This is a genomic window from Cytobacillus oceanisediminis (assembly GCF_022811925.1).
GTDB classification, from domain to species: domain Bacteria; phylum Bacillota; class Bacilli; order Bacillales; family Cytobacillaceae; genus Cytobacillus; species Cytobacillus oceanisediminis_D.
In genome coordinates, this window is sequence record NZ_CP065511.1 from 4081552 (window position 1) to 4312237 (window position 230686).

244 protein-coding genes, 1 other RNA gene, 2 riboswitches and 2 other annotated features (1 of these 249 cut by a window edge) are annotated in these 230686 nt (G+C 41.5%); of the genes, 45 read left to right on the forward strand and 200 right to left on the reverse strand.

Features of this window, described 5'->3' with window-relative positions; translation table 11 throughout:
• Positions 1–102 precede the first annotated feature (102 nt).
• Positions 103–1023, reverse strand: coding sequence for a DMT family transporter (locus IRB79_RS20415; protein ID WP_243504513.1), 921 nt, complete (start codon positions 1021–1023; stop codon positions 103–105).
• Positions 1024–1088: 65 nt separating this feature from the next.
• Positions 1089–2600 carry a carboxypeptidase M32 gene (locus IRB79_RS20420; protein WP_279401034.1) on the reverse strand — a complete coding sequence of 504 codons (1512 nt, stop codon included), beginning with the start codon at positions 2598–2600 and terminating at the stop codon, positions 1089–1091.
• A gap of 156 nt (positions 2601–2756) precedes the next feature.
• Here IRB79_RS20420 and IRB79_RS20425 point away from each other — a divergent pair, with 156 nt between their 5' ends.
• The 6 genes from IRB79_RS20425 (at position 2757) to IRB79_RS20450 (ending at position 6281) form a co-directional block, all read left to right on the forward strand.
• Positions 2757–3917 (forward strand): MFS transporter, encoded by a 1161-nt coding sequence (locus tag IRB79_RS20425; protein WP_243504516.1) that lies wholly within the window; start codon positions 2757–2759, stop codon positions 3915–3917.
• A 6-nt stretch (positions 3918–3923) separates the two neighbouring features.
• Entirely contained in the window at positions 3924–4064 is a 141-nt protein-coding gene (locus IRB79_RS20430) for a hypothetical protein (RefSeq protein WP_221878140.1), read from the forward strand.
• A gap of 205 nt (positions 4065–4269) precedes the next feature.
• Entirely contained in the window at positions 4270–4512 is a 243-nt protein-coding gene (locus tag IRB79_RS20435; protein ID WP_243504519.1) for a DUF2249 domain-containing protein, read from the forward strand.
• The gene (locus IRB79_RS20440; RefSeq protein WP_221878142.1) at positions 4509–4715 is read left to right on the forward strand and encodes a DUF2249 domain-containing protein; all 207 of its coding nucleotides are present in this window, start codon (positions 4509–4511) and stop codon (positions 4713–4715) included. Before IRB79_RS20435 ends, IRB79_RS20440 begins: the two co-directional genes overlap by 4 nt.
• Before the next feature lie 4 nt (positions 4716–4719).
• On the forward strand, positions 4720–5970 hold the full coding sequence (locus tag IRB79_RS20445; RefSeq protein ID WP_243504521.1) for a hypothetical protein: 1251 nt from the start codon (positions 4720–4722) through the stop codon (positions 5968–5970).
• Positions 5971–5981: 11 nt separating this feature from the next.
• Positions 5982–6281, forward strand: coding sequence for a metal-sulfur cluster assembly factor (locus IRB79_RS20450; RefSeq protein ID WP_243504524.1), 300 nt, complete (start codon positions 5982–5984; stop codon positions 6279–6281).
• A 36-nt stretch (positions 6282–6317) separates the two neighbouring features.
• Here IRB79_RS20450 and IRB79_RS20455 read toward each other — a convergent pair whose 3' ends face one another.
• The 9 genes from IRB79_RS20455 to IRB79_RS20500 all read right to left on the reverse strand — a co-directional run bounded on the left by IRB79_RS20455 (position 6318) and on the right by IRB79_RS20500 (position 15839).
• Positions 6318–8246: an ATP-dependent DNA helicase gene (locus IRB79_RS20455; protein WP_243504526.1), complete on the reverse strand. Its 1929-nt coding sequence runs from the start codon at positions 8244–8246 to the stop codon at positions 6318–6320.
• 223 nt (positions 8247–8469) lie between these two features.
• Positions 8470–8637 (reverse strand): hypothetical protein, encoded by a 168-nt coding sequence (locus IRB79_RS20460; RefSeq protein WP_009332689.1) that lies wholly within the window; start codon positions 8635–8637, stop codon positions 8470–8472.
• A 77-nt stretch (positions 8638–8714) separates the two neighbouring features.
• Positions 8715–9854 carry a THUMP domain-containing class I SAM-dependent RNA methyltransferase gene (locus IRB79_RS20465; protein WP_243504528.1) on the reverse strand — a complete coding sequence of 380 codons (1140 nt, stop codon included), beginning with the start codon at positions 9852–9854 and terminating at the stop codon, positions 8715–8717.
• Positions 9855–10062: 208 nt separating this feature from the next.
• An RNA gene (gene rnpB, locus IRB79_RS20470) (RNase P RNA component class B) lies at positions 10063–10451 on the reverse strand.
• Between the two features lie 81 nt (positions 10452–10532).
• The gene (gpsB, locus tag IRB79_RS20475) at positions 10533–10832 is read right to left on the reverse strand and encodes a cell division regulator GpsB (RefSeq protein WP_243504530.1); all 300 of its coding nucleotides are present in this window, start codon (positions 10830–10832) and stop codon (positions 10533–10535) included.
• An 80-nt stretch (positions 10833–10912) separates the two neighbouring features.
• A complete protein-coding gene (locus IRB79_RS20480) occupies positions 10913–11482 on the reverse strand; it encodes an SLOG family protein (protein WP_243504532.1) in 570 nt (189 codons plus the stop codon).
• A 93-nt stretch (positions 11483–11575) separates the two neighbouring features.
• Complete coding sequence (locus IRB79_RS20485; RefSeq protein WP_243504534.1) at positions 11576–11968, reverse strand: CotD family spore coat protein; 393 nt, start codon at positions 11966–11968, stop codon at positions 11576–11578.
• Between the two features lie 330 nt (positions 11969–12298).
• Entirely contained in the window at positions 12299–13549 is a 1251-nt protein-coding gene (locus tag IRB79_RS20495; RefSeq protein ID WP_243504536.1) for a ribonuclease H-like domain-containing protein, read from the reverse strand.
• Entirely contained in the window at positions 13539–15839 is a 2301-nt protein-coding gene (locus tag IRB79_RS20500) for a DEAD/DEAH box helicase (RefSeq protein ID WP_243504538.1), read from the reverse strand. The genes IRB79_RS20495 and IRB79_RS20500 overlap by 11 nt, the downstream gene beginning before the upstream one ends.
• Positions 15840–16058: 219 nt before the next feature.
• Here IRB79_RS20500 and IRB79_RS20505 point away from each other — a divergent pair, with 219 nt between their 5' ends.
• The 4 genes from IRB79_RS20505 to IRB79_RS20520 all read left to right on the forward strand — a co-directional run bounded on the left by IRB79_RS20505 (position 16059) and on the right by IRB79_RS20520 (position 19268).
• Positions 16059–16952, forward strand: coding sequence for an ABC transporter permease subunit (locus IRB79_RS20505; protein WP_243504541.1), 894 nt, complete (start codon positions 16059–16061; stop codon positions 16950–16952).
• 6 nt (positions 16953–16958) lie between these two features.
• Complete coding sequence (locus IRB79_RS20510; RefSeq protein ID WP_243504543.1) at positions 16959–17876, forward strand: ABC transporter permease subunit; 918 nt, start codon at positions 16959–16961, stop codon at positions 17874–17876.
• 121 nt (positions 17877–17997) lie between these two features.
• Positions 17998–18690: a Crp/Fnr family transcriptional regulator gene (locus IRB79_RS20515; RefSeq protein WP_243504546.1), complete on the forward strand. Its 693-nt coding sequence runs from the start codon at positions 17998–18000 to the stop codon at positions 18688–18690.
• Positions 18691–18803: 113 nt separating this feature from the next.
• Positions 18804–19268, forward strand: a complete 465-nt coding sequence (locus tag IRB79_RS20520) for an Hsp20 family protein (RefSeq protein WP_206838125.1) — start codon at positions 18804–18806, stop codon at positions 19266–19268.
• A gap of 112 nt (positions 19269–19380) precedes the next feature.
• Here the strand turns inward: IRB79_RS20520 and IRB79_RS20525 are convergent, their stop codons facing one another.
• The 3 genes from IRB79_RS20525 to IRB79_RS20535 all read right to left on the reverse strand — a co-directional run bounded on the left by IRB79_RS20525 (position 19381) and on the right by IRB79_RS20535 (position 23454).
• The gene (locus IRB79_RS20525) at positions 19381–21789 is read right to left on the reverse strand and encodes an ABC transporter permease subunit (protein ID WP_243504549.1); all 2409 of its coding nucleotides are present in this window, start codon (positions 21787–21789) and stop codon (positions 19381–19383) included.
• Entirely contained in the window at positions 21782–22645 is an 864-nt protein-coding gene (locus IRB79_RS20530; RefSeq protein ID WP_243504552.1) for an ABC transporter permease subunit, read from the reverse strand. The genes IRB79_RS20525 and IRB79_RS20530 overlap by 8 nt, the downstream gene beginning before the upstream one ends.
• Before the next feature lie 239 nt (positions 22646–22884).
• Positions 22885–23454 (reverse strand): YppG family protein, encoded by a 570-nt coding sequence (locus IRB79_RS20535; protein WP_243504554.1) that lies wholly within the window; start codon positions 23452–23454, stop codon positions 22885–22887.
• A 321-nt stretch (positions 23455–23775) separates the two neighbouring features.
• Here IRB79_RS20535 and IRB79_RS20540 point away from each other — a divergent pair, with 321 nt between their 5' ends.
• Positions 23776–23991 (forward strand): YppF family protein, encoded by a 216-nt coding sequence (locus IRB79_RS20540; protein ID WP_009332703.1) that lies wholly within the window; start codon positions 23776–23778, stop codon positions 23989–23991.
• Positions 23992–24016: 25 nt separating this feature from the next.
• On the opposite strand, the gene IRB79_RS20545 is transcribed toward IRB79_RS20540, so the two are convergent.
• From IRB79_RS20545 to IRB79_RS20555, 3 genes are all read right to left on the reverse strand, one after another.
• The gene (locus IRB79_RS20545) at positions 24017–24394 is read right to left on the reverse strand and encodes a YppE family protein (RefSeq protein WP_243504556.1); all 378 of its coding nucleotides are present in this window, start codon (positions 24392–24394) and stop codon (positions 24017–24019) included.
• A 72-nt stretch (positions 24395–24466) separates the two neighbouring features.
• Positions 24467–24730, reverse strand: a complete 264-nt coding sequence (locus IRB79_RS20550; RefSeq protein WP_243504557.1) for a hypothetical protein — start codon at positions 24728–24730, stop codon at positions 24467–24469.
• A gap of 571 nt (positions 24731–25301) precedes the next feature.
• Complete coding sequence (locus tag IRB79_RS20555) at positions 25302–26294, reverse strand: DUF2515 domain-containing protein (RefSeq protein ID WP_243504559.1); 993 nt, start codon at positions 26292–26294, stop codon at positions 25302–25304.
• A 197-nt stretch (positions 26295–26491) separates the two neighbouring features.
• On the opposite strand from IRB79_RS20555, the gene recU reads away from it, so the two are divergent.
• Both recU and IRB79_RS20565 read left to right on the forward strand, forming a co-directional pair.
• Positions 26492–27103 (forward strand): Holliday junction resolvase RecU, encoded by a 612-nt coding sequence (gene recU, locus IRB79_RS20560; protein ID WP_243504560.1) that lies wholly within the window; start codon positions 26492–26494, stop codon positions 27101–27103.
• A 42-nt stretch (positions 27104–27145) separates the two neighbouring features.
• Positions 27146–29830, forward strand: a complete 2685-nt coding sequence (locus tag IRB79_RS20565; RefSeq protein ID WP_243504562.1) for a penicillin-binding protein 1A — start codon at positions 27146–27148, stop codon at positions 29828–29830.
• 99 nt (positions 29831–29929) lie between these two features.
• On the opposite strand, the gene IRB79_RS20570 is transcribed toward IRB79_RS20565, so the two are convergent.
• From IRB79_RS20570 to IRB79_RS20660, 19 genes are all read right to left on the reverse strand, one after another.
• Complete coding sequence (locus tag IRB79_RS20570) at positions 29930–30454, reverse strand: YpoC family protein (RefSeq protein WP_243504564.1); 525 nt, start codon at positions 30452–30454, stop codon at positions 29930–29932.
• A complete protein-coding gene (gene nth / locus IRB79_RS20575) occupies positions 30451–31107 on the reverse strand; it encodes an endonuclease III (RefSeq protein ID WP_243504566.1) in 657 nt (218 codons plus the stop codon). The genes IRB79_RS20570 and nth overlap by 4 nt, the downstream gene beginning before the upstream one ends.
• 51 nt (positions 31108–31158) lie before the next feature.
• Positions 31159–31869, reverse strand: coding sequence for a DnaD domain-containing protein (locus IRB79_RS20580; protein ID WP_243504567.1), 711 nt, complete (start codon positions 31867–31869; stop codon positions 31159–31161).
• A 176-nt stretch (positions 31870–32045) separates the two neighbouring features.
• Positions 32046–33338 (reverse strand): asparagine--tRNA ligase, encoded by a 1293-nt coding sequence (gene asnS, locus IRB79_RS20585; protein WP_157380205.1) that lies wholly within the window; start codon positions 33336–33338, stop codon positions 32046–32048.
• Between the two features lie 165 nt (positions 33339–33503).
• A complete protein-coding gene (locus tag IRB79_RS20590; protein ID WP_243509583.1) occupies positions 33504–34688 on the reverse strand; it encodes a pyridoxal phosphate-dependent aminotransferase in 1185 nt (394 codons plus the stop codon).
• Positions 34689–34746: 58 nt separating this feature from the next.
• Positions 34747–35220, reverse strand: coding sequence for a cell wall elongation regulator TseB-like domain-containing protein (locus IRB79_RS20595; RefSeq protein ID WP_243504569.1), 474 nt, complete (start codon positions 35218–35220; stop codon positions 34747–34749).
• A 15-nt stretch (positions 35221–35235) separates the two neighbouring features.
• Positions 35236–35406, reverse strand: coding sequence for a YpmA family protein (locus IRB79_RS20600; protein ID WP_009332715.1), 171 nt, complete (start codon positions 35404–35406; stop codon positions 35236–35238).
• A 300-nt stretch (positions 35407–35706) separates the two neighbouring features.
• Entirely contained in the window at positions 35707–36555 is an 849-nt protein-coding gene (locus IRB79_RS20605) for a ComEC/Rec2 family competence protein (RefSeq protein WP_243504571.1), read from the reverse strand.
• Between the two features lie 154 nt (positions 36556–36709).
• Positions 36710–39508 carry an ATP-dependent DNA helicase DinG gene (gene dinG, locus IRB79_RS20610; RefSeq protein WP_243504572.1) on the reverse strand — a complete coding sequence of 933 codons (2799 nt, stop codon included), beginning with the start codon at positions 39506–39508 and terminating at the stop codon, positions 36710–36712.
• 173 nt (positions 39509–39681) lie between these two features.
• Positions 39682–40065 (reverse strand): aspartate 1-decarboxylase, encoded by a 384-nt coding sequence (panD, locus tag IRB79_RS20615; protein ID WP_243504573.1) that lies wholly within the window; start codon positions 40063–40065, stop codon positions 39682–39684.
• A gap of 14 nt (positions 40066–40079) precedes the next feature.
• Complete coding sequence (gene panC / locus IRB79_RS20620) at positions 40080–40937, reverse strand: pantoate--beta-alanine ligase (protein ID WP_243504575.1); 858 nt, start codon at positions 40935–40937, stop codon at positions 40080–40082.
• On the reverse strand, positions 40934–41770 hold the full coding sequence (gene panB / locus IRB79_RS20625; RefSeq protein WP_243504577.1) for a 3-methyl-2-oxobutanoate hydroxymethyltransferase: 837 nt from the start codon (positions 41768–41770) through the stop codon (positions 40934–40936). The genes panC and panB overlap by 4 nt, the downstream gene beginning before the upstream one ends.
• Positions 41771–42039: 269 nt before the next feature.
• Complete coding sequence (locus tag IRB79_RS20630; protein WP_243504580.1) at positions 42040–43023, reverse strand: biotin--[acetyl-CoA-carboxylase] ligase; 984 nt, start codon at positions 43021–43023, stop codon at positions 42040–42042.
• Positions 42996–44204 (reverse strand): CCA tRNA nucleotidyltransferase, encoded by a 1209-nt coding sequence (locus IRB79_RS20635; RefSeq protein WP_243504582.1) that lies wholly within the window; start codon positions 44202–44204, stop codon positions 42996–42998. The genes IRB79_RS20630 and IRB79_RS20635 overlap by 28 nt, the downstream gene beginning before the upstream one ends.
• Positions 44201–45346, reverse strand: a complete 1146-nt coding sequence (gene bshA / locus IRB79_RS20640) for an N-acetyl-alpha-D-glucosaminyl L-malate synthase BshA (RefSeq protein WP_243504583.1) — start codon at positions 45344–45346, stop codon at positions 44201–44203. The genes IRB79_RS20635 and bshA overlap by 4 nt, the downstream gene beginning before the upstream one ends.
• A complete protein-coding gene (gene bshB1, locus IRB79_RS20645; RefSeq protein ID WP_243504585.1) occupies positions 45343–46059 on the reverse strand; it encodes a bacillithiol biosynthesis deacetylase BshB1 in 717 nt (238 codons plus the stop codon). The genes bshA and bshB1 overlap by 4 nt, the downstream gene beginning before the upstream one ends.
• Positions 46046–46468, reverse strand: a complete 423-nt coding sequence (mgsA, locus tag IRB79_RS20650; protein WP_009332725.1) for a methylglyoxal synthase — start codon at positions 46466–46468, stop codon at positions 46046–46048. The genes bshB1 and mgsA overlap by 14 nt, the downstream gene beginning before the upstream one ends.
• Positions 46469–46482: 14 nt before the next feature.
• Positions 46483–47286, reverse strand: a complete 804-nt coding sequence (gene dapB, locus IRB79_RS20655; RefSeq protein ID WP_243504587.1) for a 4-hydroxy-tetrahydrodipicolinate reductase — start codon at positions 47284–47286, stop codon at positions 46483–46485.
• A gap of 14 nt (positions 47287–47300) precedes the next feature.
• Positions 47301–47633, reverse strand: a complete 333-nt coding sequence (locus IRB79_RS20660) for a nucleotide pyrophosphohydrolase (protein WP_243504589.1) — start codon at positions 47631–47633, stop codon at positions 47301–47303.
• A gap of 217 nt (positions 47634–47850) precedes the next feature.
• Here IRB79_RS20660 and IRB79_RS20665 point away from each other — a divergent pair, with 217 nt between their 5' ends.
• Positions 47851–48723, forward strand: coding sequence for a YitT family protein (locus IRB79_RS20665; protein ID WP_221878189.1), 873 nt, complete (start codon positions 47851–47853; stop codon positions 48721–48723).
• A 104-nt stretch (positions 48724–48827) separates the two neighbouring features.
• Here IRB79_RS20665 and IRB79_RS20670 read toward each other — a convergent pair whose 3' ends face one another.
• The 32 genes from IRB79_RS20670 to IRB79_RS20825 form a co-directional block, all read right to left on the reverse strand.
• Positions 48828–49508, reverse strand: coding sequence for a zinc metallopeptidase (locus tag IRB79_RS20670; protein ID WP_243504591.1), 681 nt, complete (start codon positions 49506–49508; stop codon positions 48828–48830).
• A 303-nt stretch (positions 49509–49811) separates the two neighbouring features.
• Positions 49812–50588 carry a sporulation protein YpjB gene (gene ypjB / locus IRB79_RS20675; protein ID WP_243504593.1) on the reverse strand — a complete coding sequence of 259 codons (777 nt, stop codon included), beginning with the start codon at positions 50586–50588 and terminating at the stop codon, positions 49812–49814.
• Between the two features lie 146 nt (positions 50589–50734).
• Complete coding sequence (locus tag IRB79_RS20680; RefSeq protein WP_243504595.1) at positions 50735–51331, reverse strand: lipoprotein heptaprenylglyceryl N-acetyltransferase LhaT; 597 nt, start codon at positions 51329–51331, stop codon at positions 50735–50737.
• Positions 51332–51454: 123 nt separating this feature from the next.
• Entirely contained in the window at positions 51455–52222 is a 768-nt protein-coding gene (locus IRB79_RS20685) for a menaquinol-cytochrome c reductase cytochrome b/c subunit (RefSeq protein ID WP_243504597.1), read from the reverse strand.
• Positions 52223–52265: 43 nt separating this feature from the next.
• Positions 52266–52940, reverse strand: a complete 675-nt coding sequence (qcrB, locus tag IRB79_RS20690) for a menaquinol-cytochrome c reductase cytochrome b subunit (RefSeq protein ID WP_035330156.1) — start codon at positions 52938–52940, stop codon at positions 52266–52268.
• A 3-nt stretch (positions 52941–52943) separates the two neighbouring features.
• Positions 52944–53450 carry a Rieske (2Fe-2S) protein gene (locus IRB79_RS20695; RefSeq protein WP_243504599.1) on the reverse strand — a complete coding sequence of 169 codons (507 nt, stop codon included), beginning with the start codon at positions 53448–53450 and terminating at the stop codon, positions 52944–52946.
• A gap of 149 nt (positions 53451–53599) precedes the next feature.
• The gene (locus tag IRB79_RS20700) at positions 53600–54064 is read right to left on the reverse strand and encodes a YpiF family protein (RefSeq protein ID WP_243504601.1); all 465 of its coding nucleotides are present in this window, start codon (positions 54062–54064) and stop codon (positions 53600–53602) included.
• A 124-nt stretch (positions 54065–54188) separates the two neighbouring features.
• The gene (locus tag IRB79_RS20705) at positions 54189–54734 is read right to left on the reverse strand and encodes a ReoY family proteolytic degradation factor (protein ID WP_243504603.1); all 546 of its coding nucleotides are present in this window, start codon (positions 54732–54734) and stop codon (positions 54189–54191) included.
• A gap of 89 nt (positions 54735–54823) precedes the next feature.
• Positions 54824–56086 (reverse strand): tetratricopeptide repeat protein, encoded by a 1263-nt coding sequence (locus IRB79_RS20710; RefSeq protein ID WP_243504604.1) that lies wholly within the window; start codon positions 56084–56086, stop codon positions 54824–54826.
• 19 nt (positions 56087–56105) lie between these two features.
• Positions 56106–57011: a hypothetical protein gene (locus tag IRB79_RS20715; protein WP_243504606.1), complete on the reverse strand. Its 906-nt coding sequence runs from the start codon at positions 57009–57011 to the stop codon at positions 56106–56108.
• Positions 57012–57115: 104 nt separating this feature from the next.
• A complete protein-coding gene (gene aroA, locus IRB79_RS20720; protein ID WP_243504608.1) occupies positions 57116–58405 on the reverse strand; it encodes a 3-phosphoshikimate 1-carboxyvinyltransferase in 1290 nt (429 codons plus the stop codon).
• 43 nt (positions 58406–58448) lie between these two features.
• The gene (locus IRB79_RS20725; RefSeq protein WP_243504610.1) at positions 58449–59555 is read right to left on the reverse strand and encodes a prephenate dehydrogenase; all 1107 of its coding nucleotides are present in this window, start codon (positions 59553–59555) and stop codon (positions 58449–58451) included.
• Positions 59556–59648: 93 nt separating this feature from the next.
• Entirely contained in the window at positions 59649–60749 is a 1101-nt protein-coding gene (gene hisC / locus IRB79_RS20730; RefSeq protein ID WP_243504611.1) for a histidinol-phosphate transaminase, read from the reverse strand.
• A gap of 87 nt (positions 60750–60836) precedes the next feature.
• On the reverse strand, positions 60837–61211 hold the full coding sequence (gene aroH / locus IRB79_RS20735; protein WP_243504613.1) for a chorismate mutase: 375 nt from the start codon (positions 61209–61211) through the stop codon (positions 60837–60839).
• A gap of 64 nt (positions 61212–61275) precedes the next feature.
• Entirely contained in the window at positions 61276–62352 is a 1077-nt protein-coding gene (gene aroB, locus IRB79_RS20740) for a 3-dehydroquinate synthase (protein ID WP_243504614.1), read from the reverse strand.
• Positions 62352–63524, reverse strand: a complete 1173-nt coding sequence (gene aroC / locus IRB79_RS20745) for a chorismate synthase (protein ID WP_243504616.1) — start codon at positions 63522–63524, stop codon at positions 62352–62354. The genes aroB and aroC overlap by 1 nt, the downstream gene beginning before the upstream one ends.
• A gap of 209 nt (positions 63525–63733) precedes the next feature.
• Positions 63734–64507, reverse strand: a complete 774-nt coding sequence (locus IRB79_RS20750; RefSeq protein ID WP_243504618.1) for a CheR family methyltransferase — start codon at positions 64505–64507, stop codon at positions 63734–63736.
• Positions 64508–64629: 122 nt separating this feature from the next.
• On the reverse strand, positions 64630–65076 hold the full coding sequence (gene ndk, locus IRB79_RS20755; protein WP_026584608.1) for a nucleoside-diphosphate kinase: 447 nt from the start codon (positions 65074–65076) through the stop codon (positions 64630–64632).
• Between the two features lie 169 nt (positions 65077–65245).
• Positions 65246–66208 (reverse strand): heptaprenyl diphosphate synthase component II, encoded by a 963-nt coding sequence (gene hepT, locus IRB79_RS20760; RefSeq protein WP_243504620.1) that lies wholly within the window; start codon positions 66206–66208, stop codon positions 65246–65248.
• Between the two features lie 82 nt (positions 66209–66290).
• On the reverse strand, positions 66291–66992 hold the full coding sequence (gene menG / locus IRB79_RS20765; protein ID WP_243504622.1) for a demethylmenaquinone methyltransferase: 702 nt from the start codon (positions 66990–66992) through the stop codon (positions 66291–66293).
• 3 nt (positions 66993–66995) lie between these two features.
• Positions 66996–67844, reverse strand: coding sequence for a heptaprenyl diphosphate synthase component 1 (locus tag IRB79_RS20770; RefSeq protein WP_243504623.1), 849 nt, complete (start codon positions 67842–67844; stop codon positions 66996–66998).
• 243 nt (positions 67845–68087) lie between these two features.
• Positions 68088–68330: a trp RNA-binding attenuation protein MtrB gene (gene mtrB / locus IRB79_RS20775; RefSeq protein WP_243504626.1), complete on the reverse strand. Its 243-nt coding sequence runs from the start codon at positions 68328–68330 to the stop codon at positions 68088–68090.
• Positions 68331–68453: 123 nt separating this feature from the next.
• A complete protein-coding gene (gene folE / locus IRB79_RS20780; RefSeq protein WP_243504628.1) occupies positions 68454–69020 on the reverse strand; it encodes a GTP cyclohydrolase I FolE in 567 nt (188 codons plus the stop codon).
• A gap of 217 nt (positions 69021–69237) precedes the next feature.
• Positions 69238–69510 (reverse strand): non-specific DNA-binding protein Hbs, encoded by a 273-nt coding sequence (hbs, locus tag IRB79_RS20785; protein ID WP_009332755.1) that lies wholly within the window; start codon positions 69508–69510, stop codon positions 69238–69240.
• A gap of 393 nt (positions 69511–69903) precedes the next feature.
• On the reverse strand, positions 69904–71382 hold the full coding sequence (gene spoIVA, locus IRB79_RS20790; RefSeq protein WP_243504631.1) for a stage IV sporulation protein A: 1479 nt from the start codon (positions 71380–71382) through the stop codon (positions 69904–69906).
• A 351-nt stretch (positions 71383–71733) separates the two neighbouring features.
• Complete coding sequence (locus tag IRB79_RS20795) at positions 71734–72447, reverse strand: hypothetical protein (RefSeq protein ID WP_243504633.1); 714 nt, start codon at positions 72445–72447, stop codon at positions 71734–71736.
• 25 nt (positions 72448–72472) lie between these two features.
• Positions 72473–72676, reverse strand: a complete 204-nt coding sequence (locus tag IRB79_RS20800; protein ID WP_035330135.1) for a DUF2768 domain-containing protein — start codon at positions 72674–72676, stop codon at positions 72473–72475.
• A gap of 244 nt (positions 72677–72920) precedes the next feature.
• On the reverse strand, positions 72921–73982 hold the full coding sequence (locus IRB79_RS20805) for an NAD(P)H-dependent glycerol-3-phosphate dehydrogenase (RefSeq protein ID WP_279401066.1): 1062 nt from the start codon (positions 73980–73982) through the stop codon (positions 72921–72923).
• A gap of 95 nt (positions 73983–74077) precedes the next feature.
• Positions 74078–75388, reverse strand: a complete 1311-nt coding sequence (gene der, locus IRB79_RS20810; RefSeq protein ID WP_243504635.1) for a ribosome biogenesis GTPase Der — start codon at positions 75386–75388, stop codon at positions 74078–74080.
• Positions 75389–75727: 339 nt separating this feature from the next.
• Positions 75728–75913: a capping complex subunit for YIEGIA gene (locus IRB79_RS20815; protein ID WP_243504637.1), complete on the reverse strand. Its 186-nt coding sequence runs from the start codon at positions 75911–75913 to the stop codon at positions 75728–75730.
• 3 nt (positions 75914–75916) lie between these two features.
• Complete coding sequence (locus tag IRB79_RS20820) at positions 75917–76804, reverse strand: YIEGIA family protein (protein ID WP_243504638.1); 888 nt, start codon at positions 76802–76804, stop codon at positions 75917–75919.
• Positions 76801–77409 (reverse strand): YphA family membrane protein, encoded by a 609-nt coding sequence (locus tag IRB79_RS20825; RefSeq protein ID WP_243504640.1) that lies wholly within the window; start codon positions 77407–77409, stop codon positions 76801–76803. Before IRB79_RS20825 ends, IRB79_RS20820 begins: the two co-directional genes overlap by 4 nt.
• A gap of 147 nt (positions 77410–77556) precedes the next feature.
• Here IRB79_RS20825 and IRB79_RS20830 point away from each other — a divergent pair, with 147 nt between their 5' ends.
• Positions 77557–77700: a YpzI family protein gene (locus IRB79_RS20830; protein WP_113884518.1), complete on the forward strand. Its 144-nt coding sequence runs from the start codon at positions 77557–77559 to the stop codon at positions 77698–77700.
• Positions 77701–78203: 503 nt separating this feature from the next.
• On the opposite strand, the gene fni is transcribed toward IRB79_RS20830, so the two are convergent.
• From fni to prsW, 9 genes are all read right to left on the reverse strand, one after another.
• On the reverse strand, positions 78204–79265 hold the full coding sequence (fni, locus tag IRB79_RS20835; protein WP_243504641.1) for a type 2 isopentenyl-diphosphate Delta-isomerase: 1062 nt from the start codon (positions 79263–79265) through the stop codon (positions 78204–78206).
• 12 nt (positions 79266–79277) lie between these two features.
• Complete coding sequence (rpsA, locus tag IRB79_RS20840; RefSeq protein ID WP_243504643.1) at positions 79278–80417, reverse strand: 30S ribosomal protein S1; 1140 nt, start codon at positions 80415–80417, stop codon at positions 79278–79280.
• A 274-nt stretch (positions 80418–80691) separates the two neighbouring features.
• Positions 80692–81273 (reverse strand): lysophospholipid acyltransferase family protein, encoded by a 582-nt coding sequence (locus IRB79_RS20845; protein ID WP_243504645.1) that lies wholly within the window; start codon positions 81271–81273, stop codon positions 80692–80694.
• Positions 81270–81950 (reverse strand): (d)CMP kinase, encoded by a 681-nt coding sequence (gene cmk, locus IRB79_RS20850; RefSeq protein ID WP_243504647.1) that lies wholly within the window; start codon positions 81948–81950, stop codon positions 81270–81272. The genes IRB79_RS20845 and cmk overlap by 4 nt, the downstream gene beginning before the upstream one ends.
• Positions 81951–82140: 190 nt before the next feature.
• Positions 82141–82326: a YpfB family protein gene (locus IRB79_RS20855; protein ID WP_431833396.1), complete on the reverse strand. Its 186-nt coding sequence runs from the start codon at positions 82324–82326 to the stop codon at positions 82141–82143.
• An 87-nt stretch (positions 82327–82413) separates the two neighbouring features.
• Positions 82414–83073, reverse strand: a complete 660-nt coding sequence (locus tag IRB79_RS20860) for a flagellar brake protein (RefSeq protein ID WP_243504649.1) — start codon at positions 83071–83073, stop codon at positions 82414–82416.
• 149 nt (positions 83074–83222) lie between these two features.
• Positions 83223–84572, reverse strand: coding sequence for a germination protein YpeB (gene ypeB / locus IRB79_RS20865; protein ID WP_243504650.1), 1350 nt, complete (start codon positions 84570–84572; stop codon positions 83223–83225).
• Between the two features lie 14 nt (positions 84573–84586).
• Complete coding sequence (gene sleB, locus IRB79_RS20870; protein WP_221878220.1) at positions 84587–85426, reverse strand: spore cortex-lytic enzyme; 840 nt, start codon at positions 85424–85426, stop codon at positions 84587–84589.
• Between the two features lie 125 nt (positions 85427–85551).
• Positions 85552–86241, reverse strand: coding sequence for a glutamic-type intramembrane protease PrsW (prsW, locus tag IRB79_RS20875; RefSeq protein ID WP_243504653.1), 690 nt, complete (start codon positions 86239–86241; stop codon positions 85552–85554).
• Between the two features lie 131 nt (positions 86242–86372).
• Between prsW and IRB79_RS20880 the strand changes: the two genes are divergently transcribed.
• Positions 86373–87341, forward strand: a complete 969-nt coding sequence (locus IRB79_RS20880; RefSeq protein WP_221878222.1) for an asparaginase — start codon at positions 86373–86375, stop codon at positions 87339–87341.
• Positions 87342–87372: 31 nt separating this feature from the next.
• Here IRB79_RS20880 and IRB79_RS20885 read toward each other — a convergent pair whose 3' ends face one another.
• From IRB79_RS20885 to IRB79_RS20915, 7 genes are all read right to left on the reverse strand, one after another.
• Positions 87373–88353 (reverse strand): YpdA family putative bacillithiol disulfide reductase, encoded by a 981-nt coding sequence (locus tag IRB79_RS20885; protein WP_431833397.1) that lies wholly within the window; start codon positions 88351–88353, stop codon positions 87373–87375.
• A 134-nt stretch (positions 88354–88487) separates the two neighbouring features.
• Positions 88488–89762 (reverse strand): Glu/Leu/Phe/Val family dehydrogenase, encoded by a 1275-nt coding sequence (locus tag IRB79_RS20890; RefSeq protein WP_221878223.1) that lies wholly within the window; start codon positions 89760–89762, stop codon positions 88488–88490.
• 427 nt (positions 89763–90189) lie between these two features.
• The gene (locus tag IRB79_RS20895; protein ID WP_243504654.1) at positions 90190–90768 is read right to left on the reverse strand and encodes a genetic competence negative regulator; all 579 of its coding nucleotides are present in this window, start codon (positions 90766–90768) and stop codon (positions 90190–90192) included.
• Between the two features lie 125 nt (positions 90769–90893).
• Positions 90894–91799: a MerR family transcriptional regulator gene (locus tag IRB79_RS20900; RefSeq protein ID WP_243504657.1), complete on the reverse strand. Its 906-nt coding sequence runs from the start codon at positions 91797–91799 to the stop codon at positions 90894–90896.
• 72 nt (positions 91800–91871) lie between these two features.
• Positions 91872–92642, reverse strand: coding sequence for a metallophosphoesterase (locus tag IRB79_RS20905; protein WP_243504660.1), 771 nt, complete (start codon positions 92640–92642; stop codon positions 91872–91874).
• A 28-nt stretch (positions 92643–92670) separates the two neighbouring features.
• Entirely contained in the window at positions 92671–93075 is a 405-nt protein-coding gene (locus IRB79_RS20910) for a hypothetical protein (RefSeq protein WP_243504662.1), read from the reverse strand.
• Between the two features lie 59 nt (positions 93076–93134).
• Positions 93135–93767: a CBS domain-containing protein gene (locus IRB79_RS20915; RefSeq protein WP_243504663.1), complete on the reverse strand. Its 633-nt coding sequence runs from the start codon at positions 93765–93767 to the stop codon at positions 93135–93137.
• A gap of 147 nt (positions 93768–93914) precedes the next feature.
• Here IRB79_RS20915 and IRB79_RS20920 point away from each other — a divergent pair, with 147 nt between their 5' ends.
• The 3 genes from IRB79_RS20920 (at position 93915) to IRB79_RS20930 (ending at position 95046) form a co-directional block, all read left to right on the forward strand.
• Positions 93915–94139: a spore coat associated protein CotJA gene (locus tag IRB79_RS20920; RefSeq protein WP_019380371.1), complete on the forward strand. Its 225-nt coding sequence runs from the start codon at positions 93915–93917 to the stop codon at positions 94137–94139.
• A 2-nt stretch (positions 94140–94141) separates the two neighbouring features.
• Complete coding sequence (locus IRB79_RS20925; RefSeq protein ID WP_217026216.1) at positions 94142–94402, forward strand: spore coat protein CotJB; 261 nt, start codon at positions 94142–94144, stop codon at positions 94400–94402.
• A 74-nt stretch (positions 94403–94476) separates the two neighbouring features.
• Complete coding sequence (locus IRB79_RS20930; RefSeq protein WP_221878230.1) at positions 94477–95046, forward strand: manganese catalase family protein; 570 nt, start codon at positions 94477–94479, stop codon at positions 95044–95046.
• 57 nt (positions 95047–95103) lie between these two features.
• On the opposite strand, the gene IRB79_RS20935 is transcribed toward IRB79_RS20930, so the two are convergent.
• From IRB79_RS20935 to IRB79_RS20955, 5 genes are all read right to left on the reverse strand, one after another.
• Positions 95104–95562, reverse strand: a complete 459-nt coding sequence (locus IRB79_RS20935; protein ID WP_221878231.1) for a YpbF family protein — start codon at positions 95560–95562, stop codon at positions 95104–95106.
• Positions 95563–95654: 92 nt separating this feature from the next.
• Positions 95655–96383: a LysM peptidoglycan-binding domain-containing protein gene (locus IRB79_RS20940; protein ID WP_243504667.1), complete on the reverse strand. Its 729-nt coding sequence runs from the start codon at positions 96381–96383 to the stop codon at positions 95655–95657.
• A gap of 55 nt (positions 96384–96438) precedes the next feature.
• Positions 96439–97062: a CPBP family intramembrane glutamic endopeptidase gene (locus tag IRB79_RS20945; protein WP_243504669.1), complete on the reverse strand. Its 624-nt coding sequence runs from the start codon at positions 97060–97062 to the stop codon at positions 96439–96441.
• Between the two features lie 6 nt (positions 97063–97068).
• Entirely contained in the window at positions 97069–98568 is a 1500-nt protein-coding gene (locus IRB79_RS20950) for a RecQ family ATP-dependent DNA helicase (RefSeq protein WP_243504671.1), read from the reverse strand.
• On the reverse strand, positions 98565–99623 hold the full coding sequence (locus IRB79_RS20955; protein ID WP_243504673.1) for a YpbB family protein: 1059 nt from the start codon (positions 99621–99623) through the stop codon (positions 98565–98567). The genes IRB79_RS20950 and IRB79_RS20955 overlap by 4 nt, the downstream gene beginning before the upstream one ends.
• A gap of 260 nt (positions 99624–99883) precedes the next feature.
• On the opposite strand from IRB79_RS20955, the gene IRB79_RS20960 reads away from it, so the two are divergent.
• Complete coding sequence (locus tag IRB79_RS20960) at positions 99884–100132, forward strand: ferredoxin (RefSeq protein ID WP_009332793.1); 249 nt, start codon at positions 99884–99886, stop codon at positions 100130–100132.
• A gap of 148 nt (positions 100133–100280) precedes the next feature.
• Here the strand turns inward: IRB79_RS20960 and IRB79_RS20965 are convergent, their stop codons facing one another.
• The 19 genes from IRB79_RS20965 to IRB79_RS21055 all read right to left on the reverse strand — a co-directional run bounded on the left by IRB79_RS20965 (position 100281) and on the right by IRB79_RS21055 (position 118962).
• Positions 100281–100865 carry an ECF transporter S component gene (locus tag IRB79_RS20965; protein ID WP_264738432.1) on the reverse strand — a complete coding sequence of 195 codons (585 nt, stop codon included), beginning with the start codon at positions 100863–100865 and terminating at the stop codon, positions 100281–100283.
• Between the two features lie 162 nt (positions 100866–101027).
• A riboswitch (FMN riboswitch) is annotated at positions 101028–101199 on the reverse strand.
• A 145-nt stretch (positions 101200–101344) separates the two neighbouring features.
• Positions 101345–102157, reverse strand: a complete 813-nt coding sequence (locus IRB79_RS20970) for a histidinol-phosphatase (RefSeq protein ID WP_243504675.1) — start codon at positions 102155–102157, stop codon at positions 101345–101347.
• A gap of 68 nt (positions 102158–102225) precedes the next feature.
• Entirely contained in the window at positions 102226–103125 is a 900-nt protein-coding gene (locus IRB79_RS20975; protein ID WP_243504677.1) for a LysM peptidoglycan-binding domain-containing protein, read from the reverse strand.
• A gap of 218 nt (positions 103126–103343) precedes the next feature.
• Positions 103344–104603 (reverse strand): hypothetical protein, encoded by a 1260-nt coding sequence (locus IRB79_RS20980; RefSeq protein ID WP_243504679.1) that lies wholly within the window; start codon positions 104601–104603, stop codon positions 103344–103346.
• Positions 104578–105129 (reverse strand): RNA polymerase sigma factor SigX, encoded by a 552-nt coding sequence (gene sigX, locus IRB79_RS20985; protein WP_206838287.1) that lies wholly within the window; start codon positions 105127–105129, stop codon positions 104578–104580. Before sigX ends, IRB79_RS20980 begins: the two co-directional genes overlap by 26 nt.
• A 257-nt stretch (positions 105130–105386) precedes the next feature.
• A complete protein-coding gene (locus tag IRB79_RS20990) occupies positions 105387–107171 on the reverse strand; it encodes an ATP-binding protein (protein WP_243504680.1) in 1785 nt (594 codons plus the stop codon).
• Positions 107168–107884: a response regulator transcription factor gene (locus tag IRB79_RS20995; protein WP_019380359.1), complete on the reverse strand. Its 717-nt coding sequence runs from the start codon at positions 107882–107884 to the stop codon at positions 107168–107170. Before IRB79_RS20995 ends, IRB79_RS20990 begins: the two co-directional genes overlap by 4 nt.
• Before the next feature lie 305 nt (positions 107885–108189).
• Positions 108190–109371, reverse strand: coding sequence for a c-type cytochrome biogenesis protein CcsB (ccsB, locus tag IRB79_RS21000; RefSeq protein ID WP_243504683.1), 1182 nt, complete (start codon positions 109369–109371; stop codon positions 108190–108192).
• A 12-nt stretch (positions 109372–109383) separates the two neighbouring features.
• Entirely contained in the window at positions 109384–111015 is a 1632-nt protein-coding gene (gene resB, locus IRB79_RS21005; RefSeq protein ID WP_243504685.1) for a cytochrome c biogenesis protein ResB, read from the reverse strand.
• Positions 111016–111034: 19 nt separating this feature from the next.
• On the reverse strand, positions 111035–111559 hold the full coding sequence (gene resA, locus IRB79_RS21010; RefSeq protein WP_243504688.1) for a thiol-disulfide oxidoreductase ResA: 525 nt from the start codon (positions 111557–111559) through the stop codon (positions 111035–111037).
• Positions 111560–111745: 186 nt separating this feature from the next.
• Positions 111746–112471, reverse strand: a complete 726-nt coding sequence (rluB, locus tag IRB79_RS21015; RefSeq protein ID WP_243504690.1) for a 23S rRNA pseudouridine(2605) synthase RluB — start codon at positions 112469–112471, stop codon at positions 111746–111748.
• 500 nt (positions 112472–112971) lie between these two features.
• Positions 112972–113508 (reverse strand): spore maturation protein, encoded by a 537-nt coding sequence (locus IRB79_RS21020; protein ID WP_243504693.1) that lies wholly within the window; start codon positions 113506–113508, stop codon positions 112972–112974.
• Positions 113509–113515: 7 nt separating this feature from the next.
• Positions 113516–114103 carry a nucleoside recognition domain-containing protein gene (locus IRB79_RS21025; protein ID WP_221878247.1) on the reverse strand — a complete coding sequence of 196 codons (588 nt, stop codon included), beginning with the start codon at positions 114101–114103 and terminating at the stop codon, positions 113516–113518.
• Positions 114096–115247, reverse strand: a complete 1152-nt coding sequence (locus IRB79_RS21030; protein ID WP_243504695.1) for a D-alanyl-D-alanine carboxypeptidase family protein — start codon at positions 115245–115247, stop codon at positions 114096–114098. Before IRB79_RS21030 ends, IRB79_RS21025 begins: the two co-directional genes overlap by 8 nt.
• A 224-nt stretch (positions 115248–115471) precedes the next feature.
• Positions 115472–116362, reverse strand: coding sequence for a superoxide dismutase (locus IRB79_RS21035; RefSeq protein WP_243504696.1), 891 nt, complete (start codon positions 116360–116362; stop codon positions 115472–115474).
• A 190-nt stretch (positions 116363–116552) separates the two neighbouring features.
• Positions 116553–117041: a YpuI family protein gene (locus tag IRB79_RS21040; RefSeq protein ID WP_243504698.1), complete on the reverse strand. Its 489-nt coding sequence runs from the start codon at positions 117039–117041 to the stop codon at positions 116553–116555.
• A 31-nt stretch (positions 117042–117072) separates the two neighbouring features.
• Entirely contained in the window at positions 117073–117492 is a 420-nt protein-coding gene (locus tag IRB79_RS21045; RefSeq protein ID WP_243504701.1) for a hypothetical protein, read from the reverse strand.
• Between the two features lie 119 nt (positions 117493–117611).
• Positions 117612–118199 (reverse strand): SMC-Scp complex subunit ScpB, encoded by a 588-nt coding sequence (scpB, locus tag IRB79_RS21050; protein WP_243504703.1) that lies wholly within the window; start codon positions 118197–118199, stop codon positions 117612–117614.
• A 1-nt stretch (position 118200) separates the two neighbouring features.
• A complete protein-coding gene (locus tag IRB79_RS21055) occupies positions 118201–118962 on the reverse strand; it encodes a segregation/condensation protein A (protein WP_221878728.1) in 762 nt (253 codons plus the stop codon).
• 209 nt (positions 118963–119171) lie between these two features.
• On the opposite strand from IRB79_RS21055, the gene IRB79_RS21060 reads away from it, so the two are divergent.
• Together IRB79_RS21060 and IRB79_RS21065 are read left to right on the forward strand one after the other, a co-directional pair.
• Positions 119172–119270 carry a YjcZ family sporulation protein gene (locus IRB79_RS21060; protein WP_019380349.1) on the forward strand — a complete coding sequence of 33 codons (99 nt, stop codon included), beginning with the start codon at positions 119172–119174 and terminating at the stop codon, positions 119268–119270.
• A gap of 212 nt (positions 119271–119482) precedes the next feature.
• Entirely contained in the window at positions 119483–120004 is a 522-nt protein-coding gene (locus IRB79_RS21065; protein WP_243504705.1) for a DUF309 domain-containing protein, read from the forward strand.
• A 3-nt stretch (positions 120005–120007) separates the two neighbouring features.
• Here IRB79_RS21065 and IRB79_RS21070 read toward each other — a convergent pair whose 3' ends face one another.
• Positions 120008–120382, reverse strand: coding sequence for a GNAT family N-acetyltransferase (locus IRB79_RS21070; protein ID WP_243504707.1), 375 nt, complete (start codon positions 120380–120382; stop codon positions 120008–120010).
• A gap of 490 nt (positions 120383–120872) precedes the next feature.
• On the opposite strand from IRB79_RS21070, the gene IRB79_RS21075 reads away from it, so the two are divergent.
• Complete coding sequence (locus IRB79_RS21075; RefSeq protein WP_243504709.1) at positions 120873–121742, forward strand: DUF1002 domain-containing protein; 870 nt, start codon at positions 120873–120875, stop codon at positions 121740–121742.
• A 26-nt stretch (positions 121743–121768) separates the two neighbouring features.
• Here IRB79_RS21075 and lysA read toward each other — a convergent pair whose 3' ends face one another.
• From lysA to spoIIM, 16 genes are all read right to left on the reverse strand, one after another.
• The gene (gene lysA, locus IRB79_RS21080; RefSeq protein ID WP_243504711.1) at positions 121769–123088 is read right to left on the reverse strand and encodes a diaminopimelate decarboxylase; all 1320 of its coding nucleotides are present in this window, start codon (positions 123086–123088) and stop codon (positions 121769–121771) included.
• 184 nt (positions 123089–123272) lie between these two features.
• Positions 123273–124757, reverse strand: a complete 1485-nt coding sequence (locus IRB79_RS21085; RefSeq protein ID WP_243504713.1) for a spore germination protein — start codon at positions 124755–124757, stop codon at positions 123273–123275.
• A complete protein-coding gene (locus IRB79_RS21090) occupies positions 124729–125319 on the reverse strand; it encodes a stage V sporulation protein SpoVABEA (RefSeq protein ID WP_243504715.1) in 591 nt (196 codons plus the stop codon). Before IRB79_RS21090 ends, IRB79_RS21085 begins: the two co-directional genes overlap by 29 nt.
• Positions 125320–125374: 55 nt before the next feature.
• On the reverse strand, positions 125375–125797 hold the full coding sequence (locus tag IRB79_RS21095; RefSeq protein WP_113884466.1) for a stage V sporulation protein AB: 423 nt from the start codon (positions 125795–125797) through the stop codon (positions 125375–125377).
• Complete coding sequence (locus IRB79_RS21100; protein ID WP_243504717.1) at positions 125787–126407, reverse strand: stage V sporulation protein AA; 621 nt, start codon at positions 126405–126407, stop codon at positions 125787–125789. Before IRB79_RS21100 ends, IRB79_RS21095 begins: the two co-directional genes overlap by 11 nt.
• A 226-nt stretch (positions 126408–126633) precedes the next feature.
• Positions 126634–127392 (reverse strand): RNA polymerase sporulation sigma factor SigF, encoded by a 759-nt coding sequence (gene sigF / locus IRB79_RS21105; protein ID WP_009332823.1) that lies wholly within the window; start codon positions 127390–127392, stop codon positions 126634–126636.
• 12 nt (positions 127393–127404) lie between these two features.
• Positions 127405–127845, reverse strand: a complete 441-nt coding sequence (gene spoIIAB, locus IRB79_RS21110) for an anti-sigma F factor (protein WP_009332824.1) — start codon at positions 127843–127845, stop codon at positions 127405–127407.
• Between the two features lie 4 nt (positions 127846–127849).
• Positions 127850–128200, reverse strand: coding sequence for an anti-sigma F factor antagonist (spoIIAA, locus tag IRB79_RS21115; RefSeq protein WP_110064298.1), 351 nt, complete (start codon positions 128198–128200; stop codon positions 127850–127852).
• 225 nt (positions 128201–128425) lie between these two features.
• Positions 128426–129589: a D-alanyl-D-alanine carboxypeptidase family protein gene (locus tag IRB79_RS21120; RefSeq protein WP_243509598.1), complete on the reverse strand. Its 1164-nt coding sequence runs from the start codon at positions 129587–129589 to the stop codon at positions 128426–128428.
• A 148-nt stretch (positions 129590–129737) separates the two neighbouring features.
• Complete coding sequence (locus tag IRB79_RS21125) at positions 129738–131042, reverse strand: pyrimidine-nucleoside phosphorylase (protein WP_243509600.1); 1305 nt, start codon at positions 131040–131042, stop codon at positions 129738–129740.
• Positions 131043–131077: 35 nt separating this feature from the next.
• Positions 131078–131899: a purine-nucleoside phosphorylase gene (locus IRB79_RS21130; protein ID WP_243504719.1), complete on the reverse strand. Its 822-nt coding sequence runs from the start codon at positions 131897–131899 to the stop codon at positions 131078–131080.
• 31 nt (positions 131900–131930) lie between these two features.
• Positions 131931–133115, reverse strand: a complete 1185-nt coding sequence (deoB, locus tag IRB79_RS21135) for a phosphopentomutase (protein WP_243504721.1) — start codon at positions 133113–133115, stop codon at positions 131931–131933.
• 321 nt (positions 133116–133436) lie between these two features.
• The gene (gene xerD / locus IRB79_RS21140; protein ID WP_243504723.1) at positions 133437–134330 is read right to left on the reverse strand and encodes a site-specific tyrosine recombinase XerD; all 894 of its coding nucleotides are present in this window, start codon (positions 134328–134330) and stop codon (positions 133437–133439) included.
• A 9-nt stretch (positions 134331–134339) separates the two neighbouring features.
• Positions 134340–134567 (reverse strand): YqzK family protein, encoded by a 228-nt coding sequence (locus tag IRB79_RS21145; RefSeq protein ID WP_009332831.1) that lies wholly within the window; start codon positions 134565–134567, stop codon positions 134340–134342.
• Between the two features lie 523 nt (positions 134568–135090).
• The gene (locus IRB79_RS21150) at positions 135091–135564 is read right to left on the reverse strand and encodes a ferric iron uptake transcriptional regulator (protein ID WP_113884459.1); all 474 of its coding nucleotides are present in this window, start codon (positions 135562–135564) and stop codon (positions 135091–135093) included.
• Positions 135565–135800: 236 nt separating this feature from the next.
• A complete protein-coding gene (spoIIM, locus tag IRB79_RS21155; RefSeq protein ID WP_243504725.1) occupies positions 135801–136445 on the reverse strand; it encodes a stage II sporulation protein M in 645 nt (214 codons plus the stop codon).
• Positions 136446–136614: 169 nt separating this feature from the next.
• Between spoIIM and IRB79_RS21160 the strand changes: the two genes are divergently transcribed.
• Positions 136615–137190, forward strand: a complete 576-nt coding sequence (locus IRB79_RS21160; protein WP_243504727.1) for a GNAT family N-acetyltransferase — start codon at positions 136615–136617, stop codon at positions 137188–137190.
• 14 nt (positions 137191–137204) lie between these two features.
• Here IRB79_RS21160 and IRB79_RS21165 read toward each other — a convergent pair whose 3' ends face one another.
• Both IRB79_RS21165 and IRB79_RS21170 read right to left on the reverse strand, forming a co-directional pair.
• Positions 137205–138371: an endonuclease Q family protein gene (locus tag IRB79_RS21165; protein ID WP_243504729.1), complete on the reverse strand. Its 1167-nt coding sequence runs from the start codon at positions 138369–138371 to the stop codon at positions 137205–137207.
• 1 nt (position 138372) lies between these two features.
• On the reverse strand, positions 138373–138924 hold the full coding sequence (locus tag IRB79_RS21170) for an NUDIX hydrolase (protein ID WP_221878266.1): 552 nt from the start codon (positions 138922–138924) through the stop codon (positions 138373–138375).
• A gap of 77 nt (positions 138925–139001) precedes the next feature.
• Between IRB79_RS21170 and mciZ the strand changes: the two genes are divergently transcribed.
• On the forward strand, positions 139002–139136 hold the full coding sequence (mciZ, locus tag IRB79_RS21175; RefSeq protein WP_206838359.1) for a Z-ring formation inhibitor MciZ: 135 nt from the start codon (positions 139002–139004) through the stop codon (positions 139134–139136).
• Between the two features lie 72 nt (positions 139137–139208).
• Positions 139209–140132 (forward strand): aldo/keto reductase, encoded by a 924-nt coding sequence (locus tag IRB79_RS21180; RefSeq protein WP_243504731.1) that lies wholly within the window; start codon positions 139209–139211, stop codon positions 140130–140132.
• 157 nt (positions 140133–140289) lie between these two features.
• Here IRB79_RS21180 and IRB79_RS21185 read toward each other — a convergent pair whose 3' ends face one another.
• From IRB79_RS21185 to IRB79_RS21205, 5 genes are all read right to left on the reverse strand, one after another.
• Positions 140290–140535, reverse strand: a complete 246-nt coding sequence (locus IRB79_RS21185) for a YqkE family protein (RefSeq protein ID WP_243504733.1) — start codon at positions 140533–140535, stop codon at positions 140290–140292.
• A 77-nt stretch (positions 140536–140612) separates the two neighbouring features.
• Positions 140613–140984, reverse strand: a complete 372-nt coding sequence (locus IRB79_RS21190; protein WP_243504736.1) for a VOC family protein — start codon at positions 140982–140984, stop codon at positions 140613–140615.
• 303 nt (positions 140985–141287) lie between these two features.
• Positions 141288–141956 (reverse strand): CoA transferase subunit B, encoded by a 669-nt coding sequence (locus IRB79_RS21195; protein ID WP_243504739.1) that lies wholly within the window; start codon positions 141954–141956, stop codon positions 141288–141290.
• Between the two features lie 24 nt (positions 141957–141980).
• Entirely contained in the window at positions 141981–142670 is a 690-nt protein-coding gene (locus IRB79_RS21200; protein WP_243504742.1) for a CoA transferase subunit A, read from the reverse strand.
• 63 nt (positions 142671–142733) lie between these two features.
• Complete coding sequence (locus IRB79_RS21205; protein WP_243504744.1) at positions 142734–143921, reverse strand: acetyl-CoA C-acetyltransferase; 1188 nt, start codon at positions 143919–143921, stop codon at positions 142734–142736.
• A gap of 183 nt (positions 143922–144104) precedes the next feature.
• On the opposite strand from IRB79_RS21205, the gene IRB79_RS21210 reads away from it, so the two are divergent.
• The 3 genes from IRB79_RS21210 to IRB79_RS21215 all read left to right on the forward strand — a co-directional run bounded on the left by IRB79_RS21210 (position 144105) and on the right by IRB79_RS21215 (position 146313).
• Positions 144105–145013, forward strand: a complete 909-nt coding sequence (locus IRB79_RS21210) for a hydroxymethylglutaryl-CoA lyase (protein WP_243504746.1) — start codon at positions 144105–144107, stop codon at positions 145011–145013.
• A gap of 117 nt (positions 145014–145130) precedes the next feature.
• Positions 145131–145262, forward strand: coding sequence for a hypothetical protein (locus IRB79_RS28085; RefSeq protein ID WP_269082991.1), 132 nt, complete (start codon positions 145131–145133; stop codon positions 145260–145262).
• Between the two features lie 124 nt (positions 145263–145386).
• On the forward strand, positions 145387–146313 hold the full coding sequence (locus IRB79_RS21215; RefSeq protein ID WP_243504748.1) for an alpha/beta hydrolase: 927 nt from the start codon (positions 145387–145389) through the stop codon (positions 146311–146313).
• 45 nt (positions 146314–146358) lie between these two features.
• Here the strand turns inward: IRB79_RS21215 and IRB79_RS21220 are convergent, their stop codons facing one another.
• On the reverse strand, positions 146359–146895 hold the full coding sequence (locus tag IRB79_RS21220) for a hypothetical protein (RefSeq protein WP_243504750.1): 537 nt from the start codon (positions 146893–146895) through the stop codon (positions 146359–146361).
• A gap of 188 nt (positions 146896–147083) precedes the next feature.
• On the reverse strand, positions 147084–147410 hold the full coding sequence (locus IRB79_RS21225; RefSeq protein WP_206838383.1) for an iron-sulfur cluster biosynthesis family protein: 327 nt from the start codon (positions 147408–147410) through the stop codon (positions 147084–147086).
• Between the two features lie 115 nt (positions 147411–147525).
• On the opposite strand from IRB79_RS21225, the gene IRB79_RS21230 reads away from it, so the two are divergent.
• On the forward strand, positions 147526–147744 hold the full coding sequence (locus IRB79_RS21230; protein WP_243504752.1) for a CDGSH iron-sulfur domain-containing protein: 219 nt from the start codon (positions 147526–147528) through the stop codon (positions 147742–147744).
• Between the two features lie 19 nt (positions 147745–147763).
• Here the strand turns inward: IRB79_RS21230 and IRB79_RS21235 are convergent, their stop codons facing one another.
• The 3 genes from IRB79_RS21235 to IRB79_RS21245 all read right to left on the reverse strand — a co-directional run bounded on the left by IRB79_RS21235 (position 147764) and on the right by IRB79_RS21245 (position 149613).
• Positions 147764–147922, reverse strand: a complete 159-nt coding sequence (locus IRB79_RS21235; protein WP_206838387.1) for a hypothetical protein — start codon at positions 147920–147922, stop codon at positions 147764–147766.
• A gap of 80 nt (positions 147923–148002) precedes the next feature.
• Positions 148003–148338, reverse strand: a complete 336-nt coding sequence (locus tag IRB79_RS21240; protein WP_243504754.1) for a YolD-like family protein — start codon at positions 148336–148338, stop codon at positions 148003–148005.
• A gap of 15 nt (positions 148339–148353) precedes the next feature.
• Positions 148354–149613, reverse strand: a complete 1260-nt coding sequence (locus tag IRB79_RS21245; protein WP_243504756.1) for a Y-family DNA polymerase — start codon at positions 149611–149613, stop codon at positions 148354–148356.
• 241 nt (positions 149614–149854) lie between these two features.
• On the opposite strand from IRB79_RS21245, the gene IRB79_RS21250 reads away from it, so the two are divergent.
• A complete protein-coding gene (locus IRB79_RS21250; RefSeq protein WP_243504758.1) occupies positions 149855–150061 on the forward strand; it encodes a YqzH family protein in 207 nt (68 codons plus the stop codon).
• Between the two features lie 38 nt (positions 150062–150099).
• Here the strand turns inward: IRB79_RS21250 and IRB79_RS21255 are convergent, their stop codons facing one another.
• Together IRB79_RS21255 and IRB79_RS21260 are read right to left on the reverse strand one after the other, a co-directional pair.
• A complete protein-coding gene (locus IRB79_RS21255) occupies positions 150100–150894 on the reverse strand; it encodes an SDR family NAD(P)-dependent oxidoreductase (RefSeq protein ID WP_243504761.1) in 795 nt (264 codons plus the stop codon).
• A gap of 1 nt (position 150895) precedes the next feature.
• Positions 150896–151870, reverse strand: a complete 975-nt coding sequence (locus IRB79_RS21260; protein ID WP_243504764.1) for an MBL fold metallo-hydrolase — start codon at positions 151868–151870, stop codon at positions 150896–150898.
• A gap of 361 nt (positions 151871–152231) precedes the next feature.
• Positions 152232–152482 (forward strand) — a binding site (T-box leader).
• A 67-nt stretch (positions 152483–152549) separates the two neighbouring features.
• Here IRB79_RS21260 and proC point away from each other — a divergent pair.
• The 3 genes from proC (at position 152550) to namA (ending at position 155705) form a co-directional block, all read left to right on the forward strand.
• Positions 152550–153380 (forward strand): pyrroline-5-carboxylate reductase, encoded by an 831-nt coding sequence (proC, locus tag IRB79_RS21265; protein ID WP_243504766.1) that lies wholly within the window; start codon positions 152550–152552, stop codon positions 153378–153380.
• Positions 153311–154588: a glycosyltransferase family 2 protein gene (locus IRB79_RS21270; RefSeq protein ID WP_243504768.1), complete on the forward strand. Its 1278-nt coding sequence runs from the start codon at positions 153311–153313 to the stop codon at positions 154586–154588. The genes proC and IRB79_RS21270 overlap by 70 nt, the downstream gene beginning before the upstream one ends.
• Before the next feature lie 97 nt (positions 154589–154685).
• Positions 154686–155705, forward strand: a complete 1020-nt coding sequence (gene namA, locus IRB79_RS21275) for an NADPH dehydrogenase NamA (protein ID WP_243504770.1) — start codon at positions 154686–154688, stop codon at positions 155703–155705.
• Between the two features lie 48 nt (positions 155706–155753).
• Here namA and IRB79_RS21280 read toward each other — a convergent pair whose 3' ends face one another.
• The 3 genes from IRB79_RS21280 to rnz form a co-directional block, all read right to left on the reverse strand.
• Positions 155754–157091: a sodium-dependent transporter gene (locus IRB79_RS21280; protein WP_243504771.1), complete on the reverse strand. Its 1338-nt coding sequence runs from the start codon at positions 157089–157091 to the stop codon at positions 155754–155756.
• Positions 157092–157258: 167 nt separating this feature from the next.
• Positions 157259–157474 (reverse strand) — a binding site (T-box leader).
• 88 nt (positions 157475–157562) lie between these two features.
• Positions 157563–158108 carry a histidine phosphatase family protein gene (locus IRB79_RS21285; RefSeq protein ID WP_243504773.1) on the reverse strand — a complete coding sequence of 182 codons (546 nt, stop codon included), beginning with the start codon at positions 158106–158108 and terminating at the stop codon, positions 157563–157565.
• Positions 158109–159047 (reverse strand): ribonuclease Z, encoded by a 939-nt coding sequence (rnz, locus tag IRB79_RS21290; RefSeq protein ID WP_243504775.1) that lies wholly within the window; start codon positions 159045–159047, stop codon positions 158109–158111.
• Between the two features lie 367 nt (positions 159048–159414).
• Between rnz and zwf the strand changes: the two genes are divergently transcribed.
• The gene (gene zwf, locus IRB79_RS21295; protein ID WP_431833450.1) at positions 159415–160884 is read left to right on the forward strand and encodes a glucose-6-phosphate dehydrogenase; all 1470 of its coding nucleotides are present in this window, start codon (positions 159415–159417) and stop codon (positions 160882–160884) included.
• Between the two features lie 110 nt (positions 160885–160994).
• Here zwf and gndA read toward each other — a convergent pair whose 3' ends face one another.
• The 6 genes from gndA to mce form a co-directional block, all read right to left on the reverse strand.
• The gene (gene gndA, locus IRB79_RS21300; protein ID WP_243504778.1) at positions 160995–162404 is read right to left on the reverse strand and encodes an NADP-dependent phosphogluconate dehydrogenase; all 1410 of its coding nucleotides are present in this window, start codon (positions 162402–162404) and stop codon (positions 160995–160997) included.
• A gap of 174 nt (positions 162405–162578) precedes the next feature.
• A complete protein-coding gene (locus tag IRB79_RS21305) occupies positions 162579–163877 on the reverse strand; it encodes a DNA polymerase IV (RefSeq protein ID WP_243504781.1) in 1299 nt (432 codons plus the stop codon).
• A 121-nt stretch (positions 163878–163998) separates the two neighbouring features.
• Positions 163999–164475 (reverse strand): chemotaxis protein CheW, encoded by a 477-nt coding sequence (locus IRB79_RS21310; protein ID WP_243504783.1) that lies wholly within the window; start codon positions 164473–164475, stop codon positions 163999–164001.
• A 139-nt stretch (positions 164476–164614) separates the two neighbouring features.
• Positions 164615–165727 carry a M20/M25/M40 family metallo-hydrolase gene (locus tag IRB79_RS21315; RefSeq protein ID WP_243504784.1) on the reverse strand — a complete coding sequence of 371 codons (1113 nt, stop codon included), beginning with the start codon at positions 165725–165727 and terminating at the stop codon, positions 164615–164617.
• A 77-nt stretch (positions 165728–165804) separates the two neighbouring features.
• Positions 165805–167355, reverse strand: coding sequence for an acyl-CoA carboxylase subunit beta (locus IRB79_RS21320; RefSeq protein ID WP_009332865.1), 1551 nt, complete (start codon positions 167353–167355; stop codon positions 165805–165807).
• Positions 167356–167358: 3 nt separating this feature from the next.
• A complete protein-coding gene (mce, locus tag IRB79_RS21325; RefSeq protein ID WP_243504786.1) occupies positions 167359–167769 on the reverse strand; it encodes a methylmalonyl-CoA epimerase in 411 nt (136 codons plus the stop codon).
• A gap of 179 nt (positions 167770–167948) precedes the next feature.
• Between mce and prli42 the strand changes: the two genes are divergently transcribed.
• Positions 167949–168044 carry a stressosome-associated protein Prli42 gene (prli42, locus tag IRB79_RS21330; protein ID WP_152539676.1) on the forward strand — a complete coding sequence of 32 codons (96 nt, stop codon included), beginning with the start codon at positions 167949–167951 and terminating at the stop codon, positions 168042–168044.
• Positions 168045–168509: 465 nt separating this feature from the next.
• Here prli42 and IRB79_RS21335 read toward each other — a convergent pair whose 3' ends face one another.
• The 17 genes from IRB79_RS21335 to IRB79_RS21415 form a co-directional block, all read right to left on the reverse strand.
• On the reverse strand, positions 168510–169034 hold the full coding sequence (locus tag IRB79_RS21335; RefSeq protein ID WP_243504788.1) for a L,D-transpeptidase: 525 nt from the start codon (positions 169032–169034) through the stop codon (positions 168510–168512).
• 21 nt (positions 169035–169055) lie between these two features.
• Complete coding sequence (locus IRB79_RS21340; protein WP_243504790.1) at positions 169056–170048, reverse strand: aromatic acid exporter family protein; 993 nt, start codon at positions 170046–170048, stop codon at positions 169056–169058.
• Between the two features lie 115 nt (positions 170049–170163).
• A complete protein-coding gene (locus IRB79_RS21345) occupies positions 170164–170886 on the reverse strand; it encodes an amino acid ABC transporter ATP-binding protein (protein WP_243504792.1) in 723 nt (240 codons plus the stop codon).
• Positions 170879–171538, reverse strand: a complete 660-nt coding sequence (locus IRB79_RS21350) for an amino acid ABC transporter permease (protein WP_243504794.1) — start codon at positions 171536–171538, stop codon at positions 170879–170881. Before IRB79_RS21350 ends, IRB79_RS21345 begins: the two co-directional genes overlap by 8 nt.
• 95 nt (positions 171539–171633) lie before the next feature.
• Positions 171634–172425, reverse strand: a complete 792-nt coding sequence (locus IRB79_RS21355; RefSeq protein ID WP_243504796.1) for a transporter substrate-binding domain-containing protein — start codon at positions 172423–172425, stop codon at positions 171634–171636.
• 180 nt (positions 172426–172605) lie between these two features.
• Positions 172606–173043 (reverse strand): BrxA/BrxB family bacilliredoxin, encoded by a 438-nt coding sequence (locus tag IRB79_RS21360; protein ID WP_243504799.1) that lies wholly within the window; start codon positions 173041–173043, stop codon positions 172606–172608.
• Positions 173044–173270: 227 nt separating this feature from the next.
• Positions 173271–174389: a methylmalonyl Co-A mutase-associated GTPase MeaB gene (gene meaB / locus IRB79_RS21365; protein ID WP_243504802.1), complete on the reverse strand. Its 1119-nt coding sequence runs from the start codon at positions 174387–174389 to the stop codon at positions 173271–173273.
• Positions 174390–176582: a methylmalonyl-CoA mutase gene (scpA, locus tag IRB79_RS21370; RefSeq protein ID WP_243504804.1), complete on the reverse strand. Its 2193-nt coding sequence runs from the start codon at positions 176580–176582 to the stop codon at positions 174390–174392. It lies immediately after the preceding gene.
• A complete protein-coding gene (locus IRB79_RS21375) occupies positions 176572–178434 on the reverse strand; it encodes a methylmalonyl-CoA mutase family protein (protein ID WP_243504806.1) in 1863 nt (620 codons plus the stop codon). Before IRB79_RS21375 ends, scpA begins: the two co-directional genes overlap by 11 nt.
• A 223-nt stretch (positions 178435–178657) precedes the next feature.
• The gene (locus IRB79_RS21380; protein WP_243504807.1) at positions 178658–179980 is read right to left on the reverse strand and encodes a dihydrolipoamide acetyltransferase family protein; all 1323 of its coding nucleotides are present in this window, start codon (positions 179978–179980) and stop codon (positions 178658–178660) included.
• A 128-nt stretch (positions 179981–180108) separates the two neighbouring features.
• Positions 180109–181092 carry an alpha-ketoacid dehydrogenase subunit beta gene (locus IRB79_RS21385; RefSeq protein WP_243504809.1) on the reverse strand — a complete coding sequence of 328 codons (984 nt, stop codon included), beginning with the start codon at positions 181090–181092 and terminating at the stop codon, positions 180109–180111.
• A 12-nt stretch (positions 181093–181104) separates the two neighbouring features.
• The gene (locus IRB79_RS21390; RefSeq protein WP_243504811.1) at positions 181105–182100 is read right to left on the reverse strand and encodes a thiamine pyrophosphate-dependent dehydrogenase E1 component subunit alpha; all 996 of its coding nucleotides are present in this window, start codon (positions 182098–182100) and stop codon (positions 181105–181107) included.
• A gap of 80 nt (positions 182101–182180) precedes the next feature.
• Entirely contained in the window at positions 182181–183602 is a 1422-nt protein-coding gene (gene lpdA / locus IRB79_RS21395; RefSeq protein ID WP_243504812.1) for a dihydrolipoyl dehydrogenase, read from the reverse strand.
• A 14-nt stretch (positions 183603–183616) separates the two neighbouring features.
• On the reverse strand, positions 183617–184726 hold the full coding sequence (buk, locus tag IRB79_RS21400) for a butyrate kinase (RefSeq protein ID WP_243504814.1): 1110 nt from the start codon (positions 184724–184726) through the stop codon (positions 183617–183619).
• Between the two features lie 161 nt (positions 184727–184887).
• Positions 184888–185982 carry a branched-chain amino acid dehydrogenase gene (bcd, locus tag IRB79_RS21405; RefSeq protein ID WP_009332881.1) on the reverse strand — a complete coding sequence of 365 codons (1095 nt, stop codon included), beginning with the start codon at positions 185980–185982 and terminating at the stop codon, positions 184888–184890.
• Between the two features lie 106 nt (positions 185983–186088).
• Positions 186089–186991, reverse strand: a complete 903-nt coding sequence (yqiS, locus tag IRB79_RS21410) for a phosphate butyryltransferase (RefSeq protein ID WP_243504817.1) — start codon at positions 186989–186991, stop codon at positions 186089–186091.
• A 211-nt stretch (positions 186992–187202) separates the two neighbouring features.
• Complete coding sequence (locus tag IRB79_RS21415) at positions 187203–189269, reverse strand: sigma-54 interaction domain-containing protein (RefSeq protein WP_243504820.1); 2067 nt, start codon at positions 189267–189269, stop codon at positions 187203–187205.
• A 154-nt stretch (positions 189270–189423) separates the two neighbouring features.
• Between IRB79_RS21415 and IRB79_RS21420 the strand changes: the two genes are divergently transcribed.
• Both IRB79_RS21420 and IRB79_RS21425 read left to right on the forward strand, forming a co-directional pair.
• Positions 189424–189660 carry a DUF2627 domain-containing protein gene (locus IRB79_RS21420; RefSeq protein WP_221878308.1) on the forward strand — a complete coding sequence of 79 codons (237 nt, stop codon included), beginning with the start codon at positions 189424–189426 and terminating at the stop codon, positions 189658–189660.
• Positions 189661–189677: 17 nt separating this feature from the next.
• Positions 189678–189818 (forward strand): YycC family protein, encoded by a 141-nt coding sequence (locus IRB79_RS21425; protein ID WP_243504822.1) that lies wholly within the window; start codon positions 189678–189680, stop codon positions 189816–189818.
• A 131-nt stretch (positions 189819–189949) separates the two neighbouring features.
• Here the strand turns inward: IRB79_RS21425 and spo0A are convergent, their stop codons facing one another.
• The 22 genes from spo0A to spoIIIAA form a co-directional block, all read right to left on the reverse strand.
• Positions 189950–190738, reverse strand: a complete 789-nt coding sequence (spo0A, locus tag IRB79_RS21430) for a sporulation transcription factor Spo0A (RefSeq protein WP_243504823.1) — start codon at positions 190736–190738, stop codon at positions 189950–189952.
• A 383-nt stretch (positions 190739–191121) separates the two neighbouring features.
• Complete coding sequence (gene spoIVB / locus IRB79_RS21435; protein WP_243504826.1) at positions 191122–192411, reverse strand: SpoIVB peptidase; 1290 nt, start codon at positions 192409–192411, stop codon at positions 191122–191124.
• A 176-nt stretch (positions 192412–192587) separates the two neighbouring features.
• Complete coding sequence (gene recN / locus IRB79_RS21440; protein ID WP_243504827.1) at positions 192588–194276, reverse strand: DNA repair protein RecN; 1689 nt, start codon at positions 194274–194276, stop codon at positions 192588–192590.
• A 187-nt stretch (positions 194277–194463) separates the two neighbouring features.
• Positions 194464–194913 carry a transcriptional regulator AhrC/ArgR gene (gene ahrC, locus IRB79_RS21445; protein ID WP_009332889.1) on the reverse strand — a complete coding sequence of 150 codons (450 nt, stop codon included), beginning with the start codon at positions 194911–194913 and terminating at the stop codon, positions 194464–194466.
• 176 nt (positions 194914–195089) lie between these two features.
• Entirely contained in the window at positions 195090–195935 is an 846-nt protein-coding gene (locus IRB79_RS21450; protein WP_243504829.1) for a TlyA family RNA methyltransferase, read from the reverse strand.
• A gap of 3 nt (positions 195936–195938) precedes the next feature.
• Positions 195939–197831, reverse strand: a complete 1893-nt coding sequence (gene dxs / locus IRB79_RS21455) for a 1-deoxy-D-xylulose-5-phosphate synthase (RefSeq protein WP_243504831.1) — start codon at positions 197829–197831, stop codon at positions 195939–195941.
• Between the two features lie 370 nt (positions 197832–198201).
• Positions 198202–199092, reverse strand: a complete 891-nt coding sequence (locus tag IRB79_RS21460) for a polyprenyl synthetase family protein (protein ID WP_243504832.1) — start codon at positions 199090–199092, stop codon at positions 198202–198204.
• Between the two features lie 2 nt (positions 199093–199094).
• Complete coding sequence (gene xseB, locus IRB79_RS21465; protein WP_221878317.1) at positions 199095–199328, reverse strand: exodeoxyribonuclease VII small subunit; 234 nt, start codon at positions 199326–199328, stop codon at positions 199095–199097.
• A 5-nt stretch (positions 199329–199333) separates the two neighbouring features.
• Positions 199334–200674 carry an exodeoxyribonuclease VII large subunit gene (gene xseA / locus IRB79_RS21470; RefSeq protein WP_243504834.1) on the reverse strand — a complete coding sequence of 447 codons (1341 nt, stop codon included), beginning with the start codon at positions 200672–200674 and terminating at the stop codon, positions 199334–199336.
• Positions 200675–200830: 156 nt separating this feature from the next.
• The gene (gene folD / locus IRB79_RS21475; RefSeq protein ID WP_243504835.1) at positions 200831–201694 is read right to left on the reverse strand and encodes a bifunctional methylenetetrahydrofolate dehydrogenase/methenyltetrahydrofolate cyclohydrolase FolD; all 864 of its coding nucleotides are present in this window, start codon (positions 201692–201694) and stop codon (positions 200831–200833) included.
• A 108-nt stretch (positions 201695–201802) separates the two neighbouring features.
• Positions 201803–202192, reverse strand: coding sequence for a transcription antitermination factor NusB (gene nusB / locus IRB79_RS21480; RefSeq protein ID WP_243504837.1), 390 nt, complete (start codon positions 202190–202192; stop codon positions 201803–201805).
• Between the two features lie 276 nt (positions 202193–202468).
• Positions 202469–202876 (reverse strand): Asp23/Gls24 family envelope stress response protein, encoded by a 408-nt coding sequence (locus tag IRB79_RS21485; RefSeq protein WP_221878321.1) that lies wholly within the window; start codon positions 202874–202876, stop codon positions 202469–202471.
• A 20-nt stretch (positions 202877–202896) separates the two neighbouring features.
• Complete coding sequence (accC, locus tag IRB79_RS21490) at positions 202897–204249, reverse strand: acetyl-CoA carboxylase biotin carboxylase subunit (protein ID WP_243504839.1); 1353 nt, start codon at positions 204247–204249, stop codon at positions 202897–202899.
• Between the two features lie 13 nt (positions 204250–204262).
• Complete coding sequence (gene accB, locus IRB79_RS21495; RefSeq protein WP_243504841.1) at positions 204263–204763, reverse strand: acetyl-CoA carboxylase biotin carboxyl carrier protein; 501 nt, start codon at positions 204761–204763, stop codon at positions 204263–204265.
• A 379-nt stretch (positions 204764–205142) separates the two neighbouring features.
• Positions 205143–205682: a SpoIIIAH-like family protein gene (locus tag IRB79_RS21500; RefSeq protein WP_243504843.1), complete on the reverse strand. Its 540-nt coding sequence runs from the start codon at positions 205680–205682 to the stop codon at positions 205143–205145.
• Between the two features lie 3 nt (positions 205683–205685).
• On the reverse strand, positions 205686–206357 hold the full coding sequence (gene spoIIIAG, locus IRB79_RS21505; protein ID WP_243504845.1) for a stage III sporulation protein AG: 672 nt from the start codon (positions 206355–206357) through the stop codon (positions 205686–205688).
• Positions 206350–206982, reverse strand: coding sequence for a stage III sporulation protein AF (gene spoIIIAF, locus IRB79_RS21510; RefSeq protein ID WP_243504847.1), 633 nt, complete (start codon positions 206980–206982; stop codon positions 206350–206352). Before spoIIIAF ends, spoIIIAG begins: the two co-directional genes overlap by 8 nt.
• A gap of 12 nt (positions 206983–206994) precedes the next feature.
• Complete coding sequence (gene spoIIIAE / locus IRB79_RS21515; protein WP_243504849.1) at positions 206995–208194, reverse strand: stage III sporulation protein AE; 1200 nt, start codon at positions 208192–208194, stop codon at positions 206995–206997.
• A 91-nt stretch (positions 208195–208285) separates the two neighbouring features.
• Complete coding sequence (gene spoIIIAD / locus IRB79_RS21520; RefSeq protein WP_172581968.1) at positions 208286–208675, reverse strand: stage III sporulation protein AD; 390 nt, start codon at positions 208673–208675, stop codon at positions 208286–208288.
• 15 nt (positions 208676–208690) lie between these two features.
• The gene (gene spoIIIAC, locus IRB79_RS21525; RefSeq protein WP_009332905.1) at positions 208691–208897 is read right to left on the reverse strand and encodes a stage III sporulation protein AC; all 207 of its coding nucleotides are present in this window, start codon (positions 208895–208897) and stop codon (positions 208691–208693) included.
• 55 nt (positions 208898–208952) lie between these two features.
• Entirely contained in the window at positions 208953–209468 is a 516-nt protein-coding gene (gene spoIIIAB, locus IRB79_RS21530) for a stage III sporulation protein SpoIIIAB (protein ID WP_113884392.1), read from the reverse strand.
• Positions 209469–210392 carry a stage III sporulation protein AA gene (spoIIIAA, locus tag IRB79_RS21535; RefSeq protein ID WP_243504851.1) on the reverse strand — a complete coding sequence of 308 codons (924 nt, stop codon included), beginning with the start codon at positions 210390–210392 and terminating at the stop codon, positions 209469–209471.
• A 191-nt stretch (positions 210393–210583) separates the two neighbouring features.
• Between spoIIIAA and IRB79_RS21540 the strand changes: the two genes are divergently transcribed.
• The 3 genes from IRB79_RS21540 to IRB79_RS21550 all read left to right on the forward strand — a co-directional run bounded on the left by IRB79_RS21540 (position 210584) and on the right by IRB79_RS21550 (position 212980).
• Positions 210584–211966: an alkaline phosphatase gene (locus tag IRB79_RS21540; protein WP_243504852.1), complete on the forward strand. Its 1383-nt coding sequence runs from the start codon at positions 210584–210586 to the stop codon at positions 211964–211966.
• A 74-nt stretch (positions 211967–212040) separates the two neighbouring features.
• Entirely contained in the window at positions 212041–212727 is a 687-nt protein-coding gene (locus IRB79_RS21545; protein WP_243504853.1) for an SIMPL domain-containing protein, read from the forward strand.
• An 85-nt stretch (positions 212728–212812) separates the two neighbouring features.
• Positions 212813–212980: a hypothetical protein gene (locus tag IRB79_RS21550; protein WP_243504854.1), complete on the forward strand. Its 168-nt coding sequence runs from the start codon at positions 212813–212815 to the stop codon at positions 212978–212980.
• Between the two features lie 36 nt (positions 212981–213016).
• Here IRB79_RS21550 and efp read toward each other — a convergent pair whose 3' ends face one another.
• From efp to IRB79_RS21570, 4 genes are all read right to left on the reverse strand, one after another.
• Positions 213017–213574, reverse strand: a complete 558-nt coding sequence (gene efp, locus IRB79_RS21555; RefSeq protein WP_113884388.1) for an elongation factor P — start codon at positions 213572–213574, stop codon at positions 213017–213019.
• A gap of 25 nt (positions 213575–213599) precedes the next feature.
• The gene (locus IRB79_RS21560) at positions 213600–214661 is read right to left on the reverse strand and encodes a M24 family metallopeptidase (RefSeq protein WP_243504855.1); all 1062 of its coding nucleotides are present in this window, start codon (positions 214659–214661) and stop codon (positions 213600–213602) included.
• A gap of 1 nt (position 214662) precedes the next feature.
• The gene (gene aroQ / locus IRB79_RS21565; protein WP_221878333.1) at positions 214663–215109 is read right to left on the reverse strand and encodes a type II 3-dehydroquinate dehydratase; all 447 of its coding nucleotides are present in this window, start codon (positions 215107–215109) and stop codon (positions 214663–214665) included.
• Positions 215110–215318: 209 nt separating this feature from the next.
• Positions 215319–215849, reverse strand: coding sequence for a YqhR family membrane protein (locus IRB79_RS21570; RefSeq protein WP_113884385.1), 531 nt, complete (start codon positions 215847–215849; stop codon positions 215319–215321).
• A gap of 441 nt (positions 215850–216290) precedes the next feature.
• On the opposite strand from IRB79_RS21570, the gene IRB79_RS21575 reads away from it, so the two are divergent.
• Positions 216291–216677 carry an SA1362 family protein gene (locus IRB79_RS21575; protein ID WP_431833398.1) on the forward strand — a complete coding sequence of 129 codons (387 nt, stop codon included), beginning with the start codon at positions 216291–216293 and terminating at the stop codon, positions 216675–216677.
• An 81-nt stretch (positions 216678–216758) separates the two neighbouring features.
• Here the strand turns inward: IRB79_RS21575 and IRB79_RS21580 are convergent, their stop codons facing one another.
• The 4 genes from IRB79_RS21580 to IRB79_RS21595 form a co-directional block, all read right to left on the reverse strand.
• Positions 216759–217643 carry a patatin-like phospholipase family protein gene (locus tag IRB79_RS21580; RefSeq protein ID WP_243504857.1) on the reverse strand — a complete coding sequence of 295 codons (885 nt, stop codon included), beginning with the start codon at positions 217641–217643 and terminating at the stop codon, positions 216759–216761.
• 105 nt (positions 217644–217748) lie between these two features.
• Positions 217749–218774, reverse strand: coding sequence for a spore photoproduct lyase (gene splB / locus IRB79_RS21585; protein WP_243504858.1), 1026 nt, complete (start codon positions 218772–218774; stop codon positions 217749–217751).
• Between the two features lie 143 nt (positions 218775–218917).
• Positions 218918–221479: a vitamin B12-dependent ribonucleotide reductase gene (locus IRB79_RS21590; RefSeq protein WP_243504859.1), complete on the reverse strand. Its 2562-nt coding sequence runs from the start codon at positions 221477–221479 to the stop codon at positions 218918–218920.
• A 346-nt stretch (positions 221480–221825) separates the two neighbouring features.
• Positions 221826–222662, reverse strand: a complete 837-nt coding sequence (locus IRB79_RS21595; RefSeq protein ID WP_243504860.1) for a lipoate--protein ligase family protein — start codon at positions 222660–222662, stop codon at positions 221826–221828.
• Between the two features lie 182 nt (positions 222663–222844).
• Here IRB79_RS21595 and IRB79_RS21600 point away from each other — a divergent pair, with 182 nt between their 5' ends.
• Entirely contained in the window at positions 222845–223228 is a 384-nt protein-coding gene (locus IRB79_RS21600) for a rhodanese-like domain-containing protein (protein WP_009332920.1), read from the forward strand.
• 258 nt (positions 223229–223486) lie between these two features.
• Here IRB79_RS21600 and gcvPB read toward each other — a convergent pair whose 3' ends face one another.
• From gcvPB to gcvT, 3 genes are read right to left on the reverse strand one after another with little or no spacing between them, the layout of a single operon-like run.
• Positions 223487–224947: an aminomethyl-transferring glycine dehydrogenase subunit GcvPB gene (gene gcvPB, locus IRB79_RS21605; RefSeq protein WP_243504861.1), complete on the reverse strand. Its 1461-nt coding sequence runs from the start codon at positions 224945–224947 to the stop codon at positions 223487–223489.
• Positions 224940–226286 (reverse strand): aminomethyl-transferring glycine dehydrogenase subunit GcvPA, encoded by a 1347-nt coding sequence (gene gcvPA, locus IRB79_RS21610; protein ID WP_243509602.1) that lies wholly within the window; start codon positions 226284–226286, stop codon positions 224940–224942. The genes gcvPB and gcvPA overlap by 8 nt, the downstream gene beginning before the upstream one ends.
• Before the next feature lie 16 nt (positions 226287–226302).
• A complete protein-coding gene (gene gcvT, locus IRB79_RS21615; RefSeq protein WP_243504862.1) occupies positions 226303–227406 on the reverse strand; it encodes a glycine cleavage system aminomethyltransferase GcvT in 1104 nt (367 codons plus the stop codon).
• Positions 227407–227566: 160 nt separating this feature from the next.
• A riboswitch (glycine riboswitch) is annotated at positions 227567–227654 on the reverse strand.
• 180 nt (positions 227655–227834) lie between these two features.
• On the opposite strand from gcvT, the gene IRB79_RS21620 reads away from it, so the two are divergent.
• Positions 227835–229523, forward strand: a complete 1689-nt coding sequence (locus IRB79_RS21620) for a DEAD/DEAH box helicase (protein ID WP_243504863.1) — start codon at positions 227835–227837, stop codon at positions 229521–229523.
• Entirely contained in the window at positions 229501–230295 is a 795-nt protein-coding gene (locus IRB79_RS21625; protein WP_243504865.1) for a YqhG family protein, read from the forward strand. Before IRB79_RS21620 ends, IRB79_RS21625 begins: the two co-directional genes overlap by 23 nt.
• 46 nt (positions 230296–230341) lie before the next feature.
• Here the strand turns inward: IRB79_RS21625 and IRB79_RS21630 are convergent, their stop codons facing one another.
• Both IRB79_RS21630 and IRB79_RS21635 read right to left on the reverse strand, forming a co-directional pair.
• On the reverse strand, positions 230342–230527 hold the full coding sequence (locus IRB79_RS21630; RefSeq protein WP_095245709.1) for a YqzE family protein: 186 nt from the start codon (positions 230525–230527) through the stop codon (positions 230342–230344).
• A 79-nt stretch (positions 230528–230606) separates the two neighbouring features.
• Positions 230607–230686, reverse strand: partial view of a shikimate kinase gene (locus IRB79_RS21635; RefSeq protein WP_243504867.1) — the 3' portion only. 418 nt of this gene lie beyond the right edge of the window; 80 of the gene's 498 nt are visible here — the last part of the coding sequence; its start codon lies beyond the right edge, outside the window; its stop codon occupies positions 230607–230609.

Sequence of the window (230686 nt, forward strand, 5' to 3'; positions counted from 1 at the left end):
TTCAAATCCAATAAAAAATCAAAAAAGGGGTTCGGAATGAGACTATTCCGAACCCCTTTTGTCTACAAACTGAACACTCCGTTCCAATATGGACGGAGTGTTTTAGTGTTCAAGCTTGCTTGAGTCAGCCACCATTCCCGCATTTTTCCTTCTTGAAGGCAAATTCACAATAATTACCGAACTGAGTATCAGCAAAGCACCCGCAATCTGGACTGCACCGAGACTTTCCCCGTAGAGTGTTACTCCTAGAAGCATGGCCACGACTGGTTCAACTGTAGCGATGACAGCTGCTTTGCTTCCATCCGTTTTTTCCAGTCCCCATGTATATACAAAATAGGCGAGAACCGTAGGCACAAATCCCAGACCAATACTAAGGAACAAGACTTCAGTGTTTAAAAAAATTTCAGCTTTTGACCATAGTCTTGTTACCGGGATTAGAAATACCGATGCAATGAGGAATGTATAAAGCGTAACTGTAAACGGATGATATTTTCTTAACGCAAATTTTCCGAATATCGTATACAGCGCATAGCCAAACCCAGAACCCAATCCCGTCAGAATTCCTAGCAGAGTAATATCACCGATGCCTGCTGTTACTCCGGCAACTAGAATGCAGCCCAAAATCGTGCCTGCCACAGCTGCAATTTTCCCCAGATTTATCCCTTCCTTTAAGAAAAGGTAAGATAATACAGTAACAAATGCTGGAGCTGTGTAAAGCAGAACGACTGCCATTGATATGCTGATTTGGTTCATCGCTGTGAAATAACAATAATTAAAAAAGACGATGCTCAGTATTCCGGTTCCGGCAAAAAGTCTGATGTCAAAGGCTGATTCCAGTTTAAAGCAGTTCCGGAAACGCACAATTCCGAAAAGAACGAGAAATATTGCTGCAAAAAAAACTCTCGTGGCCACAATTTCCATAGCCGTAAATCCATAATCTCCGAGCCCTTTAACAAACACAGCAATAATGCCCCATAGACTAGCTCCTAGAGCAATCATTAAGAATGGAAGTATTTTCTTCATTATTTCTCTCCATGAAGTAAGAGGATGGCTGAGACCACCCTCTTACTCAAATTATTAATAAACACCTATTTCAGCTGATACACCTTACCGTACTTATCATACAAATAATCAATTAAATGCTGGGCATTCAGGCCTTCTCCAGTGACATCATTTAAGATTTCAAGCGGTTTTTTCATTTTGCCGAACTGGTGCACATTTTTGGTAAACCACTCTTTGATTGGCAGCAAATTGCCCTCTTCAAGTAATTCATCATAGTTTGGCAAGTCCTTTAACATGCTGTTTTTAAGCTGTGCTGCATACATGTAGCCCAAAGCATATGAAGGGAAATAACCGAAGCTTCCTCCTGCCCAGTGAACATCCTGCAGAAGGCCTGCTCCATCGTTTTCAGGCTTTACTCCCAGGTATTGTTCATATTTTTCATTCCAGATTGCAGGAAGGTCTTTAACTTCGATTTCATCATTGAACAAGCCCTTTTCAATTTCATATCGGATGATGATATGAAGCGGATATGTTAATTCGTCTGCTTCAATACGGATTAAAGAAGGCTTTGATTCATTAATGGCACGATAAAAAGCATCTATTGGCACATCATCAAATTGACCGCTGGCATATTCTTTAAGAAGGTCATAATTCCTTTTCCAGAAAGAAAAATGTCTTCCAACAAAGTTTTCATAAAATAATGACTGTGATTCATGAATTCCCATGGATGTTCCAGAGCAAAGCGGAGTGCCCACCAGGTCAGAAGAAATATTTTGTTCATATAGAGCATGCCCGCCTTCATGAATCGTGCCAAATACAGCTGTTCGGAAATCTGTTTCATCATATTTGGTTGTTACTCGGACATCACCAGGGTTTAAACCGGTTGCAAAAGGATGAACAGTCTCATCCAGGCGTCCTGCTTTAAAGTTATAGCCCATCTGTTCAAGAACTTGTAGGCTGAAATCCCGCTGTTTGTCCTTGGAAAAGTGTTCAAATAAGAAGCTGGTGTCTGGTTTATTCTGTGATTCGGAAATTTGCTGAACCAGCGGAACAATTTTTTCCCTCAGCTGCCCGAAAACCTGATCAAGTGTTTCAACAGTGACACCAGGTTCATACATATCCAGCAGAGTATTATATTTGTTTCCTTCATATCCCCAATAAGAAATGAATCGTTTATTCATTTCAACAAGCTTTTCTAAATAAGGCTGGAACATTTCAAAATCTGAGCCCGCCTTTGCATCTTCCCAAATGCTTTCAGCTTTGGATTGCAGGATGACATATTCCGTGTATTCCTCTTCAGGAATTTTTTTATTTCGATCATAATCCTTTTTACATTCTTCAAGAGTTTTCAATGTCACTTCAGAAAGATTTTCCTGGCTGGAAAGTTTCGCTATGTATGCAGCCATTTCCTCAGATGTAGACATTCTGAATACTTCTGAGGAAATCATTCCAATCACTTCGGAGCGCTGTTCTAGACCCTGTTTGGGTGCGCCTGTCCGCATATCCCAATACATCAGCCCGATGGCTTCATTATAGGCCGTCATTTTTTTGACATAATCAAGGAATTGCTGTTCTGTCTGTTTTAGTGATTCTGCCACAATATTTCCCCCTCTATATCTATTACAGTATCATTTTATCACATTTTTCTGAAAAGGCAGTCATCATAATCTTTTTCCTTTTGCTGTTTTTCTTTTTAACCTGCCGGCCAAAGAGTTATAATGGTGGAAAGTGAACTAACCAGAAAGTGAGATAGCATGAAATTTTTGATTTATTTTATCGTTATTGCAGCATTTATAGATACATTTTCCCAGCTCCCCATTATGAGCCCTTTTGCCAAAACCTTTGACTCTTCCCCAGCCTTTGTGGGATTGATTGTTGGGATGTATTCCTTCTCGAATATGATAGGCAATATTTTAGCAGGCTATTGGATAGATAAAAGCGGAGCAAAAAAAGTTTTGGTCTCTGGCCTTTCCTTAACTGGCATGATTTTAGTCCTGTATGCATTTGCTGAGACACCTATGCATTTAATTACAGTAAGATTTTTTCATGGGTTATTTGGCGGCTTTCTGGTACCTGCCGCTTTTACAGTCATTGCAGACCGCGGAAAATCACACAAACAAGGTAAAAAAATGGCTGTATCAGGCGCTGCTGTTGGCTGTTCTGCCATTATCGGGCCTGCTTTTGGCGCTGTGATTGCTTCCAATTACAGCATAAACTGGGTCTTTTTAATTATAGCAGCAACGATGATCACCAGTGCAATCCTGGCCTTTGTGTTTTTGCCATCAGGGAATCTGAAAAAAGTTAAAGAAGAAAGCTCTCATTCTAAAAAAATGCTTCCATTATTAAAGAATCCTATGCTTGCAGCAAGCTATTTAGGAGCTTTTTCACTCATGTTTGCCCAGGGAGCACTTGCCTATCTTCTTCCACTTCAGGTAGAAGCTCTGCAATTTGATTCGATATTCAGCGGGATTTTATTAAGCACTTTCGGAATAACCGCAATCCTTATTTTTCTGCTGCCCATTAATAAAATTTTTGATATATATAAGCCTCACAATAGCATGCTTGCAGGAATGCTGATCATTGGGATGGCCCTCATTCTGCTAAGTTCAGCTTCTTCTCTTGCATTCATGTTTTTATGCATGGTTCTTTACGGCACCGGGTTTGCTCTTTTATTCCCTTCCATTAATGCCCTTATAGCCAGCCATACAACAGAAAAAACAAGAGGAAAGGCGTTTGGCCTCTTCTATGCCTTTTTTTCTTTGGGCGTTGTAGCTGGCTCCACCCTATTAGGTTTATTGGGAGTAACTTTCAATATAGGGTTTTTGATCGCCGCAACACTTTTACTGTTAACGGTATGCGGCATGTTCATATACTTTAAAAAGCGGAGTTCCCAATTATTAAAGAGCCAGGAGTGACCGAAAATGAAAGAATTAGTTGGCAGCTGCTCTGTTTGCGGCAAAGACCTATACTGTCTTGATGGATTCTTCAACGGAGTCCATAATGAAAAAAATGAAACAATCTGTTTTGAATGTATTGAAGAACAGGAAGAATCCGCAGAGTAGGCATCTGCGGATTTTTTTGTTCCAATGATTATTTTATAACTTTATAATGCCTTCTGAAAAATGTTCTTCGAAATATGATATATGTCACTTATTTGAAAAGCTGCCGCTGTTAAACTTAAAGCAATTAATAACTATTCTCACTGCAGTTGATTCACTGTTATTGGCAACTAATTTAAACCATTAGCCAATTAAAGGAGAGATCAGAATGGAAAACAAAGTCGTTGAACTCGATGTAAGAGAGGATATAAAAAACAAATTGGAGCCGTTTCAGAAAATCATGTCTGCGGTATCTGGACTTGATGCCGAAGATGTTTTTATTCTGCATGCCCCATTTAAGCCCATCCCTCTTTTTGGAGTATTAAAGGCAAAAGGGTTTGAATATAAAGCTGAAGAAATTGACAAGAAACATTGGAAAGTGATCTTTACTAAGAGAGGTGCGTCAAAATGAAGCTGGATAACCGGGGGCTGGAGCCGCCGCAGCCGATGCTGAGAACACTTGCAGCTCTTGAAAGCCTTCCAGAAGGAGAAACCTTATCAATCATCAATGACAGGCGACCCATGTTTCTTTATGAACAGCTGGACGAAATGGGCTGCAGGCATGTAACTGCCGAACAGGAAGATGGAAGCTTTTTAATAGAAATTAAGAAATAAGCAGGTGATCCCGTTGCTGGCCAATACAAAAAATGAGACCAATATCAAACTTCCTTTTTCATTTATACTTTTCAGCTTGATCTGTTTAATAGGATCTATGGCCCTCATTCTTTTTCAAGGCGATTCCATCATTAACAGCCAATTTCGTGTACCCGCAATTTGGTCAGCCGCTCATCTGTTTATATTGGGATGGGCGCTGATGACAGCAATGGGAGCCATGTATCAGCTCATTCCAGTGGCCTTTCTAACACCAATATGGAATGAAAGGTTTGGCTTTATCCAATTTACGGTTACTGCCTTTGGAATATTATATTTTGCCCATAGTTTATTTCATAATCCAGAGAGTGCACTGCTGCCTGGGCTTATTACTTTAACAGGCATCTTAATGTTTCTGCTGCAAATGTTCATGACTTTAAGGCAGCAGGCGAAGCCCAATGTATTGACTCTTTTCGTGGGAACTGCACTGATTAGTCTGTTAACTGCTATTCTAATGGGAATCATCATGGTCTACAGCATGAAAACAGGATTTATTTCTGATTATTATCAAGCAGTCTTTAAAAGCCACATACTTCTTGGAACAGCGGGCTGGTTTACACTGTTGATTTTTGGATTTTCCTATAAAATGGTTCCCATGTTTTCTTTGTCTCATGGCTATAGCATGAAGCCGGCCAAATATGTCTTTACGGTTTATGCAGCAGGTCTGGCTGCCGCAGTTATCTCTTTTTTTACAGAGATAAGTTCACTTCTTACCATTGCATTAATGATCCTGGCAGGCGGATTTGCATTCTTCGCCTGGCACATGCTGCAAATCCTGCAGAAAAGAGTAAAGAAAAAGCTTGATTATTCATTCCGATTTGCTCTTCTCGCTATACCTGCAGGACTGGCCATCCACCTGGGAGCTTTCATATGCTCGCTTACCGGCAGCTTTGAAAGTACCGTTGGGTATCTGGCATTTGCATACCTCTTGCTTTGGGTAGCATTGAGCATTCTTGGTTATCTATTTAAAATTGTGCCATTCCTATGGTGGACTTGGAAATACAGCAATGAAATCGGCAAAAAGAGTGTACCTTCGCTCAAGGATATGATGAATGACAAGGCAGCCATTCCGGTTCTTTCCGCTTTCATTCTCGGTATACTCAGTGTGACAGTCTCCATTGCATATAAACACCTTGTCCTGTTCCTATCCGGCCAGATTTTAACGGCTGGCGCCAGCATTGTTTTCTGTTATTTGATTATTTCTGTTTTAAAAAAATAGGAGGAATGAACATGAATCCAGAAGAATTAGTTCTCAGCAATCTAAAAAGAGTTATGGATCCTGAGTTAAATATAAACGTGGTTGATTTGGGACTTATTTATGATATTGATTTTCCCGATGATGGCAAGGCAGTTATTACCATGACTCTGACAACACCCGGATGCCCGCTCCATGACAGTATAGTCAGCGGAGTAAAGTATTGCATTGAAGATCTGAATCAATTTTCTGATGTTGAGGTCAACCTTGTCTGGGAGCCAGCCTGGACCCCTGCCCGTATGACACCTGAAGCAAATCAGCTTTTGAGAGGTTAAGAACAAGGCAGTGCCCGCTTGGGGCACTGCCTTTGTTCAGCTTTTTATGGATGGCTCTGCAGGCAGAACCTTTTTTATCGTTTCGCGTACTTCTTGGTTTTCATTTTTATACATCAGAATGTGAACTGTACCCTTGTCTTCATGTGTTCTAATTAATCTCCCAATACCCTGCCTTAACCGAAGAATCATATATGGGAGATCAACCTCTCTGAAAGGATCAGATGAACCTTCTCTTTTGGCTGTAAAGACCGGATCATGAGGAGGAAATGGCAAGCCAAAAATAAGCACATTTTCCAGGGATCTTCCCGGTATATCAAGGCCTTCCCATAAATGAACAGAACAGAGGACTGAATGCTCATCATTTTGGAAATTTGACACGAGGGTACTTATTTCTGCATCCCCTTCAAAAAAGACTGGCACACTCAATTTTCCTGATGCAAAGGCTTTGAATTCTGCCAATTCAGAAGGGCTATTGAATAATACTAAAGCCCTACCTTCTGTCAGCTTAATTTGTTCCAGTATATATTCCATCTTCGCTAAGCCTGTTTCCTCTGCAAATTCCGGCATGCGAATGACCATATTTTCTTCATAGTCGAACGGGGAGTCTACGGTAAAAGATAAATAATCATCTACTCCGAGGCTCTTTGCCATATAATCAAAGGATTTATTCTCTGACAATGTTGCTGAAGAGAATACAAACGGCTTCTTCTGGGAAAATACTTCTTCCCGCATAATATCTTCCACCATTCTGGGCATGATGACCAGGGTTCTTTCCCCATTATTTTCTTCAAACCAGGTAATTCCTTTTAAATCCTTTAGGAACAGTGAAAGTGAGTATGCAATTTGCTCAAGATATTCTTCGACAATTTTTAAGTCATATTCATTAATAACGTACATTTCGCTTTCAAACACCAATTCTTCCTCAAGTGTATTGATTAAGCTCTGCAGTTTACGGCCTTCTCTCATTACATCGGCAGTTTTTTCAATCGTTTTCTTGTCAGAGCCTGTGTCACCCGAAGCGGACATGGCAAGTGTTAAAAAGAAATGCTCATTCTGGTAAATAGCATCCTCAATGATATTTAGCGTTTTTTCACGTACATCATTAGCCATGAGCCTTGTTAAAATGGATTCAAGTATCTGCTCAGAAAAACGATAGGTCAGAGCCTTTTGGGATGCATATTCCAATAAATGGCCTTCATCAAAAACCACACAGGAGCTCTCAGGAAGCAAGGGCAGCTGCCCTTCACGTTTTCTTGATTCCTTGGTCCAGATATGTTCCATATAAAAATCATGCGAACAAATAATCAAGTCTTTTGCGCTCCGGTAGTATTCCCTATGGAGGGTTTGACCGCAGCGGTGGCGCTTCTCACAAGTAAAACAATCCTGGATTGAATCCCACGATACATTCTTCCAATGCTCATCCGGCAAATCAGGATAATCTTTCCGGTCACCATATCTCTCAAACTTTTGCATGGAAGAGCCTGTTTGAACAAAATCCGGAAGATCATCAAAAATGCGGTTATAATGATCATGAACATCATTCGCTACGAGCTTGTCCAGCTTATTTAAGCATAGGTATTGATCACGTGACTTTGCCAGCCTGACATCAATATTCAACCCCAGTGCTTTCTCCAGCTTGGCAATATCTCCTTCCTTTTTCACAAGCTGCTCAATTAAAGTCTCATCCGCACAGGCGATAATAGCAGGTTTGTTTATGTACCTTGCATAACTGATTGCATATAAAAGATAAACAATCGTTTTCCCGGTCCCTACACCTGCCTCAGCAAATATAACACTCTTGTCTTTAAATGCCTTCTCCAGCTGAAAGGCCATAAATATTTGCTCATCCCGAATCTCAAATCCTGCTTCAGGCAATATATCGTAAAAAACATCTCCGATCCACTCGCTTAGCTTTTCGTAAAAAGATTCGCTCTTGGATACGGCAAAAGGCATTCGGTTAGACATGTTACCCCTCCGTAATTAAAAAGTTAAAGCGCCTTTTTATCCAGACGCTTTGATTTCAGTTCTATCATTATTTCATATTTAGATTGTTAATAAACAAATGAACATCATATAATTTTATCTCAAATACTGCAACTGTCAAGATTTATCAAAAAATCGAATATTGATCTTTCACATAAAAAAACAGGGGTGCTATTAAAGGCAGCCCCCTGCTCAATATTGACGATTAGTTGACACGTGACATAGAAAATGACAATGCCTGTTGCAATTCGTCCTGTGCATTTCTTAGACTCTCCAGTGCTTCTGCTGATGGATCACCATCTCCCTGTATTGCTTCAAGTGTTCCATTCAGCGCCTGGGAAATTTTATTAAAATCGATGCTGGAATGTTTCATTGCCACCCCTCCTGAAAAAGAATCAGATAGAAATATTCTATACAGTTTCAGGAGGAATTATGCTTTTATTTTAAATACTAATTATTTCTTGGCGGTCTTTTACCCCAGTACTGATAATAGTCTGTGCGAATAAAGCCATTGAAGAGCTTGCGTTTCTTAGTCGCTTTTTTTCCAAAGTGAGTTTCAAATTCTTCGTCTGAAGTCAGGATATAAATGGACCATGTGTCAAGAGGGGCCAAGGCACTGCCCATTTCAGCATACATTCGCTGTACCGCAGCCTTCTCACCAAGTCTCTCCCCATATGGAGGATTTCCGACAATGACACCATATTCCTTAGCAGTCGTAAAATCGCGGACTTGCATTTGTTTGAAGTTTATTAAATCTCCCAATCCAGCTTCAAAACCATTTTCTTCAGCTATTTTCACCATCCTGTGATCAATGTCAGCACCTGTGATATCGAGAGGCTGATCATAGTTCGCCAGATCTTCAGCTTCAGTTCTTGCATCTTCCCAAACTTTTTCAGGAATCCATGACCATCCTTCCGAAATGAATTCACGATTAAAACCTGGTGCAATATTCTGGCCTATTAATGCTGCTTCTATCGGGATAGTGCCAGATCCGCAGAATGGATCAGCAAATGGCTTATCCGGGTTCCAATTAGTCAGCATAACCAGTGCAGCTGCAAGTGTTTCCTTTAGGGGTGCTTCCCCCTGCCCTGCACGGTATCCCCGTTTATGGAGGCCGCTTCCGCTGGCATCGATGGTCAAAAGTGCTACATCTTTATGAAGAGCAACTTCTATTTTAAATAACGGCCCATTTTCTTCGAGCCAGCCTGTCTTCTGATACTTTGTTCTCATGCGTTCCACTATTGCTTTCTTGACAATAGCCTGACAATCGGAAACTGAAAAAAGCTTGGACTTCACAGATTTTCCTGAAACAGGAAATTCGGCATTTTCAGGCATATACTTTTCCCAGGGCAGCGATTTTGTTTTCTCAAAAAGCTCATCAAAACTTGTTGCTTTAAATTCTCCAACTTTTATGCGAATCCTGTCTGCTGTTCTCAGCCATAAATTCGACCGGACAATTGCAGCCTCATCGCCTTTAAATGTTATTCTGCCGTTTTCAACTTCACATTCATATCCGAGATCGCGCACTTCTTTGGCAGCGAGTGCCTCAAGTCCCATGGCCGTAGTGGCGATTAAATCGTATTTAGACATATTTTCACCCTAACCTAATTCTTATTTCTATTATGTATACCCTAACTGGACTTTGTAATCAACACATAAAGTATATCTGTTTATATGCTTAGCCGCAATGAAGGCCTGTTAGGTTCCATTATTTTATGCCAGCATGCAGCAAAGTAAAAAAGCTCTCCTAAAAAGGAGAGCTTGAATTTATAACACTCATACTGTCTCACTAATAACGTTCTGTAAGCCATGTTTTGTACCGTAGTACTGCAAGCGACAAATGTCTCGTACTCAGGTGGTAATCATCTATCTACAGGCATCTGCCTGTCCTTCCCGTTGTTCATTTCCTCAGGGAAAGTGCCCCTACCATCATTTGGGTTTCTCGCTCGCGGGGTTTACCTCGTTCCACCCTTTTCATTTCTGAAAAGGCTACGTCACTGTGGCACTTTCAAGGTATTCATGCCATATCCAGAAGGACTTAGGCATTTTCCCTGCCGTCAGCCAGAGCTAGCTCCGACTGCCCTAGCTTATGAATTCGCTAGGCACGAACACTACAGGCATCTCAGCCTGTGCGAGCATGGACTTTCCTCTACAATATAAAATATATTGCAGCGATTACCCGAACGCTATTAATGATCACAAAGAATATTATATGTAATCTGTGATGGAATAGCAATGGTTTTAAACAGGAAAAAATGATAATTCCTGTCAATCATACAATTTGCTGCCAAAAACATGTTTTTCCAGATTTGATAATCTTTTTAGAATATCAAAATTGGTTGTACCTGCAGTTTGTGCTGCAGGTCTGCGTGAAGCTTCGTCAGCCTGTTTTTTCAATCTTATATTTTCCTGCTGAAGATCTTCAATTTCCTGATGGAAGGCTTCATAATCTTTAATGACCAAATCCAAGAACTTATCAACATCTTCTGGCTTATAGCCTCTCATGGCTGTCTTAAACTCTTTTTCCAAAATATCTTTTGCAGTTAAATTAATTTTATCGGATAGCATGACACTCACCTCAGTATATGGCCAATCATAATTAATACTATTTTTCCAGAGATATGTACATTTGTCAATTTATCTGAGCATTATTCAAATATGTCTCTCTGAGAGAATTGTTCTTCTTCTACAATCAATTGTAAATCATAAAAGGTGATTAGTCTAATGTCATATTCATTTTCTTCCTGATATTTTTTTGCGGTTTCATACAAATATTTAGGGCTTCCCTCTTTTTCCAAATCATAAAAAAGAAGCAGCACATCACTTTTGCTGACAAAAAACTGATTTTTCAGCCTGAATTGCTGTGGGCTTTCATAAGGTTTTTTTGATACTGAATCAACAAAGTCAGCCTGAAGCAGTATGGATTCATACCATTCTTTGTTCGCATCCTTCCAGGACGATTCCTGCTCCAAAAACGGAGTAATGACTGCAAGCTTCAGGTCTTCGTAACCTTCCAGCTTAAGGTCAGATACAACTTCAGCCGCCCAAAGCTCGGCACCCAGCTGCCCGCTGATGATTACCCACTCGAGCCCATCATCCATCAAAGAAAGCAGGCTTTTTCTTATGGCGGTTTTTATATAGCCGACTGCCGGGTCATCATTTTTAAAAATCCCTACTTCAAAAGGCTTGTACCCTGAAATAACTGCTACTTTTGTCAATTGCAAAAACTCCTTAAAGAAATCTGGCCGGGACTCATTTAAGTTTCCATTTTATATTAATATTAAAAAACAAGGGCAAAAAGCCCTTGTTCATTATCTGCCGGAAAAACTTGGACCTTGTTTTGGACCCATTCCGGTTGATGCTCCTGCTACGCCAGTACCTGGTCCGCCATATCCAGGACCCATTCCCATACCTGGTCCGCCATATCCAGGGCCCATTCCCATACCTGGACCCATTCCTGGGCTATATGCACCTGCAACGCCTGGTCTTGGTCCCATATTAACATTCGATTGTGTCACCTGGTTCACATTTGACTGCGTATGCGGGTAAGAATGCTGATTCTCATAGTTAATGTGGTTTACATGAGTATGATGTGTAGGATGAATGTGTGGAACCACAATGTTCTGGAACGAATGAGTTACACAGCATTTTGTCGGATGAACAACAGCAGGCATCACCTGCGAAGGTCTTGGTCTGCAATACATGTAAAGATCCCCTTTCGAAATTGTTTTTACATTAACAACCTATGTGAGAAAGAGTAATCTTGTACTAATGAAAATACCTATTTTTTAGGTACTAGCCTTAGAGCATGCTGTAGAAACTGTCTTTTAAATTGGAGAAAACGATTGCTGTAGTGAAAATTACAAGGAAGAATAAAAACAAGATTGCTTTATACATTTTTTACCAGCCTCACTATATAAAATTCCTAAAAAAGTACCACACAAGTTATAATTTTAACTGTTAGGAGAAGTACATACAACTAGGAAATAGTGGATTTTTTTGTCTGGTATATTAAAATTATGTTACAGGTAAATTTAAGTTCCTTTACACTTTCTTTCAAGCCGCCCAATCCGCTTACTGAGTTCTTCCTTTTTAATATTCGTCTCTTCTTTTCTGATCTCATCGAAAAGGTCCATCGCTTTTCTTGCATATATGAAAGCCTTGCTTAAATCCTTTAGCCGATGCTCATAAATCTTAGCCAGTTCAATGCAGGATATTAACCTCTCATTCATTCCGCCTTTATCCGCTGTATCCCTCCATAATTTAGCGGCCTCGACCCAATTTTTATGTTTCTTATGCTCATAAGCCAGCGCAAACCTGGCATCTAATGCTTCCAGAGATTCTCCTTCAGATATCTTATTGAAAGCTGTTTTTGCCTGTGAAGATTCTCCCAGTGCTGAAAGCCACCTTCCTACTTCATAAAGCTCTCGGGAGGTCTGTTTTTCATCGAGCTGCAGTATCTGGAAAGAAAGATGTGTATACAGGCTGATCAGGGATAAAATATCAATTTCATTATGTTTTATGATTCCCAGCATGCCTTCAGGATCTTTTCTTTCAATAAAATCAAAGTAAATCATCGGTGCGAGAAAACCGGGAATATCGTCTTTTCTTTCAATCCCCAGAACATCTTTTTCTACTGCAGCAAGCTTTATTCTCTCGAGTTTGTGCTTCCACATTCTCCTTGCAGCATGATATAAATCGAAATGGCCAAATGGAGGCAGTTTTGGGACATGCTCCCTTAGGAGGGTATGTCTCGTTTTTACCTGCGGCCAGTCGAAAGCTTTCCCGTTGTATGTCACCATTGTTGAATAATCAATGCTTTCCAGAAAGCTTTTATACAAAGGTATCTCAGCGCCTGGGTGAGGAAGGATATGCTGTTTCAGCTTTATTTTGCTTCCCTGCAGACTGGCTTGGCCAAGCAGGAATATAGTATTGCCAGTCCCTCCGCCCAATCCTGTTGTCTCTGTATCAAAAAAGAAAAGATTTTCCGGCCCGTGACCGGAAGCAGACAGGGGATGACTGATGCTTGTAGAATTCCAGGCCTCCACTGCTGCTGTAAAGTGCCCGAAAGAATAGATTCCATGCATTTGATCAAGACTGTATTCTTTTTCCCTTACAAGGCAGTAGGAGTCTTCAAAATAATACGGATAAACACCTTCATTAGCCCAAACTTCTTTAAATGGGACCTCGATCTTATTCTCAGGGTTTTGGACGAATGAGGGCTGTTTATTACTATCTGTACCAAGATGGCCCTTTAGCCTGTTCAGCTTATTTTTAATGGACAATTCTATCACCCGCACTATTAACGCCATTTTTAAAAGAGCTAAGAATCCTGATTACATCTTTTTTTGCCGTTTCTGATGAAGTATCTGTTCCGATGCAGGAAGGACAGCCATGGTCACATGAACATCTGCTGACCATTTCCATCGTTTCGTGCATGATATGTTCTATTCCCCCAAAAATTTTCTCACTTAACCCTACACCGCCGGGATACCTGTCATAGAAAAAGATCGTCGGCTTTTCATTATGGGCCGCTTTCACTTGAGGGACAACATGAACATCCTGAGGATCGCTCATAACAAATAGCGGTACAATATGTTTAAGCGCATGTGCTGTTCCGATGAGTCCCTGCTCAAGCCAGTCTTGCTTATAATTTAAGGATTCCTTGTTAAACGAAAGCCAGGTTGAGCTTGTATGAAGTTCTTCTTCCGGAAGTGTTATTGGACCGGATCCGATATTCTCATGTGTTTCAAACTTAATTTTCTTAAAGATCGTAGCCATTGCCACTACACTTACATCCCCAAACCCCACTTCCCCAATGGTGGATGTTCTGAGTTTATCCTGTTCCAGCACCTTTAGCTCAACTGCCAGGTTGGCATCTGTAAAATAGTCTACATCCACTTCACGGACAAATGCCTTTTTCTCTTCCCAATCAAGCATTTCCACCTGAAACTGGGTCCCCTGGTGGAGATAGATTGCTTCTTCATGCAGAAGGGTCATAGCGGAAAAGCGGTCCATTTCGCCAATAACTTTCACATTCGCGATATCTGATTGATCGATTATAACGACATTTTCCTGTGATGCTGAACGGAGGCTGATGTTATGGGCAGGAAATGAGTCTTTCATCCAATAAAATTTATCTCCATTTTGATGAAGCACCCTTTCTTCCGCCAGGTATTCCAATACCTCTTCAGTTTCAAAGGTACCAAAACGTTCCCCGGCATTAAAAGGAAGCTCATAGGCTGCACACTTGATATGATCCACCAGAATAATAAGATTATCTGGATTAATTCTGGCTGTTTCAGGACTTTTATTAAAAAAGTAATCAGGGTTTTGAATAACATATTGATCGAGCGGATTGGAGCTTGCCACCATGATGACAAGCGATTCACCATGCCTTCTGCCTGCACGTCCAGCCTGCTGCCATGAGCTGGCAATTGTACCGGGGTACCCGGTCATGACACAAACCTGCAGCTGTCCGATGTCCACTCCAAGCTCAAGGGCATTTGTGCTGACAACTCCATAAATCTCCCCTGAACGAAGTCCTTTTTCAATTTCCCGCCTTTGGGTTGGCAGATAACCGCCTCTATACCCCCGAATGGCTTTAGGCCCCAATTTATGCTTTACAAGTTCCTGGAGGTAAGTCAGCAGGATCTCGACTCTGACTCTGCTTCTTGCAAACACAATGGTCTGGATTTTATTTTTCAAAAGTTCGCCTGCGAGCTTTCTCGCTTCGAGAGTAGCGCTTCTTCTGATATTCAGCGGTTTATTGACAATAGGAGGATTGTAAAACACAAAATGTTTTTTCCCGCTCGGGGCTCCATTATTATCTACGAGTTTCATCGGCTTTTCTGTAAGCTTTTCTGCGAGTTCCAATGGATTTGCAATTGTAGCAGAAGTACAGATAAAAATGGGGTCACTTCCATAAAAACGGCAAATGCGGCTAAGGCGGCGAATGACATTGGCTACATGGCTGCCAAATACCCCTCTGTAAATATGAAGTTCATCTATGACCACATACTTTAAATTTTCAAACAAAGACACCCATTTTGTATGATGTGGCAATATCGCCGAATGTAGCATGTCCGGGTTTGTTATAACCACATGCCCAGCCCTGCGTACCTTTTGCCGGATGTTTGCTGGTGTATCCCCGTCGTATGTATAGGAATTGATATCCAATCCGGACTCCTGGATGATTTCATTGATTTCGCTTTTTTGGTCCTGAGCCAAGGCTTTTGTCGGAAACATATAAAGCGCCCTTGCATCTGGATCATTGACGATCGTCTGCAGGACTGGAAGGTTGTAGCAAAGTGTTTTCCCTGAGGCCGTCGGAGTTACCGCAACAAGACTGTCCCCATTCATGGCTGTCCGATAAGATGTTTTTTGATGTGTATAAAGCCTTGTAATGCCCCTCTTTTGCAATGCTTCCATTAAAGATGGATGAATGTCTTCCGGAAGGCCGGCAGTCTTAGCCTCTTTTTCTTCTATTGTATGCCAATGGACAATATTATCTTTATATTGCTGTTCAGATATAAGCTCTTTCATGATTTCCGGCAGATTTTTACGCACTTTCATCTATTTCACCTCATACCCCTATTCTAGCGAATAAATGTTCGTTCTAACAGAGCAAACTATTAAATTTCATTAACTTTTTATGGAAAATATTCTATTAAACTGTATAATCATCAGGCTGCATTTTCACTAAATCAGATTTCATGGAAAAAATTGACTGAAAGTTCCAAGTATAGGACAATATTATGTATATTTTTTATTTATTTTAAAAGAGGTGAAACCATGCTGCACAGCATTTTAAAATCAGCAGCAGTATTTTTGTTAATACTAATTGGATTTATTCTGATTCTTCTTCTTCCCCGGGAACAAGAAATAACTGTTTTTTCGGCGTTTCATGTTGAAGCGGATTATCCCTTTAGCTTTGAATTATATAAAGAGAGAATACAAGATTTCACTGATTATATATTGACTGAAAAAGGTTTGGGTGATGCAAGGAGCGGACGCCCAGTCAGTGAGGAATCAGGGATATTTGTTATGCGGAGCATTAAGATTATATTACCGGCTTTCATGGTCAGCATGCTGCTTGGCACACTGATGGGTGCACTCCAATTTTACAGGAGAAAAAAATTCACCGGGAAGCTGCAGAACTTTCTTTCCTGGCTGTTTTCTTCCGTACCCGATTTTTTTCTTTTTATTGCCATTCAATATCTTTTGATTCTGATGATGCAGCATGGGCTGCCGCACTTTAAGCTTTATGGGCATGAAAATTGGTATAGCTTTTTACTGCCTCTCATTTCTTTATCCGTGTTTCCATTTCTTCATATGTCCCGTTTCACCTCGGCTGCACTTGAAAATGAAATGGGCGAAGAGTATGTGCGCACAACCTATGCAAAAGGGCTTGGCGACTTTAAAGCACTCCTGCATATGCTCTGGAATTGCTGGACCCCCATTTTGAACCAGGCGCAGCTGGTGATGCTCTATATCCTATCCAGTCTGCCAATCATAGAAAAGCTGGCAGGCTATAATGGAGCAGGCAAGGAGCTTCTATTCAGCATATCATCTAATGATGAAATTAAGGCACTGTCCCTTATGCTCCCTTTCCTCTTTATCATGTTTATAACTATTATCTTTTCACAGATAGTAAAATTCTGGCTCGTGCCAAAAGGAAGGTCGTGATGGAGTATGTACTTTTTAATATGGATTAAGAAACATGCCTTATTTTGCATAGGAGCTGTTTTGCTGCTGATATTATTGGCAATCACGTTTGCCGGACCATATCTTCCTTTTGTAGACCGCGAGTTATCAAAGATTACATACATCCTTAATGAGGATAAAAAGCCAGTTATACCGCCTTATCCGCCATCAGAGGATTACCTATTCGGCACTGACAAAAGCGGAAGGGATTTGCTCAGCCTTATCATATTGGGAGCAAAAGAAACCATTTTGCTTGTTGCCTGTATAACTGTCCTGCGATACGCACTGGCTATTCCGCTCTCCTTTCTTGCACACAAAAAATGGATGGGTACACACCTACCCCTTAAATGGCTTAATGGACTGCTGTCATATATTCCAACCATCATCATTGTCATGCTTCTTGCCATGCTTCCGCCATTTTTGTTAACTGAATACCGCCCCCTATTCCTGCTCCTTATTATAGGTTTGGCAGAAATGCCCCGTGCTGCGGAAATGATAAAGCTGGAATTTGATCAAATTTCTTCTAAGGAATACATATATGGAGGGATTGCTGCCGGAGCTTCACCTTCCAGGCTTTTCAGAACTTACTATCTGCCTTTTCTATTCAGTAAGCTTCTTGTATATATGGTTACAGACCTTGGAAAAGTCATGTTTTTGCTTGGTCAATTAGGGTTTGTCGGCATTTTTATTTCCCAGGATTTAGTTCAATCCATGGGAGGAGATTGGCAATTGGTCAATAATTCGATTTCATGGCCTATGATGCTGATGAAAGCCTTTGAGGATATAAGAGGCCCGATTTGGATTCCTTTCTTCCCGGCATTTGCAATGACCTGTGCCATCTTAACTTTTAATATAATCGCTCAGGGATTAAAATCATTTTTCACCAAGAAGGTCCGTTATATTTAACTTTTCGGACCAGCCCATCCTCTTTAAGGGCCATATTTTAAAATAAGCTTTTTCTTAATATAAACGTTATGAATGTTTTTTGTTACAATAAGCTTAATAGGACAGAAGCAAGAGGTGGATTATGAGAGCAGAAGAAATTAAGGGAGTTCTTTCCCAGTTCTCTCTTTTTAAAGAACTGAACAATGAAGAGCTGGATAAAGTGGTAGAGATATCAATTTCACGGGAATGGAAAAAAGGAAGTCATGTTTTTCTTCAGGATGACCCGCTGGATAATGTTTATTTCATTAACAACGGCAGAGTTAAGATTTATAGAAGTGATATTAATGGAAAAGAGCAGATTGTTGCCATCTTAACAAAAGGCGAGATGTTCCCACATGTAGGATTTTTCAGAAAAGGGGGGTATCCGGCTTTTTCCGAGGTACTTGAAAACTCTCAGCTCGTTGTTGTGCCAATTTCGCAATTTGAAAAGGTACTAATTGAGAATCCGGAGCTATGCATTAAGGTGTTTAAAGTTCTGGGCGAGAAGATTGTCGATCTGCAGGAGCGGCTGGAAGCGCAAATTTTAAACAATACATATGAACAAATCATCAAATTGCTTGTCCGCCTTGCCAAAATGCATGGGAAAAAGCTTGAAAACGGCAGCTTTCTTTTAAAAGGGGACTTTACCAATAAAGACCTTGCCAATATGATTGGCACTACCAGGGAAACGGTCAGCAGGACTTTAACAAAAATGAAAAAAGAAATGTTAATTGAAACAGATCAGGATGGACATTTAATCATAAACCCTGATCATCTCTTAGAGACAATCTTTTAAAGACCGCACTATGCGGTTTTTTCTTTTGACCTTATTGCCTGGCAGGAACATCCACCCAATGGGAAGCATAGGATATGTTGAAAAATCCTGTTTGAGAGGGGATGGATGTATATATGGAGGATCCAAAGAAAAAAGACCGAAATGAGCCATTTGGTGATTTAATGAAATCGATGAATCAGCTTTTCCATGAAAAACCCGTTAGAGGATTTCTGCAGACTATGGATGATTTCTTTAAGAATCCCTTCCCAACTTCTTCTTCCTTCCATGTCGATGTTGCAGAAACTGAAAAAGAACATATCATTAGTGCAGAACTTCCAGGAATAAATAAAGAGCAAATACAAATTGACATCCTGGACAATTATATAACCATTTCTGTCAAGTCCACTGAGATGATTACAGAAGAGGATGAGAAAAATAAAGTTTTCCGAAGACAGCAAAGCATGCAGCGTTCCAGCAGGACCGTTCCGCTTCCCCAGCCAGTTAATGAAAAGAAAGTAAAGGCAGTTTACCAAAATGGCCTTCTGCAAATCACAGTGCCAAAGCAGCAGGGAAAAAGAATCGTGATCGATGAGAGCTGATCCTGCCTGCAAGCCAGGTAAAATTGATTCACTAATAAGGTCTGGTTAAACAAAAACAAGCAGTATCAATGCCTGCTTGTTTTTGTTTGAATAAACTAAACCAAGATGCTTATTAGCTGTTTAGTTTAGATGTATCAATCCAATTATTGAAATAGCCGGTCGGAACACTGAAGTAATCTTTTGTGAAGGATATAAACTCCTTCGTATCGACCTCTTTATAACGGAAATTTTGATAATAATCGGACAAGAACTGCATCCCCACTGCTTTAGGGGATTCCCCTTTTAAGGTATACTTTTCCTGAATCATTTGTAAAATCTCCAGAGCAGGCTGCCCATAGATATAGCCTGTATGCTTTACCTCATTAACCGGCACATTTGAATATTGCCTGCCAAGGCCAGCTTCTTCAATGGCCTCCATTCGAAAATGGGAAATACCAAATGCCTGTCTTTCAGCCTGATTTTGACCTGCATAGAAATACATAGAGGTGGCAAATTCAGTAATTCCTTCATCAATCCATGCATTATTGTAAGGGTCATTGGCAACTACTCCGTAAAAATACTGATGAGCAATTTCATGAACAATAGAAATATCATAAAACCTTTTATCATCAATATAAGGGTTAATGGTTACAATACCGGGATATTCCATAAATTGTCCATCATCCAAAACGATGTCAAGCTGCTCATGCGGGTAGTCTCCAATATTATCCTGATAGAATGTTAATGCATTTTTGGCCAGTGTTAAGGAAGCTTCAGGGTCTTTATCATGATTGCTCCTTGAAAATAATCTGACCTTCACGCCGTCTTTCGCTTCCGTTTCATAAACTTCCATATCCTTCATGACAGCAATGAAAAAGTCTCTGACCTTTTTGGCTTTAATATTCCCTTCATTTTTCCCTTCTGCCGGATCTTTGTCTGCTGTGGAAGCCAGAGAATATCCTTTTGGAAGCTTATAGGAAACGCTGAAATCAGAGAAGCTTGTATGAAATGTTTCCAGTCCTTCCATATAAGGCTCTTTATTCCATTTGCCTTTTTGATAAACTGCAGCCATAGGGTACCATTGAGCAAGATAATAGTTTGTGTCTACTTTTGAAAAGCGGCTGCCTTTGTCAGGGACTGTAAATCCATATTCGATCTTTACATTATGTCTGCTTTTATCTTTCATTTCAGGTCTTAAATTTATGGTTAACGTATCACCCTTTAGCATAAAAGACGCTTTTTTCCCGTTCACTGTCACCTTCCTGATATCTGCCTCAGATGTGCCTTCGACAGAATCAAATGTATGTCCCTCTGTAAAAACGTTTGGAATGAAATAAAATACAAGCTCTTTCCATTCTTCATTTGATTGGTTTTTCATTTGGATATTTGCATTGGCAGTGAAATAGCCTTCCCCATTCATTTCCAGATCAATGTTGTAATCCGCGTGGCTCCCGCTTTTAACGCCAATATTGGCGTCTTTTGCGGCAGTTACATAGATTCCAGCACCAGCAAAAGCTATGACTAATATAGAAAAGGCTGTTTTATGGGCAGAAAATGACCAAAATTTCTTTTTTCGGCCATATTGTTTTCTGGAAGGCTGAATTAACGGTTCATGCCCTGTCCTAATCCACGGTGTACGCTGATAATTTGACTGAAATCGATTCTTCAATCCATTTGCCAGCAGGCTGAAGGATACTGTGGTATATAAAAGGACCGCTAGTGGCGCAACTAATATATGAGTGTTTCCATAGATATTCAATCTCGCCTGCCCAACAAGCCCTGACAGCTCTTTTGTAGCTGATAGGTATATGATGGGGTCAAATCTCATAATGGTTCCGCCGACAAAAATATTCAAAAGCGCCAGCTGGCCCATAAGAGCGATCACATACACAATTTCAAGTATAAACATAACAAGGAAAGTTTCCTTTAACTGAGGGAAAATATGCTTCCAGATTAAACGGTTTTTTCCAGCTCCCAGTGCTTTGGCCGCTTCAATATAAACGGACTTATTTAATTCAGCGGTTTTAAGCCTTACAGATGATACAATGCTGGGAATGCTGATGATTGATGCAATAACTATAAAGTAGAGTATTAATACATTTTGCTTAAGGCTGCTGTTGAAGCTTATTGGTGCCAGGAAAAAATACAGGATCAGAAACAGCGGAACATAGCTCCATGCATTTTCGAAAGCAATCAGCCAGCCAGGTGTCCTTTTCAAGGTGCCAGCATACAAACCGATGATTGTTCCTAAAGCCATTTTAATGATCGTAACAGCAGCTGCAATAAAGACAGTGTATCTTAACCCATATAAAATCATGGACAAAAGATCGTAGCCCCATTTGTCAGTCCCCAGCGGATAGGAGGATGATTCAAAGGGCTCCAATGGCGGAGCCAAAACCTTCCCGTTTGTATATTGTGTTTCCATTGTTGAAGTCAATGAATGCGGTGCAAGAATAGGCCCAAATATGCTGAAAAAAAGCAGGCCTGCAACCATAAGAATTCCGATAATCAAGGAGTAATTTATTTTTAGCAGCTTATTCATAGATAAAACCCCGTTTAAACAGATAGAATATGAGTCTGTTAGAGATATAGACAATTAGAGAAATCAAAAGCATGGCAAACAAGCCAATTGCAATCGGCTGGACCTCATTGCTCTGAAAAATAAATTTAGTTATGCCGGAAACATTCATAATATGTTCAATAATGAAGAGATTGCCAATGGCCAGGGAAATCACTTTGATTAGCTCAGATTTAATAAATGGCTCTAAATTTTTAAATACATGCTGAAAATTTATGTAATTCAAGCCCATTCCTTTAGCAACTGCAGTCTTTATATAGTCCTCCCCGCTTGTTTGATAATATTTTACCGAGACAAGCTTAAATAAATATAGAGTTGGAGCTATAGCTGCAAGCACTGTGGGAAACCAGGTATTAAGGGCTCCGCCATCCGGCCTGAGTGAAATCACTCTGATTCCCGTCATCTTATATATTTTAACGGCAAGAATCATAGACATCACAATGATAATAAAGTCGGGTATGGAGGCAAGGATATTTAAGAATGCCCCAAAAAGCTTAGTAAGCCTGAAACGGCTGATAAATACCCCGAAAATAAGACTTATAACTAAGGAAGCATTCACAGCAATCAATACAATTAGCAGACTGGTAAAAAAGTTATCAGCTATATCCTCGGCTATAGGACGAGTTTGCCGGCCAAGCTGATAGGTACCCAGGCTGCCCCCGCTTACTTCCGTAATAAAATCTCCATAAATCTGCGGTAAACTTTCAAAGCTCCAATCAAGACTCCCGATTGATGGATCAACAGAAATAATCTTTGGCAATGCCGCAAGAAGCAAAATTAATATAAATATGATAAATATTTGCTGCAGAGCACGAACCATACAAATCCCCCTTTAATGACCATAAGTCATTTTTCTATTTTTTCACTTTTATCTAAATTTTGTCAATCATACAATTAAATTTTCCTGGTTAATAATTCCTATTTAATGGAAGTCACAAAAAATAGACCGGCTATTTTATTTTTAAATATATTTAATTTTTTTTCAAGTCTGATTTTTATATATAATTTCCATGCCCTTAAAATCAAAGATAAAAAAAAGGCCTATTCGGCCATGATCAGTTAAGCTTTAAATATTCCGCCAATCCCTTTTACCATTGATGATACTTGCGTTACAGCAGACATCATCTGACCTGCGGTGTCCACCATTTTATTAAGATCAAGCGAACCATCCTGGGCTTTAAAGGAATTCATAATGCTTTGCACTCCGGATGGCTGCTTAGGAATGAATGATTGTTTCGGATACGGATTCATATACGGTATTTGCTGTGCAGCGGACTTGTTTGCTTGAGTTCCATAATAATCTTCAGATTCTAATGGGTTTTGAAAAACACCAGCATTTTTCGAACCGGTCTGTGGGTAATATCCTGGGCCATAATTATGCTGCGGATAGGGCTGTTGTGAATAACTTTGCTGTAGTCCTGCCATCTGAGGCGGCTGATGATATTCCATACTATAAGGCAAATAATAAGGGCTATACTGTCCAGCAGAATTATTATAATTCTGCATTGGCTGCTCCCTAAAATAATATTGGCCATTCGTCCCCATATAAAATGGATCAATGTAAAGATTTTGATTTAAATGGCCGTATGGCTGCAGATGGTTCGCTCTATTCATTACTCGGCCAAACATGGGCAAACATCCTCCCCATTCAAAAAATATAAGTATATTAACGATAATTACAGGCAAAAACCTTCTTATTATCACCAATATACTATATGAAAGATTTGCCCAGAATGTGAAAGGATCAATTAACATCTAAAATAGAAGCGGTTTCCGTTTTTGTCTAACTATGAAGAATGGTGTCGGAAGTTTGATTTTTTTAAAAACGATGAAAAATAAATTTTCATGATAGGATATAAAAAACAAAACAGTTTCTTGTCCCCCTTTTTCATTTACCGGGCTGCGGGGAAGGAATTTCTCCGCGAATCTATATTCAGAGGAGGCAATATCATGAATGTTCACGAACTAAAAATGAAGTTTCATCAGCTGCGGGAGTACACTCCTGAAAATGTTAATGAATTATTGGATTTTGCTAAAAAGGCCTATATCCATAATGAAATTTCCAGTACAGATTATCGAAATCTCGTTCGTGAGCTTGAAGCTCAAGGAGCGGCCGTTCCGGAAAGCTACAAAGATAACACCCTCCAGGATTCAGTAAATGCATAAGAAATTCAAAAAAAGGGACCCTATTTCAGGTTCCCTTTTTTTCTTCACCTACTAATTTTATCAATTGCTTTAGGACATACTCGGCGGAATTAACATAATTAATGAACCTGGTTTTGCTTGTTTCAGGGAAAAATGCCTGAATGGAAACCATTTCAATATGTTCAGCAGCAGATTCAATCTGCTGAGGATAAAGATTTCGGGGTTTATGAATGCCAATCCACTCCAGAGCTTCTTCTTTCCATCTATCATTTATGGATTTAACGTCATCAGCAAAAGGTTTGACTTCATGATAAAAATCACCCTTTTCACCCGATTCCTTCACCTTTTTAAACCTGCTGTCTGAGATTTCCACATATTCAAGCAGCTTGTCTGTCATTTGCAGCAGGGAATTTTCATGAACCATTCAGCATCATCTCCAAAAATAAAAGTAGCTAGTCAACATTAGCTACTGAAGGATACTGCTATTCTATGCCACTTAGAAGCCAAGTTCAAGCTTCATTCCGGCTGATCTTTTTGCGTTTTCTATATTGTCTGCCTCAGACTTGATTGCCGTCATATCCTCTTCAATCGCTTCCAGCCTGCTTCCGCAAACCTCTATTTTTTCTGACTGTTCATAATACCAATCCTGGCGAAGTCCCGACAAATTAGACTCCAGTACATTTTCAAGCTCTTCCAGCTGATCATATATTTCTGAAAGCATGGCCAGCAATTCTTCTTTTTCTACCATTTTTCCCTGCATACAAAAAACCTCCCGATTTCTTTTTCTCCTTGCTTCCTGCAATAAATACGACGAAGGATACAGTGAAAACTTTGCTGTGTGCCTACATAATTCTATTTTGCCTGTAGGTTTCCTCCATGCATGACAAAACTAGAAGTGATTCGTCAAAGAAAGTACTTATTTGCATGGCAGCAACATGGTTTCGACAGCCACCGGAAGAATGAAAATAACGACATTGAACAAACTAATTAACGGAGGTGTAATGTAATGGCAAAAAAAGAAAAACAAAATAAATCACAGCCAAAAAAGCTGGAAGAAACTAAAACAGGCTATGGCAATAAGAAGCTTGAAGGCCCTGACCGCCCTTCAACTTAAAAGAACAAAGGCGGAAGCGCCTTGATCAGCCCCGATAGGCAAAAGACGAATCACGCAGGAAATCCTGATTTCTGGAGTGATTTGGCTTATGACCCGAGGGGCTAGGCGCTGGAGCTGGATGCAGATATTTTTTCATCAAAGTTATTCACATTGTTATATTTTATAAATTCATAGACATTGTAAAAAGCAAGGGATCCCTTGCTTTTTCCCAATTCCGCTAACAAAGCAAGCGAAATAATTTGCCCAGCTTCGCAGCAGTATGAAGCTGTTTCTGCTTATGCAAATACCATTTTGTAATATGGACAGGGTGTTTTAGGACAACCGATTCTGATGCCCATTTACTCTTTATGCGTTTTTTTTCAGACCAATCATTAAATTGATGAATGTGATGTGTGATTATCGGGTATGTACAGCGTAGGAAAGGGCTGGTTCTCCGTATTCTTCCCTTAAAGTATTTCTCATAATCATGCCTTGAACCAGTATGAATCGTGCCCGAAGCAAATTCATACACGTCCTCATAATAGCTGGTGTCAAATAAGATTTCTGCCAGCCGTTTTCCAAGATCAATTCTTTTGGACACCGAGCGGAAACCATTTACACTTGCCCCGTATAATTCCCCTTTACAAGTAGGGAAGATTACAGAACTAAAATGAAGATAGTCCTGAAAGGAAAAAAGCAAAGTATGAAAAACTTTACTCTTATAAATTTCATGCTCCATCACAGGCTCTTGAATAACATTTTGTTCATTGATAATCAGTGAAATCATTAACCTCTTTTTATTTCTATTTTTCCAGAAATATAGCCACTCCTGTTCCATAAATGCCGATACACGAAAAATTTTTAATAAATGAAACATTGGCCTATTTATTTTCGTCGAATAATGATAGAGGAGCAATTGTGGAAATGCATCCTGAAAAATCAGCCAATTGGCCCTTTCATATGTAACATAAAGCATGTCCCGCAATTTCTTTCCAATCAATTTAGGAAAACAGCTTCCTTCAAGATCACACATATTCCAGCCGGCATTTCGAGACACCATGGAGGCAAGAAACGCCCAGCGTATCTCAGGATGCTTTTTATAAAACCGGAAATATGCTTCCGTTCTTGAAATATTGTCCAGGTTATATTTTGCTGTCATCTTCATAATATGATCCATTATTGCCTGTTCCTTTTTCTCATGGCTGTTCAAAAATTTCCCAGGAAGAAACATCTCATTTCACCTCAGAAACTGATTGGTCTATATTTAGCCAGCAGGCAGACATGCCAAATGACTCTGTAACACGAATAAAACCGGAAAATAATGCTCAAATGGAGTTTCCTATATACTTTGTTATTTAGAACTTTTTATTCAGCCAAATCATGCTTACTTTTGTTATTATAGGGAGGAGTTTAAAACGAGGTGAATGCATGAATTTCCATTATCCTAATGGCAGGAGATATACTCCATCTGCTAATAGCGCCAATAAATTAACACCAGAGAAGAAATGGACGTACAGCAATCGTGGAATGACACTGGAGGAAGATATAAATGAAACCAATGAATTCTATCTGGAACATGGAATAGCCACTATTCATAAAAAGCCTACTCCTGTTCAAATCGTCCAGGTCGATTATCCAAAGAGAAGTGCGGCCGTTATTAAAGAAGCATATTTCAAACAAGCTTCAACAACCGATTATAATGGTGTGTATAAAGGGAGATATATTGATTTTGAAGCAAAAGAAACTCAGAACACGACCTCCTTTCCTTTAAAGAATTTTCATGAACACCAGGTGAAGCACATGGAGAAGGTATTAGCCCAGCAAGGGATTTGTTTTGTTCTTCTCCGCTTCTCTGCTACCGAAGAAGTTTTCCTTTTAGAGGCACATCATTTGCTCTCATACTGGGAGAGAATGAAGGATGGGGGAAGAAAATCAATTACCAAGGGTGAAATCGAAATGCATGGCCATCACATTCCGCTTGGATTTCAGCCCAGAATTGACTATATTAAGATAATAGATTATCTTTATACCCTTAAATAAGTTTTTTTACAGTTCCATTGTCAAGAAAGGATGAACATAGATATGACTGAAAAATATCAATCAAGAGAGGAGCGCCGCAAACAGCAATCCAAGCCTAAAAAGAAGGGCGGGAAAAAAGGCACAGGCACTTTTAAACGTATTTTTCTTATTTTAATTGCCCTCGGAATTGCTGGAATGCTTATAGGAGCAGGCGCTTTTGCTTTTATGGTGAAAGACGCACCAAAACTTGATGAAAAATTGCTGAAGGATCCTATTTCTTCACAGATTTACGATATGGAGGGCGAATTCATTACAGATGTAGGCTCCGAAAACCGTGATTATGTCGCTTATGAAGATATACCAAAACTAGTGGAAGACGCCTTTTTGGCAACTGAGGATGTCCGCTTTTACAAACATAATGGCATGGACTTAATACGATTAGGCGGTGCAGTAATTGCCAACGTAACTCGCGGATTTGGTTCGGAAGGGGCAAGTACGATTACCCAGCAGGTGGTAAAGAACTCCTTCTTAAATAATGAAAAAACGCTGAGCAGGAAAGCTCAGGAAGCCTGGCTCGCCTTCCAGCTTGAGCGCAAGTATACAAAACAGGAAATCTTTGAAATGTATGTAAACAAGATTTATATGTCTGAAGGCCATGGAGTGCTGACGGCATCGAAAATTTTCTTTGGAAAAGAATTAGATGAGCTTGAGCTGCATGAAGCGGCCCTTCTGGCAGGTATGCCGCAAAGCCCGAACAATTATAATCCGTTTAAACATCCTGATCAAGCAGAAAAACGGAGAAATATAGTTCTTTCTCTTATGAATCAGCATGGTTTTATTACTAAAGAAGAAATGAAAGCAGCTCAAAAAGTTCCTGTGGAATCTACACTTGTGGCTGAGGAGAAAAGAGAAACAAACGAATCAAAATATGATTCTTTCATCGATGTTGTCTTGGATGAAGTAGAAAAGAAATACCCGGATCTTAATCCATATTCTGATGGATTAAAAATTTATACGACCCTGGATCCGAATGCACAGAAACACGTAGAAGACATCTTAAACACTGATGCAGCGGTAGCGTATCCAGATGACGAGTTCCAGGCGGGAATCACCCTGCTGGATACAAAAACTGGCGAAATCAGAGCAATTGGCGGAGGACGCAATCAGGAAGTAAAACGCGGATTTAATTTTGCCGTAGATCAAAAAAGACATGCTGGTTCAACTTTTAAACCTATTGTCGATTATGGACCAGCAATCGAGTATCTAAATTGGGGAACCTACCATACTATTGTTGACGAACCCCACACATATTCCGGCGGTACAAAAATCAATAACTGGGATGGAAAGCATATGGGCCCTATGTCGATGCGTGAAGCCCTTGCCCGTTCCCGTAATATCCCTGCCCTGAAAACACTTCAGGAAGTAGGAACTGATAAAGCTTTAGAATTTACCAATAAATTAGGCATCCCAATGGAAGAAATGTATGAGTCATATTCTATTGGCGCTTATGAGGTATCCTCTATGCAGGTAGCCGGCGCATACAGTGCATTTGGAAACAATGGCTTTTACACTGAGCCACATGCCATCAAGCAAATTGAAATGCGTGACGGCACAAAGCTTGATTTGAAACCTGAATCTGAAGTAGTAATGAAAGATTATACAGCATTTATGATCAGTGACATGCTGAAAAGTGCAGTTAAATCTTCTTATGGTACCGGCCGTCTGGCAGATGTTCCAGGATTGCCTGTAGCAGGAAAAACGGGGACTACAAACTACACCGATGAACAGGAACAGGAGTTTGGAATACCTAGAGGTGCTGTGCCTGATGCATGGTTTGCAGGATATACAACTAACTATACAGCGGCTGTCTGGACCGGCTATCAGGATAGAAAAAATTATATTCCTGCAGGCGATGAGCAAAAAATTGCTCAAAAACTTTTCAGCAGCTTAATGGCACATGTATCAGAAGGAAAAGAAACAGAAGACTTCAAGGTCCCTAATTCAGTTGAGAAAGTAGCCATTGAAAAAGGCAGCAATCCTGCCAAACTGGCAAGCCAATTCACGCCTAAGGACCAAATCATTTATGAGTATGCTGTAAAAGGCAATGCTCCGACACAAGTGTCTGAGAAGTTTGATAAACTGGACTCCCCTTCTGGCCTGTCAGCGAACTTTGACCAGGAGACAAATGAAATTACATTATCATGGGAATATCCAGAAGATGCAGAAGGCACTCAATTTGAAGTGACGGTATCCGTAAATGAAGGCGGAGATCAGCAGCTTAGCGTCACTTCTGAAAAAGGCTTAAAAATTGCCAACCCTCAGCCTGGAGCTGTGTATACCTTTAAAGTAACAGCATTTAACGGTGATCAGCAAAGTGATCCTGCTTCTGTAAAAGTAGAAATCCCTGATCCAAGCGTCATAGAAGAAGATGATACTGAAGGTGAAGGACAAGATGGAACTGGCGAAGAAGAACAGGAAGGTCAAGAAGGACAAAATGGTGAAGACGGCCAGGACGGAAACCAAGATGGCGACGGTTCTGGAAATGGTGATGGCGAAGGTTCCGGAGATGGCTCCGGAGATGGTGAAGGAGCCGGAAACGGTGAAGGTGATGGTGAAGGTACCGGAGATGGCGATACCGGTACCGGAGAAGGAAACGGAACGGGTACTGGAGGTACCGGCAGCGGCGGAAACGGCACTGGCAGCGGCTCTCCAGGCTCGAGCGGTTCTGGAAATGGATCTGGCACATAACTATATAGAAATGAAGAGCTGGCTCAGTGTTGAGTCAGCTCTTTTTTGTCTATGTGCTGATGAACTAGTCTCTAGCCATAGAAAAAAACGCCTATTCATTTAAAGGCGCTTTCTCTTTATTTTTTCCAATGCAAGCATCTTCATATATTGCTTTTCCATTTCAGTCATTAGTTCAGACAGCTGTATATAAGAATGATAAAAAGCCGGCCGTGCAAAAATGAAATTCAGCCGTTCTTTAAGGTTCACTGGCTTTATTGGCAATTCTCCAGGATCTGACTGAAGGTTTACCGGCTTGCTGTTTGCCCAAAACAATAGCTGTAAAAATACTCCCAAAGATATTTTCATTGGATCTAAGGCAGCCTTCTGGTTCCGGTTTGAGAAGTGCATATCCAAATGATGTTTCTGCCCTGCCCACTCCTTCATTAAAACCGGAATATATTTATCGCTGGTTTCCCAAGGCCTTACAGCAGGTATGCCCGCATAAAAAGCCGCTTCATATAAAAATGGCGGGAGAGGCTGATAAGCGGAAAGAGATCCTTCTTTTACAGCCAATGAATCATTCATTTTGTAAAACAGGGAATGGCATAATTGTTCTGTAACAGGAATGGCTATCTCCCCGGTCATTTTGCTTGCTTCACCTTCATTCGTTTTTTGCCTTCACGGCATAAATCCAGCAGAGGGCAAATCTCACATTGAGGATTCTGTGCCTTACAATGATATCTTCCAAAAAAGATCATACGATGATGAGTAATTGACCATTCATCCATCGGCACTTTCTTCATTAATGCCTTTTCAACTTCCAGTACAGAGTCCTTCCAGCGGCAGAAGGCAAGCCTTTTGCTTACTCGTTCAACATGAGTATCAACTGCAATGGCAGGCACTCCATAAGCCACTGAGACAACAACATTGGCAGTTTTGCGTCCTACTCCAGGAAGCTTTGTCAGCTCATCCCTGTCGCGCGGTACTACACCCTCATATTCATCCAGAAGCAATCTGCATAGCTTTTGGATATTTTTAGCTTTGTTGCGATAAAGACCAATAGAGCGGATATCCTCCTGCAGTTCCTCTATGGAAACATTGAGGTAATCCTGGGGAGTTTTATACTTTTGGAACAGGTTTCTTGTCACTTTGTTAACTAGTGCATCAGTACATTGTGCCGATAGTGCTACAGCTATAACCAGTTCAAATGGATTGGAATGATTTAATTCACAGTGTGCTTCCGGGAACATTTCCCCCATTGCATCAAGGCAGTATCTAATTTGTGCTTTATTTAACAAAGAAATCACCAACTTACTATCTTCAATATTTAGAGTGCTGCTTTAGCCTGCTTACTGTTCAAGCCAATTATAAAAGGGAACGGATTTCGTTGTCTGTGACGGTGTGTCTTCCCTCTTCGTTCTTTGCTGTGCTTGGTTCTGCCTGAATTTTTTACCATAGCTTTTAGCCTGTTCAATCGTTTTGATGCCGTTCTTTTTCCATTCAAAAAGAATCCTGTCTATATATCTGAAATTTAGTTTACCGGACAGGACAGATTCTCTTAATGCAGCTTTTATAATATGGGGATCATGGTGATCATCATCCATCCAAAGCGCAAGTGTTTCACATTCAAAAGGTGAAAGCGGCCTGCCGAATTCCCTTTCAAAGCAAGAATAAAGATCTGTTTCTTCCTGCTGAATCTTAACTGCTTCCTCTTTTTTGCCGCTGAGCAGAAACTGGTCAATAAGCTTCTCCCAAAGCGGATCAAGATGGTACCTTTCATATCGGATGCCATCAGCAGAATAGCTATCCTTGATATCAATAAAGCCTTTTTGGATTAGTTTTCTTAGCATATCCGTACATTCAGCCACTGAAATGGTCATACGGGAAGATAATTCTACAGGGGTGGGAAATTCATTCCCATGTTCAATATAGGAAATTACATGAAGAATTAAGACGAGTTCATGCTCATTCAAATTCATTTCTTTATATTGTGACAGCAGGACTCCAGGTATTGAAATATTTCCTTCCTGAAGCCATTTTAATAAACTATTTTTAGACATTCGGGACACCTCCTTCTAAGTATATCATGAACATAGTGGCCAAAGTGAGATGAAAAACCGGTAACTTTTCCATGAAATTCAGCCTGACTGTTTCTTCTGAAAGAACTAGCGGGAATCGAAAGAAGCAAAAAATCCGCGGTAGGCGGATTTTTGCTTTATCTATCAATTAATTTTAATTATGGATATAGACGGTTTAATAAACGAGGAAACGGAATTGTTTCACGTACATGCTCAACGCCGCTGATCCAGGCAACTGTTCTTTCAAGCCCAAGACCAAATCCGGAATGCGGCACTGAACCATATTGGCGAAGCTCAAGGTACCATTTGTAAGCATCCATATCTAATTTATGTTCATCAAGGCGCTGCTTGAGAAGGTCATAGTCATGAATACGCTCAGAGCCGCCGATGATTTCTCCATAACCTTCAGGTGCAATCAAGTCGGCACATAATACAACATCTTCTCTTGATGGATCCGGCTGCATATAGAACGGCTTCAGTGAAGTTGGATAGTGTGTGATAAAAACTGGCTTATCATAGCTTTCTGCAATTGCTGTCTCATGCGGTGCACCAAAGTCGTCTCCCCACTGGATATCATCAAAGCCTTTTTCCTGAAGAAACTTAATTGCTTCATCATACGTGATGCGTGGGAATGGAGCCGTAATTTTCTCAAGTTTCTCCGTATCACGGCCAAGTGTTTTGAGTTCAATTGAACAGTTCTTAAGAACAGATTGTACAATATGAGCTACATATTCTTCCTGTACTTTTAAGTTATCATCGAATTCACAGAAAGCCATTTCAGGTTCAATCATCCAAAATTCGATTAAATGACGGCGAGTTTTGGATTTTTCAGCACGGAAGGTCGGCCCGAATGAAAATACTTTTCCAAGAGCCATAGCAGCTGCTTCCATATAAAGCTGGCCGCTTTGTGATAAATAAGCATCTTCATCAAAATACTTTGTCGCAAAAAGTTCCGAAGTGCCTTCTGGGGCGCTTCCCGTCAGAATTGGCGGGTCAACCTTGGAAAAACCTTGCTCATTGAAAAACTCATAAGTTGCCCGGATAATTTCATTTCTGATTTTCATGACTGCATGCTGTCGGCGGGAGCGCAGCCATAAGTGGCGATTGTCCATCAGGAATTCAGTTCCATGTTCTTTAGGAGTAATCGGATAATCTACAGCCTGATGAATAACTTCCAGGCCTGTAACGAGCATTTCAAATCCAAAAGGTGAACGCTCATCCTTTTGAATCTTGCCAGTAACATAAACGGAAGATTCCTGAGTAACTGATTTCGCACCCTGGAAAATTTCTTCCGGCACTTCCGCTTTCACTACAACACCTTGAATAAAACCAGTCCCATCGCGCAGCTGCAAAAATGCAATCTTTCCGCTTGAGCGCTTGTTGGCAATCCAAGCTCCAATTGTAACTTCCTGATCAACATATTTATGAACTTGAGAAATTGTTGTTTTTATCAAATTATGTTCCCTCCAAAAAAATCTAAGCAATCACTTCTTATGTATCGCTATATATTATACCTTCAAGCACATTGACAAGCAATATTAGTAATATTTTAAGCGCTCTAAATAGATAGAAAATACAGAAGGAGGCCGGATATGATCCGGCGCTCCTGTTTCACATTACTTCATGTTCTTTTCCACAAACCCGTGCATCCGTTCCACGGCCTTTTCCAATAATTCAAGAGAAGTTGCATATGATAAACGGATATTATCCGGAGAGCCAAAACCAGAACCTGGAATTACTGCAACCATCGCTTCCTCGAGAAGCGCCTTCACAAATTCATCGACACTCGCAAATCCGGTCAATTCTGCTGCCTTTTTCACATTGGGAAACAGGTAAAATGCTCCTTGCGGTTTTACACATGTAAAGCCTGGAATGTTGATTAATTTATCATAGATAACATTTAATCGATGTTCGAATGCTTCTCTCATTTCTTCCAGTGTATCCTGTGGTCCGGCATATGCAGCGATTGAACCATATTGTGCTGTTGTTGTCGGGTTGGATGTGCTGTGGCTGGCAAGGTTGGTCATGGCCTTGATAATATTCTTATTACCTGCGGCATACCCAATTCTCCAGCCTGTCATGGAATGAGACTTGGATACTCCATTAATGATAATGGTTTGTTCTTTAAGCTCAGGTGAAAGTTCGGCAATCGAAGTATGCTGATGGCCTCCATATACCAGCTTTTCATATATCTCATCAGAAATGATAAGGACATTATGCTTTAAACAAACCTCGCCAAGCTCCTTTAATTCCTCCGCCGAATAAAGCATGCCCGTCGGGTTGCTTGGTGAGTTAATGATAACTGCCTTGGTTTTGTCAGTTATGCTTTTAGCCAGCTGTTCCGGGGTGATCTTAAAATCATTTTCTTCCCTTCCCTCTGTATAAACAGGAATTCCCCCAGCTAGTTTAACCTGTTCAGGATAGCTGACCCAATATGGAGTCGGGATAATGACTTCTTCCCCTTCATTCAGCAAAACTTGGAACAGTGTATATAAGCCATGCTTTGCACCATTGGTAACGATGATTTCTGAAGCGTCATAATCAAGTCCCTGGTCTTTTTTAAACTTGTTTGCGATTTCATTCTTTAATGCTGGAAGACCTGCCGAAGGCGTATATTTTGTATGTCCCTCATTCATGGATTTCACGGCAGCATCTATAATATGCTGTGGCGTATTAAAATCCGGCTCGCCTGCTCCCAATCCAATAACATCATGTCCCTGGGCTTTTAGCTCTTTTGCTTTAGCTGTGATTGCCAGAGTTGTTGATGGTGTCAATGCTTTTACTCTTTGTGCCAATTGAATCTCCATTGCTTGCTTCCTCCCGATTTTCTCCTGCACTAAGGCGGTGTATTGCCTCAGGCTATAGATTTTCAATTTTTTTTAGCCATTCTCCTGTTTTAAAATCTATATAATAATAATTTATTAAATCACTGCCGGAACGGTAATGAATTTCCCATAATGGAATATTTTTCTCCATTCCCAGCCGCACAGACATGATTTCAGCAGCATTTTTCTCCTGCTTAAGTCTGTTAATGGCTTCATTTCTGGAAATTCCATCAGATTGCTTCATTGTAACGATTTTCCCTTTTTTTTCTGGAACCCACACATATATGCTTGTCCCATCATGATCTTTGCCCTCGATGACATAGTAGGTCTCAGTGCCATGATATATATTGAAATCTTCAGTTTCAGCAAGATCAGTTTCCTTTTTCGCAAGCTCTACAGCCTTTGATTCTGCCGCTCTAACGGGCTTCATGCTGTTGAAATAAATTAAAGAGCCTGCTCCAATGCATATGACAAGCAGAATAATGATACCCCATATTGCTTTTTTCATGTCTCAATCACTCTTTTATGTACGATAAATCGTAAAAATCGCTTTATTTTGGTCTTCCTGATCAAGCGCCAAACCGAACATCAAGTCTTTTTCTTTTAAAGTTCTGTTCAGTGCATCAACAATTTTATACAGATCCGGGCTTTGCTGGATCTTCACGGTAGATAAAACCTCAATTTTGCTTTCCATTCTGGAATTCCTCCTCAGCCTCTACAATATTTGTAACTTATATACCCAGCCGTTAAGGTTAAACTAATTTTACAAAGAAATAAATCTCAGTAACAGTATAACAGCAGATTTGATTAACTGGTATTAAAACAACTACAAATTTTCTTCTGGTCCACCACGTCATGCTGCGCTGCAAGCGCAGCTTTTTCGTTTACCCTTTTCAGGGAGATGATGATTCTACCGATAATAATTAATAAAAAAATTAATTACCTTCACAAAATATCTCCCGGAGGGAATTTTCGTGAAGGTTTAAATTCCTGTTTATTTGAACTCCTCGCCCTGGAAAATCGTGAATAATTCATAGTTAATGTCTGTAAATTTGATGGTGACGGTTCCGTGCTTTCTTGTATAATATACATCAACCCAGGCATCATTTAACAGTCCGAACAGATCCGAATCACGTTTTATGGATGGTTTATAAAAAAGAATGGCGATTTGAGGATCCAAATGTTTGATCATCTCTTCTGATATGGAATCGCTCCTTCCAAACGCAGGAAGCTTTACAATATTAACATTTGATAACTCTTTTTCCATGAGAAAACCTTTAGATTTTGGACTAGTCGAGTTCATAAATAATACCCGATGCCTTGCGAATGTAAATGAAATATCCATTCCTTCCCCCGGTCCCTTACCTGCGTAAAGAACTTCCGCAAGCAATCCCGGGAAAAGCTGCTGCTTAAAATTCTGATACCAGGCATGCAGATTAAGATCACTTATTCCGTTCTCACCCTTCAACTCCGAAACAGCAGAATCATTCGCTATAATTTCTTTAACCCCGAAATCTTCAATCAGCCATTTAAGGCTGGCCATGTTATATAATTCCTCATCTGTCAGGATGATTGCTGAAATCCGATTAACGCCATATAATTCAAGAAGCTTTTTTAATTCTTCTTCTGTTCCTGGTCCGCCGGTGTTAATAAGGACTTTTTCGTCATTTCCATGATGAATTAAGGAAGCCTCACCATCAGATAAAGAAAAAAATGTAAAAGCCAGCTCATCACTTTTTAGTTTTAAGTCAATGCTTTCCACTTTAACAGGAACTGCTGGTGAATCTTTCGGTATGTAATACCAATTTGTGAACAGTAGCATAAAGGCGAACAGCACGTTCATCTTTCCATTCCTCCTACATATGAACAAAAGCAAACTGAGGATTTATAAATATAAAACCCAACAAATTTATAATGCGTTAATCATCTAAATTTATCCTGATAAAACAGATGCCTTGTTCATCATAGAAGGATTCAGGTGAAATCCCCGGAACTTTTTACAGCCAAGTATAAATTAATTCGACAATTTCATCAATATTACTTTTCTGGACAGGAATAGGCGGAATAGAATCCAGAAATGCCTTTCCATACCTTGCAGTGATAATTCTCCGGTCAAATATCACGATGACTCCTCTATCCGAACTTGTTCTGATTAATCTCCCGACACCTTGTTTAAAGCGGATAACTGCTTCGGGCAATGAGTATTCGGAAAACGGATTTTTTCCTTCTTTTGCAATTTGCTCATTTTTCGCCTGTGACATCGGTTCATCTGGGGGTGAAAAAGGCAGTCTGACAATAACAAGGCAGGAAAGATCCTCACCCGGGATATCCACACCTTCCCAAAAGCTGCTTGTCCCTAAAAGAATGGCTTTATCAAATCTCTGAAAGTTCCTCGTAAGCCTTGATCGGCTTCCGCTTGTAACACCCTGGGCAATGAGAGCATAGTCCTCCAGGAAACGTGATTCCTTAATAAGCTCATAGGTTCTCCTTAACATCTCATGCGAAGTGAAAAGAATCAGCATTCTTCCTTTCGCTGCTTCCGCAATTGAAATTATATGCTCAGTAATAGATGCCACATACTCCTCGAGCGGTACTGCATTAACTTCAGGCAAATCATCAGAAACCACGAGCTTAACCTGCCTCTGATAATCAAAAGGAGATTGAATTTGCTTCAGAATGCATTGCTGTTCCTCAAGCCCTAGTTCCTTGAGAATAAAACTGAAAGAATTTTTTACAGATAAAGTAGCAGATGTAATGACCGCACTTTCCTTTTGGCTGAAGAATTGTTCATTAAGATATTCAGAAACCGATACAGGCTGTGCATAAACAGTTGTGGCATTTTGTGCAGATCGCGTATCCATCTCAATCCAAACAACAAATTCCGGGGACGGCAAGTGAAAGATATGGTTTAAGTCCTCATACATACCCCTCAGATCATCCAAAATGGAAGCCACTTCCTCCATTAATGCCTTTTCCTCAAAAGAAAGAGCTGATTCAATATTTGAAACTGCGCATACACGGCTGTCTAAGCCTTGGATCAATTCCTTTAGCATAAATCCAAAACGTTCGGCACTCGCTAATACAGCATTCGTCTCCTTGTTAGCAGCACTTTTAAATCGGACCGTAATTCGATTTACGCTTTTTTTTGCTTTTGTATATTTTTTAGCATAAATCGCTATAACTCTAAACAACTCATCCATTTCATGAATAATATCAGCTATTATTTGGTTGATTTCAAAAGAATTCATGCAATCATCAGGTGTCTCTGCTTTTTCTTCCACCAGCTTTTCAAGCTTATAATATAGCTGTTTCTGTTCAAATAATCCAATTTGTCCAAGCATCAGCCGAACTGATAGATAATCAAGCTTGTTGCCAAAATGTTTCCCTGAAGCCTTAACAAAATGATGCCCCTCATCGATAACCACATGGCTGAATTCAGGCAAAATAACATTCTCTGCTGTAAGATCCGTTAAAAGCAGTGAATGATTCGTAATAATAATATCTGCCTTTTGTGCATCCTTTCTTGCCCTCAGATAAAAATCTCTGGAAATCCACGACTTATCCTGCAAAAAAGCTGTTTCATCATTCTTTATCCTGCTCCAGTAAATCATCCCGCCGCTTGAGAGGTTCAATTCATCAATATCTCCTGTGTCAGTCTCCAGGAGCCAGACAAGAATCTGCATTTTGCTGAGGGTTGTATCATAATTATCTTCATCATCTCTTAACGTTTGAACAAACTTCGCAAGGCTGATATAGTGGCTTCTCCCCTTCAGCAATACAGCTTTAAGCGGGAACGACAGCATCTTTTGCAGCAAAGGAACATCCTTCGTCAGCAGCTGTTCCTGCAGCTGTGTTGTATATGTACTGATAAGGACAGTTCTTCCGCTTTCCTTTGCATACACAGCCGATGGAACAAGATATGCTAAAGATTTCCCAACACCAGTGCCTGCCTCTATTAATGCATGCTGTTTATTTTTGAACGCTCCATAAACCGAATCCATCATTATAAACTGGCCTTGCCTTTTTTCATAAGCAGGGAAAGCTTTAATGAACATTTCCTGTTTTTCCTCATCACTGTATGGAAAGCCCTGAAATTCGGAGCCTGGAGATTCCAGTGGTTTCATCTCTTTTTTCAAAGCAATCCCTCTGTGAACTTCAATTTCATCAGCTAAATACCCAATCTTACTTTCATTAACAACAATGAGCTCGTCCAATAATATATCAAGATCACTCTTTAAGCCTCCAGACAGCTTATGCAGCTGTTCTATGGTGTTTTGGGGAAGGTTCTTAAACTTGTTTAATAATATTAACAGGAGCTCAGCAGTCACAATCGCATCACTGTCTGCCTGATGGGGACGTTCATGATTAAGGCCTTCCCGGAGTGCAAGATCAGATAATTTAAAGCTATCTGCGGTCGGAAAAAGAATACGGGCCATCTCAACTGTATCAAGAACAGGACCGTAAAACCCATTATATCCTGCCTCAATTAATTCTTCCTGTAAAAAAGATAAATCAAATAAAACATTATGAGCCACAAAATAGGCACCCTCAAGCAAAGTCAAGACTTTAGGGGCAATTTCCGAAAAGAGCGGGGCATTCTCGACCATTTCATCTGACAATCCTGTCAGTTCTTCTATGAAAGGGGGGATGGATTGCTCCGGGTTTACAAGTGAGGAGTATTCCTCTGTGATTTTTCCGTTTTCAATCACCACAGCAGCGAATTGTATCATTTTATCGCCTTTTTTCGGGGCGTTCCCGGTTGTTTCCAAATCCACTACAACATATTTATTACCCATGGCTAACACCTCTATATTCAGTCATTCAAACGGTATCATAAAAACGGAAAAAGAAAAAGGCAAATAGCTTTACCCTTATTATTTTTCTTCCACCTGAACTATGCCGTTATTCACTGCTGATTATAAAAAAGAGCTGAATCTCCATAGGAGTTCAGCACTTTATAAAACTCTAATTATAAAACTGTACTTTCCGGCTCTGCATGTATCATGTCAGCGATCCGATTGGTGCTGTCCATTATCGCTACCTTTGGTTCATGATAAGGCACCTTTTCATCAGGAACGAGAGCATATGAAATGATAATGACAATATCCCCTTCCTGAACAAGGCGTGCAGCTGCACCATTCACGCAGATTACGCCGCTCCCTCTTTCACCGGGTATAATATAGGTTTCAAATCTTGCCCCATTGTTATTATTAACAATTTGAACTTTCTCATTGGGAGCCATTCCTACTGCTTCAATAATGTCCGTATCGATAGTGATGCTGCCAACATAATTAAGATTGGCTTCTGTTACTGTTGCACGATGGATCTTGCCATTCATCATGGTGCGAAACATGCTGCCTTCCTCCCTTAGCTTTCTTTTTTCACTGATATTATAGCGTTATCTATTAAACGGGCCTTTGAGAATTTAACGGCCATTGCGATGATGATTTTACCTTCCAGTCGGGAAAGCTGTTTAAGATGCGGATAGGATAGAATTTCAATATAATCTATTTCCCCGCTTGTATTTTTTTTAATGAATTCCCTCATGCGTGCGAGAATCCTTTGAGGATCATGCTCCCCTTCAGCTATAGCGGACTCCGCCACCTTAAGACTTTGATGGAGAGCTGTTGCCTGGTCGCGTTCTGCCGGAAGAAGATGTACGTTCCTTGAGCTCTTAGCCAGGCCATCTTCTTCCCGGACCGTCTGAACAGGGACAATTTCCACTGGAATATTGAAATCTCTTACTAGTCCATCAACAACGGCCACCTGCTGAGCATCCTTCATCCCAAAATATACTTTATCAGGCTGTACAATGTTAAAGAGCTTTATAAGGACCGTTGCAACACCATCGAAATGTCCCGGCCTGGATTTTCCGCATAAAACATCCGTTCGGTCCTGTACTTTGGCTGTTACAGATGGAGTCACAGGATACATTTCCTCTGCTGAAGGAAAGAAGATGTAGTCATTCCCATCTTTCTCTGCAAGGCTGCTGTCACGCTGAAAATCCCTGGGATATGTCGCTAGATCTTCTTTAGGGCCGAATTGAAGCGGATTGACAAAAATGCTTACCACTGTCACATCATTTTCTTTTCTGGCGGCACTTAATAAGGAAAGATGGCCTTCATGCAAATAACCCATAGTAGGGACGAAGCCGATTGTCTTTCCTTCCCTCTTAAGCTGTAAAGCAATACTTTGCATTTCTCTTATTTTGTTAATCGTTCTCATGCTTTTCCTCCATACAAGCTCTGCAGCTCTTCCTCTTTCATCTTGAAAGAATGGGAATCATCAGGAAATGATCCGTTCTTCACTTCTGCAGAATAAGCCGCAAGGCTATCGCCGATAATCGGGTTCAGGTTTTCATACTGTTTCACAAACTTGGGAACACGCTCTACACCGTATCCCAATACATCATGGTAAACAAGAACCTGTCCATCTGTATTCTTGCCGGCACCGATCCCAATGACAGGAATCGTCAATTCTTCAGTAATCTGCTTTGCCAGCTGTTTTGGAACACACTCGAGGACAAGAGCGAAAGCTCCAGCCCTCTCACATTCCCTGGCATCATCAATCAGCTTTCTGGCTGCTTCAGCGTTTTTCCCCTGGACTTTGTATCCGCCCAGGACCCCCACGGATTGTGGTGTCAGGCCCAGGTGGGCAACAACAGGAATGCCTGCTTTTGTTAACGCTCCGATATGTTGTGCGACTTCATCACCGCCTTCAAGCTTAACAGCATGTGCTCCTGTTTCCTGAATAAGCCTTGCTCCATTTATAAGTGTATCTTTTGCGGACAAATGATAGCTCATAAACGGCATATCAATCACAATGAATGTATTTTTTGCTCCTCGCTTGACAGCTTTTCCATGATGTATCATATCCTCCATTGTAACAGGAACGGTTGAATCATATCCCAGCACTACCATCCCAAGCGAGTCCCCCACAAGAATCATGTCCACATTGGCCATTTCGGCCTGTTTGGCAGCAGGGAAATCATAAGCGGTCAGCATGACAATTTTCTCTTCATTTTCCTTCATTTTTAGAAAATCAGTTGTTTGCTTCATTATTCGTCCTCCTTATGCAGGAAGAGGCAATAAAACTTCCAAATGAGTTAAAAAACAGAACATTAAAAAAATCCTTCTGAAGGCAGAAGGATTTTGCAATAGCTCATATATCAGTTCATCCCTCTGTCCCGGTCCATTTTTTGGATCTAGGCAGATATCTATTAATTTTATGATTCTTGCAAAAAGGTGCAGTTCTTTTAAGGATACTGCCCATAAAAAGTATATCAAAAAGGCAAAAGAATTGGCTATAAAAATTTTAGGCGTGCAAATTAGACTTCCAGCTCAATGTCCGCAGAATAGACGTGATGGACCTTTCCGCTGCTGTCTTCAATCATCAGGACTCCATCTTCTGTAATTCCAAGAGCCTTGCCATATATGCTGCCGGTAATAGTTCTTGCAGTAAGGTTCTTACCAATGCTGACAGCATAACTCTCCCATAAAAGCTTAATCGGATAGAAGCCTTTATCTAAATACAGTTTATAAAGGTCTTCCAGTTTGCCCAGCAATACTCTAATCAGCTCCGCTCTGGAAAGCTTTTCGCCTTTTTCAATGGATAAAGAAGTGGCAATGTCTTTAAGTTCATCTGGATAATCATCAAGCTCCTGGTTAACATTGATTCCAATGCCGATGATTATTGAAATAATGCGGTCTGCATCCGCCTGCAGTTCAGTCAGGATTCCCGTAACTTTTTTCCCGTTCATTAATATATCATTCGGCCATTTAATTTGCGGTGTTAAATCTGTCAGCTCTTCAATCGCCTGTACAACAGCCACTGCTGTAATGAGCGTAAGCTGCGGTGCTTTCGGAGGTGGAATGTTCGGCCTCAGGATAACACTCATCCATACGCCTGTTGATTTTGGGGAATGCCATCTCCTGTCCATTCTTCCCCTGCCTGACAGCTGTTCTTCCGCAATGACGACTGTTCCTTCCTGCGCACCTTCGTACGCAAGGCGGTGGGCAATCTTCTGTGTTGAGTCAACACTTTCTTCATGATGAATTTGACGGCCAAGTGTTTCAGTCTGCAGACCCAGCCTGATTTCATCAGGAGTAACCTTTTCAGGTGTTTTCGTAATCCGATATCCTTTTCTTCTGACCGCTTCCAGTTCAAAACCTTCTTTCCTCAGCTCTTCAATATGCTTCCATACAGCCGTTCTTGAACAGCCAATCAGGTCGGCTAAATACTGGCCAGAAAGGTATTCCTCCTTGCTTTTCGTAAAAGCATCAATCAATTTTTTCCTAATTTCTGATTGCAATTTATGAGCCACTCCCTTATGGATTCATTGCTATTATTCAATTCGCCGCGCAAGACAGCTTTCTCCGTTTTTTCAAGCTCCGCTTTGATCCAGGGGCCAGGAGGTTTGCCAAACCAATCCATCAGGTTATCTCCAGTAAGCTGAAGATCGCTTCTCTCTTTAATCGGCAGGGAATTATATTGACTCACCAGCATATCGGTTCCCGTGCTTGAGTCCTCATGCACGATTACGTTGCGAACCCGCTCGGCGTTTAGTGAAACGCACCCTGCCTGGTAAAGGGAATGGGAATCCCACTTGTTTTTGGCTCTATATCGAATCCATCTATTAATTGCCAATATCTTTTTTATTTTCTTTACAGGCAGTTTCCAGCTTTTAAAAAAGGCTTCAGCCTGCGACTCGCCCAAATCAAAGATGCATGCAAGAAAGGCCCACATTTCATCCACTGTCAGTTCAGCTGCATTATAATCTTCTGCCTGCATTAATTCCTTTTGGAAGCCAGACATATTTGGCAGATACTTAGACAATCCTGTTTCCCCAATGACCTTAAGAGCCTTCATCCGGCTGGTTCCTGCTAATAGCTTTTCGAATTCTGCCAGCTTTCTTTCCACTGCAATGTTTTCAAGTAAATGAGCCAAAGATGCCAAAGCATCATAAGTTTTTTTTTCAATTTCGAATGCAAGCTGACTAAAAAAGCGGACTGCCCTCATCATTCGAAGTGCATCTTCAGTAAATCTCTCAGCAGGCTGTCCAACGGTACATATCCTTTTTTCCTCTATAGCGCCCCTGCCGTTAAAGGGATCAATAAGCCGCCCTTCCTTATCCATGGCAATGGCGTTCATCGTAAAATCTCTTCTTTTCAAATCCTCTTCCAGAGATCTGATAAATTGAACCTCTGAAGGCCGCCTAAAATCCAGATATTCAGCCTCTGTCCTGAAAGTTGTAATTTCATAGGGTATTCCATTATATAGGACAACCACAGTGCCATGCTCAATGCCCACATCAAGTGTTCTTGAAAATATAGTTTTTACTTCCTCAGGGGCAGCGGAAGTGGCAATATCGACGTCCGCAATTTCTTTACCAAGGATATGATCCCTGACAGAACCTCCAACAAAATAGGCCTCATAGCCTGCCGCTTCTATATCCTCGAGCACAGGAACTGCCTTTAAAAAAGCTTCATTCATCCAAGGTCACCTTTTTCCAAAAGTTCATAATAAAACTCTTCATATTGAATGACAATCTGGCCGGCACTGAACCTGTCTTTTGCAAGTGAAATGGATTGGGAAGCAAACCTTTTAAGAAGGAGCTCATCCTTAAGCAGTTTAATTGCTTTTCGTGAGATATCAGTTATATCCCCCAGAGTACAAATATAACCAGTCTCACCGTCGCTGATTACTTCTGGAATTCCCCCGACATTAGTGCCGATGCATGGCACTCCGCATGCCATTGCCTCGAGAGCAACAAGTCCAAAGCTTTCCTTTTCGGATAATAAGAGCATTAAATCACTGATGCTGTATAGCTCCTCCAGATTATCCTGTTTTCCCAAAAACAAGACTTTATCTTTAAGCTGCAGATCATTCACCAGCCTGCATATAACGGTCATTTCCGGTCCGTCTCCTACTAATAGCAGCTTGGAAGGAACTTCTTCCATGATTTTTGCAAAAGCCTTAACAACATCAGGCACCCGCTTTACACCGCGGAAATTGGAAACATGGATGATAACCTTCTCATCCGCTTTTATGCCATATTCTTCTTTAAGATAAGCAGAATCGGTTTTCTTGTATATTCTTTCATCTATAAAGTTATAAACCGCTTTTATTGATTTATCAGGCTTGATCAGATCATAAGTTTGCGTAATGAGCGCATTGGATACCGCTGTAACGCCATCAGACTTTTCGATACCGAAACGGATCGCATCTGTCAGGGATGGATCATACCCGAGAACTGTAATATCTGTTCCATGAAGGGTCGTAACAATCTTAATATCCGTGCCGCTCATCTGCTTAGCCAGAATCGCACAAACTGCATGCGGAATTGCATAATGCACATGAAGAAGGTCAAGTCCTTCGCGTTTTATCACTTCTGCCATTTTACTTGCAAGCGCGATATCGTAAGGAGCATATTGGAACACAGAGTATTGATTTACATCTACCTGGTGATAAAAAATATTAGGGTACATCCTTTTCAGTCTAAAAGGGAGGCTTGAAGAAATAAAATGTATTTCATGGCCTTTTTCGGCCAGCATTTTACCCAGTTCTGTTGCCACAACACCTGATCCTCCCACCGTAGGATAGCAGGTGATACCTATTTTTAATTTTTTTCTCATAATTCTCCACCGAATATATCCATATTAACCACTAAGGGTTTATTCACTTTAAAACCCTCTGCATATTCCACCCCTGCCTGTTTTCCAAATAGGCTTTCCCTCGCTGCAACAGTCTCAATATAACCGTTGACAAGCGGTGTATCAAATGAACCAGGGCTTTTTGTAAATTGACTTCGATAAGACTCCAGTCCTGCAGCTTTTTTATCCATAAAAGCTGAGATATCGATAAGGAAGTCAGGCTTATGGAAACCATTTATCATGTAAAAGTGCAGGCTTTTCACCTTATGAGGAGCAAAATTGCCGCCTGTTACATACTTCCTGATTCCGGCCGAAAAGACGGCTTCTTCCACCAGACGGGCACAATGTCCATGGTCAGGATGCCTGTCCTCCATATAAGGCGCAAACACAAGAGCAGGCTTGTATTTACGGATCATTTCAGCAATCTTTTTTATGTACTCCTGGTTAAAATATAAACTCCTGTCCGGCAGATTAAGAGTCTCCCGGACACTAACCCCCAGAATTTCAGCTGCTTTTAGTGATTCCTCTTTACGGATTTCAACCGTCCCATTAGAAGAAAGCTCGGCCTGGGTCAAGTCGCATATTCCAATCTTTTTTCCAATCGAGGCAAATTTGGCAATTGTTCCGCCCATGCCGATTTCAACATCATCAGCATGCGCACCAAATGCCAGAATATCAAGATTATCCAGGTTCATTCATGTCACCTTTTTCACTTACAATATTCCTCCATGATAAATCATTGCGTTCCAGGCCTTTAATAATAATTTCAGCAGTTCCCATATTAGTCGCCAATGGGACGGCATATACATCACAGAGGCGCACCAAAGCTGAGACATCCGGCTCATGAGGCTGAACAGTCAGAGGATCTCTGAAGAAAAATACAACATCCATTTTATTGTTGGCAATTAAAGCACCAATTTCCTGGTCCCCGCCAAGTGGTCCAGACTGAAAACGATGAATGGAAAGGCCAGTTTCTTTCATGATACGTGACCCAGTTGTTCCAGTAGCATAAAGGGTATGTTCAGCAAGAATAGATTTATAGGCGATCGCAAATCTTACAATATCATCCTTTTTCTTATCATGGGCAATTAAGGCAATATTCATGTTGGCACCCCTTCCTAATCGATAATATTTTCGAGGCCGTAGACGAGAGTATCAATTTTTAAAACTGTATCAACAGCAAGCTTTACTCCAGACATAAAGGAAGCCCTGTTATAGGAGTCGTGACGGATGGTCAATGTTTGTCCTTCAGAACCGAACATAACCTGCTGATGGGCAATCAGGCCTGGCAAGCGTACAGAGTGTATATGCATGCCATCAAAATTTGCGCCTCTTGCACCAGGAATCGTTTCCTTCTCCTGTGAGTGCCCCTGCTCCTTTTTCGCTCTTACATCAGCAATCATTTCCGCTGTTTTCACTGCAGTCCCAGATGGAGCATCCAATTTCTGGTCATGGTGCAGCTCTATAATTTCCACATCGTTAAAATATCTTCCTGCCAATTGTGAGAATTTCATCATTAATACAGCACCAAGTGCAAAGTTTGGGGCGATAATGCAGCCGATTCCTTTTTCCTGGCAAAGTTCTTCAAGCTCTTTCAGATTTTCCTGCGAAAAGCCTGTTGTTCCAACAACTGGCCTTACACCATACTCCAGGGCAGTTTTTGTGTGGAACATTCCTACTTCCGGAGTGGTCAAATCGATAAGCACATCCGGTTTTAGTTCCTGAAAGCATAGAGCAAGATCTGTGTATACCGGAATTTGGCCAAACTGTGAGAATCCTTCAAAATCGCCAAGATAACCCCCGCCATTTTTATGGTCGATTACAGCAGCTATTTCATAGTTTTCTGTACGATTAACCAGCTGGACTGCTTCGCTTCCCATTCGCCCCCGCGGTCCCGCTATAACAACTTTAACTTTATCCATTGTCCTCTCTCCTTCTATTCTTCAATTCTTGTCCATCTGTCTTTATCCCGTGTGCTGAATTTTTTCATGACACGATCGTGCGCTTCTTCCAAGTCAATATTTAAGGAATTAGCAAAGCATATTAGAACAAAGAGCATATCTCCAAGCTCTTCTTCGATAGCCTTTTCTTCTTCGGTGGATTTTTTGGGTTTTTCACCATAGTGATGGTTCACTTCCCTGGATAGTTCCCCAAGTTCTTCTGTCATTCTTGCCAGCATGGCCAATGGACTGAAATAACCTTCTTTAAATTGGCTTATGTATGAGTCTACTTCTGTTTGCATATCTTTGATTGTTTTTGCTGTTTGCATTTATTTCACCTCTGCTTTTAATAGGTGTATCTATATACGGAGTTTATCACTTTTCATGTTAAGCTAAAGATCGGCTATTTTACAAATATTTTTTATCATCGCGCTTAATTGATTCCCCTGTGCCTTCTTGTCCGGAAAGGTCATTGCTCTTATATTCTGTATCTTATATAATTAGATACGCTTTGGTATTGTGATATTCAGGCAGTGGAGGGATAATATGCTTTTTGGGTTAAAGTTTAAGAATATTTTTTTCATTTTGCTTGGTGCGGCCATTTTTTCGTGGGGCCTTGTTCATTTTAATATGCAGAATAATTTGGCTGAAGGCGGATTCACCGGGATAACGCTGCTCTTATATTTCCTGTTCAAATGGGACCCTTCTTATACAAACTTGCTGCTAAATATCCCCCTATTCTTTATAGGGTGGAAACTTCTTGGCAGGAATGTTTTTGTTTACACGATCATCGGAACGGTCGGTGTGTCCATTTTCTTATGGATTTTTCAGCGATACCAGATCGAAATGCCTTTAAAAGAGGATTTAACTCTTGCTTCTCTATTCGCCGGAGTCTTTATCGGGATTGGACTTGGGACCATTTTCAGGTATGGGGGCACAACAGGCGGAGTGGATATAATTGCGCGGCTTACCCATAAGTACGCAGGGGTCAGCATGGGAAAAACGATGTTCATTTTTGACTTTTTTGTTATAGCACTTTCTTTAATTACATATTTGGATTATAGGGAAGCAATGTATACTCTTGTCGCTGTTTTTATCGGTGCCAAAGTAATTGATTTTATGCAAGAGGGCGCCTATGCAGCAAGGGGAGCGATGATTATTTCAGAACAAAATGATGCCATTGCCGATAAAATCATGAAAGAAATGGACCGGGGTGTCACTGTGTTAAAAGGCCACGGCTCCTTCACCAAGAAAGAGCGGGAAGTGCTCTATTGTGTAGTTGGCCGTAATGAAATTGTGCGTTTGAAAAATGTCATTACAGCTGTTGATCCGCATGCATTTGTTTCGGTTACAGCTGTCCATGACGTACTGGGGGAAGGCTTTACTTTGGATGAAAATAAAAAGCCGGTTGAACGCTAAAAATAGTTCCAGGAGATGTTATAATGGGCATCTCTTTTTTTGGCAAAAAAAAAGCCAGCTAGCCGGCTTTTTTACTGTCTAGCTCCAGGCACCTTCCGTTTTTCTTACTCTGATCTTGTCATACCTGTGTAAATAAGGATTAAGCGCAGCAATTCCAGCACTGCAACAGCTGCTGCCGCCACATATGTCAATGCAGCTGCATTCAATACTTTTTTTGTTTCTCTTTCTTCATCGTTTCTGATAATTCCGAGGGACACTACCTGATCCATCGCACGATTAGAAGCATTGAACTCCACTGGAAGAGTGATTACCTGGAATATCACTGCAGCTGCCATAAAGATAATTCCCAGCAGCACCATTCCGCTCAACCCTGCAAAAAAACCGATCATGATCAGAATCCAGGAGAAGTTTGAACCAAGATTCGCAACAGGCACCAGCGCATGGCGAAAACGCAGAAAAGCATAATCCTGATTATCCTGGATTGCATGGCCAACCTCATGAGCCGCAATAGCTGCAGCCGCCACTGAATGGCCGTGATAATTTGCTGCTGATAGCCTGACAGTCTTAGAACGCGGATCATAATGGTCTGTTAAATGTCCCCTGGTTTCCTCCACGCCAACGTTATATAAGCCATTTTCATCCAGAATTCTTCTGGCTACTTCAGCACCTCTCATTTGCGTGGATGAAGGAACTTTTGAATATTTGCTGTAAGCTCCCTTTACTTTCATTTGCGCCCAGAGCGGAACAAGAATAATTATTGCAAAATAAATGAGATATCCTCCCATTTTATTACCTCCCATCAAGCTGATCATGTTGAATTTTAACGGCTGGCTTTCATATCTCCAGCATACGATTCCTTCTAACTATCTTTTTCCCCTTTCCCTTTATTGCAAAACGGAAAAGACGCTCAATTATTCTTTTTGTTCAAAGATAAGAGTGTAGAAATTTTTGAATTTCGAGGCCTGTCTAGCTCCAGCACCTACCCCCTCGAGGTCACAAGCCGATCCCCCCAAAAAGGCAAAGAACGCCTTTCCGTGAGGCTCGTCTTGTGCTTGTCGGGGGTGAGCAAGGTGCTTCCGCTTTTCTTATTAAGATCTGTTTTTTTGTCTTGCCCTGTCTCCCTTATATTTTCTCCAGCCTACGTAAGATAATGTAATGATGATAATGCTCCCTGTTGAAATGATCACCCACCAAAGGGATGGATCTGTTTCATCTTCTGTCATTTCATCAAAGATTGTCTGCAGATCATTTTCCAATGCAGCGAGTTCCTGCTGACTTGCCTGCTGGGAAAGCACCTGCGGCCGATAGTGATCGATAAAATTAATGCGGGCGTTCAGTTTTTGTACTTTTTCTGCATCAACATCAATTTTTAAACTGGGATAAATAACCTCATATAAAGACAAAAAGGAATTCAAATGTGAATGAAAGTTCTCGTTATTTCCGCTGTATGCGGCTTCCTTAACTTCTCCAAATACCGTCATAATCGGCTTCTCCATTTCGGTCCATAAAGGCTGATATTTTGAGGAGATTGCATCCATTACAAGGCGGAATTTTGTTGCATGGTTCAGCCTTTCTTCATGGCTCATTGATGTATTGACAGCAGCTTGTACAGCATCATCATGAGAGACGGTAATAATCCGCAGTTCGTCCATTGTAAATGGCCTTTCCTTGCCATTCACAGCAACAAATTGCTCGGAAAAATACTCCAATAGCTTCTTGGCATCCTCATACCTATGGAGCTTAACCATCTGTAAGGCTTCATTAGATAATTGGTCTAATTTATCTATTTGTGTTGTCTTATCTGCAGACACCATTCCAGGCAATAACATAATAATGAATAAGAATGCGATTACTTTTCGCCTCATTAAACTTGTCCCCCCTCAAATTACTATTAGATAAATATGAAAAGAGGGACAAGGTTAGACCAGAAATTATTTACCTTAGCAAGGTTATTTCTTTCAAATACAAGGACCCAAAACACTCAATGGTTTGGATCAAGTTATTTGGAGTACTATTTCACTATATCCAGACTGAACCGATTCTTTCTTAAGGCGAAGTAATAAGCGGTTCCTAATGAAAAAATACTGAGCCAAAATGTAAAATAGCCGATTTGCGGTGTGTAAAGATCTAAAATAGGATAGCGCGGCAGCATGAAAAAGACGTAATCAATTACATCATTATGAAGAGTCCAGATTCCTGTTAAAACAAGATGCCATACTTTAAAACGGTAGAAAGGTGCATACAGAACACCCTGAACTGCCATTGCACCATGCGAGAAGATCAGCATGAGAGCAACAGGATCCAATTCACCTGTCACCTGAAAAACGAGCAAATTCATAACCACTGCCCATATTCCGTATTTAATAAGGGTCACAATAGCTAATGCTTCAAACAGCGGCCAATTTTTGCCCAATAGAAAGGCGATTAGCACAAACATAAAAAACAGGCTCGCTGTAGGACTGTCCGGTACGAAAAGCAAGAAAATTGGCGGTGTATCGACAAGCTGCCACTTATACCATATATATCCATAAATTGTGCCTGCCGTGTTAATGATCAGAAGCAGTATCAGCATAGCTCTGCTGCCTAATAAAGGATAGATCCATTTCATATTTTGTTCTCCTTCTCTATGTACACGATTATTTCATTATTTTACCACACCAAATGCCTGTAAAAAAAACCGAACAATTTATGTGCATAAAAAAGAAGCTGGCAATGCCAGCTTCTTTACAAATTATTTGCTTTCAAGGCCAGAAATAAACTCAGCAAGCTTTTGAAGTTCTTCATCAGTGCCTTTGAACATTCCGGCAGGCATGGCGCCTTTACCGTTTTTAGCAATGTCAGCAACTTCTTCAGGTGTTAACCCAGTGTCAACAAGTGCAGGTGAACCTGCTCCACCCTGAAGATCTCCTCCGTGGCAGGAAATACAGCCGTTCGCTTCAAAAATCTTGTAGCCTTCGTCCTCTTTATCAAACTCTACTTCAGCCACAATCTTACCTTGCTGTGCTGCTGCTTCCCAATCATGATGTGCAACCGACTCCCAAGTCAGGAAAGTGATGCCGGCTAGAGCCAATAACATGAAGCCAGTTGCTAAAGGACGCTTGGACGGACGGCGTTCAGGTCCGCGGTCTATGAATGGTGCAAGCAGCAAAGCTCCGAATGCAAGACCTGGAATAATGAAAGCACCGATTGCATTATAAGGTCCAGAAGCATAGCTGTATTTCAGAAGCTGGTACAAGAACAGGAAGTACCAGTCTGGCAGCGGGATATAAGCTGTATCACTAGGATCAGCAATTTTTTCTAATGGCGGCTCATGCGCAATTGTCAAGCATAGGAAACCGATAAGGAATACAGCCCCTACCATCCATTCCTTTAATAGGAAGTTTGGCCAGAATGCTTCTGTTTTTCCTGGATATTCCGAATAGTCTTTCGGGATATTCGGTTTGCGTTCTGCAGGAACACGAGAGTCACCTACGAATTTCATACCTTTACCACGATGCATTGGGCGATTTCCCCTCCTTTTGCAATGATCAAAAAATTATTTCTTACAACGGTCCTGAAATACCCTGTTTACGAATCATAATAAAGTGGGCAGCCATTAACCCGAATAGTGCAGCCGGTAAGAAGAATACATGGATGGCAAAGAATCGGGTGATAGTCTGAGCGCCGACAATATCAGAATGTCCGGCAATAAGTATTTTCAGATATTCTCCAATCAGCGGAGTTGATTCTACGATCTGGATTGTTACTTTTGTAGCGAAAAGGGCTTTCATATCCCAAGGCAATAAGTAACCTGTGAGTCCAAGTGCAAGCATAATGAAGAATATAAGCACTCCGACAACCCAGTTTAATTCACGGGGCTTCTTATAAGCTCCCTGGAAGAAAACACGTAACGTATGTAGGAACATCATTACGATTACCAAACTTGCCCCCCAGTGGTGCATTCCGCGGACAATTTGTCCAAATGCAACATGGTTCTGAAGATAATACACGGATTCCCAGGCATTTTTAATATCCGGAACATAATACATTGTCAGGAACATACCGGATAAAATTTGAATTACAGTTACAAAGAACGTCAGACCGCCAAAACAGTAAACGAATGCAGAGAAATGATGTGCAGGGTTTACATGTTCAGGAACTTCGTGGTCGGCAATATCCCGCCAAATCGGCGTAATATCTAAACGTTCATCTACCCAATCATAAATTTTGTTTAACAATTATTACGCCTCCTTTCGCGGTTCAGCCTTGCCTAAATACAAAAAGCCGTCTTTTTCTGTGTAAGGAAATACATCTAGCGCTGCAACCGGCGGTGTACCTGGAACGTTTGTCCCATCCTTTGTATAAAGGCCGCCATGGCAAGGGCAGTAGAAATGATCAGGGTTTGATTTGTCAGTATTCCAGTCAACTACGCACCCTAAATGCTTACATACTGGAGACAATGCTACAATTTCACCTTTTTCATCCTTATAAACCCAAGCAGTGCCGGTAACTTCGGATGTGTACCAAGCATCCTGCTGTTCAAATGTGTAATCAATCCTTGTTGGCGTTTCAGTAATTTCAGCCACTTTTTGCTTTGTTGGGATAAAATCACTCTCACCAGCTGCCTGCAATACAGGATCGACCGCAAAACGGACCATCGGCATCAGCATGCCAGCTGCCATGAAACCGCCTACACCAGTAAGTGTATAGTTTAGGAATTGACGTCTAGAAACTCGATTTTTGCTCATACTTTTCCCCCCTCTATTATGAAGTTAAGTCCAACGGACAAAATTCAACACAATATAAAACTAGGACATAACAATGATATATCAATCTTTATGTAAGGTCAATATAATCCTTTGGCGAAACATGTAAATAGAGCGACTTAACATTCGCACTATTCACCATTTTGCCACTTTTGCACGAATAAATTCAACAGCTGCTTCACCTGGTCATCCAGAATGGAATTTCGATAGTTTTCATCCATATGCTCAAGAGGCAGGGATGGCAGCCAAATCAAACCTCCTTCCAAGCGGTCTTCAAGTGATTTCCACATGCTGTCTGAAGTTAGAAGGAATATGTGATTAAACCCCTGTGCCTTCAATTCTGCTTCCCATTTGCCCAAGCCGCTGAGCAGGCTGTCTTCCCCTGCTGATTTCAGATAGGCATAGCCAGGAAGCATGATCAGGCGGCCTCTGAATTGCCGTTCAAGCTGCACACTTAGAAGCGATATAAATTCTGTCATGGCTACAGACTGTTTGATATCATCGCCAAATGATACTGGAAGGAGCGGCAGAACTGCAGTGTCTACATATTGCTTTTCTTTAAGGAACATTTCGATATCCTGTGATACCCATTTCATATCATTCACTCCATTACATATTTTTGCCTCCCTTAATATATCATTAATGATTAGAGTGCTTCAAATCAGATTACGCTATAAGGGCGCTGACAAAATAAGAGCCCTGCTTTTATAAAAGCAAGGCTTAGGTTGTTTCTATTCTATTCAGCTGCTGAGTCAAAATGTTAAAAGCTTTTTTATCCTGCTTATCCAATGCTTCATCAATCAGCTCAAGGAGTTTTTCTCTTCTGAACTTCTCCAGGCTTTCTGTCAGGAACCTTTCCGCGATCAGCCGGTCCTTTTCATTAATCTGGAGTGTTTTTGGCATAAAGGGGTTTTCCTCCATAACCGCTGCATACTGATGTGCCTTGTTGGAAGCATGGAAATTAAGCTGAATGTAAATCTCTTCATCCCTGTTTAAGCGGATATCATGGAAGGACTTCTCCGCGTCTGTGGTCATTACATTCTCTTTATAAAAACGGAAAGGAACTTCATCCACACAATGGGTGGACATGATCAGGCCTCTTGGACAATACTGTGCCTGCTCCACAAAATGCACTTTCTCCATAAGCTGGTCATGGCTCATCAAATAATTGAGAATCCATACGCATTCTCTTCTTTTGAGCTGATAATGGTTTAAAAACCAGCGGATAAAATCTTTCTTCTCGTTGACAGATACAGGGGTCGCCATTTTTGATTCCCTCCTCTGCTTACAGACAAATTTGGCCTAACTGAAATTACAATAAGGGCACCATTCGCTTATAAAAGCAGCTTCCTCATTTAAGCAAGAAAATCATCTGTGAGTCTTTCCAGAACATCGAGATACTCTTCATTGCCTGGCTCCAGTTTGATTAGTGTATTAAAAATTTCGGCAGCCTCTTCCCTTTTTCCTTCCTCTGCTAAAAAATATCCGTAATCTGAAAGAAAATCAGGCTGCTGTTTAAAGAAAGTATATGCAAGCTGATATTTGTTTAATGCCTCTGAATATTCTTCAGTATGCTGAAAGGCAACAGCTGAATCCCATATAAGCTGCGGCTCTTCAAGCTCGTTCAAAATATCAGTGATCTCGATTACATCTTCATATCTTTCCTGCTGGAGAAGCAGTTTATTTATATAAATGGCTGCCTGGACATATTCAGGATCCAGTGCAAGAGCCTGCCTGAACATATCTTCAGCTTCTTTTTCATTGCCATTTTTCAGGGCGAGCTTACCGCCATAGAAGAATAGTTCTTTATTAAAATCGTCCTGTTTTAAGCCTTCCTTTACCGCTTCAAGACCTTTTCCAGCCTCTTCCTCCCGCTCGTATGCCTGGGCAAGGTATAAATACAGTGAATGATACTCGGGGTCCAGTTCCTTCAGTTCTGTCAATTTTTCAATTGCTGTACGGTTAAAGCCAGCTTGCAGCGCTGTAAAAGCATAGCTGAAAAGGGTATTAATCTCCAGTTTATCATCAAGCGCTTTTTCGTAATATGGAAGGGCTTCTTCAAATGCCCCTCCTGCGCTGAGAATATCCCCCATTCTCTGATTTACATTTATGCCTGCAATGACTTCCTCTTTCCCGAGAACATTTTCGTAAATCCGCTTTGCTTCCAGGAACCTTCCCTGCTCTGCATAAAGTTCCCCCAAAGCAAAATCTACAATTACTTCATCAGGCAATATTTCTTTTGCTTTCAGCAGTTTTTGTTCGCTGACCTCGAATAGACCATCCATTTGATAAAGGTCTGCTAATAGGAGAAGCGACTGCGGAAAGCTTGGATCATGCTCATTTATTCTTTCAAGGACGAGGATGGCTTCCTCTTCATTTCCCAGATCAATATGTGTTTCAGCTAACAGAACGAGCAGTTCCCCTTCTTCCGGATATGCTTCCAGAAGACGTTCATATAATGCTTTTGATTCCTCAAGGAATCCATACTGGAACAGTTCTTCTGCCAGCAGGAACCTTTCTTCATGTGAACCATCCAGCAGTATTTGCTGATAGCTCTCCAATGCTTCTTCGTGATGACCGTTTTCTAAAAGAGTAATGATTTTATTTACTTTATCCATACTAAATTCCTTTCGAATGCTAATCGGCTATTTTAAAGTAAGCTGGTGTACTGATTTTAACATGCTCGCCGGACCCTGAACGAAAAATCACTTCCTGTCCGGCTCGTATCACTTTTCCCTTCAGTACAGAGACAGCAAGTTTATCTCTATGATAATGAAACAGCTGTGATTCTTCAACGGTAAGACCTTCTCCAGGTTTTTCGTATAAATTATAGCTGACTTCACTACCCTGGTGGATATTTCCTTTTAACGGGTAAATTCCTGCTTTGGATAGGACTGACCGGGATAGCGGTTCGTGTTCGTTCAGCTCATTTGGCATAGAAGGAATTTTCTGCTCCTGCATCAGTTTTTTCCATAATGTATTAATTCTGCTTTTCTCCTTTTCGTTCCTGCGTGCAAAGATAGGGGCAAGCGGGCAATTATAAGGAAACATGGCTTCACGCAGCCAACCCCATGGAACAGCTTCAAGCTCCTTTGCATCCTGTATTTCAACAAAAACAACAGGAATCCTTTCCCTCTTGCATTTTCTTATAAAAGAAGGTGTGAGGAGACGGACAGGAATCTTAACACCAATAATATAATCGATTGGGCTGCTTAACAAACTTGCCTTAAAGCATTTTAGATCACTCTTCATGGAATATTCATGTTTTACAGGTGCGGCTGTTAGGAAGGCTGTACAGCCTTTTAAAATGAACTCCCTTATATAATACTCTTTGAGTTCTGAAAAAGGCATTTCCAGCGGTATAGATGTATCCAGAACCACAAATCCTGCAGCCATAATAAACGCATCGGCATCCATTCTGGCAAACTGAAACCTTTTCATTTCTGCCTGCATCAGTGAAATCTCATTATTCTTGATCAGCAGTGATGTTTTTATCAGCTTGTCTTCCTTTAAAATATTTGCATTCTCAATAATATAAGTCATAAAACCACCCTCTAAAACGGTCTTATGACAAGCTATGAATTTTTTACATAAATATGACTGATTAAATAGAAAAAGAGCTGCAGGAAAACAGCTCTTTTTTACGATTATGAAATAAGGCTTTCAAAATGCTCGAAAAACGACGGATAGGATACAGAAATAGCCTCTTTCTTATGAAGCTGAACTTCCCCCTTTGAAATGGCAGCGGCAACCGAAAGCATCATGCCGATTCGATGGTCCCCATGGCTTGAAACAGTTCCTCCTGAAAGGGATGATCTCCCTCTGATCAACATTCCATCTTCCGTAGCAGTAATATCGGCACCAAGCTTTGACAGTTCATTGACAACCGTGTCAATGCGATTCGTTTCCTTGACTTTAAGTTCTTCTGCATCCTTGATTACTGTTTCTCCTTCTGCCTGTGTTGCGAGCAGGGCAATAATAGGAATTTCATCGATAAGCCGGGGAATGAGCGCCCCTTCGATAACGGTTCCTTTAAGGTGGGATGTTCTAATGGTAATATCTCCTGCAGGCTCGGCTGATCCATTTTCATATGGCTCAATGCTTATATCTGCACCCATCTGCTGCAAAACTTCAATGATGCCGGTCCTTGTAGGATTCAGCCCTACGTTTTTCAATTTAATCTCACTATTAGGCACAATGGCTCCTGCAGCCAGAAAGAAGGCAGCAGAAGATATATCGCCAGGAACATGAATTTCCGTCCCTGTTAGTGTTTGTCCGCCTTTAATCCGAATGGTATGCCCATCCGCAGCAGCTTCCCCGCCAAATTGCTTAATCATTCTCTCGGTATGATCACGCGTCTTCATGGGTTCAATAATGACTGTTTCCCCGCTGGCCTGCAGACCGGCAAAGAGCAGCGATGATTTTACCTGTGCACTCGCAACAGGAAGCTCATACGTTACCCCTGTCAGCGGTCCTCCAATTACTGATAAAGGAGTAAATTCTCCATTTTTCCTGCCATTAATCTTCGCTCCAAATAAACTTAGTGGCACGGTAACTCTTGTCATTGGCCTTTTTGCTATTGATTCATCCCCGACAAGGACCGAATGGAACGGACGGCCAGCCAGGATTCCCATCATAAGGCGAATGGTCGTACCGGAATTGCCAACATCCAAAATATCTTCGGGTTCCTGTAATCCATCCATCCCCTGCCCCATAATGGTGACTTTATTGCCTTCCTGTTCAATAGATACTCCCAGCTTTCGAAAGCATGCTATCGTGCTTAAACAGTCCTCACCAAGCAGGAAATTGGTTACAACAGTCTTTCCCTGTGCAATTGATCCAAACATTACAGATCGATGAGATATGGATTTATCACCTGGTACCGCAATTTCTCCGCTTAATCCTTTAAGATTTGTTCTCAAATTTGCCGGAATCATATTAATCACCCTTTGCTGGTTTATAAAGGTCTTTCCTCCTGCCCTATAGACCGATGGTTGTTTCATAGCTTGTATATCGCTCTAAGCAATTAATTGCCCGTTCCCGGTCCTCTTCAGTCTGAAAGCTGATAACCAGGACTCCATAGATTTCTTCTCTTGTTTCCAGTATTCTGATATTCGTAATGCTGATTTCTTCCTTGGCTAAATATCCAGTGATTTCTGAAATGACACCAGGGTAGTCCGGCACATCGACGAAGAGATCATAAAATGCCGGAATTGCCCCTTTTTCTTTTTGCGGAAGTTCATCCCTGAACAGTTTTGCACTGGAAAAATACTCAAAAATGCCCTCACTGTTTTCTTGCTTGAGGATTGATTTAACATTCTCCATTTCTTCCTGCCAATCCTCCATTAACTTAAGCAGCACTTCTTTATTCTGAAGAAGAATATCTCTCCACATTGCAGGGCTGCTGGAGGCAATTCTGGTAATATCCCTGAATCCGCCAGCAGCCAGTCTTGGAATCAGCTTTTGCGAACGGCTTGTCTTTTCTGCCTGATGGACAAGAGAAGCAGCCACCATATGCGGGAAATGGCTCACGATACCAGTTATATAATCATGTTCTTCAGGCGATATGGTTAGAAATTTTGCTTTCGTCCCTGAGAGCCATTCTTTTAACCTTTCAACCTCTGCTGGGGAAATATGATCTTCAGGAGTGAGCAGATAAAAGGCATTTTCAAAAAGCAATGCTTTTGCTGCTGTGACACCGCTCTTATGGGAGCCTGCCATCGGGTGGCCTCCGATAAAAGCAATTCCTTTTTCCTTCAGTACCTTAGCACAGCTGACAATTCCCTTTTTAGTGCTGCCTGCATCCGAAATGATGACCGTGCTTTTCAATTCACACTCATTTAATATATGTATAATTTTTTGTGTTTCCTGCACAGGTGCAGCTATTAAAATTAAATCGGCGTCCCTTGCCCCATCTTCAATAGTAGCAGAAATTTCATCTGCGACCCCAAGCATTTCAGCAAGGCGTCCCTGCTCTTTATTTACATCAAAGCCGATGATCATGCTCTCACTATGGCTTCTTTTTATTGATAATGCCAAAGAACCGCCGATCAAACCAAGGCCGATAATAAAGATTTTCCCTCTCATCCTCTCACCGCCTTATTAAAAATAATTCAGAGGCATCTCTGTGCCTCTGAATGGATATCAAAAAAGTATTAATACTAAGAGCTCCAATATTGCCTACAATGCTGCAGCCTGCTTTGAAAGGTATTGATCCATTGCGGCAAGTACTCCATCATTCTGTTCCTTGGAACCTACTGTGACACGGACATATCCCTGGAAGCCAAGTGCTTTGCCGGAACGGACGATATACCCTTTTTCAAGCAAAAATTGAAACACTTCATTTGAATCGGCATTAAAGTTGATTAAAATGAAATTCCCCTGTGAAGGGTAGTATTCCAGTCCATGTGCTTCACAGAAAGTATAGAATTGTTCCAGTCCTTCCCGATTTTTCTGTCTGCACTCTTCGATAAAATTCTGATCCCCAATGGCTGCAGCAGCTGCAGCCTGAGCAAACTTGTTTACATTGAATGGCTCCCTAACCGGCTCCAGAGCTTTGATAGTTTGAGGATCTGCAATTCCATAGCCTACCCTAAGGCTTGCTAAGCCATAAATTTTCGAAAATGTACGCAGGACAATCAAATTTTCGAATTTCCGGATCAAATCCAATGCATTGTAGTAATCCTCAGCTATAACATATTCATAATAAGCTTCATCAAGGACAACCAATACATCACGAGGCACCTTTTGCAGAAAGGAAAGCAATGAAGATTCATTAACATAGTTCCCTGTCGGATTGTTTGGACTGCAAACCCATACTACAGCTGTGTTTTCATCGATAGCAGCCAGCATTCCATCAAGATCATGTCCCCCATCAATTAATGGAATTTCCCTTATTTCCGCACCTTCTACTACAGCATTATGCCTATATTGAGGGAATGTTGGCGCAGCCATAACAGTATTTGTTTCTGGACTTAATAAAGCTCTTGAAATCATTTGAATAATTTCATCCGAGCCGTTGCCAAAAATCAGCTGATCTTCCTGTATGCTTAGGTGTCCAGCCAGAGCCGTCCGCAGTTCAGAAGCATAACCATCGGGATACAGCGCAAAAAATGATGGTGACTGATTCATAGTAAAAAGAACTTTTTCAGAGCACCCAAACGGATTTTCATTTGAAGCAAGCTTAACTATTTTCTCCAGACCGTATTCCTTTTTTACTTGATCAATTGATTTTCCCGGCTGGTAAGGAGTTAAATTCAACAGCTGTTCCTTCCATTTCATTCAAATCCACCTCTTTTTCATCACTTTTACTTATTATCGTATTAAAGTATTATTTGATCTGCTCCTATATTATCACAAAACTCTCCATTAAGGAGAGTCTGTGGTCTTTAGATCTGGGCGAAGCTGGATGGCATCACGCAAATATATATGATAGATATTCTGCTGAGGGGCATCTGTATTCACATGCATCATAACCCTAATACAATTCCGAAGTGATCCTTCAACAGGTATTTCTCTCATGCACATGACAGGAACATAAGTCCAGCCCTCTATTGAACGCATTGCCTTTGCGGGAAAGGCTGCTGTTAATTCTTCCGTAACGGATATAAACACAGAAGCAACATCCTCAGATTTAATCTTATTCTCCCGAATCATTTGTCTGATCAGCAGCTCAGTTGCTTCTAATACCTCAGACTCGCTATTCTTCTCTACGGTGACGGCTCCCCTCACCCCTCGAATCACTTGCAGCACCTCCCAAAGCTGATTCACCAGCCTTTTTATCTCTTATTAATAAAGTCTGCCTTGTTTAATTTAAAAATATTGCAAGCTCCTGCAGAATCAAGTCATCAGAAACCTGGTGTATAACGGGACTGCCCACTTCTTTTAAAAGAACAAAGCGGACCTTCTGGCCTTCTGATTTTTTATCCTGTTTCATCCGTTCCAGCAGTTTAGAATGTGATAAATCTTCCGGGAGATCGGTTTTGTAGCCAAGCTGATCAAGCCAGCGCCGGAAATCGTTAACATCAAAACGCAGATCAAGCATTTTTTCACTTAATTGGAGTGCGAATAGCATTCCTACTGCGACAGATTCTCCATGTGTCCATTCTCCATAGCCTTTTTCTGCTTCGATTGCATGACCCAGGGTATGGCCGAAGTTCAAGAATGCACGAACACCAGCTTCCTTTTCATCCTCAGCAACGATCCTGCCTTTGATTTCTATTCCCTTTGTAAGCATCCCTCTTAATTCATCAGAAGGAAGGCCATCAAGCGAGCGGATGCTGTTTTTAAGACTCAAATAAAAGTTCATATCATTTATCAAGCTATGCTTTATAACTTCTGCAAACCCTGAGCGCCACTCTTTTTGAGGAAGGGAATCAAGAAAATCCAAGTCATAAAATACGGCTTGAGGCTGATAAAAAGACCCCACCATATTTTTTCCTGAAGGATGGTTGATGGCAACTTTCCCCCCAACAGCGCTATCATGCGCCAATATGGTAGTAGGAATCTGAATGAAAGGTATCCCCCTCATAAATGTGGCTGCCACGAAACCTCCCAAATCTCCGACAGCTCCCCCGCCAAACGCCAGAATAAGAGATTTTCGGTCAAGCTTATGTTCTAAAGCAAATGACAAGCATTGATAGTAAACTTCAAATGTTTTGGCTTTCTCCCCGCTAGGCACTGTGCAGACTTTTGCCTCTATATCCTTAAGTGCTGCTTCCAGCGCAGGCAGATGTATGTCCCGGACCGTTTCATCTGTGATTATCATTAAATTCGTCATGGCCGGAAAAGTATCTTTAATATATGATCCCAATGCCTCAATTGCTCCAGCCCCTATATAAACGGGATAGGTCCTGCCAGGTGTTTTGATTGAAATACTATTCATTAAAACTCCCTCGCAAATTTTCTTTGCTGTTCAACCGAAGCTTTTAATGCTTCAAACCGGTCAGAATAAAATTGATCCACAATGGCTGAAGCCAGTTCCCAGGCAATTACATTTTCTGCAACGACTGCAGCTGCTGGTACTGCACAGCTGTCAGAACGCTCTATGCTTGCTGAGAAGGGTTCCTTTGTTTCAATGTCGACACTTTGAAGGGGCTTATAGAGGGTTGGAATTGGTTTCATCACTCCTCTGACGACGATAGGCATACCCGTTGTCATGCCCCCTTCTAAGCCGCCAAGCCGGTTCGTTTTCCGATAATAGCCTTTTTCAGGATCCCATGCGATTTCATCATGAACTTCACTTCCAGGCTTCCTTGCAGCCTCAAAACCAATGCCAAACTCAACACCTTTAAAAGCATTAATGCTCACCATTGCACCTGCAAGCTTCGAATCTAGCTTACGGTCATAGTGTACATAACTTCCAACTCCCGGAGGCATGCCTTCAACAATAACCTCCACTATTCCGCCAATGGAATCGCCATTTTCTTTCGCGGAATCAATGGCATCCATCATTTTTTGGCCGGCATCCTGATCCAGACAGCGGACAGGCGAATCTTCTGTGATTTCCTTTAACTCCTTTAGTGAAGAATAATCCCTTTTGCCTGAAACAACCCCGCCAATTTCAATAACATGTGCTGCAACTTCAATCCCCAATTCAGAGAGCAGTTTTTTCGCAGCCGCACCGGCTGCCACCCTCACCGTGGTTTCCCTGGCTGAAGATCGCTCCAACACATTCCTCATATCCCTGTGCCCATATTTAAGGGCTCCATTTAAGTCAGCATGGCCTGGACGGGGACGTGATATTTTTCTCTTCACTTCACCCTCATCCTCAGGATTAAGAGGGTCCTGACCCATAATTTTTGTCCAATGCTTCCAATCATTATTCTCAACAACAAGTGCCACCGGCGATCCCAATGTATATCCATGCCTGATCCCCGCTGTTATTTGAACAGTATCCTTTTCAATTTGCATCCTTCTGCCTCTGCCATAGCCTTTCTGGCGTCTGGCAAGCTCTTCATTTATATCTGAATCAATCAGCGGCATTCCTGCAGGCAGCCCTTCTATTATAGTGGTCAGCTGCGGTCCGTGAGATTCACCAGATGTAAGATATCTCAAAACTCTTTCCCCCTTCAACTCATTAAAGGATTATGTATCAATATAACATAATGATAAATATAAGAATAGATAAAATTGAAAATTCCTATAATATTTTATTTCTTCTTATGAATGGAGCCATTTTAACACGAATAGATATTTACTACAAAACGGAAATTCACAATAGAAAAGAGAATGATAGTAAATCATCCTCCATGCTGTTACTATTTTTATTCTTTTCTATAAAAGAAGGTTTCAGCAGATTCCAAGTGATAGCGGCCAGAGTTAAAAATCTGTTCAGTGCTCCCAACAAAGAATATGCCATCTTTTCTTAATGCGCTGCTGAATTTGTGATAAAGCTGATCCTTAGCTTCCTCTGTAAAATAAATGAGAACGTTCCTGCATACAATTAAATCAAACGGCCCGCCAAAATCGTCTGCAAGGAGATTTTGCTTTTTAAAAATTACCGTCTTTTTTATATCCTCGGATACTTTATAGTAACTTCCTTCACGCCTAAAGAACTTAAGTCTCATCGTTTCAGGAACTTCATTAAGCGAACGTTCTGGGTATACACCCATCCGAGCCCTCGCAAGGGCATTTTCATCAATATCTGTTGCAGTAATCTTTATTTGGGATATTGGCAGCAATTTTGATAAAATCATGGCAATTGTATAAGGCTCTTCACCAGTGGAGCATGCTGCGCTCCAGATTTTCAGATTCCTATTCTGCTCTAATAGCCCCGGCAGGATTTTTTTTTCGAGCACCTCCCACCTCTGCGCATTACGGTAAAATTCAGAAACATTTATCGTCATCCTGTCCAAAAAATCATTCAGGAGCTCCCTATCCTTAACTATGCCATTAAAAAAATCTCCAAATGAATTAAAGCTTTTTTTCTCATACAATGATATGAGCCTTCTCTTCATTTGTGCTTCTTTGTAGAGAGAAAGATCGATTCCTGTTTTTCTTTTTATATTTAGAATAAAATCCTGATAATCGTTAGCCATTCCTTTTCCCCTCTGATAATAATTGGTGAGCTTATGGCTTCTATTCTCCATGCCCGCCCAGCTGCAAAAATGAATTCGGTTACAAAAAAAGCACTTGTCAGGGACAAGTACTTTTTTGAATATTAGTTAATCCATTCATTCATTAGTTTTTTGTATTCCACTTTTTCTTCCTCTTTGAAGAAAAGGCCGATTTCACGTTCTGCACTTGCCGGTGAATCTGATCCATGGATTACATTTTTTCCAACTGTAATGCCGAAATCTCCGCGGATTGTTCCAGGAGCAGCATCTTTAGGATTTGTTGAACCCATCATCTGACGAGCTGTAGCGATAACATTTTCACCTTCCCAAACCATTGCGAATACTGGTCCGGACGTAATAAAGTCAACAAGTTCTCCGAAGAATGGACGCTCTTTATGCTCTCCATAATGCTCTTCCGCAAGTTCCTGGCTAATGCTCATTAGCTTGCCGCCTACAAGCTGAAAGCCTTTCTTTTCGAAACGGGAAACGATTTCCCCGATTAGATTGCGCTGTACTCCGTCTGGTTTAACCATTAAAAATGTTCTTTCCATTGAATTCCACTCCTAAAACTTATGTATAGTGATTTATGTTAATCCACGAAAATATTAACATTGTTTTGAAAATTTAGCAACAGAAATTTGAAAGCGCTTTTAATTTAAATTTTCCTCATAAACATAAATTGCCGGCACCCGAAAAAGTGCTGGCAATTAATTGTGTGGATTAAAATTTTCTTTTGCCTATAAACTTTGCAATATCCCGCAAAGCTTTCTTTGACCTGGAAGGAGGCAGCTCTTCCAGAACCCCCAAAGCTTTTTGCAGATATTTATCACTAATTTGCAAAGATTTTTCAATTGCACCGGAGTCTTTGACCAAGGCAATTATTTTCTCTATATCACTTCGTTCAGTTCCTTCGTGGACTCTGCTGATCTGATCACAGATGATGCTGTCCTCCATTGCAAATAAAGCAGGGAGTGTAATGTTTCCCTGATGGAGATCTCCTCCTGCCGGCTTGCCAAGCTCTTTTTCTGTACCGATAAAATCCAGGACATCGTCAATAATTTGATAGGACATTCCCACAAAATAGCCGAATTTAAAGAGCTTTTTATGTATATCTTCCTCTACATTAGCCGCGATGCCGCCAAGCTGACAGCTCACGGCAATAAGCATGGCTGTTTTCCTTTTAATTCTACGGAAATATGTCCTAATATTCTGGTCATAGTTATACTTATCTTTAATTTGCTCAATTTCACCTATGCACAGTTCCACAAGTGTATGAGATAGAATTTTGTGAGCATGCGGACTTTCCACATTGGTTATTAACTCCAAGGCACGCGCAAAAATATAATCACCGGTATACATGGCAATCTTATTATCCCATTTTGCTTTAATGGTAGGCTGCCCCCGGCGCAATTCTGCATCATCAATAACATCATCATGGACAAGCGACGCCATATGGATAAGCTCCAATGATACCGCTACGTTTTTAATTTTATTAATATCGTATTCTCCAAACTTCGCAGCAAGCAAAACGAAAACTGGGCGGATTCTTTTCCCCCCGGCCTGCAGCAGATGCAGGGAAGCCTGATGCAATAGAGGAGACTCAGCTTTAATCGTCTCCTCAAGCTCGTTCTCTATAACAGTTAAATCTGAATTTAAAAATGAATACATCATTTTCAATTTCATTTGCTTACTCACCCAGCTTATCGATCCCGTCTGATCTATTCTCTATCGTTCGATGAGAAACATACAGAACAAGTTTTTATTTTTATTTCGTTCCAATGTGTACTGCAGCCACACCGCCGCTATAAGGCTTAAATGTGACATTCTCAAAGCCTGCTTCCTCAAACATTCCTGCAAGTTCTTTCATCCCTGGAAAGTCTCTGGCTGATTCCTGCAGCCAGGAATATTCATTAAAGCTTTTGGCAAACAGCTTGCCAAACATAGGCATGATAAAACGGAAGTAGAAATAATAAGCCTGCTTGTATCCGAACAGAGTTGGCTGAGAAGTCTCCAGACACACTGCTATACCGCCAGGCTTTGCAACACGGTGCATTTCTTTTAATACCTGCAGATAATCCGGAACATTGCGCAGACCAAAACCGATTGTAACATAATCGAAGGAATTGTCCGCAAAAGGAAGCTCCATTGCATTTCCATGCACAAGCTCCACTTGCTTCAGTTTCCGATCCTTAATTTTTTCCTCGCCGATTTTCAGCATATTTTTACTGAAATCCAAACCTACTACTTTACCGCTTTCTCCTACGGCTTCAGCAAGCGCTATGGACCAATCGGCTGTACCGCAGCATACATCAAGAGCTTTTGAACCCTTTTGAACATTCATCTTTTTCATTGTATCTTTGCGCCATCTTAAGTGCTGCTGAAAGCTGATGACTGAATTCATTTTATCGTAGTTGCCATAAATCTTTTCAAATACGCTATGAACACGTTCTTCTTTTGATTGCTGCATATTTTATCCTTCTTCCACAAAAGTTTTAGCCACAGACTGACTATTATTGAAAATACAGTGAATACGCTGCTCTAATAATTCATTTGCAAGAGGAAATTTCCTCAGTGATTGATCAACCAAATTCCTTGAAAAATCAATATATCTGTCACAAATGAGAATCAGATATCTCCGCTGCTCCGCAGACATGTCTTTCACTTTTGGGAAAGTCAGCTTTTTAAGGGCTTCAAAAACAACTGAGGTGCCTTCCTTCATGAACTGCTGCTTCTCTGCAATCAGGCGCTTGATGAATAAAAGATTGGATATTACCTCTTTCCAAGCTGCCTTGCTGAATGCATCAGCCAGTTTTTCAAAAAGTGACGCCTCAACTTTTTTGACTGAATTCATCAGGCTGTCAACTGCATCAGGAGACTTCTGATATAGCGAAATTTTATGCTCATTTACATCTTTTATCCCATCTGCGAAGGCCCTGATCATTCGGATATCATCAAAAGCTGCGAGAATCTTGTAATATAAACCGCTGTAATAAACACCTGCAAGGACAGTAAGCTGTCTATGTTTAAGACCTTTGTCTTCAGATTCATCGTTCTTAACAAGTTCATGGGTATCAAGGGCGATTTGGATAAGCATTGCAGTTACTGCATATTTTTCTGCTTTTGAGTCGGGTATTTCCACATCATCCAGGAAAGAGATTAGAAGCAGAAGCTTGTCTTCATCAATAACAGGAGAATCAATATACCTGAGCAGATAAGGGTGGTTAACTTTTTTCTCAATCTGTTCTTTAACATCTGCTAATTTAATCTTCACATCATGCATGCCATCACCCTTGTTTCCCCTTAGTTTTCTTTTTTCCATAGCCGCGATTTCTCCATGTGAATACTGCGACAAAGAGAACGGGCACATATTGTCTTATACATCTTATCTATTTTTAGCCAATTCATTGATTACTATTAATTGTAAAGGGCAAAAAAAAGCCTTTTACCCGGTATCTTGTATTCAAGAGAAATAATCAAGCAGAGACAATTATATCATAAATTACAGGAACATGTCAGGACATTCTCTTGTGAAAATATCCTATCCTTCTATTCAAAGGGAAAGCTATTTCTTAGCCTCACTTTCAAGTTCCCCGTAGCTTGTCATTATTCTTGCATTCCCCCGGATCTTAATCGCAGACGTATGCTCGGTAAATTGTGCAATCATTACTTCTCCCTGGTCAAGTTTTTCTGAATGGTGGAATCTTGTATCAGAGCCTCTTGTTAACCCTATTACATTAACACCGTCTTCTTTGGCTTTTATCACAATATAATCATTTCCTGATGGACTTTTCTTTTCCTTTTCCATTCATACCATCCTTTGCTTAATATTGTTCATTTTAATAATTACTTACAAAAAAAGGCTAAAAGTTTTATCTTTCAGCCTTTGACCTTTTATAGCCTGAACTCACCATTAACAGAGCTCTAATTTTTATTGTTTAATCAGCGAAAGGACTTCAGCCCGTGCTCTTGCATCCTCTGCAAACACGCCTCTTACTGCTGATGTCACCGTTTTTGAACCAGGTTTTTTAACACCGCGCATTGTCATGCACATATGTTCCGCTTCTACAACGACCATTACACCATGGGGCTCAAGCTTTTCCAGGATGGAATTTGCTACAGTAGATGTAATGCGTTCCTGAAGCTGAGGACGCTTTGCAACTGCCTCTAGCGCTCTGGCAAGTTTGCTTAAACCTGTTACTCTGCCGCCCCTCGGGATGTAAGCTACATGAGCAACACCAAAGAAAGGCACAAGGTGATGTTCACACATAGAGTAAAATGGAATATCTTTAACTAAAACAAGTTCTTCATGATCTTCGCCAAATACTGTTTCAAAGTATTCTTTAGGATCCTGGTTAAGCCCCATAAAAACTTCTTCATACATTTTTGCGACTCGCTTTGGCGTATCAAGAAGCCCTTCACGATTCGGGTCTTCACCGATTGCCTCTAATATTAAACGCACCGCATCTTCTATCTGGGCACGATTTACTTCTGCCATAATTATGCCTCCTATGTATTAACACTGTGGTAATAATATGTTCATATTAGCATAACCCTTTCATTCAGGCAAAACGAAACTTCCGTGTCTTTCACTAATATAAATAAACTGCTCTTTCCCCTGTGGTCAGCACGATTTCAGATCGGATAAAAAAGAAAAAACCGCGAATATTCGCGGTTTTTAGCTCAAGCATAAGCTTTAAGCACTTGTATGTAGATTATTTAACTGCATCTTTAAGCGCTTTACCTGGTTTGAAAGCAGGAACTTTGCTTGCAGCGATTTCGATTTCTTCGCCAGTTTGCGGGTTGCGTCCTTTACGGGCAGCACGCTCGCGAACTTCAAAGTTACCGAAACCGATTAGTTGTACCTTATCACCATTTTTCAAAGCATCAAGGATTGTATCGAAAACAGCATCAACTGCTTTAGTCGCGTCTTTTTTAGAAAGTTCGCCAGCTTCAGCAACTGCGTTAATTAGTTCTGTTTTGTTCATGCCTTTCACCTCCTCCCAAATATGGATAAAACCCAGTAAAATAAGATTCCTTACATACATTTGTAAACAAAATTACTGAATTCTATACGTTATGGCGTTTTTTTGTTTAACAAGCCTTATAATAAATGATAAATTGAAATTTTTCAATCCAAAAATCATTATAAACCCTTTAAATATAAGGGTTTTGGCCACCATAACGGTAATTCTGTTAAAAGATTATCACAATCAAATGCTGTTATCAAGAATATTTCATTATTTAATGGGAATCTTTTCTTCTTTGCAACATATTTGTAATAAGTTGACCTGTTTTTATTACCCTAATGGAGCGTTTTAAAACACTATTATAGAAACCGCAGGATAAAAAATAAAAAAAGACTCCAAAAGGAGCCTTCATTAAAGAATTATAGCAATTAATCCGCCAGAGCCTTCGTTGATGATTCTTTCTAATGTTTCTTTCAGTTTGTATCTTGCATTTTCAGGCATTAGGGAGAGTTTGGCCTGAATTCCTTCTCTTACGATGGAGCTTAGGCTGCGTCCAAAGATGTCGGAGTTCCAGATTGAAAGCGGATCGTCTTCAAAGTCCTGCATCAGGTAGCGGACAAGTTCTTCACTTTGCTTTTCTGTTCCGATGATAGGTGAGAATTCAGATTCCACATCTACTTTAATCATATGAATGGATGGAGCAACGGCTTTTAGTCTTACACCAAAGCGAGATCCATGGCGTGTAATCTCCGGTTCATCGAGGCTCATATCAGCAAGCGAAGGAGCAGCAATGCCGTAGCCGGTTTGCTTCACCATTCTCAGTGCATCGGAAATTTGGTCATACTCTGCTTTAGCATGGGCAAATTCCTGCATAAGCTCGAGCAAGTGGTCTTTTCCGCGGATTTCAACACCCACTATCTCTTTAAGGACCTCATCGTAAAGATCGTCTGGCGCATATAAGTCAATTTCGGCTACTCCCTGCCCCATTTCAATTCCTGCAAGGCCTGCCCGGTCAATGAATTCAAAGTCGCTGAATTGATGGACCACACGGTCAACATCTCTTAGCCTCTTTATATCCTTAACCGTTTCTTTAACAGCTTCCTGATAGCTTTCACGAAGCCAGTGATCTTCACGCAGCACCATTACCCAGCTCGGAAGATTTACATTGACTTCCAGTACCGGAAACTCATAAAGAGCTTCACGCATAACGTTTAGTACATCTGATTCCCTCATGCCCTCAACACTCATGGCCAGGACAGGGATATCGTATTTTTCAGCGAGATTATTTCTCAGTGCATCCGTATTTGGGTGGTGAGGCTGGACACTGTTAATGATCATGATAAATGGCTTGCCAACTTCCTTTAACTCTTCAATAACCCTTTCTTCGGCTTCCAGGTAATTCGCCCGCGGGATTTCTCCAATTGTTCCGTCAGTTGTAATCACCACTCCGATAGTTGAATGCTCCTGAATCACCTTTCTTGTTCCTATTTCAGCAGCTTCATGAAAAGGAATCGGCTCTTCATACCAAGGTGTATTGATCATTCTCGGGCCGTTTTCGTCTTCATAGCCCTTCGCCCCCGGTACTGTATATCCCACACAGTCCACGAGCCTGATATTTACATCCAGCCCTTCTGCAACATGTACTGTAGCAGCCTGGTTAGGGACAAATTTCGGTTCTGTTGTCATAATTGTCTTGCCGGCAGCACTTTGAGGAAGCTCATCCTGTGTGCGGGCACGCTCTGCTTCATTCTCCATATTTGGCAGAACAACTAGTTCCATAAACTTTTTTATAAATGTAGATTTGCCTGTGCGAACTGCGCCAACTACTCCAAAATATATATCGCCGCCAGTTCTTTCGGCAATATCTTTAAAAATATCAACCTTTTCCAAGTGATCCCCTCCTGAAATCTTGAGTTAATGGGATAATATTATCCTATCTATTATGTTTGGACATTATATGTGTATGATGTTGTCCTACATTGTTATGACAGTTTTTTTAAATTTTTACCCCCCTATCAGGAATGTGCACTGCACCTGCCAGCCCAGCTGGAAATCGGCAATCCTATGACAGTCTGAAACGGACAGCTGACCATCCCAAATTTCCTTTTTTATTTACTAACTCCCCTTACTTCTTTATTTCTTTACCTTTATGCTTATAGTCAATAGTTGAAGAGTGGTTATAAAAGTATATAAAAAAATAACCCTTCTCCTACAATATATTTTGCAGGAGAAGGGTTATGACTATTTCACCAAAAAGATTGGATCATTCGTGCCGGGATCAATTGTATAAGGCAGAGAATAGGCGGGAACAAAATCAGAATCCTCCACAAGAAGATCTCTAATATCTTCTCCAGGTTTAGGCTTGTTTTCCTTACTTTCCAATGCCTGATATAAATCAGCCCGATAATCCACATATACCTCTGCATTGCCGGTAACGACATACGGGAGGCTCTGGCCGCTGTATGGACTGAGGGCTTGAGGTTCTTCCTTAAACCCTAATTTTTTGAAATCCATTGTAAAGACATTTTCAGCAATCTGCTCTTTATATGGCGGGAACCCATGTGCCTTAACCCTCAGGTTAATATCTCTAATGGTTTCAGCAATTCTTAAATCAAAAATCTTCACTTTCGGATCTGTTTCTGCATCAACGATCACATATTGAAAAACTCCGCCTGATTCAAAGGCATTCCCAGGCGGCTCTGCCATATATTCCGGGGCAATTTTCTTAAAGTCAATTGGATACTTTTGATAAATAGGGGTTGTCTGATCCTTGGTTTTAATCGGCAGAAGGCCGCCATTTGCTTCCCGATATTGGTCCACTGCCGACTGGACAGACTGGAGCTGATCCTTGTAGGCTATCTGATTTTGCGATAATTTCTCTTCAGGATACATACAGCCCGTCAGAATCAAAGCACCGCTCAACAAAAGCAAAAACATGTTAAAAGCTTTTTTCATTTAATCAACCCTTTATGTAAAAGTGCTAGCTGCTTGTCGGACCGCTGAACACGACAATCACTATAATAATCCCGCTTATTATCATTAAAAAGTAGGCAACAATGGCTGTTATAACCTTAAAAACTCCAGCTTTCAGCTTGTAGCGGCTAAGATAAATTAATATTATAGATAAAAACATAAATCCCATTGAAGCAAGGGATATCCACATTTTCATTAAAGCCGGCGACATACAAATCAACTCCCTTTTCCGAAATGTATTATAACATATTAAATGAATAAATCTAAAAGCTTTTCATTACGAAAAAAATTAAGCACAAAAAAACTGAGGCAAAGAAGGGGCAATTCTTTACCTCAGCCATTTGACTAAATAACCCAGCACCCTGTTCATTACACTAGTTTGCTTCGTTGCATTGTATGCAGGAACCTGCTGTCTCGCATCATCTAATGCCTATATTTTTCAATTAATAAACATTTCAATTCTTTTTATTCCCGCTTTGATCTTCCAAAACGTTCGCAAGATCTTCCATCTCATGTGTTTTTCCTCTTGCCATCAGAAGATCAACAGCATCCTTCGCATTAACATTATTAAAAAGAACATCATACAGGACAGTGGTAATCGGCATTTTCACGTCATATTTTTGAGCCAGCTGATGCGCTGCCTTTGTTGTCCTGACTCCTTCTACGACCATGCCCATATTATCAAGGACTTCCTGCAGATTATGGCCCTGTCCAAGAAGGTTGCCTGCTCGCCAATTGCGTGAATGGACAGAAGTGCATGTAACGATCAAATCACCGATTCCCGCTAATCCAGAGAAAGTAAGCGGGCTTGCCCCCATCTTCATACCGAGACGGGCAATTTCAGCAAGACCTCTGGTTATCAGGGCTGCCTTTGCATTGTCTCCATAACCTAAGCCATCTGTAATTCCAGCTGCAAGGGCAATAATATTTTTTAAAGCACCGCCAATTTCCACTCCAATGATATCCGGGTTTGTATATACTCTGAAATTGTTATTGATAAACAAATCCTGAACCTTTTCGGCAGCGTCCATATTTTTTGATGATACCGTAACAGTAGTTGGATGCCGCAGACTAACTTCTTCTGCATGGCTTGGGCCAGAGAGTACCACTACACTATCCAGAAGATTTACTGGCATTTCTTCTTCAATCATTTCAGAAATCCGGAGAAGTGAATCAGGTTCAATGCCTTTACTTACATGTACAATGGTAAGGGGCTCTTTTCTAATTCCCTTGATCTTGCCGATTACTTCACGAATGGCCTTTGTCGGCACTGCCAAAATCAAAGTGTCTGTTCCGGTTAAAGCCTCTTCAAGCGAAGTGTATCCTCTTATTCCTTCAGGCAGATGTATCCCTGATAAATATTTTTGATTCATATGCTGCTTATTGATTTCCGCTATCTGATCAGGATTATGGCCCCACAGTCTGACGTCATGCCCATTATCCGCAAGCACCATCGCCAGGGCAGTACCCCAGCTGCCGGCACCTGCTACAGCTACACTTTCTATTTTCCGCTCCATTTGATCACTGCCTTTTAATGTATTTGGATGCATCAAAAATTCATCCGATTCTCCCTGCCAGACAACAATAAAGCTTTCTGGCTGGCGTCATCGCATTATTTTCTTTCCCTTGCAAATATCTTAATAGGTGTGCCTTCAAAGCCAAAAGCGTCTCTAATTCTGTTTTCCAGGAAACGTTCATATGAAAAATGAAGAAGTTCAGGATCATTAACAAACACAACAAATGTCGGCGGCTTCACAGCAACCTGTGTTGTATAATAAATTCTTAGGCGTCTTCCTTTATCTGTAGGTGTCGGATTCATCGCAACAGCATCCATGACGACATCATTGAGGACGCTTGTTTCAACACGCAGAGCATGGTTTTCACTGGCTGTGTTAATCATTGGGATTAGGGTGTGAATACGCTTTTTCGTTTTAGCTGAAAGGAAAACAATTGGTGCATAATCAAGGAATTGAAAATGCTCACGGATATTTTGTTCAAAAGCCTTCATTGTTCTCTCATCTTTTTCAACAGCATCCCACTTATTGACAACAATAACAACAGCTCTGCCTGCTTCATGAGCATAACCGGCAATGCGCTTGTCCTGCTCGATGATTCCTTCTTCCCCATCGATGACCACTAAGACAACATCAGAGCGTTCGATTGCCCGCAAAGCTCTCAGTACACTGTATTTTTCTGTTGTTTCATAGACTTTCCCTTTTTTTCGCATTCCTGCAGTATCGATGATGACATATTCCTGTCCATCAACTTTCACCTTCGAGTCGATAGCATCTCTCGTGGTGCCTGCGATATTGCTGACAATGACCCGTTCTTCGCCAAGCATTGCATTTACAAGAGAGGATTTCCCGACATTCGGGCGCCCAATTAATGAAAACTTAATGACATCTTCTCCATATTCAGTTTGGCCATGTTTCGGGAAATGCTTGGCTGCTTCATCAAGCAAGTCTCCAAGACCAAGCCCATGAGAACCTGAAATAGGAAATGGTTCACCAAAGCCAAGTGCATAAAAGTCATAAATTAAATCCCGCATCTCAGGGTTATCGATTTTATTTACCCCAAGTACTACAGGCTTTTTGGCTTTATATAAAATTTTGGCAACTTCCTCGTCTGCAGAGGTAACACCCTCTCGCCCGTTTACAAGAAAAATGATAACATCTGCTTCATCTATCGCAATTTCTGCCTGAAGGCGAATTTGCTCTAAAAATGGCTCGTCCCCAATATCAATTCCGCCTGTGTCAATAATATTAAAATCATGAGTCAGCCATTCTGCCGAACTATAAATCCTGTCCCTTGTCACTCCCGGAATATCTTCGACAATGGATATCCGTTCTCCTACAATTCTGTTAAATATCGTTGATTTTCCAACGTTAGGACGCCCGACAATAGCCACCACTGGTTTTGCCATGAACATCACCCTTTCAATTCTTTATTCTTAAATTGTTTAAACATCCCATCTATGTTCCAGAAATGCCTTTACCTTAAGTAAGCATACAGATGGCTGTCCACAATAACACTACATTGATGTTAAAACCATCCAAACAGCTGTACATTTATAAAATAAACCCTTCTCAAAGATAGAAGGGTCTAACTTAGATATTTTAACAAAGAGAAACCTTCCTAGCAATAGAAAAAGCGGAAGGCGCCCGCTTATCGGCTTATGACCTCGAGCCGATTGCGCCTGGAGCTAGACAGTTATCGAAGTTCAAAGATATAATTTCTGATTTATAAAAACTTGGAAGCCTCATTAATGCTTAACAATTACATATAGTTCTTCTGTTAAAGCATGGGCAATACCGTCAAGAATTGCTTCAAGATTGGCTGCGATGATTTGCATTTCTTTTTTATCTTCACAATGAAATACGGCGGTTCCTGATGGTATCTTGGATGGATTTGTTGTAATTGCAGCCAGTATGAATTTTTCAAGCACCATACGCTAACTTCCTTTCCCATTCGTTTGCCGTTCAGTAGGCATCCTAATCGCGTTTTCGAGTGTTGGAACCGCTTCGATGATTTTTATGGCTTTATTGATATTCTTTTCCTGCGGCAATACAAATACCCCAACACGCCCATCATCCAGGTCCCTTTTCGCAAGCGGAACAAGCGCAGGAGTCCCGGAATCCCGGTAAACACCCAAAGCAGTAGAAACATCATGCAATATAGCCTGCCTCTGCCCAAGATTGGCAATGGTGGAGCGGGCATTGAAATTTTTAGGTTTTAAAATAAATCCCATCCCATATCGCAGCACTTCCTCTTGTCTTTCGGGCAAACCTATATTCATGATATAAATATTGTCCACATACAAGCCCGCTCCATCAAATCGCGGCTCCACAAACTCAACTTCAACGATTTCCTTCAGCCTTCCCCCTGACATTAATTTCTTGGAAATAAGCACGGCCAGAATGGCTGCCGCAAGCCCTCCCCATATATTAAATACCAGATAGCCAAGCGTACTTAAAAAAGATGTGAAAATCACAAGATAATTTCTGCTTTCGAAGGCGATCGCCACACCTTCTATATACGTTTTGCCTCTGGGAACCATTTCGTAGCTGTCCAGTTCAGTAAGCGTGTTTCTCTCCATGTTTCTGACTTCCCTAAACTGGGATGCAGCAAGGGTCAGAAAGGTAATGGCTGTGAATTCTTCCTCCATTATTGAAGGAATGGCCACCGTTCCCAGACCAGCAGCAATGAATCCCAATGCAACGTGTATAATCTTTCCATGTAAGTATGTAGGATATTGCCGGTAATCGGTCCGCAGCATATAAATACGGGTCAAAGTTCCAGCTGCCAGACCAAAAAGTATCGGGTACGTATATTCGCTCATGATAATTTTTGTTTCTCCCTTTCGAAATGTTTAAAGTTGGCTTCAATATATTTGACGGCCCATTGCCCTGCAATCCATACGGCCGATATGGAAACAGAGATTGCCATGATATCCAGAAAGGCCAATGATCCAATAGTGTACGGAAAGGAAAATTGTTTAAGAATAAGCGCATATAGAACTTCTCCCTGGATGCCCCCGAGCAATATTAAAGGCAGTCTGAGCATTCTGTTTTTTTGCAGGAGAACTGCCATATAAACAAGAAGGACTGACAGCATCCAATTCCGGGAGAATATTACCCAAACAGGATCAAACAGTTCAAACAGATGAAATGTGACATAGGCCATCATCAGGATGAAAGCACAAAAAAGGAAATAAAATTTACTCAGTTTTTTTAATCTCCCAGCAAAAATATATAAAGATATAATCAAAAAAAGGCCACCGATACTAGTTTCAACATTGAAGATTTTAAGTGTCCAGGGTGACAGCATAATGAAGAATAAAATCCAGGCAGACAATAGAAACCTGTATTTATTATTTCGATCCATAAAAAAAGTCGCCATAATCCAAACCATCCAGGAAATCCAATAGAAAATTAATCCTTCCATCCTCTACCTCCTATCATTTCCATTATGGCTTTTTCGTATGTAAAATAACCCTGCAACTTCAAAAGGATAATTCCTTTGGAATCAAAGTTATCTTTTTGCATAATTCTTTTGCACTCATTTCATCTTAATAACATGGAGGTGTTTAATATGGGCAAAGACAGACAGGAAAAAAAACTTAAAAATAGCGGAAAAGTGGAATCCGATCGCGACCAGGCACTTCATTATCCTGGAGCTGCCAAGATGCAGAGTCCCGAAGAAGCCAGATCTTTGAATGATTCAAAATACAGTTAAAAAAGAAAAGCGGAAGCGCCTTGCTCACAAAGGAACGCAGACTAAGAACGCCACGTCCTGTGGCAACGTCTGCATGACCCACATCCTCCCAAAAGCTGCCGCTTTTGGTCGTGCGATGATTAGGCTGACGAAGCCTTCCTTGTCCTGTGGGCCTCAAGCACAAGACGAGCCTGCTGGAAAGGCGTTTTTTGCCTTTTTGGGAGGCTTGCCCGAAATGTGGAGGCGACTGCCCAGGGACGACCAGCATAAGACGAGCCCTGCAAGAAGGTGTTCTTTCCTTCTGGAAGGGATTGGCTTATGTCTCGAGTCCCTAGGAGCCGAAACTGGACAAGCTTGTGACCTCGAGGGGGTAGACGCTCCTCTTAAAAGCTAACGCTTTTAATCGTGCGATGATTAGGCTGTCGAAGCGTTCCTTGTGGAGCTAGACAGTTATCGATGTTCAAAATTTAATATATACTTTCTCTTGAAGGCAAAAAAATAGCTCTCGTCATTTGACGAGAGCTTTACTTTTGTATTATCCGCTGGGAATATGCCTTTGTATCAATGCCACGTTCATTCAGCCAATGATGGGTCCTTTCAGTTATGATAATTGGAGCCTGCTGAAGCTGGGCGATGTTTGCTGCCCCCAAGGCAGTCATGATCACTTTCAATTCGGTATTCATATTGTTAATCTCTTCAATGAGTGCTTCAAGTCCTTCTTTCATGAGAACTTTCAAAAAGTATCCCGCCATCCCTGCAGCTCCTGCACCAAGAGCAATTGCCTTAGCTATTTCATGGCTTGTCTGGATGCCCCCCGAAGCTATGACAACAATATCTTTTTCCAAAGATGCAGCTTCTGCAATGGAGACAGCTGTCGGGATTCCCCACTCATTGAAAAACGTTAACAGTCTCTCTCTTCTTGCATTTTCTATGCGGGAGAAATTCGTTCCGCCAAATCCGCCAATATCGATTGCTGTAACACCGGCTGATGCAAGCATTGAAACTGTTTCTTTATTTATGCCAAATCCCACTTCTTTTACAACTACTGGAACTTCAGAATGGGAGACGATATTTTCAATTCTTTTTAAGGCACCCCGAAAATCACGGTCACCTTCAGGCATGGTCAATTCCTGGACAACATTTAAATGAATTTGCAATGCATCTGCTTCAATCATATCAACCGCTGCTTTTGCCTGATCGATTGTAGCTTCGCTGCCTAAGTTGCCAAAGATTATTCCACCGGGGTTTTCTCTCCTGACAACCCTGTAGGATTCTGCTTCACTTGGATCCTTCAGTGCAGACATTTGAGACCCTACTGCCATAGCAAGGCCTGTTGATCTGGCAGCCAGGGCGAGATCCCGGTTAATTTGAACCGTTCTTTCTCCTCCTCCCCCTGTCATGGCATTTATAAAAATTGGCGAACTTAATGAAAGTTCGCCAATTGAAGTGCCTAAATCAGCCTGATCAAGAAACGCATCAGGAAGACTTTGATGAATAAATGCAATATCCTCTAAACCGGTATTGCTGTTTTGGCCCGTTGCCAAAGCATGCTGGATATGATCCCATTTACGTTTTGATCTAGACAAAATTTATCACCATTACTTTTTTAAATTCTTTAGCTGGTCGCCTATCATATCACCAAGCGAGAAGCCTTTATTTTCTTCAGGAAGTTCATAGTCAGTCACTTCTTCCTGTTCTTTTTCAAGAAGATCTTTGATGCTCAGTGACAGGCGCTGGTCCTGTTCGTTCACATCAAGAACCTTTACTTTTATTTCCTGTCCTTCGCTCAATACTTCGTGAGGAGTTCCAATATGCTTATGCGCAATTTGAGAAATATGGACAAGGCCTTCCACACCTGGAAAAACTTCAACAAATGCTCCATAAGACACAAGTCTTTTTACTGTTCCTTCAAGAGTGCTTCCTTTAGGAGCCTTTTCACTGATATTATCCCATGGCCCTGGCAAAGTCTCCTTAATGGAAAGTGAGATGCGTTCATTATCCCGGTCTACACTTAAAACCTTCACTTTCACTTTTTGGCCTTCTTCCACAACATCTGAAGGCTTCTCTACATGCTCATAAGAAAGCTGGGAAATATGGACAAGACCATCGATCCCGCCGATATCAACAAATGCTCCAAAGTCAGTAATTCTTTGAACTGTTCCATCCAAAACCTGACCTGCCTGAAGGGATTCAAGCACTTGGTGTTTCTGTTTTCCTTTTTCTTCCTCTATTACAGCACGGTGAGAAAGAATCAGGCGATTTTTATCTTTATCAAGCTCTACAATTTTAAATGTCATCGTTTTGCCTTTATAATCAGTAAAGTCCTCAACAAAGTGAGCTTCAACCAGGGAAGCAGGAACAAATCCGCGCACACCCAAGTCTACTACTAAGCCGCCTTTAACAACATCTTTTATTTCTGCTTCAAAAACTTCACCCTCATTGAATTTCTTTTCAAGGGTTTCCCAGGATTTCCCGGCATCAACTTTTCGTTTAGAAAGAATAAGGGCTTCTTCCTCCACTTTTAAAACTTCAAGCTCGAGCTCATCTCCTTCTGAAACCGCATCGCTTGCTTTTTCAATATGAAGGCTTGAAAGCTCGCTAATTGGGATAATCCCATCCAATTTGCTGTCAGCAAGGTCAACAATGACTTGCTTTTCTTCAACTTTGGTAACTTGGCCTTTTACCTTGTCACCCACCTCAAAATTTTTAACTTCTACTTGATTCATTTCCTCTGACATATGTATTCCTCCTTAATCCAATGGCTGCTTTCAAATTTTTAATCTGTATTCAACTGCCTGCCATCCAGGCAAGAACCCTGTGTCAGCAGCAGAAATACTCGAATGGCTATTTATTTTGCAGGCTTTTTTTCAACTGTTGTTGAATGTCTCTTTCTGCCCTCATATAAAAATTGTTCAGTAAAGGACAGCCTAATTTTTCGAATATTTTCGCCTTTTTAAAAAATGCCTTTTTACTAACTTCTTACAAAAGAAGTTTTTTGTCAAGCGGGAAGGTCTATGAATAATCTTCAATTAATTTACGTATTTCTGACATAATCAATTCGGTGGTTTCCTCCGCCGAAGCCTTTCTTTCCCTTAGCTCTTTCATATCAATTGGTTTACCGTAAACAACTTTTAATTTTGAAAAAGCTTTATAAGGGCCAATAATGGCGCAGGGAACGACATGCGCTTCTGACCTGAGAGCAAAAAAACCTGCACCCGCCAGTCCTTTCCCCAGCTGCCCCGTTTTACTTCTAGTACCCTCTGGAAACAGCCCTAAAACATTACCTTCTTTTAAGATTCCAAGCCCTCTTCTTAATGCCTCCCTGTCACTCATTCCTCTCTTGACAGGAAATGCGTTTAGATCGGGAAGAATTTTCCCCAGAACCGGTACATTAAAAAGCTCTTCTTTGGCCATAAAATAAACTGGCCTTGGAGCATTAATGCCGACTACCGGAGGATCGAGATTATCTATATGATTGGAGCATAAAAGGACGCCCCCTTCAGCAGGAAAGTTCTCCTTCCCAATTACTTCAAATCTGTATATGGGTTTTAGAACTCCATAGACTGCTGCTTTGGCAAAAGAATAGAGATTCACTTTGAACCAATCCTTTCAATAGCCAGATCCATTATCTTATCGACTACCTGTCCAATTGACAAAGAAGTTGTATCAATCTCCTTTGCATCATCTGCTTTCTTTAAGGGAGCTACTTCACGCTCAGAGTCCAGTTTGTCCCTTAAGGAAATTTCTTCCCTCAACTTTTCAAGATCAGATGGATATCCCTTCTGGATATTTTCGTTATGTCGCCTTACAGCTCTTTCATCGACAGAGGCTAAAAGGAAAATCTTTACTTCTGCATGGGGCAGGACATGGGTTCCGATATCCCGGCCATCCATTACCACTCCTCCATTTAAAGCAAAGCTTTGCTGGCGCAGTACCATTTCTTCTCTAACCAGCTTATGCATGGAAACTATAGAAACAGAATTTGTCACTTCAGAAGTCCTGATTTCATTTGTCACATCCTGCCCGTCCAGATAAATTAATTGCCCTTTTTCGCCTGGCTGCAGTTCAATACCTGTATTGTTTAGAATCTCCATAAGAGAAGCTTCATCTTCAAGACTTGCATTCTTCTGAATCGCTTTATAAGTCAAGGCGCGATACATGGCACCAGTATCAATATATATGTAAGATAATTTTTCTGCCACAATCTTTGCTACTGTACTTTTCCCTGCAGCAGCTGGGCCGTCAATTGCAATTGATATACGTTTGCTCATAGTTCCTCCTGTACCCCTGGCCGCTTCTTCCCCAGGTTCATTCAGCTTTATTTTAACATAATAAGTCTGCATCAGTGCATAATTAAGCTGTTTTTTAAGTCTTGCAAATTTTTTAAAATAGCCCCTAAAAGACTTATAAATAATCGTTTTCACACAACTGCCAGCACAAAAATAAGCAGGCGCCTGCCTGCTAATAATTTTCCCTGAACGTTTCAAGCAGCTCAGTAAAATTCTGATCTGTAACACCCTCATACTGTGTCAGCTGCTTTAATTCCGGAAAAGCATCCATATGATGAAAGAAAAATTGAGTGAACAGCAAGAAAACAAATTGCACAAAAATTAACTTTAGAATAATCCTCTCCACCGTTTTCATCATTGCCATCTCTCCAACTGGTAATATAAGAATAAGCCAATAGACTTCACCATCTATTATGAGAGATGATTATAAAAAATATTCCTTCATTTATATTTCCAGGCCTTTTTTCTTCATGGCCAATTGCCTATCGAAACAAAAGCGCAGAAGCAATTGCCTGTCCTGGGGGCTTGTCTCCATAAACTGAACAGAAATAAGCGATTTTCCATTTTGGGGTTCAGAAACTCTGATTACTTTACTTTTAAGCTGCAAATAATAATTATCTCCGTTTTGCATAGCTAATACGAAATAAGTATGTATTTGCATATTCGCTTTTAAAGAGCTGCTCGTTTGTGCGATAATTGCAGCTCCGCCCGCACTAATATCATCCGTAACGGATACAAAAGGAATAAACTCATTACTTTCCGGGTGGATAGCAACATCAACAGGTGTTTCAACCCGGACAAACTGACGCCGCTGAATTTTCACCAAATGTTCGTCCCCCGGATATGATAAAATCATCATCGGGATCTTCAGCTTAACTCTTCCCTTAACTTCGCTTTCGAAAAGATATACCGTCCCATCTTCAGCCAAAAAGGTTGCCTTCAGCTGAGTCCCATCGAGCAGGAAAGCAGTTTTATTCGTTTCCTGATTTATTGGATAATCAATATATAGATTATTTCCTTCTCTTTCAGCAAGCTTGCATTTATATTTCTCGGATTTTTCCGAGTATGTTAATTCCAGCAGCAATGTCTCTCCAATATTTATCACACTGACACACTTCCCATTATTAAAAGGATAATCTTGTCATTTAATTATGACCGGTATAAAAGAATCCTGCAATAGCATTTTTGAAAGATTCGGGCAAAAAGACCCAAATAGTATTTAAAGCAAAAAAAAGAAAGCCTATCCGGCTTTCTCTACAGTACATCTTCAAATACTGGTTCAGCATTTTTTAGCTTTTCTACTTTTTCTTCCTGTCCTGTTTCTGAGTTTATATAGATTCTGTAGGTATCTTCACCCAATGTGCCTAGAAATTCATAACAGGAAACTTCCTGATTTAAATCATTAATGATTATTGCCCGTCTGTCTTCCATGACTTTCAGCTGTGGATTCACCTTGGCTCTTGCCTCTTCTGCAGTAATTGCAGGCTCAGGAATTTCTCTCTGGTGATGAGCTTTTAAATAATCCTCAGCTGAAAAGGCTGCCATTCTGCCATTGTCAAGCGCAACTTTCACACGAATGGAGTCCGGATAAATTCTTACGCCATCCTGATTGGACACAAAGGTAAATACCCCTAAATTGTCATACTGGGCACTCTCAAATAAATCAAGGTCCTTAAAGCCATTGTCTTTCAGAAATTTAACCGCATTATTGCTTGCTTCATTAAGGCTTACTTTTTGTTTCGCCACTTCCCGATCCAGTATAAACCAGATTGGATAACCGCCTTTCTTAGTGATATCCATGTTTGCTTCTTCTTTTGTTTTTTTATTTTGAATACTGACACTATAAAACCCGTAATCAGATCCTTTGCCGTTTTCCGTCACTCTGATATTCACATTATTTCCTAGCCTTGCATATTGCTGACTTATTCGTGCAGCTTCTTCTTCTGTTATTTCTTTGCCCTTAAGATATTTGTAATTTTCATCCTTCCTCTGCATATTTACAAATGCAGGCCCAAAGTCAGTCTCTCCATAGCCTTCAACCGTTTTTTCCACTGTCTTAAATCCATCTATGATTGTATTATCTGCAGCTTCCTCATTGGAAGCGAGCGCCATTTCTACATCCATCCACCGTAAGTTCTTTTCAAGCACCATATGCTGAACTTTGCGCAAATCCTGCTGAACATCTGCCGACTGTTTATAGAGCTGCTTTAGCGTTTGATATTCCTTATCCGATAAAGGTTCCTTCTCCAAATCCCTTACGGCTGTCCGATAACTGAAATCTCCGATATTGGATAGAAACTCTTCTGTTTTATTGAAAGGAAGAAGCGAGAGAGGCAGCTGGCCAACATCTGAGTGAGCTTCTGAAGTCAATCTCCATACTTCTGCCAATTCAGGTGATAGAGAAGCTCTCGAATTCATCGCTAAGGTTGTTCCGATTTTGTCATGCAATAGGTCAATTTGGTAAGTTAAATCATGAAATGCCCTTTGATAATTATTTTCGGCATTAATTAGGATTGCATTTTTCTCCCGGTGTTCCTGATAGCCCCAAAACGCTGTACCGGCAACACCCAGTGCAAGTACGCCTATGAGAATTCCTCTAAGCATGATCATTCACCCCTCTATTTACAGAATATATGTTTTCCAATCTGCTTGATTTGCGGCCGTGTCCAAATCCATCCGCTTGTAGCTGTATCCGGATTAAAGTAATACAGTGCCTCGCCTGTGGGATCCCATCCATTGATGGCATCAAGGACAGCTTTTTTTGCCGTATCATTCGGCGTTAACCATATCTGTCCATCGGCAACGGCAGTAAAAGCACGAGGCTCAAATATAACACCAGATACAGTGTTTGGAAATGAAGCACTGTCTACACGGTTTAAGATTACTGCGGCAACTGCCACCTGGCCTGTGTACGGTTCCCCTCTTGATTCTCCATAAACAGCATTGGCCATCAGCTGGATATCATTTTCTGAGAATCCGTTAGGCACATTTGCAGCAGTTGGCTTTTTAGGAGCTTCCTGCTGCTGTGCCGTTCCCCCGGAAGATCCACCTTGCTGTGGCTTAGTCTGCTTTTCAGTGTCCACCCCGCCATAATGGGTAAATTTATTGCCTTTATTGATTTGTTCTTTCACATACTGCTCGTTATATTTGGATGCTTTCACAAGCTTGTTTTTTGTTTCCTGGCCAGCAAGCCCGTCTATCGGAAGTCCGAATTCATATTGAAAATTCCTAAGCGCCCAATAGGTTCCCCACCCAAAAACTCCATCGATTTTCCCATTGTAAAATCCTAAATACTGCAGGCGGGACTGAAGCTCGATTACATCATCTCCCACTGCTCCGTGCTGGATAACCTGGTTCGAAAAGGCATTAGCTTTGTCCATATTTCCGCTCAATGGAATTCCCAGAACACAAAGGGAGATTATGAGTAGAACCTTTCCTGCCAAAAAATTCTTTTTCATGGATTTTAACCTCCAAAAGTCAATCTTTTTTCATTGACCCTATTTTTTGTAGTCCTTGGCTTTTTATTCAATAACTTGTGTCTTTTTACTTTAGGTTGGTTTTAGGCATAATAAAAAACCCTCCATCAGGAATGGAGAGTTTTCTGTATATCAAATTGATTATTCATGTGGTTTACGCTATGTGCCCTTGCTTTTTTGACTTTTCTTAAGCCCAGCCACCAAAGGAAAATCATAAATGGAAACATGATAAAAATCCAATGTTTTAGGGAAATCAGGATGTAGTCGTAAATACCGTGAAGGAGAAAAGGTATAAAGAGCGAGAAGGCTATCCATTTTTTTGTCGAGGTTGCCGAGAATTTTCCTTTTCCTATATAATAGCCCATGATAACACCAAAGAGAGCATGACTGGAAACTGGAAGCAAGGCCCTTCCAAGAGCGTGTTCCACACCGAGCGCGACGAGATAGAAGATATTTTCTGCAGTGGCAAAGCCAAGTGACACAGAAGCACCATACACAATTCCATCATATGGTTCATCAAATGTTATATGCTGATAAATAGTATAAAATAATATAAACCATTTAAAGAATTCTTCCAGCAGGCTTGAGGACAGAAATGCATCCATCAAACTAGACTGAAGCGCCCCTTCAGTCTCTAAAACATACTGGATAAACATGATGGGGAACACGAGCAAAGCACCAAACAAAAAAGTTTTAAAAACCATTGATATGGGTTCAGACTCATATTGATCTTTTAAATAAAAATAGCTTAATAGTGCCAACCCCGGCGCGATGCCAGCGGATAATATTCCCAGCATGAGCTGCCCTCTTTTCAATCTGTTTTCTTAATCGTATCATGATATAGAAAGAATTAAAATGATTATTCAAATATTGGAAAACAAATATTTCGCATCATATTTTAATTCAAACCTAAAATTGGGGGATTAACATGGAGAAAAAAAAGATACTTGTTATACACACCGGAGGCACCATTTCAATGAGTGAGGATGCAGCAACTGGTGCTGTTAAGCCGACAGACAATAATCCATTAACTGAAAAAACAAAGGAACTGCTTTCCCTTGCAGAATTACTGGTTGAAGAGCCTTTTCATCTCCCTTCACCGCATATAACACCGAGAGAAATGCTTAAATTGAAGGAAATCATTGAAAAAAGCCTGGCAAAGGAAGAGATTAGCGGCGTAGTAATTACCCATGGGACAGATACATTAGAAGAGACAGCCTATTTCCTGGATCTGACTGTAAAAACATCCCTTCCCATCGTTGTTACAGGTGCTATGAGATCAAGTAATGAAATCGGCTCTGACGGACTATATAACCTAATGTCCTCCATTCGCGTAGCTGCATGCGAAGAAGCAAAAGACAAAGGGGTTCTGGTCGTTTTAAATGATGAAATTCATACTGCGGAGAATGTGACAAAGACACACACAAGCAATGTATCTACTTTCCAAAGCCCGCAGTATGGACCAATTGGAATAGTGACAAAGAGAGGTGTATTATTCCATAACACGCCCACAAATAGAGAATATTATCCTTTAGATGCTATTGTAAAAAAAGTCACACTTATTAAAGCATTTGCCGGAATGGATTCTTCTCTGCTTTATGCGATAGGTGATTTAGATTTTGACGGAGTTGTGATTGAAGCACTTGGACAAGGTAATTTGCCTCCAGCCACAATCGAAGGCATTAAAGCTCTTACAGAAAAGAACATTCCGATTGTATTGGTTTCCCGATGTTTCAATGGAATTGCTCAAGATGTATATGGCTATGACGGAGGCGGAAAACACCTAAAGGACATGGGTGTTATTTTCTCGAATGGACTAAACGGGCAAAAAGCAAGAATTAAACTGCTAATCGGACTGGAAACCCAGCAAAATATCGAAGAGATTTTTCAAATATAAAAATCCAATAACAAAGGCTGATCACATGGGATCAGCCTTTGTTATTGCCACTCTCTTTTTCAATTATAGCTTTGGCTATTTGTCCGCCATGGAATCTGCCATTTTCAATAAAAATTTCGTTGGCATTATTTCCGGCAGCTATCACACCCGCAATAAATATTCCAGGAACGTTCGTTTCCATCGTTTCAGGATTAAATTGAGGGCGGCCTGTTTCTTCATTTATTTGAATTCCCATACTCCTTAAAAATTCATGGTCAGGATGGTAGCCGGTCATGGCAAATACAAAATCGTTCTCAATGTCGAATTGCTGGCCATCTGCCATGTAGGTCAGCTTATTTTCACTGATTTCTTTCACATGTGCATTAAATTCCATTTTGATGACGCCATTTCTGACTAAAGACTCAAACTCAGGTAGGATCCATGGCTTTATGCTTGGTGAATATTCTGTTCCGCGATAGATCACCGTAACTCTGGCTCCTGCTTTAACCAGTTCGATCGCAGCATCGACGCTTGAGTTTTTCCCGCCAATTACCGTTACGTCTTTATCAAAATAAGGGTGGGCTTCTTTGAAATAGTGAAAAACCTTTGGCAGGTCCTCTCCTGGAACTCCCATGTAATTTGGATGGTCGTAATACCCTGTAGCAATTATAACGTTATTGGCGGTATAAACACCCTTATCTGTTTGTACTTCAAATATCTCAGATTGATTTTTAATTACTTTGAGAACTTTTTCAAAGGCATTAATCTTAATGCCCTTTCTTTTCACTACTTCCCGGTAATAAGTTAGCGCCTGGTTTCTCTTAGGCTTGTAATTTTCCGTTATGAAGGGGACCCCGCCGATTTCGAGCTTTTCGCTTGTGCTGAAGAAGGTTTGGTGTGTGGGGTAGTGGTAGATTGCGTTTACAATATTGCCTTTTTCAATAACAAGCGGGTTTCTCCCGGCTTCCTGAAGGGCAATGGCAGCTGCCAATCCGCAGGGGCCTCCGCCAACAATAATAGCGTCTATATTCAAGATTCTCACTCCTTAATCAATACCAATGAAAAAAAGTTTCAAGTTGCTTTTTATAAAAAAACTCCCATCAGTTTATGATAGGAGATTTTTTATGTTTATTCAAATGTCTTACATTTATCGATGGAGATTTACAGTTAGATCCATCCGCGGAATCTTGAAGCTTCCGCCATTTTTCTCACACCTACCATATAGGCAGCCAGACGCATGTCTACACGGCGGGTTTGCGATGTCTGATAAATATTATCGAATGATTTAACCATGACTTTTTCAAGCTTTTCTTCTACTTCTTCTTCAGTCCAGTAATATCCCTGGTTATTTTGTACCCATTCGAAATATGAAACTGTTACACCGCCGGCAGAAGCCAGTACATCAGGGACAAGCAGTATCCCTCGCTCAGAAAGGATTCGTGTAGCTTCCAAAGTAGTTGGGCCGTTAGCCGCCTCCACTACAATGCCCGCTCTTATATTATGTGCATTGTCTTCTGTTATCTGATTTTCGATGGCCGCAGGAACAAGAATATCGCAATCAAGTTCAAGCAGCTCTTTATTTGTAATTGTATCATTAAACAATTTTGTCACAGTGCCAAAGCTATCACGGCGATCCAAGAGGTAATCGATATCAAGGCCTTCCGGATCATATAAACCGCCATATGCATCTGAAATCCCAACAACCTTTGCACCGGCATCATGCATAAACTTTGAGAGGAAACTTCCAGCGTTCCCGAATCCCTGAACAACAACTCTTGCACCTTCCAGATTAATGCCCTTTTTCTTGGCAGCTTCCCGGATGCAAATTGTAACCCCTTTAGCTGTTGCTGATTCCCGTCCATGTGAACCGCCAAGTACAAGTGGTTTACCTGTAATGAAGCCTGGAGAGTTAAATTCATCAATCCGGCTGTATTCATCCATCATCCATGCCATGATCTGCGAATTGGTAAATACATCAGGTGCAGGAATATCCTTAGTCGGCCCCACAATTTGACTGATTGCCCGTACATACCCGCGGCTTAGCCGCTCTAACTCACCGAAGGACATATCGCGAGGGTCACAAACGATTCCGCCTTTACCTCCGCCATATGGAAGATCCACAATTCCGCATTTTAAGCTCATCCAAATTGACAGTGCCTTTACTTCCTTTTCAGTTACATTCGGGTGAAAACGAATACCGCCTTTAGTAGGACCCACTGCATCATTATGCTGGGCCCGGTAGCCAGTAAAGACTTTTACTGTTCCGTCATCCATCCGTACAGGAATTTTCACTGTCATCATGCGAATTGGCTCTTTTAGAAGCTCATATACCTCATCAGAATATCCCAGCTTCCCTAAAGCCTTATGTATGACAGTTTGAGTCGACTTTAAGACGTCCAATTTTTCAGCTTTATTTGAATCAGTACCTTTCTCGGCTACCATTTGTAAACCTCCTAGAAAAATCACTTTCATTAGTTGTCCGCTTCCATGGATTAGTATACACCTTTGCCTAATTTATGCAAGAAGAATAATGTACTTTTCCGCATTTTTTAATATTTTTATGAAACCGCTCTCAGCCTTGGTATTAAAGGGAATTTTCTGTTTACTCCTAGTACCCGTTTTCCCGTTTAAGCCTAAAAGAAACATCCCATTTCCTTCTTTACTGTATATTTAAAAACTTTTCCATTTTTATGCTATTATTGCAGCTGATTAACTATACTTGTTTTACCCAATTTTTATATAGTTCATGACCATTTAATCCAAATTCACTGCATTTCGCTGTTATCATCCTGCCTGCTAATTTCTGCAACCTGCAAAAAAAGAGACTGCCTTTGTTCAAAAAAAAAAGAGGATCTCCCCCTCTTCCGCCTTATGAAAAGTATTCAACCAGCTTTTTTACAGCATTGGACTCGATAAGTACTTTCCCATATTCCTGAATAACATGTATGCTGGTAAAGGCTGAATCACCGTACTCAGCTAATATGGCAATAACTCTATGAATGTCTTCCCCCGCTAAATCTGTAACATGATAATAATACATTTCTTTATAACAATAGAGGCTTCCTTGCTCAATCTGCACACGATTCAGCTCTTTAGCCATTTGAATTACATCTTCAAAATCCTGGAACTCGAATAATATATCTTCACTGCCCTCAACAGTTACTTGCATTTCAATAAAACCATCCTCAAGGAGCTCTTCATCCATCTGCTCCTCCATTGTAACGATCATAACCATTCCCTGAGCCTGCATGGAGAATATCTCCACAGCAACTGAGCCTTGAATGTCTACTCCAAATTCTTCACTTGCCTCTTCCAGCATCTCATGAAAAAGCTGATGCCATTTTAGAGAATCCTTCCAGACATCTTCCTTAGTCAGTCCCCTATCATTTAAGTCATCTAATGTTAGAAAGATTTTGATTTTATTATAATTCAAACGTTCTAAGCGCATAATAAGCCCCCTGCCCTGAACCAACTCTTTGGTTTAGTGTATGAAACATTGCTCAGTTTGTGAGTCGTCTTATTTTGTATGACTTAAAAAAAGAAAAGACCCGGCAATTAACCGCCAGATCTATGTTATAGGAGCCGTTCTCTAATCCATTCTTCCCATTCATGTGTGGAACCGCCGGGAATAAACTGTTCATACTTCATTTTTTCTTCATTACTAAGGGTATCAATGCCGAATCCCCCAATGCCTACATGCAGTTTCCTATAAGTATCTGCAAGTCTCTCTGAAAGTTTTAGGGTTTCAGGTACGTTGGACTTCATCGTACAGGATAAGAATACAAACTTTGGTTTAACAATATTAATCACAGTATCAATATCTTCTTCAGCGATGCTTGTCCCAAGGTAAACGACTTCAAATCCCCTTCTGCGCAGAAATAAAGTAAAAATTAAAAGCCCTAATTCATGAGCTTCTCCAGGTCCGCAGACTGCTATCACCTTTGGCAGGACTCCGTTATGCGGAAAAGAATGCAGAATCATCCCAATTCTGGATCTTAATATGGATGAGGCAAAATGCTCATGTGCACTTGTTATTTTCCCCTCTTCCCACAGAAGTCCGATTTTCACAAGAAGAGAGCCTAATATATCAATTAGGACTTTATCTATGGTATAAAAACTGAAAGCCTGATTAATTAAATCATGTGCTTTTGATTCATTAAACTGAAGAAGAGCTTCAAGCAGCTCATTGGCGAGGGCACCAGACCGATCACCTTCCTTATCCATCTGAAGCGGTTCGGCATTTAATTCCTTATTTTCCAGAAGGGAAACAGCCTGGCTTATGGAAAAACCCTGATCCACTTTCCTGATCAGCCATTTTAACACTTTGATATGTTCTTCTGTATATAGCCTGTGGCCTGATTCATTTCTCTTAGGAGCAACGATTTGATACCGTCTTTCCCATGCTCTTAACGTTCCTGGCTGAATGCCGAGCATCTTAGATACAGCCTTAATATTATACTTTCCTTCTTCTGTTGCCATGCCCAGCCCTCCATTCATTACTAATTATAAAAAACCGCCGCTAGAACTGTAAAATCTGGGTGTGTTTTATTTTCAGCCTTTACTAAGAGTAATGAAATGAGTTTCCGGCTTTGCCCCCAGCCGCAATGGCACACCGGTCGTACCGTAGCCGTTGCTGATCAGAATTGTTGTTTGCGGCAGTACTTTTATCTGCCCCTTCTCATATGGGCTAAGCCCGAAAATATGAATTTGCCCGCCATGCGTGTGTCCGCTTAAGACCAGGTGAATATTTTGTTCTTTTTTTATACTGTTAATGATTCTTGGATCATGGCTGACCAGCACCCGAAATCCTCCTGAACCCGCATCCTTAAGTGCGAGGTCGAGCCGATCTCTATCCTTGCTGAGATCATCTGTCCCCATCAAAATAAAACGTTCTCCTTCATTTGATTCAAAGGAAAGGGCAGTATTATCAAGAATTTTTACTCCGCATTCGAGGAGCAGGGCATCGAGCTGGTGATAATCCACTTCATAGTCATTATTCCCCCAAACGAAATAGACGGGCCCGCATTCCTTTAACCCCATTAGGTTTTTCTTTACTCTTTCAAAAGGGACTCCTTTTTCCAAGAGATCGCCGCCGATGATGACCAAGTCAGGCTTCTTCTCTTTAATCTCCCCGATTATCGTTTCTGACACCGTCCTCTTATGAATATCCGAAATAAAAAAAAGCTTTACTTCACCGAAGCTTTCCGGAAATTCAGGAAAAGAAAGCTCTTTATATATAATTCTATCTGCAAATGCCTCCCTAAGCATAAACATTAGTAAACACACACCGCCAATTAAGGCCAAAGCTATTAAGTATATCATAAATCCTCCTGCCATCAATCGCCTTCAATCAGTCTTCGGCAAGATTGATTTTCTTGAAATCTAAAGAAATAATACCATAAATTACTGAAAAACAGAAAAGGGCGAATGCTTCCCATGGCGAAAGGACTGACAAAACAAAAAAGCCTCCAATAAGCAATAAACTCAGAACAGCCCCAAATAAAGCATCAATATGTTTTAATGACCTTATATTTCTTAAAAGCCTGGCAGTCCACTCGATTATACTTCTAATGATCTCTGCGTTGGCTATAAAGGCAATAAGGAAAAAAGTCATTCCCAGGACGAAGCCCACCGGCTCCAGTACAAAAATGACAATCATATCCGAGATGCCCATTGGAATAGACACCGGAAAAAATTTAATAAATAAAATGCCGCTAATAAAGCCTGTCATTAGCTTCAGCAAAATAAAAAACACTAAAAATCCCTCCCATACAAAGTGTATGAGAAGGATTTATTTTGTTGACTATATTTACATTAATCCTCTGTTATATCCAGAACACGGAAACCGGATTTTTCAAGCCGGCTGATGAACTTTTCCATATTATTATTTTTTTCCACCTTCATCACGATGCGGCGGACCAGTTTGTCTGTTTCATCAAAGGTTACAAGGGAAATGATGTGCTCATGGAAATAATGGGCGATTTCGGCTAAACGTGCTATTCGCCCTTCCGCTTCTACAGAAGTAAACGCAATCCTGACACCGGATTTATTGGTGCCGAAGGCGGATTGGAATTGAGCGAGGACATCAAAGCGAGTAACAATGCCCAGAAATTTACGATTATCGCCCAAAACAGCGAGTAAAGGGAAATCCTTTAAATCCAGGAGCGTTTTTTCAAAAATCTCATTTCCTTTTAAATATTGCTCCTGATGTGTGGCAATATCCTTTACCAATGTCCCTTCAAGAAAATCTTCCTTTGATTTCCCTGACAAAAAGAAGTTCTCATATATTCCATATCTCGTAATTATGCCGGCATATTGGTCGCCATCCAATACAGGAAGCCCGTCGATCTGGTGGTCCTCCAGCAAAGCCAGAGCGTCTTTCAATGCTGCATCCTGTCCGATTGTATAACAGGTATGTTTGGGGATCATGATACTTTTCACAAACATTGCCATCACCTCAGAGTAATATTAATTAGACCTAACATTTAATTTCGCCATCACCTCAACTTTCCCCTCTTTTTATTAGAGTAAACAATCATAAAAACACTGCACTTTTCATAAGTTTCAATGACGCATAAAAAGGAGGGATTATGAATGAATACACTCCGTAAAACCTGGCACCCATATGTAAGCCCCTTTGACCCTTGCACTCCGATAAAGGTCAAAACCTATTCCACTCCTCCAAATCTATATATGGGATTTCAGCCGCCAGGACTCGAACAATTTACACCAATGGAGGCTTTAAGAGCAGGAACGCTTTGGAAGGCTTTCTATGATCCATGGTACAGTCCCTATGAAAAAGCCAGGGAGGGACAATAGCCATGAAACAATTGCCGGCAGATTACTATCAGCTTCTTGAACAGCTTCAGGCTGTGGATTTTGTCCTTGTTGAACTGACTCTATACCTTGACACTCATAACAATGATACTGAAGCCATTAAGCAATTCAATCACTATGCAAAGGAACGAAAAAAACTGAGAAATGCCATTGAAAGCAAGTATGGTCCATTAATGCAATTTGGACACAGCTATTCCGGTCAGCCATGGAACTGGGATGATGCCCCATGGCCTTGGCAAGTATAAATTTGGTTTACAGGCGCCTTCTTGCATGAAGGCGCTCAATAGATTAGCGGACTTCCGAAGGGGGCTGAGAAAAAATGTGGGTTTATGAAAAGAAGCTGCAATATCCGGTGAGGGTAAGCACATGCAATCCCAAACTGGCAAAGTATCTAATTGAACAATATGGGGGAGCGGACGGTGAACTTGCTGCTGCCCTAAGATATTTGAATCAGCGCTATACCATTCCGGATAAGGTCATCGGACTTCTTACAGATATCGGAACTGAGGAGTTTGCCCACCTGGAAATGATTGCAACAATGGTTTACAAATTAACAAAGGATGCTACGCCTGATCAAATGATAGCTGCCGGTCTCGACGCCCATTATGCCAACCATGATAATGCTCTGTTTTATAATAATGCTGCAGGTGTGCCTTGGACAGCTTCTTATATTCAGGCAAAGGGCGACCCTATAGCAGACTTATACGAAGACATCGCTGCAGAAGAGAAAGCCCGGGCAACCTATCAGTGGATTATTAATATGAGTGATGACCCGGATTTAAATGACGGACTCCGGTTTTTAAGAGAAAGAGAGATTATCCATTCCCAGCGCTTCAGAGAAGCCGTGGAAATTCTTAAGGAAGAACGCGATAAAAAGAAATTCTTTTAAAACTATACTTAACAAAAAAGAAGCAGACGGGCTGCTTCTTTTTCCATTTACTGTGTGTCATTTATTCTCATGATAAAGATTTATATCATAATTTTTTTTCATCATTTCGAAAACGGTATGGCGATTTTTCCATTCATCTTCTTTTTTCCAAAGGTCTTTGCTCTTATCAATTATTTCACACCTTAGGGCATGATATTCTTTTTCTGCTTTCTCCCTTTTTTCCCTCAGAAGATTCATAAGTCCATAAAGGCCAACCGTAAAAACAAGCAAATAGAAATTAGCTGACTGATTGACAAAAGCCGAAAACATGGATGCAAACGAGTAAGAGTAAGGCTGCATGACACTCTTATAAATATAAAAAAAGAATAAAAAAGAAATAAAAACAGTCGCCCACATGGCAATTAAATGCCAGGACTTGAATCGATCAAATTTTTGCTTTCTCTCTACTACTTTCTCAAGCATTTTTCTTGTAGCCTGGTCTGTACGTTCGTCAAGCATTCTAATCGGCGATTCCAAAACTCTCCCTCCCTTTCTCAATAATGTATGAGCTTGTACATTATTATATGACTAAGAAGGAGAGGCGGCTGCCGCACCTGTTTTCGATCCTTTTATTGTTCAAGCGGAATCTTTAATACCTGGCCCGTTTGTATCTCATTCGACGGCAAATTGTTGGCTTGCTTTATTTTTTCAATTCCCGACTGGGATTTATAATAGGTCATGGCAATTCTAAAAATTGTTTCCTTTGGTTTAACCGTATGGTAAACAACTTTGCCTTCCTTTTTTAATTCTTCCTGTTCCTGTGTCCCGGCTGTTTTGGAAGAGTCTGTGGTTTCAGGAGCTGTTTGCTGGGCTTGCTTTTTGGGTTCAGCTCTTTTATCTTCTATATCAGTCTTTTGAGGGGACTGTTTTTCCTGCCGGACTTTGGCATCTTCTTTTTCTTGAACGCCCTCAGCTTTTTCAGGTTTCTCAGGTTCCTGGGATTCCGGCTCTTCTCTTACTTCTATAGTTGTCCCTTTATCTTCATCATTTGTGGCAAAAACGACCGTTTCAGAACCGGTTTCCTCAATTTCTGCATTTAACCCGGCATTGATGCTTTTATCACTACTTACATATTGATAAATACTGAAAATGGTGATAGGCAGAAGGATAAAGAATAAAGCAAGCAGGCGAATAACAGGGTATTTAATCTTCCATTTACTCTTTTTTCTTTTTTCCTGATGAACACGGCTCCGTGGCGGCAAGGCGGATTTTTGCCCTCTATTTTCCGTTTCCTGTTTTCGGTCAATCTTCTTACGGAGTCTTTCAGCTTGATCTCTATAAGGGTCTTCTTTATTCATGTTTCATCCCTTTCTGTAATAAAAAAATCATAAGAAGTATATTTTGATACTGCTGTTAATTATCGTTAATTACATTCTCCTCTTCCGCTTTCCTTTTAGATTTTACCAGGTAACGTTTTCGAATAAGAATACCAAGAAGAAAGTCAATCAGAAAATGCATAACAATCGTAACAAGCAAATTATTGGTTATATGATAAATATAACCTATTAAAAAGCTTAATGTAATAATATTTACAAACAAAAACCAATTAAAAAGATATCGGTAATGAACAAGCGCAAAAATAAGACTTGAGATAGCAAGGCCGAAATGAGTCTGAATGACACCCCTGAATAGAAGTTCTTCACTAAAAGCCACCACTGCAGCTATAAAAGCAATATGGAGAAAACTGCGATTTTGAAAGATTTTCTCATTTAATCCTCCATCATCATACAAATTTTCTGGAAGAACCTTCATCAAGACGATATCAATCAGGACAACTGCCGCTCCTGCCGCCGCTCCAATTACAAGAACATTTATATCATTGAATACAAAAAGAGCTTGGAATTCCTCAAAACTATTAAACAATATTATACTTAGAATCAAAGAAATGGATAAAATAAGCACCTGTGTAAGATAAAGATGAAATAATAGTTCCTTGTCTGTCAATTCCTTAATGATGTCCGCGTATCTTTTTCTCATTTTGGTTCACTCACTTGGAATCAGGAGGTATTCTAAATGATTTTTCCAATCATACAGCGGGCTTTCCTGATTATCTGAATTTGTATTTCTTGTGAAATTTTCAAATTGCAAACCGCAAATATCGCAGCAGGATTGGACGGAGGCATTTTTTTCCTCATCAAAGTAGGAAAGTATATTCTCTCTCCGACATGTCTTCTTGTGTATCCACTTATATACTTCCTCAATGCTAACCCTTTTCAATTTGATTCTGCCTTCGTAATACACTTTCATCTCCTGCAGAATCCTTCTGTAATCGAGTCCAGATTTGCTTTTCCGCTCAAAAAAGTCATTAAATATTCTCCACTGAACATCGGTTAAACCGGAACGCTGCTTAATTTGCTCTTCAAATGGTCCAATATTCAGGATCGCATTTGGGTTTTCTTCTACCCATTCCCTGATCCAATCAATTTGTGCTTTGTCAGGCAATTCACTTTCTGCAAGCTGTATGGGAAGCTGCTCATCACCCGGTGCATAGAGCATGATGGCTATACTTTGATTTCCATCTCTCCCTGCCCTCCCAATTTCCTGCAGGTAGGATTCAATCTGAAGAGGCATATGAAAGTGTATTACATACCTGATATTATCTTTATTAATCCCCATGCCAAAGGCGCTTGTAGCACAAATAAGATCGAGCTGCCCATGAATAAATTGCTGCTGCACAAGGATGCGGCTTTCCTGGTCCATTCCCCCATGGTAAGCCATCACTCTTTTGGCTCCTTTGTCCCTAAGCAGATCAGCTGTCTGTTCCGCCATTTTTTTGCTGGAAAAATAAATAATTCCAGGACCCTGAAGGATTTCAGCAAGCTCCACAAGTCTATCTGTTTTTTTACGGAAATTATCTAACTTTTCTACAGATAATGCAATATTAGGTCGGTCAACGGAGTAAATAAATTCGCTGCAGTCCAGTATGCCAAGTGACTTTTTTATATCTGCTTTAACGTCAGGGGTAGCTGTAGCAGTTAAAGCCAGTGTAACCGGGTTCCCGATAATTTTTCTGACTTCGCCAAGCTTTAAATAATCGGGCCTGAAATCATATCCCCATTGGGAGATACAATGAGCTTCATCCACAACAAATAAAGCAATGCGCAATTTCTTCAGCTGAGATAGTACTGATTCATAATAAAGCATTTCAGGTGAAATAAAGATAAACTTATATTGATTCAGATGAATCAATGCCTGTTTTTTCTCTGCACGGGTTAAAAAAGAATTGAATGCAATCACCTTTTTTTCCCCATTCATCATAAGCTGTTCAGCCTGATCCTGCATCAGGGACAGCAAAGGAGATATAATAATCACCTGGCCTTCAATCATATATCCCGGCAGCTGATAACAGAGGGATTTTCCTGTACCTGTAGGCAGCATGGCAACAGTATTTCTCCCTGAAAGCACAGATTCAATGATCTCCTTTTGTCCAGGTCTGAAGGAAGGATAGCCAAATTTGCTCTGCAATACCGCTTCTAATCTCATTGTCCCTCTCCAAGCTTTGCCATGACTAATCTGATTTCAAAATAATCGGATTCCGGCACCATTTGACGTATTTGCTTTAATTGCAATGAATCTGCACTGTTCGCTGCTTGAAGAATCAATTTCTGCTTCTTCTCCGATACATAGCGCGTGATATTAAAGCCGCTGTCATTTAACGCTACCTCCACCACATGATCCTCAATTGTGCTTTTTTTCAAGTTTCTCGTTTTCGCTATAACATCCAAATCCAGTCCCTGTTTTAGAAGTGTGTAAGTTCTTTGGGCCGACAACGTTAGCTGAACTTCATTTCCTGCCCCGCTCACTAATTTATCGATAAGCGGATATTCAGCAGCATTTTCTCTTACGCTTGCAAGAATATGATGAATGGCTCCAAGGAACTGATGGTGGTAATAATCCTGCCTGATTCCCAGCTGTTCTGAAGCCTGAACAGCAGTGAGGCCAATACGGTTATAGCCCGTCAGCCTCAATGTCAGCACAGCAGGATTAATATCACTTAGTCTTTCGAGGCACTGGCAAAGTTCCCTGTTCAGCACACCCCCTACTTCCTCGCGGGCAAATCCAGATGTTCTCAAAAAATTTTTCAGCCATTCATGAACATCTCTTTTTCTTTGAATAGGGAGGTATTTTACATTGTTATTATTTAAATGTGATATAACCTGAATTAAAAGAGTAATCCTCTCCCAAAACAAGTCACCTGCACTATGATACAGCCATCCGTTTAATGAAGACGGTATTGGACATTCTAAAAGAGACCTTTCCAGCTTTTCCTTACCCACTGCAGTCAAAATGTAATGCTTTTCATCAGTTGCAGTCATCCAGCTGCTGCTTACAATTTCTTGTGCAAGATGATCCAGAGCATCCCGGCTTAAACTTCCAAATGTTCGAAAAAGCGGGGTTAGTTGAAATAAATGAGCATCTTGGATGGTTTGGGAAGACTTTTTTCCATTCAGCAAATGCAAAATGGAATATATAGTTCTTTGTCCCTGTAATTCTTTAATACAGTACATTATTACAGTTTTCAAATAAGATCTTTCCATTTTTTTCACCTTACGGCCAAAGATTTTTTTCTTGTTTTAATAAGCTTGTTCTCCTTCTTCCATTTTATCATGAAAGAAATCGGCAGGCCGTTTTTATTATTTTTTTAGAGGGTAAATTATGCCTAAACCCTTATGTGATAAGCATTCTCAGTACATTTTCTATTGAAAAGTTGAACATTCAGTTTTACAATAGATGTGAGGAATGTGTTACCATCATCTTGATGGACGATTAATTGTTTAAATCTTGGGAGGTTTTTTTCATGGCAAAGTATACAATTGTTGACAAAGAAACATGTATTGCATGTGGAGCTTGCGGCGCAGCTGCACCGGACATTTATGATTATGATGATGAAGGCATCGCATTCGTTACCCTTGATGATAACCAGGGTATCGTTGAGATTCCAGATGTATTAGTTGATGATATGATGGATGCATTCGAGGGCTGCCCAACCGATTCAATCAAAGTAGCTGATGATGCTTTTGATGGCGATCCGCTGAAATACGAATAATCCTTCAACCATACTTTATCCTTTGTTAAGCTGCTGCTCCCTTTCGTCATGAAAGGGAGTTTTTTATGTTAACTTTTAACAAGCTTGCATGGAGTGAACAGAAAAAGCAGCGGCACACATTTGCCGCTGCTTTAAATTTATATATTAATTATGCTGCGCTTTTGATAACAGCCTGCTTTTCCACCCAAGTTCTCATGCGTGTAAAAATAAGCATGAAAACAATTGAAATGATTAAACCTTTTAAAATATTGAATGGCAATATCCCTGTCACAATCATTGTTCTCATTTCAGGTGCTGACATTGCAGGGAAGTTAAGGAAGAATGTATATGCCGGCAGAATTACAAGGTAATTAAGCACACTCATTATGACAGCCATAACCATGGTGCCGATTACAAGCCCAAACGTCATGCCCTTTTTTGTTTTCAGCTTGCTGTACACATAATAAGTCGGCAGGACGAACAAAATGCCTGCGGCAAAGTTTGCAATATGCCCAACAGGTACTCCTGTTGCACTCCCTGTCATGAAGTAATCAAGAATATTCTTTATAAGTTCCACTAAAATCCCTGCTGCTGGACCAAAGATTAACGCTGCGATTAATGCAGGAATATCGCTGAAGTCAATCATCAGAAATTGCGGAAACGGCGGGATTGGGAAATTGAGCAGCATTAATACGTAAGAGATGCTGCTTAGCATTCCGATGGCAACCATAGTTTTGATATTAAGTTTTTTCAAGTTCCTCTCTCCTTTTTAGGACTATCTCTCCTAAAGAAGAAAGGTTCAGCAAAGCAAATGTCTTCACAATAAATAACCCTCAAGCTAATATAACTTGAGGGAGAGTTGCAAAGGCACGCTTAATAACGTTCAAAACCTGCATTTTTTGAACGTCTGCAGAACCTCCATCTTCTCCCATCCAGACTGTACTGTCGGCTTTGGAATCGCACCAAATCCTGCCCAAATTAACCGCAAAGCTTTTTATTCAAAAACTCTGCTCTCAGGCTCGCGGGCTTAGAGTCAAGAATGACCCGTCACCGCCGGTCGGGAATTTCACCCTGCCCCGAAGATAGACCGTATTTATTTATACAGATTAATTATACTGAAAAAAAGTTATTCTGTGAAGGGATATGTTTACCTGTCAGGTTTAGATCCATGCCAATACCCTTTCAGTTTTTTTAGATAAAAAAAAAAGATGGCAAATAGCCATCCTTTATATATTATCCAAGCGGATATTCCTTTCTTTCTCCTTTTGAGAAGGTCATGATGGACTTATACCCCACTTCTTTTGCAAGATCAATTGCCTTTTCAAAATCTGCACCTACATGTTCAGGAAAGTGCGCATCAGACGATAGAACAATCGGGATATTTTTTTCATGGCATTTCTGAAGAAGCCGTTTGTCCGGGTATAGTTCCCCCACTGGTTTTCGCAGACCAGCCGTGCTGATTTCAACACATGTCTTGGATTCTGCCAGCGCATTGGCTGCACGATCATATTGCTCCAGCAAAAATTCTTCGTCCTGTGGAACATATTTAAAAATTTTCACGAGGTCTAAATGGCCAACAATATCGAATAAATTTGACTGAGCCAGAGTGACCACCTGATCAAAATACTTTCGATATACATCATATAGATCCCGTTTATCCCATTCTTTTCTAAATTCAGCCAGGTCTATACCGAAATCTCCAATCCAATGAATGGATCCGATTACATAGTCAAAAGAATAACTATTGATAAACTTCTCCATTTCACCATGTTTGCCGGGTGTGTAGTCCATTTCGATCGACATCTTCACATCTATGTCATTGCTCCAAGCTTCATGAAAAACATTCACATAGTCTTTCATATCATAAAAGCGCCTTTCGTTTACCCATGGATTCTGCAGGATGTCTGCTGTCTGGTAGAAATGATATGCATGCTCTGAAATTCCAAAAGATTCAATCCCTTTTTGAACTGCAGCATCTGTGAATTTCTTTAAATAATCCAGGCTCAACGTGCCATTTTCGAGATGATTATGATAGTCTGTAAGCATTTCTAAACTCCCCCAGTTTTTTTCCCCATTATACTTTAAGGGAGTAAAGCGGTGCAATCATTTCTCTTCTATTTTTTGCGAATGATTAGAATTTGTCCAATTTTTATAATATCTGAATCTGCATTATTTAAGTCTTTGATTGCTTCTGCTGTTGTATCATGCATTTTTGCTATAGAAGATAGAGTATCTCCCTGTTTAACAGTGTATTCTATAGATTTCTCGAGCTTTATCAATAGCTTTTGACCTGAAAAAATGTTATCAGGATTAATATTATTTAAATCCGCAATATCCCCGGCCTGCAGATTATAGTGTGCAGCAATAGACCATAATGTTTCCCCTGTTTTAACTATATGGTAAGTTTCCTCGGAATCATTTTTTATTTTCCCTGACTCAAAATTAGACGGCCGTGCTGAAACTTCACGCGCATTTTCATCTTTAATCACTGCATTTACAGCTTGTCCAACTTCTCCTATCCCAAATGCAACAGAGGGATCAACCGCATTTATTTTATCAGCTGTCCATGCCTGTGTATGTATTTCAAAATGGAGATGCACCCCTGAGGAGTCACCCGTGCTTCCCATCAGTCCGATTTTCTGTCCCTGCACAACATTTTCACCTTCAGCAGAAAAGCGTTTATCCAGATGGGCGTATACTGTTTCAGTTTGGTTGTTATGTTTAATGAATATCACGTTCCCGTATGTTTGGGAATAATAAGACCTCGATACAAATCCTGCGTCAACAGAATAAACAGGAGACCCGGAATCTCCAGCTATATCGATGCCTTTATGCTGCCCTTCCCTTGTCCCAAACGTATCTGTAATTACACCATCTGCAGGCCATACCCAATGCTCTGTCAGTTCCGAAATTTTTGGCTCGGCAGCTTTAGAATGCTTCCCTCCCAGAAATAACAGACTCACACAAAGAGCCATTATTCCTGCGATAAAGAAACGTCTTATGTAATCCTTCATTCTTTTCCTCCTATATTGTCAGCTGAAATATCCGTACGAGTGCCTGTCATTGACCGCACTCTCTTTCACCCTATGACAGCTTGTACTCTTTTAGAACAATTAACAATAAAGCTCTTAAAAGCACAGTTATTAGTATACTTCCAGCAGCATGGTTTTTATGCAGACCTGAGGGTTTTTTTATTCCTAAAAAAAGAAAGGCAGCCACATGGGCCGCCTCTCTAATTTGGCAAATCTCGTTTATTAGCTGCTACTGGTACCTTTAATTCTTCAGTAAGGTCAAACTTGCCGATTTTATCAACATCTGCATTTTCCAATTTAACCGTGTCAAAATCAAAGTCTTTTGCCGTCAGAAGTATTGCTTCAATCGCATGAAGTGTTGATTTATCATCTATTATTTCTGATTCATTATTAAAACGGATTAAGAGTTTCCCATCCTGTATTTCTTCTGTTTCAAAATCAATGTCTTCTGGTATAGATGCCTGTAAATTATTTTCAGTCCGGTTTTGCTTCATGGCTATTAGAGCCTCTTTTATAGAATTGAGCTGTTCTCTCAGCGGGACCAGGAATGGTGTTGAATCTGCGCCATTTGGATATAAGAAATAATAAATTAAGTTACCATTGCTATTTTCCGGGATAAATTCCTCTCTATATCCATAATGGCTAAAGTCAATGCCGATTTCCCCTTCAGTCATGAGGTTAATCTTTTCTATATCAAGATTATTCATTATATTGGCCAAGACCTTCTCTAAAAGTAATTCTGTCGTGGAAGATATACTATATGGATGATCCGCTGGCACATCAACAGTTAACATTTTATTTCCCTGATCATAGGTGAAATTTGCTTTCAAAGGATAGTAATCATCTAAACCCCATTCAACTTCGGTAAGCCTGCTCATCGTGTCTTCAAATTGTTCAAATTTCGTCCTGGCAGGGTCTTCATCAATTAAAACACTGACGGGTACAATATTTTGCGCATCCTTATCCGGAATCGCATAAGTCAGTACCTCTTTCCCTGCCAAGTCTTCTTCATAAACGGCAGTAGGGCTTGATTCTGATACAACTGTCTTCTCGCTTATCTCATCATTTGTTTCCGCTTCCGGCTCAGTGGACAGCTGTGCCTGGTCCTGTTCTTCTGAGCCTTTCTCTTGAGCATTTAATTCAGAGTCTTCCTCTCTTGCTTCCAGAATAGTGTTATTTTCACTTGTTATTTGTTCAGATGATGTTGATCGGTCCGCTTTCAATTCGACCTGCTTATCGGCAGACTCCTGCCAGCTCATAAGGTTTGGGACGAGAATAAAAAGCAGGAGCAAGGCAGCAGCCGCTGCGATAGATGGCAGGATCCACGTTCTGTTTTTTTGCTTTCCCATCTTAATTTCGATGGCTTGATAAATGTCTTTCGGATCACGATCATCTTTAATTTTAGGCATCTGGCTCAGCAATTCCTGAAGCTGCTCATCGCTCCACTTTGATTCCTTCATTATCCATTCCCTCCTTCACCTTAAAATCTTCCATATGTTTTTTAAGCACCTTTAAAGCACGATGCTGGGTTGTTTTAACCTTGCTTTCGGTCCAGCCTAGTGAATCAGCTGTTTCAGTAATGCTGAGTTCATGTATATATCTCATAATTATGACAAGCCTCTGGTCAATGGTGCATAAATCCAGACAGCGATAGATCAGCTGAATTTCTTCTCTTTGCAAGGCAATTTCTTCAGGCAAGGGGAGCTCATCCTTTACCTGCTGAGTTGACCAGTCAAATTTCTCCATAATCCTTTGCTTCCAGCCCTTTTGCTTGCGAAAGGAATCTATGGCAACATTCCGCGCAATTGAAAAGAGCCATGTTTTTTCGCTACTTTTCCCTTCAAACCTTTCATATGATTTTAATACTCTTATATAGACTTCCTGGACTAAATCCTCAGCCAGTTCCTTGTTTTTGACCATATAAAAAAGAAATTGAAAAACGTCATGATGGTATTTTTTATAAAGTTCATCAAAAACGGAGTCCATGGATTCCCCTCCCCGTTCAATAAAATAGTCGTTCTCTCTCTAAAAAAAGTTACAGTTTAACTATATTATTATTTTGCAGAAAAGCGCAAGAGCCTGTTTGGGTGCAGGATTACTCCCTTGCCTTCAAAAACGCCCGGCCTATTGCTTAGAACTATATATTTCAAAAAAATAGGGAAGGAAATTTTATGCATCTCCTTCCCTAAGCCTATAATTAATTGTTTCCCGTGTATCAAGAACAATCGTCACATTTCTCGCCTTTATCCTTCATTTCGAGGGATAAAGATTGAAAATGTCGTACCATGTCCGGTCTTGCTTTGAACGGTAATATGGCCTTTATGAGCTTCAATTATATTTTTTGCAATTGCAAGGCCAAGGCCAGTTCCAGATCGGCCCCTCGTTCTTGCTTTGTCCGCTTTGTAAAAGCGTTCAAATACAAACGGCAGGTCTTCTTCGGGAATCCCTGAGCCAGAATCTTTCACTTCAATAAACAGTCCCCGTTCATCACTTCGTTCGATCACTTTTACCTCTCCATTCTGAGGTGTATGCCGGATGGCATTATCAATCAGATTGGTCATGACCTGTTCAATTCTGTCCGGATCAATTTGAATAGGGACACCCTTGCTTTGCAGATCATGTTCCAGACTAATTTCCTTCTCTTTTGCCAGCCCCTGAAACTTCCTGATAATTCTTTGCAGATAGGAATTCACTTCAGTTTCTTCCATTGTCAGCTGAATATGTCCGGCTTCCATTCTGGCAAGATCCAGCAATTCATTCACAAGCCTGCCCATTCTCAGGGATTCATCATAAATGACACTTGCCATCTCTTTTTTCTCTTCGTCCGTTCCGGCAATATCATCGACAATCGCTTCACTATACCCCTGCATCATAGAAATTGGCGTCCTTAATTCATGAGAAACATTCGCTATAAAATCATTCCGGAGCTTATCAAGCTTACGCTCCTCCGTCATGTCCCTGATAACCGCAACCGCTCCTCTTATATATTTATTATTATAAAGAGGGCTGACGATTATCACCCAGGAACGCCCTTGTATAGAGATTTCGCCAATCTGCTCCTTCTCGGTATTTACAGCAAGCTGGAAGAGCTCCATGACTTTGGATGGCACTTCCTCTGTATTATTCTCAATGTCATCCAGTTCATAAAACCAGCTTTGCAAAAATCGCTCTGCAGGAGGATTGGTGATCAGGATCGTGCCATCCCGGTTGAAGGTGATTACCCCATCAGCCATCCCGCTTAGAATGCTTGCCAGCTGTTCTTTTTCCTGGCTTAGAGCATTCATATTGAATTTCAGCTGTCTGCCCATTTGATTAAAAGCCATGGCTAATTCGCCAACCTCATCATTAGTTAGAATCGGAACCTTTGTATCAAATTTACCTCTTGCTACCTCAAAAGCAGCTTCTTTCATTTTTCTAAGCGGAGCATTAATTCTTGTCGATAAGAAAAAAGCAAAGATGGTTGTTAAAATGATGGCAACTCCTGCTGCCAGCAAAATGAACTTAGTCGTTGAACGCAGTGTTTCATGCATGACTTCAATGGACTGATAAATAAAGACTGCCCCATTGCTGCTGTCACCTTCAAGAGGGACCCCAATTATAAGAATCTTGCTGTCGTCATCTGCGGCTAGGTCTGTATACTCAGGATTAACGGATGTTACTTTTTTTACAGTCTTATCTTCCGTGAGAACTTCTTTTAAATCATCTTCCTCGGTGAGGTAGGAGATAGGGAGTTTTAATGAACCTGTATGGTTTGGAGAATAGTAGTACTCATTCGGCGAGTTAATAATGACTACTTTTGTAACATCGTCGACAAGTTCCCAGGAAATCTCCAAACCGACTTCACGGTTATGCTCTTTTAAAATTCTGGTTATTTTATGGGCGGTATTCGATAATCCTTTTTCTGTTTCATTTATATGGTAATTCTCAAAAAACTCAAGCAGCATGACTGTTAATATAAGCAGTACAAAGGAAACTAATAAAAGAATTGTGCCCCATAGCTTACCTGCAACACTCCTAAAGAGCATCATTCATTGATAACCTCGAACTTGTAGCCCACTCCCCAAACAGTGACAATCATTCTGGCAGCCTGCTCAGAAACTTTATTTAATTTTTCACGCAAGCGCTTCACATGTGTATCGACTGTTCTTAAATCTCCGAAAAATTCATAGTGCCACACTTCCTTAAGCAGCTGCTCCCTGTCAAAAACCTTATCCGGCGCCTTTGCCAGGAAATAGAGAAGTTCATATTCCTTTGGAGTTAAACTGACTTCTTTCCCATCAGCCAACACTTTGTGAGCATCATTATCGATCGTTAGATGAGGAAAAACGATTACATCTTTTGCTGTTGTTTCTGTTTGAAGGTAGGTAGTTTTAGAAGACCTGCGCAATAATGCCTTCACGCGCAGCACAACTTCCCTTGGGCTGAAAGGCTTTACAATGTAATCATCAGTGCCCACTTCAAACCCCTGTACGCGGTTAACTTCTTCCCCTTTGGCTGTCAGCATGATCACAGGAGTCGCTTTTTTCTCTCTCAGCTCTCTGCATACTTCAATGCCGTCTTTGCCGGGCATCATTAAATCCAAAAGGATGACATCGTAATCATTTGCCAGAGCTTTTGACAAAGCCTGGTTTCCATTTTCCGCTTCATCAATGGAATAATTTTCACGCTCAAGGTACATCTTTAATAAACGGCGGATTCTTTCTTCATCATCCACTAGTAAAATTTTTACTTGGTTTTCCATTTTTCAAATCCCCCTAACGTTCAATAAAAATAAATAAAGCTTTAATTAAAGCCTTCACTGTTGTGAAGTGAAGGCTTGTATGATTAATTTCAGTATTTTTATCTTTGAATTTTGAGAACTGTCTAGCTCCAGCGCCTACCCCCTCGAGGTCACAAACCAATCCTCCCAAAAAGGCAAAGAACGCCTTTTTGGGAGGCTCGGCTTGTGCTTGAGGCCCGCAGGATGCGGGTCATGCAGACGTTGCCACAGGACGTGGCGTTCTTAGTCTGCGTTCCTTCGTGAGCAAGGCGCTTCCGCTTTTATAGTTATGATCCGGCGTAAGAGTGCAATCCTGCAATGACCAGGTTTACCGCAACCAAATTAAACATGATAATGATAAATCCGATTACTGCAAGCCACGCAGACTTTTCACCATGCCAGCCCTTTGAAAGGCGAAGGTGAAGATATGCAGCATAAAATAGAAAGGTAATAAGCGCCCATACTTCCTTTGGATCCCATCCCCAGAAACGAGTCCAGGCGATTTGTGCCCATATCATGGCAAAAATCAAAGCTCCGAGCGTAAATACCGGAAATCCAATTAATACTGAACGGTAGCCAATCTCATCAACCAAATCCAGATTAATATTTTTTGCAAGCGGCTGAAGCGCAGCTCCAACCCTTTTCCGGAGAATCAATCTTAAGGCAAGATATAGAATGATACCTGAAGCCAATGACCATATAACTGTATTTAATTTTTTTGCATTGATAATTGCAGGCATTTCGGCCAGAGGTTCAAATTTCCCTTCCGTAATCAGCTGTCCCTCGTTAGGACCAGTTAAAGCAGGCATATGATACTCAAGAACATCTTCCTGACCGTTCTTATCAATCCAGTTAAATTCCGCTTTGTAGCCTGAAGCTGAGAAGCCTGAGCTTATAACAATAAACCCAAGTGTGCAAACCAGGCCAAACATAACGGCTTCAAGCCAGAATCTCTGTTTGCTTTGCTTAGTTTGATCCACTGATTTTACCAAATAAATTAATCCGGCAGCGAAGCTTACAGCCAAAATAGCTTGCCCAACTGCAGCTGTTGTAACGTGAATATGAAGCCAATCACTCTGCAGGGCGGGGATCAGCGGTGAAACTTCCCGCGGAAACATACTTGCATAAGCAATCATCAGTACCGCAACCGGGAGCGTAAAGACTCCTAAAATAGGTGTTTTATAAATTAAGTAAATCACTATAAAAGCACCAACAAGTGACATTCCAAAGAATGTTGTAAATTCGAAAAGGTTGCTGACAGGCGCATGCCCGGCTGCAATCCACCTTGTAATAAAGTAGCCAAGCTGTGCAGCAAACCCGATAATCGAGATCCATAATCCAATTGCTGCCCATCTGTTTGGCCCTTGTTTTGTTCTATTCTTATCCTTTATAGAGCCGGCAAAAAAGACAGTAGCAATTAAATAGAGGATAAAAGCTGTGTATAGTAAATTGCTGCTTATTGTAACCACTCAGATTCCTCCTTAGCCTTTCTTTTCACTTTGATTTTGCAGCTGATCTTCCGGCATCGTAATTCCGGTTCCATCCAATGCTGCTTCAATTTCCCTTTTAAGTCCATGCCAGTTTTTGTTAGTGTGTCCTGCTACCCACACCTCTCCATTAACACGGCGCAGCCAAACTCTTCGATGGTTCCAATAAGACCCTTGTGCAACACCTATCATGAAAATAACACCGCCCAATGCGATAATCCATAGGGTCAAATCTTTTCGGACAGTCAGAGCCGATACATTTTTAGTATCTATGCCTTTAAATGCCATCTTATATTCATTATCGCCAAATGGTTCAATTGTCTGTCGGATTGCAACAAAGCTAATTTCGCCATCTGGCTTATCCGGAGTAAACATTTTAAAAACAAAGGCAGGATTATTAGGAACTCTGGACTTTGTAATCGGTTCCCCATTTTCATCAAATTCAAAATCGGGAAAATAGCTGACAACTTCCGCTTTATAGCCATTTCCTAGATCATATACATCCTGAGGATCATTCAGGTCGACTGTTAAATCACCATACTCTTCACCCGTTTTTTTATTTGTCAGGGCAAAGGACATTTTGTTAAGCTCATTAAGTTTATAATCTACTTGGTATAATGCAAATTTTTCAAACTTTAAAGGTTTATTTACCTTAATTTCATAGTCCTTAACTTTCTCGAGATCAGCCTCTTCCCCTGCAACTGTATCTCCTTGTTTTTTATAAAGAATCACATTGGACTGATAATTTTTTGCTACCATCCCTGCTTTATCAATCGCTTCTTCAAACACTTCTTTATCTTTCTCTTTATCGTACATTTCAAGGATGAAGCCATCATTTTTAAGATAGTATTCTCCATTGGTTTCTGGAATGACCTTTGTCTCGCCTTCCCGGATCCAAAGTATTTTGTCAACGTACATGCCGGGAACAAAACGCAGCATTCCTCCGATTAAAAATATGATAAGCCCTACATGGTTAACGTATGGGCCCCATCTTGAGAAACGTCCCTTCTCGGCAAGGATATTTCCATTCTCTTCTCTGATGCTGTATTTCTTGGATTGTAATTTTGCTTTTGCCATTGTAAATGCCTGATCAGTATCTTCTGCCTTTGACACTCCAAATACCCGCTGGCGCTGCAGATAGCTTTCATGACGGCTTACCCTCTGTTTTTTTAGAGCCCTGTACAAAGGGACAACCCTATCCAGACTGCATATCACAAGCGATATGCCGATTGAGGCAATCAAAATCAAATACCACCATGAGCTGTAAAGGTTATGAAATCCCAGATCATAGTATAATTTACCTATCCAGCCATATTGATCTTCGTAATATTCTTCAGCAGGCATGATTGGCGGAATATACATTTCCTGAGGCAGAATTGTTCCAAGGGCTGAAGCAATCAGCGTTATTACAATAAGCCAGACTCCAACCTTTACAGACGAGAAAAAATTCCAAATTTTATCAATTATCGTTTTGTTATAGGTTTGCGAACGGCGTGCACTTCCTTCATACCGCATATCCAGAAGTTTCTTATCTTTTTCTTTTTCTTCCAATACCTTGCCGCATGACTCACATAGTATCGTACCTATGGGGTTTACATGGCCGCAGTCGCATTTTACTTCTTTCATATATAAAACTCCCCGTAACTTATGGTTTAATCTGTTCCATATAGTTCTTGATCGTATCTTCAGTCATCTCTCCTGTAATATACTTGACTACCTTACCGTCTTTATCGATAAGGAAAGTTGCAGGAAGAGGATTAATCCCGTAAGCTGATTGGACCTGGGTATTCTTATCAATGACAATCGGGAAAGATAAATCGTAACGCTCAGAAAATTTATTAACTGCCAAATCTGTTTCTCCAACATTGACAGCCAAAACCTGAACACCCTCATCTTTAAATTGCTTATATTGGTTGTTCATATATGGCATCTCTTTCTCACAGGGCTTGCACCATGTTCCCCAAAAGTTCAGGAAAACACCCTGGCCTTCATAATCTGATAACCGGTGTTTATTTCCATCCATGTCTGCAAGAACAAAATCAGGTGCCTTTTCGCCTACGGCAACCTTTTGAATCTTGTCTTTCGTAAAATTAGCGTATAGCGTATATGCCACGGCAGCACCAAGGACAAGCAATATGACTGTTCTTATTACCAGACGCTGCTTTTTCATAAAAAATTTCCCTCCTAAGGCATCCTTTTCAGATCAAAAATCGTACCCTTTAACAAGTTAATATGTAACATATGGAAAAAGAAATTAGCCTCATAGCTGTTTACTATTATAGCATTTTTCATCATACCTATATTGTTAACAAATAATCGTAACTGTGACACTTCTATGAATTTTTTTAAAAGCTCACTATTTCTTTTTCATAGCAAGTGCCCGCAGCTGCTTAACTTCATGGGCCGTAAGTTCTCTCGCATCTCCCGCTGATAATCCCTGCAAAGTGAGATAGCCATATCTCTCTCTCTTTAGTTTCAGAACGGGGTGGCCAATGGCTTCAAACATCCTCCTAACCTGGCGATTGCGTCCTTCATGGATGCTGATTTCCACAATGGCTGTCTGTTTTTTCTTATCCATTGATAAAAGTTTCGTTTTGGCAGGTGCTGTTTTTCCATCTTCGAGTACCACACCTCTTTGAAGGCTTCTCATGCTTTCTTTTGAAGGAATGCCTTTTACCTTGGCAACGTAGACTTTTTCAATCTCATTGCTTGGGTGCATTAAAAGATTTGCAAACTCCCCATCATTGGTAAGAATGAGAATTCCGGATGTATCGTAATCCAGTCTTCCAACAGGGTAAATTCTTTGTTTGATTCCTTCAAAGAAATCCGTGACGACTTTTCTGCCTTTATCATCGGAAACGGCAGAGATTACGCCTCTTGGCTTATAGAGAAGGAAATAAACGGGTTCCTCCCTCTCAACTGGAATTCCATCCACTTCAATCCGATCTGAAGGAGATACCTTAACTCCCAATTCCTTCACTGTATTTCCGTTAACTTTTACACGGCCTTCAGCTATTAGCTCTTCCGCTTTTCTTCGCGAAGCAAACCCGGCATGGGCAATAACCTTCTGCAATCTTTCCATATATGTCACCTCAAAGTTTTATTAACAGTATTTCATACTTTTTCACTCCTACTGAATTATGACATAATTCGTCAAGTTTTCAAAGCAAACCATAGTTAAAACAGCTTACATCAGAAATAGTCTGTAATTACTGAAAGTTGGAATATAGATAAAAATGAAAAAAGACACCTAATTAGGTATCTTTTTGATAATAGAATGTTTTGTTTTTAAACTGTTGGCCGTTGATCTCCGCTGCGGGCACTCAGCGAACCCGCGGGGAGGAATGAGAGCCTTCTCGGCTTTGCCTGCGGGGTCTCTCACTTCCCTCTCCTCCCGCAGGACATTGAACTTGCTTCTAAGAAATTTACACTGCACGAAAAAAATGCGAATGCATTTTCGAGGATCAAGCGGCCTCAGCTACAATCAACTCAGTGATTAAACTTCGTTTGCAATTAAATATCAACAACCTGAATCATCGTTAAGAACCTATTTTAAATGCCTAGTTATTTTTCATTCTTGTTTTACATATTTCCAAAAACAAGTGTTACGATCACAATGGAGGCAATGATGCCTGCCAAATCGGCTAAGAGTCCGACTTTGAGGGCATCTCCCATTTTTTTGATTCCTACCGCTCCAAAGTAGACCGTCAGTACATAAAAAGTTGTATCTGTACTGCCCTGAAGCACTGAGGCAAGTCTGCCTATGAACGAGTCGGGACCATGGACAGCGATTAAGTCACTGGTCATTCCCAGGGCTGCAGTTCCAGAGATCGGACGGATGATAGCCAGGGGTACGATATCGGGAGGTACTCCAATGGCATATAGTCCGGGCCTGATCAGATCCATAAAATACTCCAGAGCGCCGGAAGCCCTGAAGACCGATATGGCTACAAGCATGCCGACAAGAAACGGAATGATGGATACAGCAATTTTTATGCCTTCTTTTCCGCCTTCAGTAAAGCTTTCATAGGTAGGAACTTTCTTTAATGTTCCATATATTAATATAAAGCCTATTAAAATAGGAATTAACCAAAGGGAAACAGCTGACACAATCTCCATCCTAACCTCATCCTTTACGCGTTCTTCGGTAATAGAAATAGCGGTCAATCATTATTGCAGCCAATGTTGAGCAGAATGTAGCCACTAAAGTGGGACCTACAATATCGGTTGGCGAGGCGGAATTATAATTCATCCGTATTGCAATCACGGTTGTAGGAATTAAAGTAAGACTTGAAGTGTTAATGGCCAAAAAGGTAATCATAGAGCGGCTCGCTTCATTTTTGCCTCCATTCAATTGCTTCAGCTCTTCCATAGCTTTTATGCCGAGCGGGGTAGCTGCGTTTCCAAGACCGAACATATTGGCCATCATATTTGAAAGCATATATCCCATCGCAGGGTGATCGCCGGGCACCTCTGGAAAAAGCTTTTTCACAATTGGCCGGAATAACGAAGCAAGTATTTTCAGCAATCCAGCGTCCTCTGCTATTCTCATCATTCCCAGCCAAAAAACTAGAATGCTAATCAGACCTATACATAATGTTACCGCTTCTTTTGCACCATTGAAAATGGCTTCGTTCACTTCATTCATGGTGCCATTTATCATGGCAAAAACAATGCCTATAGCGGTAAGCATCACCCATATGATATTAACCATTTGTCTTCACTCCCGCAATGGAGGTAAAAAGACCCTTAAAGTAATCCAATAGCGATTTATCTTCTTTTGCTGGATCATGCTTATAATATAAAGGAAGCTTTTTAACAGGCTGATCTTCAAAATACACTGTTGCGTGGCCGATGACTTCAGGCATGGTCCGGCTGTCTTCCCATTTTGAGTCAGGCTTCTGCAGCTTTATATCAATTTTAAACTTGTCTTTTTCGTCTTTTGAAACAGGGTAGTTGTAGGAATGCTTTAAATAAACTTTGCCTTTATAATACTCTTCATCCATATCCTCTATAATTCCCTCGGGCAAGACTTCCACACTATCATAGGTTTTAAAAGCTGTCTCATACATATTAATATGGTCATTCCAATCATCGGGTCCGTTTAAGGTCACTGCAATCAGATTTAGGCTTCCTTTGGATGCTGTTGTTACTAGAGTTCTCTTCGCCCTTTTTGTGTATCCTGTTTTTCCTCCGGTGCAATACTCATATAATTCAGTCAGAAGCCTATTTTTATTTTTCCAAACCCTGTCCCAGCTTTCATTTGGATTTGGCGCTCTGTGCACCTTTGTTCCAGAAATCTTTTGGTAGATCTCATTATTCATTGCATACCTGGTTAGCAAAGCCATATCATACGATGTCGAATAATGGTCTTCATGATCATCCAGACCATGGGGGTTTGCGAAATGTGTGTTTTTCATGCCAATCTCTTCAGCTTTCTTATTCATTAAAAAGCCAAATCCTTCAAGGCTTCCGCCAACATGCTCTGCGATAGCAACAGCAGAGTCATTGCCTGAACGAAGCATGAGTCCATATACCAGATCTTCAAGCTTTATTTTTTCGCCTGCCTTTAGATAAATCGAGGAGCCTTCCGCTCTGACAGCACGATCACTAACTTTAACCATGTCATCCATTTTCCCCGACTCTATAGCGAGAATTGCTGTCATGATTTTTGTAATGCTTGCTATTCTCCTCACTTCATTTGCATCTTTCTGGTAAAGGATACGGCCAGAATCCTGCTCCATTAATATTGCGCTCCGGGCACTTACTGAAACAGAAGCTTTTGTCTCCTGAGGAATATACATCATCATCAACGCGGTGACCAAAACTATGGCCATCAGCCTGCTAAATCTTTTCATTGCACAAAACCCCGTCTCCTTTGTGGATGTCAAATTGAGCGAAATACATGATCTCCCCGCCAGGGAGGAGCTCCATGTTTTTCATTTATTTGTACAAGTTTATGCAGGACAAGTAGTGATATGACTATTAAGTTTGTCTTTTCTGGAAGCTTTGGAGATGGCTTGTCCATCAAAAATAAGAGGAATACTCTTGGTACTCCCCTCTTACTTATTTCTTCTCCTATTTAGTACGGCTTCCATTTTAACTCAGATGCTTTTAAATACCTGTCTTCTACGTCCTTCCAGTTGACAACATTCCACCAATTTTTCACATAGTCTCCTCGATTATTTTTATATTGAAGATAATAAGCATGTTCCCATACGTCCAAAGCCAGCAATGGAATCGTATCCCACTGGGTTAAAAGCATATGTCTCTCCGATTGAAGTATTTCGAGTCTGCGAGCTCGCGGCGACCAGACCAGGATTGCCCAGCCTACGCCTTCTACCTGTTTGGCTGCTTCAGAGAAATGGCTTTTGAACCTTTCAAAGCTCCCAAAGTATTTGTTGATTTCTTTTAGGAGTGCCCCAGATGGTTTTCCTCCGCCCTCAGGGCTCATATTATTCCAGAATATCGTATGCAAATAATGGCCCGACCCATGAAAGGCGAGTTCACGGGACCAGTGTTTTACGAGATTGTAGTCAATATTGTCTCTCGCATTTTGAAGCATCACCTCTGCTTTGTTCAATCCATCCACATAAGATTGATGATGCTTATCATGATGCAGCCTCATAATTTCACCTGATATATGCGGTTCAAGTGCACTGTAATCATAAGGGAGCGGAGGCAAAATATGCTTACCCGCAGAAATGAACGGTTCATTGATATAGATATTTCCAAGCTGCTGTCTATTAGTAAAATAATTCTCCATATCGGAATGAAGCGCGTCCACTTGTTCCTGCAGCTTTTCCAGGGCTTCTATATCGAGGGGGCCGTTTATTCCATCCATAATTTCTGTAAAACGATCCAGCCTTTGCCACAGTTCATTATTTTGTTCAACATCCTCTGAGTCTAAAAAATCTTTTAGCTCTTTGTTCCATTTTGTAACTTCCTTAATGTAATCTTCCATTTTACTCATACAGATCCCTCACTCACTTCCTTTTATAGCTCACTTTCTATTTGTATGAGTGGAAGTTTGTACGTTTTCCAAAGAAAATTGGAAACCTGCATATAAAGTGAAACTTCAATCAGTGGGGGTTTACTGCCCGCTAGACTGCGATAATCCCGCCCACAAAAAAAGAACAGCTGCCTGCTGTTCTTCAACATTCCTATTTTGATTGAATCATTTTTGTCCGGTAATCGGTTTCGTAATATTCAAGTTCCTCCCGAATCCTTTGGAACTCCCCTTCCAGCTGCCTGAACATTGTTTTTAAGCTGTCAGGAACTTCCTCATGGAATTGGATTGAGTTTTTTCCAGTATATGCTGAACGGCTATTCTCAAACCAGGCATCATTTTTCGGAGAGAAAAACTCTTCAATGCATTGATGGTAAATCCGATATAATGTTTTTTCGGCAGCCCCCTTTTGGAAGGGTTCGCTTTTTAAAATGATCGTGCAGGTATCAAGCCCTTCTTCACAATAAACCAGCAGTTTTCTGACATGTGAAAGAATGCTTTTATAATAATTCACATTTCCCTGTTTTTCTGTTTCAAGATCTTTAATCGTTGTATTATTTAAGAAATCTTCAAAATCGGCAACGCTATTACCGAGGAAATTTTTCACATCTTCCATTTGTGATTTAACGATTGAATTCCCCATCCATTACACCCCCGTATTTATACACTGGCTATTAATGCGGTTGAACAATAAAATCTAAAGGTGATCGCAGGTCAAAGGATTTTTTATTCTCCAGCGCTTCAAAAATGGAGGGAAGCCTGGAAAAGTCCAGATCCTGAAAATAGGATGCAAAATCAGCCTTTGAGTTAAGATAAATTCGTTTGCGATGCCTAAAACCCGGGTTCTTTAATAAACATGAAAGAGCAACAAGATCCTTGAACTGCACCTCTCTCGAACCAGCAATGAAGACTGGGTCCTGTTCATAGGGTGTGAACTCATTCATGGATTCATCAAAGAAACGGACATATAAAACATGAAAAGTTTTCTCCTGCCCATCTTCTTCGAACACAATCTCGCTTCTGTTAAAAAAGTCTTCCGAAGTGTTCGGCTTTTCTTTTTCAAGCTCGTATCCCCTGCAATGTTTAATCAGCAAGCAAAACCCTCCTATTTCCCCCGATGGTTTTAAGATGATATGTACGACAGCTGTTTTAAAAGGAAAGGGAAAAATATAAATCTATTTTACCACACTTCCTATGTAATGTGTCAGAAAACTCAAGAATCTAGCTCCTGGAACTTCTCAAAGAATAAATCTGCCTCTTCCTGGAATGAATCCTCTTCTTCACTAATCTTATCCGGCAGCGGAGGAAGCTCTTCTATGCTTTTAAGGCCAAAATAATCAAGGAATTCTTTAGTCGTTCCATACAGGTAGGCCCGCCCTGTTCCTTCTGCCCGCCCAACTTCTTTAATCAGTGCTTTTGCCGATAAGGTCTGAAGTGGCCTCTCTGTCTTGACTCCCCTTATCTCTTCAATCTCTGTCCTTGTAATAGGCTGTCTGTAAGCAATGATTGCCAATGTCTCGAGTGCCGCCTGAGATAAGGAGGCGGAAGATGGAGATTCTACCAGCTTTTTTAAATATGCAGAAAACTCTTTTTTCGTAACCAGCTGAAAAGTCCCCGCCAGTTCAACCACCATAATTCCGCGGCTGCTATTGCTGTAGTCTTCAATAAGGCTGTCCATGATTTCACGGGCCTGAAGTTCTTCCACCTCCAGAACATGGGCAATTTGCTTTAAGGATAAGCCTTCATCACCTGCAGCAAACAGAAGGCTCTCAGCAATTCCCTTCCAATTAATAATCTCCATACTATTTTTCTCCTTCCATGGAAGCTACAAAGATATCCGAGAAGTTTCTGTCCTGCTCGACAAGTATTTCTTTACGCTTGATTAACTCCAGCACCGCTAAGAAAGTTACCACTATATGTTCTCTGTCTGATATTGGAAAAAGGTCAGTGAATTTTTTTCTGCCCTTAAAATTCCTTAACTGGTCCACAATTTCCGACATCCGCTTCTCTATGGGAATCTCCTGACGGGCAACTTTCGCAGAAAGCGGCCTTTGCAGTTTCTTCCTTCTTAATAACTTTTGCAGAGCGCCAAGCATATCATAAAGACTTACATTTAAATCAGCTTTTTCCTGCTGTGAATCATTAACATATTCCGAAAGGTCAGCAGGCGGCTTTGTGTACATTAAACTTCTATCCTGTTCGCGCTCCTTAAGCTCTTCCGCAGCTTCCTTATATTTACGGTATTCAATCAGCCGTTCTACAAGTTCATCCCTTGGATCTTCTTCCATTTCCATTCCAAATTCATCCTCCAGCTCTTCCTCATCATGCTTTGGCAGCAGCATTTTGCTTTTAATAGCCAGCAGTGTAGCAGCCATTACAAGATATTCGCTTGCTACATCAAGCTGAAGCTCCTTCATTGTATGTATATAAATGAGGTATTGCTCGGTGATTTCTGATACAGGAATGTCATAGATATCGATTTCTAGCCGATTGATAAGATGAAGAAGAAGATCCAGCGGCCCTTCGAACGCATCTATTTTTACGTTATAATGATCATATTGCATAAATACCCACCAAATTTTCCTAATATAAATTCCCTTAAATGCCAAAAGACTATATCTAGTATAGATTATTCATTAATGTTATCCAATAGAAAAATAACCCTGATGTCCGTAATGCCCCCAAATTCATTTCGAACTTTTTGATGCGCCCAATCATTCAGGCAATTGCCTACATACGATGTATGGAAATAAAGATACAGGAGGTATTTTATATGTCTAATTCTGGATTTGGAGATTGCGGAACCGGGTTTGCTTTAATTGTAGTGCTGTTCATCCTATTAATTATTGTAGGAGCTTCCTGGTGTTTCTAAATTGTTGCGTTTAATACAGCAAATAACAAATTCGGCACTTTGCTGGCTGGACCTGAAAAAGGATGGCCTCTCAGAAACCAGCCAGCAGCGCCAAAATATACGTGTTCAAATTCATCCCCTGTAAAAACCCGGTTAAATCGCCGGGTTTTTATTTTTCTGATAACCGCTTCTCCTATGTTAAAATAAAGAAAGAATTATCAAGGAGTGAAAGTATGTATCCTGATGAATATATCGAGTTCATGGTCCATTTTCATGGTGACCGGGATTATTTTGAATGTCACGAAATACTGGAGGAATACTGGAAGAATATGGATCGAAACAATAAAAGTTCTACATGGGTAGGGTTAATTCTCATGGCAGTTTCTTTTTATCATCATCGCAGAGAAAATAATAATGGTGCCGAACGTACTCTCCGCAAAGGAATCGGCATATTGGAGTGCAGACCTGCAGATTTGACGGCATTGGGACTTAATGCAGATCAATTGATGAAAGACCTTAAAGAAAGGCTCGATCTGATACAAAAAGGTGGAAAGTATACGAGCGTTAATTTGCCAATTACAGACCACTTGCTTAAGGAAAAATGCAGGAATATTTGCTCCTCCAGGGGATTTGCCTGGTGCTCTGATAGCATTCTACTGGATAAAGAAATTGTTCACCGCCATAAAAGAAGAGATAGAACAATGGTCATTAAAGAGAGACTGGAGGCTCTGAATCAGAAAAAAAGGCAGGAATAATGATTATTCGCTGCCTTTTTCTTTATTTTCATTATTGATATCACATTTGTTCAGAAAAGATTCCGTTTCATCAGTTGCAGTTAACGTTTTGCTAGGGTATAGTTCATCCAATGCTTTTATCATTGTTTTGCCTATCCCTTGATGCCGGTGTGACGGGTTAACAGAGATATGCTGAATCTCCATGGTCTGATCACTTGATGTAACACCAACCAGCCCAATAATATCTTCGCCTTCCTTCCACAAAAACAGCTGCCTATTTTCTTCTGATTCATATTGCTTCATCGTCTGCTGCAGCCTTTTCAAGTCTTTTTCATTAGGCATGAAAGATAAAAGACCCATTGCAATTTTTTCAAATGATTTTTTATATCGAATTAGCATATTAATCCCTCATTATTTGAATAAAAACATCATAAACTATTTTTCCCATTTTTTAATATTTGTAAACTTACCATAACAGTATATGTATTCAAGCTGAATGTTGCTATTTTCGAATAAAAACCGGCTAATTCATTGCCTTAACGCCTTTTTTTGATATAAGGCGGCTCTAAACTATAAAAAACCAGTAAACCAGTCCCCACCCGATGCTTAAGACAAGCAATAAAATAAAAAGAAGCCAATTGCTTTTTTTCATGATTCCTTACTGCCCCCATTTATATAAATCCTATGACTCACAAACTATCATTCATTTTACACTATTCTTTCTGATAATTCCATTCTGCTTGCTGAAATAGGCATTTTGAGCTAATCTTTCAGTTAAAGAAGAATTGAAACTTTTTCGCATAAGAATCGTCTATTTACAGGAAGCCATTATAATTAAGGCAGACTTGTCATACATGGCTTACCTATTTTTGCTCCGGGAGGAAACCGCATGAAATGGAATAAAATGCTTGCACTGTTCATGATTTCGCTATTATTTATTATGCCAATACAGGCATTTGCCGATATGGCAGAAGGTGACGTAATTGTCACTCTAGGAGAGAATCTGTCAGAAGAACAAAAAAACATGCTTCTGGCTGAAATGAAAGCTCCGAAAGATGCCACCATCATTACTGTTTCAAATGAAGAAGAACATAAATATCTTGGCAATTATATCTCTAAAGCTTTAATAGGCACGAGAGCGATATCTTCTTCAGCCGTCACAATAGCAAAACAAGGCTCCGGACTTGAAGTTGAGACAAAAAATATCAACTGGGTAACAGATGAAATGTATATAAATGCCTTGATTACTGCAGGTGTAAAAGATGCGAAAATCTATATAACAGCTCCTGCGAATGTTTCCGGAACAGCTGCCTTAACAGGCATCATCAAGGCATATGAAATCTCAGCCGAAAAAACAATACCAGAAGAAGTCAAACAGGCAGCCAATGAAGAAATGGTTGAAACAGCTAAGCTTGGCGATTCGGTCGGAAACGAGAATGCTGCTGCTTTAATTGCCAAAATTAAAGAGGAAATTGCCAAAAATTCACCTGAAACCGATGCAGAACTAAGAACCATTATTGAAAATGCCGCAAAGGAACTTGGCATCACTCTGACTGAACAGGAGATTTTAAGCTTAATAGATTTATTCAATAAGCTGAAAGAGCTTGATATCGACTGGAATCAGGTCGGCGAGCAGCTTAACCAGGCAAAAGACAAAATTTCCAAGTACCTTGAAAGTGAGGAAGGTCAAGGATTTTTAGAAAGTTTAAAGCGCTTTTTTGTGAGTGTAATAGACGCTGTTAAAGCCTTCTTTTCTTAAAAAATTAAGCTGCCTTGGCGGGCAGCTTAATTTTTTATTTTTTCATTAATCGGCAGATCTAATCTTAAAATATCCTCGTATGTTTCTCTTTTAACAACCAGCTTAGCCTCTCCATTTTCAATAAAAACTACAGGCGGCCTTGGGATTCGGTTATAGTTGTTTGCCATGGAATAGCCGTATGCGCCGGTGCAGAAAACGGCCAGGAGGTCTTGATCCCCTGCTTTTGGAAGGGGCAAATCCCAAATAAGCATATCGCCTGATTCACAGCATTTACCGGCAATTGATACTGTCTCTTCCGGTTTATCCAATACCCGGTTTGCCAATACCGCCTCATACTTAGCCTGATAAAGAGCCGGCCTGATATTGTCACTCATGCCGCCGTCCACAGCCAGATAATTTCTTACATTTGGAACCTCTTTGCGTGATCCCGTCTGGTATAAAGTTGTCCCTGCATCTCCCACAAGGGACCGGCCCGGCTCAATCCAAATTTCCGGCATCTTCATTGAATAATGTTCAGCCTGTTTCTTAACTTCCCCAATGATTTCTTCAACATATTGAGATGCATGAATCGGTTCATCATCTTCTGTATAGCGTATTCCAAAACCTCCGCCTAAGTTAAGCACTTTAGGTTCATAAGCATGCTTTTCTTTCCATTCTGCCATCTTTTCAAAAATTTTCTTGGCAGCCAAAATGAATCCTGTTGTATCGAAAATCTGAGAACCGATATGACAATGAAGTCCAAGCGTTTCGATCCAGCTTGAATTCAGCGCTTTTTGTAAAGCCGTTTCCGCCTGTCCATTCTGAAGGTCAAATCCAAATTTTGAATCTTCCTGGCCAGTCAAGATATAGTCATGGGTATGGGCTTCAATTCCAGGTGTAACCCTCAGTAAAATGTTTGTCCTGGCTGCAAGAGATTCGCAAATCTCCTCTAATAATTCCAGCTCATAAAAATTATCGACAACAATACAGCCGACATGATTCTTTAGAGCCATTTCCAATTCTTCTCTGCTTTTATTGTTCCCGTGAAAATGAATTCTTTCAGATGGAAAATCTGCAGCAAGTGCTGTGTATAACTCGCCTCCAGAAACTACATCCAAAGAAAGACCTTCTTGATCAACAAGCTGAACCATCGCCACTGTAGAAAAAGCTTTGCTTGCATATGCCACTTGTGCTTTTATTCCAAGCTTATCGAAAGTTTGCTTAAATCCCCTTGCCCGGTCTCTTATTAATGCCACATCATATACATATAAAGGTGTTCCAAATTGACCGGCAAGATCGACTGTGTCCATACCGCCAATTTCAAGATGTCCTTTTTCATTTACCTTCATGGTGCCGTGAAAAAACATGGTTCCCCCTCTTCCTTTTTCCGCAGGAGCCAGTCCAGGTGCCCCTGCCCCCGAGATTAATCAGTATGAAAGAAATAGACAGCTGCGTAAGAGACTGTCTATTCTGTTTCCTTTAATCCTTTATTTAATTAAAAAAACTTTACCATATTTCGTGTATTTCCGCAATCGGCTTTACGCGTATTTCTTATTTAACAGGCTGTTTATAACGATTTTTAGTCTGGACGATGCTCGGTCTGATCTTTGAACCGGGCATGGAACGGCGAATCAGGATTTGGGTTAAAGCCACTGGGCTGAACGGAATAAACGGCCAAAGATATGGTGTGTTTAATGATTTGATGCTTGCAAGCAGAAGAATGGTCAGTGTAAGCCCTACCACCAAGCCTGGTGTATGGAAAATCGCAACAGCAATAAGCAGGCCAAGTCTTACAATTTTATTGGCAATACTCAATTCATAGCTTGGTGTTGCAAATGTTCCAATAGATGCGAGCGCTACATACAAGATGACCTCTGGCACAAACAAACCGACATCAATAGCAATTTGCCCAATAAGTGCTGCTGCTATCAAACCCATTGCGGTTGAAAGCGGAGTTGGCGTATGAATGGCGGCAATCCTTAGAAATTCAATCCCGACATCGGCAAGGAACAGCTGGACAATGACAGGAATATTCGTTTCTTCATTAGGACCGACAAACGCAATTCTTTCAGGCAGGAGTGAAGGCTCCAAAACGAACAAAAACCAAAGCGGAAGCAGTACAATCGATGCCATTAAGCCTAAGAAACGAATCCAGCGGAGAAATGTGCCGACAGCTGGCGATTGCCTGTATTCTTCCGCATGCTGTAAATGATGAAAATAAGTAGTAGGTGTTATAATGACACTTGGTGAAGTATCAACAAATACAATAACATGCCCCTCAAGCAAATGGGCTGCTGCCACATCGGCCCTTTCCGTATACCGGACCAGCGGGAAAGGATTGTATCCCTGTTTCAATATAAATTCTTCAACTGTTTTATCAGCCATGGTAATTCCATCTATTTCAATTGCCTTTATTTCTTTTCTAATTAAATCAACTAAATCTTTATTGGCAACATCTTTAATATAACCGATGGCAACATCTGTTTTAGACCTTTCTCCTACGCGCATGATTTCAAACCGGAGTCTTTCATCCCTAATTCTTCTGCGGGTTAAGGCAGTGTTTACTATAATATTTTCTACATAGCCATCTCTTGATCCGCGGACAACTTTTTCAGTATCCGGCTCCTGAGGAGTTCTGCCGGGATAGCTTCTTACATCGATGACAAGCCCTTCTCCCTCTCCCTCGCCCACAACCACAATTAGGCCTGAAAGCACCTGATCGACCAGCTCATCCATTGTTTTAATGTGCTCAATTGATTGATGCCTCAGTCTGTTTTCAATGATTTTAAATAGATTAGCGGAAAGTTTTTCACTGTCATTGATCCCAACCAGTCCTTCAATGATGGCAATAATGAAACTTGTATCCGTTAATCCATTAATATAATAGAAATGTACATCTTTCCTTAATATCGTCAGCTTTCTGACACCCAGATCGAAGCTATCTCCCAGACCGACTCTTTTTTTCATATATTTTTCAATTTCATGTACGGATTCAAATATGGGTGTCTTATCTTCCTTCGTCTTGCTTTGTCCCATAATAGCCGCTCCTTTCCAATACAAGTTCTACTGCCTTCATAGTAATTGGTGAACCTGCATCATAATGATCTTTTTTAGACATCTTTCCGATATCGCCAATTCCCACGATTATTGGCACATCCAGCTGATCAAGACAATAAACGGTATCACCATTGATTCTGCCTATTTCCATCTCGGGGACTCCAAACTTATCAACTCCATAGGGGGTTAATTCGCCATTATTATCAATACATACATCTACTTTTGTCCATTCGGCCTGTCTTGTTTTCGAGGCAACAGCTATGATTCCCAGAACATCGATATCCTTATGGCACGCAACATATTTAAGCGCATTCTCCCCAGCTCCCTCCCCGATATACCCGCTGTCATCAAACATGACCAGCACAGGATCATGGGAGACTTTTTTTATCAGCTTGACGATTTGCTGACCGGTTAAGATTGAAGGGTTTCCATGCGACAAGGATAAACATCTTCCTCCAATTTCCTTTGCAACAAGCTCAACTGTCTTCCTCGCAAAATCGTCTCCATCTGTTATAAGAATAACGTGCCTCCGATCATCCATAGCGGTTTTTCCTTTCCTAATCCTCATTTTTCTTTAAATATGCCCAGCCGATTGCTTATTTATTTACAAAATAAATCCATTGAAACAGTGATCCAAACACCTTTCCAAATACAAATGCCATCAATAAAATCGCAATTTTCCCATCCACTCCGATTCTTTTCGCAAGGATTGGAAAAACATTTAAAACTTCAGTTAAAGCTGCAGCAAGCATTCCAATAAATATTCCCGAAGCCAGTCCGAGGGGGATTAAAAGCAGCGGTGTTAACTGAAGCACCGGATCCCATAAAGTTGCCAGTGCACCTGCCAAAGCACCCATAACAACTGCAGCTTCATAATGATGGATCATCTTCATCGTTTTGGTGAGCTGGGTCAGCCTCGGGATAATGCCCAAAACAGCCAGAAAGGCAACAAAACCTGAACCAACAGCGAGCCCCCCGGCAAATCCAATGATCATTACCAGGACAACATTAATGGTCATCAAGATGCTTCATACTCTCCTTGTTTTCTTTCAATGCAACATAATTATCAAGATCCAGCTGATAATTGAACATTTCCACTTCCAATGGGCTAGGCTCTTCATTAAGCCGCTTCTTAAAAACATGATTAAAAAATATGATCATGCCAAGCCCCAGGCCTATTGAATAGGGGATTTGAAAAATGAGGGGCTTGCTGTCCACTTCCCCAGTTATGAGAGTGTAAATTCTAAGCTGTACAGCCTGCATGCTCACGTCTTCATGAAAATTCATAATAGCCAGGGCAGCACCAATAAACAGAAGCAGCCAAACCAGCAGGAAAAGAGGGAATGATACTTTTTGCTTTTTTGTAACCACCTCGACTATCGCTTGAGCGGGCCCGATCGACTGAACTTCCAGGTTCGAAAATAATTGGGTTATGGCGCGAATTACCTTCATAACATCAATTATGACGATATTCCGGTCAAGCTCGTTTACTTTATAAAGCGGAAGTGCACAAAGCTCTTCATAAATGTCATCATCGGCAATGACCTGTGCGACATCTTTAAGCAGTATTTTCTGATTGGGCCGTATTTGCAGACGGTGCCGCAAGCGAATATAAACTGTTTTCTCCATAACGCTCACTTCCCACAAAGTGTTTTCCTTTTCATCGAACTTGGTATTTTTATTAGAGCGTTTCCGCTTTTGTGTCTATATTTAGTATGAGTTACATATATTAGCTTCATGAACTCCAATAATTGGCTGTTTAGAAAAGCTGAGTGTGCGTGGACCTAGTTAGGTTCGAAGTTTAAAGTTTTAGGCTTTGTTATTTTGAAGACGAAAAAAAGAAAGACCGATGGATTTATATATCCATTCGGTCTTTCATTTGCTGGAGTATCTTTTTTTCAAGACGCGATACTTGAACCTGGGAAATACCAAGCCTTGCCGCCACTTCGGATTGGGTCTGATCTTTATAGTAGCGCAAATAGACTATCAGCCTTTCCCGCTCATCCAATTCGCGGATCGCTTCTTTTAGAGCTATCTTATCAAACCATTTTCCTTCATTGCCATCATCTATCTGATCGAGCAGCGTTATGGGATCTCCGTCATTTTCATACACTGTTTCATGTATTGATGAAGGAATCCGGCTTGCTTCCTGGGCGAGGATAATATCTTCCGGAGAGATTTCCAGAAACTCCGAAAGCTCTGTAACTGTTGGGATGCGGCCAAGCGTTTTTGATAGCTCATCTTTGGCCTTCCTGATTTTATTGCCCATTTCCTTCAATGACCGGCTTACCTTAACCGTTCCATCATCGCGGATGAATCTTTGGATTTCTCCGATAATCATTGGAACCGCATAGGTTGAAAACTTCACATCATAACTGAGATCAAATTTATCAACCGATTTCAACAAGCCGATACAGCCAATTTGGAAGAGGTCATCCGGTTCATATCCTCTATTCAAGAATCTCTGGACGACAGACCAGACAAGACGCATATTTTTTTGAACAATTTTGTCTCTTGCACCCTGATCTCCGCTTTGGCTTTGCTTTATAAGCTCCTTGACTTCATTGTCCTTTAAATAGGTTTGGCCCTTCTCTGCTTTAACCTCCACATCCATAGCAAGACTCCCTTAATTGCATAGCATTTTACTATTTGATAAATGCTTCCTTAATCGGATCTCTGTGCCTATTCCCGGCTGCGATTTGATTTCGATTTCGTCCATGAAATTTTCCATGATGGTAAAGCCCATCCCTGATCTTTCCAGTTCAGGTTTTGTTGTAAATAACGGCTGTCTGGCCTCCTCCACATCCATAATTCCAAGGCCTTTATCCTTAATGGTCAAATCAATGAATCCATCTTCAATCAGGACAGAAATATAGACAATCCCATTAGGATCATTTTCATAGCCGTGAATAATGGAGTTGGTTACAGCTTCGGAAACGACAGTTTTAATCTCTGTCAGTTCATCCATCGTCGGATCAAGCTGAGCAATAAAGGCAGCAACAGTGACACGAGCGAATGATTCATTTTGGCTAAGTGCGCTAAATTCGAGGTTCATCACATTTTTCATAATTCTAGGCAACCCCCAATCTTTGCAGTGCATTTTCTTCTGTCGGTTCTAAACGGATAATCTTAAATAAACCCGACATATCAAATAGTCTCTGCACTGCAGGAGAAATCGCACAAACAACCATTTCACCATGCTTTTGTTTGATTTGTTTGTACCTGCCCAAAATAACTCCTAACCCGGAACTATCCATAAAAGAAAGATGCTCAAGGTTCAAAATAATATGATGGATGTCATGATCTTCAATCGCCCTTGTTGCCTGTTCACGCAGCTCATCTGCCGAATGATGGTCGAGCTCCCCGCTTAAACGAATACATAAGACATCATGCTTCACTTCCAAATTAATGTTAAGACTCACTATCTTAGCCTCCTTATCTGGTATCCGGAACTGAAAAAGCCGCTAATGCTTCATGCTTTTCCTCCGGATAGGATAAGCCGGAATCTCAAAAAATTCCGGTATCCGCCCTTATAGTGAGTCAATTTCGATGCCTGAAGTTTCATTTCCTTCCTGGAGACAAAACTAGTGCATTTTCGCTAAAAATAATTAACATTAATGTTCTTTTCGACAAAAATGGAATGGTATTTATTCAGCTTTTGAAAATAATCCCATTGATCTCTTAAACAAGGTCCACCATGATGCTTCCTTACTATCTTCTTTAGCTACCAGAGGGCTTTCAACTAAAACTTTTCCATCCTTTTTCAAGGTTAATGTTCCAATTTGATCGCCCTTTTGGACTGGTGCCTTAATATTTTTATTTAAAGTGACTTTTTGTTCAATTTCCTCAATGCTTTCACCTTTTTTAGTTAATAGGGAAATCGGTTCGCTTGTCAGGGCTTCAACCATTTTCTTCTCCCCTTTGCTTACTGTAATTTTGCCAAGAACGTGATTTCTTTCATACATTGGGTGTGTCTTATATTGGCTGAATGCATAGTCGAGCATTTTAGTCACCTGGGCATTGCGTTCTTTCGAAGTCGGTGCGCCAAATACAACTGCTATCACCCGCATGCCATCTTTCTCCGCTGTTGCTGTTAGACAGTATTTTGCTTCAGAAGTAAAGCCTGTTTTAAGCCCATCAACTCCTGGATAAAAACGCACAAGGCGGTTTGTATTGACAAGCCAGAATTTTTTATCTGTGTCCTCACGAAGATAAGCTTCATATGTGCCAGTAAACTCAGTTATTTTTTCATATTTAAGAAGCTCTTTCGCCATTATTGCCATATCATGTGCAGTACTGAAATGTTCCTTAGCTGACAGGCCTGTGGGGTTTTGGAAATTAGTATTCTTAAGACCTAATTCCTTTGCCTTGTTATTCATCATTTCAACAAAAGCTTCTTCAGAACCGGCAATTCTCTCAGCCATTGCAACGGACGCATCGTTTCCGGAACCAATTGCGATTCCCTGCAGCATTTGCTTTGTGGTCATTTCTTCACCTGGCTCGAGGAAGATTTGCGAACCGCCCATGGATGCTGCATACTCGCTTGTCCGGATTTTCTCATCCCATGACAGCTTTCCTTCATCTATAGCTTCCATGATTAAAAGCATTGTCATTACTTTAGTCATACTCGCAGGCGGAAGCTGTTCACCGCTATTTTTTTCATACAATATCGATCCGGTATCACGTTCGATAAGAATTGCGGATTTCACATTTTCCGTTAAATCTGCACTGCTTTCTCTTGCAAATCCTGAAGGAACAAAGATTGTTGCCATTAATAATGTTATTAACATTAATGAGACGAGTCGTTTCATCACACAATACCTCCATTCTTTATAGCTTCCATTTTTTCCATTCAAAGAAAATTTATACAGATAAGGCAGACTAAAAAGAAAATAAGAAAAGACAGCACCACAGCAAAAAGCCGCCAGACATGAAGTCCTGGCGGCTTTTGCTGCTATATTATTCAGTTATTTCTTCATGAATCAATACTGGAGCCGGTACTTTTTCAGTCGACATAGTAATGTTTTCATAAAGCATATTTCTTACTTCTTCTACATTTTCGAAATTGCTGCAGATGGTTACGAGAGATTCACCTTTGCTTACCCGGTCGCCGATTTTCTTTCTTAAAACAAGGCCGACTGCGAGATCGATTTCTGATTCCTTTGTAGCTCTTCCTGCTCCTAAAAGCATGGCTGCAGTTCCAATTTCATCTGCAACAATCTCAGATACATAGCCATCCTGCTTAGCTTCTAATTCAAATGTATATTTTGCCTGAGGCAATTTTTGCGGATCATCAACAACGGAAGCATCTCCGCCCTGAGAGCTTAGGAATACTTTAAATGTTTCTAAAGCGGAACCGTCTTTAATAGCGTTCTCAAGCTTTTCGCGCGCTTCCTTCAATGTATCCGCTTTTTTCGCCAAGAAAACCATATGGCTGCCCAAGGTCAGGCAAAGTTCTGTCAGATCTTCAGGACCTTCTCCTTTTAAAGTATCGATCGCTTCTTTTACTTCAAGGGCATTTCCAATTGCATACCCCAGCGGCTGGCTCATATCCGAGATAACTGCCATTGTATTTCTGCCAACATTATTTCCGATTCGGACCATCGCTCTCGCTAATTCACGAGAATCGTCAAGCGTCTTCATAAATGCACCAGCGCCTGTTTTAACATCAAGGACAATGGCGTCAGCACCTGCAGCGATTTTTTTGCTCATAATCGAACTTGCAATTAGAGGGATGCTGTCGACTGTAGCTGTAACATCGCGCAGTGCATACAATTTTTTGTCCGCTGGCGTTAAATTGCCGCTCTGCCCAATTACTGCAATTTTATTTTGATTAACAAGCTTAATAAATTCATCATTTTCAATTTCCACGTGGAAACCTTCTACAGACTCAAGTTTGTCGATTGTTCCGCCTGTATGTCCGAGGCCCCGCCCTGACATCTTGGCAACCGGAACACCAACTGCTGCTACGAGCGGCCCCAGGACCAGTGTTGTTGTATCGCCAACACCGCCAGTTGAATGTTTATCTACTTTAATGCCTTCTATTTTTGATAAGTCGATTTGATCACCGGATTCTACCATCGCCATAGTCAAGTCGGCTCTTTCATTCTCTGTCATTCCCTGGAAAAAGATAGCCATTGTTAAAGCACTTATCTGATAGTCCGGGATTGAACCGTCCGTATATCCTTTAATGACGAACTGAATTTCTTCTGTCGTTAACTCGAGGCCATCCCTTTTCTTTTCAATAAGATCCACCATTCTCATCATCAAACACCACTGCTTTCATTTAATGTCTTTGCTTATACACCAAGTTCTTTAACGATTGCTTTCACATAACGAAGGAAATCGGCTTTGACTTTCTCAGTTGTTTCGATTACTTCTTCGTGGTTCAGCGGCTGATCCAGAATACCTGCAGCCATATTTGAGATACAGGAGATTCCAAGCACATTCATTCCTGAATGCTGTGCTACAATGACTTCTGGAACAGTTGACATACCGACTGCATCTCCGCCCATTGTTCTCAGCATGCGAATTTCTGCAGGAGTTTCATAAGTTGGCCCCGTATTGCCGACATAAACTCCTTCCTGAATCTTCAGGTTTAGCTTATCGGCTATTCCTCTGGCAAGCTTTCTTAATTCTTTGGAATATGCTTCTGACATATCCGGAAAACGCGGACCCATGCGGGAATCATTAGGACCAATAAGCGGATTGCTGCCCATATTGTTGATATGGTCTGAAATAAGCATGAGATCACCAGGTGAATAGGTTTCATTCACTCCGCCTGCTGCATTCGTAACAATAAGCTTCTCAACACCCATTTCGTTCATAACTCTTACAGGAAAGGTTACCTTATCAAATGAGTATCCTTCGTAATAATGGAAACGGCCTTGCATAGCAACCACTTCAATGCCGTTCAAACGTCCGAATACCAGCTGTCCAGCATGGCCCTCTACTGTTGATACAGGAAAATCAGGGATTTCGTTGTATGGGATTTTAACCGGTTCTTCGATCTCGTCTGCCAGTACTCCAAGTCCTGACCCTAATATCAGCCCAATCTTTGGCTGCCCTGTATATTTATTTTTAAGAAATTCAGCCGCATTTTGAATTTTGCTGTAATCCATAGTCATTCTCCTCATCTGCTTTTTTATTTCGTTACTTCAATTGATTTAAAAAGCTTTTGCCAAAAGCCGGCATCTTTACATTAAAGTTATCCGCGATTGTTGCTCCAATATCTGCAAAGGTTTCGCTAATTGGAAGCTCTTTCCCTTCCTCCATATCTTTTGAGTAAACAAGAAGAGGAACATATTCTCGTGTATGATCTGTACCATGATGTACAGGGTCATTGCCATGGTCTGCAGTGATCATTAATAGGTCGCCGTCCTGCATTTTTGCAAATACTTCAGGCAGGCGCTCATCAAAATCTTCAAGTGCTTTTCCATAGCCTTCTGGATCACGTCTATGCCCAAACAATGCATCGAAGTCAACAAGATTCAAAAAGCTCAGGCCCGTAAACTCTTTATCAAATGTTTCTATAATCTTATCCATTCCATCCATATTAGAAGTTGTGCGAATGGCTTCAGTTACTCCCTCTCCATCATAAATGTCAGAGATTTTGCCAATTGCCACAACATCAAGCCCGACGTCTGCCATTTCGCTCATTACCGTGCGGTCAAATGGCTTTAACGCATAATCATGCCTGTTTGATGTTCTTTGGAAATTTCCCGGCCCGCCAACAAATGGTCTGGCAATCACTCTGCCGACCATATATTTTTCATCCAGCGTCAGCTCGCGTGCAATTTTACAGATTTTATACTGTTCTTCGATCGGAATTATATCTTCATGTGCCGCAATCTGCAGAACTGAATCGGCTGATGTATAAACAATCAAAGCACCGGTTTTCATATGCTCTTCCCCGAGTTCAACTAGAATTTCCGTTCCGCTCGCAGGTTTATTGCCAATTACTTTTCTCCCGGTACGGGCTTCAAGTTCAGAAATCAATTCCTGCGGGAATCCGTCCGGAAATACCCGGAAAGGAGTATGGATATTCAAGCCCATGATCTCCCAGTGTCCAGTCATTGTGTCTTTTCCGTTAGAAGCTTCCTGCATCTTTGTATAAAATGCCATAGGCTTCTCCGCTTTTTCAATGCCTTTGATTTCTCGGATATTGCTGAGCCCGAGTTTGCCCATATTCGGCATCTTCAGGCCATTCATTTTTTCTGCGATGTGGCCAAACGTATCAGCGCCTTTATCACCAAACTTATCGGCATCAGGCGCTTCTCCAATTCCTACTGAGTCCATAACGATTAAAAAAACGCGTTTATATGTATATGCAGACATAAGAAAACCTCCTACTTATTTGAATACGGTTACAAAAATCATATTCGTATAGTACCCTTTTTAGGTTTATTTAACACTGATTCTCTTGTTGAAAGAAAAGCTGAACGCCTTGCCATCACCGACACCTCGAGGGGGAGGCGCTGGAGCTAGTCAGTATAAAAGGACATTCATGGAGTTAATTAACATTTAGAGATAGCCCTTTCATTTGTCAGAAGTCTGACATCTATATTTTACATAATAAACAGGTAAAAAGACAAGAAAAAGCTGCCTATTTTTCATGGCAGCTTTATGACATTTATATTTACTTATTCAAATAATGCTTTAAGCACGCGGATGATATTGGCTGTACACATCTTTAAGGCGAGTTTTGGTTACATGCGTATAAATTTGCGTGGTGGAAATATCGGCATGTCCAAGCATTTCCTGGACAGCCCGCAAATCCGCACCATTTTCAAGCAGATGAGTAGCAAATGAATGTCTCAGCGTATGTGGAGTAAGTTCCTTCTCGATCCCTGACTCCTGAGCCAGCCGCTTCAATATTTTCCAAAATCCCTGTCTTGAAAGACGTTTGCCGTGATGATTTAAAAATAACGCCTCATCTTTATGCTTTTTTGAAACAAACTTTCCTCTTCCTTCACTTAAATACCTTTCAAGCGCTTCAGAAGCTGTTTTGCCAATAGGCACAATCCGTTCCTTGTTTCCTTTGCCTATACATCTTACAAAGCCCATCGTTAAATGGACATCACCTATGTTCAGGCCTATCAGCTCACTCACGCGTATACCTGTAGCATATAAAAGTTCAAGCATGGCTTTATCGCGCAAACCAAAGTGATCCTTAATCTCTGGAAAATCCAATAAAGTTTCCACTTCCTGCATGTTTAATACTTTCGGAAGTGAACGTTCCATTTGCGGTGTTTCTATATGGACAGAAGGGTCATGGCCAACTGCTTTTTCGCGGAGCAGAAATTGGTGAAAGGCTCTTAAGGAGGCTATATGCCGGGCCAGGGTTTTTGAGGATTTGCCCTGTTTTTTTAAAAAGCCGAGAAATTGGACAATCTGCATACGCTGCACACTCTCAAGGCTTGAAATCTTCTCTTCAGACTTGAGATATTTCAGATAACTTTTCAAATCTCTTTCATAAGATACAATTGTATTTTTGGCGAGGCCTTTTTCTACAAGTAAATAATGAATAAAGTCTCTTAACTGATCATCCATATGATTGCATTACTCCCCATTTAAGTAGAAAAGAATTAACCGGTCCAGCAAGCTCCTATCTTCATCTGTTCCGCTCGCCGACACCTTAACAGCCGCTCCCTGTGGTTCGTCATAGCGGTGATAATCCTGGTATTCTTCGTTTAACCACATAATACCATAATAAAAAAGGATTGTGCATCCTGTAAAAATGACAAACACTTTAATGGTCTGAAAAGCCATACTCAGCCAGGATTTCATTGTTTGGTCCTCCATAACGTTTAATAAAAGGCTCTTTTCGTATAAATTGTTGTTTTTGGCCTATCAATGTTGTCCGTTGATTTCCGCTCCAGGCTGCTAGCTTTCCGCGGGGCGGGCGGTGAGCCTCCTCGACGCTCCGCGTCTGCGGGGTCTCACCTGTCCCGCTACTCCCGCAGGACTTTGAATAAGCATCCTCGAATAAACACCGCACGAAGGAAATGCGGCAGCATTTTCGAGGATCTCGCACCTTCCGCTACAATCAACTCAGTAAACATTATACAAAAAGCAACAAACCTTGCGAAAACAGCCTAATAAAGATTTAGAAGCTTTCTATTATTAAAAGGTATGCCATTTTGGACAAGAATTATACCTGAATCTGCATAATTGGCGTTTCTTCAGGGCACTTTCCTTTATAGCCAGGCTATTCTAGATTATTGTTTTTCCGCTGAAAAAAGCAAACTATATAAATTAAATCAAAATAAAAAGCCCATTCTAATGTAAGAATAAGCTTTGTCAATAAGTATTAGTTTTCTTCTGCTTCGGTTTCATTGTCTGTCTGTTTATCCTGACAGCGGTAGCAGATGCCATGAAACGTAAGGCGGTGATCCTTTATTTTAAAGTTCCAGCGGCGTTCAACCACTTCCTCTACGTCTTCAAGCAAATCTTCCTGAATTTCATCAACAGCTCCGCACTCAATACAGACTAAATGGTGGTGAAAATGTGCTGCCCCTTCCTGACGCAGGTCATAACGGGAAACTCCATCACCAAAGTTAATTTTATCGACAATTTTTAGTTCAGTCAGCAATTCAAGTGTTCTATATACAGTTGCCAAGCCTATCTCAGGCGATTTCTCTTTTACTAGGAGGTAGACATCTTCCGCACTCAAATGATCCTCTTCGTGTTCTAACAGGACGCGAACTGTTGCCTCTCGCTGTGGTGTTAGTTTATAGCTGGATGAATGCAACTGTTTTTTTATTCTTTCAATTCTGCTTTCCATACCGAAAGTCCCTCCCTCGCCACTAACATTCTCATTATAACAGAAATGAGATCACATTCAAAATAAAATAATTATAAATAACAGATAAAAATTACTTTTATATAATAATTATTATAATATGTTTCAAAACATATTTAAACCTCTTTATATGTACCCTATCTTTTTAGTTTCTATCCCTTTTCCTGTACAAACAAAAGGCAGAGCCGCTCGCTCTGCCTTTTGCAATCATTCATATATTAGGATTGGATTGAGTTAACAACAGACTTCATTAAGACAGGCGAGATAAACGCCTCCACTCCGGCTGCAGCAATTAAAAACAGAATGGCTACAGCAAAAGCAATCATATATCTTCCAAAAAGAGGCATCATGGGCTGTCCGACTTTTTTCATAAATTGTCTTCTTATCATTTTTAATGAGAAAGAAACAGCAAGAGTTGCAGCGAGAATAAATATAGGTATGATGATCAGATTCTGGGGAAGGACAGATACGAAGGAAAGCAAAAATCCTTCCCACCCCATTTGGTTAACTAGAAAACCAACTGTAAAGCCAACCACCATCCCTTTCATAAATAGAAGTATCAGAATGACAGGCAGTCCAATTATGGAGATTCCCAAAATCCACATCAGTCCTATAAATTTTGTATTATGAAAAAAGCTCTGTTTGAATAATTCATCTGCTGCTGCAACATGTCCATCTGATACTTGGCCAAAAAACTGCGACAGATAATAAAATAAATCTTCTTTTTGGGTAAAGCTTAAGCTATTTACAACGATAGCCCCAAAAATGACACCCATCAGGAATAAAACAATAACAAATAAATAGATTGAGGAATGTTCGCGAAAGTGGGCTGCTGCGGCGTTCTGGTACATTTTTTTCTTCATTTGCTCTTCCCCCTAAGACAAAACAAATTGGATATTAAATTGTATGCCTGTCCCAGATTTGTATGACAAAGAATTGGATTATTCCCAATGGAAAAAAAAGTCTTGAATACTTCAGTTATTTCCGCTATAATTTTCAAAATTATTTAAATTGTCATAGGAGGAATAACAGTTGGATCCGATTTTAAATGAGTTTCCAGAGAGGATTGAAACCGAAAGACTTTATATGAGACCTGCCTTGCCCGGAGATGGAAAAACAGTGCATGAGGCTGTATTAGCTTCAGCTGCAGAGCTTAAAAAATGGCTTCCTTTTGCACAGAATGAACAATCAGCGGATGAAGCTGAAGCTGGCATCCGCAAATCTTATGCCAAGTTTATCCTTAGGGAAGATTTCCGTATCCATATTTATAGGAAAGAAGACGATGCTTTTATTGGCTCCACTGGCCTGCATCGTATAGATTGGGATGTCCGCAAATTCGAAATAGGCTATTGGGGAGATTCGAGGTTTCAGAAAAAAGGATATATTACTGAAGCTGCCGAAGGTTTGACGAAATTTGCCTTTGAGCATTTTCAAGCGAATAGAGTGGAAATTAGATGTGATCCAAGAAACATAAACAGCCGAAGGATTCCCGAAAGGCTGGGATTCACACTTGAAGGAGTACTAATCAATGACAGTCTAAGCGCAGATGGAAAAGAGCTTAGGGATACATGCATTTATGCTAAAGCACCTAAAAAACATAGAGCCTGATGAGCTCTATGTTTTTAGGAATCCATAATTTTGCCGTACTTGCCCCCGCCCCCTGCCTTGAGGTTTAATGTTCCTTCACGCGCCTTCCCAATAAGCCTGGCTGTTTTCTCAGGGATTACTTTGCTTATTTCTGATAAAGGAACATCGTGAAGAATGGCCATTTCAGTGCCGAAATAATTCAGCAGCTTCTCCAGCATTTTTGGGCCTAACCCTGGAATGAATTCAAGCGGTACCTGATGAATATAAGGAGGACGTACAAAGAGCAATTCTCCAGATGATTTTAGTTCAGAGATCCGGTCAGCCACGCCTTTGATAAATTTGTGGTGACCGCAATTTCTGCATTTACCCTTTGCATCATCGAAGGGGCCAAAACATTCAGAGCAAACAGTCTGATGGTATTTTCCAAGCAGCGGGTCGAGCCCGAAATTGGTTTTCACCTTGCCTTTTTCTTTTCCAGTCAAAGCCTTTTTCAGGTCAGCAAATGTTGGTGACTCCATTTCAAGGATTTGATATTCTCTCGCGATTTTTTTTAGTGAATGGGCATCTGAGTTTGTTAAAAAGGTATATCTGTGAAGTTCAGCTATTTGATCAGCCATCTTAGTATCTGCACTGAGCCCCAGCTCTATTGCATCAATTAAGCCAGGATCAAAAACCTCTGACAGCGACCGCTCTACTCCTTTCCCGAATAAACTTTTAAATGGGGTAAAAACATGGGCAGGAATAAAAAGCCCATCCAGATCCTTCACTTTCTCCTGAAGCATTCTGCCTGAGGCATAAATTCTCTGTGAGCTTAACGTTATGTTCTTTAAATGTCCTGATAACCAGGTTGAGAAAACCTTCATGGCTGAAAGGGTCGGAAAGAAGCAAAGAACATGAATGGGGCCTTTACAGGATTCATCATATATTTCAAGTTCTGACCCGGGTATAATTGTTAAATCTCCATATTGAAGTCCCCCGTCCCTATGCTCAGTTATAAGGCCTTTTTGGGACAAATCCTCGATTTCAAGTATGACTTCAGGAGAATGACAATCAATAATGCCGATGATATCAAGACCTTTTTCATTTCGGGCATGCCTGATGATATTTGTGAAGGTTAGGGATTTAGCGCCTGTTATTTTAACAGGCTTTCCCGTAAACGTACGTCCAATATGGATATGGAGATCAGCAAAAAAGCGCTTCATGCTATTTTTTCAGCGCCTCTTGCAGCTGCAGATATTGGATAGCATAAGCGGTTTTCGCATCATAAATCCTTTGCTGCTTCAGCAGGGATATTGCTTCATCAAGCGTTACTTCCATAAGATTCACAAATTCATCTTCATCAGGCGAAGCGGCATTTTCTATTTTCATAAGACCCTTTGCTATATATAAATGTACCAGCTCATCGGCAAATCCAGGAGAAGTGTAGAATGATATCAGCCATTCCATTTCCGTGCAGCCGTACCCCGTTTCTTCTTCCAGTTCCCTTTCTGCACAAACTCTGGGTTCTTCTCCTGCTTCAAGCTTTCCGGCAGGGATTTCAGCAATAATCTTATCCAGCGCTTTTCTATATTGTTCGACCATCACTATTTTATTGTCTTCTGTTACTGCCAATACAGCTACTGCCCCGGGATGTTTGATAATTTCCCGCTTCGATGTTTTGCCATTCGGCAGCTCAACATCTTCCACCTGCAGACTAATGACTTTACCAGTGAAGATTTTTTCCGTATTAATCGTTTTTTCTTCTAGGCGGCTCATTGTTTTCAGTCACTCCTGTTCTATTCCGATAATGATTGCTCATACATTTTATCATACTTGATGAGGGGGAGTATGGCATGAAGGTGTATGTCCACAATAGGGGAATTATTCTTACCGGCAAAGCCTGGGAAGTCCGGGAGAAACTAAAACAATACAGCAGGCAGTATGTTCTTGTAAAAGACTGGGTTGAATCTCAGAACAATATAAAATGATAAGCCTCTAAATTTGAGTATGCCTCATTTGTTTATGTACAATTATAGAAAACACTCAAATGAGGTGGGTACTTGAAAAAGAGAAGACTTGGAAACTCAGACTTGTACGTAAGCGAGCTCGGGCTGGGCTGCATGTCAATTGGCACCAGACCTTCCCAGGCTCAGGAGATTATTGAAGCTGCCCTTGAAGAAGGAATCAATTATTTTGATACAGCTGATTTATATGACATTGGCGAAAATGAAAAGCTTGTCGGACAATCCTTAAAGAGTGTCCGCGAACAGGTGATCATTGCTACCAAAGCCGGCAACCGCTGGAATAAAAATAAAGACGGCTGGAGCTGGGATCCCTCAAAAAGCCACATCAAAGAAGCTGTAAAGGACAGTTTAGAAAGGCTGGGCACAGACTATATTGATTTATATCAGCTTCATGGTGGCACGATTGAAGATCCTATTGATGAAACCATTGAAGCATTTGAGGAACTGAAGGAAGAAGGATACATCCGACAGTATGGCATATCCTCCATCCGTCCAAATGTGATCCGTGAATATGCTTCAAGGTCCTCCATCATTTCAGTCATGATGCAATACAGCATTCTAGATCGGCGACCGGAAGAAGAAGCTTTGCCGCTTCTAAATCAAAAAGGCATCAGCGCGGTTACAAGAGGTCCGCTAGCTAAAGGACTGCTCAGCGACAAAATGCTGGATAAGGCTACGGAGTCAGTTAAAGAGAAAGGCTATTTGGATTACAGCTATGCTGAATTGAAAGAAACACTTACCAGCATTAGGGAAAAAATTTCGGATGAGCGCTCCATGACTGAGATAGCATTTCAGTATAATCTTGCGGATCCCGCTGTCGCTTCCGTGACGGCAGGTGCCAGCATGGCAGCGCAAGTTAGGGCAAATGCAAGAGCAGCAAGAGCTAATCCCCTGAATAAAGATGAATTGGCTATTATTCAATCCATTGCCAAGCTAAACAAATATGAGCAGCATCGATAATAAATAGCTCGTAATAATGGAAAAGAAGGGCTGACGGAAAAGTCAGCCCCTTCTTTTTGAAAGTTAAGAATGTGTAATTTTCCGAAGTTAGATAACTGTCTAGCTCCAGGCACCATCGGCTCTCGTGCCGATAAGCGGGCGCCTTCCGCTTTTCTTATTATTTGAACTCTTTCCAGTTAAGATTGCTTTCTCCAAGCAGTTCTTCAAAGCTTTTATTTTTTTCGCGCAGTCTTCTTTCCTCTTTTTTTCGGCGCTCTTCTTCTTCCTTCTGTTTATCTTCAGCAGCTTTTAATTCCTGCTTTTTCCCTTTTAATTGCTCCATCAAGTCCTGGTTTAGCATGTCGCCAAGCGTGACTGGCTTATCGTCTTTTTTAGGCTGGGAATGATGTTTTTTCTTTTTCATAAAATCCCCTCATCAACTAATTTTGCCATTTATTATATCATATTTTTTTATTCATGAAGGAACAGGCTGCATAGCTATTACGACAAATACTCCAGGAACTCAATTCTGTTTCCGAATGGATCATCAGCAAAGAATCGCTTTCTTCCTTCTATTGGCGGTTCTTCCTTTATAGCTATCTTCTGCTCTTGGAGACTGCTTCTCAAGTCTTCGAGGTTTTCCACAATAAATCCAGGGTGGGCTTTTTTGGCCGGCAGGAAGCCTTCCTGCACCCCGATATGGATTTCCTGATCTCCGCATATAAACCAGCAGCCGCCGCGCTTCTGAAGATTTTCAGGCTTGGGAATTTCCTTCAGTCCAAGCTGTTCACCGTAAAATTTCCTGGCTGCATCCTCGCAGCCTTTTGGAGCTGCCAGCTGGATATGGTCGATTCCTTTAAATGAAAAACTCATTTTTTCTCCTCTTTTCTTTCGATCTCTTATTAAGAGGCCTATTTCTTATAAGGTTGTTTGCACTTTTGAATGCTGCCCGTTGATTTCCGCTGTGGGCACTTGCTTTCCGCGGGGAGGAACGAGAGCCTCCTCGGCTTCGCCTGTGGGGTCTCTCACTCCCTCTCCTCCCGCAGGAGTCAAGCGCCCTCCGCTCCAATCAACTCAACTGGTTAACTTTGTATGCAAATATAAACAATAAAGTTTATTAAAAACAAGTAAAAAATAATGAAAAGCACAGCATGCAGCTGTACTTTTCAAAAGATATTAATAAGCTTCTGTTACAACGTTTTCATCAATTTGCAATTCAGGTTCCGTTGAATTGATTATGTCCTCGATTGTGAAGCCTTTAGCGACTTCAACAAGCTTCAAACCAGAATCGGTGACATCGATGACTGCCCGCTCAGTTATAATGCGGTCAACGACGTTTTTTCCTGTTAAAGGCAGGCTGCATTCTTTAAGGATTTTCGAATCGCCATTTTTATTGGTGTGGTCCATGATGACGATGATTTTATTGGCGCCATGAACCAGATCCATTGCACCGCCCATTCCCTTGATCATTTTCCCGGGAATCATCCAGTTGGCCAGATCCCCTTTTTCAGAAACCTCCATGCCGCCGAGAATGGCAATATCCACATGGCCTCCCCTGATCATCGCAAAAGATTCAGCACTATCAAAATAGGAGGCCCCCGAAATTGCGGTAACTGTTTCTTTTCCTGCATTAATTAAATCCGGATCAACTTCGCTTTCCGCAGGATATGGTCCAATTCCCAGCAATCCATTTTCAGATTGAAGGACTACTTCTTTATTATCAGAAATATAGTTTGCAACCAATGTCGGCATGCCGATTCCCAAATTCACGTAAAAGCCATTTTCTATTTCTTTCTCAGCACGTCTGGCAATTTTCTCGCGGACTGCTGCTTTATCGTTACTCATGAGACCCTCTCCTTCCGTCAGTATCTATTTCTTTACAGTCAGTCTTTCAATGCGCTTTTCCTGTTTTCCCTCAATCAGCGACTGAACATAGATGCTCGGCGTATGAATATAGTTCGGATCCAATTCACCAATTCCATAAAGTGTCTCCACTTCTGCAATCGTCACTTTGCCTGCTGCTGCAATCATCGGATTGAAGTTCCGGGCAGTTTTGTGATATACAAGATTGCCCATTTTATCGCCCTTCCATGCTCTTACAAGGCTGAAGTCTGCTTTCAGTGCCTCTTCAAGGAGATATTCCTTGCCGTCAAAAACCTTGGTTTCTTTCCCCTCTGCAATCGGTGTACCTACTCCTGCCGGCGTATAAAAAGCAGGAATGCCGGCACCGCCTGCACGGATTTTTTCCGCCAGAGTTCCTTGAGGAAGCAGCTCTACTTCAATTTCGCCTGAAAGAACCTGTCTCTCAAACTCTTTGTTTTCGCCGACATAAGAACCGACCATTTTCTTAATCTGTTTATTTTTTAAAAGCAGTCCAAGTCCCCAATCATCAACACCGCAGTTATTAGAAATGACAGTAAGGTCCTTGACCCCTTTATCAACTAAAGCAAGAATAAGGTTTTCAGGGATTCCGCACAGACCGAAGCCGCCAACCATAAGGACAGCGCCATCATGAATTTCCTGAACCGCTTCACTGAAGGAAGTACAAATTTTCTTCACTTCAATCACTCCTTTCATTGAAATACTCAATTTTTTTTGCTAATCATTTATTTTCGAAATTTACTATGCAAGCTCCACCACTGTGGCTACCCCCTGGCCACCGCCGATGCATAGAGTTGCAAGGCCTTTTTTCGCCTGTCTTTTTTGCATCTCATGAATAAGAGTTACAAGAATTCTTGCACCGCTTGCGCCGATTGGATGTCCGAGCGCAATGGCCCCGCCATTGACATTCAGAATCTCCTTGTTAAAACGAAGCTCCCTGTCAACTGCGAGCGACTGGGCTGCAAATGCTTCGTTTGCTTCAATAAGCTCCAATTCATCCATGGAAACAGATGCCTTTTCAAGCGCTTTTTTTACCGCAGCAACAGGGCCAATGCCCATGATGCTTGGATCCACACCTGCACTTGCATTTCCTTTAATCGTCACTAAAGACTTAAGCCCGAGTGCATCTGCTTTCTTTTTGCTCATAACAAGCAATACCGCAGCCCCGTCATTTATCCCGGAAGCATTACCGGCTGTTACGCTGCCGTCTTTCTTAAACGCCGGGCGCAGGCCTGCGAGCTTTTCAGCAGTCGTCCCTTTTTTCGGATACTCATCTGTATCAAAAACAATCGGATCCCCTTTTCGCTGAGGAATTTTCACAGGAACGATTTCATCTTTGAATTTTCCTTCTTCAATTGCCTTTGCAGCCTTTTCCTGGCTGGCTGCGGCGAATTCGTCCTGTTCTTCCCGGCTCAGCTCGTATTTCGAGCAGAGATTCTCAGCAGTAACTCCCATATGGTAATCATTAAATGCACACCAGAGCCCGTCTGATATCATCGAATCTATAAGCTTTTGATCTCCCATTTTAAATCCATTTCTTGCATTTTTCAGTATGTAAGGAGCCTGACTCATATTCTCCATGCCGCCAGCAATCACCGCTTCAGCATCACCGGCTAATATGGCCTGTGCAGCTAAATGAACTGCCTTCAGCCCGGAACCGCAGACCTTATTAATCGTCATCGCGGAAACGCTTTCAGGAAGGCCCGCTTTAAGAGCAGCCTGCCTTGCCGGATTCTGGCCCAGACCTACCTGCAGGACATTCCCCAGGATTACTTCATCTATCTGGTCCGATGTTACACCTGCTTTTTCAAGAGCGCCTTTTATCGCAATCGCCCCAAGCTCTGGTGCTGATACATCTTTAAGGCTTCCATTAAAACTGCCGATTGCTGTCCGGACAGCGCTGACTATTACGACTTCTGTTTGTGCCATCTCTCTCATCCTTTCAAAACATCTCTCTGCTTATATTCGTGCCAAGACCTCAAAATTCCTTTTATTTTGTCAAAATTTTTATTATTCTTGCAATCGAAAATACTTTCCTACTACAATAAATTCAAGGTTTTTAAGAAAGCGCTTACCAGACACAATCTAAAATATGAAACGGGAGAGGAAAACATGACGCTTGCATTTCCAAATAAAGTAACAATTATTGAAGTTGGCCCGCGGGATGGACTGCAAAATGAAAAGGCCTTTGTACCCACCGAAGTCAAGAAAGACTTTATCAGAAGTTTAAAAAATGCAGGATTAACAGAATTGGAGCTTACTTCATTTGTGTCTCCGAAGTGGGTCCCGCAGATGGGGGATGCAGCTGAAATTACGGCAGATTGCCTTGATGCAAATACAAGGGATATCGTGCTGGCCCCAAACCGCAAGGGCATTGACAGGGTATATATGACTGAATGCCGGGCTGTTGCCGTTTTCGTCGGTGTAAGCAATACGTTTAATAAGAAAAATATCAATAAATCCACTCAGGAAAGCATGGATGAACTAAAGCCGATTATCGGAGAACTGAAGGAGAAAGGTTACTTTGTCCGCGCCTGCATCTCCACGGCATTTCATTGCCCGTATGAAGGAGCAATCAATCCTGAAGATACAGTTGGACTATGCCGTCAATTTGTTGAGGCAGGGGCTGATGAATTAAGCGTGGCAGATACAATCGGGATGGCTGCTCCCCATGAGTCGCACGGGCTTTTTTCCCGTTTAAAAGAAGAGTTTCCAACTACCCTGCTGACTGCACATTTCCATGACACAAGAAAAATGGCCCTTACTAATATTTTTGCAGCCTTACAGGCAGGTGTCGACCGATTTGATACTTCCGCCGGAGGACTTGGCGGATGCCCATTTGCCCCAGGCGCTGCAGGCAATGCGGCAACTGAAGATGTTGTTTATATGCTTGAGCGTATGGGAATTGAAACCAATGTTAACCTTGATCACTTAATGGAAGCGGTAAAAATTGTTCAGCCTCATCTTTCCAGGCCGATTGAAAGCACCTATTTCAGGCTGAACGCTCAAACTGTTCAATAGCAGCTTCTTAAGATGAATAATGCGCCCTCTATTATAGCATCTTATTAGATGAAAGCAACTGCTAAAGCAGCTGACGAATTCAAATCAGCTGAAGCCTATAAAAAGGGGGATAATCCAATGAGCCAAAAACGCGATAAAGGATATAGCCAGAAGGGGAAGCCGAATTCCGATACAGTAAACCAGACGATTGCTGCCGAAGAATTAGAAAAGGCGATTCATCCAACTAAAAGACAAAACGCAAAGCAATAAGCCGCCGCAAAGCGGCTTTTTTCATGCTGAGAGTCCTTCATGAAATTCAGCATGTCCCGGCTCACATCTCTGTTTTAATTTTATCCAGAATGGTAAAATAAAGAAAAAAGATGGAGGGATGGGTTTGAGAAGGTTTTTACGTTATTTATTTTCCATCGTACTCTTTCTTTCATCACTCGGCGTCTATTTTACAAATAGGCTTATGTTTATGAAAAAGAAGGAAGATGACTTTATTTTAGAAAGGGAGAAGGAGTCCGGCAGACTTGATCTTATCAAGTATGAAAGCCTGCCAAAAAGAGAAGTGCTTATTCCCTCCCCATTTGGCTATAACTTAAAAGCCGTTGCTGTCGAACCGCATAAAAATAGTCGCTATATTGTTATTTCCCACGGGGTTACGGAAAATAAAATGAACTCGATTAAATATATGAACCTCTTTTTGGACCGGGGATTTAATGCGGTTATCTATGATCATCGCCGCCACGGAGAATCCGGAGGAAGAACGACAAGTTACGGGCATTATGAAAAGTTTGATTTAAAAGCTATTATTGATTGGCTTAAAGCGGAAAAAGGGCCAAATATTCAGATTGGCATTCATGGCGAAAGCATGGGAGCTGCTACAATGATCCTCTATGCGGGAATGCTCGAAGACGGTGCCGACTTTTACATCGCCGATTGCCCTTTTTCAGACTTTAAAGAGCAGCTGACTTACCGTCTGAAAGCAGAAATGAAGCTGTCGCCAAAGTTCTTTTTGCCTGTTGCCGATCTATTTCTGCGGATGCGCGAGAAATACTCCATCGCAGATGTATCGCCTATTTCCGTTATTGAAAATATAAAGAAACCCATCCTGTTCATACACAGTGAAAAAGATGATTTTATTTTGCCGACCATGTCCGAGGCTTTATACGAGAAGAAAAAAGGCCCTAAACAACTTTACCTTGCTGTCAATGGGATCCATGCCCAATCCTTCAATGAAAACAGAGAAGATTATGAAAAAGTCATCGACGAGTTTTTGGATCAGTATGTCAGCAGCAAAGATACTTTATCACAATAGAAACAGCTGGCTTCAATGTGAGCCAGCTGCTTCATATAGGATCCTCTAATTTTTCTTTTTCTTTATGATTTCCTTCCCCTCTGCCGACAGCCCTCTTGCAGTATGAAAATCTCCCATTTTAAAATAATAGCGTTTGTTTTCTTTTTTAATAATAGCCGCTTCTTCAAATTTCTCTTCCTTGCCGGCTACCTCTACTTTTTTAATATCCCCGCTCTGAATCTCACCAAAAATAATCGGTAATCTGTTTTCTAATTTACCTTCCTTATCGTAATCATAAAAAGTATCTGTATAAACGGTCATATGTTCATTCTCATAATGTTCCCAATGGTTATGGCCTTCATTTTTCCAGCCTTTATTGTCACTGCCCTTCAAATAGGCAGCCGCCATGGCCTCGACTTCGTTTTGTCCATCATTCTGCTGCGTTAAATACAGCAGTATGACTCCATCTTTTACTTTTTCTTTATGTAAGACTTCTTTTACATTGAATGGAATTCCATCATCAATCGCCTGGCCCATTGTTGCTTTACTGCAACCTGACAAAATCAGGAAAGCTGCCGCCAGCAAAAATAATCTCTGCTTCATTCGAATCTCCCCCAATCAGCACTCTCTTCAACAATAATGACAAACATCTTTGTTATTGTTATTCTATTTAGCCTGTAACCTTTTACTAATATATTAAAACCTTATTTTCCAGAATTTTGGAAGGGTATTTTTACCTATGTAACCAATTAAAAAAGACCGCCTTCCCACAGCGGCCGCCTGCTACATCATTATTTTGTTTTATCAATAAAGCTCATTCTCGGGTTTAAATACTGATTCGGACTTTTTAACTGAAAGCAGTTTGCCTTCTCTGAAAAGTCTATTATCAAATCGTCATCTAAAAATACTTCCTTTGATTTTTCCACATATATGCTGCCGGTGTTCGTTTTGATTTCCCTGTCATCATCATCAAGCTCGTCAACAAGCCAGAGTGCCGTCACTCCGCTTACAACACAGCCGCAGCCATCTATATCATACTTAAGCCTTATGAATCCATCTTTGCCGGCAATCCGTCCCGATAATTTTTCTGCCGCCAATTCAGTTAATGCAATTTCCATGTTTAAAACTACCTCCCCTTTGCATATGCTGTATTTTAACACAGTTAGGAATAACATGCTTCTGAAAGAGACAGTTGCTTATTCAGCCACCAAAATTGTGAAAGGATGATTGGATATGTCAAAGGCGCAGATTAAAGTAATGGATAATGGATCGTTTCGTGTAACAGGTGATGTAGAATTAATTGATATGGATGGCAATAAATTTGAAACAAAACAAACCTTCTCCCTTTGCCGCTGCGGAAGATCCTCGAAAATCCCATTTTGTGATGGCACTCATAAAGGAACTTTTCAATCCTGTGTCCGTGCGGAGAAAGCTCTCGATGACAATCAATAAGGGTGGAAAACGGGGACAATCATCCCCGTTTTTTTTCATTTTTTATTCCTGCGGGTGTTGCTCTTTCATCCTGTACAATCCCTTGAAGCAGTTCCCGGTCCCTGTCCGTACTGTCTTCTCCGGCCCCTGGTGCGATATTAGCCATCGGCAGCTGTTCCAGTTCTTTTCCTCTAGGCATATTTCATACACCTCCCTGCTGTTAAGATGCTTCCCACGTCCAAAAACTACCCGTTTTAAATTCATCCAGTTCAGACAGCTCTATTCATCCGTGAACCGCGCATCCGCTATAGCGTTAATGGAAATATGATGAATTTCCCCAAATCGATCAACAATATGAAGCTTTTGGCCAAGTTCATCCCAATAATGGATGCTCCCGATGACCAGTTCATAATTCCTGCCCCTGTAATGAGTAAGTGTAACGCTTTTTTGAAATTCCATTGCCTCCGAAAGAATTTCATTCATATATTCAAATTTCTGCTCATCCAATTCCCGCTCTTGCTCGTACGTATCTTCCTCTGCCCAGTCTCTTAAGAGCTTTACATGTTCCGGCAGCATCATAGAAGTCCATTTTATTCTGCCCCGATCGCGAATCATAAGCTGACCCCCCTTTTACATTTTATGGCCGCCAACCAATGTCGCACGGTGCTTGGCGGTTCCTGCGCTTGTATAAGAGACGGCTCTCAGCAGAGCTCCCCCTCCAAACTTGGAGCGGATCCGGTCCACTGTGTAGCCGAGCTCCCTTTTTTTCCATCCATCCAAATCGAACAGATTCAGCTGCATTTCGCAGTCATCCGTAATATTGCCGAGGGAAATGGAAATCTGACGCACTGTTTTGCCCTCAAAATTCTCGTCAAAAAGCTCGAGGCAGACGCGGTAAAGATCCATCGTAATATTGGTTGGCTGGTCAACTGTCCTTGAGCGGTAAAAGCCTCCTCCGAATTCATCCTGGCTGTAGCCAAGGCCAAAGCTGATGGTCCTGCCGGCTTTACGGTGGCTGCGGGCCCTTCTTGCCACTTCCTCACACATCTCAAGGACCACATGCTTAATTTCCTTTTCCTCTTTGTAATCCCTCAGTAAAATCTGGCTTTTCCCAAAGCTGATCTGCCCTTCCATGATCGGTGCCCCTATTTCCGACAGATCAATACCCCATGCATGGTGATAGAGCTGATTGCCCATAATCCCAAACTTTTTTTCAAGCTTAGCCAGATCATAGCGGGCAAGCTGTCCGACTGTAAAAATCCCCATTCCATTCAATGTCTTTTCAACACGGCGGCCGATGCCCCACATTTCCCTTAAAGGGGATACATTCCACAGCGTTGTTTTCACATCTTCATACGTCCATTCAGCAACTCCCTTTTTTTTCGCTTCAAGATCCAGGCAGAGCTTTGACATAAGCAAATTAGGCCCTATTCCTATGGCACAGGGGAGCTGAAATTCCCGTTCAATATCATCTTTTATTTTCCAGGCAATTGTCCGGGCATCACCCCATAGATGCACTGCGCCGTCTACTTTTATAAAACTTTCATCGACACTGTAGGTATGGATGGCTTCCTTGGGGACATAACGGTTAAACACCCTGGTGATTTCAGTGGAGATTCTTAAATAAGTCGCCATTTTCGGCTCCTCAATTCTAATGCGCGGGTCATTGGGAACCTCAAAAAGGCGGGCCCCTGTCTTTATCCCAAACTCTTTTTTCATTCGCGGAGAGGCAGCCAGAACAACGCTGCCCTTCCGTTCCACATTCCCCGCAATCACAAGATAGCAGTCAAGGGGATCCAGACCAAGCATGACAGCAGAACAGCTTGCATAAAAGCTCTTCATATCAACACACAAAATTTGATTATTCGGCATTGCGCTGTAATCAACCATGACTTCGACATCCTCCTTCAGAAAAGCGCAAGGCACCGCACCGGCTTATGCAGGTCGGCAGCGCCCGAATCCAAACAAAAAATAAACAAGAACATCCGTTCTGTATATGTATACCCATTATATTAAGCGAATATGCGTTCGGTTTCAATGGAAATTTTACGCGGTTTTTCTTAAAACAGGTTCTTTTGCCAGGTGCCGATATTACCAGAAACCAGTATAATCAGCTTGAGGTGCAAAAATAATGAACAAAAAACTGATATATAAAATGGTTCAAAACTGTTTAAAGCAATATAACAAGGACAGCCATTCCATTATGTTTGAAAGCAGGGAATTTGCAGAGATATTCAATAAAGTCATAGAGGAGAAAAATAAAGAAGCAGACAGCGAGCTGCATGAAATAGTAAATGATGTGGTATACGGGTATATTACTGATTCACCATATTTTTGAATGAAAAAGAAGCCGAAGCGATTGCTCCGGCTCCTTTTTCATTTCTGATTAAATGCACGTTTTCCAATTTTTTCGAACAGTCCTGGAAAAAGTGTATAGATAATGCTTCCCGCATTCATCCACCGCGGGAGATTAATTTCCCTGACTGGCATCAGCATGGCATTGACTACTTTAAGCGCCACATACTCGGGCTTAAGCATATACTTGCTGACATTTTTCACATATGTGCCTTTTTCATCGGCAATATTGAAGAAGTTTGTCTCAATCGGTCCAGGATTAACAGCAGTCACAAACACATTGCTGTCATCAAGCTCCATCCGAAGGCTGTTCGTATAGCCAAGAACAGCATGCTTGGTTGCGGAATAGATACTGGATTTCGGTGTGGCAATTTTGCCCGCCTGTGAGGCGATGTTGATAATATGGCCGCTCCTCTGTTTCCTCATCACCGGCAGCACCATGCTGGTGCAAGCCATTAAACCAACTACATTTACATCAAACATTCCCTTTATTTCTTCAACTTTTGCTTCATGTGCCTCCCGGAAAACTCCGAACCCGGCATTATTCACAAGAACATCTATGTGATCAAACCGGGCAAGTACCTCGGAAAAAACAGCCGAGACTTCGTCAGTGTCCGAAACATCGAGTTTATGTATGTAAACATCCACTGTAAAACGCCTCTGCAAATCTGCCTGCAGTTCCTGCAATTTGTCAAGGCTGCGGGCAAGAAGGACAAGGTTTGCTCCTCTCTCGGCACAAAGGAAAGCCATTTGGGCCCCAATTCCTCCAGATGCACCTGTGATAATCACATTTTTATTTTTTAATCTGTCTGACAAATCAAACCACCTCTTTTGATGCGGAATACAAGAATGCTTCCTCCTCTTTATTTATATAAATCTCTCCTATTGAATGCAAATAGTCAAGCTGAGCGACCGTTTCGGAAATCGTCAGGGAAAGCTCCTTCTCATAAACTTTCGGAAACAGGCGGCGGCACACTTCAAAAACAGTGAGCGATTCAGACTCAAGCCATGCCTTTACTTTCATTGCCCGCTCATGCTGGCGGCCAAGCCTTTCGTTTATTAACTCATTCACATTTGTAATATCCTCTCCATGTCCAGAGTAAAAAAGGGAAATTGGCAGCTGCCGCAGCTTTTTCAGCGACTCGTTATACTGAAGCTGCGGCTTCGGCCGTTCCGTATTGCCAGGAAGCGGCGGCTCCAGGATGGGATTGGGAGAAATATGTGCAAGCAAATGGTCTCCTCCAAGGAATACACCATCTTTCTCCCTGAACAAACCTATATGGCTCTGTGCATGCCCAGGTGTCTCCATTACCGTCCAATCGTCCAGCCCTTCAGGCTGGCTGCCTTCCTTCAGTTCGCCTGTCAGGGTACGATTGCAGGAATAGCGCAGAGTCTTTTTCATCTTGTTTATAAAGGAAAAATAACTTTCAGGAATCCCAAATTCGTTAAAAAGTTTTATGTAGAATTCATCATGAAATTTTAGAAACTGGTCCGTCCGGGACAGCCACCTTTGATTAACCGGGTGCCCGAACACATCGAGATAGTCTGGAAAAAAGTCAAGCAGCCCGGCATGATCGGGATGATGATGTGTAAGGACAACCTGTTCAAAATCACCGGGAGTTAAATTCAGCTCTTTAAGCTGGGATTTTAGGGCTTCCCACGCTTCATCCGTTTTAGGGCCGGCATCCACAAGAGTCAGCTTTTCCCCTTTTACTGCATATACATTAACGTCGCCGACAGGAAAAGGTGTCGGGATAACAAGTTTTGCAATTCCATCCTTCCATTTTGCCATTTTAACAATCCCCCTAAAATCACTATATTTAAATAAAATAAAGCTGTTTTTTTTATACTTCCGCAGGCCATCCAAGTCATACAGTCCATATGCCCTTTAGATAAGCCAACCTGTTTCACCCTTAAAATATCAGCATTTGCCATGCGTACAAATTACCGAAATTCCATAACAAAATTTAGAAATCTTCATATATAAAAATAAGTGTACCGTTCTTTTTACCGATTGTCATTATTTTCACATAATTTTTGCACATTATTAATATTTTTTTGGAAAATACCGCTTGACAAGTAAGCGTGTCTTCTTGCATAATCACAATTAAAATTTGATTTAACAGACCAAAGCTGCAATATTGGACAGCAGAAAAATAGCGATGAATAAGATTAGTAAATGGAAAACGGCGAAAGAGAGTGAAGCTCAGCGGCTGAAAGGCTTCACCGTCCACTTGACCATTGAACCTGCCTTATGAGCTGTTAGGAAAACCTAAACGCACCCCCGGCGTTATCGGGATCGAGATGCCTTTTCAAAAGACAGCGGCTGCAGCAGGCATGCTGCACTAAGAAGGAAAAGGCAATGAAGGTGGTACCGCGGAAGCATAGTCTTTTCGTCCTTTACAGGATGGAAAGGCTTTTTTTATTTTAGTCAGCCGGCATTTTGAACAATAAAGGAGGAATAACAGCAAATGAAAAAATTAGCTATTGTTGGAGCAGGATCAATGGCAGAAGCGTTAATATCAGGAATGATTGAAAGCCGGCTCATTACCGGCAGCAATATTTGGGTCACAAACAAATGCAGCAGGGAAAAGCTGCAATCCATGCAAAAGGCCTATGGCGTTCAGGCAACTTATAATCTCAGTGAACTGTTCAGGGGGGCTGAAACTGTTATTTTAGCGATGAAGCCAAAAGATGCAGCGGATGCAATCACTCTAATAAAACCTTATTTACAGGAAGATATGCTGATCATTTCCGTTCTGGCTGGCGTTTCAATCGAAAGCATTGAACGTTTGGCGGAAAAAAAGCTGCCAGTCGTGAGAGCCATGCCGAATACATCGGCAGCCGTCGGAAAGTCAGCGAGCGCCTTATCGGCTAATGAAAGAGTGACCAAAGAACAGATGGAAACAGTAAGAGGCATTTTTGATACAGTGGGAAAGTCAGCGTTTGTAGAGGAAAGACAGCTGGATGCTGTTACGGGCCTGTCAGGCAGTGGACCGGCATATATTTACTATCTTGCGGAAGCCATGGAAAAAAGCGCGGAAGAAATCGGGCTCGAAAAGGAGATGGCGAAAGAATTCATCATCCAGACCCTCATCGGGGCAGCCGAAATGCTGGCCAGGTCGGCCAAGGACCCTCACCAGCTTAGGAAGGAAGTAACAAGCCCCGGCGGCACCACCGAAGCAGGTGTAAAAGTGCTTGAAGCCAACGGGGTGCAGAGAGCCTTTATTGAATGCATCAAGGAAGCGACAGCCCAATCCAGGCGGCTTGGCCAAAGCTTCAGCAGCACAGTGAAAATGTAGCTGGGGGCATCTCCCCTGTAAATAGTCTTCTTATTGCAAACTATGAAAAAAGGATGAGAAACCTGCAAATGCTCATTATTCTATTAAGCGCAAGCCTCCTTGTATGGATTGCAGTACTAATTGATGCCGCTCTGGGACTAAAAAGCCTGGACCGCCTTGAAGATAGCGATACGATGACTGAAGGCCCCCTTCTTTCTGTTATAACAGCGGCAAGGAATGAAGAAGCCAAACTTGCGGAAAGCTTAAAAACCCAGCTGCAGCAAAGCTACAAACGCATTGAATGGATATTGGTCAATGACCGTTCAACCGACAGCACAGGAAGCATCCTGGACCGCCTCCAGAAAAGTGATTCAAGGGTTAAGTGTATCGATATCAAGACTCTCCCCGGTGGGTGGCTTGGAAAAAACCATGCCCTTTACAAGGGGTATTTGGAGTCATCAGGGGAAATAATCTTGTTCACAGATGCCGATGTGTTATTTAAGAAGGATGCCCTCGGCAAAGCGGTTCATGATTTTACAAAAAATAAGCTTGACCATTTGACTGCAGCACCAAGCTTAAAGGGAAGGAGTTTCTGGCTCAACACCTTCATTGCTTTTTTTCTTTTCGGCTTTTCATATTATAAACGCCCTTGGCTGGCGAACAATCCACGTTCCAAGACCGGCATTGGCATTGGGGCATTTAACATGGTATCCAGGCAATCCTATGAAGCAATCGGAACACATAAAGCAATAAAAATGCGGCCTGATGATGATTTAATGCTTGGAATGAGAATGAAACAAAATGGCCTCAAACAGAAATTTGCAACGGCGATGGACCTGATTGAAGTTGAATGGTATGAAAGCTTAAAAGAAGCCTTCAAAGGATTGGAGAAAAATACTTTTGCAGGCCTTCATTACCGGGTAAGCATGGTTCTGTTTGCAATTGCCGGAACATTCATTTCTCAGGTGCTTCCCTTTATCACAATTTTTTCAGCTGATAAAATTATTTTCAATTTAAGCCTAGCAAACATCATTTTTATAGCAGGCGTTTATACAATCATTACAAAAAGAATGTCCAAATTTTCTCCGCTTCTGTTTGTAGTATTTCCAATTACAGCTCTCCTGTTTATTTATTCCATAATCCGTGCCAGCATTCTAACATTTGTAAGGGGCGGTATAGTCTGGAGAGGTACATTATATAAATTAAGCGAACTGAGGAATAAGCGCTGAAGAAAGCAAACACCTTCTAAAGTGCATGTTCTTTTTCATTTGCGGAATCGCCTGATATACTCAATATTTAGGATAACGAAATAAGGAGGCATTGATTATGGAAACAAAGCTTTTTTCCCCTTTAACGATTAAAGGAGTCACCTTTAAAAACAGAATTGTTATGGCACCGATGTGCATGTACTCAAGCCATAATGAAGACGGCATGGTTGAAAACTGGCACCGGACACATTATACGAGCCGGGCTGTTGGCCAGGTAGGATTAATCATCCTGGAGGCAACTGCTGTAACTCCGCAGGGACGTATTTCTCCGCAGGATCTGGGAATATGGAGCGATGACCATATCGCAGGCCTGAGAGAATTAACCGGGCTAATGAAAGAACACGGGGCATCAGCCGGGATACAGCTTGCACATGCCGGCAGAAAAGCGACTGTCGAAGGGGAAATTCTCGCCCCATCGGCTGTTGCTTTTAATGAAAAAATGAAAACACCTAAAGAAATGACAAAAGAAGAAGTGTCCGAAACTGTGGAGGCATTCAAAAGAGGTGCTGAAAGAGCGAAAAAAGCCGGCTTTGAAGTAATTGAAATCCATGCGGCACACGGCTACCTGATTAATGAGTTTCTTTCACCGCTAAGCAATAAGCGAAGTGATGAGTATGGGGGATCAGCCGAAAACCGCTACCGTTTCCTCCGTGAAGTCATTGAAGCAGTTAAAGCCGTTTGGGATGGACCTTTATTTGTTAGAGTATCAGCACATGATTATCATGATGAAGGGTTAACTGCAGAGGATTATGCAGAAATGGGCAAATGGATGAAGGAGCAGGGAGTGGATCTTATTGACGTAAGTTCCGGAGCAGTAGTGCCGGCTAGAATAAATAGCTACCCGGGCTACCAGGTCAAATTCTCTGAAACCATTAAGGAAGGTGCCAATATTCAGACTGGTGCGGTCGGGCTAATTACATCCGGCCTGCAGGCCGAAGAAATCCTGCAAAACGGACGGGCAGATTTAATATTCATTGCGAGGGAATTGCTGAGAGATCCTTACTGGCCTCGTACGGCAGCAAAAGAACTTGGCGCATTAATCGAACCGCCTAAGCAATATGAGCGCGGATGGATTTAATTTATAACATAAAGAGAAAAGGGATGGTGAACCACCATCCCTTTCCTATTAAATAATCTGCAGTGAATCAAGGAATACAATGATGATAACCAAAGGCACCACATAACGCAGAAGGAAATACCACGCGGAAAAAATCCCATTCAGCGATTTTGAACCTTGAATCAATTCATTTCTCAGCAGGTCTTCCTTCATTTTGTATGAAACAAAAATAGAAATAAACAGTGCCCCTACCGGCATTAATACATTGCTGACAAGAAAATCGGCACTGTCAAAAATCGTTTTGCCGAAAATTGAAATATCTGAAAGGCTGCTGAAGGAAAGTGCCGATGGGACTCCCACGATAAAGATTGCCAATCCTGTCAGCCAGGCTGCACGGTTTCTGCCCCTGCCCTTCTTATTCGTCAGAGCAGCCACCACAATCTCGAGCATTGAAAAAGCGGAAGTTAGGGTTGCAAATAGAAACAGTGCAAGGAATAAGAGCAAAAACACTCGCCCAAACAGAATCTGATCAAAAACAGATGGCAGGACAATGAACAATAAACCAGGACCTGCAGCAGGCTCAAATCCCAGTGAGAAAACGGCCGGGAAAATAGCCAATCCAGCAAGAATCGAGATAAATAAATTCATTCCGACAACGGAAAAGGCGGGCTGCATCAAATTTTCATTCTTAGATAGATAAGAACTGTACGTTACCATAACCGATACCCCGACACTTAGAGAGAAAAACGATTGACCCATCGCATAAAGGACGGTTTCAGACGTTAAATTTGAAAAATCAGGCTTTAAGAAGAATGAGACGCCTTCCATGGCATTATCCAGTGTTAGAGATCGTGCAATCAAGATAATAAATAAAAGGAACAAAGCCGGCATCATAATTTTGCTGACCTGCTCGATACCCTTCTGGATGCCCTTAGCCACCACTAAAACAGTTATGAATAAAAAGATCCCTTGTGCCGCTACAACAGACACAGAGTCTGACACCGATGCGCCAAATAGCTCTTCGTAATTGCCGGCTCCATTCATAGAACCGGTAACCCCGTAAACAATGTACTTCAGAATCCACCCGCCTATCACACTATAAAACGATAAAAGCAGAAAACAGGTAAATACGCCAAGGTAGCCAATCCAGTGCCACTTAGTTCCCGGAGCAATATCCTTATATGCCGAGATTGCCTCTTTCCCCGTGCTGCGGCCGATCACAAACTCAGCCAGCAAAAGCGGAAAACCAATTAAAAGGGAAAATAACAGAAATAATAATATAAATGCTCCGCCACCGCTTGTTCCCGTCACATACGGAAGCTTCCAGATAGCTCCAAGTCCGATTGCCGAACCGGCCGAGGCTAAAATAAATCCAATCTTCGATGACCATTGCTCATTTTGCTGCATGCCTGTACCTCCATAATTTAAAAATAAGAGAGTATAAAGTTCTGAAATTCGATAACTGTCTAGCTCCAGACGCCAATAAGCGGGTGCCTGCAGCTATTCTTAATAGAAACCGGCCGGATTTCCATTTTAAGATATTTTTCCAAAAAAACAAAAAAGCCACATACTTCAAAAGGGACGCGAATCAGATTCACGCGGTACCACCCTTTTTGAAAGCATGTGACTTTCCACTCGAAATATAACGGATTAACCGTCTTTTCTGCTATAGTGCAGAAAAGAAAAGCTCCAAGATGAAATTCATCTTATCTTTGTGCCAGTTTCCACCATCCACTGGCTCTCTATAAACAGGGAGATAAGACTTAATAGAGTCTCTTCATAGCTTTTTAATATAATGTTTTAAAGTATAAGTGTGATTATATTATGCCTGCAGGAAACCGTCAATGCCAAATTTGAAAAATTCAATTTTTCCAGTCATTACTTTTCGTTCCAAATCCGCCTCCAAACCGCACCATCGCTATCTGCCTTAATTTCGAAAACATCCGGGTTGCTCATCTTCATAAGATGCTCAAAGCCTGCATTTTCATCGAAATAGCGCAGCAGCAAAGTGGATAAATTGCCATGGCTGACCAGAACGAAATGATTTTCATTAGAAGCAATTAATTCACCCAGCAGGGAAGCAGCTCGTTCCATACCTGACGAATGGGATTCTCCACCTTCGAAAACCAGATCAAAATCGGAAAAGCTCTGCTTAAGCTTCTCCTGCCAATCATCAAAAAGAATAGAGCTTAGCACCCTTTCCCCCAAACGGCTTTCCTCAACAATCTCAAGATTTCTCGACTGTGCAAGCGGCCGAATAGTTTCAATCGCCCGCACAAAAGGGCTTGAGTATATGCGATTAATTTCCTTTCCTTTAAAGAAATCAATTAGTTTTAATGCCTGTTCCCTTCCGCTTTCTGTCAATTTGGCGGAAAAAGGCTGGCCCTCAGCCTTTGCATGGCGCACGATATAGAAAGTTTTCAATTAATTCTCCTCTCCTTTATCAAGCGGTATATGAATTTCTTTAAAGTCCTCAGCAATTACCGTATTGGGGAAAATTGTCTGCGATTCCTTCAAAAGCTGTTCCCAATCCTGGCGTTCATATCGTGAACTGATATGATTCAGGCAAAGTTTCCTTGCATTCGCCTTGCGCGCGACTTTGGCAGCCTGCAGGGTTGTCGAATGAAAATAATCGTATGCAAGCTTTTCTTCCCCTTGCGAGAAGGTTGCCTCATGAATTAATAGATCAGCATGAGCAGCTAATTCTATTGCCGCATCGCAGATTCTGGTATCTCCCAGAACCGTGATAATTCTTCCCTTTTGAGCAGGGCCCAGAAAGTTCTTTGCTTCCAGAATACTCCCATCCTCAAGCTCTATGTTTTCGCCATTTTTTATTTTCTTATATATTGGACCCGGTTTGATTCCCGCTTCAGCAAGCTTATCCGCGAGCAATGTTCCCGGACGGTCCTTTTCAGTAACCCGGTAGCCATATGAAGGAATCCCGTGCTCGAGCAAGCGCGCTTCCACCTTAAAGTCTTTTTCATCCAATATAGTGCCATCACTGATTTCAGCAACTTTCAAAGGGTATTTCAGGTATGTGCCGCTGATAGAGAGCGAGACTTCAATATATTCTTTCAGCCCTTTTGGTCCATAGAGAGTCACCTCAGTATCACCGCCCTGAAAAGAGCGGCTGGACAGCAATCCGGGCAGACCATAAATATGATCTCCATGAAGATGGGTAATAAAGATTTTTTCAATTCTCCTTGGTTTAATGCTTGTATGTAAAATTTGGTGCTGAGTAGCTTCCCCACAGTCAAAAAGCCAAATGCACCCTCTTTCATCCAGGAGCTTTAAAGCCATCGAAGATACATTCCTCAGTTTTGCTGGAATTCCTGCACCCGTTCCCAAGAAAAAAACATCCATTGAAAAAACAGCCTCCTTTCCGGCAGTTCGGATTAAAAACCTGTCAGGCCTTGCCAATTCGAATATAACCAATATACCATAGCATCCTCGGAATTCATTCTAAAACAATTGGTTTTTGTTTTATTTGACAGGATAGTTCCTGGCCTTTAGAAAGAAACTATGTTAAAAAGGACAAACTTAATATTTGCGAAAATAGCTTTAAACAGATACAATTTTATACTTGTACAGACGTTTTTTTACGAATGCAATATAACAGCTTTTTCTAAAGCTGCTGGCGGACAAATGTCAGTCCAGCCTTACATACAGAATTTTGTCGAAAAGAGGTTCTAGAATCGTGAAATCAAACGAAAAACCGACCGCATTAATAATGATATTTGGGGCAACGGGGGATTTGGCAAAAAGAAAATTATTTCCCTCACTTTACCGCTTGTACAAAAAAGGAAGGCTGTCTGAACGTTTCGCGGTAGTCGGGATTGCCAGAAGGCCGCTCTCAAATGATGAATTTCAGGCAAGTGTCAAAACCTCTGTTGAGTCAGCTATTAAAGATAATGGAGAACTTGAAGATTTTATTTCTCATTTTTACTACCATTCGCATGATGTGACGGATTCAAGCTCCTATTTGGCATTAAAGAGTATGGCCGAAAAATTGGATGCTCATTATTCCCTTGAAGGCAACCGCATTTTCTACCTTGCCATGGCTCCTGAATTTTTCGGAACCATTGCAGAGCATTTAAAAGCAGATGGCCTGACGGATGTGGACGGCTTTAAGCGTCTTGTCATTGAAAAGCCTTTTGGTCATGATTTGGAATCAGCGAAACAGCTTAATAAGCAAATTCGAAAAGCTTTTTCAGAAAATGAAATATACCGGATTGACCACTACTTAGGGAAAGATATGGTGCAAAATATTGAAGTTATCCGTTTTGCCAATGCCATTTTCGAACCTTTATGGAACAATCGCTACATCTCAAATATCCAGGTTACATCAAGCGAAGTACTGGGTGTAGAAGAACGCGGCCGTTACTATGAAAAAAGCGGCGCTCTTCGTGACATGGTTCAAAACCATATGATGCAAATGGTTGCCCTCCTGGCAATGGAACCGCCAATCCGGCTGACAACGGATGAGATCAGATCTGAAAAAGTGAAGGTTTTAAGAGCCATGCGTCCGCTTGAAGGCGATCAGGTGAAAGAATACTTTGTCCGCGGCCAATATGGAAAAGGCCAAATAAACGGACAGGAAGTCCCAGCTTACAATGAAGAACCGATGGTGGATGAACAATCAAACACCGAAACTTATGTTGCTGGCAAGCTGATGATTGACAATTTCCGCTGGGCAGGTGTGCCAATCTACATTCGCACTGGAAAAAGAATGGCTGCAAAATCAACGAAAATTGTTATCCAGTTCAAGGATATTCCGATGAACTTATATTATCAGACTGAGCAAACGTTAAATCCGAACCTTCTGGTCATCCATATTCAGCCTGAAGAAGGCATTACCCTTTATTTGAATGCACAAAAATCAGGTCAAAACATGGAAGCCACACCAGTAAAATTAAACTTTGCCAACAAAGGCATCGATGACATGAATACGCCTGAGGCTTATGAAAGGCTATTATATGATTGCATGCGCGGAGACGCAACCAACTTTACCCACTGGGATGAAGTGGCCCTTTCCTGGAGCTTTGTCGACAAAATTTCCGACGTATGGGAAAACACTAAAGAAGATGGCTTCCCTAACTACGAATCCGGTTCAATGGGTCCAAAAGAAGCAGACCAGCTGCTTGAAAAAGACGGTTTCTTCTGGTGGCCAGTAACAGACCTTGATGTTGAACAATGCTAAATAATTTTCGACCCCCCCTGCCGCGGCAGGGGGGGTCGTTTAGTAAATGCCATGATCCAGCTTCCTGCAATTACAAAAAAACAGCGCCTTTTGGACGCTGTTTTTTTATATTACTCCATCCAATTGGTATGGAAAATGCCTTCTTTGTCTGTACGCTGATAAGTGTGTGCGCCAAAGTAGTCACGCTGTGCCTGAAGAAGGTTTGCAGGCAAAGTTTCAGTGCGGTAGCTGTCATAATAGGACAGCGCAGCAGAGAAGCATGGTACAGGGATGCCGTTCTTCACAGCCGTACTGATAATTTCACGGGTAGCATCCTGGTAGCTTTCTACGATTTCCTTGAAATACGGATCAAGAAGCAGGTTCTTTAAACCAGGCTCACGGTCATATGCTTCCTTAATTTTTTGAAGGAATTGGGCACGGATAATGCATCCGCCGCGGAAAATCATAGCAATATCGCCGTATTTAAGATCCCATCCATATTCTTCGGATGCTGCTCTCATTTGAGCAAAGCCTTGTGCGTATGAGCAGATTTTGCTCATGTAAAGGGCTTTGCGGACACTTTCGATAAAGGCTTTTTTATCGCCGGTGAATTCCGATGCAGCTGGCCCCCGCAGAACTTTGCTTGCGTTGACACGCTCTTCTTTCATAGCAGAAATGAATCGGGCAAAAACGGATTCAGTAATGATTGGAAGCGGTACACCGAGGTCAAGCGCACTTTGGCTTGTCCATTTGCCGGTTCCCTTTTGGCCAGCTGTGTCAAGGATGACATCTACCAGCGGCTTGCCGGTTTCATCATCTTTTTTCGTGAAGATATCAGCCGTGATTTCAATTAGATAGCTGTCAAGCTCACCTTTATTCCAATCGGCAAATACTTCATGAAGCTCTTCAGCAGTCAAACCAAGCACATTTTTCAAAAGAAAATAAGATTCGGAAATCAGCTGCATATCACCGTATTCAATGCCGTTGTGGACCATTTTCACATAATGGCCTGCCCCATCCGGACCGATGTATGTTGTGCATGCTTCACCACTAACCTTTGCCGCGATATCTTGAAAAATCGGGGCAACCAGCTCGTAGGCTTCTTTTTGGCCGCCAGGCATAATGGAAGGCCCTTTTAATGCGCCCTCTTCACCGCCGGATACGCCTGTACCGATGAAGTGGATGCCCAGCTCGCTTAATTCCTTATTGCGGCGCTGTGTGTCCACAAAGAAGGTATTTCCGCCATCAATCAGAATATCCCCTTTATCCAATAAGGGCTTTAACTGCTCAATTGTCGCATCTGTCGGACCGCCTGCTTTAACCATAAGCATGATTTTGCGCGGTTTTTCCAGGGAATCCACAAACTCTTCAAGTGTATATGTACCTTTAAAATTTCTTCCTTCCACTTCCCTAAGCATCTCATCCGTTTTTTCACGTGACCGGTTAAAAACGGATACAGAGTAACCTCTGCTTTCAATATTCATGGCAAGATTTTTGCCCATTACGGCTAAGCCGATAACACCAAACTGTGATTTCATCATCTTTTTATTACTTCCCTTCTAGCCTTTATGCGTGTAATTGCTTGTTCAAAAAAAGATTTCATTAAGAGTTTTTATGAACATTTAATCCAATAAAAGAATCCACTTTACTTTAGCAAGATTCCTATTCTTATTCAACTTTCCTGTCTTAGTTTAGCTTATAGCCGCCTGAAAAACTCATGAAATATCATCTTTTTCTTTTTTATTGCCCCTTCCAGGCCTGCTATGCAAAAAGTCTTTATTAAAGCTGGTATCAGTGCCAATTTTGGGGCGGGTCAATTTCATTTCCGAAAGTGCACCTGCATTGTCGATTATTTTAGTCCCATATTTCTTGCGCAAAAGATCCATTGTCTGAAACAACGGCTCCTTTCTGGCATCTTTTTCAAAACTGAATAGATCCAGCTGTTTAACCGCCTGTTCGGGTTCGACAAGGTCTGTTCCTGTAATGCCAAGCAATCGTACTGCGTTTCCATTCCAATGTTTAATAAAAAGCTCTTTTGCCATTTGAAAAATTTCTTCATCCTGCTGAATCGGATTCTTCAGTTTGCGGCTTCTGGTAATCGTTTTTCGGTCCTTATACCTAATGGTAATCCCCAGAGAAACCGCCATTACCTTTTTCCTCTTCAGTCTGGAAGAAACCTGTGCAGCCAATTTTTCAAACACCTGAAGCAGCTCTCTTTGATTTGAAACATCCCTTGGGAGTGTAGTCGAATTCCCCACACTTTTAAATTCAGATGCCGATTCCGGATCGACTTTTCTAAGATCTTGGCCATTAGCTTTTTGTTTGAGTCTAGGGCCATTGATGCCCAGGGCTGCTTTTAATATAATTTCATCCGCTTTTGCCAATTCGCCGATTGTGGCGATGTTGAGATTTCTCAGCTTTTCCCCGGTTTTCTCGCCGACTCCGTGCATTTCTTCCACTTGCATCGGCCATAAAATATGGGGTACATCTCTTTTTCTGAGAACTGTAATCCCCATCGGTTTTTTCATGTCAGAAGCCATCTTGGCTAGAAATTTGTTGGGTGCAACACCGATGCTGCAGGGCAAATCAAGCTGCTGGAAAATCTGCTTCTGTATCGTCTCAGCAATTTCTATTGGGCTCCCAAACTCATAGCTGTCTGTAATGTCCACATATCCTTCATCAATGGATACAGGTTCAACAAGGGTGGAATATTCGTGCAATATATCAAACATTCCCATAGAAGCTGCACGATATCTCTCAAAATTTGGTTTCATAATAATCAGCTGGGGACAGAGCTTTTTAGCCTCCCATAGAGGCATGGTGGTTTTTACCCCGAAGCTCCTTGCCTCATAGCTGCAAGTCACGATTATTCCGCGCCTCTCCTCCGGATTGCCTGCGATCGCTAAAGGCTTGCCCTTTAATGTGGGATCATAAGCCATCTCAACCGAAGCATAAAAACTATTCATATCAACATGGAGGATAACTCTCCCGTTTTTCGGATACATTTGCTTCATGCCGGCACTTCCCTGTAAAATCATTCACTTCTATTTTAGCAGATATTCTTCTTTTCTTTTATTAGGAGGATTATAAAAGCAAAAACAGAGAATCTTGCTCCTCTGTTTTTGAATTCGCCCGCTATGCTGTTGTTTTCTGCGTTTTCATATATTCTTTTATTTCCCTTATTCCTTCCAGGGATTCCACCAGCTTTGCAGGGTCGATTATGGTTATCAGCCTACTTTCGATATTGGCTACCCCTGTAAAATAATTGGTTTTTTGATAGGCAATCATACCTGGCTGTTTCAGGCAGTCTGCTGGAATATCTAAAATTTCCTTGGCTTCAGTCACTAGCACTGCGAATGATAGCTCGTCTGTCTGCAGCACAATCACTCTTGCTGAGTCGCTATCGGGCAGTGTCCGGCTGTAAAGAATTTCTTCAAAATCAACAACGGGAATTAGTTCTCCCCTGACTTTAACAATTCCTCTTACATGCCTAGGCAAATGAGGAATCGGTGTAATGCCTTCCATTTTCTCAATGGATATAACAAAAGGAATGGGCGTGGCATATTCCTCATTTCCAACCCGGAATACGACGGCTTTATTATTTTCAATCATTCCATATCCCCCTCGGACAACACTTATGTATAAGACTAATATACCATAGCCATTATTTTCTAACTAGTGAGGAAACTAATTGAATTCTGTAATATAAAAAAGAGAACCGCTTCGGGTTCCCTTTCTTTAAGCTTAGACTTTAGACTTCTACGATAATGGCAATGACCATTTCAGCCAGTTTATTTAATTCTTCAATAGGCATGCGCTCATTGGTTGTATGAATTTCTTCGTAGCCAACAGCAAGGTTGACTGTTGGTATGCCTAAACCGGCAATAACGTTCGCATCACTTCCGCCGCCACTGTGAAGAAGCTCGGAGCTTCGGCCAATCTTTGCAGCCGCTTTGCGGGCTACTTCAACGACATGGTCGCCTTCGCCAAATTTAAAGCCAGGGTACATAACCTGAACATCCACTTCAGCTTTGCCCCCCATTTCTTCGGCAGCACTTTCAAAAGCTTCTTTCATTTTAGCAACCTGCTGTTCCATTTTTTCAGGAATTAATGAACGTGCTTCTGCTAAAATATCAACATGATCACACACGATATTCGTCTGCTGTCCGCCTTCAAAACGGCCAATGTTAGCCGTTGTTTCTTCATCAATACGGCCCAGCGGCATTCTTGAGATCGCTTTCGCTGCCATAGTGATAGCCGAAATGCCTTTCTCAGGGGCTACACCGGCATGTGCTGTTTTCCCTAGAATAGCAGCTTTAACTTTAGCTTGTGTCGGGGCGGCAACGATAATATTTCCGACTTTGCCGTCACTGTCCAGTGCGTAGCCAAACTTCGCTTTAACAAGTGAAGGGTCGAGAACCTTCGCTCCGACCAGTCCGGATTCTTCCCCAACTGTGATAATGAACTGGATAGTTCCATGAGCAATATTCTGCTCTTTCAGGACTTTAACAACTTCAAGCATAACGGCAAGTCCTGCCTTGTCGTCGGCACCCAGGATCGTTGTTCCATCGGTTACAACATAGCCGTCCTTGATGGAAGGTTTAATTCCTTTTCCAGGAACAACCGTATCCATGTGGGAAGTGAAATAAATTATATCTGTTCCTTCTTTGGTTCCTTGAAGAGTGCAGATGAGGTTGCCTGCACCGTGTCCGGTCTGTGCAGTTGTATCGTCTTCATATACCTCAACCCCAAGATCCCTGAATTTTTTCTTCAGCACTTTTGCAATTTGAGCTTCATACTTTGTTTCAGAATCAATTTGCACCAGTTCCAGAAATTCGTTTAATAACCGTTCCTCATTAATCATTTATGTACAAACCTCCAAATTTAAGCTTACTAAGCAAGTATAACTCCAATATTTTGGCACAGCAAATCAGGAATCCATTATAGCGGGATATTTCCATGCTTTTTATGAGGCCTGCTTTCTTTTTTATTGCGCAGCATTTCAAGTGCCTGAATGATCTTGATTCTGGTCTCGCGCGGATCGATGACATCATCCACCATGCCTCGGCTTGCCGCCACATATGGATTGGCGAACTTTTCTCTGTATTCCTCGATTTTTTGTGCCCTGGTGGCCTCGGGATCTTCACTATTCTGGATTTCCCTTGCAAAAATAATGTTGGCTGCACCTTGAGGGCCCATTACGGCTACTTCCGCATTCGGCCAAGCAAATACAAGATCTGCGCCAATAGATTTACTGTTCAGGGCAACGTAGGCTCCTCCGAATGCTTTTCTTAAAATAACAGTAAGCTTTGGCACCGTTGCTTCTGAGTAAGCATAGAGTATTTTTGCGCCATGCCGGATGATTCCGCCATGCTCCTGTTTAACACCTGGGAAAAAGCCTGTAACGTCCTCAAATGTAATAAGCGGAATATTAAAAGAATCACAGAACCGGATAAACCTTGAAGCCTTATCGGAAGAATCAATATCAAGGCCTCCTGCCATTACCTTCGGCTGATTGCAGACAAGTCCCACCGTCTCACCCTTGATTCGGGCAAGCCCGACTACAATATTTTTAGCAAAGTCACGCTGTACCTCCATAAAAGTATCTTTATCCACTACCTGTTCAATGACTTTTCGGACGTCATATGGACGAAGGGCGTCAAAAGGAATGGCGTCTGTCAAATCCGGACGGTAATCATCGTCCTCATCACGTTCTGACATTGGCGGTTTTTCCTCATTATTCTGCGGTAGGTAGCTTAACAGACTTCGCACCTGCTCTATAACTTCCTCTTCGGACTCGCCTCTAAAGTGTGCGTTTCCGCTGATTGTGTTATGCACACGGGCACCGCCCAGATCCTCCGGTGAAATTTTCTCCCCAGTCACCGTTTCGATTACTTTTGGGCCTGTTATGAACATCTGGCTCGTTTTTTCCACCATGAAAACGAAATCCGTGATCGCTGGAGAATAAACCGCTCCGCCTGCACAAGGCCCCATAATGACAGAGATCTGCGGAATCACTCCTGAATAAATGGAATTCCGGTAGAAAATATGACCATATCCATCAAGGGAAACAACCCCTTCCTGAATTCTGGCACCGCCGGAATCATTCAAGCCTACAAATGGAGCCCCATTTTCAGCCGCCAAATCCATTACATTGGCAATTTTTTTTGCATGCATTTCCCCCAGGGCGCCGCCAAAAACAGTAAAGTCCTGGGAAAATAAGAAGATAGGCCGGCCGTTGACCTTGCCATAACCAGTTACAACACCGTCGCCAGGGCCTTTTTGGTTTTCCAATCCAAAATCCGTGCTGCGGTGCTCAATAAATGGATTCAGCTCAACGAATGTGCCCGGGTCAACTAATAAATCGATTCGTTCACGGGCAGTCAGTTTTCCTTTTTCATGCTGTTTTTGTATACGCTCATCCCCGCCGCCCAGTTCGACTTCCCTGCGGCGGTCGTATAACTCATTTATTTTCTCATAGATGTCTGCCATGCTTTATTTCAATCCTTTCTTTTCACAGAATTCATATAAAATGCCGCCTGTTGATTTCGGGTGCATAAAGGCTACCTGGGCACCGCCAGCACCTATCTTCGGTTCATCCTGCAGCATCCTGATGCCCTGTTCCTTCATTTGATTAATGCGTTCTTGTATGCTGTCAACACCTAATGCTACATGATGAAGACCTTCGCCTCGCTTCTCTATAAACTTGGCAATTGGGCTTTTTTCACTTGTCGGCTCCAGCAACTCAAGTTTCGTTTCCCCTGCTTTAATAAAAGCAACCTTTACCCCTTGACTTTCCACTTCCTCAATTCCGAGAAATTCTAGCTGCAGTGTTTCAGTATAAAATGGAAGCGCTTCATCAAGAGACCTGACAGCAATACCTATATGGTCCACCTTCTGGATCATCTGTTTTCCTCCTCATGGATGTCGGATATTATCAATTTCCCGCAGAATGCGGGCATATTTTAAGACTATTATTTAAATATTCGTTAAAAATGTCGAAAATCCTTTTAAAAATTGAGCGGTTGTTCAATTTGAAAATTCTTAGTAAAATAATAGTAAGAATTGGGACGAGGAGGAATAGAATGTCAAATAAGAAATTGGCGAAAGTGATTGTATATTTAATGATATTTGCAATGCTCGCATCTACCCTCATTATGGGTATGTCGATGTTTTTATAAAAGGAACTCTGTAAATTTATTCAGCTGCTGCGGATGGCAATTCCGGGCAGCTTTTTTCTGGCATGATTTTTTGTTTGGCTCTTTTCGTATAAATTGTTATTTTTCGCCTACCAATGTTTCCGTTGATTTCCGCTCCAGGTTGCTCGCTTCCGCGGGGCGGGCGGTGAGCCTCCTCGACGCTGCGCGTCTGCGGGGTCTCACCTGTCCCGCTACTCCCGCAGGACTTTGAATAAGCTTCCTTGAGTAAACACCGCACGAAGAAAATGCGAATGCATTTTCGAGGATATCGCACCTTCCACTACAATCAACTCAGTTAATAATATACAAAAAGTAACAAACCTTGCGAAAAAAGCCTTTTGTTTTTTCTAACATATTTTAGAATTTATTTTACATCTAAAACACTTTCCAGTCTTCCAAGACATTAAAAAACTGCATCCGTTCAGATGCAGCTGCACATTCCTTCAATTATCTTTTTTTTATTGCACCGTACTCTCTTCCAAGTTCTTCAAAGTTTTTAACTGAGGTAACTACTAAGATTTTTGTTCCAATCGGCACAAATTCATATAACGACTCGACTTCTTCATTCTGCAATCTTATACAGCCATTGGAGACATATCTGCCGATGGACGATGGGTCGTTGGTTCCGTGAATGCCATAGATTCTTCCATCTGTATCCTCTGCATCAAATCCAATCCATCTTGTTCCGAGCGGATTACGAGGGTCCCCGCCTTTAATGTCCTTTTTTCTGTAGTAAGGGTCGGCTGCCTTTACAGTCACAGTAAAAAGTCCCTCAGGTGTAAGATCATCCGTTTTCCCGGTTGCAGCTGTGATAACATTCTGCACATTATTATCTTGAATATACGCAACTTCATTAGTCCGTTTATTGACAATTAAAAATGGATCTCCAGGCAGAGGGTTGGGTCCCAAAGGCCAGATTGGGGAAAATGAAAAAAACATGATGGCCGCTGCAGCAAACTTCAGCATGATCATTCACGCTCCAATTCCTTTTCCTTAGTTTGCTTCTGCTACCCGGTCTTGATTCATTTCCCTATCCTTTAATCCTATAAAAGAGCTTTTTATAATTAAATACTGTTCCATTTCTTTTACGAAGTGAAGCAGCGCAGCCCGTGCCTCAAATTCCTCTCTTGTCTTGGGGAGCTCCATATTTTCAAAAGAAACCCTCATTCGGTATAATTTCTCCAGAAATTGAATGGCCGTATTCCCTGGATGAATGTGGTCCGATAACTCCTCAATAAAATCAGCAATCATCTCCCCCTGTTCAACAGGCAGTGCAATGGACGTTACACTTGGAAGAACACGCTCAATAATCTCAAATTGTTTTTCCCTCATTTTAAAATAGTGATAATATAAATTATCATTCCTTCGGAAATGGTTTTCGACATCTCTGAAAGCCAATGTTTTTGCCTTATCGATCAATTCCATCGTTTCAGTGATTTCTCTGCCATCCCAGCTGCTTTCATGTGTGCGCAAATACTTCACGATTTCATCAAAGATTATCTTAAAGTTATCTTCTATCTCGAGCCTATACTCCTTAAGCTTCGATTCCAGACTGGGCATATAGAGGTTTGCGATGAGCGCCACACCAATACCCACAGTAATAATGCCCAGTTCATTCAGCAGGAGTTCCTTTGAAACTTCCCCTGCAGAATAAATATGCAGAATAATAACGGAGCTTGTCACTATCCCATCACTGGCCTTTACCATGACAGCTGCGGGGATAAAAAACAAAAGCAGCAGTCCAATTACAAGCGGATGGTAGGCAATCCCCTCAAAAAACAAGGAAGAAAACACCATTGCCATTAAGCAGGCAAAAAAACGGTCCCATGAAGCGCGCAGAGATTTTTTCTTCGTTACTTTTATGCATAAAATAGTTAATATTCCTGCAGAGACAAAATTATCAAGCTGCAGCATTTGTGCAATCATGATGCTAATGGAAGTTCCCACGGCAGTCTTGATTGTCCGGTAGCCAATTCTGTACTTCATTTAGTCAAACTCCTATATTCATTTGCCCCACCAAATTTAAAGAAGGCTGTTAGTTTTGAGAAAAGCGAAAGAGAAGATGATCCTTTTGATCATCTTCTCCTACAGCATATATCGATTATAGCATTTTTTGCAAGAAATCCCTTGCACGTTCACTCTTAGGATTAGAAAAAAATTCTTTAGGTGAAGAATCCTCTACAAGCACGCCGCCATCCAGGAAAAGCACCCTGTCTGCCACTTCACGGGCAAATCCCATTTCATGGGTTACAATTGCCATTGTCATGCCTGTATGGGCTAAATTTTTCATAACGTCCAGCACTTCTTTCACCATTTCCGGGTCAAGAGCGGATGTCGGTTCATCAAACAGCATGACATCAGGCTCCATAGCAAGAGCTCTGGCAATCGCAACCCTTTGCTTCTGTCCCCCGGATAACCGATTTGGATATTCGTATGCTTTGGCTGATAATCCGACCTTCTCCAAAAGCTCGAGCCCTGTTTTCTCAGCTTCCGATTTCGAAACTCCCTTAACCTTCATTGGTGCATAGGTCAGGTTTTGCAGGACCGTTTTGTGCGGAAATAAATGAAAATGCTGAAAAACCATTCCCACATTTTGGCGCACTTTCATAATGTTCGTGCTCTTATCCGTAATGTCCTGCCCGTTAATCATGATCCTGCCGTCTGTAGGCACTTCCAGGAGATTGATGCAGCGCAGCAATGTTGACTTGCCGGAACCGGATGGACCAATAATAGCTACTACTTCGCCATCTTGAATACTGGTTGAAATACCTTTAAGAACTTCAAGTTTACCGAAATGTTTATGCAAATTTTCCACTTTAATCACTGCGTCTCATTCTCCTTTCGATCCTTTTTCCAAGCACAGTCAGGATCATTACCATAATGTAATAGATAAGCCCGGCAATCAAGATTGGTTCGAAGTATGAAAACTTTTCGCCTCCCACGATGTAAGCCCGGCGCATCACGTCTGTAACCCCAATAACCGTTACGATTGCAGACTCTTTTGTTAGGGTAATAAACTCGTTCATCAAAGCAGGCAAGATGTTTTTCATCGCCTGCGGGAGAATGATATCCATCATGGCCGGCCTATATGGGACACCTAAAGCCATGGCCGCTTCACTTTGGCCCTTATCCACAGCCAGGATGCCGGCCCGGATAATCTCCGAAATATAGGCTGCTGAGTTTAGTCCAAAAGACAAGACGGCAGCTGTTGATGGATCAATTTTATACCCGATCAGCTGGGGCGACCCATAATAAATGAGCATCAGCTGAAGAACAAGAGGTGTTCCTCTAAAAACGGATGTATAGGCATCTGCAATCCACCCGAGAAGTTTAAATCTGCTGATTTTAAAGAATGATAGAATAATGCCTAAGACAAAACCTAGTATGCCTGCCATAGAAACTATTTGAAGCGTGACGCCAATGCCTTTTAGTATATATGGAAGGGAGGGAATGAACTGCTGAAAATCCAGATTCACTATCTTTCCATCCTCTCTATAAGTAGTTTATTAGTTTCCGGGAAGAATAAAGCGTCCAAAGGAAAATATGCCTTGGACGCCAATTCCCAGCGGAATTATTTGTTATCAAACCATTTTACGATTAGTTCTTCCAATTCACCGTTTTCTTTCATCTTCACAAGCTCTGCATTGAATTTTTCAGTTAATTCGCTTCCTTTAGGAAAAGCAATGGCAGAACCTGCCTCCGCTTCAGCTTCTTCGATTGTAAAACCGGCAAGATCTTCATTTTTTTCAAAGTATCCTTTTGCAACAGTGTCTTCAATCATGGCAGCATCAAAACGGCCTGCCATAATTTCCTGAATCAATTCAGGGATGCGGTTGCGGTTTTCCACAGTCATATCAACTGTCTCACCAATTTCTTCTGCTTTATCTGCCTGAATGGAGGCAAGCTGCACGCCTAAAGTTTTCCCGTTCAAATCTTCCAATGACTCAATTCCGCTTCCTTTTTTAGAAACGATCATGTGGCTCGCTGTATAATATACATCACTGAAATCAACGTTTTGTTTGCGCTCTTCAGTAGGTGTCATACCGGCCAGAACAAAATCAACCTGGCTTGTTTCCAATGCAGGAATCAATCCGTTAAAGTCCATATCCTTCACTTGAATCTCATAACCCAATTTTTCAGCGATCGCTTTAGCCAAATCCACGTCAAAGCCGATGATTTCTTCCCCTTTTGCGGAATCTACATATTCAAATGGCGGATAATCCGCTGACGTACCCATTGTTAATACTTTTTTATCTGAGTTTTCCTCTGAGCCACTTCCAGTGCTGGCTTCTTCACTTGTGCCGCATGCAGCTAATACGCTAACTAAAAGTATGCTTAAAGCAATCATGATGACTTTTTTCATTTTAGTTTCCCCCTATAAAATATGAATAATCTCTGCATAACTATTAATAAATATTCACTAAAATGAATTTTAACAGATTTTTATATTTATGCAATAAGATTTTTAAATATTTATCAGAAGTTTAATTATTCAGATAAATAGACACAAAAAAAGTCCCGAAATTCGGGACCTTTCCGCTACTTAAAGCTCTTCACAATATTTCTCAAAGGTATCCTGCAGTTTTTGAACAACTGCCATTGGCTCATGTCCTTCAATTTCATGGCGCTCGATCATCGTGCATACTTCTCCGTCTTTAAGAAGTGCAAAAGATGGTGAAGATGGCGGATAACCGGTAAAATAAGATCTTGCTTTTTCGGTTGCTTCTTTGTCCTGTCCGGCAAATACAGTAACCAAATGGTCAGGGCGCTTATCATAATGCAGGGAATGCATGGCCGCAGGGCGGGCAATTCCGCCTGCACACCCGCAGACTGAGTTCACCATTACAAGTGTGGTGCCTTTTTTATTAAGGGCTTCATCCACTTCTTCCGGTGTCGTTAATTCTGTATAGCCGGCATGCACGATTTCCTGCCGCGCCTGCCTTACAACATCATTCATAAATAAATTGAAATCCATATTCATAGTCATCGCTCCTCTGCCAAGTTTCTTTTTCACTATATACATAATACCAAGACAAGAACAAAATTTACAATCAAGTCAATTTTTTAAATAAAAAAGTTTAGCTTTTGGGTTATGGGGGAAAGATAAAACTACAGCTAGATCCATACCCCTAAACTCCCTAGATTCGCCAGTGCCCGCAAGGCACTGGCCATTTTTTTGTATGAAAAGCTGCCCCGGTACGGGCAGCTTTATCTGTTCGAATAGATATTAAACAATTCTTCCACTGCAGATGTAACCGTCCTGTTTCCTGCGATGACCTCGTTTTCGATTTTTGGAAGGAGCGGTTTTACGGCAGGATGATAAAAAAAGCTGAATTGAAGCTGATCCAGGATCATGGAATGGATCCATTGTTTTGTCTGGAGTCTTCTTCTTCCCTCAAATACGCCTGAGGCTTTTGAAGTATCTTCAAATGTTTTGATTACTTTCCATATCTCAGGGATGCCCTCATCTAAAACAGAAGAGCAGGTATAGGCTCTGGTTTGCCATCCCTTAGTAGCAGGCTGGAGAAAGTGAAGAATACGGTTATACTCTGCTTTTGTTTTCTCCGCCAATTTTTTATTGCTTCCATCGGCTTTGTTGACGATTACTGCATCAGCCAGTTCCATAATGCCTTTTTTCATTCCCTGCAATTCATCGCCTGCCCCTGTCAGCGTTAATAGCATAAAAAAGTCAACCATGTCCCTGACAATGACTTCACTTTGTCCCACACCGACTGTTTCAACCAGAATTACATCAAAGCCTGCCGCTTCACACAGGAGCATGGTTTCTCTTGTTTTCCGGTGGACTCCCCCCAGTTTCCCTGCTGAAGGGGAAGGTCTTATGAATGCACTTGGGTTTCTGGAGAGCTGCTCCATTCTCGTTTTATCGCCAAGGATGCTGCCGCCGCTCAAGCTGGAGCTCGGATCAACGGCAAGCACAGCTACTTTTAATCCTGCGTCACATAGGTATGTCCCAAAAGATTCAATGAATGTGCTCTTTCCTGCTCCCGGCACTCCGGTTATCCCAATCCTAAGCGATTGTCCTGAATGGGGCAAAAGTTTGTGCAGGATTTCCTGCGCATGGCGAAAATGATGTTCTGCGTTACTTTCAATCAGAGTGATCGCTCTGGCAAGTACACCCCTGCTGCCATTCAAAATGCCTTCTTCAAGAACATTAAGATCAGGCAGAGAGGCAGATTTTTTTTGAAACCTGCCTTTTTTTTCAAATTTCAGCTCCGGCTCACCTGTATCCACACCACCGCGCACAATGCTTGTAAAATTATCTGCCTTTTCTTCATCAAACCATTCCGGTTTCTTATCCTCAGTCATTTACTGGGTCACTTCCTCATACCCGAGACGGCTGTAGATCTCCCTGATGACTTTTTGGGCTGCCACTGGAATAACGGTGCCCGGGCCAAAAATGGCAGAAGCACCATGCTCATATAAATACTGATAATCCTGTGCCGGAATAACCCCGCCAATGACGACAATAATATCTTCCCTGTCCAGTTTCTTCAGTTCAGCGGCAAGCTGAGGCAAAAGGGTTTTATGTCCGGCAGCAAGTGAACTGATCCCAATGACATGAACGTCATTTTCCACAGCCTGCATGGCTGTTTCTTCCGGTGTCTGGAAAAGCGGGCCTATATCCACATCAAAGCCGAGATCGGCAAAGGCGGTTGAAATGACTTTTGCTCCCCTGTCATGTCCATCCTGCCCCATCTTGGCAATCAGAATCCGCGGTCTCCTTCCCTCATTTTCAAGAAATTCATCTGTCATCTGCTTTACTTCTGCAATTTCTTCTTCGTTGGAAAAAGCAGAACTGTACACGCCGCTGATAGAACGGATAATCGCTTTATGGCGATTGGCCACTTTTTCAATCGCTTCAGAAATTTCACCGAGAGTGGCTCGCACCCTCGCTGCATTTACTGCAAGCTCTAGAAGATTGCCTTCCCCTGTATCTGCAGCTGTAGTAATAGCTTCCAAGGCTTCCGCAACTTTCTCATTATCACGTGAAGCCTTTAACTGCTCCAGTTTTTCGATCTGCTTTAAACGTACAGCTGTGTTATCAATATCCAGGATATCAATCGGCTCTTCTTTTTCCAGACGGTACTTATTCACACCAATAATGGTTTCTTTGCCGGAATCAATTTGTGCCTGTCTTCTGGCAGCCGCTTCTTCGATTCTCATTTTTGGCAATCCTGTTTCAATTGCCTTGGCCATTCCGCCAAGATTTTCGATTTCTTCAATATGCTCCCAGGCGCGCTTTATTAATTGGTCTGTTAAAGCTTCTACATAATAAGAGCCGCCCCAAGGATCGATTACATTCGTGACCCCTGTCTCCTCCTGCAGGTACAGCTGCGTATTTCTCGCTATGCGGGCAGAAAAATCTGTCGGCAATGCGATGGCTTCATCCAGTGCATTCGTATGAAGGGATTGTGTATGTCCCATCGCTGCCGCATGCGCCTCAATAAGCGTTCTTGTTACATTATTGAATGGATCCTGCTCGGTTAAGCTCCAGCCAGAGGTTTGAGAATGCGTTCTAAGCGCCATTGATTTCGGATTCCGAGGTTCGAATGTCTTCATCATTTTTGCCCAAATGTAGCGGGCTGCCCTCATTTTTGCCACTTCCATAAAGTAGTTCATGCCGATGGCCCAGAAAAACGAGAGCCTCGGTGCAAAGGAATCGATATCGATTCCAGCTTTAAGTCCAGTCCTTACATATTCGAGGCCATCTGCGAGCGTATAGGCAAGTTCAATATCAGCAGGAGCTCCCGCTTCCTGCATATGATAGCCTGAAATGCTGATGCTATTGAACTTCGGCATGTATTTTGATGTATATTCAAATATATCGGCAATGATTTTCATGGACATTTCCGGAGGGTATATATATGTGTTGCGCACCATATATTCTTTTAAAATATCATTCTGGATTGTTCCCGAAAGTTTCTCCTGGCTTACTCCCTGCTCTTCCGCTGTAACAATATAAAAAGCCATGACAGGCAATACCGCTCCATTCATCGTCATGGATACAGACATTTGATCTAACGGTATCCCATCAAACAGCGTCTTCATATCCAGGATGGAATCAATGGCCACGCCAGCTTTCCCGACGTCTCCCTCGACTCTTGGATGATCTGAATCATAGCCTCTATGAGTAGCAAGATCGAAAGCGACTGATAAGCCCTTTTGCCCCATTGCAAGATTGCGCCGGTAAAAAGCATTACTTTCCTCTGCAGTAGAAAAACCGGCATATTGTCGGACAGTCCATGGCCTGTTCACATACATGGTTGAATATGGTCCCCTTGTATATGGAGGAAGCCCCGGCTTATCGTTTAGGTGCTCCATGTCTTTAAGGTCTTCATCTGTGTACAGAGGCTTTACTTTTATTTGCTCATTTGTTTCAAAGAGAAGATTATCAATGGATGAATTGATTTCTTCCTCCGCATTTCTTTTCCAGTCATTTTTTGCTGATTGTTTTGCTTCAAGAATATCCAGGCTTTTAAAATCAGGTTTATTGGCCATTGCTTGCCTCCTCCATCTCGTTCAGCATATTTAAGAGAGTTTCATAGCAATCGCTTTTTACATGAATGTATCCGCTGATGCCAGCGCTCTTATATTCATCCTTTTTCCTATCTTCGGGAAGGCCGGCTAAATAGATTGCAGCTGACGGGAAAGCTTCTTTCAATTGTTTAATTAAAGGTACAGCCATGCTTTCGTATTGTTCATTTGATCCGCAAATAAAATAATGCCTGCAATTTGTTTTTTGAATAAACGCTTCAGCATCTTCAGGATTATATACAGAACCGCTTTTAACTGCATCAACCCCACCGGGAGCCAGGAAGCCTGAAATAAAATCAGCACGCGCCTTATGGTCTTTCAATGCTCCCAGACAGATAAGACCTAATTCAGGACGAATGCCCTTTCCCTTTAATCTTTCTGATAAACTCCGCAAACCTTCGAAGGACTCAGAAAGACGAACCTGTGGGATAGACTTGAGATCACTCCTGCTGTTGTGGACGGTTTCCATTTCTGTCTGAAGCGGCTTTTCATCAGGATTTGCATATATATTTGTTCCGATGATACTTTGTTTTCTTGTATGAACATCTTTCTTCTTCTTTTCAAGAACTTGGGAAATCTGATCCTGAACCCATCCTGTTTGAAGGGCATCCGCCATTCCTCCGTGCTCTTCTATCTCAAGGAAGAGTTCCCAGGATTTAGAAATCAGTTCATTTGTCAGATGCTCAATATACCAGGAGCCCCCTGCTGGATCAGAGACCTTCAGTAAATGCGCCTCTTCCATTAAAATGAGCTGAGTATTGCGGGCAATTCGTTCTGAAAAAGGAGATTGAGATCCTTCCGGGTCATTATACGGACTGACATGAAGGTATTGGACTCCTCCCAAAACTGCTGCGAACGCTTCATTTCCTGCTCTCAGCATATTCACATAGGAATCATAGGCTGACTTTGTAAAAAAGGACGTCTCTGCTGAAATGACCATTTTTTTACTGTCACCCTCAGCTCCGTATGCTTCTGCCACTTTGCCCCATAAAACCCTTGCGGCACGCAGCTTGGCGATTTCCATAAAAAAGTTTGAGCCAACAGCAAACTTAAATACCATTTTGGATAGCATTTCTTCGGTGCTTTTGCCTTTTTCAAGAAAATATTGCAGGTGATTTACCCCTGCTGCAAGTGAAAAAGCAAGTTCCTGGACAGCATTCGCGCCGCCATTATGATAGACCACAGAATTTACCATGATTGTTTTCAGGCTGGGCAGATTTTCAGCTGCCACACTCACCGTTTCATTCAAATTTTCATATAGCTCATCGATTGAGCGATCGTTCAATGAATCTGCAGCAGCAATAGCAAGCGGGTCGGCGGCAATATATCCAGAGACTTTTTCTCTTTCTTTTAGTGCACCAAGCCCTGCTATTAATAAGTGCTGATTGGGGCCTGCATCCACACTGAAAGGATATTTTTCATAGAGTTCCCCAACAGCCACGCTTATCTTTTCTGGATTTTTTAAGTGTTCAGGCTCGAAAGCCAGCGCTGTCTGTCCTTTATTTGTGGCGGCAAGGAGTTTATCTGCCAGCTCTTCAGAAGATGATGCATTAATTTTCTGTGCAACTTTCCATTCTTCTGACAGGTAGCCGGCAGCATATGAACCTCTTCTGAAATCTTCTGCACCTGGATACTGTGATAATGCACCTGTTGTCAGGTCTTCTTTAGAATAAAGCGGTTTCAATTTTATGTTTTCATATGTATTTCGTGATAATGATTCAATGGATTTTCCTTTAAGAGCTTTTTCCGCACTTTGTTCCCAATCATCAATTGATTGCTGCGGGAATTTTTCCTGGATCATTTTATTTAATGACATAATATGCTGTCATTGTAGCTGACAGCGTTCCCTCCCCTCATGCGGCAGCGGACTCGCTTCAACAAAAGAAACAAATGCCGCAATCATTTAATTATAATAAAATTCAAAATTCTTCACATATCTATTTTAGTATACATAAGGGAAACTGGCAATGTGCATGAACTCTTTTAGAGTTCCAATAAGAAAACGCTGCCCCAAAGCAGGGCAGCGGCAATTTTACACCTTAATAAATAGTTGTATTTTCTTTAGATGTGTTCTCAAGAATTTCTTTCACGCGCTGCAGGAAGCGTCCGCATACCAGGCCGTCAAGCACACGGTGATCTAGTGACATACAAAGGTTAACCATATCACGGACAGCAATCATGCCATTGTTCATTACAACAGGACGCTTCACAATGGATTCAACCTGAAGAATTGCAGCCTGAGGATAATTGATAATCCCCATTGACTGGACAGAACCGAATGAACCGGTATTATTTACAGTGAAAGTTCCACCCTGCATTTCAGCGGAAGTCAATTTGCCTGTACGTACTTTTAATGCAAGATCATTGATTTCACGGGCAATGCCCTTAATCGTTTTTTCATCAGCTGCTTTGATGACTGGAACGAATAACGCGTCATCTGTTGCAACTGCAATGGAGATGTTGATATCCTTCTTCTGGATAATCTTATCTCCTGCCCACATGGAATTAATCTGCGGGAATTCCTTAAGGGCCTGTGCAACTGCTTTTACGAAGAAAGCAAAGAATGTAAGGTTGAAGCCCTCTTTTTGCTTAAACTCACCTTTGATGCTGTTGCGGTATTCAACAAGATTGGTAACATCCACTTCCATCATTGTCCATGCATGAGGCGCTTCATGTTTGCTGCGAAGCATATTGGCAGCAATCGCTTTACGCACTCCAGTGACAGGGATTTCAACATCACCCGGCATAACTGGAACATTAGGTGCAGGAGCTGCCTGTTTAGGTGCTGCAGGCTGGGACGGGGCTGGAGCAGGTGCTGGCGCTTCTGTCTTTTCCGGTGCAGCCGCAGCTGCTGCAGCTGTAGGAATATCTCCGGACTCAATGATTTTCATAAGATCTTTACGGGTGATGCGTCCGCCCCCGCCTGTACCTGTCACCTGGTTTAAGTCAATGCCATGCTCTTGAGAAAGATTTAAAACGGCAGGTGAATAGCGGACTCCTTTTGGAGCATCTTCTTTAACAGGTGCCGCCGGTGCAGAAGGCGTCGCTCCTGAAGGTGCAGCTTGAGCTCTGTCCTCTGCTTTAGGCTCTGATGGAGCCTCCTGAGCTGCTTCACCGCCGCCTTCAGTTTCGATTGTCAGAATAACCTGGCCAACTTCATAAGTTTCGCCTTCTTCTGCAACCAATTCTTTGATTACACCGGAGAAAGAAGATGGGACCTCAGCATTTACTTTGTCAGTCATTACTTCAGCAAGCGGATCATATTTATTTACTTTATCTCCAACGGAAACCAGCCATTTGCTGATTGTCCCTTCTGTAACACTTTCCCCAAGCTGGGGCATTTTAATTTGCTCAATAGCCATTGGGTAACCTCCTTCTAGCTGCCCGCATTTTGCGGGTCATGCAGCCGGTGCAGCTGGTCCGGAATGAATTCCAGCCGGAGAGCTGCACCATCTGCGCTTTCCATTTTTATTAGCTAAGATGCCAGTTATTAAAATTCAGCCAATTCACGCATTTCTTTTTCTACTTTATCAGGGTTAACCATAAAGTATTTTTCCATAGTTGGGGCGTAAGGCATTGCTGGCACATCAGGACCGGCAAGTCGTTTGATTGGTGCATCCAGTTCAAACAGGCAGTTCTCTGCAATAATGGCAGAAACTTCGCTCATGATGCTGCCTTCTTTATTATCTTCAGTGAGAAGAAGCACTTTTCCTGTTTTTGAAGCAGCTTCGATAATTGCTTCTTTATCTAGCGGATAAACCGTTCTTAAATCAAGGATGTGCGCTGAGATGCCATCTTTGGCAAGTCTTTCAGCAGCCTGAAGAGCGAAATGAACGCATAGACCATAAGTAATCACCGTGATATCTTCACCCTCGCGTTTTACATCCGCTTTTCCGATTGGCAGCACATAATCATCATCAGGAACCTCGCCCTTAATCAGGCGATATGCACGCTTATGTTCAAAGAACAGTACAGGATCCTCGTCACGGATTGCCGCTTTCAATAAACCCTTTACATCATAAGGCGTTGAGGGCATAACAATCTTAAGTCCCGGCTGATTCGCAAATACTGCTTCGACAGATTGGGAATGATATAGTGCTCCATGAACACCGCCGCCATATGGTGCACGAACAACAATCGGACAGCTCCAGTCATTGTTGGATCGGTATCGGACGCGTGCCGCTTCTGAAATAATCTGGTTAACCGCCGGCATTATAAAGTCGGCAAATTGCATTTCAGCAATCGGACGCATTCCATACATCGCTGCACCGATTCCAACCCCTGCAATCGCTGATTCAGCAAGCGGAGTATCAATTACGCGGTCTTCTCCAAATTTATCATATAGTCCTTGTGTCGCTTTAAATACGCCACCTTTTTTACCTACGTCTTCACCTAAAACAAATACCTTTGGATCTCTTTCCATTTCCTCGCGGATTGCCATAGTTACCGCATCGATATAAGAAATTACAGCCATATTCTCTCCCCCTTACTGTTCAGCATAGACATGCTTTAAAGCAGATTCCGCTTCTGCATATGGAGCGTTTTCAGCATAATCAGTTGCTTCGTTTACCAATTTCATAACCCGGTCATTAATTTCCTTTTCGATCGCATCATCCATTACGCTATTTTCTTTCAGGTATGCGCCAAAAGTAATTATAGGATCTTTTGTTTTCGCTTCAGCCACTTCATCAGGAGCACGGTAGCTTCGGTCATCATCATCAGATGAGTGAGGAGTTAAACGGTATGAAATGGTTTCGACCAATGTCGGCCCTTCTCCGCGGCGGCCTCTGTCTGCCGCTTCTTTCACAGCTTTATAAACTTCAAGCGGATCATTTCCGTCAACTGTTATACCCGGCATGCCGTAGCCGATAGCTCTGTCAGATACGTTTTCGCAAGCAAGCTGCTTTTCAATCGGTACAGAGATTGCATATTTATTATTCTCACACATAAAGATAACAGGCAGCTTATGAACACCGGCAAAGTTCGCACCTTCATGGAAGTCCCCCTGGTTTGATGAACCTTCACCAAACGTTACAAAGGTTACCAGATCTTTTCCTTCCAGCTTTCCGCCAAGAGCAACCCCAACAGCATGAGGCACCTGTGTAGTAACAGGTGAAGAGCCTGTTACGATACGGTTTTTCTTTTGACCAAAATGTCCTGGCATTTGGCGGCCTCCTGAGTTTGGATCTTCAGCTTTGGCAAACCCTGAAAGCATTAATTCCTTTGCAGTCATGCCGAATGTAAGGACTACTCCCATGTCGCGATAGTATGGCAGGACGTAATCCTTCTCGCGATCAAGTGCAAATGCAGCACCTACCTGAGCAGCTTCCTGTCCCTGACATGAAATAACGAAAGGGATTTTTCCCGCGCGGTTCAAAAGCCACATACGCTCATCAATACGTCGAGCTAATAGCATCGTCTCATACATTTCAAGAACTTTCTCATCACTTAAACCTAAATCTTTATGACGGTTTTCAGCCATTTATACAACCTCCTAAGCTAATATGTATCCCCGGGCTCCAAAAGTGAGCCTGGACTTTTTCTATTTATTCAATTGGAACTTTATCCGTGGATAGCTTTTCCATCAACTGCAAGGGCAGCTTCACCGATTGCTTCAGATAACGTCGGATGAGGATGGATGGTATGTGCTACTTCCCATGGAGTTGCATCAAGAACACGCGCCAGGCCTGCTTCTGAAATCATGTCTGTTACGTGCGGGCCTATCATATGGACACCCAGGATATCATCGGTATCTTTATCTGCCACAATTTTGACAAAGCCGTCGGATTCACCAAATACCAGTGCCTTTCCGATTGCCCGGAATGAGAACTTGCCAGTTTTGACATTATGGCCTTTTTCTTTAGCTTCATCTTCTGTTAATCCTACGCTTGCCGCTTCAGGTGAACTGTAAATGCATTTAGAAACCAGGCTGTAGTCAATTGGAGAAGGATTCTGGCCGGCAATGTGCTCCACGGCTACAATGCCTTCATGAGAAGCAACATGCGCCAGCTGTAGGCCGCCAATGACGTCACCAATTGCATAGATATGGGATTCCTTTGTCTGGAAGTATTCATTTGCTAGAATAAATCCCTTTTCAATCTGAATGTCAGTATTTTCAATGCCAATGCCCTCTGTATTTGCCTGACGCCCCACAGAAACAAGCAATTTCTCGGCGGAGAATTCCTGCTGAGATCCTTTCACTTCAGCTGAAATCGTAACTCCTTCGCCTTTCTGAAGGGTTTCAGGAAGCACTTTTGCTCCTGTTACAATTTTGACTCCCTTTTTCTTCATAAGGCGCTGCATTTCTTTTGAAATTTCTTTATCTTCCGTAGGAATAATGCGGTCAGCATATTCGATTACTGTTACATCAGCACCAAAGTCTGATAACATTGATGCCCATTCGATGCCGATGACTCCGCCTCCAACAATAATAATGGAGTTTGGCACTTCTTCCAAAGCTAAAGCCTCATCCGAAGTCATTACAAGTTGTCCATCAATGTCCAATCCTGGCAGGGTACGAGGACGTGATCCAGTTGCTACAATAACATTTTTAGGGATAAGCATTTCATTTTCGTCCCCATTGTTCATTTCAACAGAAATTGTCCCTGGCATCGGAGAGAAAATAGAAGGTCCAAGAATGCGGCCTGTGCCTTCAAAAACATCAATCTTGCCTTGCTTCATCAAGTGCTGAACACCTTTATGAAGCTGATCAACGATTTTATTTTTTCTTTCCTGTACCTTACTGAAATTGATGGATACATCACTTGTCATTACGCCAAAATCTTCACTGTGCTTAGCGGTAGCAAACACTTCAGCACTTCTTAATAAAGCCTTGCTTGGTATGCAGCCTTTGTGAAGGCAAGTCCCTCCAAGTTTTCCTTTTTCAACCATTGCCGTTTTTAAACCAAGCTGTGAAGCACGGATGGCTGCTACATAACCGCCTGTGCCTCCACCTAAAATCACCAAATCATATTCCTGTGCCAAGTTGCTTCCCCCTTCTATTTCAACGCTGCTTTGCCAGCTGTTTTTCCAGGATATTCTTTTTCAGTCTCTTCACCGCGAAGGACACGAAGAGCGCCTTCTGCGAGTGCCTGCAGTTCATTTTCACCAGGCTGCACCATAACATCTGCAATCCAGTTAATCCGCTCACTGATTTCTTTTACAAAGTCCTTGCCATAGGCAAGACCGCCTGTAAGGATAATGGCATCAACCTTTCCGCCAAGCACTGCACTGGCAGAACCGATTTCCTTAGCCACCTGATAAGCCATTGCGGAGTAGACAAGCTTTGCTTTCTCATCTCCGTTTTCAATCATCTTTTCAACCTTTACTGCATCATTTGTTCCCAGGTAACCAACGAGACCGCCTTGTCCAACAAGCTTCTTCATCACTTCTTCACGATAAAAGCTGCCGGAGTAGCAAAGTCCCACCAAATCACCGGCAGGTACTGTACCTGCCCGTTCCGGACTGAATGGCCCGTCTCCGTGAAGTCCGTTATTAACATCAACTACTCTGCCTTTTTTATGAGCGCCTACAGTAATACCTCCGCCCATATGCGTAACGATCAGGTTAAGCTCCTCGTACTTTAGCCCAAGTTCTTTAGCTACTCTCCTGGCAACAGCTTTCTGATTTAAGGCATGGAAAATACTTTTCCTCTCTATCATTGAAAAGCCTGAAATACGGGCAATTGGATCCAATTCATCAACCACAACCGGATCGACAATGAACGAAGGAATATTTAAACCCGAAGCAATCTCATATGCCAGGATTCCGCCAAGGTTAGAAGCATGCTGACCAGCAAAACCGGCACGAAGATCCTCAAGCATTGCATCATTAACTGAATATGTGCCTCCTTCAATCGGTCGCAGCAAACCGCCACGGCCGCACACTGCACTTAATTTGGAGATATTGATTCCTTCATGATCCAGTGTTTCCAGAATGGTCTGCTTGCGGAATTCATATTGATCGATAATACTTTCATAAGAGTTAATGACATCTGCATCATGGCGCAATGTCTTCTCCAGGACAGAGATCTCATTATCGAAAACTCCAATCTTAGTTGAAGTGGATCCCGGATTGATGACGAGAATTCGATGTTCTTGTTCTAGCACGTTTAAACCTCCATAAAGAGCGGAAATCTCCCTTGTAAAAGCATACTCTTACTCAGGTACTATAACTCCGCTGCATTTTTTCTACTCTGTTTTTAAAGGCAAAGACGCTGAATATTCCATTCAGCGCTTTGCATTTCAGGAAAGATAGTCCTCCCTGAAACTTATCTGCGGCTTAGAATATGATGGCCATTTTGGAGGAATTGTCCGCGTGAATTACGCATTCTTTCAATTCTTTCCTCAACCATGCGGTCAGCCGCTTTATATGTCGGAATTCCATCCCTTTTAGCAATTTCAATAACTTTTTCAATATTATTGTATACAGTTTCAACTTTTTTCATTGCACGTTCGCGGTTGTATCCGTACAGCTCATCTGCAACATTAATAACTCCGCCTGCATTAATTACATAGTCTGGAGCGTAAACGATGCCCATCTCATGGATTAAGTCACCGTGGCGTGTTTCTTTAAGCTGATTGTTGGCAGCTCCAGCGATTACTTTTGCTTTCAGCTGTGGAATTGTATCATCATTAACTGTGGCACCTAAAGCACAAGGAGCATAAATATCACATTCAACTCCATAAATTTCATTCGGTTCAACTGCTTTAGCACCGAACTCTTCAACTGCACGCTGAACTGCTTCTTTATTAATATCCGTAACAATCAGCTGTGCACCTTCTTCATGCAGATGGCGGCAAAGATTGAACGCAACGTTTCCAACACCCTGAACAGCAATTGTTTTGCCTTCAAGAGAGTCAGTTCCGAATGCCGCCTTTGCTGCTGCCTTCATTCCTCTGTATACGCCATAAGCTGTAACTGGTGAAGGGTTGCCAGAAGAACCGAAAGCAGGTGAAATTCCTGTTACATAGTCTGTTTCCTCATGGATCAGGTCCATATCAGCTACAGTAGTACCCACGTCCTCAGCAGTAATGTAACGTCCATTTAAACCTTGGATATAGCGTCCGAATGCACGGAACATTTCTTCGTTTTTATCTTTGCGCGGATCGCCGATAATAACTGTTTTACCGCCTCCAAGATTTAAACCAGCTGCTGCATTCTTATAAGTCATGCCGCGTGCAAGGCGCAATGCATCCTCAATAGCTGCTTCTTCAGATTCATAAGTCCACATGCGTGTACCGCCTAGTGCTGGGCCTAAAGTGGTATCATGAATAGCAATAATAGCTTTTAAGCCTGATTGTTTGTCCTGGCAAAACACCACTTGTTCGTAATCGTAAGTTTCTAGGTATTTGAAGATTTCCATGTTATAATTCCTCCCCGGATTTTTTAAAAGTAATATGTTCGTTTTGTTAATAAATTTTTAATTGCGATTTAGAAAATGCTGAATGAATTAATTTCTATCAAACCCATTACTTTGCTGAGCATATCGCTAAAGCCAGTGAATAAACCTTGCTTTCAGCCGAATCTGCTCTTGAAGTAAGAACGATCGGAGCTTTGGCACCTGCAATAACGGCTCCTACTTTTGCTTTAGCAAAATAGACAAGTGATTTATATAAAGTATTCCCAACTTCTATAGTCGGCACTAATAAAATATCTGCCTGTCCGGCAACTTCGCTTTTGATCCCCTTATGTTCAGCCGCTTCAAATGAAATTGCATTATCCAAAGCCAGAGGACCGTCGACAAGACAATCTTTTATCTGGCCCCTTTGGTTCATAAGAGTTAATGCTGATGCATCCAGAGTTGCCTGCATAGCAGGATTAACAACCTCTACTGCAGCAATCGGGGCTACAAGAGGCTTTTCTATTCCTATGCTCCTTGCAATTTCAACTGCATTTTTCAGGATTTGTGCTTTTTGATTGAGGTCCGGTGCAATATTCATAGCTGCATCAGTGACAATCGTAAATCGTTCAAAACCTGGAACCTCAAATACAGCCACATGTGATAAAACATTACCTGTTCTTAAGCCGAATTCTTTATTTAAGACAGCTTTTAAAATACCTGCAGTCGGGATATTTCCCTTCATCAGCACATTGGCTTTCTGCTCTTTTACAGCCCTGACTGCCAATTCTGCAGCTTGAGCAGGCGATTCTGCATGAATGATTTCAAGCTTAGGGCTTTCAGCTGCTGCGCTATGATTCCGATTTATAATTTCGCGGATTTTTTCCTGATCTCCGAATAATAAAAAGCTTGCTAAGTTCAGCTTAATTGCTTCAGCAACTGCTTCGAGAACTTCTTCGTCTTCCGCTGCGGCTACGGCTACAGTTTTCTCACCATATTGGGTTGCTTTCGTTAGAAGCGAATCCAATTTCATCTGTTCAACCCCCTTACAAGAAAAGCGCAGGCGCCTTGCCCACCCCCGACACCACGAGGGGGCAGGCTGCTTGCACTAGACAATAATCGACGCCTTTTTCTTGATGTTCTTCCGTTTATTATTCTTGCAAGAAGTGTGCCAACTTAAAAAATGCTGTGAAAACGCTTTATTCATCGAACTAAAGCGCGCAAATAATTGCACACTATGAAATTTATTGCATGCCATCTTTTGCAATATCGTATTTCTCCAATTTATAGTAAAGATTCCTGACTGAGAGTCCAAGCGATTTAGCTGTCTTGGTTTTATTTCCATCCAGCTTGTGAAGTGTTTGTCTGATCATTTTTGCCTCATACTGCTCTACCAGCTGAGTTAAGGTTTTAGTTTGTGCTTCTTCACTTGTTTCAACGCTCGGAAACGGATTATTGGCACCTATTAAATCCGGAATATGCCGTTCCTCTATTTCCGTTTCGTTGTAATTCATAAAAATAATGGCCCTGCCGAGGATATTATCAAGTTCTCTCACATTTCCCGGCCAATCATAAGCCATCAGTTTATTAACAGCTTGTTCTGTTACACCTTCTACATTCCGTCCATATTCCTGATTGATCTTTTGAATAAGTCTGCTGCATAGAAGAGGAATATCCTCCTTCCTGCGTCTTAATGAAGGAATATGTATGGGCATTCTATTCAGCCTGTAGTATAAGTCTTCCCTGAAGGTGCCGTCTGCAATTCCTTTTTCTAAATTCACATTGGTCGCAGCAATAACACGAACATCTATTGAAACAGGCTTGGTCCCTCCAACTCTTGTAATTTCATGTTCTTGAAGAACCCTGAGCAGTTTCGCCTGAGTGTTAGCTGTCAGCTCGCCAATTTCATCCAGAAAGATACTGCCTTTATCAGCTTCCTCAAACAAACCCCGTTTACCGCCTCTTTTTGCTCCCGAGAATGCCCCCTCTTCATAGCCGAATAATTCGCTTTCCAGAAGAGACTCTGATAACGCGGCGCAATTAACCCTGATAAACTTGTTATATTTTCGGTCGCTTGCATTATGTATAGCGTGGGCGAACAATTCTTTGCCTGTCCCTGATTCTCCTCTAAGCAAAACGGTAGCGGGAGTTTTAGCTCCAAGTCTTGCCTGTTCAATTGCAAGCGTCATCTCTTCAGATGTTCCAATAATATCCTCAAATGAATATTTCGCTTCCAATGTACGGATAATCTGTCTTGCCCGGCTTAATTCACGGTTCAGATTCTGAATTTCCGATACGTCGTGAATAACACCAACACTTCCTTTTAACTTTCCATCAACAATGACAGGCGCAACATTTACAATAACATCCTTTCTTTTCGGTCCGACCCTCATGGCCACACCTCTCATCGCCCTTCTCGTTTGAAGAACCTTCATATGAACACTTTCACCTTCGGAAATATCCGCTGTGGCAGGCTTCCCGATCACTTTTTCTTCTTCCAGGCCAGTAAGCCTGGAATATGCCGGATTAATCAAAATCCCTTTCCCATTTTCATCAACTACGGAAATGGCTTCCTCACTTGATTGAATAATCGCCTGAAGCATCGTCTGTATCTCTTTCAAATTCGTAATTTCTTCCGCAAGCGAGACTACTTCTGTTATGTCCTTAAAAACAGCAAATGCACCCATTAATTCGTTATTTTCTCCAAGCATCGGTATTCTTGTCGTTATAATTTTCAGGCCATTTGCCAAAGTCATTGCCTGATTCGCTTCAATTCTCCTTGTCGCCATAACTCTGGGAAGCATGCTGTCCGTAATGACTTCATTAATTTTTTTTCCTAAAGCGTCTTTCCTCTTAATTCCTGTTATTCTCTCCGCACTTCGATTAAAGACTGTAATCTCACTAAGATTATTGATTACTATCATTCCGTCATCAGTCGAATTAAAAATCAAATCATGCTTATACGTTTCATTTCTGAATTTTGAAATCAGCTCTTCCTTTTCTTCAAGTAATTTCGCGATTAAAAAAGCTACACTTCCAGGTATTAGGACCGTATTTTTGCTTCTGGCTTCCCTGATGTCGATAAATACTTGTTCATTTCCGGTAACTTCAATAATGATATCAATATCTTGATCCATAAAATGACGCCAATCAGTGCCAATCGGGATGTCGCTTTCTTTGGCAATCTGAAGCCCGTCAGCATCCGGATCGATATCCACCATTGCTTTTACATCCAGAACAGCCGTTTCTTTTATTATTTTAAGGATGGACGTACCGCCTTTTCCTGCACCGACAATCATTACTGTTTGCATTGTTTTACCTGCTTTCATTGAAAATTCTTGCACGCTTCACATTATTCCGTGCAACATTCTTCATGATTTTATTTTAGCACAGCAACGGCACTTGACAAATTTATTTAATGATTTATGATTTCGGTAGGTAATTCGATTTGAAGGGAATTTTTTTATGATTAGACTAATTGCTTTATTAATTTTACTCCTGCCAGGCATATTGGCTGTCTATGGGATAAAATTAATGAGAGATATGGTCTTTGGCGTATTGCAAAGCCCATTTCCATATTTATGGCTTCAATTTGTTTCAGGTTTCCTTTTCTTAATCATAGGTCTTGGCTTTATCGCAGGATTTATTCTTTATCGCGATCGAAAGAGAAACAAAGTTCAGGAACGATTTAAAACCAAATAAGTTAGTGGGGGATAAAAGTGAAGCCGCTGCAGATATCACCGGAAACAGCATTAATGCTTGCTGAAAAACTAAATCTTCCTCTTGAGCAAATCATGCACATGCCTCAGCACATTCTGATTCAAAAGATGATGGAGCTTGAGAAAGAAGAAAAAAAATAAATTAAAAAGTTCAGTTTGAAAAATTTCAAACTGAACTTTTTTGTTTCCGCTGAGTTTTGAGGATAATAAAAAACGCCCCATAAGGAGCGCAGCAAAATAAATAAATGATTTTGTTATAAGTCCTTACCCTTTCAAGAAGCTTTGTGCTCCAGACGCAGCTTATCTGCAACCATTGCAATAAATTCCGAGTTGGTTGGCTTTGCTTTTGTCATGCTGACTGTATATCCGAAAAGAGAGGAAATGGAATCAATATTACCGCGGCTCCACGCAACTTCAATCGCATGGCGGATTGCACGCTCCACACGGCTTGCCGTAGTATTAAACTTCTTAGCTATATCGGGGTACAGCACTTTTGTAATGGAACCGAGAAGTTCTATATCATTGTACACCATTGAAATTGCTTCACGGAGATATAAGTATCCTTTAATATGGGCAGGAACGCCAATTTCATGGATGATGCTGGTGATGCTGGCATCCAGGTTCTTAGGCTTTGCTTCTGCCTGAGTACGGTAAGATGGAGCGGGCTTGCGGAGAAATGAATTTGATTTTCCGCTGACCTGACGTATATGGCTTGCCAAATTGTCCATGTCAAATGGTTTAAGGATAAAGTAAGAAGCTCCCAAATCCACTGCCTTTTTGGTGACATCTTCCTGTCCGAATGCAGTAAGCATGATGACATTAGGGAGTGAATTCAAATTTAAATCTCTCATTTTTTCGAGTACAGCAAGTCCATCCAAGTGAGGCATGATGATATCCAATACAAGAACGTCGGGCTGTGTCTGCTCTAATATTTCGAGGCAATCCTGTCCATTATGAGCAACACCGGCAACTTCCATGTCTTCCTGGGAAGATATATATTCCTCTAAAAGCCCGACCAGTTCCCTATTATCATCCACAACACAAACTTTTATTTTCTTCACTTACTTTCCTCCTCGGTCCAATTATGGTCTCTTTAATGAATGTTCATTTTCGAACACGCTCTTTTTGATATCTATTTTCTATTCTAAATGAGAAATTCGACAATGCAACAAAAATCCCTCTACTTTTTTGAAATTTTCTTAAAAAACCAACTAAATCTCATTTATTCTTTTGTTTTCTTCTGTTTTCGACCGATTTCGTCACACTCTTTACAATTCGTGTATTTTTGTCGAAAAATCTTTGTTTTCATTCATTTTAGCATAATTATGGCTGTTTCCTCATAGGTTTTGTTTAGCCTATAATATGACCTGTTGATTTCCGCTGTACAAGAACAGCCAAAAAAAAGGACGGGTTTTACCCGCCTTTTAATTGTTCCATTCAAGTATTAGGATGCTTTTTCTTCAGCTTTTTCATATATATCGATGCCTGCTTCATTTAGCATCCATTCAATATGGACACCATATCCTGAAGTAGGGTCGTTTACAAATACATGTGTCACTGCTCCAATAATCTTGCCATCCTGGATAATCGGGCTTCCGCTCATCCCCTGGACTATGCCGCCTGTTTTATCAAGCAGCTTCTGATCCGTCACTTTTATGACCATTCCTTTTGTTGCCGGAAACTTCTGCGGAATCGTACTGACAATTTCAATATCGAACAATTGTACTTCATCATTGTCGACCACAGTTAAAATTTGGGCAGCTCCCTCTTTTACCTGATGGGATAAGGCTATAGGCATCGGTTTGTCAAAAATTCCGTTCTTCATATCCCGGTTTAATTCCCCGAATATTCCGAAAGGACTGTTCCTGACAATATTCCCGATTATTTCTTTATCTGAGGAAAATCGTGCAAGTTTTTCACCGGGATTGCCATTGCTGCCTTTTTCGATTGAAGTAACAGTCGATCTGACAATTTGTCCGTCTTCAACCACAATTGGCTTCTTTGTATCCATATCGGAAATAACATGGCCGAGTGCTCCATATTTTTTTGATTCCGGGTGATAGAAAGTCATCGTCCCAATGCCTGCTGCAGAGTCACGTATATATAATCCAAGCTTATAGGTTTCTTCCCCGTTTTCTTTTAAGGGAGTCAGCTCAGTTTTCACCTTTCCGCTTTCACGGCTTACGATGATTTGGAGCGGATTGCCGCTTTTGCCTGCTTCTTGAACAAAGGGAGCAACATCTGACATCTTTTCTATTTTCTTTCCATTGATTTCTGTAATGATATCTCCAACTTTTATGCCGGCTGTTTCGCCTGGCGAAGCTTTTCCTTCAGCCGTATTAACCTGATGGTGTCCAACTACTAACACGCCTACTGTATTCAGTTTAACCCCGATCGATTGGCCTCCTGGAATTACTTTAAAATCTTTTAAGACGTTAACATCAACTTTCTTGATCGGAAACCCTGCCAGCTCGAGAAGCATTTCATTTTTTCCATTTTCATTTGCATGAACCGATATCGAATGGTTATCTTCCTTAAGTGAAACACTTTTATTATCTATGGACAGTCCAGCCGACACTGCTTCTGCCTTTGCAATGTCCAGCTGCTGCCCTTCAAAAAGAGTAATATTTGCAGGTATTTGCAAATATTCCTGAACAGGCTTGGAAAAACCTAAAGCAATTAATGAAACAAGGAGAATTCCACCAATTATTTTGCGTAAAACATCATATGTCAAATTTTTCACTCTCCTCGCTTCTAGTCCATCCACGTCAAATGGCTACATCTTTAATTTTGCCTGCATCGAAGGCATTTATAACAGCCATTCACATAAAAAAAGCTATCCTGCTTTGGATAGCTTTTCAAGGTATTAGTTCTAATAGTGCAGCTGATGGGAACAGACCTTATAATTGATCAAAATAACTTTAGCTGATTAGCCAGATGCAGCAGCTCTTTCGCATGCTCTTTTGTCAAATCAGTAATTTCCACTCCGGAAATCATACGGCCGATTTCTTTGATTTTCTCATCCTCAGTCAGCGGTTTTACTGTTGTTTTTGTCCGCCCATCCTTTGTGTTTTTAGCAATGAATAAATGAGTATCTGCCATGGCCGCAACCTGCGGAAGATGAGAGATGCACAGCACCTGTGAATCCACGGAAACGTGATGAATCTTTTCCGCGATGGCTTGCGCAACCCTGCCGCTCACGCCTGTGTCTACCTCATCGAAAATTATACTTGTGACACCCTGATGTTTTGAAAATATGCTCTTTAAAGCAAGCATGATTCGGGACAATTCCCCGCCTGATGCAATTTTAGACAGCGGCTTGAGCGGTTCTCCCGGATTGGTGGAAAGGTAGAACTCCGCCCTGTCAATTCCGTTCTTTAGGAAGACTTCGGGATCAGAAAAGAATCTGACCTCAAAAACTGTCTTTTCCATATATAGTTCCTTAAGCTCTTTATGAATTAACTTGGTAAGCTTAAGAGCAGATTTTCTGCGCAGCTTGCTCAATTCTTCTCCTTCAACCAGAAGGTCTTTTTTCAGTGCAGCAACTTCCTTTTGCAGCTTATCAATATGAGTTTCTTTATTTTGCAGGGTTTCAATTTCTTCTTCTATTTTTGCAGCGTATTCCAGCACTTCTTCAACCGTTTTTCCATATTTTCTCTTTAGCCCATTAATTTCATTCAATCTGCTTTCTATCTCATTAAGCCTTTGGGGATCATATTCCATAAAGTCCATTTCATTGCGGAGTGATCGGGCTGCATCTTCAAGCAAATAAAAACTGTTTGCCACATTTTCCGCTATTTCTTTATAGGCAGAGTCCAGTTCAGCGGCATCATTCATATAGCCCATAACCATTCCGATCCAATCAAGCCCTTTATGTTCTCCTTGAAGGGCATTATAGCCTGACTGTAGAGAATCAAAAATACGTTCATAATTGGAAAGCCTGCTCTTTTCTTCAATCAAATCTTCATCTTCGTTCAATTTCAGCTGAGCCGACTGAATTTCATCCAGCTGAAATTGAATTAGATCAAGCCGATGCGCCATTTGCTGTTCATTCTCACTTAAATTCTTAAGCTTTTTCAGAGTACTTTCATATAACCTATAGATATCGTGGTATTCAGTTAAGGCAGCGGATATTTTGGATCCTCCAAACTGATCGAGGAGAGGAAGATGAAAGGTTTCATCCATTAATTCCTGATGTTCATGCTGACCGTGTATATCAATAAGCGAACTTCCGATTTCTCTCAATACAGAAATAGTGACAAGTTTTCCGTTCACTCTGCAGACGCTTTTTCCTGTCTTTGATATATCCCTGCGGAGAACAATCATTCCATCTTCAATCTCTATCCCAAATTCAGCAGACCTTTTATAGCAAGGATGTTTAGGATCATCCAGGATAAAAAGCCCCTCAATTTCAGCCTTATCTTCACCATGGCGGACAAATTCTGCAGATCCCCTGCCTCCAGCCAGCAAGTGAATGGCATCGATAATGATGGACTTCCCTGCTCCGGTTTCACCAGTTAAAACAGTTAAGCCCTTTTCAAATGAGACAGAAAGGGCTTCGATTATGGCAAAATTTCGTATGGATATTTCGTTTAACAATCATATCACCTCATAAGAAAAGCGCAAGCGCCTTGCCCACCCCCGACACCTCGAGGGGGTAGGCGCTGGAGCTAGACAGTTATCTAACTTCAGAATTTATACTTTCTTATCTTTTAAGAAAAGCCCAGAACGCCCGGATATCGGCTTAAGACCTTGAAGCAATGGCGCTCGCAGCTAGAAAAGTTATCTACAGCATTTCAAGAAACCGATTTGAAATTGCTTCTGTATCTTCTGGGGTTTTACATATGATCAGGCATGTGTCATCCCCGCAGATTGTTCCCAGAATCTCTTCCCAGTCAAGGTTATCAATAAGTGCGCCAATAGCCATGGCATTGCCGGGAAGAGTCTTCATAACAAGGAGATGTCCTGCAGTATCCACTCTAACAAAGGCATCCATTAAATTTCTTTTAAGCTTTTGCAGCGGATTGAAACGCTGATCCGCCGGAAGACTGTATTTGTACCTGCCGTCCATTAATGGAACTTTTACCAGGTGAAGCTCTTTAATATCTCTTGAGACAGTCGCCTGGGTTACATTAAACCCGGCGTTTTTCAATTCATCCACCAGGTCATCCTGTGTTTCAATATCGTTATTTGTAATAATTTCCCGAATTTTTATATGTCTTTGCCCTTTATTCATTTCTTCACCTCTATAATCAGCCGCTTGACAGCAGACAGAAAAAAATTAATTTAAAGTGTTTTGTACTCTAATGTTAGCTGATTTTCTCAATAAAGTACAATTTTTCCCGTATATTATTTATTATAATTCGTTGAAAGTCGACAAATTCCTTTTAAAAAAAGGAACAGGCAGTAAGCCTATTCCTCTTCTTTAACCTGCTTCGTTTTCAGTTCGGCATGGGCTTCTTTTACAATCTCATCTGTCCGGGCTTTAAGAAGGTTTTCTCCTTCTTCTTTGCTGCCTGACCAATACAGATGGAGGAGAAATTCTATGTTGCCGTCTCCGCCTGTAATGGGTGAAAAGGAAACGTCCTTGACGTCATAGCCGAGGCCCAGTGCAAATTCGATAATTTTATCAATCACGGCTTCATGTATTTTAGGATCTCTGACAATCCCCTTTTTCCCAACCTGTTCCCGTCCAGCTTCAAACTGCGGTTTCACTAGGGCAACTGTGTCACTGCCAGGAACCAGCAGCGTTTTTAATACAGGCAATATAAGCTTTAGAGAGATGAACGAAACATCAATGGACGCAAAGTCAGGCATACCGGCTGAAAGGTCGGCTGGGGTTACATACCTGAAATTGGTCCTTTCCATTACAACTACCCGTTCATCCTGCCTTAATTTCCAGGCAAGCTGATTATATCCGACATCTAAAGCATAAGACATTTTGGCGCCATTCTGCAGGGCACAATCTGTGAAGCCCCCGGTTGAGGATCCGATGTCAAGGAGGATCTTGCCTTCGATTTCTAAATCAAAAACTTTTAGAGCTTTCTCAAGCTTTAATCCTCCGCGGCTGACATAAGGCATGACCTTCCCCTTTAAAGTCAGCGGAATGTCTGCACTAACCTTCTCGCCCGGCTTATCCAGCCTGCTTTCATTGCTGAACACCAGGCCGGCCATAACGGCTCTTTTCGCTTTTTCTCTTGTCTCAGCAAGACCTCTTTCAACTAATAAAACGTCTAATCGTTCTTTCTTTGTTTTCATTCTTTAAGCCCTTTTTTGTTTTTTTCTTGCCAGTTTTCCCATTTTCTCAACAGCATCTTCTGCAGTCATCCCGATTTCTTCCAATAGTTCATTTACACTGCCATGCTCAATAAATTTATCAGGTATCCCCATACGGTCGATTTCGGCATGATGGAAGCCATATTCGTGTGCATATTCAAGAATTGCACTTCCAAAGCCACCCTGCAGCACAGCTTCTTCTATAGTGAGAATAGGCATATTGGCTGCGAACAATTCATGCAGCATCTTTTCATCAAGCGGCTTAATAAACCTTGCATTAATGACTTTAATGTTGTGTCCCTCTTTCTCCAGGAGTTGAGCTGCCTTCAAAGCCATTGGAATGGTTGTCCCAAAGGTTAAAATCGCTCCGTCATTGCCATCGCGCAGAACTTCCCATGTTCCAATTGGAATTGGCTTAAGTTCTGTATCCATAGGCACTCCTATGCCATTTCCGCGCGGGAAACGCATAGCAATAGGGCCATCATTATATTCTATAGCTGTTTTTACCATATGCTGGCCTTCATTTTCATCTTTTGGCATCATCAATACCATATTCGGCAAATGCCTTAAAAACGCAATATCGAATACACCCTGATGGGTTTCACCATCTGCACCCACAAGTCCTGCCCGGTCTATTCCGATAAATACATTCAAGTTCTGGCGTGCAATATCGTGTACGACCTGGTCATAAGCACGCTGCAGGAAAGTAGAATAAATCGCAAGAAACGGCTTCATGTTTTGGGTTGCCAGCCCGGCAGCTACCGTTGCTGCGTGCTGTTCAGCAATACCAACATCGTACATCCTATCCGGAAATTCACTTGCAAAGCCTTCAAGCTTCGAGCCAACAGGCATTGCAGGAGTAATTGCAACGATTCTTTCATCTTCTCTCGCAAGCTCCCTGACGGTTTCGGAGACAAGCTTGCTCCATGCAGGCGGTGTACTTGCAGGTTTCACAAAGTCGCCTGTCTCCATTTTATAAGGGCCTGTACCATGCCATGTGCCAATCTTGTCGCTTTCGGCAGGGTGATAGCCTTTGCCTTTTTTCGTTATAACATGGAGAAGCACTGGGCCTTCTGTTTTCTTTGCATAAGCAAGGTTCTCGAATAAGGCTTCATAGTTATGCCCATCGACAGGTCCCAAATAGGTAAAACCTAATTCTTCGAAGAACATGCCTGACACAAACAGATACTTTAGGCTATCTTTCAGTCTTTCAGCAGTTGAGGCCAATTTACCGCCGACTGCCGGAACCTTTTTTAATAAATATTCAAGTTCATCTTTTACCCAATTATACTTGCCTGCGGTCCTTAACCTTCCAAGTACATTGTGAAGAGCACCTACATTAGGGGCAATTGACATTTCATTATCATTTAATATGACGATCATATCCTTTTTTTCATGACCGATATGGTTTAAGGCTTCTAAAGCCATCCCGCCTGTTAAGGCACCATCCCCAATTACGGGAATGACATAATTATTCTCTTTTTTCAAGTCTCTGGCAATAGCCATTCCCATCGCAGCTGATAAAGAAGTGGAGCTGTGCCCCGTTTCCCATACATCGTGCTCGCTTTCAATCATTTTTGGAAAACCGCAAAGACCTTTATATTGTCTTAAAGTATCGAATTGACACGCACGGCCCGTAAGAATTTTATGGACGTACGACTGATGTCCGACATCCCAGATAATTTTATCCTTCGGACTGTCAAAACATTTATGCAATGCAACAGTCAGCTCAACAACTCCAAGATTAGGGCCAATATGCCCGCCTGTGCCTGAAAGCTTTTCTATTAGGAAAGTGCGGATATCCTGACTCAAACTTTCCAATTCTTTATTCGAGAGCCCTTTTAAGAAGGAAGGGTCTTTAATTGATAACAGATCCATACTGCGGACCACTCACTTTCGTTTCTTATTCGTCCGTTTTCTTTTTACGTAATGTTAGGCAGTGTTGGTATAAGCCTCAACAAACCAAAGCCTAATTATTACAGCGTCTAGCCTGTCTAAAAGATAGTATCTTAAGATTACCTTATTACAGGAGATTTTCCAAATGCTTTTCATATTAAACAGCTTCAGAATATGCTTTCTCGATGTGTCTCTGCCGCTGGCCAATGCATGCACAGGAAAAAATGTGCAAGCTCCTCTGGCAGCAATTCCTATGATACCAAAATATACACATTGAAGACCATCATTTTATTAAACAGCAAATGCCGCTGATACAAAAGTACAGCGGCAAGACCAGCGGTTATACATATAATTAGTGGTCCCTGTTTGCAATTAGATCTGTTATTTCTTCCAGCAGCTCTGTTTGAAGGCCTGTTTCCCTCAGCTTTTCTTTTGCAGATCTGATATGGTTTTCAAGCGCCTCTTTCGCCCCATTTATTGTAAGAAGAGATGGATAGGTGCTTTTATTTTTTGATTCATCACTGCCAACAGGCTTCCCAATTATCTCCTCTGTCCCTTCAAGGTCGAGGATATCATCCCTGATTTGAAAAGCCAGTCCCAGGTGATAGGCAAAAGCAGATAGAGCCCGAAGTGTTTCCTGACTGGCATTTGCCAAAATTGCTCCTGATACAACACTGCATTCCAGCAATTTGCCGGTTTTATGCACGTGGATGTACTCAAGATCCTCTAATCCCAGCTGCTTGCCTTCTCCTTTAATGTCTGCTGCCTGGCCGCCAACCATCCCCTCAGCACCGGAAGCTTTCGACAGCTCTTTAATTAAAGACAGCTTTGTTTCGGCTGAAGCAAATTCGTCAGGTGTTTCCGTAATTGTTTGGAAGCTGTAAGTAAGCAAGGCATCGCCTGCCAGAATGGCGAATGCTTCTCCAAATACTTTATGGTTGGTCGGTTTGCCTCTTCTTAAATCGTCATTATCCATGCTTGGCAAGTCATCGTGAATGAGCGAATATGTATGGACCATCTCAATCGCCGCCGCAGTCCACAACCCTTTCGACGTATCCTCGCCAAAAGCAGCCAATGAAGCAAATAACAGCATTGGCCTGATCCGCTTTCCCCCGGCTTCAAGTGAATACAGCATCGATTCCTTGATCTCAGGAGGAGCTTTCAATTTATTTACGTAATCCTTTAAATGGATTTCCAGTTTCTGTTTATGCAGTTCAGAGAAAGAACTTAAGGATTGCTGCAAGATTATTCCTCCTCCGGAATGGCGAAGTTCGCTTTACGGCCATCCTCCGTCAGTATTTCCGTAAGCTGTGATTCCACGTTTTTAAGCTTATCATGACATAATTTTGATAGCTCCATGCCTTTTTTATAAATATTTATAGCCTCTTCAAGGGGAACATCTCCCTCTTCAAGCTTTTCTACAATAACTTCAAGTTCTTCCATCGCTTGTTCAAATGAAAGTTGTTTTTCATTCGCCATGCCATTCACTCCTCAATATCCGTTACCTTGCATTCAATGGTTCCATCAGACACCTTCAATTTTATCATATCATCCGCTTTAACTTGGGACACGGTCTTTATTAGGGTTTCCTTTTCTGTATAAGCAAGGCTATAGCCTCTATCCATAATTTTAAGAGGACTGAGCGCCTCGAGGGTTGAAATGACCCTCGCAAAGTCCTTTTCTTTTGCAGCCAGGATATTTGCCATTGTTCTGTTTAAAAGCTTATGAAGCCGATCATTTTTTTCTTTAGCCTGATCCTTTAGCTGTCCAGGATGACTCCGAACCAGCCTTTTTTGCAGGTTTTCTGCCTGCTCCAGCTTTAAATCATGCAGCCTGCTTGACCCTCGCATTAGCTGTTCGGTCACTTTATCCAGCTGTTCCATTTTTTGTTCATACAATTTTTGCGGGTACCGGAAAGCGTATGATTTCTGCACCCTTAGAAGCCTTTCATTTTGCAGTGCAACTTGTTCTTTCATCGCTCTTATCAGCCTTGATTGCCTGTTGAAAAGCCTTTCCGTCAAGTCATCAATATGCGGAACTGCCATCTCTGCAGCTCCCGTTGGGGTGGGGGCCCTTAAATCTGCAACAAAATCTGCTATTGTAAAATCCGTTTCATGGCCGACAGCTGAAATAATAGGTATTTCGGACATGAATATTGCCCTGGCTACAGCTTCTTCATTAAAGGCCCAAAGCTCTTCAATGGAGCCTCCGCCCCGGCCGATGATTAAGACATCGGCATCCCCAGAGGAATTAGCTTCAGTTATCGCTTTCACAATAGAGGGAGCTGCCTGGTTACCCTGAACAAGCGCAGGGTATATAAGTATGTTCGCAATCGGATAGCGCCTTTTGAGCGTTGTCAGAATATCTCTGATTGCAGCTCCAGTAGGGGATGTGATAACAGCAACTGTTCTTGGATAACGCGGGATATCTTTTTTATGTGCAGGCGAAAAGAATCCTTCTTTCTCAAGTTTTTCTTTAAGCTGTTCATAAGCCAGATAAAGTTCACCAATCCCGTCCGGCTGCATTTCCTGTACGTATATTTGATATTGCCCGCTGGAATCATAAACGGAAATGGCTCCGCGAACTAAAACTTTCATGCCATTCTCTGGCCTAAATTTCATGGTTCTCGCATTTCCTGCAAACATTACGGCTAAAATTCGGGCTTTCTCATCCTTTAAAGTGAAATACATATGGCCGCTTGAATGCTGTTTAAAGTTTGAGATTTCTCCCTTAACCAAAATATTTTGCAAATGAGGGTCGGCATCAAATTTTCTTTTTATGTATTTGGTCAGTGCGTTTACTGTCAGATACTGCTGTTCCTTCATAACAATCTCCTTTATGCTGAAGCTGCATTGCATCTCACCCAGAGCAATAACGCAAAAAAACTGTCCTTCCATTCAGCCCGCATGCTTATACCTGCATGACAGGTTTCCTAAATACAGGATAATGGAAATGGACAGATTTTGCATCTCTGGCGGCCATTACTTTTGGGTTTTGCTAATGGAAGACTTTGCTGCCTTTAACGTATTATGCATTAACATGGTAATTGTCATCGGTCCCACTCCGCCTGGAACAGGAGTAATAAATCCTGCTTTGTGCTTAACTGCCTCGAAATCAACATCGCCGCAAAGCTTTCCTTCCTCATTTCGATTCATGCCGACATCTATCACGATTGCGCCATTTTTAATATGGTCTTCTGTGATTAATTTCGCTTTCCCTGCTGCAGCCACCAGTATATCCGCCCGCTTTGTATATTCCTTCAGATCAGCCGTTTTCGAATGGCAGTATGTGACAGTAGCGTCTTCATTAAGGAACAGCTGCCCTGCGGGCTTCCCTACAATGTTGCTTCTGCCAATAACCACTACATGCTTTCCGGAAATGTCTGCACCAATGCTATCCAGCATTTCAATGATCCCTGCGGGAGTACAAGGGATATATGCATCCTGAGCTGTCATCATCCTGCCAATATTTATGGGATGAAACCCATCAACATCTTTGTCAGGAGATATGGTCTCGATGATGGCTTTTTCATTAATATGGCTTGGGAGCGGCAGCTGGACAAGGATTCCATGAATATCATCACTTTCGTTTAACTCTGTGATTTTTCTGATAAGCTCTTGCTCGCTGACGCTTTCGGGAAGTTCAATAAGCATAGAATTCATGCCCAGCTTATCGCAGGTTTTCTGCTTGTTTTTCACATATGTTCTGGACGCCTGATTATTCCCCGCTAAAATAACGGCCAGGCCTGGCGTGATCCCTGCCGCCTTCAGCTTTTGCACTTCTGAGCCGATATGATCCTGTTTCTTTCTTGCAATTTCTTTTCCATCTATTAATTCTGCAGCCATTTTTATCCCCCTATCAGGAACTCGGAAGCGCCTATGATAAGGACTGCCGGCTCGCTTGCATCTAGATAGTGCCAGCACATCCAGTGTGAGTCAGAATTCTAATGTTTTTTAGAGCTTTTCTTTTACCTTTGATAAAACACCATTAATAAACTTGCTTGACTGATCATCACCGTAAAGTTTGGCGATTTCTATTGCTTCATCGATCACCACATTGGCTGGCACTTCCTCCGCCAAGTACAGCAGCTCAAAAACGGATAAGCGCAGAAGATTGCGGTCTACAGTAGCAAGCCTCTCCATCGTCCATTTTTCAAGAAATCCTTTGATTTCGCCATCAATTGTTTCTTTATGCTGCAGGACACCTGAGACTAGTTTGTTCAGGTACTCATCGCTTTTTTCACCCTCTAAAACGTGATCGATGGCGGTCTCCGGTTCTGTCTGACTTACATCAATCTGAAATAAAGCCTGCAATGCTTTTTCTCTGGCTGTTCTTCTCTTCATCTTTTTAAAACTCCTTTATGGCTAACATAGTAATTTTCATTTTTGAGCATTTGCACGTCCAAAAAATGCATAAGAAGATAATAGCATAAGTAAGGAATCTTCGCACTACAACATGAGCATTATGTTTGAGCAGAGACATGATTTTAGGCATGGAAACTTATAAGATTAATTTTCCCTTTAAAAACTCCTTTATAACGTCTTAAGGAGTGAATGATGAAGAGAATGAACCATGAGAAAAGCCAAAGACGAGTTTTATGTCTTTGGCTTGATGGTGCGTTACATTTCCTGTTCGTATTCGACCTCATGCTTTTGGTTTTCAAACATGATTCCTACTACGTGAATGTTTACTTCCTGGGCGTCCAGGGCTGTCATATTCAGGAGGGCCTGACGGATGTTATCCTGAATTTTTTGGGCAACGCTTGGAATGGACACGCCGAATTTCATCAGACAATATACATCAACTTTGATTCCATCTTCTGTTAATTCGACTTTAACGCCTTTTCCATGGTTCTTTTTACCGAGCCTTTCAACCACTCCTGTAGCAAAGTTTCCGCGCATTTGCGCTACGCCTTCTACTTCTGAAGCAGCAATGCCGGCAATAACCTCAATAACTTCCGGTGCAATTTCCACCTTGCCAAGGCCAGAATTTTCAGGGCTCATTTCGAGAATATTATTTTCGCTCATTTCAGCACCTCCACAAGTCTTTAAGAATTCATTACATCGTGCAATTCAAGAAATTTCGTATTAAACTGCCCTTCCACAAATTTTTCGTGGCTTAGGAGCTTGAGGTGGAATGGGATTGTTGTATGAACCCCTTCCACTACAAATTCACTTAATGCCCTTTTCATTCGGGAAATAGCTTCTTCTCTAGTATTGCCGTAAGTGATCACTTTTGCAATCATTGAATCGTAATATGGAGGAATCATATAGCCCGGGTAGGCAGCAGAGTCCACTCTGACACCCAGCCCGCCAGGAGGAAGATACATATTGATTTTTCCTGCTGATGGCATAAAGTTCTTCTCCGGGTTTTCCGCATTAATTCTGCATTCGATCGACCAGCCGCTAAATGTAACATCGCTCTGTGTGAAATTAAGCTTTTCACCTGAAGCAACCTTAATTTGCTCCTTGATTAAATCGACCCCTGTAACCATTTCTGTAACAGGATGCTCCACCTGGATACGCGTGTTCATTTCCATGAAATAGAATTTGCGATTTTGATAATCGTATATAAATTCTATCGTGCCAGCTCCTGTATAATCAACTGCTTTTGCTGCTTTAACTGCTGCATTTCCCATTTCTTCGCGTGTTTCACCGTCAAGGGCAGGTGAAGGCGTTTCCTCCAGCAACTTTTGCAGACGCCTTTGAATGGAACAATCCCTTTCTCCGAGATGAACGGTGTTCCCGTAATTGTCTGCAAGAACCTGGATTTCAACATGGCGGAAGTCCTCTATATATTTCTCAATATAAACGCCAGGATTTCCGAACGCAGTTAATGCTTCCTGCTGAGTGATCGTAATTCCTTTAATAAGCTCTTGCTCATTGCGCGCTACACGGATTCCTTTCCCGCCTCCGCCAGCAGTCGCTTTAATAATTACCGGATATTCAATCTTTTCAGCAAGCTGAATAGCATCTTCTGCATCCTTTATGATTCCGTTGGAGCCAGGAACAATCGGTACTCCTGCTTCCTTCATGGTTTCCCTTGCAATATCCTTTGTACCCATTTTGCTGATGGCTTCTGGAGTCGGGCCGACAAAGATAATATTGCATTCTCTGCACAGTTCAGCAAAGTCCGCATTTTCAGCTAGGAATCCATAACCTGGATGGATGGCGTCACAGCCTGTAAGCTTGGCGACACTAATTATATTGGTAAAATTCAAATAGCTGTCCTTTGAAGCTGTCGGGCCAATGCAGTAAGCCTCATCGGCCAGCTGAACATGGAGTGCTTCCCTGTCAGCTTCTGAAAATACAGCTACAGATTCTATCCCCATCTCGCGGGCTGCCCTAATGATGCGGACCGCTATTTCTCCTCTGTTGGCAATCAAGAGTTTTTTGATCATCTGTAACCGCTCCTTATTCAGGCTTTACTAAAAATAGTGGCTGGCCATATTCTACTAACTGGCCGTCTTTTACAAGCACTTCTACAATTTCACCATTGACTTCTGCTTCAATTTCATTAAATAACTTCATTGCTTCTACAATGCAGACAATGGAATCTTTTGTAACCTTAGAGCCGGCTTTTACATATGCATCGGCATCAGGTGAAGATGATTGATAAAAGGTCCCTACCATTGGTGAAACAATCTTATGTAAATCTTCCGCGGCATCACCCTGTGGTGCCTGCGCCGGCGCTTCTGCTTTTGGCTCATCCACTTTTACAGCAGCTGGCTGGACTGGCTGCGGAGCAGGAGCTAACGCTTGAACAGCTGCCGGCTGAACTTGCTGAACAACGGCTGCTTCATTGCCTTTTTTCTTCATTTTAATTTTTGAACCTTCATGCTCATATACAAATTCATCAATATTTGACTGATCAACCAATTTAATCAGTTCACGGATTTCTTGTACTTTTAACATTTTGGCACCCCTTGTTTTCTCAATGCATGACAATCCATTTGATCCGTATATATACTTTTGCTGCAAAGAATTAGAACATACGGCAGGAATGTTCTGCATGATTTAATTATGACTAGATACTAATATCATACGATAAGACCTTATAAAACTTCAACATCCTATTATGTACTGGATAATAATTTCTCTATCCATCCTTTGTTTTATTTTAATATTTTTCTAATTTTTTGTGAAATGTTTCAGGGAATTTACACGAAATCCAGCCAAATTTCTTACATAGACAGGACTTTTATATTATGCACTTATATAAAAAAGTTACCAAACTGCTAAATAAAATTATAAAGGGAGCCCGCAGGAATTTTGCAGGCTCCCTCTATATCTTTTACTTTTCAACCTGGAATTCAACGGCTACTGCCTCAAGCTGCCCAATTTCGTTCCTTACTTCCTGAATGATATTATTTGCAGCGGAAGCTGAATGATCTTTTGCCTTAACCGTAATTTGAACCTTCTTGCCATCAGCACGGACAAGTACATCTTCATAATCCATCGCTCTGATTAATGTTTCAAGCATCGCTTCTTTTTGAGCGATTTCATTTAATTCATCAATTTGATCTTTTGCCTTCATTCTTTCTTCAGCCGGAAGATCTGTTTGACCTAGGACCGCTGTAAGATCCTCCTTCATGCGGCTGCGCTCATCGTCAAGCTGAAGGCGCAGAGTTTCAAACATTTCATCACTGGCAGTGTTTGTAATGATCGCCTTGCCATCTTCACTTTCAACTGATTCCATTTCTTCCTCTGCCTTTTCTTCCATTGCAGCAAGGTCACTGCCTTTTTGCTCCGGAGATGTTACATAATATACAGATAATACAACCACCAAACTCAGCATTGTTAATAGCCAGACCGTTTGTTTCTTTAAAAGCATCTATTATTCCCCCTTAGTTTTTTTAGGCATTACGGATACTCTATGACTTGGAACATCAAGCGCTCTTGTTACTGCCTCTATAATCCACTTTTTCACTTGTATATTTTCAGCCCCTTTTGCCACAACCAGCACTCCCCTTATTTCAGGTTTCTTGGTTTCTATGACAATGGGAACCTCTTTTTCTCCATTTCGGACAATCACAAGCTGTTCCTCCTGTGACTGATCCTCAACCTTCCTTTTGCCGCCTTCCCGATCTGTTTCATCGGTTTTCTGTGTTTGGGTCGTTTTGTTTTTTTCAAGGACTTTCTTCTCTGTGGCATCCACATTAACCACAACAGTGGCATCTTCTACTCCGACGATTGCATCAAGTGCCTCTTTTATTTGAGCTTCGTATGCCTTTTCATAATTGGCGATTGTGTCATTTCCTCCAGATTTCTGCTGGCCGAATACTGGCACCTCTTCCTCCTGCTTCACTTCTTCTTCTCCATTTTTAAAAACGGACAAATCCTCGGTGGAGCTGTCTTCTTGAAACAGCGTATTGCTGATCAGCATGATCGCTGCTCCAAAAAGGAGAACAAGCAGCAAATAATGGAATTTACCGGGTTTCTTATCAGACTGCCCATCTTTGGAGATCAGCTTCTTTATCCATGTGAAAGGACCTTTTTCATTATCCATCCTTATCCATATTCCCCCCTTCTACCAGAACTTCGATTGAGTTTGCGTCTACATTCCATTTTTGTGCGAGAAAAGAAGCAATTCTTACTGCGTCTTCATGTTCGGGACCGCTGGATGGAAGAGGTTTCCCGGCATTGATTTCTACTGTTTTAACCACTTCTACAGCTTCAGCTTCTGCATCTTCTGCTTTGAGTTGGATCATGACCTTTTGCAGGTTATCCGGGAAGGCTTGATCACTGCTTTCATCTACTAAAATATCAATGTTAGCAATTTCCAGACCGTACTGTTCCATCAACTCCTCTTCTGCGTCCTGTTTCATGTGGACAGCCATTTGTTCTAAAATATATGCATCACTTGAGGCTTGTATTTCTTTTTTCTTCATTTCTATTAAATTTTCCATATTTTTTTCTCCGGATGCCTCAAAAACTGGCACTGAAACAAGTGCCTCTTCAAAATCACTTGATATAATTCTTAAAATTGGTGTAAGTATAATCGCAATCAGCAGCAGCCCTGTCACCATTTTTGTGTATTTCTGAAGCTTGGAACTGGGGAGGAGCATATCTATGACAGTGGCAAGCAGAACAAATAATATGATGTTCGTTACCCATTCTTTTATGAAATCCACTTCATTCCCTCCCTACCTGACCATCATGGTCAAATTACCGGCTGCTATAATAACCGTAATACTAAGGAAAAACATCAGGGAGACGATGGCCAGAGCGGCAAAAACATAGATGATGCTTTTGCTGATTATATCCAGGCAGGATATGATCGGCCCTCCCCCCAGCGGCTGCAAAATGGCTGCCGCGAATTTATATATAAACGCAATCATTAAAATTTTGATTGCAGGAAAAGCTGCGATAATAAGGAGAATGGCGACACCTGCTATCCCAACAGTATTTTTCAATAGCACCGAAGCGCTAATTACTGTATCAGTCGCATCTGTAAACATCCTTCCAATGACCGGAATGAAATTTCCAGTAATAAATTTTGCTGTACGAATGGTAATTCCATCAGTAACCGCGGCTGAGGCTCCCTGAACTGATATAACTCCCAAAAAGACTGTCAGAAACATCCCGAGAAGCCCGATGCTCCAATTCCGGAGCAGATTCGCAAGCTGAGTTACCTTATAGTGTTCTGACAATGTGCTGACAATGCTTAACAGGGCTGATAAAAATAAAAGCGGAAGGATGACATATTGGATAAATAACCCGCTGACATTCATCAAAAATAAAATCACCGGGTGGAAAAAAGCAGCGGATACCACACCTCCCGAAGAAGCAATCAGTGCAAGCAGCAGCGGTATGAGAGCCATTATGAATGACACCATGGTTGAAATGGTTTCCTGTGTGTAAGTGATCGCAACATGAAAGCTATTCAGAGCAATAATTATTAAAACCATGAACACGATTGAATATGCCGCTTTACTGACAGTGCTTTTTTCAAATGAATTCTGCAGGGACTGGAGGAACATGCTGAATACCGTCAGCAATATCAAGGTTCCCAGCAGTTTTCCATTTACAATGAACTCATGGAACACAAACTTCATTGCGCCTGCAGCCCACTCTTTTAGTGAGAATTCCTTTTCTCCCTTTATAAATTCATAGAGGCTCCCCTTTTGGCTTTCAGGCAAAAAGCCTCCATACTCCGTTGTGATTTCTTCCCAAAATCCTTTTAATTCATTAAGATCTAACTTCTCCACCTGAGATTCTACTAAATCCTGGGGGGATATCGTTTCCTCTGCTTCGCCGGTCTTAGGTGAGGCTTGTACAATTGGTGCCAGGAAAAAGAATAGAATTAAGCTGAACCATAAAATTTTCTGCATCCTTTGCTTCATTTTTTTCACCTCTTTTAAAAGACCCTATCTAATGCCAGCAATATGTGCTTGTCCAGTCCGGCGGCCTGCATATTCAGCAGGCCGGCGCAAGCTAGCTCGGAATCATGCGAATGATGGTTTCGATTAATACAGTAAGAATCGGGATAGCCATCGCGAGGATAAGTATCTTCCCGCCCATCTCAATTTTTGCTGCAATGGCCCCCTGTCCTGCATCTTTCGTGATCTGGGCTGCAAATTCAGCAATATAAGCTATTCCGATTATTTTTAAAATGGTTTCAACATATACGATATTCACCTTTGCATTGACGGCAATCTTTTCAATCATATGGATTATTGCATAAATTTGGTCGACCAGAAAAAGAAAGATGGCACAGCCGACAAAAACAATCAGCAAAAAAGCAAAATTGGGTTTTTGCTCCTTAACAATCAGCGCCAGGAAAGTGGCTACAAGCGAAAATCCGACTATCTGAAGAATTTCAATGGCTGAGCCCCCCTTTTATCCCTGAAACAAAAAAACAGATTTTATTTTTTGGAATAGATTATCCACAATGGAAGCAACCATGAACAAGATATATATAAATCCGAAAAGCGTCACCCATTGTGCGTATTCCTTTTTGCCCACCTGATCAAGAATTGTATGCAAAAAGGCTACAACAATTCCGACACCTGCAATCTTAAATATGATATCTACCTCTAGGCCCATCTTTTCTCCCCCTAAGCTCTGATCAGCGTCCGGCAATTCAGGCTGCCGGCGTTTCCTACATTAGTAAAATGATTAAGAGCAATCCGGATAAAAACCCCAAACTCTTGACCATTCTCTCGTATTTCACTTGTCTGTCATGTGCATCTGCTTCTTCACGTTCCAGGTGGGAAAGGGTCAGCATGATCTGCTTTTGCTGGGAAAGACGGTCATGTCTTCCAAGTGTTTCGCCAAATTGCTTCATGATCTCGAATTCCCCTTGTTTAAAAGCCGTCATTTTCCATATTTCCTTCAAACTTTCTTCCCAGGCGTCCTTAACGGTCGTCTCGGAATCAGTCAATTTCTTTGCAAAGGATTCAAAGAACCAGGATAACGGCTTGGAAAGCTGGGCAGAAAGTCTTCTGGCTGCTTCATGAAGAGGCGTATGGCCATACATAATTTCAGCCTCCAGCGACTGCAGGGCCGATTTAAGCTGGCGAAGCTGGCGCGGCCTTTCGGTCAGATGCCTCGAAGCTTCAAATCCTGCCCACGTTGTAGCAATGATGATCAAAACAGCTCCAATAACCTTCATCATTTACATCACGCCCGCTTTATACGGGTATCCCGCACCGTCTGAGTTTCTAATGCACACAATGCTGCCTGGCCCTTCTTTCCTGCTCAGTTCAATAAATCGCTGAAAAATGCCCATTTCCAGTATGGCTTGTAAAGTGGGGCGCTTCTTAATTTCTTCCAGAGAATTTCCATGTGTAGTCATAATCAGCTTTATTCCGGCATTTACAGCCTCCATTATGGCCTCTGCATCTTCATGCCTGCCAATTTCATCAACAACCAGAACCTCGGGGCTCATGGAACGAATCATCATCATCATGCCTTCAGCTTTTGGACAGGCATCCAGGACATCAATTCTATTCCCAAATGTCATTTGCGGGATTCCGTTCACACATCCTGCTATTTCGGAGCGTTCATCCACAATCCCGACCTTGCTGGCAGGAAAGTCACGATTGGGATCACCAGATGAAATGATTCTTGCAATGTCTCGCAGCAAGGTGGTTTTACCAGTCTGCGGCGGACCAATAATCATGGTATGCAGCCACCCATCCCTGTAAATTCTGGGAATCAAATTCTGGGCAATGCCGATTTTCTCCCTGGCAATTCTAATGTTAAAAGAGGAAATATCCCTGATTGCCTTAACCTTTCCTTGTTCAAGAATGACCTTTCCAGCAAGTCCCACCCTATGGCCGCCTTCAATCGTGATATATCCTCTTTTCAGTTCTTCCTCCAGTGTGTAAATAGAAAAATGGCTTATTTTATTCAGCAAATGCATGGCATCCTCTGACTCAACTATATAAGGGAGATAATGCGGTACTCCCCTTGCTGTCAGCTCAATGGGCCTGGAAATGCGGACCCTGATTTCCTCCAGATCCTTTAAGATTTGCGGAGGGATTCTCTGTATTTGTTCGGCAATTTTTTTCGGCAAAAAGGCTATAATCGTTTCCATGTCTGCTCCTCCATTCATAATCTGATTTCGGACTAGCTTCTCATTATTTAAAATGTATGCCTGAGGCAAAACAATATGACTTAGATTTGCAAGCTTCACATTTATTTAGGACAAGCTTTTCGCTGAGTAAAAAAAATCTTTTCTCCAAAAAATAATCCAATAAGAACGTTGATAAAGGCTGGTGTCAATTTATGAAAGCTAAATGCATTTACATTATGGTTATTTTTCATATTTTAGTCCTTGGCTTCTTCCCTGCAGAAGGAATGGCTCATCAGGGAAATACTAAAGGACCGCAAAATGTCATTCTGATGATTGGGGATGGAATGGGAATAGGCCAGATTGAGATTGCAAGAAAACTGGAATATGGAAAGGATGGGCGGCTGTTCCTGGAATCTCTCCCTCACACGGCATTGGTGCATACCGAATCTGCCAATAATTTTGTTACAGACTCAGCTGCCGGTGGCACTGCACTTGCAATTGGAATAAAAACGAATAATGAGATGATCGGAGTCACTCCTGATGGGAAGGAAACAGACAGCATTCTTGATTTATTCAAGAAAAACGGAAAAAAGGCGGGGGTTATCTCTACCAATACAGTTACAGATGCAACACCTGCCGCCTTTACAGCAAGTGTTTCAAACAGATGGTCTGGACAGGAGGAAATTGCACGCCAGCAGCTGAATAATGAGGTGGACGTGTTAATGGGAGGCGGGAGAGCCTATTTCAGCCCGGAAAAGCAAGGCGGGAAGGATTTAATTAAGGAGGCCAGGATGAAAGGGTATGACTATGCAAGCAATCGGGATGAAATGCAGAAAGCAAAAGGGGAAAAGCTTCTCGGATTGTTCAATAATGGATATATGAACTTTAAACTGGACCGTCCTCTAAAAAACAGCAAAGAACCAAGCTTAAAAGAAATGACTGAAAAAGCGATCAGTGTACTCTCAAAAGGAAAACAGGGATTTTTTCTTATGGCTGAAGGCGCAAGGATTGACCATGCTTCACACGCAGGCGATATTACAAGCATCTGGAAAGAAACCATTGAATTTGATGAAGCTGTCAAATATGCGGTTGAATGGGCAAAAAAGGACAAAGAGACACTGGTTTTGGTTGCCGCTGATCATGAAACTATGGGTATATCAGCATCAGAGCCGCTGGATATACAGCAGTTAAAAGAAATCAAGGCGACCCCGCAGTATATGGTCAGCCAATTTGCTAGAGATGAAAATAGGGACACTTATCGGTCAGAAAGCGTGAAGGATGTTTTAAAAAAGTATGCAAACATTGATTTAACCGAGCAGGAAATTGAAGAATTTAATGGCAAGCTGATGAAAACAGACAGCCAGGTTTATCCTCAATATTTAGCAGCATGGGAAATAGGCAGCCTGATTGCAGAAAAATATCATGGAGGAATTTTAACGAATAAAGTAAGATCTCTCAGCTCAACCGGCGGACATACAGGCAATATGATTCCTTTATTTGCATATGGCATTGGGAGCGAAACTTTTACAGGAGTGATGGAGAATACAGATATACCAAAGAGAATTGCGCGGCTGATGAATTACAGCTGGGATTAATAATGTACGCATTTTCTCTCTTTCTCCCGCGTAATTCTAGAAAGATACCTCAATGAAAGCGGGGAATGAAATCCATGTATTATTACCAGCCCTTTGTCCGCAATTCTGTGCAAACAGGAAGCCATTCCAGATCAAAGCCAAATATTTTAAAGGTTTCAGGTGAGGGGAAGCTAGCTGTACAGCCTGACCAGGCTAACATAAAGCTGGGAGTTTTAACAGAAGACCAGGAGCTTCAGAAAGCACAGGAACAGAATGCAGATGCCATTTCAAGTGTCAAAAAGGCTCTTAATGCTATTGGAATAACAGATAAGCAGATTCAAACGTCCGATTTCACCATTTTTCCGCAGTATGATTTTGTGGATGGCAAGCAAATTTTCCGCGGGTACAGGGTTGAGCATATACTAGGCATTACTGTCGATGAGATAGAAAATACGGGACTTGTTGTGGATACAGCAGTGGATAACGGTGCAAACACTGTCAGAGGAATTCATTTTGAAGCTGAAAACCAGTCGGAATTGTACCAGCAGGCATTAAGTCTGGCCGTTATGGATGCTTACAAAAAGGCAGAAACAATTGCCTCTGCACTAAGAGTACAATTAATCAGCACCCCGGTATCGGTTGCGGAAGGAACTTTAGGCATAGAGCAGCCTGTTTCGTTTCAATCCTCCACTTTTGTTAAAAGTGCCGTCAGCACGCCTATCCAGCCCGGAACTATAGACATAGAAAGCCAAATCACGGCAGAGTTCACATATTATAGCTAGAAGATCTTCGTATTATAATCATGAGGAAAAAGCTAATACTAATAATGTTTCACTGAGTAACTTCCCAGAGAAATGAGGTTTTAGGATGAATGAGAACTTAGGTGAATTTTTAAAATACCAGAAAAAAGGCGACAGGGCTTATCTTGGCGGAACACGCGATAACAGAAATGCTACTGCATCTGACCCTGATTATAATAATCGCAATGATACTGACATATCCCCCGGAGCTGAAGGCAGGAAATATAAAGGATAAAAAAAAATCCCGAGAGATCGGGATTTTTTTATCAAATTATGCACGTGACACGTATGAACCATCAGTTGTATTGATAATCAGCTTATCTCCTTCATTAACAAAGAAAGGAACTTGTACAGTCAGGCCTGTTTCAAGTGTAGCAGGTTTCGTTCCGCCGGAAGCAGTATCCCCTTTAATGCCTGGTTCTGTTTCAGTCACTGTAAGCTCAACAGAGTTAGGAAGCTCGATTCCAAGAGACTCTCCCTGGTAAAGCATAATAGCAACTTCCATGTTTTCTTTTAAAAACTTTAATTCATACTCAATTGTTGATGCAGGCAGCTCGATTTGCTCATAAGACTCATTGTCCATGAAAACATGCTGATCGCCATTTGCATAAAGGTATTGCATTTTGCGGTTATCGATTTGTGCCTTCCCTACTTTTTCACCTGCACGAAAGGTTTTTTCCTGAATAGCACCTGTGCGAAGGTTACGCAATTTGGAACGTACAAATGCCGCTCCTTTTCCCGGTTTAACGTGCTGGAAATCCATTACACGCCAAATGCCGTTATCAACTTCAATCGTCAATCCCGTACGAAAATCGTTTACAGAAATCATGAGTTTGTCCTCCTAATGTGTACAATTAAAGAATAATCAATTCTTTAGTAGAATGAGTAAGCGTTTCATTGTGATCCTTTGTAATGACTGTATCATCCTCAATGCGGACACCGCCGAGGCCCGGTATGTAAATGCCCGGCTCCACCGTTACAACCATTCCAGGTTCAAGTATAACATCAGACTTAAATGACAATGCAGGCCCTTCATGCACTTCAAGCCCGATGCCATGTCCGGTAGAATGGCCAAAATATTCGCCATAGCCTTTACCAGAAATATAATCACGGGTTAAGGCATCTGCTTCTTTTCCGCTCATTCCCGGTTTGATGCCTTCCATCCCCCGCTCCTGAGCTTCTTGCACAATTGTATAGATTTCTTTCAGCTTATCTTCAGGTTCTCCAACAGCAACCGTACGGGTAATATCTGAAACATAGCCCTTATAATAAGCGCCGAAGTCCAGTGTGACAAAATCACCTTTTTCAATAACTTTATCACTGGCTACTCCATGCGGAAGAGCAGAACGGTATCCGGATGCTACGATAATATCAAACGATGATGAAACTGCACCCGCTTTTCTCATAAAGAATTCTAATTCATTGGAAACTTCCAATTCAGTAATTCCTGGCCGAATGACATCAAGAATATGTTTAAACGCAGCATCTGCAATGTCAGCTGCCACTTTTATTATCTTAATCTCTGAATCGGTCTTTATCAAGCGTAACTTTTCAATTGTGTCAGAAACAGGGACAAGCTCAGAGTTAACAGCTTTTCCATAGGCTTTATAGGATGAAAAAGTTAGATGATTCTCTTCAAAGCCAAGCTTTTTGATCCCAAGCTGTTCAGCCTGTTTGGCAACTTCTTCTGGAATTGCACCAGTATGCTTCAAAATTTCATACCCTTCACACTGTTTAGCTGCCTGTTCTGTGTAGCGGAAATCGGTTATGAAGAGTGCTTTATCCGCACTGATTAATACCACGCCGGATGAACCGGTAAAACCAGTCATATAACGGCGGTTGAAACTGCTGGTAATCAGCATTCCATCTATCCCATACTCTGTAAAGCGTGCGCGTAATTTTTGTATTTTTTCCATCTTATCCTCTCCCCTTTTGAAAATCCATTAATGCATGAAAAGCCAGTTCATACCCTTTAAAGCCCAGACCAACTATTTGGCCCATTGCAGCAGGTGCAATAACAGAAGTATGCCTGAATTCTTCCCTGGCATGAACATTTGAAATATGTACTTCGATCAAAGGAACCTGGATTCCTGCAACAGCATCCCTGATCGCATAACTATAATGGGTAAATGCGCCGGGATTGAAAATAATACCCTGTGTGCCATCTTCATTGGCGAGGTGAAGCTTGTCAATGAGTTCCCCTTCATGATTTGACTGAAAACAGGTCACTTCTGTCTCAAATGAAGCACCCAATGCTTTCATATTTTGCTCCAGCTGATCAAGCGTTTCTTTTCCATAAACACCTGGTTCCCTTTTGCCGAGCAGGTTTAAATTCGGCCCATTTAACAGGAGTATTTTCCCCATGTTCAACCCCCTTTTACATAGTTGCTGACGGGCCTCTCTTTCTATTCAAGTCTTATCCTGACAGCATCGAAAAAGAATGCCCATTAAGAACATTCTATCATAAAGCTAAATTTCATACAGTTCTGATGTATAGCGCTTTTCGCAAAATTCTTCATTACTTAACAGCAATCATGCACAAAGATTTAACATTCGCCATTATGCTTTGTTCATCAAGTTAAATCCGGATCTGTCCGGGCCTTTTTTTCATCTTCAGTCTTGCCTCGTATTTCTTGAGCTTCATATGAAATGGAATACCCTACAAATACGCCAAATAATATATAGAAACAGATCGATGTGATAATTGTATTCCGCTCAAGATCCCAAAACGGGCTGATTCCAGGGAAGATTGGGTTGAGTATAAAAAATACAAGTAAAAAAAGGGCAACTCCATAGCCAGCCCCCACGAAAATACTTTGAAATTTCCGCAGCGCTGCATAATAAATTAAGGCCGCCACAATTGATATTGCCCCAATAAGGAGAATTGAGATCAGAGTTCCCAGCCAGCCCTCTTTCCAGGCCCCAATCGTCCAGGGTTCGAGAATGACATTAGGGCGAATTTCGGTAAAATTAAACACGTAAGCCAGATAGGCCAGGCCGCTCCAAAGAATGCCTCCAACCAGTCCGGTAATGACCACCATTGCCATAAAAGACATTGGTTTTTCCCTTTGATCCTGTTCCAAGCGCTCTTTTTCTTCTGCCACTTTGCGCCACCTCCTTTTCCTATTATGTCCACACGCATTTATTCCATTGCATCAGATTTAAAATAAATGCAGATTGGATTAATCCATCCGGCAAAGATCGTTCATATTTTTTATATATTTTCCTGTTGTATAGAGGTTTTATGAGATTTTAGGTCGAATAAAATAATAATGATACAGTCCTTTGATTTTGTGCTTATTTGAGGTAAAGTGAGTTCCGGGACTGGTGTGCACAGCATAAATTTAAGTATAAGCAACATGCGGGATACTCTTTGGTAAATATGCAGCTATTCCTGATACTTATTAAAAGTTAATAATCTGCTGTTTAAATTGTAAAGAAATAGGAAAAGAAAAATATGAAGACAACTTTCATTAATTATTTCGATAAACTTTAGCTTATATAGTTTAAAAGCTTATAAAATTGCTCATCATGCTTTTAGGGAGGTGGCTTTCTTGAAAAAACCATTTGCATTTTATATTGTCTCCGGGCTCATTATGCTAGCTGTCATCGGAGTTGCCGTCAGCCTGATCTCAAATCCTGCCGGTTTTTTGCAGAGAATAGCTGTCATTGTCATCATTGGTGCTGTTGTATACTTTCTTTTTCAGCGCTTTAACAGATCTAGTCCCTCAAAGCGGGAGCAGCGAGCTTTTATAAAGGCAGCCAAAAAATCAAAAAGGCGCTTTAACAATAAAGAAACGGGCTCAACCAATGGAAGAAAGGCTTCTGTAGGTTCCCTTACTTCAATTAAAAAGTCTAAGAAAAAATCTTCACCACACTTGACAGTCATAGAAGGCAAAAAAGGCAAAAAGAAAAATCGAGCCTCCCTTTAATTCGGGCTCGATTTTTTATTTTTATATGATAAGTCCTGAATTCTGGGGGAACCTTCCAGATCGAGCTCATGGCTTTTCTAATTAATAGCTCCATGATGAAAAAAATTGCTCCGCACATTGCCTGCCGTGCTCCAGAAGGTCTTTTTTCTTCTGCTCGGTTATATCAAATTCCGCAGTCAGTACGCCATCCGTTGGAATGAAAATAATATTTTGTGCATGTTTTCTCGAGATGTATCTTGCATCATGCGCGTCCTTCATCGTTTCAAAAAGCGCCGCATACATTTGTATGGCGTTGTCGATTTTTTTCGGCGGCCGTTCGCTTAGATTATGGCTTAACTTTATCCCGAGCACAGGCCTTGTCTTTTTCACATTTTCCTTATCAAATAGCCACATGGGAAAATTGCTTAGTACCCCTCCATCCACGATGACATTTGTGCTGCTGTAGCCATTCAGCTTGACCGGCTCAAAAAAATACGGGAGGCTGCAGCTCATCCTGATAGCTTTTGCTACCGGAAATGAAGCTGAATCAATGCCATAATGCACAAGGTCATCAGGCAATACAACCAGCCTTCCATTTGTCAGGTCGGACGCTATGACTCTCAGCGATTGCGGCGGCAAATCAGAAAATGTTCTAATCCCCCTGTCAGCCAGCTTCTGAGCCATCCAGCTTTCCAGCTCCGACCCTTTATATAATCCCAGACGCCAATACAGATTAAGCCATTTTCCGACTGCAAAGGGGATGAATGTTTTTCTTTCATCAAGAAGCTTTTTGACTTCAAATTCATCGACGAGCTGATATATTTCCTCACTTGTATAATTGGCTGCAATTAAAGCAGCCACAATGGACCCTGCACTTGTTCCAGCAACCCGTTTGAATCGAAATCCCCTTTTATGGACTGCTTCATATGCCCCGATTAAGGCAAATCCTTTGATGCCTCCTCCTGAAAAAACACCATCTATATACATGAAAGCCACTCCTGTCGATGTACTTGCTCATAGAGGAACTCTTACTTATACATCTTTAATCAGGAGTTTTTTAAAATAGTACGGCTGACAAGCAGAATTTCATAATTAGGTAAAATATTGCACTTCTGCTTCTGGAAAATAAGAGTGAATATACCCCCTAATTGTATTTTCCAGATCCTTTGCATCATCAGTCGGATACACATACTTGCCTATTCCATATCTTCCCCACTTATATTTGCGTTTTTCTTCATCCATTTCCAGCTTTGTTTTCGGGTAGCGTTTTTCAATTACCTTTTTGGCCGGCTTTGTAAATCTGTGCTGGATTAACTCGAAAGTTAATCCTTCCAGATTGATGCCTTCGAGTGATTTGCTTAACCTTTGAAAAAGTTCATGGTACCCTTCACGCCAATCATCATGCATGTAAATAGGCGCCACGATAAAGCCAAGCGGGTAGCCGGCATTGGCTACTTTACGGGCAGCTTCAAGCCGATCGTCGAATGAGGAAGTGCCAGGCTCAAAGTTTTTTATTACATAGCGTGAATTAACACTAAATCGGAATCGGGTTTTCCCATTATGTTTAGCATCAAGCAAATGGTCGACATGATGATACTTGGTGACAAACCGAAGCTGGCCATATTCCGTCTGGCCAATAAATTCAATTGTTTTTTTCAGGGAATGGGTCAAATGATCAATCCCTACGATATCGGAAGTACATGCAGCTTCAAATCGCGTAAGCTCCGGCTTTCTCTCTTCCATATATTTAGAGGCCTGCTCAAAGATTTCTTCAAGGTTTACATACGTGCGAATATATGGCTTGCTTCCAAGTGTAGTTTGCAGATAGCAATAATGACAGTGGCCCATGCAGCCTGTAGCAAGGGGAATGGCGTATTCTGCCGAAGGCTTGGATGTATCAAATTTCAGAGTCCGTCTAATGCCTACCACCAAAGTGGATTTCGCATTTCGGTATTTTTGCAATTCGTTATCACCTGGAATATTTCTGACCTGGTTATGTGATGTTGTTTCCCTAATTTCTAAGTTCATTTTTTCAAATTTTTCCTTTAGCTCTCTTCCCAGGGGATATTCAAGAGCTTGAGGTTCTATATAAACTAACTGAGGGATAAATGGCTTCATAGGCATACCTCACTTTATCAATTTGTCCTGCCAGCGAAAAATATCCGCTAAACCCTATGACTGTAGTATGAACCAAATGATCCACCAGCAAAAAAAGAAGATGGAACAATTATTTCCATCTTCTTTGGTCTTTTAAATTATTTTTATAAGCCGCATTTCAGCTGTGCATTACAGTTAGTGCAAGTATTGCAGCCGCCAATTTCTTTGACTTTTCCTTTACGGCATACTGGGCATGTATTGCCGACTTCCGAACCGATTGTTACATCGGTTGAACGCAGGTCGCTGATTGTATCAACCAGAACTACATGCTGCTTTGATTTTTCTTTTTTGACTGTATCTGTACCTTCAAAGCTGTTCTCTTCAGCTTTCAGCGTTAATACTTGAGAATCGCGTGATCCGTCTACATAGACTGTGCCGCCCTTTGCACCGCCGCGGTATAGGCGTTCATACACTTTCTCAACCTGTTCAACACTGTAGCCCTTCGGTGCGTTTACTGTTTTACTGATCGAGCTGTCGATCCAGCGCTGTATCACACATTGAACATCTGCGTGAGCTTCTGGAGCCAGATCCATCGCTGCCACAAACCATTCAGGCAGATTATTCGGATCTGCATCCGGATTGCGGTCTAAATATTCCTGAACAATATCTGCCTTCACTTCAATGAACTTGCCTAAGCGGCCGCTTCTGAAGTATGAGAAGGAGAAATATGGTTCAAGACCTGTAGATACTCCAACCATGGTACCTGTGGATCCAGTAGGAGCAACAGTCAGCAGATGTGAATTACGGATTCCGCTTTCTAAAATGGATTCACGGATATCCTCTGGCATTTTCTGCATGAAGCCTGTTTCTGTAAAAGCTTTGCGCAGGCGATTTGTTTCTTCAGGATTATCACCTGTTAAGAATGGGAAGCTCCCTTTTTCCTTCGCAAGCTCTACAGAAGCTTTGTAAGCTGTTGTTGCAATGGTTTCGAAGACTTTGTCAATCAGCACATTGCCTTCTTCAGAACCATATTCTGTTTCACAATAGATCAGCAGATCATGAAGCCCCATAACACCAAGACCAACACGGCGCTCGCCTAATGCCTGCTTTTTGTTTTCTTCAAGGAAGTATGGAGTAGCATCTATTACATTGTCCTGCATACGTACTCCTACTTCAACAGTACGCTTCAGCTTTTCAAAGTTAACGGTCTTATTTTCCTTATCTGCCATTTCTGCAAGGTTCACTGCTGCAAGGTTGCAGACAGAATATGGTGCGAGTGGCTGTTCGCCACATGGATTTGTTGCTACAACCCTTTGTCCGTAAGCCTGTGCATTGGTCATGTCGTTGGCATTATCAATAAAGAAAATACCTGGCTCTGCTGAGTATGTTGCACAGATATTAATCAGGTTCCAAAGTTCTTTCGCTTTGATTTTGCGGTGAACACGGACTTTATAGCCAAGTTTTCCCCATTCTCTGACGTCACCGACTTTATGCCATTCTTCGTTGTAGGTTTTCATGGTATCAGCATCATATGATTCAACATCTGGGAAGCGAAGCTCATATTCTGCATCATTTTCAACTGCATCCATAAATTCTTTTGTCAGGCAGACTGAAATGTTTGCCCCAGTAAGGAATTCAGAATTATGAACACTGTAAGTACCGCCAGTCTCCAGTTTTTCTTCAGCATCCTTTATGATTTTATCACTGAACCCGCCATAGCCAGGAATGCTCTTGTAATTAATAATACCCTGGTACATGGCAATTTCCTGTTCAGTAAATGGAGTGAATTTTAATTTTTCTTTAGCATATTTTTTTATTGTTTCATCATTTGTATTTTCAAGAAGGAATCGTAGGATTCTTGGGTTTTGCATTTTCGAGATGATGAATTCGATAATGTCCGGATGCCAGTCCGCCAGCATAATCATCTGAGCACCTCTGCGGGAACCTCCCTGCTCCACAAGGTGTGTAAGCTTCGCAATATCATCAAGCCAGGATACGGAACCCGATGACTTGCCGTTTACTCCTTTAGCCAGTGTGTTGCGCGGTCTTAGGGTCGAACCGTTTGTCCCAACTCCTCCGCCTCGGCTCATGATTTCCATTACCTGCTTGCGGTGTTCGGAAATTCCTTCACGGGAGTCCTGTACGAATGGCATTACGTAGCAGTTGAAATACGTAACATCTGTGTCGGCACCCGCTCCATACAATACGCGGCCAGCCGGAATGAAATTCAAGTTTTTCAATTCCTGATAGAATTTTTCAAACCATTCTTTTTTCTTTTCTTCGGTTTTCTCAACAGATGCCAGGCCTGTTGCGTTACGCTTGGCGATTTGCTCATAGAAGATTTCAAGGGGCTTCTCGATTACATCAAGAGGCTTTGTAATAATGCCTGTTCTCGATTCTTCCGGATCATCCAGCACTCCTCTGTAATCTTCCTCTACTAAAACTTTGGCTGTCTTGTTTTCCCAATCGATATCCTGGATAAAGCCCAGGCCCCGTGCAGGAAATTTCGGATCCTCTTTGATGGTGAGGACAACGAAGTCACCATTTGTGAGTGTTACTTTTTCGGTGTCTTTGAAAGTGTAGCGATCAAGCATAACTAAGCGGGAAACACCTTTGTGGGTCATTTTCATATCTGGGGTTACAGGATGAACCTGAGGAAAGAGACGGATGTCCTTGTTTAAACGATCAATGTTCAATTTCATTTTTTGTCCTAGAGCAACAGACATTGTTACAACTCCTTCTAAATTCAATTATCAATTAATGTGTAAGCATTTGGGCAGATAGAGTAAATCTATCTGTTTTAAAAGAGTACCCTAAAGTTACCATACCTCAAACCCCAAAATCAATATATAGTGTCCTAAATATTTTCGACACCACTACATATTGTGTCAGGTTCAGCTAAATGTGATTTTGTCAAACTTAAAATATACTAGAATTTAAAGAAAAACAGAGTTAATAGCCGATTTCCGACAATTAACGATAAATTTTAACATATTTTGAAGCTTGCACTTTTACAGGGTAACAATTGGAAAATTATTCATTAAAAAAAGAGAAAAAGCGACTCAGCCGCTTTTATCTCTTATAGTTCCAGTCATCACTTTCATATCGCTCTTTTGCGATTTTTTGTACATATGCCATTTCTTCATCTGTAAGCTTGTAAGGTTCAAGCTCAATATTTAAGCCTTCTTCAAATCCCTTTTTGAAAGCTGTTTTTGCTTGATCCAGGGTAATTTTTTCAGTTGTCAGCTCATTTATGGCAACAGCTTTATTTTTAAAAGCTTTTTGCATTCTCTCTTTGACTCTGTCATTCGGATACTTGAACAAGCTGAACAGCTTGTCTTCATCCAAATCAAGCAAAATGGAACCATGCTGAAGGATTACGCCTTTTTGCCTTGTTTGTGCACTCCCCGCCACTTTACGGCCTTCTACAACAAGTTCATACCAGCTGGGGGCATCAAAACAAACAGCAGATCTTGGATTTTTCAGAGAGTCCCTTTCTTCAGCTGTCTTTGGGACTGCGAAATAAGCTTCCATACCAAGTCCGTGAAAACCTTTTAAAATCCCTTCAGAAATGACTCTGTACGCTTCTGTAACTGTATTCGGCATTTCGGGGTGGGCTTCAGGAACGATCACACTGTATGTGAGTTCATGTTCATGAAGCACTCCTCTTCCGCCTGTAGGCCTGCGGACAAATCCCAATCCATGCTGCTTTACAGCTTCCATATCTATTTCTTTTTCAACCTTTTGGAAATAACCGATTGAAAGAGTGGCTGGATTCCAGCCGTAAAAACGGATGACTGGTGGCATTTTGCCCTCACTGTTCCAGTCAAGCAATGCTTCATCCAAAGCCATATTAAAAGAAGGTGACCCCTCCCCTGAATCGATAAATCGCCAAACTTCTTTAGTCATATGTAGCCCTCATTTTCAGATTCTTTAACTAGTCATTTGCGGTTAATAGTCTACCAAAATTCCAGTGAAATTTAAAGCAAGTTGAATTTCCATAACAAATTTAACAGATTTCCTTTACTCCTATTAGGAAAGGCTTATATAATATTAGTTGGCTTACCTATGTGTGAAAGGAGAAAGACATATTGGAAACACTTTATTTCATTCTAATCATTTTGGGTGCAATCATTACCTATTCCGTGATAACCTGGTTTTATCAGCGCCGAATTGTTAAAACGCTTACGGAAGACCAGTTTAGGGAAGGCTACAGAAAAGCCCAATTAATTGATGTACGTGAACCAAATGAATTTGAAAACGGCCATATTTTAGGTGCCCGCAATATACCGCTTTCACAAATGAAAATGCGCATGAAAGAATTGCGTCCGGACAAGCCAGTCTACTTATATTGCCAAAGCGGCATGAGAAGTGCAAGAGCTGCCCAGTTTTTGCATCGTAAAGGCTACAAAGACCTTTCACACCTGCAGGGCGGATTTAAAAAATGGACAGGAAAAGTGAAAGCGAAAAAATAATAGCAATATTTGAAAAGACCCCGTTATCTTAACGGGGTCTCTTGATTGGGAGAGCCCCTCTGCCGGTTCAATTATAAGTCATTCCTCAAATCCGCTGTTGTTTTCCTCATTTTCCTTGATTCTTTCCCTGGTTTTCGATTCTTTTCCCCGGAATCGCTGAATTATTCCCAAACTCCCCTATTCCCTTCCCAGAGTTCACAATTAGTTTATTTGCCGCAAAAAAAGAGTGTCCTTTTTAGGACACACTTTTTTTGCATTTTATTGCTTTTGATAACGAAGAACCGGCTTTCTCGCAGCCATTGTTTCATCCAGACGTCCAATTACTGTTGTGTGAGGTGCTTCCTGGACAATCTCAGGGTTTTCCTCAGCTTCTTTAGCTATTTGAATCATGGCGTCGACAAAAGCGTCCAGCGTTTCTTTTGATTCTGTTTCTGTCGGCTCAATCATAATGCACTCTTCCACGTTAAGCGGGAAGTAGATGGTTGGCGGATGGTAGCCAAAGTCAAGAAGGCGCTTGGCAATATCCAAAGTACGTACGCCAAGCTTCTTTTGGCGCTTTCCGCTTAAAACGAATTCATGCTTGCAATGTCTGTCAAATGGCAGGTCAAAGAATGGCTCAAGCCTTCTCATCATATAGTTTGCGTTTAGTACCGCATTTTCCGTAACAGCCTTCAGTCCATCCGGCCCCATAGTACGGATATAAGTATAAGCCCGGACATTGATTCCGAAGTTTCCGTAATATGGCTTTACACGGCCGATTGATTGCGGGCGGTCATAATCAAATTCATATTGGTCACCTTTCTTAACCAAAACAGGCTTCGGAAGGAAAGGAATCAGATCCGCTTTTACGCCGACTGGGCCTGATCCTGGTCCGCCGCCGCCATGCGGTCCTGTAAAGGTTTTATGAAGATTAAGGTGAACCACGTCAAATCCCATATCTCCAGGGCGTGCTTTTGAAAGTACAGCATTCAGGTTAGCTCCATCATAGTATAGCTTCCCGCCGGCACCGTGAACAATCTCAGCCATTTCAAGAATGTTTTCTTCAAACAAACCTAAAGTATTCGGGTTAGTCAGCATAAGGGCAGCAGTATCCTCGCCAACCACTCTTCTTAAGTCCTCTAAATCCACTAATCCATTTTCATCCGATTTAACAGTTACTGTTTCAAAGCCTGCGACTGTCGCAGATGCAGGATTTGTTCCGTGGGCAGAGTCAGGAACGACTACTTTAGTGCGTTTTGTATCGCCATTCGCTTCATGATAAGCACGGATCATCATTAATCCAGTCCATTCTCCATGTGCTCCTGCAGCTGGCTGAAGCGTCACTTCATCCATTCCCGTAATTTCAATCAGATGCTCCTGCAGATCATACATCAGTTCCAGGGCACCTTGAACAGAGCTTTCATCCTGCAGCGGGTGCAAGTGGGCAAAACCATTGAAGCGCGCTACATTCTCATTGATTTTAGGGTTGTATTTCATTGTGCAGGACCCCAGTGGATAAAACCCTGAATCAACGCCATGATTGCGTTTAGAAAGTGCAGTATAATGACGCATGATATCAAGTTCGGACACTTCCGGCAGCTCAGGCTCTTCCTCTCGCAGGTAGCCTTCAGGAAGAAGCTCTCCCAGGTCAATTTCCGGAATATCCATTTCAGGCAGGCTGTAGCCGATACGGCCTTCTGTGCTTAATTCAAAGATGAGTGGCTGATCTTCCTTATGCATGGTAATCCCCCATTTCTTTAACGAATGCATCGATTTCTTCCTTCGTTCTCAATTCCGTTACAGCAACAAGCATATGATTTTTCAGGTCAGCATAATCTCTGCCCAAATCGTAGCCTCCAATAATGTCCTTCTCAAGAAGCTTTTGATTTACTTCTTTAACAGGCTTATTCAGCTTGATGACAAATTCATTAAATGAAGGGCCTTCGAATGGAACTTCAAAGCCGGCAGCCCTGAATTGCTGTTTTGCATAATGGGCTTTTTGCATGTTGGCAGCTGCCATATCCTTTACGCCCTTCTTGCCAAGAGCAGTCATCGCTACAGATGCCGCTAGTGCGTTTAGAGCCTGATTGGAACAAATATTGGAAGTTGCCTTATCGCGGCGGATATGCTGTTCACGTGCCTGAAGAGTAAGCACGAAGCCGCGGCGCCCCTGGTCGTCTACCGTTTGTCCGACAAGACGTCCCGGCACTTTTCTCATCAGCTTGGATGTTACGGCAAAATATCCGCAATGCGGGCCTCCGAAAGCTGTAGGAATTCCGAAAACCTGGGCATCTCCTGCTACAATGTCAGTTCCGAATTTACCCGGAGGTGTCAGTGCGCCAAGAGCAAGCGGGTTGCTTGAAACAACAAACATGGATTTATGGGCATGAATAATTTCCTCAAGCTCTTTTAAAGGCTCGACTCTGCCAAAAAAGTTAGGATACTGTACAATGACAGCTGCGATGTCATCGCCAATCAGTCCATTTAGAGCTTCAAGATCTGTGATGCCGTCTTTATGAGGGATTTCAATCACTTCAATATACTGGCCCTTTGCGTATGTCTTGACTACTTCTTTAGATTCAGGATGAACTGCGCTTGAGATAAGTATCTTCTTGCGGCGTGTGCTGCCTGCGCTTAGCATGGCTGCTTCGGCAAGTGCTGTTCCGCCATCATACATGGATGAGTTGGCAACATCCATTCCTGTTAACTCACAGATCATTGTCTGGAATTCAAAGATTGCCTGGAGCTCACCCTGGGAAATTTCCGGCTGGTAAGGAGTATAGGCCGTATAAAACTCTGAACGGGATAAAACATGATCAACAATGATTGGCATGTAATGATCATAAACACCCGCACCAAGGAAAGATGTATTTGTGCGAAGATCAGCATTTTTCTGAGCCATTTTAGTAAGCTCTTTCAGTAAGGCTGTCTCTGATTTTGCCGGCTTGATTTTATATTCGCCCTTAAATCTTACACTTTCGGGAATATCACTGAATAGTTCTTCCACAGAACTGACGCCGATTTTTTCAAACATTGCTTTCTGGTCAGACTCTGTCATCGGTAAATAGCGATGTTTCATCATTTTCTCCCCCCGGTTAGTTCTTTTCTCTTTTATAAAAAGGTGTTGCTGCAATCTTAGCCTTCAGTCGTTTGCCGCGAATTTCCACTTCTAATTCAGTTCCCGGACCCGCATGCTCTTTCTTGATAAGGACAAGGCCAATGTTCTTTTTTAATGTCGGCGATTGAGTGCCTGTTGTCACTTCCCCGATCAGTTCTTCCCCTTTATATACAGGATAGCCATGGCGCGGAATGCCGCGGTCAATCATTTCAATTCCAGCCAGCTTGCGCGGAACCCCATTTTCTTTTTGATTCTTAAGCACTTCTTTGCCGATAAAGTCAGCTTCTTTATTGACTTTTACAGCAAAGCCGATTCCTGCCTCAAGCGGTGTGATATCAGGTGAGAGCTCCTGGCCATAGAGTGCCAGGTTGGCTTCAAAGCGAAGTGTATCCCTTGCGCCAAGTCCGCATGGGAGCACGCCTTCTTCTTTGCCTGCTTCAAGGATTTCATTCCATAATGCGGCTGCATCCTTGGCATCACAGTAAACTTCAAATCCGTCTTCTCCTGTATATCCTGTTCTGGAGACGAGCGCTTTCTTGCCATTCAGATCGACATCCTGCTGAAATTTGAAAAATCCTATATCCGACAGGTTCGTGCCAGCAAGCTTTTGGAGCACTTTTTCTGCAAGCGGCCCCTGAATTGCCAGCTGTGCCATATCTTCAGAAAGGTTTTTCAATTCCACATTCCCTTCAGCATGGTCCTCAAGCCAGTTGAAGTCCTTTTCAATATTGGAAGCATTTACAACCAGCAAATAGTGGTCATCCTCTATTTTATAGACAAGTAAATCATCAACAGTTCCGCCATTCTCATAACACATGGCTGTATATTGAGCACCTGAGTTCTTTAATTTGGAAATATCGTTCGTCATCATTTTTTGAAGGTATTTAAGGCTGTCCGTCCCCTTCACTTCGATTTCACCCATATGGGATACATCAAAAAGGCCGGCTTTTGTACGGACTGCTTCATGTTCTTCTTTAATGCTTGAAAATTGAACAGGAAGGTCCCAGCCTCCGAAGTCGATGGTTTTTGCTCCGTAATCTTTGTACACCTCGAATAAAGGCGTGCGTTTTAACTGTGACATTTACTCGTCCCCCTTAAAATCTTTTGAAGTTTGTTGTAGGAACATAAAAAAGGACAGAGTATCCCCTCAATTATGAGAAGATCTCTGTCCTTGCACCTGAAAGTTTACCGAAACCGGCTTTCCCCTTGGGTGGCTTATTTAAAAGCACTCTCCAGAGCTGCGTCAAACAAGAGTTCTTTTGCCTGAGAGATTCACAGATTTTGCTTGCTCCTTCGGCGCTACAAAGTAGTCTCTCCCCTTGTTGTCATTCGCATTTATAAAATTTTCCAAGTTGGTCATACTTATACCAAACAGAAAAAATAAAGAATCCATTATTTCGGTTAACTAAATGTAATGTGTTAACTTTCAAAACTTTCAAAGCTATTAACATCGTACCACCTTAACGAGGTTTGGGCAATATCTTTATATAGATAAAAGGAGCTGTTTTTATGACAGTGCAAATTGGCTTTGATTCTGCCTGGCAGGATGAATTCTTAAAAAGAATTGATGACGACGGCCCATGGGGAAATTGGGAGCTTTATAAACTGGCTGTAGAGGTTGAAAATCACACGACTATTCCTGATTTTGAAGGCCTGCAGGCTCCAAAGCATCTGCCGAACCTTACTCCCCTCCCTCATCAGCTGGAAGTAGCCAGGCAGGTTGTTGAAAGCATGAACGGCAAAGCGATCCTTGCTGATGAAGTCGGTCTCGGTAAAACGATAGAAGCTGGTCTGATATTAAAGGAATATATGATCAGAGGACTCGTAAAAAAAGTCCTTATACTTGTTCCTGCTTCCCTCGTTTCACAGTGGGCCATGGAGCTGAACAGCAAATTTTTCATTCCGGCTGTGGCACAGCGGAAAAGCTATGTATGGGAACAATGCGACGTTGTGGTATCATCCATCGATACAGCCAAACGCAATCCCCATCGGGACATTATCTACAGCCTGGATTATGATCTGATCATTATAGACGAAGCTCACAAGCTTAAAAATAATAAAACCAAAAACTATGAGTTTGTGCAAAACCTGAAAAAGAAGTTTTGCCTCCTTTTAACAGCAACACCCATTCAGAATCGCATCAGTGAGATATTCAATCTTGTGTCCTTGCTCAAACCCGGCCACCTGGGCAATGAATCAGCCTTTTATGAGAATTATAAAAAGGACTCGCGTTCTTTAAACGATGATGCACATCTAAAAGAACTCGTAAACAAAGTCATGATCCGCAACCGCAGGGCAGATACAGGAATCGAATGGACCAAAAGACATGTGGAAACAATACCGATTGAATTTTCGCAGGCTGAGCGCGAGCTTTATGAAGCTGTAACAGAGCTGCGAGGGGAAGGTGATTGGGTCAGTTCCAGCCAATTTTCAGTGATGACCCTGCAAAGAGAGGCATGCAGCAGCAGGGAAGCTGTCTATTTTACCCTTCAGAATATGCTGAAAAGACAGGAACAGCCCTCAATAGCTTTTCAGGAACAAATACAATGCCTTATTAAAAAAGTTGAAGCTGTCCAGCAAAATTCCAAAGCTCAAAAAGCTCTGGAATTAATACAAACAATAAACGACAAGGTCATAATCTTTACTGAATACAGAGCAACACAAATGTATCTTCAGTGGTTTTTAAAACAATATGGAATTACATCTGTGCCGTTCAGGGGAGGATTTAAAAGAGGCAAAAAGGACTGGATGAGGGAGCTTTTCCAAAAGAAAGCTCAAGTCCTGATTGCAACAGAAGCAGGCGGGGAAGGGATAAACCTGCAATTCTGCAATCATATCATTAATTTCGATCTCCCCTGGAATCCAATGCGTCTCGAACAAAGGATTGGACGTATCCATCGTCTCGGCCAGGAAAAGGATGTCATGATTTATAATTTTGCCACGAAAGATACAGTCGAAGAACATGTAATGAAGCTTTTATATGAGAAAATACATCTTTTCGAAAAAGTCATCGGTGATTTGGATGATATTTTAACAAAACTTGAATTTGGCAGTATTGACGATCACCTTGTTGATATTTTCGGAAGATCAGCTTCAGAAGGTGAAATGCGAATCAAAATGGAGAACCTGACGAGCATGATTCAATTTGCTGAAGATATGAAAGAAGGTGGGCTGAATGCAGCAACAGGAAATTCATAAATTCCTTGAAAGGTATTTTCACGCAAATGGATGCGAAATAATTGATAAAGGCCCGGGGTATATAACCGTACAGCTGACGATTGATTTGGATAAGGAATTAATGAATCGCCCCTTTTATTGGCATTATCTCGAAAAAACAGGCGGAGTCCCTAACCCCATGCAGCTTACACTTATTACAAACCAGCAGCTCGCCCCTGCGCATATTAAGGGGGAAGTCATTCATTTTGGCTCCCCAAGACTTCACCAGATCTTTCATTCAGCCCGAAACCTGGCAGGCTATATACGATTATATGAAAACCACCGGCAGGCACCAGGCATGCAGGTTCCATTAAGGCCATGGCTGGGAATGAACGTCCGCGTATCTTATCAATGCGACCGAAAAAGAGATGTCTTTAAATCCATCGGCCTCCAATTAATAAATGGGCAAATGGTCGAAAGCTTTCATGACAGATTGCTTGGCATGAGCCTTACACCAAAGATTCCCGACTACTCTTTCACTCTGTCTCCGCTCATTATGCCGGGGAGCGGTGTATTCAGGGTAGCTAATTTCATAAAGTCTGAAATTGAACAAGAAGAACATTTATGGGCTGATGAAGCCCGTAAGCGATGGCAAAAAGATCTCAACCTTCTTGAACATTTTTATGAAGATGCAGAAGAAAAGGGCGAAAGCTATGAAAACGAAAAAGCAGCCCTTCAAGAGCAATATGAGCCAAAAATTAATATCTCTATAATAAATGGAGGCCTCTTTTATCTGACAGACAGCGCAGTATGAAACCACACAAAAAACCGGCAGACATTGCCGGTTTTTTGCATGAAATCTATTTATGTTTTTTTCTTCTCATGCCTAAATAGAAAAGATATGAAAACATTCCAAACCACCTGAATAAAAACGGCTCTTTCATGTCCTTTTTCTCTATTCTATGCCGTTTTCGCTCATCTTTGGGCTGATCAATATATTTTACCACTGTCTGTGTAAGATACTTAACATAATCGTTGGATTTCATTTGTCATACCTGCCTTTTTCCGCACATATTGCAATAACAGCTTGCTATATTATCATTTACAAGTATGTCCAACGAGTTTTCACCCTAAACAATCTATTATTTCTTGAATTATTTCTGCTTTATCTTTATTAGTGGTATCAATGACCACATGGGCGGTTT

Bases quoted from the DNA above. Each gene is read 5' to 3' on its own strand.
- IRB79_RS20415 (WP_243504513.1), bottom strand. From the start codon at position 1,023: ATGAAGAAAATACTTCCATTCTTAATGATTGCTCTAGGAGCTAGTCTA.
- IRB79_RS20425 (WP_243504516.1), top strand. From the start codon at position 2,757: ATGAAATTTTTGATTTATTTTATCGTTATTGCAGCATTTATAGATACA.
- IRB79_RS20430 (WP_221878140.1), top strand. From the start codon at position 3,924: ATGAAAGAATTAGTTGGCAGCTGCTCTGTTTGCGGCAAAGACCTATAC.
- IRB79_RS20435 (WP_243504519.1), top strand. From the start codon at position 4,270: ATGGAAAACAAAGTCGTTGAACTCGATGTAAGAGAGGATATAAAAAAC.
- IRB79_RS20440 (WP_221878142.1), top strand. From the start codon at position 4,509: ATGAAGCTGGATAACCGGGGGCTGGAGCCGCCGCAGCCGATGCTGAGA.
- IRB79_RS20450 (WP_243504524.1), top strand. From the start codon at position 5,982: ATGAATCCAGAAGAATTAGTTCTCAGCAATCTAAAAAGAGTTATGGAT.
- IRB79_RS20455 (WP_243504526.1), bottom strand. From the start codon at position 8,246: ATGTCTAACCGAATGCCTTTTGCCGTATCCAAGAGCGAATCTTTTTAC.
- IRB79_RS20460 (WP_009332689.1), bottom strand. From the start codon at position 8,637: ATGAAACATTCCAGCATCGATTTTAATAAAATTTCCCAGGCGCTGAAT.
- IRB79_RS20465 (WP_243504528.1), bottom strand. From the start codon at position 9,854: ATGTCTAAATACGATTTAATCGCCACTACGGCCATGGGACTTGAGGCA.
- gpsB (WP_243504530.1), bottom strand. From the start codon at position 10,832: ATGCTATCCGATAAAATTAATTTAACTGCAAAAGATATTTTGGAAAAA.
- IRB79_RS20485 (WP_243504534.1), bottom strand. From the start codon at position 11,968: ATGTATTGCAGACCAAGACCTTCGCAGGTGATGCCTGCTGTTGTTCAT.
- IRB79_RS20500 (WP_243504538.1), bottom strand. From the start codon at position 15,839: ATGAAAGTGCGTAAAAATCTGCCGGAAATCATGAAAGAGCTTATATCT.
- IRB79_RS20505 (WP_243504541.1), top strand. From the start codon at position 16,059: ATGCTGCACAGCATTTTAAAATCAGCAGCAGTATTTTTGTTAATACTA.
- IRB79_RS20510 (WP_243504543.1), top strand. From the start codon at position 16,959: ATGTACTTTTTAATATGGATTAAGAAACATGCCTTATTTTGCATAGGA.
- IRB79_RS20515 (WP_243504546.1), top strand. From the start codon at position 17,998: ATGAGAGCAGAAGAAATTAAGGGAGTTCTTTCCCAGTTCTCTCTTTTT.
- IRB79_RS20520 (WP_206838125.1), top strand. From the start codon at position 18,804: ATGGAGGATCCAAAGAAAAAAGACCGAAATGAGCCATTTGGTGATTTA.
- IRB79_RS20525 (WP_243504549.1), bottom strand. From the start codon at position 21,789: ATGAATAAGCTGCTAAAAATAAATTACTCCTTGATTATCGGAATTCTT.
- IRB79_RS20530 (WP_243504552.1), bottom strand. From the start codon at position 22,645: ATGGTTCGTGCTCTGCAGCAAATATTTATCATATTTATATTAATTTTG.
- IRB79_RS20535 (WP_243504554.1), bottom strand. From the start codon at position 23,454: ATGTTTGGCCGAGTAATGAATAGAGCGAACCATCTGCAGCCATACGGC.
- IRB79_RS20540 (WP_009332703.1), top strand. From the start codon at position 23,776: ATGAATGTTCACGAACTAAAAATGAAGTTTCATCAGCTGCGGGAGTAC.
- IRB79_RS20545 (WP_243504556.1), bottom strand. From the start codon at position 24,394: ATGGTTCATGAAAATTCCCTGCTGCAAATGACAGACAAGCTGCTTGAA.
- IRB79_RS20550 (WP_243504557.1), bottom strand. From the start codon at position 24,730: ATGCAGGGAAAAATGGTAGAAAAAGAAGAATTGCTGGCCATGCTTTCA.
- IRB79_RS20555 (WP_243504559.1), bottom strand. From the start codon at position 26,294: ATGTTTCTTCCTGGGAAATTTTTGAACAGCCATGAGAAAAAGGAACAG.
- recU (WP_243504560.1), top strand. From the start codon at position 26,492: ATGAATTTCCATTATCCTAATGGCAGGAGATATACTCCATCTGCTAAT.
- IRB79_RS20565 (WP_243504562.1), top strand. From the start codon at position 27,146: ATGACTGAAAAATATCAATCAAGAGAGGAGCGCCGCAAACAGCAATCC.
- IRB79_RS20570 (WP_243504564.1), bottom strand. From the start codon at position 30,454: ATGACCGGGGAGATAGCCATTCCTGTTACAGAACAATTATGCCATTCC.
- IRB79_RS20580 (WP_243504567.1), bottom strand. From the start codon at position 31,869: ATGTCTAAAAATAGTTTATTAAAATGGCTTCAGGAAGGAAATATTTCA.
- IRB79_RS20595 (WP_243504569.1), bottom strand. From the start codon at position 35,220: ATGAAAAAAGCAATATGGGGTATCATTATTCTGCTTGTCATATGCATT.
- IRB79_RS20600 (WP_009332715.1), bottom strand. From the start codon at position 35,406: ATGGAAAGCAAAATTGAGGTTTTATCTACCGTGAAGATCCAGCAAAGC.
- IRB79_RS20605 (WP_243504571.1), bottom strand. From the start codon at position 36,555: ATGAACGTGCTGTTCGCCTTTATGCTACTGTTCACAAATTGGTATTAC.
- dinG (WP_243504572.1), bottom strand. From the start codon at position 39,508: ATGGGTAATAAATATGTTGTAGTGGATTTGGAAACAACCGGGAACGCC.
- panD (WP_243504573.1), bottom strand. From the start codon at position 40,065: ATGTTTCGCACCATGATGAATGGCAAGATCCATCGTGCAACAGTAACA.
- panC (WP_243504575.1), bottom strand. From the start codon at position 40,937: ATGAGAACGATTAACAAAATAAGAGAAATGCAAAGTATTGCTTTACAG.
- panB (WP_243504577.1), bottom strand. From the start codon at position 41,770: ATGAAGCAAACAACTGATTTTCTAAAAATGAAGGAAAATGAAGAGAAA.
- IRB79_RS20635 (WP_243504582.1), bottom strand. From the start codon at position 44,204: ATGAATGAAGCTTTTTTAAAGGCAGTTCCTGTGCTCGAGGATATAGAA.
- bshA (WP_243504583.1), bottom strand. From the start codon at position 45,346: ATGAGAAAAAAATTAAAAATAGGTATCACCTGCTATCCTACGGTGGGA.
- bshB1 (WP_243504585.1), bottom strand. From the start codon at position 46,059: ATGAACCTGGATAATCTTGATATTCTGGCATTTGGTGCGCATGCTGAT.
- mgsA (WP_009332725.1), bottom strand. From the start codon at position 46,468: ATGAATATTGCCTTAATTGCCCATGATAAGAAAAAGGATGATATTGTA.
- dapB (WP_243504587.1), bottom strand. From the start codon at position 47,286: ATGGATAAAGTTAAAGTTGTTATAGCGGGACCGCGGGGGCGAATGGGA.
- IRB79_RS20660 (WP_243504589.1), bottom strand. From the start codon at position 47,633: ATGCAAACAGCAAAAACAATCAAAGATATGCAAACAGAAGTAGACTCA.
- IRB79_RS20665 (WP_221878189.1), top strand. From the start codon at position 47,851: ATGCTTTTTGGGTTAAAGTTTAAGAATATTTTTTTCATTTTGCTTGGT.
- IRB79_RS20670 (WP_243504591.1), bottom strand. From the start codon at position 49,508: ATGGGAGGATATCTCATTTATTTTGCAATAATTATTCTTGTTCCGCTC.
- ypjB (WP_243504593.1), bottom strand. From the start codon at position 50,588: ATGAGGCGAAAAGTAATCGCATTCTTATTCATTATTATGTTATTGCCT.
- IRB79_RS20680 (WP_243504595.1), bottom strand. From the start codon at position 51,331: ATGAAATGGATCTATCCTTTATTAGGCAGCAGAGCTATGCTGATACTG.
- IRB79_RS20685 (WP_243504597.1), bottom strand. From the start codon at position 52,222: ATGCATCGTGGTAAAGGTATGAAATTCGTAGGTGACTCTCGTGTTCCT.
- IRB79_RS20695 (WP_243504599.1), bottom strand. From the start codon at position 53,450: ATGAGCAAAAATCGAGTTTCTAGACGTCAATTCCTAAACTATACACTT.
- IRB79_RS20700 (WP_243504601.1), bottom strand. From the start codon at position 54,064: ATGAAATGGGTATCACAGGATATCGAAATGTTCCTTAAAGAAAAGCAA.
- IRB79_RS20705 (WP_243504603.1), bottom strand. From the start codon at position 54,734: ATGGCGACCCCTGTATCTGTCAACGAGAAGAAAGATTTTATCCGCTGG.
- IRB79_RS20710 (WP_243504604.1), bottom strand. From the start codon at position 56,086: ATGGATAAAGTAAATAAAATCATTACTCTTTTAGAAAACGGTCATCAC.
- IRB79_RS20715 (WP_243504606.1), bottom strand. From the start codon at position 57,011: ATGACTTATATTATTGAGAATGCAAATATTTTAAAGGAAGACAAGCTG.
- aroA (WP_243504608.1), bottom strand. From the start codon at position 58,405: ATGATTCCGGCAAATTTGAGAACAAATCTTAAAGGATTAAGCGGAGAA.
- IRB79_RS20725 (WP_243504610.1), bottom strand. From the start codon at position 59,555: ATGAGAGGGAAAATCTTTATTATCGGCCTTGGTTTGATCGGCGGTTCT.
- hisC (WP_243504611.1), bottom strand. From the start codon at position 60,749: ATGAAATGGAAGGAACAGCTGTTGAATTTAACTCCTTACCAGCCGGGA.
- aroB (WP_243504614.1), bottom strand. From the start codon at position 62,352: ATGAATAGTATTTCAATCAAAACACCTGGCAGGACCTATCCCGTTTAT.
- IRB79_RS20750 (WP_243504618.1), bottom strand. From the start codon at position 64,507: ATGGCTAACGATTATCAGGATTTTATTCTAAATATAAAAAGAAAAACA.
- ndk (WP_026584608.1), bottom strand. From the start codon at position 65,076: ATGGAAAGAACATTTTTAATGGTTAAACCAGACGGAGTACAGCGCAAT.
- hepT (WP_243504620.1), bottom strand. From the start codon at position 66,208: ATGAAATTGAAAATGATGTATTCATTTTTAAATTCAGATTTAACTGTT.
- menG (WP_243504622.1), bottom strand. From the start codon at position 66,992: ATGCAGCAATCAAAAGAAGAACGTGTTCATAGCGTATTTGAAAAGATT.
- IRB79_RS20770 (WP_243504623.1), bottom strand. From the start codon at position 67,844: ATGGAAAAAAGAAAACTAAGGGGAAACAAGGGTGATGGCATGCATGAT.
- mtrB (WP_243504626.1), bottom strand. From the start codon at position 68,330: ATGGAAAAGGAAAAGAAAAGTCCATCAGGAAATGATTATATTGTGATA.
- folE (WP_243504628.1), bottom strand. From the start codon at position 69,020: ATGGCAGAAGTAAATCGTGCCCAGATAGAAGATGCGGTGCGTTTAATA.
- hbs (WP_009332755.1), bottom strand. From the start codon at position 69,510: ATGAACAAAACAGAACTAATTAACGCAGTTGCTGAAGCTGGCGAACTT.
- IRB79_RS20795 (WP_243504633.1), bottom strand. From the start codon at position 72,447: ATGAAAAAAGCTTTTAACATGTTTTTGCTTTTGTTGAGCGGTGCTTTG.
- IRB79_RS20800 (WP_035330135.1), bottom strand. From the start codon at position 72,676: ATGTCGCCGGCTTTAATGAAAATGTGGATATCCCTTGCTTCAATGGGA.
- IRB79_RS20805 (WP_279401066.1), bottom strand. From the start codon at position 73,982: ATGGAGCGGAAAATAGAAAGTGTAGCTGTAGCAGGTGCCGGCAGCTGG.
- der (WP_243504635.1), bottom strand. From the start codon at position 75,388: ATGGCAAAACCAGTGGTGGCTATTGTCGGGCGTCCTAACGTTGGAAAA.
- IRB79_RS20815 (WP_243504637.1), bottom strand. From the start codon at position 75,913: ATGGTGCTTGAAAAATTCATACTGGCTGCAATTACAACAAATCCATCC.
- IRB79_RS20820 (WP_243504638.1), bottom strand. From the start codon at position 76,804: ATGAGCGAATATACGTACCCGATACTTTTTGGTCTGGCAGCTGGAACT.
- IRB79_RS20825 (WP_243504640.1), bottom strand. From the start codon at position 77,409: ATGGAAGGATTAATTTTCTATTGGATTTCCTGGATGGTTTGGATTATG.
- IRB79_RS20830 (WP_113884518.1), top strand. From the start codon at position 77,557: ATGGGCAAAGACAGACAGGAAAAAAAACTTAAAAATAGCGGAAAAGTG.
- rpsA (WP_243504643.1), bottom strand. From the start codon at position 80,417: ATGTCAGAGGAAATGAATCAAGTAGAAGTTAAAAATTTTGAGGTGGGT.
- cmk (WP_243504647.1), bottom strand. From the start codon at position 81,950: ATGAGCAAACGTATATCAATTGCAATTGACGGCCCAGCTGCTGCAGGG.
- IRB79_RS20855 (WP_431833396.1), bottom strand. From the start codon at position 82,326: ATGATGAAAACGGTGGAGAGGATTATTCTAAAGTTAATTTTTGTGCAA.
- ypeB (WP_243504650.1), bottom strand. From the start codon at position 84,572: ATGCTTAGAGGAATTCTCATAGGCGTACTTGCACTGGGTGTTGCCGGT.
- sleB (WP_221878220.1), bottom strand. From the start codon at position 85,426: ATGAAAAAGAATTTTTTGGCAGGAAAGGTTCTACTCATAATCTCCCTT.
- prsW (WP_243504653.1), bottom strand. From the start codon at position 86,241: ATGCTGGGAATATTATCCGCTGGCATCGCGCCGGGGTTGGCACTATTA.
- IRB79_RS20880 (WP_221878222.1), top strand. From the start codon at position 86,373: ATGGAGAAAAAAAAGATACTTGTTATACACACCGGAGGCACCATTTCA.
- IRB79_RS20890 (WP_221878223.1), bottom strand. From the start codon at position 89,762: ATGGTAGCCGAGAAAGGTACTGATTCAAATAAAGCTGAAAAATTGGAC.
- IRB79_RS20895 (WP_243504654.1), bottom strand. From the start codon at position 90,768: ATGCGCTTAGAACGTTTGAATTATAATAAAATCAAAATCTTTCTAACA.
- IRB79_RS20900 (WP_243504657.1), bottom strand. From the start codon at position 91,799: ATGGCAACAGAAGAAGGAAAGTATAATATTAAGGCTGTATCTAAGATG.
- IRB79_RS20905 (WP_243504660.1), bottom strand. From the start codon at position 92,642: ATGATATACTTAATAGCTTTGGCCTTAATTGGCGGTGTGTGTTTACTA.
- IRB79_RS20915 (WP_243504663.1), bottom strand. From the start codon at position 93,767: ATGTTTGTGAAAAGTATCATGATCCCCAAACATACCTGTTATACAATC.
- IRB79_RS20920 (WP_019380371.1), top strand. From the start codon at position 93,915: ATGAATACACTCCGTAAAACCTGGCACCCATATGTAAGCCCCTTTGAC.
- IRB79_RS20925 (WP_217026216.1), top strand. From the start codon at position 94,142: ATGAAACAATTGCCGGCAGATTACTATCAGCTTCTTGAACAGCTTCAG.
- IRB79_RS20930 (WP_221878230.1), top strand. From the start codon at position 94,477: ATGTGGGTTTATGAAAAGAAGCTGCAATATCCGGTGAGGGTAAGCACA.
- IRB79_RS20940 (WP_243504667.1), bottom strand. From the start codon at position 96,383: ATGAATAAAGAAGACCCTTATAGAGATCAAGCTGAAAGACTCCGTAAG.
- IRB79_RS20945 (WP_243504669.1), bottom strand. From the start codon at position 97,062: ATGAGAAAAAGATACGCGGACATCATTAAGGAATTGACAGACAAGGAA.
- IRB79_RS20950 (WP_243504671.1), bottom strand. From the start codon at position 98,568: ATGAGATTAGAAGCGGTATTGCAGAGCAAATTTGGCTATCCTTCCTTC.
- IRB79_RS20955 (WP_243504673.1), bottom strand. From the start codon at position 99,623: ATGGAAAGATCTTATTTGAAAACTGTAATAATGTACTGTATTAAAGAA.
- IRB79_RS20960 (WP_009332793.1), top strand. From the start codon at position 99,884: ATGGCAAAGTATACAATTGTTGACAAAGAAACATGTATTGCATGTGGA.
- IRB79_RS20970 (WP_243504675.1), bottom strand. From the start codon at position 102,157: ATGCTTACAGACTATCATAATCATCTCGAAAATGGCACGTTGAGCCTG.
- IRB79_RS20975 (WP_243504677.1), bottom strand. From the start codon at position 103,125: ATGAAGGATTACATAAGACGTTTCTTTATCGCAGGAATAATGGCTCTT.
- IRB79_RS20980 (WP_243504679.1), bottom strand. From the start codon at position 104,603: ATGAAGGAATCAAAGTGGAGCGATGAGCAGCTTCAGGAATTGCTGAGC.
- sigX (WP_206838287.1), bottom strand. From the start codon at position 105,129: ATGGACTCCGTTTTTGATGAACTTTATAAAAAATACCATCATGACGTT.
- IRB79_RS20990 (WP_243504680.1), bottom strand. From the start codon at position 107,171: ATGATGCTCTTTAGGAGTGTTGCAGGTAAGCTATGGGGCACAATTCTT.
- IRB79_RS20995 (WP_019380359.1), bottom strand. From the start codon at position 107,884: ATGGAAAACCAAGTAAAAATTTTACTAGTGGATGATGAAGAAAGAATC.
- resB (WP_243504685.1), bottom strand. From the start codon at position 111,015: ATGAAAGAAGTAAAATGCGACTGCGGCCATGTAAACCCCATAGGTACG.
- resA (WP_243504688.1), bottom strand. From the start codon at position 111,559: ATGAAAAAGCAGCGTCTGGTAATAAGAACAGTCATATTGCTTGTCCTT.
- rluB (WP_243504690.1), bottom strand. From the start codon at position 112,471: ATGGAAAGATTGCAGAAGGTTATTGCCCATGCCGGGTTTGCTTCGCGA.
- IRB79_RS21020 (WP_243504693.1), bottom strand. From the start codon at position 113,508: ATGGAGATTGTGTCAGCTGTTTCCCTTTGGTTAATTCCTATTTTAATA.
- IRB79_RS21025 (WP_221878247.1), bottom strand. From the start codon at position 114,103: ATGGTTAATATCATATGGGTGATGCTTACCGCTATAGGCATTGTTTTT.
- IRB79_RS21030 (WP_243504695.1), bottom strand. From the start codon at position 115,247: ATGAAAAGATTTAGCAGGCTGATGGCCATAGTTTTGGTCACCGCGTTG.
- IRB79_RS21035 (WP_243504696.1), bottom strand. From the start codon at position 116,362: ATGAGTAAAATGGAAGATTACATTAAGGAAGTTACAAAATGGAACAAA.
- IRB79_RS21040 (WP_243504698.1), bottom strand. From the start codon at position 117,041: ATGGGGAATTCAATCGTTAAATCACAAATGGAAGATGTGAAAAATTTC.
- scpB (WP_243504703.1), bottom strand. From the start codon at position 118,199: ATGGAGATTATTAATTGGAAGGGAATTGCTGAGAGCCTTCTGTTTGCT.
- IRB79_RS21055 (WP_221878728.1), bottom strand. From the start codon at position 118,962: ATGCAATATGATCATTATAACGTAAAAATAGATGCGTTCGAAGGGCCG.
- IRB79_RS21060 (WP_019380349.1), top strand. From the start codon at position 119,172: ATGTCTAATTCTGGATTTGGAGATTGCGGAACCGGGTTTGCTTTAATT.
- IRB79_RS21065 (WP_243504705.1), top strand. From the start codon at position 119,483: ATGTATCCTGATGAATATATCGAGTTCATGGTCCATTTTCATGGTGAC.
- IRB79_RS21070 (WP_243504707.1), bottom strand. From the start codon at position 120,382: ATGCTAATTCGATATAAAAAATCATTTGAAAAAATTGCAATGGGTCTT.
- IRB79_RS21075 (WP_243504709.1), top strand. From the start codon at position 120,873: ATGAAATGGAATAAAATGCTTGCACTGTTCATGATTTCGCTATTATTT.
- lysA (WP_243504711.1), bottom strand. From the start codon at position 123,088: ATGTTTTTTCACGGCACCATGAAGGTAAATGAAAAAGGACATCTTGAA.
- IRB79_RS21085 (WP_243504713.1), bottom strand. From the start codon at position 124,757: ATGGGACAAAGCAAGACGAAGGAAGATAAGACACCCATATTTGAATCC.
- IRB79_RS21090 (WP_243504715.1), bottom strand. From the start codon at position 125,319: ATGGATGATCGGAGGCACGTTATTCTTATAACAGATGGAGACGATTTT.
- IRB79_RS21095 (WP_113884466.1), bottom strand. From the start codon at position 125,797: ATGACCATTAATGTTGTCCTGGTAATGATCATTGGATTTGCCGGGGGG.
- IRB79_RS21100 (WP_243504717.1), bottom strand. From the start codon at position 126,407: ATGGAGAAAACAGTTTATATTCGCTTGCGGCACCGTCTGCAAATACGG.
- sigF (WP_009332823.1), bottom strand. From the start codon at position 127,392: ATGGATGTGGAGGTTAAAGCAGAGAAGGGCCAAACCTATTTAAAGGAC.
- spoIIAB (WP_009332824.1), bottom strand. From the start codon at position 127,845: ATGAAAAATGTGATGAACCTCGAATTTAGCGCACTTAGCCAAAATGAA.
- IRB79_RS21120 (WP_243509598.1), bottom strand. From the start codon at position 129,589: ATGAAACGACTCGTCTCATTAATGTTAATAACATTATTAATGGCAACA.
- IRB79_RS21125 (WP_243509600.1), bottom strand. From the start codon at position 131,042: ATGAGAATGGTGGATCTTATTGAAAAGAAAAGGGATGGCCTCGAGTTA.
- IRB79_RS21130 (WP_243504719.1), bottom strand. From the start codon at position 131,899: ATGGATTACAGCAAAATTCAAAATGCGGCTGAATTTCTTAAAAATAAA.
- deoB (WP_243504721.1), bottom strand. From the start codon at position 133,115: ATGTCTGCATATACATATAAACGCGTTTTTTTAATCGTTATGGACTCA.
- xerD (WP_243504723.1), bottom strand. From the start codon at position 134,330: ATGGATGATCAGTTAAGAGACTTTATTCATTATTTACTTGTAGAAAAA.
- IRB79_RS21145 (WP_009332831.1), bottom strand. From the start codon at position 134,567: ATGAAATCCTGGCTGAGTATGGCTTTTCAGACCATTAAAGTGTTTGTC.
- IRB79_RS21150 (WP_113884459.1), bottom strand. From the start codon at position 135,564: ATGGAAAGCAGAATTGAAAGAATAAAAAAACAGTTGCATTCATCCAGC.
- spoIIM (WP_243504725.1), bottom strand. From the start codon at position 136,445: ATGAAGAAAAAAATGTACCAGAACGCCGCAGCAGCCCACTTTCGCGAA.
- IRB79_RS21165 (WP_243504729.1), bottom strand. From the start codon at position 138,371: ATGAAGCGCTTTTTTGCTGATCTCCATATCCATATTGGACGTACGTTT.
- IRB79_RS21170 (WP_221878266.1), bottom strand. From the start codon at position 138,924: ATGAGCCGCCTAGAAGAAAAAACGATTAATACGGAAAAAATCTTCACT.
- mciZ (WP_206838359.1), top strand. From the start codon at position 139,002: ATGAAGGTGTATGTCCACAATAGGGGAATTATTCTTACCGGCAAAGCC.
- IRB79_RS21185 (WP_243504733.1), bottom strand. From the start codon at position 140,535: ATGAAAAAGAAAAAACATCATTCCCAGCCTAAAAAAGACGATAAGCCA.
- IRB79_RS21190 (WP_243504736.1), bottom strand. From the start codon at position 140,984: ATGAGTTTTTCATTTAAAGGAATCGACCATATCCAGCTGGCAGCTCCA.
- IRB79_RS21195 (WP_243504739.1), bottom strand. From the start codon at position 141,956: ATGAGTAACGATAAAGCAGCAGTCCGCGAGAAAATTGCCAGACGTGCT.
- IRB79_RS21205 (WP_243504744.1), bottom strand. From the start codon at position 143,921: ATGGCACAAACAGAAGTCGTAATAGTCAGCGCTGTCCGGACAGCAATC.
- IRB79_RS21210 (WP_243504746.1), top strand. From the start codon at position 144,105: ATGACGCTTGCATTTCCAAATAAAGTAACAATTATTGAAGTTGGCCCG.
- IRB79_RS28085 (WP_269082991.1), top strand. From the start codon at position 145,131: ATGAGCCAAAAACGCGATAAAGGATATAGCCAGAAGGGGAAGCCGAAT.
- IRB79_RS21220 (WP_243504750.1), bottom strand. From the start codon at position 146,895: ATGAAGCAGAGATTATTTTTGCTGGCGGCAGCTTTCCTGATTTTGTCA.
- IRB79_RS21225 (WP_206838383.1), bottom strand. From the start codon at position 147,410: ATGGAAATTGCATTAACTGAATTGGCGGCAGAAAAATTATCGGGACGG.
- IRB79_RS21230 (WP_243504752.1), top strand. From the start codon at position 147,526: ATGTCAAAGGCGCAGATTAAAGTAATGGATAATGGATCGTTTCGTGTA.
- IRB79_RS21235 (WP_206838387.1), bottom strand. From the start codon at position 147,922: ATGCCTAGAGGAAAAGAACTGGAACAGCTGCCGATGGCTAATATCGCA.
- IRB79_RS21240 (WP_243504754.1), bottom strand. From the start codon at position 148,338: ATGATTCGCGATCGGGGCAGAATAAAATGGACTTCTATGATGCTGCCG.
- IRB79_RS21245 (WP_243504756.1), bottom strand. From the start codon at position 149,613: ATGGTTGATTACAGCGCAATGCCGAATAATCAAATTTTGTGTGTTGAT.
- IRB79_RS21250 (WP_243504758.1), top strand. From the start codon at position 149,855: ATGAACAAAAAACTGATATATAAAATGGTTCAAAACTGTTTAAAGCAA.
- IRB79_RS21260 (WP_243504764.1), bottom strand. From the start codon at position 151,870: ATGGCAAAATGGAAGGATGGAATTGCAAAACTTGTTATCCCGACACCT.
- proC (WP_243504766.1), top strand. From the start codon at position 152,550: ATGAAAAAATTAGCTATTGTTGGAGCAGGATCAATGGCAGAAGCGTTA.
- IRB79_RS21270 (WP_243504768.1), top strand. From the start codon at position 153,311: ATGCATCAAGGAAGCGACAGCCCAATCCAGGCGGCTTGGCCAAAGCTT.
- namA (WP_243504770.1), top strand. From the start codon at position 154,686: ATGGAAACAAAGCTTTTTTCCCCTTTAACGATTAAAGGAGTCACCTTT.
- IRB79_RS21280 (WP_243504771.1), bottom strand. From the start codon at position 157,091: ATGCAGCAAAATGAGCAATGGTCATCGAAGATTGGATTTATTTTAGCC.
- rnz (WP_243504775.1), bottom strand. From the start codon at position 159,047: ATGGATGTTTTTTTCTTGGGAACGGGTGCAGGAATTCCAGCAAAACTG.
- zwf (WP_431833450.1), top strand. From the start codon at position 159,415: ATGATATTTGGGGCAACGGGGGATTTGGCAAAAAGAAAATTATTTCCC.
- gndA (WP_243504778.1), bottom strand. From the start codon at position 162,404: ATGATGAAATCACAGTTTGGTGTTATCGGCTTAGCCGTAATGGGCAAA.
- IRB79_RS21305 (WP_243504781.1), bottom strand. From the start codon at position 163,877: ATGAAGCAAATGTATCCGAAAAACGGGAGAGTTATCCTCCATGTTGAT.
- IRB79_RS21310 (WP_243504783.1), bottom strand. From the start codon at position 164,475: ATGATTGAAAATAATAAAGCCGTCGTATTCCGGGTTGGAAATGAGGAA.
- IRB79_RS21315 (WP_243504784.1), bottom strand. From the start codon at position 165,727: ATGATTAATGAGGAACGGTTATTAAACGAATTTCTGGAACTGGTGCAA.
- IRB79_RS21320 (WP_009332865.1), bottom strand. From the start codon at position 167,355: ATGGCAGACATCTATGAGAAAATAAATGAGTTATACGACCGCCGCAGG.
- mce (WP_243504786.1), bottom strand. From the start codon at position 167,769: ATGATCCAGAAGGTGGACCATATAGGTATTGCTGTCAGGTCTCTTGAT.
- prli42 (WP_152539676.1), top strand. From the start codon at position 167,949: ATGTCAAATAAGAAATTGGCGAAAGTGATTGTATATTTAATGATATTT.
- IRB79_RS21335 (WP_243504788.1), bottom strand. From the start codon at position 169,034: ATGATCATGCTGAAGTTTGCTGCAGCGGCCATCATGTTTTTTTCATTT.
- IRB79_RS21340 (WP_243504790.1), bottom strand. From the start codon at position 170,048: ATGAAGTACAGAATTGGCTACCGGACAATCAAGACTGCCGTGGGAACT.
- IRB79_RS21355 (WP_243504796.1), bottom strand. From the start codon at position 172,425: ATGAAAAAAGTCATCATGATTGCTTTAAGCATACTTTTAGTTAGCGTA.
- IRB79_RS21360 (WP_243504799.1), bottom strand. From the start codon at position 173,043: ATGAATATGGATTTCAATTTATTTATGAATGATGTTGTAAGGCAGGCG.
- meaB (WP_243504802.1), bottom strand. From the start codon at position 174,389: ATGACTGAGGATAAGAAACCGGAATGGTTTGATGAAGAAAAGGCAGAT.
- scpA (WP_243504804.1), bottom strand. From the start codon at position 176,582: ATGGCCAATAAACCTGATTTTAAAAGCCTGGATATTCTTGAAGCAAAA.
- IRB79_RS21375 (WP_243504806.1), bottom strand. From the start codon at position 178,434: ATGTCATTAAATAAAATGATCCAGGAAAAATTCCCGCAGCAATCAATT.
- IRB79_RS21380 (WP_243504807.1), bottom strand. From the start codon at position 179,980: ATGGCTATTGAGCAAATTAAAATGCCCCAGCTTGGGGAAAGTGTTACA.
- IRB79_RS21385 (WP_243504809.1), bottom strand. From the start codon at position 181,092: ATGGCTGTAATTTCTTATATCGATGCGGTAACTATGGCAATCCGCGAG.
- IRB79_RS21390 (WP_243504811.1), bottom strand. From the start codon at position 182,100: ATGGCTGAAAACCGTCATAAAGATTTAGGTTTAAGTGATGAGAAAGTT.
- bcd (WP_009332881.1), bottom strand. From the start codon at position 185,982: ATGGAAATCTTCAAATACCTAGAAACTTACGATTACGAACAAGTGGTG.
- yqiS (WP_243504817.1), bottom strand. From the start codon at position 186,991: ATGAAATTGGATTCGCTTCTAACGAAAGCAACCCAATATGGTGAGAAA.
- IRB79_RS21415 (WP_243504820.1), bottom strand. From the start codon at position 189,269: ATGCAAACAGTAATGATTGTCGGTGCAGGAAAAGGCGGTACGTCCATC.
- IRB79_RS21420 (WP_221878308.1), top strand. From the start codon at position 189,424: ATGATTAGACTAATTGCTTTATTAATTTTACTCCTGCCAGGCATATTG.
- ahrC (WP_009332889.1), bottom strand. From the start codon at position 194,913: ATGAATAAAGGGCAAAGACATATAAAAATTCGGGAAATTATTACAAAT.
- IRB79_RS21450 (WP_243504829.1), bottom strand. From the start codon at position 195,935: ATGAAAACAAAGAAAGAACGATTAGACGTTTTATTAGTTGAAAGAGGT.
- dxs (WP_243504831.1), bottom strand. From the start codon at position 197,831: ATGGATCTGTTATCAATTAAAGACCCTTCCTTCTTAAAAGGGCTCTCG.
- xseB (WP_221878317.1), bottom strand. From the start codon at position 199,328: ATGGCGAATGAAAAACAACTTTCATTTGAACAAGCGATGGAAGAACTT.
- xseA (WP_243504834.1), bottom strand. From the start codon at position 200,674: ATGAAGGAACAGCAGTATCTGACAGTAAACGCACTGACCAAATACATA.
- folD (WP_243504835.1), bottom strand. From the start codon at position 201,694: ATGGCTGCAGAATTAATAGATGGAAAAGAAATTGCAAGAAAGAAACAG.
- nusB (WP_243504837.1), bottom strand. From the start codon at position 202,192: ATGAAGAGAAGAACAGCCAGAGAAAAAGCATTGCAGGCTTTATTTCAG.
- IRB79_RS21485 (WP_221878321.1), bottom strand. From the start codon at position 202,876: ATGAGCGAAAATAATATTCTCGAAATGAGCCCTGAAAATTCTGGCCTT.
- accC (WP_243504839.1), bottom strand. From the start codon at position 204,249: ATGATCAAAAAACTCTTGATTGCCAACAGAGGAGAAATAGCGGTCCGC.
- accB (WP_243504841.1), bottom strand. From the start codon at position 204,763: ATGTTAAAAGTACAAGAAATCCGTGAACTGATTAAATTGGTTGATCAG.
- IRB79_RS21500 (WP_243504843.1), bottom strand. From the start codon at position 205,682: ATGCTTTTAAAGAAACAAACGGTCTGGCTATTAACAATGCTGAGTTTG.
- spoIIIAG (WP_243504845.1), bottom strand. From the start codon at position 206,357: ATGGATAATGAAAAAGGTCCTTTCACATGGATAAAGAAGCTGATCTCC.
- spoIIIAE (WP_243504849.1), bottom strand. From the start codon at position 208,194: ATGAAGCAAAGGATGCAGAAAATTTTATGGTTCAGCTTAATTCTATTC.
- spoIIIAC (WP_009332905.1), bottom strand. From the start codon at position 208,897: ATGGGCCTAGAGGTAGATATCATATTTAAGATTGCAGGTGTCGGAATT.
- spoIIIAB (WP_113884392.1), bottom strand. From the start codon at position 209,468: ATGATGAAGGTTATTGGAGCTGTTTTGATCATCATTGCTACAACGTGG.
- spoIIIAA (WP_243504851.1), bottom strand. From the start codon at position 210,392: ATGGAAACGATTATAGCCTTTTTGCCGAAAAAAATTGCCGAACAAATA.
- IRB79_RS21540 (WP_243504852.1), top strand. From the start codon at position 210,584: ATGAAAGCTAAATGCATTTACATTATGGTTATTTTTCATATTTTAGTC.
- IRB79_RS21545 (WP_243504853.1), top strand. From the start codon at position 212,041: ATGTATTATTACCAGCCCTTTGTCCGCAATTCTGTGCAAACAGGAAGC.
- IRB79_RS21550 (WP_243504854.1), top strand. From the start codon at position 212,813: ATGAATGAGAACTTAGGTGAATTTTTAAAATACCAGAAAAAAGGCGAC.
- efp (WP_113884388.1), bottom strand. From the start codon at position 213,574: ATGATTTCTGTAAACGATTTTCGTACGGGATTGACGATTGAAGTTGAT.
- IRB79_RS21560 (WP_243504855.1), bottom strand. From the start codon at position 214,661: ATGGAAAAAATACAAAAATTACGCGCACGCTTTACAGAGTATGGGATA.
- aroQ (WP_221878333.1), bottom strand. From the start codon at position 215,109: ATGGGGAAAATACTCCTGTTAAATGGGCCGAATTTAAACCTGCTCGGC.
- IRB79_RS21580 (WP_243504857.1), bottom strand. From the start codon at position 217,643: ATGTATATAGATGGTGTTTTTTCAGGAGGAGGCATCAAAGGATTTGCC.
- splB (WP_243504858.1), bottom strand. From the start codon at position 218,774: ATGAAGCCATTTATCCCTCAGTTAGTTTATATAGAACCTCAAGCTCTT.
- IRB79_RS21590 (WP_243504859.1), bottom strand. From the start codon at position 221,479: ATGTCTGTTGCTCTAGGACAAAAAATGAAATTGAACATTGATCGTTTA.
- IRB79_RS21595 (WP_243504860.1), bottom strand. From the start codon at position 222,662: ATGACTAAAGAAGTTTGGCGATTTATCGATTCAGGGGAGGGGTCACCT.
- gcvPB (WP_243504861.1), bottom strand. From the start codon at position 224,947: ATGCATAAGGAAGATCAGCCACTCATCTTTGAATTAAGCACAGAAGGC.
- gcvPA (WP_243509602.1), bottom strand. From the start codon at position 226,286: ATGAAACATCGCTATTTACCGATGACAGAGTCTGACCAGAAAGCAATG.
- gcvT (WP_243504862.1), bottom strand. From the start codon at position 227,406: ATGTCACAGTTAAAACGCACGCCTTTATTCGAGGTGTACAAAGATTAC.
- IRB79_RS21620 (WP_243504863.1), top strand. From the start codon at position 227,835: ATGACAGTGCAAATTGGCTTTGATTCTGCCTGGCAGGATGAATTCTTA.
- IRB79_RS21625 (WP_243504865.1), top strand. From the start codon at position 229,501: ATGCAGCAACAGGAAATTCATAAATTCCTTGAAAGGTATTTTCACGCA.
- IRB79_RS21630 (WP_095245709.1), bottom strand. From the start codon at position 230,527: ATGAAATCCAACGATTATGTTAAGTATCTTACACAGACAGTGGTAAAA.